217 protein-coding genes, 6 tRNA genes, 1 other RNA gene, 3 pseudogenes and 1 riboswitch are annotated in these 230,686 nt (G+C 66.3%); of the genes and pseudogenes, 93 read left to right on the top strand and 134 right to left on the bottom strand.

The annotated features are described in order from the left end of the window. Positions 1 to 76 precede the first annotated feature (76 nt). The 12 genes from FB461_RS01110 to FB461_RS01055 form a co-directional block, all read right to left on the bottom strand. Complete coding sequence (locus tag FB461_RS01110; protein ID WP_425466866.1) at positions 77 to 1,141, bottom strand: polyprenyl synthetase family protein; 1,065 nt, start codon at positions 1,139 to 1,141, stop codon at positions 77 to 79. Positions 1,142 to 1,208: 67 nt separating this feature from the next. Next, complete coding sequence (locus FB461_RS01105) at positions 1,209 to 1,925, bottom strand: class I SAM-dependent methyltransferase (RefSeq protein WP_142118162.1); 717 nt, start codon at positions 1,923 to 1,925, stop codon at positions 1,209 to 1,211. A 66-nt stretch (positions 1,926 to 1,991) separates the two neighbouring features. Continuing rightward, positions 1,992 to 4,211: a S1C family serine protease gene (locus FB461_RS12210; protein WP_246045945.1), complete on the bottom strand. Its 2,220-nt coding sequence runs from the start codon at positions 4,209 to 4,211 to the stop codon at positions 1,992 to 1,994. 74 nt (positions 4,212 to 4,285) lie between these two features. Then, entirely contained in the window at positions 4,286 to 6,049 is a 1,764-nt protein-coding gene (gene menD, locus FB461_RS01095; RefSeq protein ID WP_170222534.1) for a 2-succinyl-5-enolpyruvyl-6-hydroxy-3-cyclohexene-1-carboxylic-acid synthase, read from the bottom strand. After that, entirely contained in the window at positions 6,046 to 7,005 is a 960-nt protein-coding gene (locus FB461_RS01090) for an o-succinylbenzoate synthase (RefSeq protein ID WP_142118158.1), read from the bottom strand. The genes menD and FB461_RS01090 overlap by 4 nt, the downstream gene beginning before the upstream one ends. 1 nt (position 7,006) lies before the next feature. After that, a complete protein-coding gene (locus tag FB461_RS01085; protein WP_142118156.1) occupies positions 7,007 to 7,747 on the bottom strand; it encodes a hypothetical protein in 741 nt (246 codons plus the stop codon). A gap of 15 nt (positions 7,748 to 7,762) precedes the next feature. Then, a complete protein-coding gene (locus FB461_RS01080) occupies positions 7,763 to 8,548 on the bottom strand; it encodes a PP2C family protein-serine/threonine phosphatase (RefSeq protein WP_142118154.1) in 786 nt (261 codons plus the stop codon). Beyond that, complete coding sequence (locus FB461_RS01075; RefSeq protein WP_142118152.1) at positions 8,545 to 11,034, bottom strand: transglutaminase TgpA family protein; 2,490 nt, start codon at positions 11,032 to 11,034, stop codon at positions 8,545 to 8,547. The genes FB461_RS01080 and FB461_RS01075 overlap by 4 nt, the downstream gene beginning before the upstream one ends. Further along, positions 11,031 to 12,386, bottom strand: coding sequence for a DUF58 domain-containing protein (locus FB461_RS01070; protein WP_142118150.1), 1,356 nt, complete (start codon positions 12,384 to 12,386; stop codon positions 11,031 to 11,033). The genes FB461_RS01075 and FB461_RS01070 overlap by 4 nt, the downstream gene beginning before the upstream one ends. A gap of 13 nt (positions 12,387 to 12,399) precedes the next feature. Beyond that, on the bottom strand, positions 12,400 to 13,356 hold the full coding sequence (locus tag FB461_RS01065; RefSeq protein WP_142118148.1) for an AAA family ATPase: 957 nt from the start codon (positions 13,354 to 13,356) through the stop codon (positions 12,400 to 12,402). A 123-nt stretch (positions 13,357 to 13,479) separates the two neighbouring features. Continuing rightward, a complete protein-coding gene (locus tag FB461_RS01060) occupies positions 13,480 to 19,740 on the bottom strand; it encodes an Ig-like domain-containing protein (RefSeq protein WP_142118146.1) in 6,261 nt (2,086 codons plus the stop codon). 1 nt (position 19,741) lies between these two features. After that, positions 19,742 to 20,860, bottom strand: coding sequence for a serine/threonine-protein kinase (locus tag FB461_RS01055; RefSeq protein ID WP_142118144.1), 1,119 nt, complete (start codon positions 20,858 to 20,860; stop codon positions 19,742 to 19,744). Positions 20,861 to 21,001: 141 nt separating this feature from the next. Between FB461_RS01055 and FB461_RS01050 the strand changes: the two genes are divergently transcribed. Beyond that, positions 21,002 to 21,943, top strand: coding sequence for a 1,4-dihydroxy-2-naphthoyl-CoA synthase (locus tag FB461_RS01050; RefSeq protein WP_281282054.1), 942 nt, complete (start codon positions 21,002 to 21,004; stop codon positions 21,941 to 21,943). 225 nt (positions 21,944 to 22,168) lie between these two features. On the opposite strand, the gene FB461_RS11915 is transcribed toward FB461_RS01050, so the two are convergent. The 3 genes from FB461_RS11915 to FB461_RS01040 form a co-directional block, all read right to left on the bottom strand. After that, positions 22,169 to 22,330 (bottom strand): hypothetical protein, encoded by a 162-nt coding sequence (locus FB461_RS11915; protein WP_170222532.1) that lies wholly within the window; start codon positions 22,328 to 22,330, stop codon positions 22,169 to 22,171. Positions 22,331 to 22,375: 45 nt separating this feature from the next. Continuing rightward, complete coding sequence (locus tag FB461_RS01045; RefSeq protein WP_142118142.1) at positions 22,376 to 22,828, bottom strand: TspO/MBR family protein; 453 nt, start codon at positions 22,826 to 22,828, stop codon at positions 22,376 to 22,378. Positions 22,829 to 23,044: 216 nt separating this feature from the next. Next, positions 23,045 to 23,488: a MarR family winged helix-turn-helix transcriptional regulator gene (locus FB461_RS01040; protein ID WP_142118140.1), complete on the bottom strand. Its 444-nt coding sequence runs from the start codon at positions 23,486 to 23,488 to the stop codon at positions 23,045 to 23,047. 65 nt (positions 23,489 to 23,553) lie between these two features. On the opposite strand from FB461_RS01040, the gene FB461_RS01035 reads away from it, so the two are divergent. From FB461_RS01035 to FB461_RS01025, 3 genes are all read left to right on the top strand, one after another. Then, positions 23,554 to 24,657, top strand: coding sequence for an aminotransferase-like domain-containing protein (locus FB461_RS01035; RefSeq protein ID WP_211349815.1), 1,104 nt, complete (start codon positions 23,554 to 23,556; stop codon positions 24,655 to 24,657). A 929-nt stretch (positions 24,658 to 25,586) separates the two neighbouring features. Further along, a complete protein-coding gene (locus FB461_RS12470; RefSeq protein WP_425466899.1) occupies positions 25,587 to 25,970 on the top strand; it encodes a matrixin family metalloprotease in 384 nt (127 codons plus the stop codon). Positions 25,971 to 26,035: 65 nt separating this feature from the next. Next, a complete protein-coding gene (locus tag FB461_RS01025; protein ID WP_142118136.1) occupies positions 26,036 to 26,605 on the top strand; it encodes a hypothetical protein in 570 nt (189 codons plus the stop codon). A gap of 225 nt (positions 26,606 to 26,830) precedes the next feature. Here the strand turns inward: FB461_RS01025 and FB461_RS01020 are convergent, their stop codons facing one another. Further along, positions 26,831 to 27,196 (bottom strand): hypothetical protein, encoded by a 366-nt coding sequence (locus tag FB461_RS01020; RefSeq protein ID WP_142118134.1) that lies wholly within the window; start codon positions 27,194 to 27,196, stop codon positions 26,831 to 26,833. 95 nt (positions 27,197 to 27,291) lie between these two features. Between FB461_RS01020 and FB461_RS01015 the strand changes: the two are divergent. From FB461_RS01015 to FB461_RS01005, 3 genes and pseudogenes are all read left to right on the top strand, one after another. Next, a pseudogene (locus FB461_RS01015) lies at positions 27,292 to 28,534 on the top strand (IS256 family transposase). A 338-nt stretch (positions 28,535 to 28,872) separates the two neighbouring features. Then, positions 28,873 to 30,192, top strand: a complete 1,320-nt coding sequence (locus FB461_RS01010; protein ID WP_170222530.1) for an integrase core domain-containing protein — start codon at positions 28,873 to 28,875, stop codon at positions 30,190 to 30,192. Between the two features lie 374 nt (positions 30,193 to 30,566). Next, entirely contained in the window at positions 30,567 to 31,511 is a 945-nt protein-coding gene (locus FB461_RS01005) for a tyrosine-type recombinase/integrase (RefSeq protein ID WP_170222529.1), read from the top strand. 184 nt (positions 31,512 to 31,695) lie between these two features. Here the strand turns inward: FB461_RS01005 and FB461_RS01000 are convergent. The 5 genes from FB461_RS01000 to galU all read right to left on the bottom strand — a co-directional run bounded on the left by FB461_RS01000 (position 31,696) and on the right by galU (position 35,700). After that, a tRNA-Ala gene (locus FB461_RS01000) sits at positions 31,696 to 31,768 on the bottom strand. A 37-nt stretch (positions 31,769 to 31,805) separates the two neighbouring features. Further along, the gene (locus FB461_RS00995; protein WP_142118127.1) at positions 31,806 to 32,837 is read right to left on the bottom strand and encodes a hypothetical protein; all 1,032 of its coding nucleotides are present in this window, start codon (positions 32,835 to 32,837) and stop codon (positions 31,806 to 31,808) included. Between the two features lie 57 nt (positions 32,838 to 32,894). Then, on the bottom strand, positions 32,895 to 33,536 hold the full coding sequence (locus FB461_RS00990) for a GNAT family N-acetyltransferase (protein WP_142118125.1): 642 nt from the start codon (positions 33,534 to 33,536) through the stop codon (positions 32,895 to 32,897). Between the two features lie 2 nt (positions 33,537 to 33,538). Further along, positions 33,539 to 34,768, bottom strand: a complete 1,230-nt coding sequence (locus FB461_RS00985; protein WP_142118123.1) for a molybdopterin molybdotransferase MoeA — start codon at positions 34,766 to 34,768, stop codon at positions 33,539 to 33,541. Then, complete coding sequence (galU, locus tag FB461_RS00980) at positions 34,765 to 35,700, bottom strand: UTP--glucose-1-phosphate uridylyltransferase GalU (RefSeq protein WP_142118121.1); 936 nt, start codon at positions 35,698 to 35,700, stop codon at positions 34,765 to 34,767. Before galU ends, FB461_RS00985 begins: the two co-directional genes overlap by 4 nt. Before the next feature lie 55 nt (positions 35,701 to 35,755). Between galU and FB461_RS00975 the strand changes: the two genes are divergently transcribed. The 3 genes from FB461_RS00975 (at position 35,756) to mscL (ending at position 37,565) form a co-directional block, all read left to right on the top strand. Continuing rightward, complete coding sequence (locus FB461_RS00975; protein ID WP_246045944.1) at positions 35,756 to 36,400, top strand: 5-formyltetrahydrofolate cyclo-ligase; 645 nt, start codon at positions 35,756 to 35,758, stop codon at positions 36,398 to 36,400. A gap of 77 nt (positions 36,401 to 36,477) precedes the next feature. After that, positions 36,478 to 37,125 carry an SAF domain-containing protein gene (locus FB461_RS00970; protein WP_142118116.1) on the top strand — a complete coding sequence of 216 codons (648 nt, stop codon included), beginning with the start codon at positions 36,478 to 36,480 and terminating at the stop codon, positions 37,123 to 37,125. Between the two features lie 35 nt (positions 37,126 to 37,160). Then, the gene (gene mscL, locus FB461_RS00965) at positions 37,161 to 37,565 is read left to right on the top strand and encodes a large conductance mechanosensitive channel protein MscL (RefSeq protein ID WP_142118114.1); all 405 of its coding nucleotides are present in this window, start codon (positions 37,161 to 37,163) and stop codon (positions 37,563 to 37,565) included. Between the two features lie 319 nt (positions 37,566 to 37,884). On the opposite strand, the gene FB461_RS00960 is transcribed toward mscL, so the two are convergent. The 3 genes from FB461_RS00960 to FB461_RS00950 all read right to left on the bottom strand — a co-directional run bounded on the left by FB461_RS00960 (position 37,885) and on the right by FB461_RS00950 (position 43,010). Further along, positions 37,885 to 42,135 carry a hypothetical protein gene (locus FB461_RS00960; protein WP_142118112.1) on the bottom strand — a complete coding sequence of 1,417 codons (4,251 nt, stop codon included), beginning with the start codon at positions 42,133 to 42,135 and terminating at the stop codon, positions 37,885 to 37,887. 307 nt (positions 42,136 to 42,442) lie between these two features. Further along, positions 42,443 to 42,889: a hypothetical protein gene (locus FB461_RS00955; RefSeq protein ID WP_142118110.1), complete on the bottom strand. Its 447-nt coding sequence runs from the start codon at positions 42,887 to 42,889 to the stop codon at positions 42,443 to 42,445. Between the two features lie 48 nt (positions 42,890 to 42,937). After that, positions 42,938 to 43,010 (bottom strand) — tRNA-Arg (locus tag FB461_RS00950). Between the two features lie 116 nt (positions 43,011 to 43,126). On the opposite strand from FB461_RS00950, the gene FB461_RS00945 reads away from it, so the two are divergent. Then, on the top strand, positions 43,127 to 43,567 hold the full coding sequence (locus tag FB461_RS00945) for an OsmC family protein (RefSeq protein ID WP_142118108.1): 441 nt from the start codon (positions 43,127 to 43,129) through the stop codon (positions 43,565 to 43,567). Between the two features lie 84 nt (positions 43,568 to 43,651). Here FB461_RS00945 and FB461_RS00940 read toward each other — a convergent pair whose 3' ends face one another. From FB461_RS00940 to FB461_RS00930, 3 genes are all read right to left on the bottom strand, one after another. Continuing rightward, positions 43,652 to 44,635, bottom strand: a complete 984-nt coding sequence (locus FB461_RS00940) for a universal stress protein (protein ID WP_142120613.1) — start codon at positions 44,633 to 44,635, stop codon at positions 43,652 to 43,654. Positions 44,636 to 44,775: 140 nt separating this feature from the next. Next, entirely contained in the window at positions 44,776 to 45,657 is an 882-nt protein-coding gene (locus tag FB461_RS00935) for a C40 family peptidase (RefSeq protein ID WP_246045943.1), read from the bottom strand. Continuing rightward, a riboswitch (cyclic di-AMP (ydaO/yuaA leader) is annotated at positions 45,656 to 45,826 on the bottom strand. Its footprint overlaps the gene before it by 2 nt. Positions 45,827 to 45,939: 113 nt before the next feature. Further along, complete coding sequence (locus FB461_RS00930; RefSeq protein WP_142118106.1) at positions 45,940 to 46,644, bottom strand: iron-dependent transcriptional repressor DtxR; 705 nt, start codon at positions 46,642 to 46,644, stop codon at positions 45,940 to 45,942. A gap of 144 nt (positions 46,645 to 46,788) precedes the next feature. Here FB461_RS00930 and serC point away from each other — a divergent pair, with 144 nt between their 5' ends. Both serC and FB461_RS00920 read left to right on the top strand, forming a co-directional pair. Beyond that, the gene (gene serC, locus FB461_RS00925) at positions 46,789 to 47,910 is read left to right on the top strand and encodes a phosphoserine transaminase (protein WP_246045942.1); all 1,122 of its coding nucleotides are present in this window, start codon (positions 46,789 to 46,791) and stop codon (positions 47,908 to 47,910) included. A 43-nt stretch (positions 47,911 to 47,953) separates the two neighbouring features. Continuing rightward, positions 47,954 to 48,256 carry a hypothetical protein gene (locus tag FB461_RS00920; protein ID WP_142118104.1) on the top strand — a complete coding sequence of 101 codons (303 nt, stop codon included), beginning with the start codon at positions 47,954 to 47,956 and terminating at the stop codon, positions 48,254 to 48,256. Positions 48,257 to 48,512: 256 nt separating this feature from the next. Here the strand turns inward: FB461_RS00920 and FB461_RS00915 are convergent, their stop codons facing one another. The 3 genes from FB461_RS00915 to FB461_RS00905 all read right to left on the bottom strand — a co-directional run bounded on the left by FB461_RS00915 (position 48,513) and on the right by FB461_RS00905 (position 50,985). Then, positions 48,513 to 49,190: a hypothetical protein gene (locus tag FB461_RS00915; protein WP_142118102.1), complete on the bottom strand. Its 678-nt coding sequence runs from the start codon at positions 49,188 to 49,190 to the stop codon at positions 48,513 to 48,515. Between the two features lie 560 nt (positions 49,191 to 49,750). Then, positions 49,751 to 50,551, bottom strand: a complete 801-nt coding sequence (locus tag FB461_RS00910) for a DUF3027 domain-containing protein (protein ID WP_142118100.1) — start codon at positions 50,549 to 50,551, stop codon at positions 49,751 to 49,753. Positions 50,552 to 50,601: 50 nt separating this feature from the next. Continuing rightward, a complete protein-coding gene (locus FB461_RS00905; RefSeq protein ID WP_142118098.1) occupies positions 50,602 to 50,985 on the bottom strand; it encodes a cold-shock protein in 384 nt (127 codons plus the stop codon). Between the two features lie 179 nt (positions 50,986 to 51,164). On the opposite strand from FB461_RS00905, the gene FB461_RS00900 reads away from it, so the two are divergent. The 4 genes from FB461_RS00900 (at position 51,165) to FB461_RS00885 (ending at position 54,983) form a co-directional block, all read left to right on the top strand. Continuing rightward, positions 51,165 to 51,734: an NYN domain-containing protein gene (locus FB461_RS00900; RefSeq protein ID WP_142118096.1), complete on the top strand. Its 570-nt coding sequence runs from the start codon at positions 51,165 to 51,167 to the stop codon at positions 51,732 to 51,734. Between the two features lie 83 nt (positions 51,735 to 51,817). Further along, positions 51,818 to 52,543 (top strand): response regulator transcription factor, encoded by a 726-nt coding sequence (locus FB461_RS00895; RefSeq protein ID WP_142118094.1) that lies wholly within the window; start codon positions 51,818 to 51,820, stop codon positions 52,541 to 52,543. Between the two features lie 10 nt (positions 52,544 to 52,553). Next, positions 52,554 to 54,239, top strand: a complete 1,686-nt coding sequence (locus FB461_RS00890) for a sensor histidine kinase (protein ID WP_246045941.1) — start codon at positions 52,554 to 52,556, stop codon at positions 54,237 to 54,239. A 45-nt stretch (positions 54,240 to 54,284) separates the two neighbouring features. After that, positions 54,285 to 54,983, top strand: a complete 699-nt coding sequence (locus FB461_RS00885; RefSeq protein WP_142118092.1) for an HD domain-containing protein — start codon at positions 54,285 to 54,287, stop codon at positions 54,981 to 54,983. Between the two features lie 136 nt (positions 54,984 to 55,119). Here FB461_RS00885 and groL read toward each other — a convergent pair whose 3' ends face one another. The 6 genes from groL to FB461_RS00855 all read right to left on the bottom strand — a co-directional run bounded on the left by groL (position 55,120) and on the right by FB461_RS00855 (position 61,059). Then, complete coding sequence (gene groL / locus FB461_RS00880) at positions 55,120 to 56,742, bottom strand: chaperonin GroEL (protein ID WP_142118090.1); 1,623 nt, start codon at positions 56,740 to 56,742, stop codon at positions 55,120 to 55,122. A gap of 272 nt (positions 56,743 to 57,014) precedes the next feature. After that, positions 57,015 to 57,698 carry a LytR C-terminal domain-containing protein gene (locus tag FB461_RS00875; RefSeq protein ID WP_142118088.1) on the bottom strand — a complete coding sequence of 228 codons (684 nt, stop codon included), beginning with the start codon at positions 57,696 to 57,698 and terminating at the stop codon, positions 57,015 to 57,017. A 55-nt stretch (positions 57,699 to 57,753) separates the two neighbouring features. Next, complete coding sequence (locus FB461_RS00870) at positions 57,754 to 58,056, bottom strand: DUF3263 domain-containing protein (protein WP_211349814.1); 303 nt, start codon at positions 58,054 to 58,056, stop codon at positions 57,754 to 57,756. A 228-nt stretch (positions 58,057 to 58,284) separates the two neighbouring features. After that, positions 58,285 to 58,360, bottom strand: a tRNA-Thr gene (locus FB461_RS00865). Positions 58,361 to 58,411: 51 nt separating this feature from the next. Further along, on the bottom strand, positions 58,412 to 59,263 hold the full coding sequence (locus FB461_RS00860; RefSeq protein WP_142118084.1) for a DsbA family protein: 852 nt from the start codon (positions 59,261 to 59,263) through the stop codon (positions 58,412 to 58,414). Between the two features lie 92 nt (positions 59,264 to 59,355). Beyond that, positions 59,356 to 61,059, bottom strand: coding sequence for a serine/threonine-protein kinase (locus tag FB461_RS00855; protein ID WP_142118082.1), 1,704 nt, complete (start codon positions 61,057 to 61,059; stop codon positions 59,356 to 59,358). Between the two features lie 186 nt (positions 61,060 to 61,245). Between FB461_RS00855 and FB461_RS00850 the strand changes: the two genes are divergently transcribed. The 4 genes from FB461_RS00850 to FB461_RS00835 all read left to right on the top strand — a co-directional run bounded on the left by FB461_RS00850 (position 61,246) and on the right by FB461_RS00835 (position 67,231). After that, positions 61,246 to 63,513: a bifunctional alpha,alpha-trehalose-phosphate synthase (UDP-forming)/trehalose-phosphatase gene (locus FB461_RS00850; protein WP_142118080.1), complete on the top strand. Its 2,268-nt coding sequence runs from the start codon at positions 61,246 to 61,248 to the stop codon at positions 63,511 to 63,513. A 212-nt stretch (positions 63,514 to 63,725) separates the two neighbouring features. Beyond that, positions 63,726 to 64,844 (top strand): ABC transporter ATP-binding protein, encoded by a 1,119-nt coding sequence (locus FB461_RS00845; protein ID WP_142118077.1) that lies wholly within the window; start codon positions 63,726 to 63,728, stop codon positions 64,842 to 64,844. A 104-nt stretch (positions 64,845 to 64,948) separates the two neighbouring features. Continuing rightward, positions 64,949 to 66,262, top strand: coding sequence for a DUF4032 domain-containing protein (locus FB461_RS00840; RefSeq protein WP_142118075.1), 1,314 nt, complete (start codon positions 64,949 to 64,951; stop codon positions 66,260 to 66,262). Positions 66,263 to 66,421: 159 nt separating this feature from the next. Further along, positions 66,422 to 67,231: a DsbA family protein gene (locus tag FB461_RS00835; protein ID WP_142118073.1), complete on the top strand. Its 810-nt coding sequence runs from the start codon at positions 66,422 to 66,424 to the stop codon at positions 67,229 to 67,231. 76 nt (positions 67,232 to 67,307) lie between these two features. On the opposite strand, the gene rlmB is transcribed toward FB461_RS00835, so the two are convergent. From rlmB to FB461_RS00815, 4 genes are all read right to left on the bottom strand, one after another. Then, entirely contained in the window at positions 67,308 to 68,258 is a 951-nt protein-coding gene (rlmB, locus tag FB461_RS00830) for a 23S rRNA (guanosine(2251)-2'-O)-methyltransferase RlmB (RefSeq protein ID WP_142118071.1), read from the bottom strand. A 15-nt stretch (positions 68,259 to 68,273) separates the two neighbouring features. After that, on the bottom strand, positions 68,274 to 69,686 hold the full coding sequence (gene cysS, locus FB461_RS00825; protein WP_142118069.1) for a cysteine--tRNA ligase: 1,413 nt from the start codon (positions 69,684 to 69,686) through the stop codon (positions 68,274 to 68,276). A gap of 39 nt (positions 69,687 to 69,725) precedes the next feature. Next, positions 69,726 to 70,214 (bottom strand): 2-C-methyl-D-erythritol 2,4-cyclodiphosphate synthase, encoded by a 489-nt coding sequence (gene ispF, locus FB461_RS00820; RefSeq protein ID WP_142118067.1) that lies wholly within the window; start codon positions 70,212 to 70,214, stop codon positions 69,726 to 69,728. Positions 70,215 to 70,316: 102 nt separating this feature from the next. Continuing rightward, complete coding sequence (locus FB461_RS00815) at positions 70,317 to 70,799, bottom strand: CarD family transcriptional regulator (RefSeq protein WP_142118065.1); 483 nt, start codon at positions 70,797 to 70,799, stop codon at positions 70,317 to 70,319. Positions 70,800 to 70,934: 135 nt separating this feature from the next. Here FB461_RS00815 and FB461_RS00810 point away from each other — a divergent pair, with 135 nt between their 5' ends. After that, positions 70,935 to 71,417 carry a hypothetical protein gene (locus FB461_RS00810; RefSeq protein WP_142118063.1) on the top strand — a complete coding sequence of 161 codons (483 nt, stop codon included), beginning with the start codon at positions 70,935 to 70,937 and terminating at the stop codon, positions 71,415 to 71,417. A 127-nt stretch (positions 71,418 to 71,544) separates the two neighbouring features. On the opposite strand, the gene pstB is transcribed toward FB461_RS00810, so the two are convergent. The 6 genes from pstB to FB461_RS00780 all read right to left on the bottom strand — a co-directional run bounded on the left by pstB (position 71,545) and on the right by FB461_RS00780 (position 77,596). Further along, complete coding sequence (gene pstB, locus FB461_RS00805) at positions 71,545 to 72,324, bottom strand: phosphate ABC transporter ATP-binding protein PstB (protein WP_142118061.1); 780 nt, start codon at positions 72,322 to 72,324, stop codon at positions 71,545 to 71,547. Between the two features lie 55 nt (positions 72,325 to 72,379). After that, complete coding sequence (pstA, locus tag FB461_RS00800; RefSeq protein ID WP_142118059.1) at positions 72,380 to 73,288, bottom strand: phosphate ABC transporter permease PstA; 909 nt, start codon at positions 73,286 to 73,288, stop codon at positions 72,380 to 72,382. Position 73,289: 1 nt separating this feature from the next. After that, on the bottom strand, positions 73,290 to 74,222 hold the full coding sequence (gene pstC, locus FB461_RS00795) for a phosphate ABC transporter permease subunit PstC (protein ID WP_246046079.1): 933 nt from the start codon (positions 74,220 to 74,222) through the stop codon (positions 73,290 to 73,292). A gap of 187 nt (positions 74,223 to 74,409) precedes the next feature. Next, a complete protein-coding gene (gene pstS / locus FB461_RS00790) occupies positions 74,410 to 75,558 on the bottom strand; it encodes a phosphate ABC transporter substrate-binding protein PstS (protein WP_142118055.1) in 1,149 nt (382 codons plus the stop codon). Between the two features lie 140 nt (positions 75,559 to 75,698). After that, positions 75,699 to 76,406 (bottom strand): response regulator transcription factor, encoded by a 708-nt coding sequence (locus FB461_RS00785; RefSeq protein ID WP_142118053.1) that lies wholly within the window; start codon positions 76,404 to 76,406, stop codon positions 75,699 to 75,701. Further along, a complete protein-coding gene (locus tag FB461_RS00780; RefSeq protein WP_246045940.1) occupies positions 76,403 to 77,596 on the bottom strand; it encodes a sensor histidine kinase in 1,194 nt (397 codons plus the stop codon). The genes FB461_RS00785 and FB461_RS00780 overlap by 4 nt, the downstream gene beginning before the upstream one ends. A 165-nt stretch (positions 77,597 to 77,761) precedes the next feature. On the opposite strand from FB461_RS00780, the gene phoU reads away from it, so the two are divergent. Then, complete coding sequence (gene phoU, locus FB461_RS00775; RefSeq protein WP_142118051.1) at positions 77,762 to 78,412, top strand: phosphate signaling complex protein PhoU; 651 nt, start codon at positions 77,762 to 77,764, stop codon at positions 78,410 to 78,412. A gap of 200 nt (positions 78,413 to 78,612) precedes the next feature. Here the strand turns inward: phoU and FB461_RS00770 are convergent, their stop codons facing one another. Then, positions 78,613 to 79,353 carry a phosphoglyceromutase gene (locus tag FB461_RS00770; RefSeq protein WP_142118049.1) on the bottom strand — a complete coding sequence of 247 codons (741 nt, stop codon included), beginning with the start codon at positions 79,351 to 79,353 and terminating at the stop codon, positions 78,613 to 78,615. Between the two features lie 74 nt (positions 79,354 to 79,427). Next, complete coding sequence (gene mshA / locus FB461_RS00765) at positions 79,428 to 80,684, bottom strand: D-inositol-3-phosphate glycosyltransferase (RefSeq protein WP_142118047.1); 1,257 nt, start codon at positions 80,682 to 80,684, stop codon at positions 79,428 to 79,430. 77 nt (positions 80,685 to 80,761) lie between these two features. Here mshA and FB461_RS00760 point away from each other — a divergent pair, with 77 nt between their 5' ends. Next, positions 80,762 to 81,061, top strand: coding sequence for a (2Fe-2S)-binding protein (locus FB461_RS00760; protein ID WP_142118045.1), 300 nt, complete (start codon positions 80,762 to 80,764; stop codon positions 81,059 to 81,061). 21 nt (positions 81,062 to 81,082) lie between these two features. Here the strand turns inward: FB461_RS00760 and FB461_RS00755 are convergent, their stop codons facing one another. The 13 genes from FB461_RS00755 to folP form a co-directional block, all read right to left on the bottom strand. Continuing rightward, positions 81,083 to 81,421 carry a histone-like nucleoid-structuring protein Lsr2 gene (locus FB461_RS00755; protein ID WP_142118043.1) on the bottom strand — a complete coding sequence of 113 codons (339 nt, stop codon included), beginning with the start codon at positions 81,419 to 81,421 and terminating at the stop codon, positions 81,083 to 81,085. A 95-nt stretch (positions 81,422 to 81,516) separates the two neighbouring features. After that, entirely contained in the window at positions 81,517 to 81,708 is a 192-nt protein-coding gene (locus FB461_RS00750; RefSeq protein WP_142118041.1) for a hypothetical protein, read from the bottom strand. A gap of 29 nt (positions 81,709 to 81,737) precedes the next feature. Further along, positions 81,738 to 83,237, bottom strand: coding sequence for a lysine--tRNA ligase (gene lysS / locus FB461_RS00745; RefSeq protein ID WP_142120602.1), 1,500 nt, complete (start codon positions 83,235 to 83,237; stop codon positions 81,738 to 81,740). A gap of 167 nt (positions 83,238 to 83,404) precedes the next feature. Beyond that, positions 83,405 to 84,325 (bottom strand): carboxylating nicotinate-nucleotide diphosphorylase, encoded by a 921-nt coding sequence (gene nadC / locus FB461_RS00740; protein WP_142118039.1) that lies wholly within the window; start codon positions 84,323 to 84,325, stop codon positions 83,405 to 83,407. After that, positions 84,322 to 86,070: an L-aspartate oxidase gene (locus FB461_RS00735; protein WP_246045939.1), complete on the bottom strand. Its 1,749-nt coding sequence runs from the start codon at positions 86,068 to 86,070 to the stop codon at positions 84,322 to 84,324. Before FB461_RS00735 ends, nadC begins: the two co-directional genes overlap by 4 nt. Next, complete coding sequence (gene panD / locus FB461_RS00730; RefSeq protein WP_246045938.1) at positions 86,067 to 86,513, bottom strand: aspartate 1-decarboxylase; 447 nt, start codon at positions 86,511 to 86,513, stop codon at positions 86,067 to 86,069. Before panD ends, FB461_RS00735 begins: the two co-directional genes overlap by 4 nt. A gap of 17 nt (positions 86,514 to 86,530) precedes the next feature. Then, positions 86,531 to 87,430 carry a pantoate--beta-alanine ligase gene (gene panC / locus FB461_RS00725; RefSeq protein WP_142118037.1) on the bottom strand — a complete coding sequence of 300 codons (900 nt, stop codon included), beginning with the start codon at positions 87,428 to 87,430 and terminating at the stop codon, positions 86,531 to 86,533. Further along, entirely contained in the window at positions 87,427 to 88,422 is a 996-nt protein-coding gene (locus FB461_RS00720; RefSeq protein ID WP_142118035.1) for a Rossmann-like and DUF2520 domain-containing protein, read from the bottom strand. The genes panC and FB461_RS00720 overlap by 4 nt, the downstream gene beginning before the upstream one ends. Then, entirely contained in the window at positions 88,409 to 90,127 is a 1,719-nt protein-coding gene (locus tag FB461_RS00715; protein ID WP_142118033.1) for a PH domain-containing protein, read from the bottom strand. Before FB461_RS00715 ends, FB461_RS00720 begins: the two co-directional genes overlap by 14 nt. After that, positions 90,124 to 90,618 carry a PH domain-containing protein gene (locus tag FB461_RS00710; RefSeq protein WP_142118031.1) on the bottom strand — a complete coding sequence of 165 codons (495 nt, stop codon included), beginning with the start codon at positions 90,616 to 90,618 and terminating at the stop codon, positions 90,124 to 90,126. The genes FB461_RS00715 and FB461_RS00710 overlap by 4 nt, the downstream gene beginning before the upstream one ends. After that, positions 90,602 to 91,096, bottom strand: a complete 495-nt coding sequence (locus tag FB461_RS00705; protein WP_170222528.1) for a DUF3180 domain-containing protein — start codon at positions 91,094 to 91,096, stop codon at positions 90,602 to 90,604. Before FB461_RS00705 ends, FB461_RS00710 begins: the two co-directional genes overlap by 17 nt. Continuing rightward, entirely contained in the window at positions 91,093 to 92,214 is a 1,122-nt protein-coding gene (folK, locus tag FB461_RS00700; protein ID WP_142118027.1) for a 2-amino-4-hydroxy-6-hydroxymethyldihydropteridine diphosphokinase, read from the bottom strand. The genes FB461_RS00705 and folK overlap by 4 nt, the downstream gene beginning before the upstream one ends. Further along, on the bottom strand, positions 92,211 to 93,071 hold the full coding sequence (gene folP / locus FB461_RS00695) for a dihydropteroate synthase (RefSeq protein ID WP_246045937.1): 861 nt from the start codon (positions 93,069 to 93,071) through the stop codon (positions 92,211 to 92,213). The genes folK and folP overlap by 4 nt, the downstream gene beginning before the upstream one ends. A gap of 157 nt (positions 93,072 to 93,228) precedes the next feature. Here folP and FB461_RS00690 point away from each other — a divergent pair, with 157 nt between their 5' ends. Beyond that, complete coding sequence (locus FB461_RS00690; RefSeq protein WP_142118025.1) at positions 93,229 to 93,447, top strand: hypothetical protein; 219 nt, start codon at positions 93,229 to 93,231, stop codon at positions 93,445 to 93,447. A gap of 190 nt (positions 93,448 to 93,637) precedes the next feature. Here the strand turns inward: FB461_RS00690 and FB461_RS00685 are convergent, their stop codons facing one another. The 8 genes from FB461_RS00685 to dacB form a co-directional block, all read right to left on the bottom strand. Continuing rightward, positions 93,638 to 95,110 carry a hypothetical protein gene (locus FB461_RS00685; RefSeq protein ID WP_142118022.1) on the bottom strand — a complete coding sequence of 491 codons (1,473 nt, stop codon included), beginning with the start codon at positions 95,108 to 95,110 and terminating at the stop codon, positions 93,638 to 93,640. 85 nt (positions 95,111 to 95,195) lie between these two features. After that, the gene (locus tag FB461_RS00680) at positions 95,196 to 95,801 is read right to left on the bottom strand and encodes a sigma-70 family RNA polymerase sigma factor (protein ID WP_246045936.1); all 606 of its coding nucleotides are present in this window, start codon (positions 95,799 to 95,801) and stop codon (positions 95,196 to 95,198) included. Positions 95,802 to 96,125: 324 nt separating this feature from the next. Continuing rightward, the gene (gene folE, locus FB461_RS00675; RefSeq protein WP_142118020.1) at positions 96,126 to 96,692 is read right to left on the bottom strand and encodes a GTP cyclohydrolase I FolE; all 567 of its coding nucleotides are present in this window, start codon (positions 96,690 to 96,692) and stop codon (positions 96,126 to 96,128) included. Positions 96,693 to 96,698: 6 nt separating this feature from the next. Continuing rightward, on the bottom strand, positions 96,699 to 98,828 hold the full coding sequence (gene ftsH, locus FB461_RS00670) for an ATP-dependent zinc metalloprotease FtsH (protein WP_142118018.1): 2,130 nt from the start codon (positions 98,826 to 98,828) through the stop codon (positions 96,699 to 96,701). Between the two features lie 140 nt (positions 98,829 to 98,968). Beyond that, a complete protein-coding gene (hpt, locus tag FB461_RS00665; protein WP_425466898.1) occupies positions 98,969 to 99,499 on the bottom strand; it encodes a hypoxanthine phosphoribosyltransferase in 531 nt (176 codons plus the stop codon). A 31-nt stretch (positions 99,500 to 99,530) separates the two neighbouring features. Further along, a complete protein-coding gene (tilS, locus tag FB461_RS00660) occupies positions 99,531 to 100,598 on the bottom strand; it encodes a tRNA lysidine(34) synthetase TilS (protein ID WP_246045935.1) in 1,068 nt (355 codons plus the stop codon). Further along, the gene (locus tag FB461_RS00655; protein ID WP_142118014.1) at positions 100,574 to 101,707 is read right to left on the bottom strand and encodes a zinc-dependent metalloprotease; all 1,134 of its coding nucleotides are present in this window, start codon (positions 101,705 to 101,707) and stop codon (positions 100,574 to 100,576) included. Before FB461_RS00655 ends, tilS begins: the two co-directional genes overlap by 25 nt. After that, a complete protein-coding gene (gene dacB, locus FB461_RS00650) occupies positions 101,704 to 103,101 on the bottom strand; it encodes a D-alanyl-D-alanine carboxypeptidase/D-alanyl-D-alanine endopeptidase (protein ID WP_142118012.1) in 1,398 nt (465 codons plus the stop codon). The genes FB461_RS00655 and dacB overlap by 4 nt, the downstream gene beginning before the upstream one ends. Positions 103,102 to 103,335: 234 nt before the next feature. Between dacB and FB461_RS00645 the strand changes: the two genes are divergently transcribed. Further along, positions 103,336 to 103,839 (top strand): inorganic diphosphatase, encoded by a 504-nt coding sequence (locus FB461_RS00645; RefSeq protein WP_142120590.1) that lies wholly within the window; start codon positions 103,336 to 103,338, stop codon positions 103,837 to 103,839. A 185-nt stretch (positions 103,840 to 104,024) separates the two neighbouring features. Here the strand turns inward: FB461_RS00645 and FB461_RS00640 are convergent, their stop codons facing one another. After that, complete coding sequence (locus FB461_RS00640) at positions 104,025 to 105,542, bottom strand: C40 family peptidase (protein ID WP_142118010.1); 1,518 nt, start codon at positions 105,540 to 105,542, stop codon at positions 104,025 to 104,027. Between the two features lie 332 nt (positions 105,543 to 105,874). Here FB461_RS00640 and FB461_RS00635 point away from each other — a divergent pair, with 332 nt between their 5' ends. The 3 genes from FB461_RS00635 to FB461_RS00625 all read left to right on the top strand — a co-directional run bounded on the left by FB461_RS00635 (position 105,875) and on the right by FB461_RS00625 (position 109,321). Beyond that, positions 105,875 to 107,197, top strand: a complete 1,323-nt coding sequence (locus FB461_RS00635) for a bifunctional o-acetylhomoserine/o-acetylserine sulfhydrylase (protein ID WP_142118008.1) — start codon at positions 105,875 to 105,877, stop codon at positions 107,195 to 107,197. Positions 107,198 to 107,326: 129 nt separating this feature from the next. Continuing rightward, positions 107,327 to 108,547 (top strand): homoserine O-acetyltransferase MetX, encoded by a 1,221-nt coding sequence (gene metX, locus FB461_RS00630; protein WP_425466865.1) that lies wholly within the window; start codon positions 107,327 to 107,329, stop codon positions 108,545 to 108,547. Positions 108,548 to 108,556: 9 nt separating this feature from the next. Beyond that, complete coding sequence (locus FB461_RS00625; RefSeq protein ID WP_142118004.1) at positions 108,557 to 109,321, top strand: maleylpyruvate isomerase N-terminal domain-containing protein; 765 nt, start codon at positions 108,557 to 108,559, stop codon at positions 109,319 to 109,321. Positions 109,322 to 109,359: 38 nt separating this feature from the next. On the opposite strand, the gene FB461_RS00620 is transcribed toward FB461_RS00625, so the two are convergent. From FB461_RS00620 to FB461_RS00595, 6 genes are all read right to left on the bottom strand, one after another. Further along, on the bottom strand, positions 109,360 to 110,937 hold the full coding sequence (locus FB461_RS00620; RefSeq protein ID WP_142118002.1) for a hypothetical protein: 1,578 nt from the start codon (positions 110,935 to 110,937) through the stop codon (positions 109,360 to 109,362). Positions 110,938 to 111,067: 130 nt separating this feature from the next. Beyond that, positions 111,068 to 111,583, bottom strand: a complete 516-nt coding sequence (locus FB461_RS00615; RefSeq protein WP_142117999.1) for a MarR family winged helix-turn-helix transcriptional regulator — start codon at positions 111,581 to 111,583, stop codon at positions 111,068 to 111,070. 55 nt (positions 111,584 to 111,638) lie between these two features. Beyond that, the gene (locus FB461_RS00610) at positions 111,639 to 114,539 is read right to left on the bottom strand and encodes an FAD-binding and (Fe-S)-binding domain-containing protein (protein WP_246045934.1); all 2,901 of its coding nucleotides are present in this window, start codon (positions 114,537 to 114,539) and stop codon (positions 111,639 to 111,641) included. A gap of 373 nt (positions 114,540 to 114,912) precedes the next feature. Then, a complete protein-coding gene (locus tag FB461_RS00605) occupies positions 114,913 to 115,443 on the bottom strand; it encodes a hypothetical protein (protein ID WP_142117995.1) in 531 nt (176 codons plus the stop codon). Next, a complete protein-coding gene (locus FB461_RS00600; RefSeq protein ID WP_142117993.1) occupies positions 115,440 to 116,594 on the bottom strand; it encodes a TFIIB-type zinc ribbon-containing protein in 1,155 nt (384 codons plus the stop codon). The genes FB461_RS00605 and FB461_RS00600 overlap by 4 nt, the downstream gene beginning before the upstream one ends. Continuing rightward, positions 116,591 to 117,835, bottom strand: coding sequence for an SHOCT domain-containing protein (locus tag FB461_RS00595; RefSeq protein WP_142117991.1), 1,245 nt, complete (start codon positions 117,833 to 117,835; stop codon positions 116,591 to 116,593). The genes FB461_RS00600 and FB461_RS00595 overlap by 4 nt, the downstream gene beginning before the upstream one ends. Before the next feature lie 346 nt (positions 117,836 to 118,181). Here FB461_RS00595 and FB461_RS00590 point away from each other — a divergent pair. Next, positions 118,182 to 118,254 (top strand) — tRNA-Thr (locus tag FB461_RS00590). A 116-nt stretch (positions 118,255 to 118,370) separates the two neighbouring features. Here the strand turns inward: FB461_RS00590 and FB461_RS00585 are convergent. The 8 genes from FB461_RS00585 to topA all read right to left on the bottom strand — a co-directional run bounded on the left by FB461_RS00585 (position 118,371) and on the right by topA (position 127,538). Further along, positions 118,371 to 118,571 carry a CsbD family protein gene (locus FB461_RS00585; protein WP_142117989.1) on the bottom strand — a complete coding sequence of 67 codons (201 nt, stop codon included), beginning with the start codon at positions 118,569 to 118,571 and terminating at the stop codon, positions 118,371 to 118,373. 93 nt (positions 118,572 to 118,664) lie between these two features. Further along, positions 118,665 to 119,576, bottom strand: a complete 912-nt coding sequence (locus FB461_RS00580) for a hypothetical protein (protein WP_142117987.1) — start codon at positions 119,574 to 119,576, stop codon at positions 118,665 to 118,667. Between the two features lie 62 nt (positions 119,577 to 119,638). Beyond that, positions 119,639 to 121,201 (bottom strand): alpha/beta hydrolase, encoded by a 1,563-nt coding sequence (locus tag FB461_RS00575; protein WP_170222526.1) that lies wholly within the window; start codon positions 121,199 to 121,201, stop codon positions 119,639 to 119,641. A gap of 64 nt (positions 121,202 to 121,265) precedes the next feature. Next, positions 121,266 to 122,429, bottom strand: a complete 1,164-nt coding sequence (locus FB461_RS00570) for a DNA polymerase III subunit delta' (RefSeq protein ID WP_142117983.1) — start codon at positions 122,427 to 122,429, stop codon at positions 121,266 to 121,268. Then, positions 122,426 to 123,067, bottom strand: coding sequence for a dTMP kinase (gene tmk / locus FB461_RS00565; RefSeq protein WP_142117981.1), 642 nt, complete (start codon positions 123,065 to 123,067; stop codon positions 122,426 to 122,428). Before tmk ends, FB461_RS00570 begins: the two co-directional genes overlap by 4 nt. Before the next feature lie 60 nt (positions 123,068 to 123,127). Further along, entirely contained in the window at positions 123,128 to 124,192 is a 1,065-nt protein-coding gene (locus tag FB461_RS00560; protein WP_142117979.1) for a Gfo/Idh/MocA family protein, read from the bottom strand. Between the two features lie 108 nt (positions 124,193 to 124,300). Beyond that, on the bottom strand, positions 124,301 to 124,741 hold the full coding sequence (locus FB461_RS12110) for a DUF4190 domain-containing protein (RefSeq protein ID WP_211349813.1): 441 nt from the start codon (positions 124,739 to 124,741) through the stop codon (positions 124,301 to 124,303). Positions 124,742 to 124,826: 85 nt separating this feature from the next. After that, entirely contained in the window at positions 124,827 to 127,538 is a 2,712-nt protein-coding gene (topA, locus tag FB461_RS00550; RefSeq protein ID WP_142117977.1) for a type I DNA topoisomerase, read from the bottom strand. Positions 127,539 to 127,763: 225 nt separating this feature from the next. Here topA and FB461_RS00545 point away from each other — a divergent pair, with 225 nt between their 5' ends. Next, on the top strand, positions 127,764 to 128,525 hold the full coding sequence (locus tag FB461_RS00545; protein ID WP_142117975.1) for a response regulator transcription factor: 762 nt from the start codon (positions 127,764 to 127,766) through the stop codon (positions 128,523 to 128,525). Continuing rightward, complete coding sequence (locus FB461_RS00540; protein WP_142117973.1) at positions 128,518 to 130,062, top strand: sensor histidine kinase; 1,545 nt, start codon at positions 128,518 to 128,520, stop codon at positions 130,060 to 130,062. The genes FB461_RS00545 and FB461_RS00540 overlap by 8 nt, the downstream gene beginning before the upstream one ends. A 59-nt stretch (positions 130,063 to 130,121) precedes the next feature. Here FB461_RS00540 and FB461_RS00535 read toward each other — a convergent pair whose 3' ends face one another. Genes FB461_RS00535 through FB461_RS12105 form a run of 4 tightly spaced genes read right to left on the bottom strand, consistent with a single transcriptional unit; the run spans position 130,122 to position 136,472 of the window. Continuing rightward, on the bottom strand, positions 130,122 to 132,122 hold the full coding sequence (locus FB461_RS00535) for a permuted SH3 domain-containing protein (protein WP_142117971.1): 2,001 nt from the start codon (positions 132,120 to 132,122) through the stop codon (positions 130,122 to 130,124). After that, positions 132,119 to 133,222, bottom strand: coding sequence for a hypothetical protein (locus FB461_RS00530; RefSeq protein ID WP_142117969.1), 1,104 nt, complete (start codon positions 133,220 to 133,222; stop codon positions 132,119 to 132,121). The genes FB461_RS00535 and FB461_RS00530 overlap by 4 nt, the downstream gene beginning before the upstream one ends. A 32-nt stretch (positions 133,223 to 133,254) precedes the next feature. Next, positions 133,255 to 135,210, bottom strand: coding sequence for an ABC transporter permease (locus FB461_RS12400; RefSeq protein WP_142117967.1), 1,956 nt, complete (start codon positions 135,208 to 135,210; stop codon positions 133,255 to 133,257). Beyond that, positions 135,207 to 136,472, bottom strand: a complete 1,266-nt coding sequence (locus FB461_RS12105) for an efflux RND transporter periplasmic adaptor subunit (protein WP_142117965.1) — start codon at positions 136,470 to 136,472, stop codon at positions 135,207 to 135,209. Before FB461_RS12105 ends, FB461_RS12400 begins: the two co-directional genes overlap by 4 nt. Before the next feature lie 245 nt (positions 136,473 to 136,717). On the opposite strand from FB461_RS12105, the gene pgi reads away from it, so the two are divergent. Next, the gene (pgi, locus tag FB461_RS00515) at positions 136,718 to 138,409 is read left to right on the top strand and encodes a glucose-6-phosphate isomerase (RefSeq protein WP_142120586.1); all 1,692 of its coding nucleotides are present in this window, start codon (positions 136,718 to 136,720) and stop codon (positions 138,407 to 138,409) included. Positions 138,410 to 138,582: 173 nt separating this feature from the next. Here pgi and FB461_RS00510 read toward each other — a convergent pair whose 3' ends face one another. Continuing rightward, entirely contained in the window at positions 138,583 to 140,133 is a 1,551-nt protein-coding gene (locus FB461_RS00510; protein WP_142117963.1) for a DUF7059 domain-containing protein, read from the bottom strand. A gap of 248 nt (positions 140,134 to 140,381) precedes the next feature. On the opposite strand from FB461_RS00510, the gene FB461_RS00505 reads away from it, so the two are divergent. The 4 genes from FB461_RS00505 (at position 140,382) to FB461_RS00490 (ending at position 148,803) form a co-directional block, all read left to right on the top strand. Beyond that, positions 140,382 to 141,959, top strand: a complete 1,578-nt coding sequence (locus FB461_RS00505) for a S1 family peptidase (RefSeq protein ID WP_170222524.1) — start codon at positions 140,382 to 140,384, stop codon at positions 141,957 to 141,959. Positions 141,960 to 142,195: 236 nt separating this feature from the next. After that, the gene (locus tag FB461_RS00500; protein WP_142117959.1) at positions 142,196 to 143,182 is read left to right on the top strand and encodes a hypothetical protein; all 987 of its coding nucleotides are present in this window, start codon (positions 142,196 to 142,198) and stop codon (positions 143,180 to 143,182) included. 263 nt (positions 143,183 to 143,445) lie between these two features. Beyond that, entirely contained in the window at positions 143,446 to 146,580 is a 3,135-nt protein-coding gene (locus FB461_RS00495; RefSeq protein ID WP_142117957.1) for a ricin-type beta-trefoil lectin domain protein, read from the top strand. Positions 146,581 to 146,661: 81 nt separating this feature from the next. Continuing rightward, positions 146,662 to 148,803 carry a glycoside hydrolase gene (locus FB461_RS00490; RefSeq protein WP_142117955.1) on the top strand — a complete coding sequence of 714 codons (2,142 nt, stop codon included), beginning with the start codon at positions 146,662 to 146,664 and terminating at the stop codon, positions 148,801 to 148,803. Here the strand turns inward: FB461_RS00490 and FB461_RS00485 are convergent. Continuing rightward, positions 148,778 to 149,350 (bottom strand): helix-turn-helix domain-containing protein, encoded by a 573-nt coding sequence (locus FB461_RS00485; protein WP_142117952.1) that lies wholly within the window; start codon positions 149,348 to 149,350, stop codon positions 148,778 to 148,780. The genes FB461_RS00490 and FB461_RS00485 overlap by 26 nt on opposite strands. Positions 149,351 to 149,421: 71 nt before the next feature. Here FB461_RS00485 and FB461_RS00480 point away from each other — a divergent pair, with 71 nt between their 5' ends. The 12 genes and pseudogenes from FB461_RS00480 to FB461_RS00430 all read left to right on the top strand — a co-directional run bounded on the left by FB461_RS00480 (position 149,422) and on the right by FB461_RS00430 (position 158,292). Next, positions 149,422 to 150,123 (top strand): class I SAM-dependent methyltransferase, encoded by a 702-nt coding sequence (locus tag FB461_RS00480; RefSeq protein WP_142117950.1) that lies wholly within the window; start codon positions 149,422 to 149,424, stop codon positions 150,121 to 150,123. 117 nt (positions 150,124 to 150,240) lie between these two features. Further along, positions 150,241 to 151,179: an SDR family oxidoreductase gene (locus FB461_RS00475; RefSeq protein WP_281282053.1), complete on the top strand. Its 939-nt coding sequence runs from the start codon at positions 150,241 to 150,243 to the stop codon at positions 151,177 to 151,179. Positions 151,180 to 151,185: 6 nt separating this feature from the next. After that, positions 151,186 to 151,686, top strand: coding sequence for a hypothetical protein (locus FB461_RS00470; RefSeq protein ID WP_142117948.1), 501 nt, complete (start codon positions 151,186 to 151,188; stop codon positions 151,684 to 151,686). Then, entirely contained in the window at positions 151,683 to 152,912 is a 1,230-nt protein-coding gene (locus FB461_RS00465) for an Nramp family divalent metal transporter (protein ID WP_142117946.1), read from the top strand. Before FB461_RS00470 ends, FB461_RS00465 begins: the two co-directional genes overlap by 4 nt. Further along, positions 152,909 to 153,328 (top strand): hypothetical protein, encoded by a 420-nt coding sequence (locus FB461_RS00460; protein WP_142117944.1) that lies wholly within the window; start codon positions 152,909 to 152,911, stop codon positions 153,326 to 153,328. The genes FB461_RS00465 and FB461_RS00460 overlap by 4 nt, the downstream gene beginning before the upstream one ends. Then, positions 153,315 to 153,662 (top strand): PRC-barrel domain-containing protein, encoded by a 348-nt coding sequence (locus FB461_RS00455; RefSeq protein ID WP_142117942.1) that lies wholly within the window; start codon positions 153,315 to 153,317, stop codon positions 153,660 to 153,662. Before FB461_RS00460 ends, FB461_RS00455 begins: the two co-directional genes overlap by 14 nt. Further along, positions 153,659 to 154,705: an acyl-CoA dehydrogenase gene (locus tag FB461_RS00450; RefSeq protein WP_142117940.1), complete on the top strand. Its 1,047-nt coding sequence runs from the start codon at positions 153,659 to 153,661 to the stop codon at positions 154,703 to 154,705. The genes FB461_RS00455 and FB461_RS00450 overlap by 4 nt, the downstream gene beginning before the upstream one ends. Then, entirely contained in the window at positions 154,699 to 156,114 is a 1,416-nt protein-coding gene (locus FB461_RS00445; RefSeq protein ID WP_142117938.1) for a PIG-L family deacetylase, read from the top strand. The genes FB461_RS00450 and FB461_RS00445 overlap by 7 nt, the downstream gene beginning before the upstream one ends. Before the next feature lie 14 nt (positions 156,115 to 156,128). Then, positions 156,129 to 156,833, top strand: a complete 705-nt coding sequence (locus FB461_RS00440; protein ID WP_246045933.1) for a glycosyltransferase family 2 protein — start codon at positions 156,129 to 156,131, stop codon at positions 156,831 to 156,833. A gap of 9 nt (positions 156,834 to 156,842) precedes the next feature. Then, positions 156,843 to 157,100 (top strand): annotated as a pseudogene (locus FB461_RS12205) (MFS transporter); the annotation flags it as partial. Between the two features lie 142 nt (positions 157,101 to 157,242). Continuing rightward, positions 157,243 to 157,632, top strand: coding sequence for a hypothetical protein (locus FB461_RS12200; protein WP_246046147.1), 390 nt, complete (start codon positions 157,243 to 157,245; stop codon positions 157,630 to 157,632). Positions 157,633 to 157,695: 63 nt separating this feature from the next. After that, complete coding sequence (locus FB461_RS00430; RefSeq protein WP_142117936.1) at positions 157,696 to 158,292, top strand: DJ-1/PfpI family protein; 597 nt, start codon at positions 157,696 to 157,698, stop codon at positions 158,290 to 158,292. A gap of 28 nt (positions 158,293 to 158,320) precedes the next feature. Here FB461_RS00430 and lplB read toward each other — a convergent pair whose 3' ends face one another. Both lplB and FB461_RS00420 read right to left on the bottom strand, forming a co-directional pair. Further along, a complete protein-coding gene (gene lplB, locus FB461_RS00425; protein ID WP_142117934.1) occupies positions 158,321 to 159,412 on the bottom strand; it encodes a lipoate-protein ligase small subunit in 1,092 nt (363 codons plus the stop codon). A gap of 72 nt (positions 159,413 to 159,484) precedes the next feature. Continuing rightward, complete coding sequence (locus FB461_RS00420; protein WP_142117932.1) at positions 159,485 to 161,143, bottom strand: ABC-F family ATP-binding cassette domain-containing protein; 1,659 nt, start codon at positions 161,141 to 161,143, stop codon at positions 159,485 to 159,487. A 65-nt stretch (positions 161,144 to 161,208) separates the two neighbouring features. On the opposite strand from FB461_RS00420, the gene FB461_RS00415 reads away from it, so the two are divergent. After that, the gene (locus FB461_RS00415; RefSeq protein WP_142117930.1) at positions 161,209 to 162,222 is read left to right on the top strand and encodes an LLM class flavin-dependent oxidoreductase; all 1,014 of its coding nucleotides are present in this window, start codon (positions 161,209 to 161,211) and stop codon (positions 162,220 to 162,222) included. A gap of 138 nt (positions 162,223 to 162,360) precedes the next feature. Next, positions 162,361 to 162,621: a hypothetical protein gene (locus tag FB461_RS00410; RefSeq protein ID WP_142117928.1), complete on the top strand. Its 261-nt coding sequence runs from the start codon at positions 162,361 to 162,363 to the stop codon at positions 162,619 to 162,621. A gap of 45 nt (positions 162,622 to 162,666) precedes the next feature. On the opposite strand, the gene FB461_RS00405 is transcribed toward FB461_RS00410, so the two are convergent. Together FB461_RS00405 and FB461_RS00400 are read right to left on the bottom strand one after the other, a co-directional pair. Further along, positions 162,667 to 163,359, bottom strand: coding sequence for an anaerobic ribonucleoside-triphosphate reductase activating protein (locus tag FB461_RS00405; protein WP_142117926.1), 693 nt, complete (start codon positions 163,357 to 163,359; stop codon positions 162,667 to 162,669). 9 nt (positions 163,360 to 163,368) lie between these two features. Further along, positions 163,369 to 165,246, bottom strand: a complete 1,878-nt coding sequence (locus FB461_RS00400) for a ribonucleoside triphosphate reductase (protein WP_142117924.1) — start codon at positions 165,244 to 165,246, stop codon at positions 163,369 to 163,371. 416 nt (positions 165,247 to 165,662) lie between these two features. Between FB461_RS00400 and FB461_RS00395 the strand changes: the two genes are divergently transcribed. Then, a complete protein-coding gene (locus tag FB461_RS00395; RefSeq protein ID WP_142117922.1) occupies positions 165,663 to 168,158 on the top strand; it encodes a DEAD/DEAH box helicase in 2,496 nt (831 codons plus the stop codon). Positions 168,159 to 168,172: 14 nt separating this feature from the next. Here FB461_RS00395 and FB461_RS00390 read toward each other — a convergent pair whose 3' ends face one another. The 7 genes from FB461_RS00390 to FB461_RS00360 form a co-directional block, all read right to left on the bottom strand. Further along, the gene (locus FB461_RS00390; RefSeq protein ID WP_142117920.1) at positions 168,173 to 168,484 is read right to left on the bottom strand and encodes a hypothetical protein; all 312 of its coding nucleotides are present in this window, start codon (positions 168,482 to 168,484) and stop codon (positions 168,173 to 168,175) included. Beyond that, complete coding sequence (locus FB461_RS00385) at positions 168,481 to 168,834, bottom strand: hypothetical protein (RefSeq protein ID WP_170222520.1); 354 nt, start codon at positions 168,832 to 168,834, stop codon at positions 168,481 to 168,483. Before FB461_RS00385 ends, FB461_RS00390 begins: the two co-directional genes overlap by 4 nt. Positions 168,835 to 168,938: 104 nt before the next feature. Next, positions 168,939 to 169,289, bottom strand: coding sequence for a DUF4244 domain-containing protein (locus FB461_RS12195; RefSeq protein ID WP_246045932.1), 351 nt, complete (start codon positions 169,287 to 169,289; stop codon positions 168,939 to 168,941). A gap of 178 nt (positions 169,290 to 169,467) precedes the next feature. Next, a complete protein-coding gene (locus FB461_RS00375; RefSeq protein ID WP_142117918.1) occupies positions 169,468 to 170,022 on the bottom strand; it encodes a type II secretion system F family protein in 555 nt (184 codons plus the stop codon). Then, positions 170,019 to 170,672 carry a type II secretion system F family protein gene (locus tag FB461_RS00370; protein WP_142117916.1) on the bottom strand — a complete coding sequence of 218 codons (654 nt, stop codon included), beginning with the start codon at positions 170,670 to 170,672 and terminating at the stop codon, positions 170,019 to 170,021. The genes FB461_RS00375 and FB461_RS00370 overlap by 4 nt, the downstream gene beginning before the upstream one ends. Next, complete coding sequence (locus tag FB461_RS00365; protein WP_142117914.1) at positions 170,669 to 171,841, bottom strand: TadA family conjugal transfer-associated ATPase; 1,173 nt, start codon at positions 171,839 to 171,841, stop codon at positions 170,669 to 170,671. Before FB461_RS00365 ends, FB461_RS00370 begins: the two co-directional genes overlap by 4 nt. A 5-nt stretch (positions 171,842 to 171,846) precedes the next feature. Beyond that, positions 171,847 to 172,563, bottom strand: a complete 717-nt coding sequence (locus tag FB461_RS00360) for a CpaE-like family protein (protein ID WP_142117912.1) — start codon at positions 172,561 to 172,563, stop codon at positions 171,847 to 171,849. Between the two features lie 157 nt (positions 172,564 to 172,720). Here FB461_RS00360 and FB461_RS00355 point away from each other — a divergent pair, with 157 nt between their 5' ends. Next, the gene (locus tag FB461_RS00355) at positions 172,721 to 173,524 is read left to right on the top strand and encodes an HAD family hydrolase (protein ID WP_142117910.1); all 804 of its coding nucleotides are present in this window, start codon (positions 172,721 to 172,723) and stop codon (positions 173,522 to 173,524) included. A gap of 298 nt (positions 173,525 to 173,822) precedes the next feature. On the opposite strand, the gene FB461_RS00350 is transcribed toward FB461_RS00355, so the two are convergent. The 7 genes from FB461_RS00350 to FB461_RS00320 form a co-directional block, all read right to left on the bottom strand. Next, on the bottom strand, positions 173,823 to 174,638 hold the full coding sequence (locus tag FB461_RS00350) for a formate/nitrite transporter family protein (protein ID WP_246045931.1): 816 nt from the start codon (positions 174,636 to 174,638) through the stop codon (positions 173,823 to 173,825). A 42-nt stretch (positions 174,639 to 174,680) separates the two neighbouring features. After that, positions 174,681 to 175,130 carry a D-aminoacyl-tRNA deacylase gene (gene dtd, locus FB461_RS00345; protein WP_142117908.1) on the bottom strand — a complete coding sequence of 150 codons (450 nt, stop codon included), beginning with the start codon at positions 175,128 to 175,130 and terminating at the stop codon, positions 174,681 to 174,683. Between the two features lie 32 nt (positions 175,131 to 175,162). Continuing rightward, complete coding sequence (locus FB461_RS00340; protein ID WP_142117906.1) at positions 175,163 to 175,582, bottom strand: type II toxin-antitoxin system VapC family toxin; 420 nt, start codon at positions 175,580 to 175,582, stop codon at positions 175,163 to 175,165. A 2-nt stretch (positions 175,583 to 175,584) separates the two neighbouring features. Then, entirely contained in the window at positions 175,585 to 175,845 is a 261-nt protein-coding gene (locus FB461_RS00335) for a type II toxin-antitoxin system Phd/YefM family antitoxin (protein ID WP_142117904.1), read from the bottom strand. Between the two features lie 218 nt (positions 175,846 to 176,063). Next, on the bottom strand, positions 176,064 to 177,200 hold the full coding sequence (gene ygfZ / locus FB461_RS00330; RefSeq protein ID WP_142117902.1) for a CAF17-like 4Fe-4S cluster assembly/insertion protein YgfZ: 1,137 nt from the start codon (positions 177,198 to 177,200) through the stop codon (positions 176,064 to 176,066). After that, positions 177,197 to 177,715 (bottom strand): heme-binding beta-barrel domain-containing protein, encoded by a 519-nt coding sequence (locus FB461_RS00325; protein WP_142117900.1) that lies wholly within the window; start codon positions 177,713 to 177,715, stop codon positions 177,197 to 177,199. The genes ygfZ and FB461_RS00325 overlap by 4 nt, the downstream gene beginning before the upstream one ends. Positions 177,716 to 177,851: 136 nt before the next feature. Further along, positions 177,852 to 178,610 carry a hypothetical protein gene (locus FB461_RS00320; RefSeq protein ID WP_142117898.1) on the bottom strand — a complete coding sequence of 253 codons (759 nt, stop codon included), beginning with the start codon at positions 178,608 to 178,610 and terminating at the stop codon, positions 177,852 to 177,854. Between the two features lie 114 nt (positions 178,611 to 178,724). Between FB461_RS00320 and FB461_RS00315 the strand changes: the two genes are divergently transcribed. Together FB461_RS00315 and FB461_RS00310 are read left to right on the top strand one after the other, a co-directional pair. Then, positions 178,725 to 179,504 (top strand): response regulator transcription factor, encoded by a 780-nt coding sequence (locus tag FB461_RS00315; RefSeq protein WP_142120573.1) that lies wholly within the window; start codon positions 178,725 to 178,727, stop codon positions 179,502 to 179,504. Between the two features lie 6 nt (positions 179,505 to 179,510). Continuing rightward, on the top strand, positions 179,511 to 180,431 hold the full coding sequence (locus FB461_RS00310; RefSeq protein WP_142117896.1) for an alpha/beta fold hydrolase: 921 nt from the start codon (positions 179,511 to 179,513) through the stop codon (positions 180,429 to 180,431). Positions 180,432 to 180,468: 37 nt separating this feature from the next. Here FB461_RS00310 and nth read toward each other — a convergent pair whose 3' ends face one another. Then, positions 180,469 to 181,152, bottom strand: coding sequence for an endonuclease III (gene nth, locus FB461_RS00305; RefSeq protein ID WP_142117894.1), 684 nt, complete (start codon positions 181,150 to 181,152; stop codon positions 180,469 to 180,471). Between the two features lie 96 nt (positions 181,153 to 181,248). Here nth and FB461_RS00300 point away from each other — a divergent pair, with 96 nt between their 5' ends. Together FB461_RS00300 and FB461_RS00295 are read left to right on the top strand one after the other, a co-directional pair. After that, positions 181,249 to 181,647 (top strand): hypothetical protein, encoded by a 399-nt coding sequence (locus FB461_RS00300; protein WP_142117892.1) that lies wholly within the window; start codon positions 181,249 to 181,251, stop codon positions 181,645 to 181,647. A 55-nt stretch (positions 181,648 to 181,702) separates the two neighbouring features. Continuing rightward, positions 181,703 to 182,383, top strand: coding sequence for a Crp/Fnr family transcriptional regulator (locus FB461_RS00295; protein WP_246045930.1), 681 nt, complete (start codon positions 181,703 to 181,705; stop codon positions 182,381 to 182,383). Between the two features lie 158 nt (positions 182,384 to 182,541). Here FB461_RS00295 and FB461_RS00290 read toward each other — a convergent pair whose 3' ends face one another. Both FB461_RS00290 and sp36 read right to left on the bottom strand, forming a co-directional pair. Beyond that, a complete protein-coding gene (locus FB461_RS00290) occupies positions 182,542 to 183,021 on the bottom strand; it encodes a RidA family protein (RefSeq protein ID WP_142117890.1) in 480 nt (159 codons plus the stop codon). 3 nt (positions 183,022 to 183,024) lie between these two features. Next, positions 183,025 to 183,186: a Sp36 family protein gene (gene sp36, locus FB461_RS00285; protein WP_142117888.1), complete on the bottom strand. Its 162-nt coding sequence runs from the start codon at positions 183,184 to 183,186 to the stop codon at positions 183,025 to 183,027. Positions 183,187 to 183,288: 102 nt separating this feature from the next. On the opposite strand from sp36, the gene FB461_RS00280 reads away from it, so the two are divergent. The 3 genes from FB461_RS00280 (at position 183,289) to FB461_RS00270 (ending at position 186,676) form a co-directional block, all read left to right on the top strand. Beyond that, entirely contained in the window at positions 183,289 to 185,574 is a 2,286-nt protein-coding gene (locus FB461_RS00280) for a transglycosylase domain-containing protein (RefSeq protein ID WP_142117886.1), read from the top strand. Next, entirely contained in the window at positions 185,571 to 186,542 is a 972-nt protein-coding gene (locus FB461_RS00275) for a metallophosphoesterase (RefSeq protein WP_246045929.1), read from the top strand. The genes FB461_RS00280 and FB461_RS00275 overlap by 4 nt, the downstream gene beginning before the upstream one ends. Before the next feature lie 57 nt (positions 186,543 to 186,599). Next, a tRNA-Pro gene (locus FB461_RS00270) sits at positions 186,600 to 186,676 on the top strand. 44 nt (positions 186,677 to 186,720) lie between these two features. Here the strand turns inward: FB461_RS00270 and FB461_RS00265 are convergent. Next, positions 186,721 to 187,116: a tyrosine-type recombinase/integrase gene (locus FB461_RS00265; protein WP_142117884.1), complete on the bottom strand. Its 396-nt coding sequence runs from the start codon at positions 187,114 to 187,116 to the stop codon at positions 186,721 to 186,723. A gap of 53 nt (positions 187,117 to 187,169) precedes the next feature. Here FB461_RS00265 and FB461_RS00260 point away from each other — a divergent pair. Continuing rightward, positions 187,170 to 188,416 (top strand): annotated as a pseudogene (locus tag FB461_RS00260) (IS256 family transposase). A gap of 213 nt (positions 188,417 to 188,629) precedes the next feature. Here the strand turns inward: FB461_RS00260 and FB461_RS00255 are convergent. Further along, positions 188,630 to 189,538, bottom strand: a complete 909-nt coding sequence (locus tag FB461_RS00255) for a hypothetical protein (RefSeq protein WP_142117882.1) — start codon at positions 189,536 to 189,538, stop codon at positions 188,630 to 188,632. A 60-nt stretch (positions 189,539 to 189,598) separates the two neighbouring features. Between FB461_RS00255 and FB461_RS00250 the strand changes: the two genes are divergently transcribed. Next, entirely contained in the window at positions 189,599 to 190,480 is an 882-nt protein-coding gene (locus FB461_RS00250; protein WP_142117880.1) for a class II fructose-bisphosphate aldolase, read from the top strand. Positions 190,481 to 190,664: 184 nt separating this feature from the next. Continuing rightward, on the top strand, positions 190,665 to 191,039 hold the full coding sequence (locus FB461_RS00245) for a hypothetical protein (protein ID WP_142117878.1): 375 nt from the start codon (positions 190,665 to 190,667) through the stop codon (positions 191,037 to 191,039). 501 nt (positions 191,040 to 191,540) lie between these two features. Here FB461_RS00245 and FB461_RS00240 read toward each other — a convergent pair. Then, positions 191,541 to 192,197: a hypothetical protein gene (locus FB461_RS00240; RefSeq protein ID WP_142117876.1), complete on the bottom strand. Its 657-nt coding sequence runs from the start codon at positions 192,195 to 192,197 to the stop codon at positions 191,541 to 191,543. Positions 192,198 to 192,511: 314 nt separating this feature from the next. Here FB461_RS00240 and FB461_RS00235 point away from each other — a divergent pair, with 314 nt between their 5' ends. Next, the gene (locus tag FB461_RS00235) at positions 192,512 to 192,769 is read left to right on the top strand and encodes a hypothetical protein (protein WP_142117875.1); all 258 of its coding nucleotides are present in this window, start codon (positions 192,512 to 192,514) and stop codon (positions 192,767 to 192,769) included. Between the two features lie 622 nt (positions 192,770 to 193,391). On the opposite strand, the gene FB461_RS00230 is transcribed toward FB461_RS00235, so the two are convergent. Then, positions 193,392 to 194,300 (bottom strand): GRP family sugar transporter, encoded by a 909-nt coding sequence (locus FB461_RS00230; protein ID WP_142117873.1) that lies wholly within the window; start codon positions 194,298 to 194,300, stop codon positions 193,392 to 193,394. Between the two features lie 28 nt (positions 194,301 to 194,328). Continuing rightward, the gene (locus FB461_RS00225; RefSeq protein ID WP_142117870.1) at positions 194,329 to 195,393 is read right to left on the bottom strand and encodes a 3-deoxy-7-phosphoheptulonate synthase; all 1,065 of its coding nucleotides are present in this window, start codon (positions 195,391 to 195,393) and stop codon (positions 194,329 to 194,331) included. A gap of 508 nt (positions 195,394 to 195,901) precedes the next feature. Between FB461_RS00225 and FB461_RS11900 the strand changes: the two genes are divergently transcribed. Then, on the top strand, positions 195,902 to 196,357 hold the full coding sequence (locus FB461_RS11900; RefSeq protein WP_170222518.1) for a hypothetical protein: 456 nt from the start codon (positions 195,902 to 195,904) through the stop codon (positions 196,355 to 196,357). Between the two features lie 506 nt (positions 196,358 to 196,863). Then, complete coding sequence (locus tag FB461_RS12190) at positions 196,864 to 197,040, top strand: hypothetical protein (RefSeq protein WP_246045928.1); 177 nt, start codon at positions 196,864 to 196,866, stop codon at positions 197,038 to 197,040. Between the two features lie 242 nt (positions 197,041 to 197,282). Here the strand turns inward: FB461_RS12190 and FB461_RS00215 are convergent, their stop codons facing one another. From FB461_RS00215 to FB461_RS00195, 5 genes are all read right to left on the bottom strand, one after another. Further along, a complete protein-coding gene (locus tag FB461_RS00215; RefSeq protein ID WP_142117866.1) occupies positions 197,283 to 198,047 on the bottom strand; it encodes a siderophore-interacting protein in 765 nt (254 codons plus the stop codon). A gap of 115 nt (positions 198,048 to 198,162) precedes the next feature. Further along, complete coding sequence (locus tag FB461_RS00210; RefSeq protein WP_142117864.1) at positions 198,163 to 199,506, bottom strand: S1C family serine protease; 1,344 nt, start codon at positions 199,504 to 199,506, stop codon at positions 198,163 to 198,165. 137 nt (positions 199,507 to 199,643) lie between these two features. Beyond that, positions 199,644 to 201,068 carry an SDR family oxidoreductase gene (locus FB461_RS00205; RefSeq protein ID WP_142120567.1) on the bottom strand — a complete coding sequence of 475 codons (1,425 nt, stop codon included), beginning with the start codon at positions 201,066 to 201,068 and terminating at the stop codon, positions 199,644 to 199,646. A gap of 249 nt (positions 201,069 to 201,317) precedes the next feature. Then, on the bottom strand, positions 201,318 to 201,962 hold the full coding sequence (locus tag FB461_RS00200; protein WP_211349811.1) for a response regulator transcription factor: 645 nt from the start codon (positions 201,960 to 201,962) through the stop codon (positions 201,318 to 201,320). 8 nt (positions 201,963 to 201,970) lie between these two features. Continuing rightward, positions 201,971 to 203,251 carry a sensor histidine kinase gene (locus FB461_RS00195; protein WP_142117860.1) on the bottom strand — a complete coding sequence of 427 codons (1,281 nt, stop codon included), beginning with the start codon at positions 203,249 to 203,251 and terminating at the stop codon, positions 201,971 to 201,973. Positions 203,252 to 203,428: 177 nt separating this feature from the next. Between FB461_RS00195 and FB461_RS00190 the strand changes: the two genes are divergently transcribed. The 3 genes from FB461_RS00190 to FB461_RS00180 all read left to right on the top strand — a co-directional run bounded on the left by FB461_RS00190 (position 203,429) and on the right by FB461_RS00180 (position 206,040). After that, entirely contained in the window at positions 203,429 to 204,388 is a 960-nt protein-coding gene (locus FB461_RS00190; RefSeq protein ID WP_142117858.1) for a DUF4352 domain-containing protein, read from the top strand. A gap of 313 nt (positions 204,389 to 204,701) precedes the next feature. After that, entirely contained in the window at positions 204,702 to 205,676 is a 975-nt protein-coding gene (locus tag FB461_RS00185) for a ketopantoate reductase family protein (protein WP_142117856.1), read from the top strand. 10 nt (positions 205,677 to 205,686) lie between these two features. Further along, positions 205,687 to 206,040: a TraR/DksA family transcriptional regulator gene (locus FB461_RS00180; protein WP_142117854.1), complete on the top strand. Its 354-nt coding sequence runs from the start codon at positions 205,687 to 205,689 to the stop codon at positions 206,038 to 206,040. Between the two features lie 207 nt (positions 206,041 to 206,247). Here the strand turns inward: FB461_RS00180 and FB461_RS00175 are convergent, their stop codons facing one another. The 3 genes from FB461_RS00175 to recR all read right to left on the bottom strand — a co-directional run bounded on the left by FB461_RS00175 (position 206,248) and on the right by recR (position 209,409). Beyond that, positions 206,248 to 207,318 carry an aspartate-semialdehyde dehydrogenase gene (locus FB461_RS00175; RefSeq protein ID WP_142117852.1) on the bottom strand — a complete coding sequence of 357 codons (1,071 nt, stop codon included), beginning with the start codon at positions 207,316 to 207,318 and terminating at the stop codon, positions 206,248 to 206,250. A 30-nt stretch (positions 207,319 to 207,348) separates the two neighbouring features. Further along, positions 207,349 to 208,674 (bottom strand): aspartate kinase, encoded by a 1,326-nt coding sequence (locus FB461_RS00170; RefSeq protein ID WP_142117850.1) that lies wholly within the window; start codon positions 208,672 to 208,674, stop codon positions 207,349 to 207,351. A 135-nt stretch (positions 208,675 to 208,809) separates the two neighbouring features. Continuing rightward, positions 208,810 to 209,409, bottom strand: a complete 600-nt coding sequence (gene recR / locus FB461_RS00165) for a recombination mediator RecR (RefSeq protein WP_142117848.1) — start codon at positions 209,407 to 209,409, stop codon at positions 208,810 to 208,812. Positions 209,410 to 209,512: 103 nt separating this feature from the next. Here recR and FB461_RS00160 point away from each other — a divergent pair, with 103 nt between their 5' ends. Beyond that, positions 209,513 to 210,382 (top strand): SDR family oxidoreductase, encoded by an 870-nt coding sequence (locus tag FB461_RS00160; RefSeq protein WP_142117846.1) that lies wholly within the window; start codon positions 209,513 to 209,515, stop codon positions 210,380 to 210,382. Between the two features lie 117 nt (positions 210,383 to 210,499). Here FB461_RS00160 and FB461_RS00155 read toward each other — a convergent pair whose 3' ends face one another. Next, entirely contained in the window at positions 210,500 to 213,607 is a 3,108-nt protein-coding gene (locus FB461_RS00155) for a DNA polymerase III subunit gamma and tau (protein WP_142117844.1), read from the bottom strand. Positions 213,608 to 213,681: 74 nt separating this feature from the next. After that, positions 213,682 to 213,778, bottom strand: an RNA gene (gene ffs, locus FB461_RS00150) — signal recognition particle sRNA small type. 74 nt (positions 213,779 to 213,852) lie between these two features. On the opposite strand from ffs, the gene FB461_RS00145 reads away from it, so the two are divergent. Then, positions 213,853 to 214,497, top strand: coding sequence for an SRPBCC family protein (locus FB461_RS00145; protein WP_142117842.1), 645 nt, complete (start codon positions 213,853 to 213,855; stop codon positions 214,495 to 214,497). Between the two features lie 84 nt (positions 214,498 to 214,581). Here the strand turns inward: FB461_RS00145 and FB461_RS00140 are convergent, their stop codons facing one another. The 5 genes from FB461_RS00140 to FB461_RS00120 form a co-directional block, all read right to left on the bottom strand. Beyond that, a complete protein-coding gene (locus tag FB461_RS00140) occupies positions 214,582 to 215,664 on the bottom strand; it encodes a GNAT family N-acetyltransferase (RefSeq protein WP_142117840.1) in 1,083 nt (360 codons plus the stop codon). 93 nt (positions 215,665 to 215,757) lie between these two features. Then, positions 215,758 to 216,297: a hypothetical protein gene (locus FB461_RS00135; RefSeq protein ID WP_142117838.1), complete on the bottom strand. Its 540-nt coding sequence runs from the start codon at positions 216,295 to 216,297 to the stop codon at positions 215,758 to 215,760. Beyond that, positions 216,294 to 216,845 carry a signal peptidase I gene (locus tag FB461_RS00130; protein ID WP_246045927.1) on the bottom strand — a complete coding sequence of 184 codons (552 nt, stop codon included), beginning with the start codon at positions 216,843 to 216,845 and terminating at the stop codon, positions 216,294 to 216,296. Before FB461_RS00130 ends, FB461_RS00135 begins: the two co-directional genes overlap by 4 nt. A gap of 4 nt (positions 216,846 to 216,849) precedes the next feature. Continuing rightward, positions 216,850 to 217,365, bottom strand: a complete 516-nt coding sequence (locus tag FB461_RS00125; RefSeq protein WP_142117836.1) for a SipW-dependent-type signal peptide-containing protein — start codon at positions 217,363 to 217,365, stop codon at positions 216,850 to 216,852. 213 nt (positions 217,366 to 217,578) lie between these two features. Beyond that, positions 217,579 to 218,691 carry a sensor histidine kinase gene (locus FB461_RS00120; RefSeq protein WP_142117834.1) on the bottom strand — a complete coding sequence of 371 codons (1,113 nt, stop codon included), beginning with the start codon at positions 218,689 to 218,691 and terminating at the stop codon, positions 217,579 to 217,581. 209 nt (positions 218,692 to 218,900) lie between these two features. On the opposite strand from FB461_RS00120, the gene FB461_RS00115 reads away from it, so the two are divergent. Both FB461_RS00115 and FB461_RS00110 read left to right on the top strand, forming a co-directional pair. After that, a complete protein-coding gene (locus FB461_RS00115) occupies positions 218,901 to 219,617 on the top strand; it encodes a response regulator transcription factor (protein WP_142117832.1) in 717 nt (238 codons plus the stop codon). Between the two features lie 94 nt (positions 219,618 to 219,711). Next, positions 219,712 to 219,797: transfer RNA gene (locus tag FB461_RS00110), tRNA-Ser, on the top strand. Positions 219,798 to 219,990: 193 nt separating this feature from the next. On the opposite strand, the gene FB461_RS00105 is transcribed toward FB461_RS00110, so the two are convergent. After that, positions 219,991 to 220,410, bottom strand: coding sequence for an ImmA/IrrE family metallo-endopeptidase (locus tag FB461_RS00105; RefSeq protein ID WP_170222511.1), 420 nt, complete (start codon positions 220,408 to 220,410; stop codon positions 219,991 to 219,993). Beyond that, entirely contained in the window at positions 220,394 to 220,816 is a 423-nt protein-coding gene (locus FB461_RS00100; RefSeq protein WP_142117828.1) for a hypothetical protein, read from the bottom strand. The genes FB461_RS00105 and FB461_RS00100 overlap by 17 nt, the downstream gene beginning before the upstream one ends. A gap of 136 nt (positions 220,817 to 220,952) precedes the next feature. On the opposite strand from FB461_RS00100, the gene FB461_RS00095 reads away from it, so the two are divergent. The 10 genes from FB461_RS00095 to FB461_RS00050 all read left to right on the top strand — a co-directional run bounded on the left by FB461_RS00095 (position 220,953) and on the right by FB461_RS00050 (position 225,566). After that, positions 220,953 to 221,183: a hypothetical protein gene (locus FB461_RS00095; RefSeq protein WP_142117825.1), complete on the top strand. Its 231-nt coding sequence runs from the start codon at positions 220,953 to 220,955 to the stop codon at positions 221,181 to 221,183. Then, positions 221,183 to 221,413 (top strand): helix-turn-helix domain-containing protein, encoded by a 231-nt coding sequence (locus FB461_RS00090; RefSeq protein ID WP_170222509.1) that lies wholly within the window; start codon positions 221,183 to 221,185, stop codon positions 221,411 to 221,413. The genes FB461_RS00095 and FB461_RS00090 overlap by 1 nt, the downstream gene beginning before the upstream one ends. 79 nt (positions 221,414 to 221,492) lie before the next feature. Beyond that, positions 221,493 to 221,981, top strand: coding sequence for a hypothetical protein (locus tag FB461_RS00085; RefSeq protein WP_142117821.1), 489 nt, complete (start codon positions 221,493 to 221,495; stop codon positions 221,979 to 221,981). Positions 221,982 to 222,071: 90 nt separating this feature from the next. Continuing rightward, complete coding sequence (locus FB461_RS00080; protein WP_142117819.1) at positions 222,072 to 222,353, top strand: hypothetical protein; 282 nt, start codon at positions 222,072 to 222,074, stop codon at positions 222,351 to 222,353. 76 nt (positions 222,354 to 222,429) lie between these two features. Next, a complete protein-coding gene (locus FB461_RS00075) occupies positions 222,430 to 223,254 on the top strand; it encodes a Rha family transcriptional regulator (protein WP_142117817.1) in 825 nt (274 codons plus the stop codon). Further along, on the top strand, positions 223,251 to 223,691 hold the full coding sequence (locus FB461_RS00070) for a hypothetical protein (protein ID WP_142117815.1): 441 nt from the start codon (positions 223,251 to 223,253) through the stop codon (positions 223,689 to 223,691). The genes FB461_RS00075 and FB461_RS00070 overlap by 4 nt, the downstream gene beginning before the upstream one ends. Continuing rightward, the gene (locus FB461_RS00065) at positions 223,688 to 223,918 is read left to right on the top strand and encodes a helix-turn-helix domain-containing protein (protein WP_142117813.1); all 231 of its coding nucleotides are present in this window, start codon (positions 223,688 to 223,690) and stop codon (positions 223,916 to 223,918) included. The genes FB461_RS00070 and FB461_RS00065 overlap by 4 nt, the downstream gene beginning before the upstream one ends. After that, positions 223,915 to 224,115: a hypothetical protein gene (locus FB461_RS00060; protein ID WP_142117811.1), complete on the top strand. Its 201-nt coding sequence runs from the start codon at positions 223,915 to 223,917 to the stop codon at positions 224,113 to 224,115. The genes FB461_RS00065 and FB461_RS00060 overlap by 4 nt, the downstream gene beginning before the upstream one ends. Continuing rightward, positions 224,103 to 224,336 (top strand): hypothetical protein, encoded by a 234-nt coding sequence (locus FB461_RS00055; protein WP_142117809.1) that lies wholly within the window; start codon positions 224,103 to 224,105, stop codon positions 224,334 to 224,336. The genes FB461_RS00060 and FB461_RS00055 overlap by 13 nt, the downstream gene beginning before the upstream one ends. Positions 224,337 to 224,453: 117 nt before the next feature. Then, entirely contained in the window at positions 224,454 to 225,566 is a 1,113-nt protein-coding gene (locus FB461_RS00050) for a DNA-methyltransferase (protein WP_142117807.1), read from the top strand. Here FB461_RS00050 and FB461_RS00045 read toward each other — a convergent pair. Next, complete coding sequence (locus FB461_RS00045) at positions 225,502 to 226,299, bottom strand: PDDEXK family nuclease (RefSeq protein WP_142117805.1); 798 nt, start codon at positions 226,297 to 226,299, stop codon at positions 225,502 to 225,504. The genes FB461_RS00050 and FB461_RS00045 overlap by 65 nt on opposite strands. A 142-nt stretch (positions 226,300 to 226,441) precedes the next feature. Here FB461_RS00045 and FB461_RS00040 point away from each other — a divergent pair, with 142 nt between their 5' ends. The 10 genes from FB461_RS00040 to FB461_RS00005 all read left to right on the top strand — a co-directional run bounded on the left by FB461_RS00040 (position 226,442) and on the right by FB461_RS00005 (position 230,647). Beyond that, positions 226,442 to 226,666 carry a DNA methyltransferase gene (locus FB461_RS00040; RefSeq protein ID WP_211349810.1) on the top strand — a complete coding sequence of 75 codons (225 nt, stop codon included), beginning with the start codon at positions 226,442 to 226,444 and terminating at the stop codon, positions 226,664 to 226,666. Then, a complete protein-coding gene (locus FB461_RS12395; protein WP_281282052.1) occupies positions 226,663 to 226,788 on the top strand; it encodes a hypothetical protein in 126 nt (41 codons plus the stop codon). Before FB461_RS00040 ends, FB461_RS12395 begins: the two co-directional genes overlap by 4 nt. Further along, a complete protein-coding gene (locus tag FB461_RS00035; RefSeq protein ID WP_142117803.1) occupies positions 226,785 to 227,048 on the top strand; it encodes a hypothetical protein in 264 nt (87 codons plus the stop codon). The genes FB461_RS12395 and FB461_RS00035 overlap by 4 nt, the downstream gene beginning before the upstream one ends. Then, complete coding sequence (locus FB461_RS00030) at positions 227,045 to 227,479, top strand: DUF7448 domain-containing protein (protein WP_142117801.1); 435 nt, start codon at positions 227,045 to 227,047, stop codon at positions 227,477 to 227,479. The genes FB461_RS00035 and FB461_RS00030 overlap by 4 nt, the downstream gene beginning before the upstream one ends. Continuing rightward, a complete protein-coding gene (locus FB461_RS00025) occupies positions 227,479 to 228,141 on the top strand; it encodes a hypothetical protein (RefSeq protein WP_142117799.1) in 663 nt (220 codons plus the stop codon). Before FB461_RS00030 ends, FB461_RS00025 begins: the two co-directional genes overlap by 1 nt. After that, positions 228,134 to 228,370, top strand: coding sequence for a hypothetical protein (locus tag FB461_RS00020; protein WP_142117797.1), 237 nt, complete (start codon positions 228,134 to 228,136; stop codon positions 228,368 to 228,370). The genes FB461_RS00025 and FB461_RS00020 overlap by 8 nt, the downstream gene beginning before the upstream one ends. Beyond that, the gene (locus tag FB461_RS00015; RefSeq protein ID WP_142117795.1) at positions 228,363 to 228,773 is read left to right on the top strand and encodes a J domain-containing protein; all 411 of its coding nucleotides are present in this window, start codon (positions 228,363 to 228,365) and stop codon (positions 228,771 to 228,773) included. Before FB461_RS00020 ends, FB461_RS00015 begins: the two co-directional genes overlap by 8 nt. Continuing rightward, on the top strand, positions 228,770 to 228,946 hold the full coding sequence (locus FB461_RS11895) for a hypothetical protein (RefSeq protein WP_170222507.1): 177 nt from the start codon (positions 228,770 to 228,772) through the stop codon (positions 228,944 to 228,946). The genes FB461_RS00015 and FB461_RS11895 overlap by 4 nt, the downstream gene beginning before the upstream one ends. Before the next feature lie 73 nt (positions 228,947 to 229,019). After that, positions 229,020 to 229,847: a PD-(D/E)XK nuclease-like domain-containing protein gene (locus FB461_RS00010; RefSeq protein WP_142117793.1), complete on the top strand. Its 828-nt coding sequence runs from the start codon at positions 229,020 to 229,022 to the stop codon at positions 229,845 to 229,847. Continuing rightward, positions 229,844 to 230,647, top strand: a complete 804-nt coding sequence (locus FB461_RS00005; protein ID WP_142117791.1) for a hypothetical protein — start codon at positions 229,844 to 229,846, stop codon at positions 230,645 to 230,647. Before FB461_RS00010 ends, FB461_RS00005 begins: the two co-directional genes overlap by 4 nt. Positions 230,648 to 230,686: the final 39 nt, after the last annotated feature.

The following is a 230,686-nucleotide window of genomic DNA, read 5'->3' as shown; positions in this document are numbered from 1 at the left end:
TGCTCCCGTCTCGTGAGAAACGACGTTAGTCGCGAAAGCCCGTCGAGGTCGTCTTATCCACAGGGGATCGGCATCGCTAGCGGGCCCGCTCGACCAATGCACGGGCGTAGCTGGTCAGCGCCGCCCGGGCAGGAACGTCCGGCAGTCCGTCGAGGAGTCGCACGGCGCGCTCGGCGTAGTCGCTGGCCAGTCGCTTCGCCTCTGCTGCAACCGGGTGATCGCGCAGGCGGGCAACGACGTCGGCGAGGATCTCGTCGTCGCCTAGGTCGCCTTCGATAGCGGCGAGCAGCGCGGCATCCTCCGGTATTCCCGAGCCGAGAACGCGCTCACGCAACAGCAGGACCGGCATCGTGACGACGCCCTCGCGCAGATCGGTTCCCGGTGTCTTGCCTGTCGCGGAGTCCGCGGGGGCGAGGTCGATGACATCGTCGCTCAGTTGGAATCCGATGCCGACGAGTTCCCCGAACTCCGCCACGATGTCGATGACCTGCTGCGAGCACCCCGCATACATGGCACCGAGTCGCGCGGATGTCGCTAGCAGCGACGCAGTCTTGTCGGCGAGCACCTGCAGGTAGTGGGCGCCGGGGTCCTCGCCGGGACGCGGGCCGACGGTCTCGTGCAGTTGCCCCAGGCAGAGCCGCTCGAAGGTCTCGGCCTGCAGCCGAACGGCCTCCGGGCCGAGCTTGGCGACGGTCAGCGACGCGCGCGCGAACAGCAGGTCGCCCGTCAGGATGGCCACCGAATTGCCCCAGACCTCGTGAGCCGACGGAGCTCCGCGACGCACCGGCGCGGAGTCCATGACGTCATCGTGATACAGCGAAGCCAGGTGCGTCAGTTCGACGGTGACCGCGACATCCACCACCTGCTCGCGGTCTGCCTCGCCGAACTCGGCGGCCAAGAGCGCGAGCACCGGGCGCAGCCGTTTGCCGCCCGCCTCGACGAGGTGCCTCGAAGTCTGGTCGGCTAGCGAATCGGCGTTCGCGGCCGCAGCGCGCAGACGCTCCTCGACGATTGCCAGGCGGTCAAGCGTCCGCCGCGCGAGATCAGGGTCGATGCCGTCCCACAGCCCGCCCTCGGGGATCCCGGCCGGCGGCGTCGAATCGGCGGCCAGGCCCGCAGGGAATGAACTCGAAGGATTCACACCTAAGAACCTATCCGTTCCGCCCCCGCCGGGGGAACTCGAAATGCCCCGAGCGACGTCAACGCCGTCAGGCATGGCTGAGCCCGTCGGCAACGTCTCGCTGTCCCCGATGGACGGCGACGATGCCCCCCGCTAAGTTCCGATAGGCGACTTTTTGCCAGCCCGCCCGCAACAGCATCCTGCCCAGATCGACCTGATTCGGCCAGGATTCAATGGTGTCGGACAGGTACGTGTAACTATCGGTCTTACCGGTCACTGCTCCCGCGACGAGCGGCAGGACGCGAGAACGATAGAAGCCGTAGCCGGAATTCAGCAGCGGATTCGGCGGCTGTGAGAATTCACACAGTACGATCCTGCCACCAGGCCTGGTCACTCGGTGGAGCTCACCGAGCGCCTTGGCGGGGTCGGCGACGTTGCGCAATCCGAAGGACATCGTCACGACGTCGAAGGACTCGTCCTCGAAGGGCAGGTCCATCGCGTCCGCGCGAACGAAATCAAGCTCGGGATGGCGCCGAATGCCCTCGGCGACCATCCCCTCGGAGAAATCGGCCGCGACGACCGAGGCACCTGCACGGTACAGAGGAACAGAGGAGGTTCCGGTGCCCGCCGCGAGATCGAGGATTCTCAGCCCGGGACGAGGCGCAATCTCGCCGGTCACGACGTGGCGCCAATGGCGCGTCAGGCCGAACGAGAGGACGTCATTGGTGATGTCGTATCGCTGAGCGATTCCGTCGAACATCTCCCCAACCTTGGCCGGGTCCTTCTCGTCGCGTGGTTCCGTCATGCCCCTATCGTCGCAGGGGCGGGCCAGTGATACGAAATCACCGGCCCGACCCTGCGACTGCGCAGACTAGTTGTCGTCGCTGTCGCCCGGCAGTTGCGGGAACTGTGGCAGTTGCTGGCCCGGGGCCTGCTGCTGCCCCTGTTGGTCCTGCTGGTCGTCTTGCCCCTGGCCGCTTTGGCTCGTGGCGTCGTCGACCCTGGTCTCGAGAGTGACCTCGGTCGAGAGCGTCTTGCCGTCTCGGACGATGGTCAACGTGACCTTGGTGCCCGACGCTTCCGCCCGGACGAAGGCCGTGAGCGACTGGGCCCCAGAAACCGCCTGGCCGTCGATGGCCACGATGACATCGCCGGTCTCGATATCTGCCTTCTCGGCCGGCGAACCGGACACCACCTGCTGCACCTGCGCACCCTGCCGGGTGACACCGTCAGCGGTGGCCTGGCCGTCGACGAGCCCAACGCCGAGGAATGCGTGCTCCGCCACTCCGTTCTCGATGAGCTGCCCGCCGATCATGTTGGCCACGTTCGACGGAATCGCGAAGCCGAGGCCGATCGATCCGGAGGTGCTGGACGAGTCGGACATCGTCGCAATCGAGGATGTGATGCCGATGACCTCCCCCTGCGCGTTGAACAGCGGACCACCGCTGTTGCCGGGGTTGATCGCCGCGTCGATCTGAATCGCGTTGGTGACGACCGTCTCGGACTGCGTGGACGCGTTGCCCGAGGTAGTGACCGGTCGATTGAGCGCGGACACGATTCCGGTCGTGGCGGTGTTCGACAGGCCGAGCGGGTTGCCCACCGCCATGACGGCGTCGCCCACCTTGACTGCGTCCGAGTCGGCGAACACCGCCGACTTCAGGTCGTCCGGAGCGCCGTCGAGTTTGACGACAGCGAGATCCGTGGTGGAGTCGGTGCCGACGATTGAGGCCGAGTAGATGCGCCCGTCCTGCAGCGTGACCGACACCTTGGTGGCATCGCCGACGACGTGGTCATTGGTGAGGACGAGGCCTTCGGCATCGACTATCACGCCCGATCCTTCGCCTGCGCCGGAATTGGTCTGGATCTGGATCGACACGACAGAGGGGGCCACCGCCGCGGCGACCTCCTGCCAATTGGGATTCTCCGAGCTCGACGATGTGACGGGCACATCGACGGAGTCCTCGGACGATGTCCCCAGTTGCGTGGCGGTCGGGGATGCGGTCCGCGCGACGGCCGCGGGGGTGCCATCGCCCCGCATGATGAATCCGGTTCCCACGCTGGCGGCGAGCGCGGCGACGAGCGCCACCACCACGAGGGTCAGCCACGGCGTCCGTGCCCGCTCGCGCTTTCGCTTTGCCGGCTGGGGGCCTGGGGGCTGAGGTTGCTGCCAGCCATCGTGCTGCGGATTCCCCGCGTACTGTCCCGGGGCCGCGTTCAGGGCGGGGTTGGCCGGGTCATTCGCGGGGTGTTGACCGTAGGTGTGCGGGGTCGATGCGGTGACGTGCGGTCCCGGTGCGGGAGGCGGCGCGAAGGGCTGCGCGCCGCGAGCGGCGGGGGCATCGATGCGGGAGGCGGAGGCCGCGGCTGGCTGACCGGCGGGGTGTGCGGCGACCGGAGTGCGCTGCGGGTAGCCCGCGGACTGTCCGGCGTGAAGGGGTGCCTGCTGGCCGAGTCCGGGTTGCCCCGCTTCCTGCTGGACCAGTGGCGCCCCGGGTTGCTGGCCCAGCCGCCCCGCGGGCTGCGGAGAGATCCCGGGCTGCGAGGACGGCGCGCTCTGCGACGCAGGACCGGCCGGAGCCGCGAACAGCGCTGCCGGCGTAGCGCCCTGGGGCGAGCCGGAACGTCCTGGCGCCGCAGCGGGCTGGGCCGGCTGAGGCGACGATGGGTGGGGTGCCTGACCCTGCCCCGCTGGGCCCTGCGGTGGCCCGAATTGGCTGTGCTGTTGATCGATGGGCCGCTCGAACCGCTGCGTTGGAGCCTGCTGCGCCAACCGTTCGGTGCGCGCCTCAGAGGGGTGAGACCCGAAGGCGCGAGCATCGGAACCATATTCCTGCTGCGCCGACTTGCCGAGGTTGAGCGCATCACCCGCCGGGGCCGAGGACCGCTCACCGGACTGCGGCGCAATCGAGTCATCGAACCGCGAGGCCGCCACGCCCGGCGCGGGGATCGGAGCCTCGGCATCCGTGCGGGGCGACGCGAATTCAGCAGGTGCTGTCGCTGCCCTATTCGACGCCGACCCGACCGCGCCATGTGGCGCCGCCTGTGCGTGCTCGTTGTCACCGGCCGGCAGATCCGGCGTTTCGTTGCTCATGAAGTCCTCCTCCGTCAGTGAGACAAGCAAACACCATCACTCTTGAAGCATTCAGGACTTTTCCTGGGAGCCGACTAAGAGAATGGTGCGTCCGCCGAGACTTCGATGACGGTGACGCCGGGGAGGGGATTTGCCAGTTCCCTCGCGAGATCCCGGGAGTGGCGAACGCCCATCGCCTGGCACAGCAGTTCGATGTCGGCACTGGCTGGAGTGGTGAGCAGTTGCGCGACCACGTCCCTGGCCGCGGGATGCCGTCGCGCGACTTCGCCGTGTTCGAGGGTGCTGAAGATCGTCCCGCCGTCGTCGTTGACGACGACGATCTGCAGGTTCGGCTGGCGCACGCCTCGTCCAAGCTGCAGTCCGCCCATGTCGTGCAGGAAGGTCAGGTCCCCCATGACCGCCCGCACCGATCCGAAGCGGTCGGTGAGGGCGACGCCGATAGCGGTCGACACGACACCGTCGATGCCGGACACGCCACGATTCGAATACACCGTGACGCCGTCCGCGACTTCGCACTGGTCGGCATGGCGCACCACCCGCGAGGGGCCGAGCACGATCGCATCGCCCGCTTGCGCCGCCGCGAGCACCTGACGAACGGCCGCCGCTCCCGGGTCCGGAACCGTGACGACAGCCGCGACGTCGCCGCCGCGATCCGTCACCGGAGCACTCGTCCAAGCGCGAAGCCAGCTCGATCGGCGCGGACTCATCGGCGCTGGCGCAAGCCATTCGTGCGGCAGCGCGCGGTACTTCGCATCCGCCCGCAGTGCGGGGTCGAACACCCGGCTGATCCCGCCTGGCTGCTGCCCCACGGCGATGACGCGACCGGGCGTCTCGGCGATGAGTCGCGACACCTGCCTGCTCAGCGTGGGCCTCCCGAACACGATGACCTGCTCCACCGCGTCGACGAGACTCCCCGGCGCGGCCCCGCTCGCACCGGCCAGGCCCTCATCGAGCATGCGGCGGTAGTCCGTGACCCGGTGAGGGCCTGGTCCTGCCCCGGCGACGATCTCGGCGATCAGCGGCCAGCCCTGCGCGACGCACAGCTCGGCTACCCGCGGGTCGGCCCCACTTCCAGCGACGACAAGGGTTCGGTCAGTCCCGGTCACATCCAGTGCGGCACGGTCGTCCGCGCCAAGACCCAGGTGGCGGCTCGCGTCCGCGTCCGACGGTTCGGCGGCAGTCGATGCTTCCGCCGCGCGCCAGCGGGCGGTGATCGCGGCCAGGTCGCGTCGCAACAGGGCTGTCAGGTCTGCGATCGGATCGATCCCGCGCCCGGAATCGGGCTCGCCTCCCGTAGCGGGGACGAGCGGCTCCGCGAACTCCACGTTGAGGTGAATCGGTCCCACGCCCGTCGCCACACCTGCCGCCGCGCCGAGACGGTCCCGCAGCGCGTCTGAGGCATCGAACTCGGCGGCCTCGATATCGATGAAGGTCGTCTCGATGTCGGGGCCGAAGATCCCGGATTGGCGAACCGACTGATTGGCTCCCCCGGCGCGCTGCGCGGCGGTGCGATCTGCGGTGAGCGCAACGATCGGCACACCCGCGTACGCGGCCTCCAGCATCGCCGGATGCAGGTTGGCGACCGCGGTTCCCGAAGTGGTCGTCACCGCCACCGGGCTATGGCCGCTGCCGAGGCTGAGGCCGAGCGCCACGAAAGCCGCCGAGCGCTCGTCGCTGCGCGGATGGAGTCGCACAAGCCCAGCCGCCTCGGCTGCCGCCGCGACGTATAGCAGGGGCGCGTTGCGAGATCCGGGGCAGGTCACGATGTCCTGCACTCCGAGGGCGATCAGCGAGGCGACGATCAGCGAGGCCCGTCGCAGGGACGGCGGTTGGCTCACCCCAGCAGGCTCATCACTCGGTCGAAACGCCTCAGCCATCGGTGCGTGATCTCCTCATTCGCGGGTTCGAACGCCAACTCGGGTAGCGGGACCGCGAGCGCGTCAGCAACCGACATTACCCCCTCGGACGGCACCAAAGGGGAGTCCACAACGTCCTGCTCCAGCAGCATCGCCGTACCGAGACCGCACGCGTAGGGCAGTTCGGGCAGTGCGGCGGCGAGGGCGATACCCGCCCGGAGCCCGATAGAACTCTCAAGCGCGGAGGACACCACGATGGGAATCTCGATCCGCTCCGCGATCCGCAACGCCTCGCGCACTCCGCCGAGTGGCTGAACTTTCACGACCGCGATGTCAGCGGCCTCCGCCCGGATCACGCGGAGCGGGTCGTCGGCGCGCCGGATCGACTCGTCGGCCGCGATGGGAACCTGCTGTCGGCGGCGCACGATGCCGAGATCCTCGATGCTCATCACCGGCTGCTCGGCGTACTCCAGTCCGCCCGCCGCCCGATCGAGTCGGGACAAGCGGCGCAGCGCCTCGTCCACATCCCACAGGCCGTTGGCGTCTATGCGAATCCGGCCGCCCGGTCCGAGCGCGTCGCGGACCGCCTCCAGTCGGGCGACCTCCGCACCGACGCCGTCACCGGGCGCAGCGACCTTGACCTTTGCGGTACGGCATCCCCCGCCGCGCTGGACGATGGCGTGTGCCTCCTCGGCACTCACGGCAGGCACGGTCACGTTGACCGGGATCTCGCCGCGCACCGGAGCGGGCCAGTCGCCATCTGCCGCCTCAATTGCGCAACGCAGCCACGCCGCGGATTCCTTGTCGCCGTAGTCCCAGAATGGCGAGAATTCCCCGATCCCCGCGTTCCCGGCGACGAGCATCCCGTCGCGCCTGCTCTGGCCGCGAAAGGAGGTCCGCAAGGGCACATCGAACACCGCCAGCGGGCGAATCGTCATCCTAGAACCACACCAGCCATGCAAGCGCGCTCGCCGCCACGACGGTTCCGGCGACGGCCAGCGCGACGACTCTTGCGCGCACGCGCGGAGGCGGGGCAGCGGCGGAAGCGAGCGGCGGAGGCTCGGGGACCGACGTGCGCTGGCGCGTCGCGGGCGACCCGTAGCGGTGCCGCGGCGGGGTCGTCGCGGCACCGCCGCGCCGCACCTGGTACCGCTCGATCCCGAGCGGGGAGGACGGGTCAACGGGGATCTCGGCGCGACCCACTCGCGGGCGGGTCGCCGGTCGGCCTGTGACGCCGCCCGTCCCCGCGGCGCTGGCTCTGGGCTCGGTCGCTTCGCGAATTTCGGACGAGTCCTCCGGCACCTCCACTCCACTTCGCGGCGACCTGGGGCGGATGTCGTCATCCCCATCCCGACTATCCGCATCGCGCAGCGGATGACTCGCGCTCAGCACGGTGGCGTCATCCGCATCATCCGCCGCAGCGCGTCGTGAACTGAGGACCGTGTCGTCGTCAGGATCGTCCTGCGGCGCGCGGGGGCGGCGACTGCTGACGACGGTGTCGTCCGCATCGCCCTCGGTAGCCAGCGACTCGGGATCGACGGCGGGCACCGAGCGACGAGGGCTCACTACGGTGTCGCCGTCGAGAAGATCGTCCTCACCCGCGGCAGCGGCCGGCCGCGCGGGACTTCGTCGCTGCGTGGCGGCGTCCTCGTCCTCGCGGTCCCACGGTTCGCTCTCCATGCTCACCCGCCCTCGCTATGTCCTCCGCGTCGGCGCGGTGTCCTCGTCGGGGAACTCCACGCCGCTCGCGTCCAGTCCGCCCTCGACGACATCCACAACTATGGCCGAGATGTTATCGCGTCCGCCCGCGGCGAGCGCGGCGTCGCGAAGGATCTCGGCGACCCGATCCGTCTCGGTCACGTCCCGGAACGTCGCGGCTATCTGCTCGTCGGGGAGCTCGTTGGTCAGGCCGTCGCTGCAGATCAGGATCCGCTCACCGTTGGTGACGGGAAGGAGCAGGAGCGTCGGCTGGAAATCCGCCGACCCAAGCGCACGGGTGATGACGTTGCGGCGCGGGCTCGTGCGGGCCTCCTCGGGCGTGAGCATGCCATCGGCGACTAGCTCCTGGACCAGCGAATGGTCGACGGTGAGCTGGCGCAGCGCGCCGTCGGCGAAGCGATACACCCGCGAGTCGCCGATATTGAAGACCAGCCAGTGCGGCCCCTCGGCGAAATCGATGGCGGCGATCCCGGCGAGCGTCGATCCGGCTCCGCGCGGCCCGCCACCGGAGATCCGTAGCACGTTGGCTTGCGCGTCCTCGATCGCGTCTATCACCGCCTCCGGGGTCGTGCCGTCGCCCTCCCGCCCGATTCGCGCGAGGGTTTCGACGGCGGCGGCCGATGCCACCTCGCCTGCCTCATGCCCGCCCATCCCATCCGCCACGGCGAATACCGTGCCGTCGGCCAGGATCGCATCCTCGTTGTGACTGCGCACGCGACCGGGGTCGGTGACGGCAGCAACACGAACGTCGAGTCGTGTCACGACTGAATCCTCTCTGATCCACTCTCTGCCCCCCGGCGACGGTCCTTCATCAACGACCGCCATGAGATTTTCGCGCGCAGCCGTTCACCGGCAGTCGCGTCCCTGTACCTGTTCGCCAGCGTATCGCTTAGCAGTCGCCAGTACTCCTCCCGCTCGGCGGCCTGCGGATCGCGATCGCCGAAGACGGCGGCGTCCGCGAGAATCGCCAGCCTCGACGATTCAGCGTCGCCCAGCCCGCCCGCGAATTCGGTACGAGTGGCGGTGCCCGGCGGAGGTGTTCCCAGATCGACGATCCGGTCGATGTATTCGTCCCACCCGGCGGCGATCTGGTCCTCGGCGCTACCGCGAGTGGCACGTCGTTTGCGCTTGGACGACTTCAGCCAGAGCGCCAGCCAGAACGGCATCGTCAGCAGCAGAAGGAACAGCAGCCCCAGCGACGTCATGGCCGCGATCTTGACGAGGGTGGCGCTACCCGACCCCGCGACGTGCTCACCGGCAGGCGAGTCGTTCGCGTGGCCGCCGGTCTGCGAGCGAACGTCGGGCGGTGGAGTCTGCACTGTCTCGTCCCGGTCGACGGGGTTGTTGTGGTCGCGCCACTGGGGTTGCGACTCCTGCTCAACGAACGTGTTGTCGGTGCGAGCGGTCGCCTCGATCGGCGCCCACTGCCCGTCGGCCGACTGGATCTCAGCCCATGCCCGCATATCGCGCCCGCGAACCAGGCCATTCGCGGCCACATCCGCGCCCAGCACGACGCGGCTCGGATACCCGGCACTCTGTGCGATCAGTGCAGCGGCGACGGCGAACTGCTCGTCGTCGCCCACGACGGCGGCGCACTGCGTGTCCTGCGGACCCGAGCACGGCACGTAGTCGTCGCTCAGCAGGGGGGCGAAGACACGATCGTCGATGCTGCGCAGTGCGTGGCCGGCGTAGCTGGGCCGGAACTCGTAGGTACCGGGGAGGCCGGCGAGCCACGTGGAGGCTCGATTGCCCGTACCGCCGGTGGGATCGTCGAACGAGTGACCGACGTAGCTCGCGGCCATCAGCGCGTCCACCGCTTGCTGGACGCCGCCGACGGTCGACAGGTCGATGCCCTCGCGCTCGAGCCACGCATACATCGAGGGCAGGTCCGAATCCGTCCAGTCGGGTTCGAGGTGCGGCGAGCGAGCGGTGGACGAGGCAGCGGGGGGGTCCACGTAAGTGAGGTCGTAGCGATCACCGCGTTCGAGGCCGAGCGTGCCGCCGCTGCGCTCGGCCATCACGATCAGACCAGTGGTGCTGCGCGACACGTACGTGCTGGCGCTAAGGCTGAGCGCGGACGCTCCGCTGTAGCGCACCTGCACGGCCTGACCCGCAGTGGGTAACCAGACCCCGCCCAATTCGCCGATGGTGATGCGAACGTCCCGCGGCGTTCCGGGAACGTCGCTCAGCCGATACGCGAGCTGACGGAAATCCGTGCCAGGATCCCTGGGGTCTATCGCCGTGAACGTGTCGCCCCGATAGGAGGACAGCGTGGCGATCCGCACCCGGCTGGGCACGTCCTTGCCGGTGACCGTGAACAGTTCCGCGTCGAGGGTGCCGGGACGGAAGTACGCGCGGTAGGCCGCCAGGGGCGAATCCGCAGGCGGCTCGATGACGTGGGGTTGCACCACGCTGCGCGCCACGGCCCGCTCCGGTAGCCAATGCGGCACGAAGGTGACCGCGACGACCCCGCCGAGTGCCAGGGTGAGCGCGCCGGCGAACCAGCGGGCGACGGCGCCGACGGTGAGTCGCCCCCTCGCCTGTCCGCCCTCTTCCACGGCCTGCACCCGGCGATGGCGCACCGCGAAGCGGGATGTGAGCCAGAGTATGGCGACCACCGCCCACACGGCACCGATCAGGGCCTCGCGCGCCGACGGCCAGTCGCGCCCGAGCGGCCCATTGATGTCCTCAAGCACGGCCGGGCCGACCAAGATGGCGAAGAGCAGCGGGACCACGGACGCCGCGAGTTGCCACCCGACCCATGCCGGCCGACGCAACTGCAGCAGGACCAGGCCGAGAGCCACGGTACCGAACACGACGTATCCCGGCACGAGAGCTGTACCGAAGGACCCGACGGGAGGGTCGAGGCTGACGAGTTCCTTCCATGCGGTGACCGGTCCGGTCAGCGCGCCCCACAGCCCGTAGCGGAGGTTGGCTGGGAATGCCCACAGGGCTGAGGGAATGGCGGCCGGAGTCACGCTGACGAGATACACGCCGAGCCACAACAACCACACATTTCGCGCCCGCACCCTCCGGACCGTCGCCCCGGCGGCAAGCGCGGCGGCGAGCGCGACGGCGACGACGACGCTGACAATGAAGTACCAGGATTGGTACACCGGCCAGGCGAGCCAGGTGGCGAGTCCGAACAGTATCGCGACAGCGACGGCGTCGATCGCCAGTATCCTGCCCGCACGCTCGCCCTTGTGCCACGTCCCGCGGCGCACCTCGGAGGTAGAGGGCGCGCTCACGACTTGTCCCCCTTGATCAGCAGCTGGCGCAGGTCGTCGAGCATGGGTACGCGAACAACCGTGAGGTCCCCGAGTACCGATACCTTGGGCGCGTGCCCCAGATCCGCGACGACGGCGACGACCTGCACATCCATGGGGAATCGCAGGGCGGCGGACTGCAATTCGGCTAGGGCGAGAGTGGAACCGCAGACGACGAACGCGACGGACAGTCCGTGAGTGCCATGTCCGGCGAGTTCGGCGGTCTGGATCAACCGCGGGCAGTTCGCCAGGCGGTCCACGCCGCTGAGTCCGTCGAGGAGCGTTCGCGGGGAAAGCGCCGCCAGCGCGCGCACGCTCCTGCGCCCGGTGTTGTCGAATTCCGGAATTGCCTCGGGAACGATCAGATCAACCTCGCGATTGGCCCGCCGGGCGGCGATCGCCAGCGACCCCGCCAGCGACACGGCCAGTTCGAACTCGTCCGGTTCCGCGAAATCCTGCTCGCAGAGCGAGAGCACGACCGCGATGCGCGACCGGCGCGTTTGCTCGAACTGCCTCACCATGAGGGTGCCGGCGCGGGCCGTCGCCTTCCAGTGGATGTGCCGCATCGAATCGCCCGGCGCGTACTCGCGCAGTGCGTGGAAGGAGATGTCGTCGTCCGCGATGGCCGAAGTCGGGTTGCCTTCCAGATCCCGGATGAACCCCGCGTTGGTCGCCGGGACTGCGGTCGTAACGGGGTGGACGAACAGCGTGTACGTCTGCGGCCACACCGTCTCGATGCGCAACAGGGACAGCGGATCGGCACGCACGGCGCGAACCGGGCCGACCGGCACGACCGACCTCCTGTCGGTCGGCAGGGCCAACTTCGCGGTATGAGCCGAACCGGGGCGCAGCAGGGGGATGTCGATGACGGCGAGCGCGTCCCCCATCGGAATCTCTACCCGTCCGGGAAGCGCCACGCGGCGCCCCACGTTGGTGACGACCACTGAGCCGGTCGTGTCGTCACCGACCACGACGCGATCCCGGACCATGGCGAGGTCGACGTGGTACTCGCGGTGGCCCAACACGAACAGGACGGCCACGACGATCGCCACCGCACTGACCGCGGCGATCGCCCCTGCCTCGGCCCAGCCCCAGATGGCCGCAACCGGCAGCGCGACGACGAAACCCGAGAACGCCAGCCAGCCCGTAGGGGTGAGCGCGCGAGCCAGCCACCTTCGGCCGCTGCGCACCCGCCTCGTCACCCTCCGCAAGGTGCGCCGGCTGCCCGTCGCCGCGGTGCGCGAAGTGGTGGTGTCCCCCGGCCTGCGGGTGCGCGAGTAGGTGCGCTCGCGGAACGTGGTGTCCGTGGTGCGCGTGCGGGAGGTGGTGGCCAAGACTGGAATCCTGCTACTGGTGCTTGACCGGCGGCTGCACGTCCAGGATGATCTGCGAGATCACTGCCTCGGGGGTGACGCCATCGAACTCCGCCTCGGGATCGAGGATGAGCCGGTGCGCTAGCACTGACTGCGCCAGACCCTTGACATCATCGGGGGTCACGTAGCCTCGGCCCTGGCTGGCCGCCCAAGCGCGAGAGGTCTTGGCGAGCGCCAGGCCGCCGCGGACGGAGGAGCCGAGCCTAACCTGCACGGCCGTGCGCGTCGCATCGATGATGCGCGCGATGTAGTCCGTCACGAGCGGGTCGATGTAGACGGCACGAGCAACGTCGGCCATGGTCAGCAGCGTATCGGGCGTGACCACGGGGTCGAGGGTGACCTGCCCGGCCGAACCGTCGATGATCTGCACCATGGATGCGTGATCCGGGTAGCCGATCGACGTCTTGAGGATGAAGCGGTCCAACTGCGCCTCGGGCAGGCGATAGGTGCCCGCCTGCTCGACGGGGTTCTGCGTGGCGATCACGAGGAAGGGAAGCCCCACCGAGCGGCTCACGCCGTCGATCGTCACGTTCCGCTCCTCCATCACCTCGAGCAACGCGGATTGCGTCTTGGGTGAGGCGCGGTTGATCTCGTCAGCGAGCACGATGTTGGCGAAGACGGGCCCACGGTGGAACTCGAATTCGCCCGTCTTCTGGTCGTAGACGGTCATGCCGGTGACATCGCCCGGCAAGAGATCGGGTGTGAACTGGATGCGGGTGACCGTGCCTGAAATGGATTGCCCCAGCGCCCGCGCGAGCGACGTCTTGCCGGTCCCCGGCACGTCCTCCAGCAGCAGGTGCCCCTCAGCCACCGCTGCGGTCAGCGCGAGCCTGATCACATGCTGCTTGCCGAGAATCACCGATTCGACGTTGTCCGCCAGGCGGTCGAAAACGCTCTTGAACCATTCGGTCTGATCCTGCGTGATAGCCATCGAGGCGGCCTCCTGGGTCATGGACGTCTGCCCAATCGTAGTGGATTATGGCGGCGGGCGAGTGGAGCGAACCGGTGTGGACGAGCTCCGCCACGCCCCGCGCGGACTTGGCGGTGCGCTATGTCACGGCGGCGGTTCGGGGCAGTCATACGTGCGGGTGATCTCCGTCCCTGACGAGGATAGCTCCGAGAGCGAGTTCTTCCAGGTCAGCTTTGCCGTCACCGTGTAGGTTCCCGGCTCGTAGTCGTTGCCCTGCGGGAAGGACCAGGAGAACGTCGGACCGCTCGACAGGTCGTAATTCGCCGGCGCAGCGGACGATCCGGACGGTGGTTCGATGCGCAGCGTCCACTCCCAGTCGGAACCCTTGATGGACGAGAAGCTCGGGACCGAGAAGTTGACTGTGCCACCGCCGGCATCCGTGAAGCCACCGCCTCCATCCGGAACGGGCGCGGTGCAGCTTGCGCTCGAGGGCACGCTGGGGGCGGACCAGCCACCGGGCTTATAGGCGGCATGGGTCGACGCGGGTCCCACGCGGTAGCGCTGGGTGTTCTGCGAACTGTAGCCGCCCTCGGCGGTGAGATAGACCGAGACCACGTGATCGTTGGGGTTGAGGATCGACTCGTCGTAGATCTCCGCGGTGAACGTGACGTCGCCGATCGTCACGGTCTTGGGGTCGAGGCGCACGGTGAAACCGCTGTCCAGGGTGCCCTCGACCTTGTACTTGATGGCGTTTACGACCTCGGCGTTGTCGGGCGTGACGACGATCGTGAATTCCTCGTTCACGCGCGCCACGTCACCATAAGTGTCCTCGCTGCGTATGCCGGTGGCCCCGCGGCTGCTCAGGGCGGTCGCGTCGACCGCCCTGGCGCAGAACGTGATCGTGACCTTCTTGTTCCTATCGGAGCTCGTCAGAAGCGTGGCGTTCTGCGTCACATTGTTCCCCGCGGCCTTGATCTCCGCCTTGCAGGTGCCGGATCCCTTGAGCCATCCGTAGTAGTAGTTGGTGTAGCCGTCGATCGCGACCGTGGCCGTGAACGAGTCGCCCTGCCCGTCGCGCGTGACCGATTCGACGCGAACCCCGCCGATGCCATATATCCGGGCGGTACGACTGGATGACGGCAGCGAGGGGTCGTCGCCGGGTACATCGCCGTTCGATCGGGCGAATGCGCGCACCTTGATGTCCTGGCCGGCGGACGGCACCGACTGGAGTTCGGCGTTAATGCTGGTGCGACTGGCGGAGACATCCCAACTGGTGACGTCGCCCGCCTGCTCGAGTTCGATCCGCCCGACCTTGCGGGGATCGAGGTTGGTGATCTTCACGTCGACCATGCTCGTCTGGCCGCCGGGCGTCGGCTTCCATTGCACGGTGGGAGCGGGTGGCGGCTCGTAGCCCCAGCGTTCTACCGCCTCGGACTGCGCAGACCAGCCGCTGTCGCCGGCCTTGACCTGCGCGGTGAATGCGTAGCTCTCGAACGCTCGCGGCACCGTAACCGTGAACATGCACTCCCCGCCCTGAACCGGCGCGGTCTTGTCCACCGTCCCGTTTCGGAGCACCCGGCATTCGGTGACGTCGCCCCGGCCCGACGCCCGGGGCGTGACCCTGAGGGTGAACTGCGTCCCGCGCACGCTCGTCACCTCGATCGCCGGGCGGGCGGGAACCGACTCGTAGCGGAACTTGATCACGCCGCGACCGGAGTTGATCGTGCGGGTCGAGGCGGCCCCGCTGTCCCAGACCGTGAAGCCGATTTCGTACTGGAAGCTCGTCGTTGGCGCCTCGGGGGTGCCGGGATCCACGGTGAGGGTGAGCACCTTGCCGGAATCGGCGGCCTGGCACGTCAGTGCGGCGACTTCCTGGCACGCATCGTATTCGATCCGGCCGTTGTCCCAGCCGTAGTACTGGTCGAGGGCAGCCGAGATGTGGTCGGCGAAGATGTTGGCCGTGAGCGACGGCTGTCCGCCACCGCCTTCGAAACCGTCGAATTTGAGCGTGGGGAGCGTTATCGGAAGGAACGTGAGGTTCACCGCGCTGGCAGGCAGCACGCGGACTGTCACCTGCATTGTCACGGCCGGCGTGTAGGCGCCGTCGGGCCCGACAAGCTGGGCGAGCACGTCGAACTGCGTCGGAGAGGTGGTAGCGGGCACCTCGTCCACAACGACTCGGGTGCCGTCCACGCGTACCGGCAACGGCGCCGCCGCCTCGTCCACGAGTTCGACGCGCAGTTTGGCCACATCCCCGAGGCCGGATGCCTGGCGCCAGGCGATGCACGGCTTCAGATCGACGTCGCCGCCTTGCTTGGGCTGCACCTCTATCGTGCGCGACGGGCACGTGAATTCGGGCGGCGAGTTCTCCAGGACGATCTCGAACGACAGCCCGAGCGTCACTTCCGAATCGTCCACCCCGGCCCACGCAACGCGCACGTAGCAATCGTCCCGCGTAGCCGCGGACTCAGTCCCCGCCGCGTACGTCACGACCGTCCCGCTTAGCGTGCACGACGCGGGCGCGGGCTTCGCGTCCTTGCGCTGGCCGCCGACAGTGACACCGGTGACGTTGAGGCTGCGCCCCACGAGCGGGACGATGGCCTGCGCGAGATCCACGCTGCGCGTGCTGCCCTCGTTGAGCGTGTATATGCGGCTCGGCTCACGCAATTCCGGCTTCAGCACCGATGACCGCGGAAGGTGCACGAATCCGTATGAGACCACGACGGGGTTCGACCCGGCAACCCGCAATTCGAACGGGACCACTCGCTCGGTGGCGCCGAGCTTTCCGCGCACCCTGGTGGCGCCATCCGCACTCGCGGAATCGTCGTCCGATAGCAGCGACAGCTTGAGCGATTCCCCCGACCATACGACTTTGCCCGTGTACACGTCGATGTCGAAGGTCTCGGCCCCGTCACTGGGGTCGATGCCCGTGATCGCCGCGGCAGTCACGTATGAATCGCTGATGCGCGGGAACTGCGGGATGGTCTCGTCGGACGAGTGGACGATCACGAACGCGGTCGTCTCCCCGATGAGTTGACCGATCTCGCGGCTGGGGTCGAAGATCCCGTCCTCGTTGGGCAGCCCCGTGACGACCGTGTACTGATAGGCGGAAACGCCCTCGTCCACCGGCGCCGTGAATGATTCGCCGTCCGGCGCGAGCGTGCCGAGTGCCGTGGCGACGCGGCGCGCGGTTTGGCTAGCCTGGTCGATCTCGGTCGTGATTCTCTCGACCTTGGTGATCCGCGCCGATTGCCCATCGGGAATGGAGTCGTTGGTCAGCGGCGTTACGACAATCTCGTTGCCCGCTGGCTCGTATCGGTAGTCGTTGAACGCGACGGGCTGCGGTGATGCATCGATCACCGCCACGATCACGGGGACCGTGGCGGTCGCCGACCCGCTGGTGACCGTGATCGAGAAGGTGATGGCCGACGGCGATGCGTCCGAGCCCTTGGACTCGACGATGACCGAGGTCAGGTCCTCCCCGATGCGGGCGTGCGCGCGCGACTGATCGATGCCCGAGATGGCTGAGATCGTTGCCCCACTCGGGATCGCGTCGCCGGCCTGGCTCAGGTCGATGACGGTCTGGCCGCGCTGGAATAGCCGGCCTGTGAGTTGCGGGATGGGCAGCCCCGAGGTGGTGGGCGGCTCAACCACGAACACGGTTGCGGTTCCGCGCGTGACCTTGTCGGGCCGGCCGCGCGGGTACACGTAGTAGGAGATTTCGCGCTCTCCGGGCGTGGTGGGCGCGAGGATGCGCAACTTCGATCCGGAGGCGAACGCCAGCCCGTTGCCTGCCAAGTCGATCGACTCTGTGTCCTTGATCGGCCGCGGGTCCAGGACGAGGTCGGCGCCCGCCGCGATCACGTCGTTGCGCAGGACATCGAGGTCGCCCGTCTGACCAGCCGCGATCTCGATCGTGTCGGGGACGGCGATCGCCTGGGCATTCAGCGGCTCGGGGACGAGGAACACGGTGCCGAATCCGCGCGTCTGAGTCGTGCCGCCCGTCGCGCTCTGGGCGATGACCGTGAAGGAGAAGCGGCCCGCAAGCGCGCCCTGAGGGCCGAGGGTCGCGCCGCCGGCCGTCTCGTCCGCCGCGACTCTGAGGGACGAACCGGAGAACTCCGCGATGGCAACCCCGCTCTCGGCGAGCGTGGGCGAGGCACCCGCGAGGGGGGTTACGTCCTTGATACCGATGGCCGCGCCGCCGGGATTCTGGACGGTGGAAAGCAAGTCGACGCGCGCGTCGTTGCCGGGGCTGACGTGCACGGTGATCGGATTCGCCGTGACGGTGGCGTCATCGGAATCGACGACGGAGAGCCGTACCGTGCCCTCAGCAGTGGCCTGGCCAGCCGTGACTCCGTAGGTGAAGGTGTACTCCCCCGGCTCGCTCGCCGTCACCTGTATGGTCGCCGGGGCCTGACTCACGGTGAAACTCAGCGCCGGGTCATTGTTGGTGATGGGCAGGAGCCGCGTCGCGCGGGCCACGCCCGTGGTCAGGTCCGCGACCGGAATGGTCACGGCCCGGCCAACCACGCCGGTCACGGCGGCAGGGACGATGGTGGGTTGCGCGTCGGCGCGCACCTCGATGCTGAGCGCTCCGGCGATCGATTCCCCGAGTGCATCAGTCACCACATAGGGCACCTCGATGGGAGCGGCGGAGGCCTCGTCGGGAGCGCTGAACACCAGGCGGCCCTCGGGCAAGGCGACCACGGTGCCGGCAGCGGGAGTCGATGCCGTCATGCTCAGCGCATCGCCATCCGGATCGACCCAGTACTTCAAGACGTCGGCCGTGATCACGGCTCCCGGGCCGGCCGTCAGGCGCGGCGCGCCCTGGCTTCCCATTCGCACCTCGCGCGGCGCGGACTGCTGCGCCGCCGGATCGTGGGTGGAGACGCGGACGACCGCATCGCGCTCATGGCCCGCAGTGCCGTCCGTGATCTTGAACCGCAGCGTCGCGGCGGCGTCATCGGCGCCCGTGGCATCGACCACGACCGCTGTATTGCCCTCCACGAGTCGCGGAGCGCCGAACGACGCGTTCTTCTCCGCCCACTGCACCGTGCCGGGGACGATCGAGATGACGTCCCCGGGGTTGGGGTCGGAGGCCCCGATGAGCACCGGCACCCGCGTGACAGCCCCCGGCCGGACGCCGAACTCGGCATTTTCACCCTTCGGCGGAATCGGCGGCTGCGGGGAAGGCGCGTCAATGAGGGTGTCATCGCGCTGGTCGTTGTCCGCGACGTCGTCTATTTCCCACGTGAGGGTCGAGGGAACGAAATCCCACGCCCGACCATTGAACACCCAGGCGGTTCCGCGGGTGATGTCGCTCAGCACGATGGTCGAACCGACTCGCTGGAACACGATCCGGTTGTCGCTCTGAGCCAGCGCATCCTGATTGAGGGTTTCGAACGAGCCGTCGCACGTCGTGGCGATCAGCGCGCCCGCCGATGTCCACGCACCGAGGACGCATCCGTCCGCCAAGACCTCGGGAACCGCAACGCTGGCAGACGTCGCGGCGGAGGGAAGCTGGACGGATGTCGACTCGCCTTGCGCGTCGTAGCTGTCGTATCCCGTACCGGTGGCCACGACCAGGCGCGCGTCGAGTGTGGGACTTGCGAGCACCGCGTCGGCGCCGACGTCAGCGATCCGCGTGCCGTCGATCCACAGCGCTGCCGGCGAATCGGGGGTCTCCCTGGTCAGCAGGGCCCAGTGTTCGGCGAACGTGGTGAGGTCGGCCTGCCGCGCAGGGGTCTGGGGAAGTTCGATCTCCAGTGGGGTGCGGCTCGCCTCCGCGTCAGGGAGCGTGAGGTCCTCGGTGATGAGCACGCCGTCCTGCGTGAGGGCGGTGACTCGTCCGAGTTGGTCGACGCTCGCGGCGACGATGCGCTCGGTCGTGCCGTCGGCAGTGGTCTCGTTGAGCGCAGTCAGGCTCCTTCCCGCCGCGAGGTCCGCGATCGTCGTGGCGTAGACGCGCTCGTTCTCGTCGCGCAGCACGATGTAGTCACCCGCCGTCTCGACGTCGGAGATCGGTGCGGGCAGTTGGCCGAAGGCGGTGTCCTCGTCCACGGGGGCCGGGCGGGCGGGGTCCACGACAAAGTAGCGTTCGCCGTGCAGCATCACTGTGTTTGTGCCGTCTTGCGCAATCCATTCGGGGAACGAACGGGTGGTCTCCTGCGCCGTGGTCAGTTCCATCAGGTCGACGTTGAGGCTGCCGTACAGGGAGCGTCCTGCCGCAGCGTCGCGGTTGATCCACACCGTGGATTCGTGCACCTGGATCGCCTGCACGTCGGCGGGCCGGCTCACCGCGAACGCCACGCCCACAGCGGCCGCGGCGACGGCGAGCACGGCAACGAGGGCAATCGTCTTACGGCGCGGCGCGCTACGAGTGGTCGCGTTCTCCGTCGTCATGTCAGCCGCCGCGGGTCACGAGGACGGCCGTCAGGGCGACGATGATCGCCAGCAGCCCGCCGCCGACCGCCGCGGCGAGCGCGAGCGGGACGGTGCGGCGGCGCCGACCGCTGGATTCCACATCGTCGGTGGGGCGTAGCGGGCCCGTCTCGCCGCGCGGGCGCCGGCTGGAGGCCACCTCGACGCGGGATCGCACGACCGGCGGCCGGAACGTGGCATCCTGCAGATCCGGGGGTGGGGCGAACGACGTATCGGCCTGCAGCACATCGAGCGGCGTCACAGTGAGACCGAGCCGGCGTTCGACCTCCTGGAGCTGGCGGCCGATCTCCTCGGCCGACTGCTGGCGCCGCTGCGGGTTCGCCTGCATTGACTGCGCGAGGATCCCCTGGAGTTCGGCCGGGATGTCCGCGCGTTTGATCGGCGTGTATTTCGCCTGCCTGACGCGTGCGGAGAGCTCGTCCGAACTATTTCGCCCCGAACCGGGGATCTCGAACGGGCTGTGCCCCGCGAGAAGGGAATACACCGTGGCGCCGATCGACCACACCTCGCTGGGAATCGACCCGGTGATCTGATCGGAGACGACCTCGGGCGCGCTCCACGGCACCGACAACGCCATGACGCTGGTGTTGCCGGAGAGTGACGAGGCGATGCCGAAGTCGGCCAGGACGGGAGCGCCGAAGGAAGTGACCATCACGTTGGAGGGCTTGATGTCCCGGTGCAGGACGCCCAGGCGGTGAGCAGATTCGATGGCCCCCGCGGTCTTGACGCCGATCCGCAGGATTTCGGCGATGGCCATCGTCTCCTTGCGATAGCGCTGCCCGATGGCGACCGGGCAGTACTCCATGGCGATGTACGGGCGGCCATCCGACGAGATGGAGGCCTCGTACACGGTAACGATGGAGGGATGGGAGCCGAGCTGGGCCATGACGTCGGCCTCGGCGTTGAACATGCGGGCCACTGGCTCGTCCACCACGTCACGCAGCAGCACCTTCACCGCGACCTTGCGCTTGGGCATCTGCTGCTCGTAGAGGAATACGTCGGCGAATCCGCCCAGGCCGAGCACGTTGACGTGCGCATAGCCGGGAAGCACAGGTGGTTTGGACGGTGGTCGCCGCGCCATGGACTCCCCTCCTCGGGCTCGCTCGGGATAGCGGGGTCGCCAAATGCGGCTGCCCCAAAATGTCACTCTACCGGGTAGAGAAGTACCTTATCCATTGCCGGTTAACCACCGGTTATTACTGGAGGAACTACAGTCGTAGGCGTGACCTTCGACGATCTGGGGGGCCAGGCCTCCGCACTTGGCCCCGAAACCCCGTTTAACCCGGCGCTGTGGCGCGCGCTGCCGCTCGGCGAGCGGTTCGAGGACATCACCTACCACCGGGGGATCGATGCCGCCGGGCGCGATCTGCCCGTGGTCCGGGTTGCCTTCGACCGGCCCGAGGTGCGCAACGCTTTTCGACCGCAGACTGTGGACGAGCTCTACCGCGCCCTCGACGACGCCCGCATGACCTCGGACGTGGGGACTGTGCTACTGACCGGCAACGGGCCGTCACCGCGCGACGGCGGGCACGCGTTCTGCTCGGGCGGAGATCAGCGCATTCGGGGTCGTGACGGCTACCGCTACAACGAACCGGGCGACCCGGGACGCGCCGGGCGCCTGCACATTCTCGAGGTGCAGCGGCTGATCCGCACCATGCCCAAGGTCGTGATCGCGCTCGTCAACGGCTGGGCCGCCGGTGGTGGGCACTCGCTGCACGTCGTCGCGGACCTCTCCATTGCGAGCCGCGAGCATGCGCGGTTCATGCAGACCGACGCCAATGTCGGATCGTTCGACGGTGGCTACGGGTCGGCCTACCTGGCCCGGCAGGTCGGGCAGAAGCGCGCTCGGGAGATCTTCTTCCTCGCCCGCGAATACTCCGCGCAGCAGGCGTACGAGTGGGGATCGGTCAACGACGTGGTCGATCATGTGGAACTGGAGAACGCCGGCCTGGAGTACGCGCGCATCATCGCCACCAAGTCCCCGCAGGCGATCCGCATGCTGAAATTCGCGTTCAACCTCGCGGACGATGGGCTGGCCGGGCAGCAGGTGTTCGCGGGCGAGGCCACTCGCCTCGCGTACATGACGGACGAAGCCGTCGAGGGGCGCGATGCGTTCCTGGAACGACGCGACCCCGACTGGGGTGCGTTCCCGCACTACTACTAGGCGCGGGCAGCCTCTGCGCCGCGCTCACGGGATTGCTCAGGACTTTACGCAAGTGTTCTGAGACATATCGTGCGTGTTTGCCGGAACTCCGATGAGATCTCACTCTCGGTTCCCGCTTTACATACAAGAAGTGAGGACCTCGGCTCGTGCCGAGGTCCTCACTGGGTCAATTGGGTCATGGGCGATCTGGCGCCCGCAAGCGGGCAATTAGGTCACGAGCACGGGTCAGGAGCCCGAACCTGCCTTGCGCCTGACCCAGCCGATGACGGCGGTCCCCACGAAAAGGACGATGCCGATGATCGCCAGCCACATCAGTCCCTTGAAGGCGAACCCGACGACGGACAGGACGGCCCAGACGATGAGCAGAAATACGATGAGTGATGCCATGCGCCTCACGCTACGCCCGTGGCATCACCCCCGCGACCGGAGTCACTAGCGGACCTCGCCGGGGTCGCTCACCGACGCCGTCAGCGCCGTGGCGTAGGCCAGCCATCCGAGGTAGGGGACGAGCAGCCCAGCCGCCACCTTGTCCGTCCTGCGCAGCGCGGCGATCTCGGCGGCCACTACCGCGTCGAGGGCAATGATCGTGCCGAGTGCCGCCGTGCGCTTGCGGGCGTCGAAGAATAGCGGCGTCCAGGCCGCATTGAGGACCAGTTGTCCGGTGTGGAGCAGTCGTTGCGTGCTCGTGACGGTCCGCCATCCAACTACCGCGTTGGCCGCATACAGCGCGGTCCAGGCAGGCGCGAAGGCCGCGGCGGGCGGGGCCCAGCGCGGCTTGTCCAACCGCGCGTACACCTCGGCGGCGTTCCGCGACCCGTAACCGCCGATGGCCGCGGCAGCGGCGACCGTGCCGACAGCCCAGACCCTGACCCAGTTCTTTGCCATGGTGCACCTCACGCGCTATCAAAACCGACAATCCTGTCCCCGCTACTCCACCGTCTCGCGTGGCCGACCAGCGCGCAAACGCGCGCTGTCGGCGCTCGGCGCTGGCAGCGCATCGGGGGAATCGTCCACGGCCTCGTGCAAGAGTTCGCCCACGCGTCTACTTGCGGCCGCGCGAAGCGGAATCGGGCCACGCCGGACTGGTCGCCGAACTCGTCCCTACCCCTCCTGGTTATCTTCGGCGAGCCGCCTCATAACGGCGCGCCAGCGGGTTTCGGTTTCGGCGTCGAAGTCCGCGAACACCGATTCGAGCATGCGAACCTGCGCTCCGGTGAGTTGCGCTTCGAGGAGGGCTCCGTCCGCGGAGGTCGTGATGCGGCGAATCCGCTTGTCCTGCGCGTCCGGAGCGAGGGTGAGGAGTCCGAGCTTTTCGAGGTCCTTGAGCGGGCGGTGGATGGCCTGCTTCGTCACCTTGAGCAAAGAGAGAAGGTCGCCGATGGCAATCCCCGGTTCGCGTTGCACGAAGTAGAGGATGCGGTGGTGCGCCCGCCCGAGGCCGCGCTCGGCGAGGATCCGATCGGGAAGCGACGTGAATGTTCGGTAGCCGAAGTAGAGCGCTTCGACGTCCTGCCGGAGTTCCCGTTGCCGCTTTGAGTCAACCATCTTGACCTACTTCCGTGCTGGCGCGATACTGGGTCAAGTATATTGACCGTTCCCAAGGAGGCGGCGTGTTCTCGCAGCGCATCGACGGGCTCCGCCCGTCGCCGATCCGATCCATCCTCAACGTCATCGAGCGTCCGGGCATGGTCTCCTTCGCCGGTGGCCTCCCCGCGACGGACGCCCTGCCGTCCTGGTCGGGCGCCGTACCCCCCGCATTGCTCCAATACGGCCGGAGCGAGGGCGAACCCGAGTTGCGTGCTGCCGTATCGGACAGCCTGCGCGCGCTGGGCGTCGATGCTCCCCCTGAGCGGGTAATGATCCTCAGCGGCAGCCAGCAAGGCATCGATCTCACCGCCAAACTCTTCGTCGATCCGGGCACGACCGTGGCCGTGGAGTACCCGACGTATCTCGCCGCGCTGCAAGTGCTTCGCTTCTACGGCGCCGAGTTCGCAGACATCGCTACCTCTGCGCTCGAACGGGTGCCCCTCGGATACGTCGTGCCGACGTTCGCCAACCCCACCGGCGCGTGCATGAGCGAAACAGAACGAGACAGACTCGCCGAGACCTGCCTTAGAACGGGAACCGCGGTCTTCGAGGACGATCCCTACCGCGAGCTTGCATACGAGCCGTGCGATCGAACGCCGATCGTCGCGCGGATGGTCGGCGGAACCTGGATCTATCAAGGCTCGTTCTCCAAGACGTTCGCGCCGGGGTTGCGACTCGGCTATCTCGCGGCCTCGGAGGACCTCTTCGAGCACCTTGTCGCCATCAAGCAGGCCACCGACCTGCACAGCTCGCGACTATCGCAGCGCATCGTCTTCGACGCGATCACCGATCCCGGCTGGCCAGCGCGGCTGGCAGGCCTCGTCAGTTTCTACCGCAGCCGCCGGGACGCATTCGAGGGGTCACTGCGGCGGCACTTCGATGGCCTCGCCACCTGGGACACCCCGCCAGGAGGCCTGTTCTATTGGCTCCGGCTGCAGCGTCCAATCGATACCCGCACCCTCCTGGCCGATGCCATCGAGAACAGGGTCGCGTTCATGCCCGGGGAAGAGTTCTCTCCGGGACAACCCGACATCGGCACCATGCGCCTGAACTTCAGCCACGCGAGTGCCGACGACACCGAGCGCGGACTCCGAACCCTCGCCCGGATCCTGGCACGCGCCTCCTAGTGCGCGCCGCGGGGAGAGTGCTCGCCCCGCGGGTCGGCGCGGTCCGCAAGTCCTGGACGCGCCGGTCAGTCAGCGCGGCTGGCGCGCAACTGCGGTCCGACACCCGCGGGCCTGTCCTCGCTCCGCTGCGGCGGCTCCTCGAATCACTCCACCCAATACAAATAGCCGAGGGCCCCGGCTTTCGCCGGGACCCTCGCCGATTTGTGGAGCTAAGGAGAATCGGACCGGTTGATGCAGCCTAGTGCTCGATCATGTTGGAACGTGCTCTGAACTGCAAGAACGCTGATTTTGCGATGCAGTGGGATGCGGGGAAATGGCCACTGATTTGGCAATTATCGTGGGGTTTTCGTGGGGTCGGACGTCCTTCCGAGCCTTGATTCGCAGCCAATGGTGGCGGTGGCGAAGCAGGCGATGCGCATCTTGATCGACGCGGTCGGCGACGTTGGCCCCTTGATTTCGTCGAGTTCCGCAAAGTTGAACGCACTCTCCAGTAGCGAGCCGATGACGTGCTCGCGTTCTTCGCCGCGGCTACGCCTCACGGTGTCGTATTTCCAACCGCCACCTGGTCTGTTCCCTGCTCGAAGCCGCAGGATTCAGGCACCATCTACATCCTTGATTACGAAGAGTCGCTCTTCGTGCTCTGCGGGCCAGAGGGCACGCATAGCACACCAGGTGGGGCTTGCGGTTCTCCACGCAGTGGAATACAGTGTCTCATATCTACTCGAATCAACAATGGAGTTGACCCTTGAGTTCTTCTTTCCGCGCTCCAGCAGCTTTTTTTCTTGGCAGTCCTTTTGGGCGGGCTCGCGGGCACCTTGGGTGCGACTAATGCCAGCGCCTATGCGTTCGGTAGTTGCAGGTACAGCAAAGACGCGATCTCTCCCATTTCGTACCGGTTCTTCTCTGTTTCTGACACAAACGAGTATGCGGTGAAAACTGCAGCTACTCAGTGGAACAACACGAGCGCTCCAGGGTACTTCGCTGAGCACTCAACCTCTGCTGATCCAGAGGTCAATGTCACTGACGGCTCATACAACAAGGACGCATACGCCTGGGTAGCGTTCTCATGTAAAAGCAACGGGACATATACAGGCGGAGAAGTCGATCTCGTCATCAACAACCAACATTCGAACGGACTCACGACGCTTAAACGACGCGCTGTTACGAGTCATGAACTTGGGCACGCCTACGGGCTTGGCCACGTGTCAACCGGCTGCCGAATAATGCGGTCTGACATCGGATTCCTCACCGATTGCAGTATGTCCTCGCCGCAAACAGATGACGTCTCGGGCGTCACAGCTCGCTATAAGTAAACGAATCGGGGAAGAGAAACATGGCAACAATAGGACGAACGGCGCAGCGATGGAGCGCGATAGCATTGACGTTCGCACTGGCAGTCGTGGCAACCTGGTACGCATTCAACCTCCTGAGTGATTCCGACCCTGGCGAGCAGGTACAGATAAGCGCCCCAGTGCTCTACGAATCGTTGCAGGATGTCGTCGAGGCAACAGATGCGACCCTGGTCGTCAAAGCAATATCGGAGCCTCGCCAAGAGGTTGATTTCGGACTTGATGGCAAACCGGACCACGCCGACGACGAAGGCCTGCCCGTGGAAGTCGTTGACGTGGAAATCCTTGAAGTCCTTTCCGGCGATGTCGAGGTCGGCTCGACTCTCACCTTTATTCAGCCGCGCACCGGGTCACAGGACGAGGACTTCAGTGATAGTGACCGCCTCAATCTCGATGGAGAGAACCTCATCCTGGCGTATGAAATCCCCAACCACCCGCTGGGCAACGGAAAATCGACGTGGTACGCACCAGGGAAAGGCCAAGGAATCTTCGATGTCGATGCCTCCGATGAGGTCAGCGTTCGTGACCAAGGGGTGTTCCCCGAGACCTTCGGACGAGACGGCAGTAAAGAAATACCACTCGACGAGATAGCCGAATAGACGGCCGCTGCACGCCAGCGATACGCCTGACCGCGATCAGCGGCATTCACTGCGGCGACTGGGAAACAGTCACGCTCGTGAGGATCCGAAGGCTTGTGAAGTGCACCTCGATCATATGAATCAGCGTGGTGCTTGGTCCTCCAAGCCGGATCAATAGTGCTACGCGCCCCTCACCTAGGTGTGCAACAGCCCTCTTTTTGTGCCATTTTCGTGCCCTGGGGCGGGTCACTCTGTGCTGACGTCGCCGGTCTCGGCCCACACGTAGCGGGCGAGGTCGATGCCTTCGCGCAGTTCCGCCCACAGGGATTCTTTTGTCCATTCTCCGAGGGGTCGCGACCAATCTTTGGCGCCGCGGTCGGGGATGAGTTCGAGTCCTGTCCCGCACAGGTCGACCGCGTCGACAGGATGCGGGACGGCGTCGGCCAGATCGTGTCGTCCCGGTGGGAGGAGTTCGACGCTCAGTCCGTGTGCGGGCCCTCCCCCGCGCGGGTGTAGTGGCGCGGCCTGTAGCACGAGGGCCCAGTCTTCGGGTAGTTCGGCTGCGGCTACCTCGTCGATGACTGCTCGGGCCGTCTCGGTGACGTCGTGCATGGCCGCCTCAATCCCCCTCGAGGGGGACTGTCAGCAAAACGGTGGATCTGGGACTGGCCTGACCGAAAGGAAGGGCTATGAGCCAGACCATCGAGATGATCGATCCTGTGACGGGAGAGATCATCGATCAGCAACAGATCGCCGAGCAGCTGCTTGCGCAGGCGAAGGAGCAGGGCGTCAGCCTCGTGGGGCCGGGAGGCCTGCTGGGCGGGCTGACGAAGACCGTGCTCGAGACCGCGCTCGAGGCGGAGATGACCGAGCATCTCGGCTATGAGAAGCACGCGTCATCGAACGGCGAGAACGCGCGCAACGGGACCCGGTCCAAGACCGTGCTCACCGAGGTCGGTGCCGTCGAGATCGACGTGCCGAGAGATCGTGACGGGTCGTTCCAGCCGAAGATCGTGCGCAAGCGGCAGCGGCGGTTGGACGGGATCGACGAGATTGTCCTATCGCTGACCGCGCGCGGGCTGACGACTGGTGAGGTCGCGGCGCACTTCGACGACGTCTGCGGGGCGAGTGTCAGCAAGGACACGATCTCGAAGATCACCGACAAGGTGATCGAGGAGATGACCGAATGGCAGAACCGTCCACTGGACCGGGTCTACCCGGTGGTGTTCATCGACGCGATTCGAACGTGAAGGTCCGGGACGGGCAGGTCCGCAACAAGCCGTATCTCACGTCGCCGTCGGCGTCACCACGGCCGGGGAGCGCGACATCCTCGGGATCTGGGCCGGCGACGGCGGCGAGGGCGCGAAGTTCTGGCTCGGCGTGCTCACCGAGATCAAGAACCGCGGTGTCGAGGACGTGTGCATCGTGGTCTGCGACGGGCTGAAGGGCTTGCCGGAGTCGATCACCACGACGTGGGAGCTCGCGGTCGTGCAGACGTGCATTATCCACCTGATCCGCAACACGTTCCGCTTCGCGTCGCGCAAGTACTGGGACCAGATCGCCCGTGACCTGCGCCCTGTCTACACCGCGCCGACCGAAGCCGCCGCGAAGGCGAGGTTCGAGGAGTTCGCCGAGAAGTGGTGCACGATGTATCCCGCGATCCGCAGGCTCTGGGAGAACGCCTGGACGGAGTTCATCCCGTTCCTGGACTACGACGCCCGGATCCGCCGCATCATCTGCAGCACCAACGCGATCGAGTCCCTCAACGCCCGCTACCGCCGCGCGGTCAGGGCGCGTGGGCACTTCCCGAACGACGCCGCCGCGTTGAAGTGCCTCTACCTCGTGACTCGGTCGCTTGACCCCACTGGCAGGGGTCGGGCACGCTGGGTGACGAGGTGGAAGCCCGCACTCAACGCGCATCCGATCACCTTCGAAGGCCGAATCAACTAAGAATGCGCCAGGCCAGATCTGTCAAGTCTCAAGACATCGTGGACGGTTGTGTCTCAGTACATCGTGGATAGTCTGTCTCGGGACATCGTGGTCGGTCTGGTACCGAGTTGTATGTGTGGATGGAATCAAATTGTGTGCCCGCCGATGTGCGGTGGGCGATTGCGAACTGGCCGAGCGATGCTGAGCGAGGAGAGGTTGGGCGTTTCTGCGAGAGGCATGGAATCAGCCGATCGGTGTTCTACAAGATTCGCCGGATGGCTGGTGAGGTTGGGCCTGTGGGTGCAACTGAGCCGGGCTCGAGGCGCCCACATCGCAGTCCCAGACGAACTGATCCGGCTGTGATCGAGCATGCGTTGGCGGTGCGGGCATGGCTTGTCGAACAGGGTCTGGATGCGGGCCCGTTGTCTGTTGTCGCCAGGATGAAACGGCAGGGCCTGACCCCTCCTTCACGTGCAACTCTCGCGCGGGCGTTCGCTGCCGCTGGCCTCTCGAAGCCCGAGCCTCGCAAGCGCCCGCGGGCGGCGAATCGCCGGTTTGTGTATCCGGCACCGAACTGCTGCTGGCAGATCGATGCCTTCGCTTGGTCTCTCGCCGATGGAACCTCGGCCGCGATCCATCAGGTCATCGACGACCACTCGCGGATGGCAGTTGGCACGCTCGTCGCCGACGGAGAGACTGCCAAGGCTGCCGTGAAAGTCGTCTCCGAGGCGATACGCCGCCATGGCGTGCCGCAGCGATTACTCTCGGACAACGGGCTCGCTTTCAACCCCACGCGTCGCGGGTTCACCGGCAAACTTGTGGACTACCTACTGGATCTGGGTGTCAAGCCGATCACGGGTAAGCCGAACCGGCCTACGACTCAGGGTAAGAACGAGCGGTTCCACCAGACCTTACAAAAATGGCTGAACGCCAGACCCCCGGTCAAGACAATCACTGCACTGCAAGCCTTGGTCGACGAATTCGACAAGTACTACAACAACGAGCGCGTCCACCAAGCACTGGGCGGGCAGACACCCGCCGAAGCCTGGGCAGCTACCGCTCCTGCACCGCCACCGGTCGCCGAACCACGCATGCCACCGATCCCGCCGGCAGCGGTATCGGCTCAAGCCGAGTACTTCCAGGACGACACCGAACAGCCCAGCCCGACTCGGCGTACCCGAGTGGCACTGCACGCCAGTAAGGGATCAGTCGACGCGAAAGTCAGAGCAAACGGACAAGTCAAGGTCCTCAGCTGCCTGTTCTACATCGCAACCACCCGGGCCGGGCAAAACGTCCACGCCATCTGGGACACAACGACTGTGGAGTTCTTCGCAGACACCGGCGAATCTCTGGTTGCCTACCCCCGGCCGACAGCAACAGGCTGGTACTTCGGCCCACGCACCCCGAAGGAGACCCCCATCAAAGGTGCCGCCGAGAACCTCGCTGTCGGGGTAGACGGCTCCGTGCGACTCAAGGTATCGAAAGGAGGGTACGTCGGCGCGCTAGCCAACAAGTTCTACGCCGGATACAAGCGCGTAGGCGAAGACGTAGAGGTCACCTGGACCGCCACCACCGTGACAATCAAAGACAAAGACGGAACAACAATCAGCGAGTTCCCCAAGCCAACCCAGAAACAACACTGGCACGGCCCAGGCTCGACACCATCCACGAAGTCCTGAGACACCCAATCGTCCACGATCTCCCGAGACATAACCGTCCACGATGTGCCGAGACATCACAGCGCCAGGCCAGATCCACCGTTAATCTGACACACCCAATCCCGCATCGAAACTGATCGGGTCGCATAGGCATGGCGGCAGGTAGGCCACCACGCCCAGCCAAAGTCGCCGGCGAGGTGTGGGTCACGAGAATTGACCGCGGGTATCGGGCGCGCACCACTGTCCGCGATGCCTCAGGCGCACTCCGCCACGTCGAGCGAACACGCTCGTCGAAGGGCTCCGCAAGGTCTGCCGTCCTCGAGGCTGCCGCAGCAATCACGCCCAAGACCGCAGGTGCGCTCGGTGCCAGCACCGAGATTCAGCCCTGGACCAGGTTGGTTGATGTCGCAGAAGTTTGGCTGGCAGAAAAGGAGGCTTCGGGGCGAGTCCGAGACCAATCAATGCAGCAATACAGGGCCGTAGTCAAGAACCAGATGTTGCCATTGCTGGGGGAGGTCACCCTAGGAGATGCGACTACACCGCTCCTCGACCGCACGCTGAAGGTGCTTGCAGAAACCAAGAACAGTCGTGCTCGAATCCTGAGGCAGGTCCTCGTCGGGACTCTCGGACTTGCCGTGCGCCACGGCGTCCTCAAGACTAATGCGGCGAGCAACACAGCGACCGTCCTCACGCCAAAGAAGCAAATCGAGGACTATTCCGTTGCCGAAGTCAGAGAACTCCTGGCGCATCTGCGAGCTGTGACTGCCGAGGGATCGCTTCTCGAGCAACAAGCCTGCCAGGTCGTACACGTCATGGCCGGGACCGGGCTCCGCGTCGGCGAAGCCCTCGGCCTCAGTTGGGACGGTGTAAACCTCGATGCCGATATTCCCTACGTCGTCGTCAGCCGAACAGTGGTGACAGGGACGTCGACAGGGACACGCCTTCAAGACGTTCCAAAAACTGAGTCATCGCACCGCCACCTGCCCATTCCAGACTTCGTTGTCACGGCTCTACGCGCCGCAAATGCTGCCGGACTTGATGGTGGAGAATTCGGCCTCGTCTTTCCTGCAGTCACAGGCGGAAAGGTACGGCAGCCAAACGGTCTCCGCGCCAAACTCAAGGATCTGACGTTGGGGACACCGTTCGAAAAGCACGCGACACACATCTTCCGCAAGTCAGTCGCCACCCATGTTGCCCGCGAAGTGGGACTTACTCAGGCGTCGAGCCTACTCGGCCACAACGAGACAGGAACCACGGTCAAGCATTATGTTCGCCCCGAACACGAGGCGCCGGACGTGCGCACGGCACTCGAGAAACTGAACGGTGACACCCCGAACTGAAGAGTTTCCATGGGGAGAGGCCCCTGATCTGCAACGTTTTTGCAGGTCAAGGGCCTCTCGAGCACAACGAGGTGGAGCTAAGGAGACTCCGCCGTCCTCGCTCCGCTGCGGCGGCTCCTCGAATCACTCCGCCCAATACAAATAGCCGAGGGCCCCGGCTCACGCCGGGACCCTCGACTATTTGTGGAGCTAAGGAGATTCGAACTCCTGACCTCTTCGATGCGAACGAAGCGCGCTACCAACTGCGCCATAGCCCCCTGCCGCGTTAAACGGCCGCGAACCAGGATACCACCATTATCCGGCGGCGCGGCGACGCTCCAGGACCCCATCGAGGGTGAGTGATCCCAGCGCCGACGCGCCCTGGTCGGTGACGGATGCCTCGCTCGGCACGTAGTCGATCTCGATGTCCCCGGCGTGCTCGGCGTCCCATGCGGCCATGGTCCGGCTGGCGCGTTCGATTTCCGCACTCATGGGCGCGGGCTCCCACTTCGGTGCCGCCGCCTTGGTCGCGTAGGTCGGTCGCGGGACGCGACGAGCGACCTCCGCTTCGGCGCGCGCCGCAGGCACCTCCGCGCGGGATTCGACGGTCTCGGCCGCCACTCGCTCTGCCTCGGTTGCGGACGAGTCCTGCGCCGCCCGGCGCGCGTCGACGCGCTCCAGCACTTCCTCGACGCTGGCGCTCCAGTCGAGGCCGGTCGACGCCGCGACTGTGCGCTGTTCGGCCGTACGCGGCTTGGCGACCGGGACAGGACGTCCCACGCGGTGACCGGCACCGGTTCCGGCGATGCGATTGGCGATGGCCGCGCGGTGCGCCACCCTCGCCCGGCGGGCGATCTCCTCGTCGGCGCGCTGCTGCGACACGACCGCGCGGCGGCCCAGGACGAGCACTCCCGTCAGGAGCAAAGCTGGCGCGATGAGGACGACGGCATGCACCGGCGTAAGGAACACGACGGGCACCAGCACGACCAGCGCCGCCCCCAGTACGGCCGTGATGAGTGCGCGGCGGCGCGCCTGCTGCCGCCGCTGCTCCGCGAGTCGGCGTTGCGCCTGCGTGAACTCTGGCTGGGTCATGAATACCTCGCGTTCGCCCGGTTTCGGGACTGGTAGCAGTTGGCTGGCGCGCGGTGCAGCGCGATCACAGTCACCATGTGGCCCTGCATCGACCTTCGCGCCACCGGCGACGGCGAGTACGCGAAGATTCTCGGAGAATCGATCATCGACCCGCGCCGCGGCAACTCGACCTTTGCCCGCGAGCTTGCCCGGAACGAAGTACGCCAGCCACACCACCACAATGGCGAGGGCGACGATTCCGGCGGGCGAGTCCACATGTTCGACGGTAAGTCTCCGCCATGCCTCTACTGGTTAGCGACCGCGGCGTGTCCGTTAAATGACATCGGTGTAGTTCGCCCCGCGCCAGGCACGCCAGCGCCCAACCATATCCCCAGGGCCAGCCCATTCGGAGGTGTCTATCGCGAAGACGAGATGATCGCGCCAATCACCGTCGATGTGCACGTAGCGCGGGCGCGTGCCCTCCGAGCGCAAGCCGAGCTTCGCGATGGCCCGTCTGCTCGGAAGGTTCTCGGGCCTGATGCACACCTCGACGCGGTGTAGCCCCGCCTCGGCGAATAGGGTGTCGATGAGCATGGCCGTGGCGAGCGGCGCGATCCCGCGCCCCGCAAGGTGCTCACTCACCCAGTAGCCGATCATGCCGGACTTCTGCGCTCCCCAGACGAGGTTCCCGGCCGTGATCTGCCCCGCAAGCTCGCCATCCACCTCGATGGCCAGCGGCAGGGACGTTCCATTGCGCCCCTGCCGGGCAAGTTCGCGAACGTACTGCCCGAACGTCGGAAGCCGGCGACGGGTCGGTTCGGGATCTGACGGTTCCCACGGCGCGAGCCACGCCGAGTTCGCCCGGCGGACCTCGTCCCACGCCGCCCCGTCGCCGCGCCGGAGCGGGCGCAGCAGCACGCTTCCGATGGAAGACGGCGGAGCGAGATCCTCGCGGATGACCAGTGGCCAGTGCATTGTTAGCCGTCCAGGACCAGGCAGTGCAGGGTCATGCCGCGCGCCACGTCCGTCACTTCCTCCGGAACGACTGCGAGCGCGTTCGCGGCCGACAGCGCTGAGATCGATAGCGATTCGAGCTGTTCGGGATCACCCATCGGGGCGACCTCGTACCCCGTGGCCGGTGATCCGATGATGCCCACCGGCACGAACTGACGCGTCTGCGGTGGCACCTGCCACGAGGTGGCGGCACGTGCCGTCAGTGAGGACCGGTAGATCTCGGAATAGCCGGCGATGGTCCGCAGCGCCGGGCGCACGAACACCTCGAACGCCGTCAGGGCGGCGACCGGATGCCCCGGTAGCGCAAAGATCGGAACCCGGTTCTCGGTTCCGATCACGCCCACTCCGTGGACCCGCCCCGGCGACATGGCGACGCGGTCGAAGCGGACCGTGCCGAGCGGCGCGAGCACATCGCGTAGCGTGTCGCGAGGCCCGTCGGACAGCCCGCCGGTCGTGATGACGAGATCGGCGCGCACCAGCTGATCCTCGAGCGCCTCCCTCAGCGCGGCGCGATCATCGCTGAGCGGGCCAACCTGGATCGCCGTGGCACCCGCATCCTGGACCGCGACTCGCAACGCGGGCCCGTTCGCGTCGTAGATCGGGCTGCCGCGACCACCCCGCCGGACCGCCTCGAGCTCATCGCCGACGGTGATGATGACGACGCGCGGGCGCGGGTGGACCGTGACCCGGGCGAAGCCGAGCGATGCAGCGAGTGCGATCTGGCGCGCCCCCATGCGCGTGCCGGCGGCGATCGCCACGGACCCGTCGGCTGCGGTCGTGGCACGCTCGACGATGTTGTCGCCGCTGCGAGGCTGATAGGCGATCCGCACCTTCACATCACCCCGGTCGGAGTACTCGACCGGGACGATGGCGTCCGCTTCAGCCGGCACTGGCACGCCCGTCGACACTCGCAACGCCTGTCCGGCCATGATGTGCGCGGGGGTCGAACTCGCCGACCAGACCTCGTCCACGACCGCGAGCGTGACCGGGGTGGCGGGCGACGCCGTCGCTAGGTCCTCGCGGCGAACGGCGTATCCGTCGCGGGCGGCCCGTGGGAAGGCGGGAACGTCGGCCGTGGCGATCAGCGGCTCGGCGAGGATGCAGCCGACCGCGTCGGTGACGACGACATCGAGTGGCGCAATCGGCTGCGCGACCTTGAGGACCTCAGCGAGATGTTCGCCAACGCCCCTCACTGAAGTCCCGCCGTAAAGCCGTGCAACCACTCACGGAAATCAGCACCCAGGTCGTCGCGGTCGGCGGCGAGCTGGACAACGGCCTTGAGGTAGTCCAGTTTGTCGCCGGTGTCGTAGCGGCGGCCGCGGAAGACCACGCCGTAGACGCCATGCCCGGGCTTGTCGGGCGATTTCGCGAGCTCGGCCAGGGCGTCGGTCAGTTGGATCTCCCCGCCGCGGCCCGGCTCCGTCTCCTCAAGCACGTCGAAGACCGCGGGGCTGAGCACGTAGCGGCCGATCACGGCGAGGTTGCTCGGCGCGTCCTCGGGAGACGGCTTCTCGACGAGTCCGTTGATCTGCACCACGTCAGCGGAAGACAGTGCCTCGCCGCCGACTTCGAGGCCGGCCGAGAAGTCGGGGTCCGTGGGCACGGCCTCGGCGCAGCCGTAGAGCTGGATCTGGTCCTGCGGTACCTCGAGCAGCGCGACGACCGAGCCGCCCGTGCGCTGCGCCACTTCGAGCATGGCGGGCAGGACGGGGTCGCGCTCATCGATGAGATCGTCCCCCAGCAGGACGGCGAAGTGCTCGTCCCCCACGTGCTGGCGCGCGCACAGCACCGCGTGCCCCAGGCCGCGCGGCCTGCCCTGGCGGACGAAGTGGATCGTGGCGAGGTCGACGGGAGACAGGACCGAGGCGAGCTTTTCGTCGTCGCCCTTACGGCGCAACACCTGCTCCAATTCGGGGCTGACGTCGAAGTAGTCCTCGATCGCTCGTTTCGTGCGGCCGGTGACGAGCAGGATGTCGTCTAGACCAGCCCGCGAGGCCTCCTCGACAACGTACTCGATAGCCGGCTTGTCGACGATCGGGAGCATCTCCTTGGGGCTCGTCTTCGTAACGGGCAGGAAGCGGGTGCCAAGCCCTGCGACGGGGATGACAGCTTTGGTGATTGCCATGACTTCGACGTTATCACCAGGATCCATTCGCGGGTTTGTCTGCCAGAATGGAGCCATGGTCGGCGCACACCAGGATCTTCCTCCCACGGACGGAATGGAACCGGAAGACGCTAAGTCGACCCTGCGAACCGCTCTGCGGGAGGCTCGCAGCCACCGCTCGGCGAGACGCCGTGCCGAGGCGCAGGATGCGCTCGGCGTCATCGGTTCGCACCTGATCAAGCAACGAGGCGACGAGGTCGTGGCCCTCTACGCGGCGCGCCCCTCGGAACCCTCTACGGCGGACCTCATGGACCGGCTCAGCCGCGCGGGCGTGGAGGTGCTTCTGCCGCTCCTCGGCGCCGGCCTGGCCCGACAGTGGGCGACGTTCAAGGGCCTGGACGACCTGGTCGAGCGGGCGCCCGGCCGCCCCCCCGAACCATCCGGCCCCGCACTCGACATGACGGAGGTGTCCCGGGCCTCGCTCATCCTCGTTCCGGCGCTCGCCGTGGACTCCGCGGGTTGCCGGCTCGGTCAGGGCGGCGGCTGGTACGACCGCGTCCTCACGCACGTCCGCCCGGACGCGACCATCCTCGCCGTAGTTTTCCAGGACGAGGTCTTCGACGACGTCGAATTCACGCTGCCGCGCGAGCCGCACGACCAGCTGGTGCACGGAGCGATCACACCTCAGGAAGTCATCACCTTCACATCCGTGCGCAAGTAGCCGGCCCGCGCTTAAGACTTCTCCACAGGGCGGCCATCCGCCCATTGCCGGGCGCCGCGTTCCGCAAAGATGGCCGAATGAGGACGAACCATGAGACCCGTCTCCCGTGGGTAGTGAGATATCGCTCGCTGGTGTGGCGCCTGCGGAGGCTACCCGCCATCCTCCTCGCTTTCGTCGCCGCGTTCACCGTGTTGGGTCAGGTGGGTGGGCTAAGAGGGGCCGACCCGCCCGGCGCGGAGGTTCTCGTGGCAAAACACGATCTGCCCGCGGGTGCGCTACTGGATAGTGCTGATCTCACCGCAGTCACGGTGCCGTCATCGATCGCGCTCGACCTATCCCTGATCGATGATCTCTCTTTGGTGGCGGGCCACAGGCTGGCCGTCGGCCTTTCCGAAGGCAGCCCGGTCATCGAGTCCGCGCTGCGGGGGCCGGCCGTCGCCGATCAGCTCCCGGCGGGCTCGGTGGCCGTCACGGTGACGGTGGCCGACCCAGCTTCCACCGCAGCCGTTTCGCCGGGGGATCGCGTCAACGTGCTGGCGTCGAGCGACCAGCCGGGAGCCCAGGTGCTGGCTCACGGGGCGCTCGTCCTGCCCTGGCCGCCCGAGGACCCGCCGACGGGGGCGCTGCTCCTCGCGACGACCAGCGCAGAGGCCCTCGCGCTGGCGGGCGCGAACAGCGCGATGGTGAGTGTCGTAGTAGTGCCCCACGCGAACCCAGGTGATTAGATGGGCGTGTCGGACTTCAACTTGGAGGGAACACCATGAAAGACGTACTGAACGGTTTCAAGGACTTCATCGCTCGCGGCAACGCCGTCGACCTCGCCATCGGTGTCGTTGTCGGTGCAGCTTTCGGGGCCGTGGTGAGCGCCATCGTTGAGGGCCTCATCACCCCACTGATCGCCGCCCTGTTCGGCCAGCCGAACCTCGATGAGGTCGCCAAGTTCACGATCAACGGAGCGCATTTCACTCCCGGAACCGTCCTCACCGCGCTGCTGAACTTCCTGTTCGTCGCAGCAGCGATCTACTTCATCGTGGTGCTGCCCCTGAACAAACTCGCCGAGCGCCGGGCCAAGAAGGCGCCCGAGGTCGAAGAGGCGGAAGCCAAGGCGGAGGACGTCGTCCTGCTCGAGCAGATCCGCGACCTGCTCGCGAACCAGCAGCGGTAACCGCGAACGTCCGCGCTGCCTTCGGCATGGCGGACGTTGGGGCTGGTGTTTTCATATCCGTGGCGGTCTTTGCGTAACGGCAACGACCGTTGCCTGACGGAACTCTTGAGCCCCCGCCTACCGGCCGGGCTGATCGCGCCTCGACGGCTCCCAGTGGGGTGGCACCTCGCGAAGAATCTGCGATTCCAGCGAGGAGTCACCCCCGTCGCCGCCCCGCCGACGATCCTCGTCGTCCACCTCGTCCCGGCTCGGTCCCGGGACTGCGCCCTGCTCCCGGCCAGGGCGTTCGACGCGGCGGCGCTTCCTGGGCGATGCCCCGCTAGTCAACGATCCGACGCACCGCGGCGGACAGGATGGCATCCACGCGGGTACTCCGCTTCGAGATCGCCAGGTGCTCGCGCAATACCTCGATCCACTCGTCCATATCGCGTCGCTGGCCGTCCATCGCGATCCATCGAACCAGATCGTCGAGTTCGTCGTCTGTGTAGGCGGTAACAGGAAGTCCCGGGCGGATCGTCGGCGCGACGATGCCAGTAGGTGCCTGGCGCGCATATTCGGGGAGTTCGGCGACCACCGGGATCGCGGCCGAACTGGTGGCATCCGGCTCCGCCACGATCGGCAGAGTACCCGTCTGCACGGTCTCGACGGTCTCGCGGGTGTGGTTGGCCTCACCCGCGAGGACATCGGCTACCCACTGGGCGCTGCGCTCGTCCAGCAGGGTGGGCAGGGCCCCCGTCACCGGCTCGACACTTTCGCCGCGCCGCTGGGCGATGGACAGAACGGCCTGGCGAATGCGGTTGGCCTGCCGCTCCGGGTCGAGGAAGAGAGATACCGACCAGACCTGCATCACGGTCCAGCCAAGTCGTTCGAGTTGGGTCGCCCGTTGCCGGTCACGGACGCGCACGCTCTTCTCGGCGATGTACGCATCGTCGTCGGTGAGCACGGCGACAAAGAACTCACCCGGGAAGTCCGGGTGCCCCACTGCCAGCGCAATCCGGTCACCGTCGGCTATCCCGTAGCCGACCTCGACGGTCAGCCCGCTGTTCCACAAGCGTGCTGCCAGGTCCACGAGGAGCTGGTTCGGCTCGTCGGCGTGGTCGGCGACGTCGACCTCGGAATCCGAACTCACGTAGTCGTGGGCGAACTGCAGCAGATCGGCAAGCACGATGGCGCCGGGTGCCTTGATACGCTCGCGATCCAGATCCTCGGGCGTGAAGCACGAAACGACCGTGAGCCGGCGCCGCACGACGCCCAGCATGCTCAGCAACAGCGCCTCTCCGCCCCGCTCGCTAATCGCGCCGAAGCGGTAGAGGACTCGTCCATGAGGCGTGCGGCCGAAGCCGACGGCGTAAATCACCGCGTCGCGCATGACCCCGGGAGCGCCGGCCAGGTCGGTGATGACCACCGGCTCGGCGCGCCGAGGATCGAAGTATGAGGCGAGCGTGGGATGCCGGCGCACCTGACTGAGCAGCGCGGTGCGGATCTGCTGCGCGTGCAGGGCGTTCGAAGCGACGATCGACAACGACTCCTCCGGTCGCGCGACGGCCTGATCGATCGCGAGCTCGACGACCCGATCCACCTCCGCCTGAGTGGATTCGACCAGACCCGTCGCCTCGTCGTGCATGCCCCGACCGTCCACCGTGTGCAGCGACACGAGTCGCTCGCTCTGCGGGAGTGGGACGGTGCGTAGCACCGATTCGTAACCATGGTCGATCAGGAACTGCGTCAGGTTCGGGTCCCGCGGAGCCCAATCGCCGCGCAGGGAAACCGACGTCAGCACCTCGCTGAGCGCTCCGATGGCGGTACCGGACGCGCAGCGGGGATCCCCGACGACCACGACCTGGCGGCCGCGCGCGAGCGCGCTGAGCACGGTTTCGAGGGACAGGTGCTGCGCCGCGTCGATGATGACGAGGTCGACGGTGCGGTGCGGCGGTGTCAGTTCCGGCACGAGCGACGGCGTGGCGATCAGCACCGGGCGCAACGCGCGAACCACGTCCCCGAACTGTTCGAGGGCGGTGCGCATCGATGTGAGTCGCTCATCGATCAGTTCGGCGAACAACTCGTCCGCTTCCTCGCCGTGCGCGGTCAGTGTTTGCTGCACGTGCCCCGATACTGCCGACTGAATCGGCTGTACCAACAAACGAAGGTGCTCCGTATCCAACGCCCGGAAGCGGGCCGCGAGCGTTTCAATGCGCGCGCCGTCGATCTGCGACAGATAGGGATCCGCGGCAACGATCTGGTTGAAGGCCGTGGACCACCAGGCGAGTTCGAGCTCGTCCATCACGAGTTCCAGTGGCACCTCGCGCGCGCCCAGATCCTCGACGAGCTCTCGCACGCCCGCCCGATCGAGCATCTGCATGACGGACGAATGCTCCTGCACCTTGTACAGCGTTTCGCCGGGAACGCGCAGCCCATCGAGGCGGTCGGCGAGTTGTGCGAAGTCCGCGCTGACGAGGTCGCCTCCCGCGCTCGTGGACGCCAGCACCTGCTGGAGGGCCGTGATGTCTTCGAGCACCTTGGCGTAGTGCGCCTGCGCTTGGGGCAAACCCTGCGGGATCCGCGGCCACCCCGCGTCGGGGAACGATTCGTACCACCGACGCCTGTTCGCCTCGAGCTCGACGAACGCGACGTGCAGGTCTTCGACGTGCATGCCCGGGCGCACCAGGTCTTTCGCGTGCTTGATCAGCCGGCGTCGCTCGGCGCGCGACTGGTCGATTCCCTTGTCTTCTCGCCACTGCTTGGGTGCCGTGGCGGCAATCAGATCTTCCGCGGAGCGCTCCAGCGCAACGGGCAGGAACATGCCCAGTTGCCCCCGAATCGCGGCGAGCGTCGCAAGCTGTTCGCCCCATTGCCTGAGGTTCGCTGGCGGTGCGATCTGCAGGTCCTCGGTGATTTGGGCGATGTCGCCGCCGAGTTCCACGAGGCCGGTATCGAGCAGCCGGTCGATGCGCTCGAGGGCGCGATCAGCAGCCGCGGCGTCCGCGAGATCCGCACCGAACCAGCCGGAATGCGTGGCATCGGGTCCGAGGCCCCCGCGCTGTCCGAGCTGGACGATCTGACTCGCGAGTTCGCGCCGCTGCGAGGCATCCAGTCGTGACGCCGCCTCGCGGGTGAACCGGACGCGCGTGCGCGGCCCATCGTCCTCGGACGTGAGCTTAACGAGGGCCTGGAGCGCCTCATAGGCGCTCACCCCCCAATCGGCGCGCGGCGCATGTAGCGAATCCATCGTCCTGGCGAGCTCGTTGCGTACGGCTGTGAGTTCGCGCCGCACGGCCGAGATGCGCGCGAGGTCGACGGGTTCGGCATCGTGCGTCATCGCCCCGAGGAGACGCTGCGAAACCTTGGCGCGCCAGCCCTGATCCGGCGGTACATCGAGGACGAGCCCTTCAAGGCCGAGCTCCGCCAGTCGGTTCTTGAGGGCCGCGGCACTGCGCCGGTGACCGGGCACGTAGAGCACGGAGCGGCCGATTGCCGAGGCTTCGGCCGCCACGGCGGCGATGAGGCCCGTGGTATCTGTTCCTACGGGAGCGTCGACGAAGAGGTGACCGCCGGTAGCCAGCGCCTCGAGGACTCGGCGGGCGGAAGGCTCCAGATCGCCGACCCCTCGTTCGAGGTTCGGCTCGACATCGGATCCGTCGAAATCGGGCAGGTCCACGGCAAGGCTGGCAAGGCTCGGCGCGTGACCCGCGAGGGCGGCAATGAGTTCGTGGTGTTCAAGCGCAGTCAGCTCGTCCAAGTCGTCGACGAGCGCCTGCCCGGGATGAACGAACGTTCCGATGAGGTTGCGCTCACTCAGGCGGAAGTCGGCGAACACGGCGCGTCCGAGCGCATCGAGCCGGTCGAGCGCAACGCCGGGGATGAACCCGGTCGAGTCGAACGTCGACTGCGCGAGTGCCTCCGGGTCGAGCAGGGCGCCGCGCGAGCGCAGGGCCCGCGCCAGTACCGGGTTGATCTCGATCGTCGGTTCAAGAGTGAGCTCGAAGTCCGAGGCGTCCTTGCCGCGGCTGCGGATCGAAATTGGGCGTAGGAGCACCGGGGCATGCACGGCGACGGGAACACTGTCTTCTTGATCGGTTGCGGTGACAACGCCGTCAGTCGCACGCATCAGGGCGTTCAGGTCTTCGAAGTCGGCACCCTGTCCGCCCCGCTCGGTCCAGTTGGCGAGACCGATGACGAGGTACATGGGCGCGAGGCCAAAGCGCTCGGACTGCTCGCGCGCGCGTTCAAGGATCAACCTAATCCGTCTGCGGGCTGTTGGTAGCGCCGCGGCGTCCCGGAAGATGTTGGACAGTCGGGTGGCCCGGCCCGTGTACAACTGAGCGATTCCCGACGGGTGCGCACCCGTCAGGTCGAGAACAGCGTCCTCCAGGAGGTCCACGTCGCGCAGCGGCGAGCCACCAGCCATGCGCACCAGGGATTCACGCCAGCGTTCGACGGCGACCCGGACCAGTTCATGCGCGCTACGGGGGCGGACGAGTTCTGGGGCCGCGACTTTTTCCGGGACAACGCGAGGTGTGGCCTCGCTCCGCGCGCTCGACCCATGCGTCACCCCGCCGGATGTGTGCTCCACTCGTGATCCTCCCCAGTCGGCGGGCGCAAGACCATGACGATGCACCCGATTCGACGCTAGCGAAGGGAGGTGGCATCTGATGTGACGGCGCGCCGAGCGATGGGCCAAAAAGGCACAAGGCGGCCTGGCGGTTGCGTGGCGGGGAGGGAGGCGTGAGCATAGTGATGGCGCGCACCACGCAGGGGGGCAAGCGGTGCGCGCCATCTAGTTTTTGATCATGCCCGGTATGACAACGTTGGTCAATACCCCGGTCGAGCCTGTTTGAGACCCCTGAGTAGCATTGGGTTATTTCACCTAAAACGGGCAGTCAGTCCAGGTTCTGAAAGGGGAAATCTTCCGAGTTCCAGACCACAAAACCCGCACTCGGAACGTCCAGTACGGCGATCTCGTAGCCGCCCGCCTCCTCGGCCGTCGGTCGAAGGCGGATGGTCCCGGACGGCCAGGCAACGGTGATACCGGTGGCTTCCTCGGCATCCGCGCTGATCACTTCCTCGTCCAGGCATGCCAGCAAAGCACCTGCATAGGTCGGATCTGACTCCGTCAGCGTGACGTCCCCGAGAAGCACTCGGGGAAAGCACCCACAATGAAAAGTCACGGTTTCGATCGTGCCCTCATCGCCGTCGAACCAGAACTGCACGTAGAACTTGGTGAACTGAATGGAGTTGAGGCGTCGCCCCACCAACCGTTGCAACAACTCGTTGCTGACGGCCCGCCCGTCGAACCGTTCGCGCTTGGGTAGCCAGGGAAACCTCATAGTTCACTCCCTCGCGCTGCGAGTTCTCGTGGCCCCAGTTGTATGCGGTGCGCTCGGGCGGACTCGAACCGCCGACACCCGCTTTAGGAGAGCGGTGCTCTATCCACTGAGCTACGAGCGCTTGTGTACCCTCCACGCGAAGAGTGCATCAATAACCTTAGCGGGTTTACCACCATCATGCGGACACCGTGCGCCGCGGCGACGAAACGGTGGGGCGAGCGTGCCAGAATCTTGTGCATGACTTCTCAGCCTGCCTCGACCCCTTCCGTCTCCGTCACTCGCGACGGCCATCGCCGATTCACGGGCCGGTCCCAGCGCGGCGGCGTGGTCGCCATCGGCGACAAGAGTTACCCCGACACCTTCACTCCCGGGGAACTCCTCAAGGTGGCGTTGGCGGCGTGCGCCGGGTTCTCCGCCGAGCAGGCCATTACGCGTCGCCTGGGCGAAGACGCCGCCGTCGCGATCGAGGTCGGCGGCGATGCGCACGCGACCGAAGACCGCTACGACGTACTCACGGAGCGCATCGAACTCGACCTGAGTTCGCTGGACGAGTCCGCCCGCGCCCGACTTATCACCGTCATCGGGAGGGCAATCGACCAAGCCTGCACGGTCGGGCGAACTCTCGAGGCCGGAGCGGCCATCGAGCGCACGGTCGAGCAGCTCGACGCTGACGCCTGACGATTCCGCGAACGGCCAACGGCGGTCACGGGGAACTCGTCCACGAACCAGCGGTGGGCGAGCGCGACCCCGCGCGGGGAACGCTCACTCGTGCGCGGTGCCACTGTCCCCGGCCGCGGCCGACGCCGTGGCCAAGTCGGTGCGCTTGTTGATGACGAGCACCGGGCAGGACGAGTGGTGCAACACGGCCTGCGACGTCGAGCCGAGCAGTAGCCCGGCGAATCCCCCACGCCCACGCGAGCCGAGGACGAGGAGGTCCGAGGTCTTCGAGAAGCGCGTCAGGAGTTCGGCCCCGGTACCGTCGAGCACGACGATCTCGGGTGTGATGCCCGGAATCTCGGCGACGGCCTGATCCACAAGGCGCTCAATGCCCGCGCGAACGTCGTCGACGATCTGCTGCCGGTCGATCGCCGCGGGCAGCCACGCCAGCAGGCCGGAGCCGGAGGCGATCGGCACGCCGCCAACCACAACGACCTCGGCCTCCCAGGCGCGCGCCTCCCGGAGCGCGACCCTCAGGGCCACCTGGGAAGTCACCGACCCATCGACGCCGACGACGATGCGCTTGATGGGCTTCAGCGCGATGTCGGGAACCGCATCCTCGGCGGCCTTCTCATCCCCGGATGCATCCTCGCTGAAGCCGCAGCAACGCGGCACGAGAACCGTTGGGCACTTCGCGTGGGCGGGCAGGGCGGACGAGACAGTGCCGAGCAGGCGCTCTGGAATGCCCGACCCACCCCTCGTACCGACTACGACGAGTGACGCCGATGCGCTGATGTCGATGAGCGCGGCCGCGGCATCGCCGGGCACGACCTTGGCTGACGCGTTGACGCCCGCATCCGCGGCGCGCTGGCGGGCAAGTTCAGCCACCTGCCTCGCGCCATCCGCGATGGCCGCATCGTCGAGCGCCGCATAGCCTCCGTCGAGGGATGCGACCGTGAACGACGGCAAAGAGTACGAGCACAGAGCGATGAGTTCGGAGTCTGTGCGCTGGGCCTGACGGATAGCCCACGCCAGGGCGACCTTGCTTGCCGTCGATCCGTCAACCCCGACGACGATTCGCTTGACCATCACCACATACCTCCAACGCGAAGTTGCTGGTGAGGATTGCCTACGGCCGTGATTCGACTACGTCAGTCGTTCGACTTTCAGCAGTCCCCTTGCCATTACTGTACTCGCAAAGGGTTGGTAAATCACTCGGATGGAACAGACTAAAGAACGCGGATGAAAACCGGGTTCGATTGGTACATGGAGCGCACGGCCACGGACTTGCCCGGGCGGGGTGCGTCGATGATCTTTCCGTTTCCAATGTAGATCGCCACGTGACCGGGGCTCCACACGATGTCGCCGGGAACCGCGTCCTTCGCCGAGACGACCTTGCCTGCGTAACGCTGAGCGCCGGACGTGCGTGGCAGGTCGATCCCGAACTTGGCAAAGACGTACGACGTGAAGCCAGAGCAGTCGAAACCCTTGGGGGTCGAGCCGCCGTACCGGTAGGGCACTCCGATGTAGCGCTTGGCCACCTCGATCACGGCCGCGCCGCGGGACTCGAGGTCATCGCCGTCGATGGCGTCATCAGCGGACTTGCTTTTCTTGTCCGAATCCTTGGCCGAGTCGCCGGACGAGTCCGAGGAGTCGCCGACCTTCGCGGTCTTGTCCTCATCGCCGCTCACGAGGCTGTTGCGGCTTGCCGACCGCGAGGATTTCGCGGACCGGGCAGGGGTGCTGTCTTCGGTTGGCTCGGCAGCCGTGGTGGCGCTCGTGGCTGTCTCTTTGACCTTGGGCTTAGTGGCGCGCTTGACCTTCAAGGAAGTCGAGTCATCGGACCATACGACGGCCTCGGACACCACGACCGACGAAACTACGGCGTTGTCGCCCTCTTCTGCGGTGATCGAGTTCGCCTCGTTATCCAGATCCTGGGCAGATGCGGTCGGGATCATGACCGATCCGACGACGAGGCTGGAGGATGCGACGAGGAGTGCCGAGCCGCGCCCAAGGGCGGTGGCCTTCTTACCCGCCGAACGAGCGGCGACAGTGATGGATGTTCCGGTCCTGTGCGTTGCGCGATGACGACCGCGAGCTGCTTCAGTCACTAATGGTCTCCTGCGCCGCCGAGGTGAGCTGTCGGGTTCGGGCGGAGATTGCCCGGCCGGTGTTTGCACACGCGGCTTCACCCCAAGAAGGGCACTCACGCGCCCATCGAATGGTGGTTCCCCCGTCCCAGCCGAGGTTAAATTTCTCGCGCCGCGGCGGCTGGGCTTGGCGTGCCGCGGAACTCGATCCCGGTGGTGATCTCCGGGACCTGGCTATCGTATCCGACCGCCACCCAAAAGTCACGGACAGGTCACGAAGTGGACACCCTAATGTTCACTCGGCTAACTGGCCGCCACGAAGATGTGCCTCGCCAATTCACCCGCAAGGTCGATCACCGTCTCGCTGCCAGGCGCACCGATAGTGAATCTGTCGCCGTCCCGCGTCACCTCGACCTGCGCTCCCGGCGTGAGTCCGACCTCCTGGAACTGCGATAGCAGCTCAACATCCGGCTGCAGCGGCTCGCCGATGCGCCGAACCCCGACGATGACCGGCTCGCCATCTGGAACCCGCAGGAGGTGATCGACCAGGGGAGTCACTCCGTCCCGAAAGGTCACCGCGGTGCGCGTTTCGCCGATCTCCTCCAGACCAGGAATCGGGTTGCCATAGGGATCGAAGTGCGGGTGTTCGAGCAACTCCACCAGGCGACGCTCCACGAGTTCGCTCATGACGTGCTCCCAGCGACACGCTTCCTCGTGAACATGCGGCCAGTCGAGGCCGATCACGTCCGTGAGCAGGCGTTCGGCCAGGCGATGCTTGCGCATAACCCGAGTCGCTATCGTGCGCCCGTGATCTGTGAGTTCGAGATGCCTGTCGCCGGTGACGATCACTAGGCCGTCGCGCTCCATGCGGGCGACGGTTTGTGAGACCGTCGGGCCCGAGTGACCGAGGCGCTCTGCGATACGTGCGCGGATCGGGACGATGCCCTCCTCGGTCAGTTCGTAGATCGTCTTGAGGTACATCTCGGTGGTGTCGATGAGGTCCGTCACCTTCGCGCCTCCGCATCAGTCGAAATCAACGCCTCCCAGCCTATCGCGCGAATGCTCCCGGACCTGGCCCTAGCGGGCGTGGTTACCTGACATACGTGGCCGATCGGTCATAAGCGTTTGGTCGGTGGCACTATCCTTGATGGGGTGAGCGCCGACGTCATCATCCCCGCATCCCTTCTACCGCGCGACGGCCGTTTCGGCTCCGGGCCGTCGAAGGTCCGCCAGGCCCAGGTCGATGCCGTTGCGGCGGGAGGGCGATCCCTCCTTGGCACGTCACACCGAAAGCCACCCGTCAAGGCATTGGTGGGTAGCGTCCGAGAAGGCCTCGCAGAATTCTTCCGAATCCCGGATGGCTACGAGGTGATTCTCGGGAACGGCGGCTCGACGGCCTTCTGGGATGCCGCCACGTTCTCCCTAGTTCGCGAGCGCGCAGCACACGGCGTCTTCGGCGAATTCGGTGCCAAGTTCGCCGCGTCGACCGCCGGCGCGCCGTTCCTGGCCTCGTCCCTCGTCACTGAGGTCCCCGCGGGGCAGGTCTGCCTGCCGGATGTTGCGCCGACTGCGGACGTGTTCGCGTGGCCGCACAACGAAACATCGACCGGCGCGGCCGCCCCGGTGAGGAGGATCGGCGATCCGGGTTCGCTCGTCGTCATCGACGGGACCTCAGCGGCAGGCGGGCTCGATGTGGATATCTCGCAGACCGATGTCTACTACTTCGCGCCGCAGAAGAACTTCGGGGCGGATGGCGGACTATGGCTCGCCGTCCTGTCCCCGGCAGCGATAGAGCGCATCGAGTTGCTGGCCGCCTCGGGCAGATGGATTCCACCATTCCTCTCCCTGAAACTCGCGCTCGACAACTCGCGCGCGAACCAGACCCTGAACACGCCCGCCGTTGCCAGCCTGATCCTGCTCGCCAACCAGATCGAATGGCTCAACGCGCACGGCGGGCTGGCATGGGCGACGAACCGGACGTCGCAATCCGCATCGCACCTGTACGGATGGGCGCAGGCAAATCCCGCCGCGACGCCCTTCGTGGAAAACCCGTCATGGCGGTCCAATGTCGTGGGAACCATCGACATCGATGAATCGATCGATGCCGTGCAGATCACGAAGATCCTGCGCTCCAACGGCGTAGTCGACATTGACCCCTACCGCAAACTGGGGCGGAACCAACTCCGCGTTGCGATGTTCCCCTCCGTGGACCCGAGTGACGTCGCACTACTGACGCAGGCCATCGACTTCGTCATCGAGCGCGTCGCAGGCTAACTCGTTGGGCCTTCCGCGAGGCATGTACCGCTATGGTGACACTGTGAACGAGCACACCAGCGACCACCTGGCGGACCCGCACGGCAGCAGTCAGCGACACCAGGGCGCGAAGTCGGAGCCGATTCCGGCCGAGCAGGTGGACCTGCACCGCGTCTTCTTCTGGGGCACGGTAGCGTGGGCGATCGTTTTCCTCTTCGCCTGGGGGATGACGCTGATCGACGCGCGGTGGCTAGGGTCTGAGTTGAAATTGCCCTGGATCAGCGGCGTGGGTGTGATCGTCGGAATCATCTCGCTCGCCTGGCTGCGCAAGTCGCGGCAGGCGGGCTCTGCTCGCGCCCGCAAATAGGTGCGCAAGTAGGTGCCAGGGGCGTCAACAGACGCGCGTGACTGCCAAGCGTGAAGAAATCGGGCGAGGGCGGACGACCTCATCCACGCATGTCCGGCGACACGCGCCCACACCCCCCGAACCGGGCACTGCCTGAGTGCGCTGGGAAACGACAAGGGCGGGGTGCGAAGAAAATTCTTCGCACCCCGCCCTTGGCTAGGCGTTCGAGCGGCGTCGCGCAGGGTTACCCCTGCGTGGCGATGAGCCGCGAGCGAACTTAGGCCGCCTCGAAGTAGGCGTCGACCACGCCGAGGTAGGCGATGGCGGAGGGAAGCCATTCGGCTTCGTTGCCCGCCGCGTCCTTGCGCTTGATCGTGTTGGATGTCAGCGCGTGCAGCGAGGGATCCGACGTGTCGGCGCCCTCGCTCGCGGCCCGAGCGAGCACCTCACGCGTAGCGAAACCTTCGATGACGCTGCTAGCGGCGATCACAAAGTGCTCGTAGCTCACCTGGGGGTCGCGGAGTTTGAGCCGGAAGGTGCCCTCGAACAGCGTCCGGTAGCGATCGGCTAGCTTAGCGATGACATCGTCGCGCTCGGTCTGTACTTGCGTATCGGCGATGCGGAGCCCGTCCGGAAGGTCCGTGAGGACGGGGGACGAGATCATCATCTGGGCATAGGTTTGCCACTCAGAAGGTGCGGAGATCGCGGTGAAGTTCTTGGCGACTCCGGTACGGATCACTTCTTCGAGTAGTGCTCTGCGAGTAGTGGCGTCGTCAAGGTTTCCAGATAAGCCACTGACCGCATCGTCCACGCCCGCGAAGACCTCGTCCTTTAGGATCTGCTCCGCGAACAGGCTGCCGCGCGCACCACCCTGCGGTCCCGCAAGGGTTTCGTAGAGGTCGACGAGATAGTCCGCCTTGGTCTGCCAGATTCTGAAGACAGAGGACCTGGGCACCGATGCGTTCCGAATTAGGTCATCGAAATGCGAATCGTTCAGGTCCAGCGTTAGACCGGCATTCCAAATGCTACGGCGTCCGGCGTCGATCATTGCTGACCGGACCTCCGCAGCAGACATTCTGCGACGACGTGTCACGGAAGTTCCGCGCGAGTTACCTGGCATCTCACCCCTCCCTTGGGTGTAAGTAGTGACGATCGATTTTCGACCGTCACGGGCGATGACTCACTATCCTAACGATCGATCCTGGGAATTTCCTCCGCAAAAGCGCCATCAGGCACCGCGAGTTCTATGTGTCGGGTCACAAAATGATCGTGACTTAACAAAAGCGAGCCCCCTGGCATCGACTCTCTAGCGGTCAACGCGTTGTCCCATCAGCCTAACAACAAAGACGAGCAGGCACTACCGGGATGACGGAGCCGGGCCTGCGGTAGCGCTCCCATACGGCGCTGGGAAAGTCGCTGCTAGCAGGCGGATTTGGGGCAACGAAGCGTATCGTGGGCGAGGAATTCAAACTACCACTCGCCTGTCACCTGCGGCTTTGCCGAGGCTAACGAGCGTCAGGAGTTCGTGCCCGAAGCCGCTTCCTGAGTCTCGGCGACCGAAGATTCGTCCACTGAATCCCCCTCCCCTGCGAGATCACGCCTGACTTCCACGTCGATGCTCACCTCGTCCAGGACCGGGCTCGGGCTCGGCCATTGGGAAGCGGGTACGGGTGCATCCGTTTCGGAATGCGCTCCACACCCGTGGTCCAGGGACACGACGCGCCCATCCTCAGGCGACCAGGCATTGGCGCAGACTCCGAAAATCTGTCCCAGGCTCCCCTGGAGCGGCACGAGAAAACCACAGTCACCGCAAGGTGCGGAGGAATGAATCGCTATGGGCGTCGCTGGCCCTCGATCCGACTCGTACCACCGGTTGGCTGCCTCAAGCCTGCCCTCCGGCGAGAGCACCCTAGCCCGAGCCAGTGCGAGTTCTTCGATAGCGACGAAGTCCTCGTCCTCGTCGCCCGTCGGCGTATAGCCAGGCACCAGGCGCGGGTCGTCGGCCAGGAAGGGAAGGACGTGACCGGGGCCGATGTCGGAAGGCCGCAAGCGCTCGGCCCACGGCAACCACTCGGGTGCGAGCAATGCGCGCTCGCCGGGAAGGAGTGTCACCTCGCAGATCGTCGCAGTGCGGGCGCGTGGCGCACGTGCCAGAACGACGTTCCACTGCCAGCCGGCGTATCCCTTGAGACCGCTCGCGAACCTGTGCACGACGAGCCGCTCATCGATGGTCACCGCGTCCACGTGCTCGGCGACGTCCTCGGGGTGATCGGCAGTCTCGATGGCGGCCGCACGCGCCACATCTACGGCGCCCATCAGCACCGCATCACGCGCTGGCTTCCGCCGCGAAGGCGCCACGGTCGTCGTCACCCTTCGAACTCGTCCGCAACGCGGCGCAGAACTGCCGCCGTTCGCTCGGACGACTCCCTGTCCGGGTAGCGTCCATGCCGCAGTTTGGCCCCCGCCTCATCGAGTAGCTTGATCAGGTCTTCGACAATCGTCGCCATCTCGTCAGCCGACTTGCGTGACGTACGCACGTACGCCGCCTTCGGATCGAGCAGGCGAACCGTCAGTGCCTGCCGCCCGCGGCGTCCATCGGCCATCGAGAACTCGACCCGGGCGCCCTTGCGGAGGTTGGTCACGCCGTCGGGCAACGCGTCGGCGTGTAGGTACACGCGCGTCCCGTCGTCCGTCGTAATGAATCCGAAGCCGCGCTCGACGTCGAAGAACTTGACCTTGCCGGTAGGCACTTGAAACCTCGCTGATAGGTATCGGGGTCCCGGCGAGGATCTTTCGCGCCGGGCTCGGCGGCGGCAATCACCGCGCACACTGCATCACTACAGCCTACCCGCCTGTACGTCGCGCACGCGACTCGATTCCGCTGGATACGTCCTATCCCCCCGGCCCGCGTGCCGGTACTCTTCATACTGTGACTGAATCTGGGGATCGCCGGACATATCTCATCGTCGACGGCGAGAACATCGACGCAACGCTCGGCATGAGCGTCCTCGGGCGACGCCCGAACCCGGACGAGCGCCCACGCTGGGACCGCGTCGCCGAATTCGCAGCGGAGCTCTGGGATCAGCCGGCCACCAACCTATTCTTCCTGAACGCAAGCTCCGGCCAGATGCCGTTGAACTTCGTCCAGGCGCTCCTCGCCATGAACTACCGCCCGGTACCCCTCGCAGGCGAGGCGACCGAGAAGGTCGTCGACATCGGTATCCAGCGCACGCTAGACGCCCTGAAGGACCGCCCCGCCGACGTGCTCCTCGCGAGCCACGACGGCGACTTCCTGCCGCAGGTCGACGCGCTACTCGATCATGGACACCGCGTGGGCGTCATCGCCTTCCGCGAGTTCGTCTCGAATCACCTCTCGGCGCTCGCCGAGCGCGGCGTAACCGTCTACGACCTCGAGCACACCGTCGGCGCCTTCATGACGCAGTTGCCCCGCGTGCGCATCATTCCGCTGGACGAGTTCGACCCGCTGCAGTTCATCTAGCGGCCGGGTGGGGCCCGCGAGGGGCCCCACCTCTCCCAACAGGCTCCCAGAAAACTCGCAGGTTTTTTTCGCATTATTGACGCATGGGTAGTCCAGAAGCACGGCTCGTGGTAGTCGACGACGAACCGAACATCCGCGAATTGCTGATCACATCTCTGCGGTTCGCCGGGTTCGAGGTCCATGGAGCGGCAGACGGGACGAGCGCACTCGACCTTGTCACCGACCTGCAGCCCGATCTCATCGTGCTCGATGTCATGCTGCCCGACATGGACGGTTTCAGCGTGACCCGTCGCCTGCGCGAGAAGGGCATCCGCACCCCCGTGCTGTTCCTCACTGCGCGCGACGACACGCAGGACAAGATCAACGGCCTGACCGTGGGCGGGGACGACTATGTCACGAAGCCGTTCAGCCTCGAAGAGGTGGTCGCGCGGATTCGCGCGGTACTGCGCCGCACCTCCCCAGAGGCGCCCGCCGACGATGCCATCCTGCGCTTCGCGGATCTGGAGATGGACGAGGATTCCCACGAGGTCACGCGAGCCGGGCAGCTCATCGAGTTGTCGCCCACCGAGTTCAAGCTCCTGCGTTACCTCATGCTCAACGCCGGACGCGTGCTCTCGAAGGCTCAGATCCTGGACCACGTGTGGGATTACGACTGGGGCGGTGACGCCAACATCGTGGAGTCGTACATCTCCTACCTGCGCCGCAAGATCGATCACGTCAAGCGCGAGGACGGCTTAGAGGTCGAGCCGCTCATCCACACGAAGCGCGGCATCGGGTATCTGATGCGCCAGCCAGTGTCACGCCATTAATCCGCCTCGCATGACCGCACCGGACCCGGAAGCCGGGCTCCCCCCGATTCCCCCACCACCGGCAACCGATTCTCCCGCCGGCGCCCACGTCGACCCGACGGGCGACGCGGCCGGCCCGTCATCGGGCGAGCAGGACGAGCCGCCCGAACGGGCAAATCCGCGAGCCCGGAGCAAGCGCCACCCCATGCACACGTTCGTGTCGCAGGTGCGGCGCCACTGGGCGCGCATCCCGTTGAGAATGCGCCTACTCACCGTGATCAGCGTCCTGCTGATAGTGGGCCTGAGCACGGTCGGAGCGATCACGACGGTGATGTTCGAGCGCCATCTGAAGGATCAGCTCGACAGCAGGCTGCGAGACAACGCCGCAGGGATCATCTCTCGTGACGGATTGTCGTTCGGCAGCAGGATGCTACCGACGGACTATTGCTTCGCCATCGTCGATAGTTCAGTTCTGCGTAACGCGAGCTACTACTGCAATACGACGACCATCGCCAAGAATGGCATCCCCTTCCTCGCGAACGCCCCCACCTCGCACACCTCACTCACCGAAGCGTTCACCGTCAAGGGCATCGCGCCGCCCAACAGCGACATCGTCCCCACGGAAAGCGAGCCGACCTGGCGCGTCATCGGCATTCCCCTAGCGAACGAGACGACCGCGGGCGTACCCGACATGGTCTACATAGCGCTGCCGCTCACCTACACGAAGCAGACCGCCAATCAGGTTCGCGTGGCGTTCATGCTCGCCACGCTGGCCGTCGCGCTGTCGGGGGCGATGGTCGGGTATGTCGCCGTACGCGAGTCACTCAAGCCTCTTCGCCGCATCGAGGCGACGGCCTCCCGCATCGCCCAGGGCGACCTCTCCGCGCGCGTTCCTGACATGCCGCCCACGACCGAGGTCGGCTCGCTCGCACGATCGCTCAACACGATGCTCGCGCAGATCGAAGTGGCATTCGCGGCTCGGGCGTCATCCGAGGCCCGGATGCGCCAGTTCGTCTCCGATGCGAGCCACGAACTGCGCACTCCCCTGGCGACCATTCGCGGATACGGCGAGTTGTACCGGATGGGCGCGCTCAACGACAAGGCCGAACTGGACGATACGATGCGCCGCATCGACGATTCATCCCGCCGCATGGCGTCGCTGGTGGAGGACCTCTTGGCGCTCGCCCGCCTGGACGAAGGGCGCGAGCTTCGGCGTGATCCGGTCGATCTCGTGGCGCTGGCCCGCGACGGGGCGATGGACCTCGGCGCGCTCGACGCCGAGCGGCGAGTGGCCCTTGTCCACCTCGACGGCGCTGCGATGGACATCATCGACGCCGACGGGAAACCGGGCAAGTGCGTCGTTATCGGAGACGAGGACCGCCTACGTCAGGTCGTCATGAACCTCGTCGGCAATGTCGCACGGCATACGCCGACCTCGACCCCCGTCGAGATCGCCGTCGGAGCGCGCGAGGGCTTCGGCGTGTTCTCCGTCATCGATCACGGCCCCGGCGTCGCAGAGGACCAGGTGGCGCGGCTCTTCGAGCGCTTCTATCGTGCGGATTCCTCCCGCGACCGGCGATCGGGTGGCTCAGGGCTCGGGCTCGCCATCGTCGCTGCCATCGCCCACTCACTCGGTGGCGACGCACGCGTCGAGCAAACGCAGGGCGGCGGGCTTACCGTGAGCGTGCTGATCCCGCTCGCTGCAGCGGTCGAGTGACGGTCGCCGTTTGCAATACGTCTGCTAGTCGGCAAGGCTGGGGGCATGACCGTCAGCGCAGCGTCCGCTCCTCAGTGGATGTACTCGTCCTGGTCGCGCAGTTGCCGCGCGCTAGGGGCGACGGCTGGCGACGACGAGATCTACGCCGTCGCGCGGACCCTGCTCACCAGGTGGGACGAGCCGCAGCGTAAGTACCACACGATCAGTCACCTGCTGGAGGTACTGCGGCGGGTGGACGAACTCGCCTGGGAGGCGCACAACGCGGATGAAGTGCGCCTGGCCGCCTGGTATCACGGCGCGATATTCTCGTGCGATTCGGCGTCCGCCTACGCCAACAGGGCTGGCGAGGACAAGGCCGCAAGCGCCGAGCTGGCGCGTACCGACCTGACCTCCCTGGGGTTGGCCACGACGAGCGTAGAACGCGTCGCGAACTTGGTGAACTCGATGCGTCGTCACGCCGGCCAGGCAGGCGACAGCGACCTCAACGTGCTGATCGACGCGGATCTGGCGATCCTGGCGGAGAGTCCGCAGGTGTATCAGGCGTACCGGGACGCGATTCGCGCCGAGTACGCGCACATTCCGGAGGACGATTACCTGACCGCTCGCGTCAGCATCCTCGAAAAACTGCAGCACCGCTCGCGGATTTTCTTCTCGGCCGGTGCCCAGGCGTGGGAATCGCAGGCGCGAGAGAACCTCAACGCCGAATTGGCCCGCCTGCAGCGCAAACTCCGCGCGAGCGGCTAGTTCTTCGAGGATCGCCCTGATCCTCCCGGCAGTTGCCCAGCAGGCTCGACGCATAAAACAGGAGGCCCGGCACCGCGTGACGCGGTGCCGGGCCTCCTGCCTGTCCTAAGACGGCACGGCTAGAGCCGGGGCGGGATCAGAACCCGCCGCCGAAGTCGTCGCCACCCGGCGCGGCCGCAGCGGCCGGAGCGGGCTTGTCGGCGACGACCGCCTCGGTCGTGAGGAACAGCGCCGCGATCGACGCAGCGTTCTCCAGGGCCGAGCGGGTCACCTTGACCGGGTCGGTCACACCAGCCGCGAGCAGGTCGACGTACTCGCCGGTTGCCGCGTTCAGGCCGAAGTTCGGACCGAGGTTGCGGACGCGCTCGACGACGACGCCGCCCTCGAGTCCCGAGTTGAACGCGATCTGCTTGAGGGGAGCCTCGATCGCGACCTGCACGATGCGGGCACCAGTTGCCTCGTCACCCTCGAGTTCCAGCTTCTCGAATGCAACCTTGCCGGCCTGGATAAGCGCCACGCCACCGCCAGCGACGATGCCCTCTTCCGCAGCAGCCTTGGCGTTGCGGATGGCGTCCTCGATGCGGTGCTTGCGCTCCTTAAGCTCGACCTCGGTCGCGGCGCCGGCGCGGATGACGGCCACGCCGCCTGCGAGCTTGGCGAGGCGCTCCTGAAGCTTCTCGCGGTCGTACTCGGAGTCGGACGACTCGATCTCGGCGCGAATCTGCTTCACGCGGCCCGCGATCTGCTCGGCGTCGCCGCCACCCTCGATGATCGTGGTCTCGTCCTTGGTCACGACGACCTTGCGAGCGGTACCCAGCACGTCGAGGCCCACGGTCTCCAGCTTGAGGCCGATGGTCTCCGAGACCACGGTTCCGCCGGTGAGGATCGCGATGTCCTGCAGGATCGCCTTGCGGCGGTCACCGAAGCCGGGAGCCTTGACGGCAACCGACTTGAAGATGCCGCGGATCTTGTTCAGCACCAGGGTGGCCAGGGCCTCGCCCTCGACGTCCTCGGCAATGATCAGCAACGGCTTGCCCTGCTTGATAACCTGGTCGAGAAGCGGCAGCAGGTCCTTGACGTTCGTGATCTTGCCCTCGACGAGCAGGACGTAGAGGTCCTCGAGGACCGCTTCCTGGCGCTCGGGGTCGGTCTCGAAGTAGCGGGCCAGGAAGCCCTTGTCGAAGCGCATGCCCTCGGTGAGCTCGAGTTCGAGGCCGAACGAGTTGGACTCCTCGACGGTGATGACGCCTTCCTTCTTCACCGTCTCCATCGCCTGGGCGATGAGGCGACCGATCTCCTCGTCGCCGGCCGAGATGGCGGCCGTAGCGGCGATCTCCTCCTGCGACTCGATGTCCTTGGCGAGCGTGTGGAGCTCGGCGGTCACGGCGGCGACAGCCTTCTCGATACCCTTGCGCAGGGCGATCGGGTTGGCGCCGGAGGCCACGTTGCGCAGGCCCTCCTTGACGAGCGCCTGGGCGAGAACGGTTGCGGTGGTGGTTCCGTCACCCGCGACGTCGTCGGTCTTCTTGGCGACCTCCTTGACGAGTTCGGCGCCGATGCGCTCGAACGGGTCCTCGAGCTCGATCTCCTTGGCGATGGAAACGCCATCGTTGGTGATGGTCGGCGCGCCCCACTTCTTGTCGAGCACGACGTTGCGGCCCTTCGGGCCGAGGGTGACCTTCACGGTGTCAGCGAGCTGGTTGAGTCCACGCTCGATGCCGCGACGGGCTTCCTCATCAAAGGCAATGAGTTTTGCCATGGGGAATATTCCTCCACTTGTACCTGGTCGGTATCGACCCCGGGATGCCCGCGACGGACGATCCGGCCTATCGCGTTCACGTCACGCGAAGCCCGGACCTCACCCACAAAGGTCGGCAATTCTTGTCACTCTTAGGTAGAGAGTGCTAATCAATTATTGGCACTCTCGACCGCAGAGTGCAAGGCGGTACGCCGGTGGGTTATTGCGCTGTCAGCGAGCAGTGACTCGAACTCGGGCAGTATCGCGTCGCAGACGCGTGGCTGCCAGGAGCGTCAGTTGCGGTAGTCGCCGGCCAGAATGACCGAAAGCGGGCCCGTGAGGTCGCTCACAAGTTTCGTGGAACCGATCCCGAGCGTCTCGGCGATCGATTCCGCGGCAGCTTTGTCATCCTCGGTCTTGTAGTAGACGACAGAGGACGAGATGGCCGCGCCCTTGTAGTTGGTCGCGTTCAGATCGGTCCAGCCCTCGGCCTTGAGTTTGCTCGTAGCCCCGGCGGCCAGGCCCTGCGTGCGGGTAGCGTTCAAAACGCGGACGGTGGTCGCCTTGTCGACGGCGGGAGGCTCGTCCTTCTTCGGCTCATCCTGGGCGGTTTCATCCGTGCCCTCGTCCGCGGCGGCGTCAGGAGCGGTCTCGCCGGAATCAGGCTCGTCCGATATCTCCTCGTCCGAGGTCTCGTCCTCGGGTGCGGAGCTCTGCGGGGTGGCAGACTGCGACGGCGTCGTCGTTGTCGTCTCGATTCCGACCTTCGTCGCGACGTCCTCGTCGTTCATGCCGAGCAGCGCTGGAATGTAGAGCGCTGCCGCGACACCCAGTGCCGCAGCGGCCACGAGCACACCAACGGCGATGAGCACCCCGCGGAGCCGGGAGCGGGGAGCACGATGCGCACCCTGCGGAACGTCGCCCTCCGCGGGATCGATGTCGAACTCGTCCTCGGGGTACGGATAAGCCTTGGTCACCTGGACAGGCTACCGGTTCATCGTGAGCAACTGGAACATTTGCCCGTGGCGACGGCTAGTCGCGGCGACGTCGGCCGTCGGTTCGCTCTCGCTGGCGCGCATCGCGAAGCCGGCGCAGGCGCTTGACCAGCAGCGGTTGCGCGGCCAGCGCGGCGGGCTGATCGATAAGGCGATTGAGGACCTGGTAGTACTGCGTGGGCGACAAATCGAACTCGGTCGCGATGGCCTGTTCCTTCGCCCCGGCGAAGCGCCACCAGCCGCGCTCGAACTCGAGGATGGCGAGTTCCAGTTCACTCAGGGCGCCCGGGTCACTCTCGATTTCGCGGGCAGCGGTGTCGACTGGTTCGGCGAGCGTCATAGTCACCATGATACGGCGGAACTACAACCATGTCATTTGCCCGCCGGGGGCTCCGCTGCCTGCGCGGATCTCCCATACGGGGCAGGAACGGGGTCTCCACCTACGCGGGGAAGAGCTTGGGGCTCGGGCGATGGGAGCCAGCGCCGGGCGCTCTAGCGCCTGGCGCTGAAAGTCGAGTCCCGTTGGGTCGGCGGCCCAGGCTGCCGGACCCACCGGGCCTCATCCACGTGGAGCCGCCTGTCGGGTTCGAACCGACGACCTTTCGCTTACAAGGCGAATGCTCTACCAACTGAGCTAAGGCGGCGCGTGCCCAGACTACCGGTTCGGGCAGTCCGAGTCACATTCCTTCTCGTCCCTACTGGTCCGCGTTCGCGTCGTCGGCCGGCGTGCTACCGCCACCCGCGATCGCGGTCTCGAGGGCGGCCCGGAACTCGTCGGCGCTCGTCGCGTTGCCCGTGAACTTCTCGCCATCGATCACGATAGTGGGCGTGGTGAACCGGCTCTGCGCATCGAGGAGTTCCGTCCGGGCTGCCGCCTCCTGATACTGCAGGATGGCCCAGTCCGCGAACTGGTTGCCGACGGCAGCCTTCGCCACGTCCTCGGGAACCCCCGCGCCCTTCGCCAGGTCGACGATCTCGTCGTCGCTGAGCCCGTCGCCGGTCTCCGGTGGCTGGTTCGTGTAGAGCGCCGTGCTGAACGCGAGCGCCTTGTCGGGAGCGTTGTCGGCGACATACGCGAACGCCGACGCCGCCCGCGACGAGTATGCGGTCTTATCGCCGCCGGAGAGCATGGAGATCGGGTGGACCACGAGGGTGATCTCGCCCGCCTCGCGGAACTCGTCCAGGTTGGCCGTGTTCTCCGCCTCGAACTTGGCGCACCAGGGGCACAGGAAGTCCAAGTAGGTCTCCACGACGATCGCGCCGTCGTTCGAGGTACCGGCCACGCCGTCGGCCCCGAAGGAGATGCCACCGTTGATCCCGACCGCCGTGGTCGGGGCCGACGCGTCGGGATTGACGTTGACCTTCTTGTTGCCCGAGATCACGACGAACGCTATGAGGCCAGCGACGATGACCAAGCCGACGATGATCGACAGCAGCGTGATGCGCCGACCTCGCGCTTCCCTCTTCAGCTGCTCGGCGCGCAGGGCGGCGGCCTTCTCGCGGGCCTGCTCACGTCGATCGGACTTGGAAGGTGGGATTCCGGCCATGGCTCACACTCTCTGGATCGGGGACACGGTAGACGACTATCGCGCGGCACGACCGCCCGGCGTATCAGGCCGTCCGTGAATTCTGGAGAATCCTAACCCGCGAGGCTGGGAGGTGCGGGAAGCGGCGACCACACTATGGACTGGTCGCTCACGAAGACCTGCCACAGGACGAACGAGGCGACCGCCGCGATGACCCACACCGTGGCGACGCCCCAGCCGCGCGGCACAGCCCTATTGACGACCACGCGGGCGCCGAGCCGAGTCAGTCCAGTCAGCGGCCCGAACCACATGAGGCTGACGAACAGCACCACGGACCCGAACAGGACCCACTGATAGACGTGCGGCGCGTTTCCGGGGGCATCGCCGATCACCACCTTGTCGTTGTCGAGCAGCCACCACGCGACGCCGCCAGTGGTCAGCAGGACGGTGCCCGCGACGAGCAGGGCCGGGACGGCGCCGAATACGCTCCGGACGAGCAGCCACGGCGTCATGATGCCCTGTCGCACAGAATCGTTGTGGGCGATGCCGCCGCGCGACTCCCGTCGGGATTGCATCGAATCCCAGAAGACGCCGACGAATCGGCAGACGAACCAGATCGCCGCGAAGATGACCAGCGTCACCCCGGGCCACGAGGCTCCCGCGAACACGAGCGGGATGCCGAGGGCGAGAATCGTCCACGTGCGCCTGGCCACGATCGGGCGCACGTACACCGGATCGGGCGGGCCCTCCACGGCGTCGCGCACGAACTGCCGATCCGGATCGTCGTCGAAATCGGGGTCCACGGCTGCGGTGGATCCACCATCGCCGAGGTCCTCCGTCGCGTAGGAACCGTCGCCCGGGGCGGCGGCGATCTGCGCCATGTCCTGCGGCAGTGCGCCTGCGGGATAGGGCGTGGTTGCACCGGGAACAGCACCTCCCGACCCGCCGAGCACCGCGGTGGCATCATCATCTGGCGCCGCCGAGGGGACCTCGTCGGGCCGGGCGTCCCCCTCCAAGTAGGCCATGCGGAGTTGCTCGACCACGACCGCCGGCGGCGTGCGGTTCTCCGGGACTGGATCTAGGGCACCGCGCAGCGCTCGTTCGGTCCGCGGCCCGAGTCCGGCGAGATCGGGTTTGCCCGAACGAGCACGGGCGAGCACGGCGTCAATGGGGCGGACACCGAAGGGCGCCCTGCCGGTCGCCGCGTACGCGAGCATCCCCGCCCACCCCCACCAGTCCGTGGTCATCGACGGCTCGGCGCCGTCAACCAGTTCCGGCGCGAGGTACGCGGGCGTTCCCATGACGAGTCCCGTCTTGGTCACGCGTGCGTCGCCGACAATCTGGGCAATGCCGAAGTCGATGAGCACTGGCCCGCGTGCGGACATCAGCACGTTGGATGCCTTCAGATCCCGGTGGATGACCCCCGCCACATGGACGGCGTTCAGTGCATCTCGCAGCCCCTCGGCCAGAGTGCTCAGCGCGTGGGCGTCGAACGGTCCGTTGTCGGCGACGACCGACTCCAGCGTCGGGCCGTCGATGAGCTCGGTGACGATGAACATCTCGTCGCCGTCCGCCTCAGCGTCGATGACGCGGGCGACGCCCTTGTTGCGGATCTTGCTGAGTACGGCGATCTCCCGCTGCAGGCGCTGGCGCGACTGCGGATCGGCCGCCACCGAGGGATGCAGCGTCTTCATCGCAACTTCGAGGCCATCGGCGTCCCGCGCACGGTAGACGGTACCCATCGCACCTGAGCCGAGCGGCGAAATTATCCGGTAGCCACCGATCATGGTGCCAGGCGCCAAACCCACTCTCTCCATGCGAATACGTTATCGGGTCTTTGCCATTTCGGGGAGGTGATCGGCGATGAAGATGAGTCAGGCGAGGCGCTGCCCGCGCGGAGCCCTCACTTCTTCCGTAGCATTCCCGTGAGTGTGCGCGGTTCATACAAACGTAATAACTATTCGTTATCGTTGTTGGTGAGATGATCAAGGAGTGGTGAAAGCATGGCAAAACCACAGCACGACCTCGTCGTAGTCGCCAATAGGCTTCCCGTCGATCTGAGGCTGGACGAGTCCGGAAATGCCACCTGGAAGCGTGCCCCCGGCGGGCTGGTTACGGCGCTCGCGCCGCTTATGCAATCCAACGAGGGCGCCTGGGTCGGCTGGCCGGGCATGGCCGACCTAGCGATCGACCCGTTCGACTCGGATGGCATCTGGATGGTCCCGGTGAGCCTTTCGGAGACCGAGATCGCGGAGTACTACGAGGGGTTCTCAAACGACACGCTGTGGCCGCTTTACCACGACGTGATCGCGCGACCCTCATTTCATCGCGAGTGGTGGGACACCTATCGCGAGGTCAACGAGCACTTCGCCTCGATGGCCGACTATGCGGCCGCGGAGGGCGCGACCGTCTGGGTCCACGACTATCAACTTCAGCTCGTGCCCGCGCTGCTGCGCGCCGCCCGCCCGGATCTGCGCATCGGCTACTTCCACCACATTCCGTTCCCGCCGCTGGAGATCTTCTCGCAGTTGCCCTGGCGGCGTCAGATCGTCGAAGGGCTGCTCGGCGCCGACCTAGTAGGCTTCCAGCGTTCCGGGGACGCCGCGAACTTCCTGCGTAGCGTGCGCAAGCTGACCGACCACACGACCTCGGGACAACTCGTCGAGATCGACGATGCCGAGGACCGACTGGTGCGGCAGGTCAAGGCGTCTGCGTTCCCCATCTCGATCGACTCCGGCCAGTTCGACAAGCTCGCCCAGACGGCATCCGTCCGCGCGCGGGCCGCCGAGATCCGCGAGGAACTGGGCAATCCAGACTGCATTCTGCTGGGGGTGGATCGGCTCGATTACACCAAGGGCATCCTGCACCGCATCAAGGCGTTCAGCGAGCTCCTGCGCGACGGCGACGTGGACCCCGCCAAGGTGACGATGGTCCAGGTCGCCAGCCCCAGCCGCGAGAACGTCGACGCCTACCAGCAGTTACGAGACGAGGTCGAGGTTCAGGTCGGGCGCATCAACGGCGAGTTCGGCGGAATCGGGCGAACGGTCATCAACTACCTGCATCACTCGTATCCCATGGAGGAGATGGCGGCCTTCTACCTCGCATCGGACGTCATGCTCGTCACGTCCCTGCGAGACGGCATGAATCTCGTGGCCAAGGAGTACGTAGCGGCGCGATCCGATGACCGCGGCGTGCTCGTACTTTCCGAGTTCACCGGAGCGGCCGAAGAACTCACCGCGGCGCTGCTGATCAACCCGCACGACATCGATGGCACCAAGGCGCAGGTGCTTGCGGCCATCAACATGCCCGTCACGGAGCAGCGGCGGCGCATGCGTCGCCTGCGCCGGCGAGTCCTGGCCGATGACGTCGCGAAATGGTCCAACCGCTACCTCGCGACCCTCACCGACGTCGCCACGAGCCAGCCAGAGCGCGTGGACACGCCACCGTCCGGCACGCTCGGCGCGTCGCTGCGCGAGGCGCTGCAGACGTTCTCCCACGATGCCTCGCCCGTGCTCGTGGCCTCGGACTTCGATGGCGTCCTCGCCCCGCTCGTCGACGACCCCGCGACATCGCGCACCGTTCCGCGAGCGCTTCGCGCGCTGCGGCGCATTGCGGCGCTTCCGCGGGAGAACGTTGCCCTCGCGCTCGTCTCCGGCCGCAGCCTCGAAACGCTCGCGCAACTGTCCAACGTGCCTCCCGGCACGCACCTGCTCGGCTCCCACGGCGCCGAGCGCGGAATCATGACCGCGGACGGTCTGCGGCGAGAGGAACTCGCCCTGTCCGAAGGCGAGCAGTCGCAATTGCGTCATGTCACCGAAGGGCTCGAAGCGATAGCCGCGCGCCACTACGGGGTCTGGGTCGAGAAGAAGCCGTCCGCGGCAGCCCTGCACACCCGCCTCACGACCCACGACGGAGCGGAGCAGGCCACCGAGGCTGCCCTCGAACTGGCCAGTCGGCTCGGCCTGCAGCCCCTGCTGGGCAAGAACGTCGTCGAGATAGCCGTCGTGCAGACCACCAAGGGGCGGGCCCTCGATGCGCTGCGTAGTGAACTCGGCGCATCGCACGTCGTCTACATGGGGGATGACGCAACAGACGAGCACGCCTTCGCAGTGCTGGGTCAACGCGACGTCGCTATCAAGGTCGGTCCCGGCGATTCGATAGCGCCCTATCGGATTGCCGATAGTTCCGCGGCAGCGCTCGTCCTCGAAAGGCTCGGCGCCCTGCTCAGCGCGCATATCGAGCCGGGACGCAGACGGCGCAAGCGGGCGTAGCGCGCCGCCGCCCGCTCCGCCGGTGAACAACGGGTGAAGTACGCCACAATTCCTGGCGATCCCCGGCGGAATGTGACGTACCGCATAGGCGGTTCGGCAACGGGAATGTACCCTTGAGGTGTTGACCCACGACGGGTCACAGACTACTGAAGAGTCGTCATCCATTCACAACGGATCGTCCGGCACGTACCTGCCGGTGAAGGGAAATCATCATGGCATCTGTCACTTTCGACCACGCCACCCGGACCTACCCGGGAACCGACCGCCCCGCGGTCAACGACCTGAACCTCCACATCGAAGACGGAGAGTTCCTCGTACTCGTCGGCCCATCGGGCTGCGGTAAGTCCACCTCGCTGCGAATGCTCGCCGGACTCGAGGACGTCAACTCCGGCCGCATCCTCATCGGCGACCGCGACGTCACAAACGTCCAGCCGAAGGACCGCGACATCGCGATGGTGTTCCAGAACTACGCGCTGTACCCGCACATGACGGTCGCCGAGAACATGGGCTTCGCCCTGAAGATCGCAGGCGTCGACAAGGCCGAGATCAAGAAGCGCGTTGAGGAAGCCGCCAAGATCCTCGATCTGACGGACTACCTTGAGCGCAAGCCGAAGGCCCTCTCGGGAGGTCAGCGCCAGCGCGTCGCCATGGGCCGCGCCATCGTCCGACAGCCGCAGGTCTTCCTCATGGACGAGCCCTTGTCGAACCTCGACGCCAAACTGCGCGTTCAGACGCGTACGCAGATCGCCTCGCTCCAGCGTCGCCTGGGCGTCACGACCGTGTACGTCACGCACGACCAGACCGAGGCCCTGACCATGGGGGATCGCATCGCGGTCCTCAAGGACGGCTACCTGCAGCAGGTCGGCACCCCGCGCGAAATGTACGACACCCCGGCGAACGTCTTCGTCGCAGGCTTCATCGGCTCGCCCGCGATGAACATCGGCACATTCAACGTGACTGACGACGTCGCCCTGATCGGCGGATCGCGCGTCCCGCTGCCGAGCTACGTGCTCGGCCAGGCCGCGGCCGCCGGAAACAAGATCACGATCGGGTTCCGCCCCGAGGCGCTCGACATCGTTCCCGCCGAGGACTCCGGTGCGATTCCCGTCTACGTCAACCTCGTCGAGGAACTCGGATCGGACGCGTTCGTGTACGGCACGCTCGCGACCGAAGCTGGCGCAGACCAGGTCGTCCCGCAGGGTCAGGAAGTCATCGTGCGCGTCAACCCGCGCGCGGTTCCCGAGAAGGGATCGGTCATCAACGTGAAGATCCGCCCCGGTCAGGAGCACATCTTCAACGCCGAGACCGGCGAGCGCATCGCGTCTGCCTGATCAGCGACAAGTAGTGGCGGACTCGCTCACATGAGTCCCAGATACGCCGTGGCCGCGATACCGTGGTCACGGCGTATCCATGCAGGGAAGGGGCCTCGCCGGTCATGACGCAGGAACTGCACATCACCTCCGCGCGCGTGGATCCGGACCTTCTGGATCTGCCGTGGGGCACCGCGCTCGCGCAGTGGCCCGCGAACGTCCTCGCGGCACTGCCGCGCGGCCTCTCGCGGCACGTGGTCCGCTTCGTGCGACTTTCCGGACGAGTGATCGCCATCAAGGAGATCTCCGAACTCGTCGCTCACAACGAATACGAACTACTGCGCCGCCTGGAACGCCTGGATGTGCCCTCCGTCACCCCGACGGCGGTGATCACTGGACGCGTGGCTGCCGACGGCGAGCCGCTGGAGGCCGTACTCATCACTGAGCACCTGCAGTACTCGCTCCCCTACCGCTCGCTGTTCAGCCACATCATGGGCGCTGATACCGCGACACGCCTCATCGACGCACTCGCGGTCCTGCTCGTGCGCCTGCACCTTGTGGGCTTCTACTGGGGCGACGTGTCGCTGTCCAACACGCTCTTCCGCCGGGATGCGGAGACCTTCGCGGCGTACCTCGTCGATGCCGAGACCGGCGCGCTCTATCCCGCCCTGACCGACGGCCAGCGCAACTACGACGTGGACCTGGCCCGAACGAACATCATCGGCGAACTGATGGACCTCGAGTCGGGCGGGGTGCTAGACGAGGACACCGATGTGATCGGCATAGGCGACTCGCTGGTCGCCCGCTACGACGAGTTGTGGCAGGCGCTCACTGAGGAGGAGTCGTTCACGCGCGACGAGCGGTGGCGGGTCAACGAACGCATTGAGCGCGTCCACGGGCTGGGCTTCGACGTGGACGAGTTGGCGATGTCCACCGAGGAGGGCGGTCAGCGCGTGCGCATCCGCCCGAAGGTTGTCGAGGCGGGGTTCCACTCGCGCCGCCTCGCCCAGCTCACCGGCCTGGAGGTGCAGGAACACCAGGCACGCAGGCTGCTCGCCGATCTTGAGCACTACTGCGCGTTCGAGGAGAACCCGAGCGTCTCCGAAACGCACCTAGCCCATGAGTGGCTCACGGAGGTTTTCGAGCCCGCTATTCGCGCGGTTCCGCCGTCGCAGCGGGGCAAGTTGCAACCGGCGCAGCTGTTTCACGAGGTGCTGGATCATCGCTGGTTCCTCTCCCAGCAGCAGAGCCGCGACGTACCCATCATCGAGGCGGCCCGATCCTATGGTCATTCGGTTCTGCCATCGCGCCCGCCGGAGCAGTCCATCCTGGGCCTGACCCCGGAGGAGGCGGCCGCCGCGGACGACGCGGCGCAGTTGCTCGACGACGACGATACCGACCTCGAGGGCGATCTCGCCGACCTGGGCCCGAACCCGTAGACAACAGTGGAATCGAACCGCGGATCGACCCGCGAATCCACGCAAAAGGTCCCATAGTCGCCACTGGCGCCGCCGATAGGCTCAAAGGACACCGACGCGTCACTCGCCCACGGATGACACTCGGTTCCACAATCGCCTTCGACGCGGAGAGCATCAGTCATGGCCGGAAATCCATCCAGCAAGTCCGACCGGCGCGAGAGCGCACGCGCCAAGGCCGCGGCCCTGCGTGACGAGCAGTTGCGGCGCGAAGCGCGCGGGCGGCGGATAACGCTGCTCTCGATCGTCATCGGCCTGCTGCTCGTCGTGGCACTGGTCGGCTACATCGTGGTGTCGGGGAACAAGAAGACGACCGTCGACCCCAACGCCGCGGCGCCCCCGACCGCGACCGGCGTTAACGGCGGCATTCCATTTGGCTCGGACGGCACCGCCGGGTCGGTCAACGACGGGGCCATCAATGTCGAGGTCTACGCTGACTTCCTGTGCCCGTGGTGCGCCCGCTTCGAGGCGGCCAATACCGGCATTTTGGACGAGTACCGTGTCGCTGGCGACATCACGCTCGTCATGCATCCGCTGTCGATGCTGTCGGGCGGGTCCAAGACCGCGTATTCGTCGCGGTCCGCGTCCGCGTTCGCATACGTGACCGTCCACGCACCCGACAAGGCGCTCGCGTTCAACACGATCCTCTACGCCGAGCAGCCAGCGGAGAGTGGAAGTGGGCTGAGCGACGATGAGATCGTTGACCTGGCCAAGCAGGCGGGCGTGCCGGACGATGTCGCCGCGGCATCGGTGAGCAATGAGTACGCCGACTGGGCGATCACGCTAGCCTCCCAGGCCGCTGCCAACGCCGCCGTCACTGGCGGCACCGGTCAACTCTCGACGCCAACCATCCTGATCGACGGGGTGAAGTACGCTGGCGGCCCAGAGGATACCGAGGCGTTCCGGGCGGCCATCGACGCCGCGCTGCAGTAGGCGATTCCGCGAGGCTACCGCAGGGCCGGATTCGACAAGGGCTCGCCCAGTGCCCGAGGACTGCAACGCCGGCGGATCAGGCCTGTCGACGCTGCTTGGCGACCTCATACAGGGCGACGCCACCGGCCACGGCGGCGTTGAGGGACTCGACGGCGGATGCGATCGGTATCGACACGATCGCGTCGCAGGTCTCCCGGACCAGGCGTGAGAGCCCGGCGCCCTCGGCACCGATCACGACGACCAGCGGGTCGTTCGCGAAGGGCAGGTCCGCGATATCTACGTTGCCGCCGGCATCGAGGCCGATCACGAAGAGCCCTGCCTTCTTGTAGTCCGTGAGCGCACGGACCAGGTTAGTCGCCTTCGCAACCGGTACGCGGGCGGCCGCCCCCGCCGACACCTTCCAGGCCGCAGCCGTGACTCCAGCCGCCCGGCGCGCGGGAACAAGCACGCCATGAGCTCCGAACGCTCCGGCCGAGCGCAGGGCCGCACCGAGGTTACGCGGATCCGTCACAGAGTCGAGCGCGACGATGAGCGGCAGTTCATCCCGCTCCGCCGCGAAGTCCAGGAGATCCTCGGGATCGGCGTACTCATAGGGCGCAACCTCCATGGCGACGCCCTGATGGACTCCGCCGTCGGCCAGATCATCGAGGTGGCGCCTGGACGACTCCATGATGGGACGGCCCTGCTCGGCAGCCAGTTGGAGGATCTCGCGCAGGCGATCGTCGCTGTCGACGCCACCGGAGATGAACAGGCCCTTCGCCTTGATCTCAGCTCGCAGCGCTTCTAGCACCGCGTTCCGGCCGACGATGACCTCGTTCTCCCCCTTCGACCCGCGGCGCACGCTGCTCGGGCGCGAGGCCGACTCGCGCTCCTGTTTCGCCTGGTAGGCCTTGTGATACGGGCGGTCCTCCGCCTTCGGCGTCGGCCCCCTGCCCTCTAGTGCACGCCGACTCTGGCCGCCCGAACCCACCTTGGGATTCTTGGCGAGCTTCCGGACTGCTCCCTTGCGCTGCGAATTACCGGCCACTTAAACGTTCCTTTGTCATGATTCCAGCGACCAACGGGCGCCGTCGGGGCCGTCTTCGACGGCGATACCGGCCGCGCCCAACTCGTCCCTGATACGATCCGACGTCGCGAAATCGCGGTCGGCGCGGGCACGTGCCCGAATGTCGAGCTGCGCCTGGACAAGGCTGTCCAGGGCGGATCGGGAGGCCTCGTCCGTAGCGGCCGACCACTGGTCTGACAGCGGATCGAGGCCGAGGACGTCGAGGATGCCGCGGACTGCCACGAGCGCGGCGCGCACAGCGTCGTCGTCACTCTGCGTAAGGGCGTTGTTCCCGTCGCGGACCTGCTCGTGAACCGCCGCGAGCGCCACCGGAACGTTGAAATCGTCGTCGAGTCCCGCGATCGCCGCTTCGGGGAGTGCGGCGGCGCGGACCTCGTCCACGGACACCGCCCCTACTCGCTCGGTCGCGCGCGCGGCGAACCCGGCGAACTTCTCCCACGTCGCGGCCGCTTCGCTCAACGACTCGGCCGACCATTCGATCATCGACGAGTAGTGAACGCCGCCGAGCGCGAGGCGCAGAACCGCGGCGGAGTGGTCGTGCAGTACTTCCGTGACGAGTAGGCCGTTCCCGAGCGACTTACTCATCTTGGCGCCCTGCTGGGTGACCCATGCCGAGTGCATCCAGTAACGCGCGAACCCGTCGCCGGCGGCACGGGACTGGGCCTGCTCGTTCTCGTGATGCGGGAAGCGCAGATCCAGGCCGCCTCCGTGTATATCGAACTCGGGGCCGAGGTAGCGCGTGGCCATGGCGGAGCACTCCAGGTGCCAGCCGGGTCGGCCCGCGCCAAACGGCGTGCGCCACTGCGCGTCGGCCGGCTCGCCAGGCTTGGGTGCCTTCCAGAGCGCGAAATCCCGCGGATCGTGCTTTCGCTCATCGTCGCTGTCGGTGGCCGGACCGATGTCCTGGGGTCGCTGGTTGGTGAGGCTCCCGTACTCTGCCCACGAACGGGTATCGAAGTACACGTTGCCCGGACCCGCGACGTAGGCGTGACCACGTTCGATCAGGCGCTCCATCAACTCGATCATCTCGGGCACGTGTCCCGTCGCGCGTGGTTCGTACGTGGGCCGCTCGATGCCGAGTGCGTCATACGCCGCGGTAAACGCCTGCTCGTGGAGGCTCGCCCAGGCCCACCACGGCTCGCCGGCATCGGCAGCCTTCGTGAGGATCTTGTCGTCGATGTCGGTGACGTTGCGGATCATCGTGACCCGGAATCCGCTGCGCCTCAGCCAGCGGGCAACGATGTCGAACACGACCGCGGATCGCATGTGTCCGATGTGGGGTGGCGATTGCACCGTTGCTCCGCACACGTAGATGCCGACCTGCCCGGGCACGAGCGGGCTGAAATCACGCACCGAGCGCGTCGCAGTGTCGAAGATCCTAAGGCTCACGTTGTCAGATTACCGTTTCCTGTCGGGGCGGGAAGGAGTTCACTCGCCGCTGTGGACAATGAGGGCGACGGCGATGGCCGCGGCCCCCTCCCCGCGGCCGGTGAGCCCCAGGCCGTCCGTGGTCGTGGCGGCCACGGACACGGACGCACCTACCGCCTCGGACAGGATTCGCTCGGATTCCGCGCGGCGAGGCCCGAATTTGGGGCGGTTCGCTACCAGTTGGACGGATACGTTGCCGATCTCGAAACCGGCTGCGCGCACGCGAGCGGCGGTCTCCGTCAGGAGCGTGCAGCCGCTCGCTGCGGCCCAGCGCGGATCCGACGTGCCGAAGATCGCACCCAGGTCTCCCAGCCCGGCCGCGCTCAGCAGAGCGTCGCACGCGGCATGTGCAACGACGTCGGCATCGGAATGGCCGTCGAGGCCACCGGAATCGGCCCAGTGGAGGCCACCTAAGTGAAGCGGCACACCGTCGGCAGTATCCGTGAACGCATGCACATCCACGCCCTGGCCGATTCGCGGTATCGTCACGGCGCAAGCCCTCCCGTCGTGGATCGACTCACCACCGACTGGTCAGTGGAATAGGCCGGTGATCACGCCGGACGACGTGAACCCGCTCGGATCATTGAAGCGTCAGGAGGCCAGAAGCTTGTCGAGCAGGAGCTCCGCGGCGTCCTCTTCGGTCCGCTCAGCGAGCGCGAGTTCGGAGACCAGGATGTGGCGGGCCCTGGAGAGCAGCGCCTTCTCGCCGGTGGAAAGTCCGCGACCGGCACTGCGACGCGAAAGATCGCGGACGACCTCGGCCACCTTGACCACGTCGCCGGTGGCCAGCTTCTCCTGGTTCGCCTTGAATCGGCGCGACCAGTTGGTCGGCTCCTCGCAGTCGCGGGACTGGAGAACGGCGAATACCTCGTCCAGGCCCTCGCGACCAACGACCTCGCGGACACCCACGATGTCGACGTTGGCTGCGGGAACCTCGATGGTGAGGTCTCCTTGGGTGACGTGCAATTTCAGGAAGATCTTCTCCTCGCCACCAATCTTGCGCGTCTTGATCTCTTCGATTCGAGCTGCGCCGTGGTGCGGGTAAACAACGGTTTCACCAACTGTGAACGTCATGTGCAGATCTCCCTTTTAGCGGACCTCTATTCTACCATGCCGGCCCATTGCCACTAAGATGGACCCTTGGGCCACCTCACGGTCCAAAAGTCCCTTGCACACGCAGTGCTTTCCTCGCGCTTTGGAGTCAGATTCGTGCGCCCTTTGCTCAAGACCCGCCCCGCTCGTATGGTGGCCGTCGTCGCCGCGGCTGCGGCCGTAGCGCTCACCACCGGATGCGCCCCGGTCACCACCGACACCGACTACGCGCCCTCTGACGGCGTGCGCGTTGAGGTCGGCGCGCTGACCGGGATCAACCTGCTCGTCGTCGCTGACGAATCCGGCGATTCGGGCAAGCTGTACGGGGCGTTCTCCAACGGATCCTTCACCGACGTGGAGTTCTCGCTCGAAGCGCCGGCAGGCAAAGAGGTCGCGGACGAGGTCATCGGCAGCCGCGAACTGCTCAACTTCAATGCCGCAAACGAACTCGTCCTCAAGTCCCTGGGTGGCGCCGTACCGGGCGAACTCCTGCCCGTCGTCGTCAAGGCGGGTGACGAGTCCGCCGAGCTCTCACTCCCGATCATCTCGGGTGCGGCTGTCGACAGCGTCGACACCTACGGCAAGTCGCCGCAGGAGTAAGACTCAGCGGTAGCCCGGCCGCCACGGCTGGGTCCCGGCACCGCTTACCAGTGCGCGTCCCTCGTTTAACGTGCGACGAACAGTCGCAACCGAAGGAGCGGCTCGCGCGCGTGGGCAGCTGGCCGGCTCAGCCGAATCGACCGGAGATGTAGTCCTCGGTCGCGGGCACGGACGGCGTCGAGAAGATGGTCGCCGTGTCATCGATCTCGATGAGCTTGCCAGGCTTTCCCGTTCCGGCGATGTTGAAGAACGCGGTTCGGTCGCTCACGCGGGCCGCCTGCTGCATGTTGTGCGTCACGATGACGATCGTGAACTGCTCCTTCAACTCGTTTATCAGGTCCTCGATCGCCAGGGTCGAGATGGGGTCGAGGGCCGAGCACGGCTCGTCCATCAGCAGGACCTGGGGCTGAACGGCGATCGCGCGGGCGATGCACAACCGCTGCTGTTGGCCACCCGAGAGGGACGAGCCGGGGCGGCCCAGCCGGTCCTTCACCTCGTTCCAGAGATTGGCGCCGCGCAGCGAATGCTCGACGATCTCTTCGGCGTCCCCCTTCGAGATGCGCTTGTTGTTCAGTTTGACTCCGGCCAGCACGTTGTCGGCGATCGACATCGTGGGGAATGGGTTGGGTCGCTGGAACACCATCCCGATGTGACGGCGAACGGCTACGGGGTCCACGCCCGTGCCGTACAAGTCCGTGCCGTCGATGAGCGCCTTGCCGGTCACGCGCGCCCCCGGGATGACCTCGTGCATCCGGTTGAGGGTGCGCAGGAAAGTCGACTTCCCACAACCCGACGGCCCGATGAGCGCGGTCACCTGGCGGGGTTCGATGGCCATGGTGACGCCCTCGACAGCCAGGAAGTCGCCGTAATAGACGTTGAGGTCTTTGACGTCAATGCGCTTCGACATGTGATTGATTCCTTTCCGAGGGGCGCGAGCCCCTGAACCTCAGAAGTTCCGGGCCCTAACGAGCGATCTTGGGGGAGAACTTCTTGGCTATCGCCCGTGCGATGAGGTTGAGTGCCATAACGATGATGATGAGCGTGAGCGCGGCGGCCCACGCTCGATCGATGCCGACGCCGCCCTTGGAGTATTCGCTGTAGGCGAAGACGGGCAACGTGGCCATGCGCCCTTCGAAGACGTTCATGTTGACGCGCGTCATCATGCCGACCGTGATCAGGAGCGGCGCCGTCTCGCCGATCACGCGCGCGATGGCGAGCATGATGCCGGTGACGATGCCCGCTATCGACGTGCGCAGGACCACCTTGACGATGGTCAGCCACTTGGGAACACCGAGCGCGTAACTCGCCTCGCGGAGCTCGTTCGGGACGATCCGCAGCATCTCCTCCACGCTGCGTACCACCACCGGCGTCATCAGCAGCGCGAGCGCGACCGCGCCCATGATGCCGGCGCGGAAAGCCGGCCCCATGATCAGTGTGAAGATCGCGAAGGCGAACAGGCCCGCCACAATCGACGGGATACCGGTCATGACGTCCACCAGGAACGTGATCGCCCGGGCCAGCGGGCCGCGCCCGTACTCGACCAGGTAGATCGCCGTGAGGAGGCCGAGCGGCACGGAGATGACGGCGGCCCAAAAAGTGATGAGTAGGGTGCCGATAATCGCGTGGTAGGCGCCGCCGGAGGTCATATCGCCGAATACGCCCACCATGTCGGTGCTGAGGAAGTTCCAACCGAACAGTTTCAGTCCGCGCTGGATAACGATCCACAGGAGCGAGAACAGCGGCACGAGGGCGATGCCGAACGCGAGATAGATCAGCGTGCGGGCGAACCCGTCCTTCAGCCTGCGGCCGGTCGAGATCGGCGGGAAAGCCAGTGCGCTCGGTACGGGATTCTGATTGATCACGCTTGTCATGTCAGTTGGCCCCCGAGAAGTCCTTGCGGCGCGCGATGATCGCGCGGGCCGCCATGTTGACGAGGAAGGTGAAGACGAACAACGCGAGGCCGGTGGCGATCAGCACGGACACCGAGAGCCCCGAAGCCTCGGGGAACTGTGCCGCGATGTTCGCGGCGATGGTCTGGTGCTGCCCGGGCTTGAGCAGGAAGAACGAGTACAGCAGCCCGGGCGAGATCACCATCAGCACGGCCATCGTCTCCCCGAGCGCGCGTCCCAGGCCGAGCATCGAGGCGGAGATGATTCCCGAGCGTCCGAACGGCAGCACGGCCATGCGTACGAGCTCCCACTTGGTGGCGCCGAGCGCCAGCGCGGCCTCCTCGTGCAGGCGGGGCGTCTGCAGGAAGATCTCCCGGGACACCGCAGTAATGATCGGCAGGATCATCACGGCCAGCACGATCGAGGCGGACAGGATGTTCTTCGCCGGGGCCTGATAGTCGGCGAACAGCGGGATGAAGCCCAGCGCGGACGTCAGCCAGGAGAAGATGGGGTTCAGCACCGGCAACAGCCAGAGCGCCCCCCACAGGCCGTACACCACCGATGGGATCGCCGCGAGCAGATCGATCACGTAGGCGACGGTCTGCGCCACGCGTCGAGGGGCGTAGTGCGATATGAAGAGCGCGATCCCGATGGATAGCGGGACGGCGAACAGCAGCGCGAGGACGGATGAAAGCAGCGTTCCGAAGACGAGTGGCCCGATGTACTCGAGCAGGCTAGTGCCCTTGAACCACGAGATCTTCTCGAGTTCCTCGGTGGGTGCAGTAATGGCGGGCCACGCCTCGATGATGAGGAACACGGCCACAGCAGCGAGCACGACCAGGATCAGGATGCCTGCGGTGTGGGACGCCCCGGAGAATATCGCGCCGCCCCACTGCCTGCGTCCGTTGGTGAGCAGGTCGTCGGTGTTGCCGCGCTGACCGCGCCGCCCGGTGGCCTCGTCGGGCTGTACTTCGGTGAGCAAACTGCTCTCCTCGTGTCTGTGTGTCCGATTCAAGGGAGTCTGCTGAGTCTGGTTGGACCCGAGGGTGTGGCGGGCGGAAGTCTGTATCCGCCCGCCACACCCCTATGCGGTCTGCCCGGAATCAGCTGGCGAGCGAGATTCCGTCGATCGCAGTCTGGACCTCGGTGTGAAGCGCGGCCGAGATCGGAGCCGAACCGGCGACACTCGGGTCAGCGGCGCGGGCCTGGCCCTCGTCGCTGGCGATGTAGGTCAGGAAGGCCTTCACGTTGTCCACGTCGGCCTGCTTGTCGTAGGTCGAGCAGGCGATCTCGTACGAGACCAGGACGAGCGGGTAGGCGCCGGCCTCGGTCGTGGTGCGGTCGAGCTCGACGACGAGCCGGTTGGCCGTCGCGTTCTCGGCGCGCGGTGATGCGTCGACGACCTTCGCGGCGGCTTCCGCCGAATACGGCACGTAGGCGTCGCCGACCTTGATCGCGACGGTACCCAGGTCGCCGGCGCGGGACGCGTCGGCGTAACCGATGGCGCCCTCAGCACCCGAGACGGTGTCGACCATGCCCTGCGTCTTGGCGCCGGACTGACCGCCCGAGATGGGCCACGTGCCACTCGCCTCGTACGACCAGGCGCCGTCAGAGGCGGCAGCGAGGTAGTCGGTGAAGTTCTCCGTGGTGCCCGACTCGTCCGAGCGGTGTACGGGGATGATCGTCGTCGCGGGAAGGTCCACGCCCGGGTTCTGGTCCGCGATGGCGGCGTCGTTCCAGCTGGTGATCTTTCCGTCGAAGATCTCGGCGATGGTCTTCGCGTCGAGGTTGATATTCGCCGCTGACAGGCCGGGAAGGTTGTAGATCACGGCGATGGGGCTGATGTAGACGGGCAGTTCAAGAGCCTCGCCGCCGAAGCAGCGCTGCTGCGCAGCGGTCAACTCGTCCCCAGACAGTGCCGCGTCCGAGCCAGCGAACTGAACGGCGGAGGCGAGGAACTGCTCGCGGCCGGCGCCGGAGCCCTGCGGGTCGTAGGTGACGACAACATCGGGGGCCGACTCGGAGAATCCGGCGACCCAGCCGTCCATAGCCTTCTCCTGGGATGACGCGCCGGTCCCGGCAAGGTTGCCGGACAGCGCGGAGTTGTCGGCGGGTGCCGATCCACCGGGCTCCGATGAACCACCCGGCGCGGGCGAAGATGAGTCAGAACCCCCGGAGCAAGCGCCGAGGGTAAGCGCCAGTACGCTCACCGCAGCAATTCCGGTCAGGCGAGAGCGACGGTTGAACTTCACGATATGTCCATCCTTTTGGTTGGGCGTCTTTTCCGCCGGCGGATCGCCGGCGACACCCCCAACATAGGTACCGCGAGTGGACGAAGTTCAGTCACCAGGTGAACACGAGGTGAACGCTCTCCAACGATTGCGAACGTGGCCTACGACTCGCTCGCATCGGCGAATCGGTACCCCAGGCCGCGCACAGTAAGGAGTAGCACCGGGCTGGCGGGGTCGGTCTCGATCTTGGCCCGAATGCGCTTCACGTGGACGTCCAGGGTCTTGGTGTCGCCCACGTAGTCGGCTCCCCACACTCGATCGATCAACTGACCGCGCGTCAGCACCCGGCCCGCATTCCGCAGCAGATACTCGAGAAGTTCGAACTCCTTGAGTGGGAATGAGACCTCCACGCCGCGCACCAGCACGGCGTGACGGTCAACATTGAGCGAGACGGGACCGATCGTGATGATCGATTCGGAATCCTCGTCCTCCTGCGCGCCGGCTCCCGCCTGCGAACGCCGCAGCACGGCCCGCATTCTCGCGAGCAGTTCCCGGAACGAGTATGGCTTGGTGACATAGTCGTCGGCGCCGATCTCCAGGCCGACGATCTTGTCGATCTCCGCGTCCTTTGCCGTGAGCATGATGACGGGGGTGTCACTCGTCTTGCGGATCGCCCGGCAGACCTCGATGCCGGACAGTCCCGGCAGCATGAGATCGAGTAGCACGAGGTCGATCTGCGAGGACTCGAACGCATTGAGCCCCTCCAGTCCGTCAGCGACCGCCACCACGTCGTACCCCTCGCGGGTCAACTGGTAGGCGAGCGTCTCGCGGTACGACTCTTCGTCTTCAACTACGAGGATCCTGGTCACGCGGATCGATTCCCCTCTTCGTTTTCAATGTCGTTGTGGTGGCTGTCGGATTCTTCCTGCGACTCGGGTATCCACAGGGTAAAGGTCGATCCCTGGCCTGGCGCGGACCACACGGTGATCTGCCCGCCGTGATCCTGGGCGATGTGCTTGACGATACTCAGTCCCAAGCCCGTTCCCCCCGTATCGCGCGCGCGGGCAGGATCGGACCGGTAGAACCGTTCGAAGATGCGCTCCTGGTCCTGCTCGCTCAGTCCGATGCCGTGGTCGAGGACTTCGATCCCGACCATACCGTCCTTCCTGCTGAGCGCGATTTGAATGGACGAGTTCTTCGGTGAATACGCGCTGGCGTTGGTGAGGAGATTGCGGATTGCCGCAACCAGTAGCGCCTCGTCCCCGTAGACGCGCCACGTCGAGGCCTCCGGCAAAGTTATGTCCTGTTCGCGGCCCTGAGCGATGACGCGTACGTCCTCCGCCGCCTGCGCGATCACATCGTCCACCTCGACGAGCCGAACGTCCATGAGGGCGCTGGCGCTCTGCAACCGGGACAGCTCTATCAAGTCGTGCACCAGGGCCGCGAGGCGAACGGCCTCCTGCTTCGTCTTGCCCGCGAATCGCCGCACGGCTTCCGGGTCGTTCGCCGCGGATTCGAGCGTTTCGGCCAGCAGACTGATGGCACCGACCGGCGTCTTCAACTCGTGCGACACGTTTACCGAGAAGTCCTGCCGGATCTGCTCGATGCGCCGGGCCTGGGTGTGGTCCTCGGCGAAGATGACGACCACCTCGTTGGTCAGGTACGCGACGCGCACCCCCACTATCACCAGATCGCGCTGGCTGCCGCGCTGCAGTTCGAGTTCCTCGTCGACGATCTCGCCCGTGGCGCGGACCTGCTCGACGACCTCTCTCACCTGATCGTGGACGAGGTACTCCCCGCGCACCATTCCCAGCGCGTACGCCGCGGGCGAAGCCCGCAGGACGACGTCGCCAGGGCCCAGGACAATCACCGCTGAACGCACGACGGCCAGCACGCGAATAATGTCGTCTGCCAGCTCCGGTTCAGTCCTCTCGGGCACCTCCGTCTGGGACTTCTCGGAGTAGCGGAAGGCGATCATGGCGATCATGCCGACGAAGACGCCGAGGAGCCCGGCGACGAGGATCAGCCATGGCGACTGCATGGACATAGAGGTGCTCACGCAATCAGCGTAAGTGGTGCGGCCCGCCATTCCAGGCCGAATCAAGCGCCCCGTCGACAGGTATTCACCTGGTGGCCCAGCCGCGTTCACCTGCCGGTCGATTGATGATTCCGGAGATCGGCCACAATGATGGAGATAACCCAGCTAAGGAGAAATCCCAGAATCATGCGCGACATCTTTGAAGCCGAACTCGCCCAACTGGGCGACAACCTTGTCCAACTCTCGGTCAAGGTGCACGAGGCGATCGTGAACGCCGGCGAGGCTCTGCTCACTGCGGACGTCGCACGCGCACAGCAGGTCATCACCGCGGACGACGCCATCGACGAGCTCGCTCGCGAAGCCGACGATCGCGCAGTGCTGCTGCTGGCCCAGCAGGCGCCCGTGGCGACCGATCTGCGGATCGTTGTCTCCGCCCTGCGGATGAGTGCGACGCTCGAACGCATGGGCGACCTCGCCCAGCACATCGCGCAGGTGGCCCGCCGAGCCTACCCGTCGAAGGCCGTCCCCGAGGATCTCACCCCGGTGTTCTCCGCACTGCAGGACGCGTCGGTTCGGCTCGCGAAGCGGCTCACCCGGCTGCTCGAGACCCGCGACATCGCCGAGGCGAACGCCATCGAGCGCGACGACGACATCATCGACGACCTGCATCAGGACACCTTCGCCGCGCTGCTCGGCTCCCACTGGGAGGGCACGGCCCAGGAGACGATCGACATCACGCTGGTCGGGCGCTACTACGAACGCTTCGGCGACCACGGCGTGTCGATCGCCCGCCGCGTCATCTACCTGGTGACGGGAACGGACACGCAGCACGTGTAGCCGGTGAACCGACGCGCCCGCACCGGTTCACCCCCTGATATTTCAGTTCGCGGTATGGAATACACCGCGGTGAACTGAAATATGGCACTCCCAACCGGACGATCGCTTCGACGCGCAGGTCCGGCGGGCAATAGCAAGCAAGAGCGAAGGGCGGGCCCCCACCGCAGTGGGTGCCCGCCCTTCGTCAGCGTCGGGGTCGGCTACTTCTTGCCCTGGTTGGCGACGGCCTGGATCGATGCCGCAGCGGCCTCCGGGTCCAGGTAGCGTCCGCCCTTCGTGACGGGCTTGAAGTCCTCGTCGAGCTCGTACACGAGCGGGATTCCCGTCGGAATGTTGACGCCCGCGATGTCCTCGTCCGAGATCTCGTCGAGGTACTTAACGATCGCCCGCAGCGAGTTGCCGTGCGCGGCCACGAGGACCGTCTTGCCGGACTTCAGGTCGCCGAAGACCTCGTCCTTAACGTACGGCAGCGCGCGCTCGAGGACGTCCTTGAGGCACTCGGTCAGGACCACGGGGGCCCCCGCGTAGCGCGGGTCAGCGTCCTGGGAGAACTCCGAGCCCACCTCGATGGCGGGCGGCGGGGTGTCGTAGGAGCGGCGCCAGAGCTTGAACTGCTCCTCGCCGTACTGTTCGAGCGTCGCGGCCTTGTCCTTGCCCTGCAGCGCGCCGTAGTGGCGCTCGTTGAGGCGCCAGTCTCGCTTGACGGGGATCCACAGGCGATCCGCGGCGTCCAGGGCGTAGTTCGCGGTGTTCATAGCGCGGCGCAGCAGCGACGTGTGCACGACATCGGGCAGGATGCCCGACTCCTTCAGCAGTTCGCCGCCGCGCTTGGCCTCGCCGACGCCCTTCTCGGACAGCGCGACGTCGACCCAACCGGTGAACAGGTTCTTAGCGTTCCATTCGCTCTCGCCGTGGCGGAGCAGCACAAGCGTGTATGTCATGACTCCATTATGAGCCACGCAGCGTAAGAGGCGATGGGCCGACAGGCCCACGGCAGGCGATTGTCACCCGCATATCAGCTCGCGTTCGCCTGCGCCCTCGCGATGGATTTCGAATACACGTTGAGGGTGCGCCGTGCCGTGATATCCCACGAGTAGGTCTGGGCGTGATCAACGGCCGCTGCGGACATCGCGCACAAACCAGCCGGGTCGCGCACCATCAGTTCGATCTCGGCCGCCCACGCTGCCGGGTCGTGAGAGTCCAGTAGCCTACCCGTGGTGCCGTCGCGCACCACGCTCGCCAACCCTCCCACACGCGCGGCGAGGACGGGCGTCCCGCAGGCCTGCGCCTCGATCGCGACGAGGCCGAACGTCTCGTAGTAAGACGGCACCGCCACGAGGTCGGCGAGCCGGAACAGGTCGGCGAGCATCCCCTGCGGCACGGGGTCGAGCCATACGATGTCACCGTCCAGGCCACGGCGGGCAGCCGCCTCCCTCAGCATGGCGCGATCGTTCCCGCCGCTCGAATGCCCGACGACCACGAGTTGTGGCCGGCCGACCTCCCCCGGCGCGGATCGCAGATGCTCCCAGGCGCGGACGAGCACTTCCGTGCCCTTCAGCCGTTGTATGCGACCGGCGTAGAGCACCACGGGGCGGCGTGGGTCGACGCCCAGTGCGCGCCAGTGATCGAGGTGCCGCACGGGGCCGGCCTGGAACTCGTCCACATTGACGCCGGGTGCTACGACCGAGATCTTCTGCGGGTCGGCACCGTAGAGGTCCGCGAGCTGGCCGGCCTCGCTGGGCGTGGACGCCACGAGGCGGTCTGCCTCGAGCGCGATCTGCTGCTCGCCGCGCACACGGGCGCTCGGCTCGGGGCGATCGCCGGGGGCGAGCGCCGCGTTCTTCCCCTTGGCCAGGGTGTGCATGGTGTGGACGAGCGGCACGCCCCAGCGCTCTGCGGTCAGCAGGCCAGGCAGGGCGCTCAGCCAGTAGTGCGAATGCACGACGTCGTACCAGTGGGGCCGGTGGGCCGCCTCGTGACGCAGCATCGACGCCGCGAAGGAGCACATCAGGGCGGGAAGGTCAGCCTTGGGCACCTTGCCGTACGGTCCGGCGCTCACGTGCCGCACGACGACGCCGGGCGCGAGTTCCACGGCGTCCGGATCCTGGGATGAGGTGCGTCTGGTGAAGATGTCAACGCTCGCTCCCAGTCGCGCCATCGCCCGGGCCAGTTCGGTCACATAGACGTTCATGCCGCCAGCGTCACCGCCGCCCGGCTGCAGGAGCGGGGAGGTATGAACGCTCACCATGGCAATGCGTGATTCACGAATCATTTCAAGTCACCTTGCCTCGCACCGAAAAGGGACCTTGGACCCGGACATATCGGACATCCGGGGAGCACGATTGAATCATGAACGGCGAACGGGACACACACACCATCAGTTTCGCATCACTTGGCGAACTTTCGGACATCCTCGCAGATTCCGATGAGGTGCGAGGAATTACCGCCGAAGAAGCCGCAGAACTGGACGACGATGCGATTGTCTGCTGGTGCAACAACGTCACGGCGGGCGAGATTCGTGCCGTGATCTCTGATGGCACGGCGAATTCTCTCGAATCGGTACAGCGATGCACCCGGGCAACAGGCGGGTGCGGAAAATGCCTGGGAACGGTGCGCGCGGTGGTTTCCTGTGCCCTCCATGCGGAATAGTCCGCCACCGCGCAACCGATGTCAGTGAGCCTGACGGAAAACTTCCTGCAGTTCGGCCGAGATGCGACCGCGCGTGGAAACCTCGTAGCCGTTCTCGATCAGCCACGACCGCATTTCTCCGGTCTTGTGGACGCCCCCAACCTGTCCCGATGTGGTGCGCTTGGAGACCTGTCCGCGATTGACGCGCCCGACGCGACGCGCGTAACGAATCCATTCAGCGATGGAATCGCGAAGCTTCGCCGCGTTTTCCTCGCTGAGGTCGATTTCGTAGCCAGTGCCGTCTAAAGCGAAAGTAACGGTGCTCGTCGCAGGGCCGCCGTCGATGTCGTCCTCGAGAATCACTTGCACCTTCTGAGCCATGTTTGCGTGCCTTTCTCGCTAATTAACGGAGGATCGCTAATACCCTAACATTTAACGATGGCGCAGTCTTGGAAATTCCTGGATTCCGGCTAATTTCACCGTTCTTCGCGCTTAATCCCCGGGTCGTCAACCGCTGAAGTCGCCTGCACGTCCTCGTTGTCTAGCTCACGCAGATACTCGCGTTCGCGCCTATCGGCACGGATTACCGAACGGATCACAAAGAAGAAAATCAAGCCGACGCCAATTGATGGCGCCACCGTGCTCAGCACGCCGACCCATGCATCCATTTCGACCTCGTATCTGGGCGTTCTACGACCTACTGTGCGGGCTTTACCAGGGGGAACAAGACCGTTTCGCGAATTCCGAGACCTGTCAGGGCCATCAGGAGGCGGTCGATTCCCATACCCATTCCCCCACTTGGCGGCATGCCGTATTCCATGGCGGTCAGGAAGTCCTCGTCCAGCGCCATCGCCTCGTCATCGCCGGCCGCGGCGGCCTTGGCCTGGGCTTCGAAGCGCTGGCGCTGGATGACGGGATCGACGAGCTCTGAGTAGGCGGTCGCCAACTCGAAGCCGCGCACGTACAGATCCCACTTCTCGACGATGCCAGGCTGATCCGGGTGGTCGCGGGTGAGCGGGGAGGTCTCGACGGGAAAGTCGCGGACGAACGTCGGCTCGTACAAGTCATCGCCGACGTAGTGCTCCCACAGTTCCTCGACCAGCTTCCCGTGACTGACCTTGGCCGGGTTGACCGAGATCTCGACCCTGTCGGCGAGGCTCAGCAGGTGCTCGACCGTCGTCCGCGGCGTGATCTCCTCACCCAACGCCTCCGACAGCGACCCGTACATCGTGATCGAACGCCATTCGCCGCCGAGTTCGTAGGCCGAGCCGTCGGCGAGAGTGACATCGGTCGTGCCGAACACGTCCAGCGCCGCCTGCTGGATCAGGTCCTTGGTGAGCGCCGCCATCGTGTTGTAGTCGCCGTACGCCTCGTAGGCCTCGAGCATGGAGAACTCCGGCGAGTGCGTCGAGTCCGCTCCCTCGTTGCGGAAGTTCCGGTTGATCTCGAAAACGCGTTCCAGCCCGCCGACGACGGCTCGCTTGAGGAACAGTTCCGGCGCGATGCGCAGGAACAACTCCATGTCGAAGGCGTTCATGTGCGTGGCGAACGGCCGCGCCGCCGCGCCGCCATGGATCGCCTGCAGCATCGGCGTTTCGATCTCGATGAACGAGCGGCGGTCGAAGTTGGCGCGCAGCGACTTCACCACCGCGGGACGCAGCCGCGCCATGTCGCGCGCCGTATCGCGCGCAATCAGGTCGACGTAGCGGCGCCGAACGCGCGACTCCTCGTTGAGCTCCCGGTGCAGGACGGGAAGCGGTCGCAACGACTTGGCCGCCAGCTGCCAGGAGTCGGCGAAGACGGAGAGCTCGCCGCGGCGCGAGCTGATCACTCGTCCCGACACGAACAGCTGATCGCCCAGGTCCACCACGGCCTTGAACTCCGTCAGGGACTCCTCACCAACGGCCGCCAGGGACAGCATCGCCTGGAGGCGAGCGCCCGCGCCGTCCTGCAGCGTGACGAAGCAGAGCTTGCCAGTGTTGCGCAGGAACACCACGCGGCCCGCCACGCCGACCACGTCCTGCGTCTCGTCACCAGCCTCAAGGTGGGAGTACTTCTCGCGGATCTCCTCGATCGTGTGGGTGCGATCCAGCCGGACCGGGTAGGCCTGGCCCCCGCCGTCGATCACTCGGTCGCGCTTGGCGCGGCGGACGCGCAACTGCTCGGGAAGGTCGTCTGCCTCGGCATCGCCAGGCATCTGGTTCTCGGTGGGGTTCACACTCACCCGTCGATTCTATCTGTCGCGACTGGCTTCCGGGACAACGCCTCCCCTTCCCGGCAGTGGCTCCTGTGTCCACTAGTGGCGCTGCGCGGCCCGCTGTCAATCGCCCGCGTTCGCCACTCTGGGGCGCGGAAAACTCGTCCTCAGCGGTTCGGGAAGTCCAGCGCGAGATCGAGGATCGGCGCGGAGTGCGTCAGCGCGCCGACGGAGAGGTAGTCCACACCCGTCCGCGCGACCTCGGCGGCTCGATCCAGGGTCAGGTTGCCCGTGGCTTCGAGTTCCACCCGGCCCGTCTCGGGCTCGAGGGCGCGGATCCGACTCACGAGATCGGCCATCACGGCTGTCGGCATGTTGTCGAGCAGCAGGAAACGGGCACCGGCACTGACGGCCTCCAGTGCCTGCTCGGCGGTGTCCGCCTCGACCTGAATCGAGATATCCGGGAATCGTCCCGCCACCGCCTCGATGGCGGGACGCACCCCGCCCGCGGCGGCGATGTGGTTGTCCTTGATCATCGCGACGTCGTAGAGGCCCATCCGCTTATTGGTTCCGCCACCCGCGCGCACCGAATACTTGTCGAGTTCTCGCAACCCCGGGGTCGTCTTGCGAGTGTCCAGAACCTGCGCGCCGGTGCCGTCCAGGGCGTCCGCCCAGCGCCGGGTCGCGGTGGCTACGCCCGAGGCGCGGCACGCGAGGTTGAGGATCGTCCGTTCGGCGATCAGGATCGCCTGGACCGGGGCATGCAGAACGGCGAGCACCGTTCCCGGCTCGACGGCCGTGCCGTCGTGTACGAGTAGCTCAACCGTGGCGGATGCGAGCCCGAAGCGTCGCGAGACATCGGCCAGGGCTATCTCGGCCACCCCGAGTCCCGCGACGACTCCCGGCTCGCGCGCGACTAGATTAGCCTGCGCGCGCTGATCGGGGGGAAAGATCGCCTGCGTCGTGACGTCTCGGCCAGCAGCGGGAACACCGTCGAGAGATCCGGTCGCATACGGGCGGACGCCCAGGTCCTCGTCGAGGGCGCGCGCGACCGCCGCGGCGAGCCATGCCTGATCGCAGTCCGTCATCGATTCCCCATTTCGGTGGTGGCTGAGAGCACGGCGGCCAGCGTTGAGCGGATGGGCGCCACGCGGGTACGCAACACGCCGTTGTCGCCAAGCGAGATCACGGTCCGCGCCACCTGCGATTCCGAGGGCGCAGGGAAGTCGGAGCGGAAGTGACCGCCCCGCGACTCCGTGCGCAGCAGCGCTGCGAGAGTCGTGGCAACCGCTGCCGCGTGAATGTTCGAGGTCTCCCATTCCGCGTACTGCGGGAGCGCCTGGAGGTCCTCGCGTTCATGCGCGTCAACGGGAACATTGCCGAGGGCCATCAGCGCGCTTCGGAGGCTCGCCTCGTCGCGTACCACGCCGGTGCCCGCCGTCATCACGCGCTGAATGCGTGAGCGGGCGGCGCCAGCGACCAGGCCGGCGGGAGCGCGCGGGCCGTCCGGTTGCGAGTACGGCAAGTCCCCTGCTTCGATCCGCCGGACGATGTCGGCCGCCGCGCGACGGCCGAAGACGAGCCCTTCGAGCAGCGAGTTCGATGCGAGCCTGTTGGCTCCGTGCACCCCTGAGCAGGCGCACTCCCCCACTGCGTACAGCCCGTCCACGCTGGAGCGCCCATTGGTGTCAGTCAGCACGCCCCCGGAGTGGAAGTGCTGGGCCGGGGCGACGGGGATGAGGTCGTGCCCGAACTCGAATCCAGCATCGAGCAAACGCCGGGTGATCGTGGGAAAGCGGGCGGCCAGGAACTCCGGCCCGAGGTGGCGCGCATCGAGCAGGACGTGATCCGATCCCGTCTTGGCGAGTTGGCGGACGATGGCGTGAGCGACCACGTCTCGCGGCGCCAGTTCCGCGAGCGGGTGGATGTCCTTCATGAACCGGGTGCCCTCGACGTCGAGTAGGTGCGCACCCTCACCGCGCACCGCCTCGGAGATGAGGGTGAGTTGCCCGCGAGCGCCCGCGCCCAGCCAGAGCACCGTCGGATGGAACTGCACGAACTCCAAGTCGGCGAGGTGTGCCCCCGCGCGCAGGGCGGCGCTCAGTCCGTCGGCGCTGGCCTGCGGGGGGTTGGTGGACGAGGTGAACAACTCGCCGATTCCGCCGGTCGCCAGCACGACGGCGCGCGAGTGCACGGCACCGACGCCGTCGCGCGTTCCGGCCCCCACGACGTGCAGTGTCACGCCGCAGACCTTGCCCGCCTCGTCGGTCAGCAGATCGATCATCTGGGCGTGCTCGATTACCTCGATCCCCGGGTGCTGGAGGACCTCGTCGATCTGGGCGGCGAGCGCGCGAGAGATCTCCGCCCCGGTGGCATCCCCGCCTGCGTGCGCGATGCGCGAGGCGTGATGCCCGCCCTCCAGGCCCAGCAGGATCTCCCCCTGGTCGCTCTGGTCGAATCTGGCTCCACGGTCGATCAGTTGACGCACGGCCGCCGGTCCTTCGCTGACGAGGATCTCCACGGCGCCCTCGTCGCACAGGCCACCGCCCGCGACGAGCGTGTCCGCGAGGTGCGCCTCGGCCGTGTCGGCAGGATCGAGCGCCGCAGCGACCCCGCCCTGCGCCCACACCGTCGATCCGGACGTGAGGACCGTCTTGGTCAGCAGCACCACCTTGCCCACTTTGCCGCACAGGTCCAGCGCCGCAGTCATGCCGGCGACCCCGGAGCCGATCACCACGACGTCGGCGGTCGTGCTCCAGCCCGGACGCGGTCCTGCGAGGAGGCGCGGAACGTTCGGCGCGGCGCCTAATCCGCCCAGTGCAGGCGCGCTCACGATCGAGCGGGCAACGGGCGGTCGATCGGCACGGCCGATGTCTTCAGTCCCGACCCCGAGGGCGCCTGGCCGGGGTCGGAGTCCAGTTCGACGATGCGGTTGAACTCGTCCACGAACACGACAGAGGGGGCGAACGTGCGCGCCTCTGCATCGGCGAGCATGCCGTACGCGATGAGGATTACCAGGTCGCCCGGTTGGACGAGTCGCGCCGCCGCGCCGTTGATCGCGACGATTCCGCTGCCTGCCTCACCGGGGATGGCGTAGGTCGTCAAGCGGTTGCCGTTGTCGATGTCCACGACGTCGACCTGCTGACCAGCGAGGATGTTCGCAGCGGAGAGCAGGTTCTGGTCGACCGTGATGGAGCCGACATAGTCGAGGTCGGCCTGAGTCACCGTGGCGCGGTGAATCTTGCCGATCATCATGGGGCGTTGCAAGGAGGTCACGCCGTTCCTTCCGGAAACTACGGCCGCTCGCTTCGTGTCTGCCGGATCAGCACCTCGGCATTGTCCAGCAATCGGGTCTGCCCGACCCTGGCTGCGATGAGAACGAGTAGCGGCCCTTCGTAATCATCGTCAACCCCCTCCATTGTCTCAGGTTCGACGCCTTCTACATAGTTGACGTCGGTCACGTTCGGCGCAACCGGCCCACCCTCGAGGACGTCCCGAGCGGCAGCTATCACATCGCTCGCCGGTCGGCCGGCTGCGGCGGCCTCGGCCGCTGCGCGCAGTGCGCGGGAGAGACCCAGTCCAGCGGCGCGCTCGACCCCGCTCAGGTAGCGATTGCGGGAGGACAGCGCCAGCCCATCGGCCTCGCGAACGATCGGGGCACCGACCACCGCCACGGGCAGATTGAGATCGCGGATCATCGCCCGGATGAGCGCGAGCTGTTGCGCGTCCTTGCGGCCGAAGACCGCTACGTCGGGTCGCGTGAGATTGAGGAGTTTGAGGACGACGGTCAGCATGCCATCGAAATGACCCGGGCGCATTTCACCCTCTAGCACCGAACCCAGCCTGCCGGCCCGCACGCTCACCTCGGGGACGCCGGACGGGTACATCTCGCGAGCACTGGGCGCGAAGACGCCCGCCACGCCGAGCCCCGCCAGCGCGGCCACGTCGGCGTCCAGCGTCCGCGGATACAGGTCATAGTCCTCCCCCTCGCCGAACTGCAGCGGGTTGACGAAGATCGTGACGATCACGCTATCGGCGTGTGCGGCCGCCGCACGGACGAGCGAGAGGTGCCCCGCATGGAGCGCCCCCATGGTCATCACGACCGCGACCGTGCCGGCAAGCCCTTCTCGCAGCGATGCCAGCTCATCGTGCGTTCGCAGCACACGCGGATGCCCGCTCCCACCTGACGTCATTGCGCGCCCCCTTCCTCGTCGTCCTCGTCGTGTCGAGCCCTGGTCTCGTCCAAGGCGCCCGGGACGGGATCGAGCGCCGTCATGATCCTGGTCAGGGCCCCTGCGTCGAGTCTGCCGGCGCCGTAGGCGCGCGCAGCGGTGGATCGGGCGAGCGCTCGGTAGGTCGGCACGAGGTCGCCGCCGGCCCCCTCCGCGGTGATTCGCGCCAGGGCGTCGAGGTGGCGTGCCACGGTACCCGCATCTCCGCGGGAGACCGGCCCGGTCAGCGCCCCGATCGGGTCGGCTCCCTCCGAGGCGTAACGTAGCGCCCCCTCGGCGCTCGCATGGACGATGCCCGCGAGCAGGTGCCCCGGCTCGGAAACGCCCGCCTCCTGCAGCATCTCGCTAGCCTGTGCAAGCAGCGTCACGAGATGGTTGGACGCGTGGCTGAGTGCCGCGTGATAGGCGACGCGCGCGCCCTCGCCCACGACCACGGGCTCGCCGCCCATCTCCACCACGAGAGCCTGGGCGATGGGCAGGAACGGGCTCGACGCCGTCACGGCGAACGGCGCGCCCTCCAGCCGGGATACGTCGAGTGATGTACCGGTGAACGTCATGGCCGGATGAATCGCCAGGGGAATCGCCCCCTGAGCAGCGGCCGGGCCGAGTATCTCGAGGCCATGGGCACCCGAGACGTGCACGACGAGTTGCCCGATCTGCCATCCGAGCGAGTTCGCGATACCCGCGACCAAGTCCGCCAGTGCGTCATCGGGCACCGCCAGGAGGACGAGCTCGCTACGCTCTACGATCTGCGGGATGGGAAGGATCGGCACGCCCTGCAGCATCATCTCGGCTCGGTCGATGGACTCGTCCGAAACCGCACTCACCCCCACGATCGCGTGACCGGCCGCCCGCAGGGTGCTGCCCAGAACGGCACCGACACGGCCCGCGCCGATGACGCCCACGCCCATACGCCCGGGACGCAACCCGGCCGTCTCATCAGTGACCGGCATCGTTGGCCTCCGTCCCGTTTCTACCCGGCCGGCCATGGCCGGCGGCGACCGCGCAATGATCGCGGATGGTGGTGGCATCCGCCTGCGCGAGGTGGTCGATACTCGGCGAGACGGGACCCGTCACGAGATCGAGGACGAGCGACGCCACCCCCGCTCGCCGATCGAACGGCCCCGCCACGACCGTCACCGACTGGCAGTGATCGAGCCAGGCGACGGTAGCGCGGCGCGCGATTCGCCCGGAACGAAGAAACGCGACGCCGTCATCCACGACGATACCGGTCCGCGCGAAAGCAAGCGGCTCCCAGAGCCGCGCCGAGGGCGGCGTCGCGGTGAATGGACTGCTGCCGTCGCGGCGCGTGCCCGTCATGGCGTGCGCCAGCAACTCCTGGGAACGGTCGCGCTCCCAATACGGGCTAAGTGCCGCAAGGAAGGCGCGGATCTGAGCGGGCGTGCCGTAGGGCAGGAGCGCGCGCTGCGACTTCTGCCGGTCGTATCCGGCGATCGTGGCCTCAACGGTCCACCAGCCGAACGCGCGCGCGATGAGCCCCTGCGTCACGGCGATCGCATGGATCCGGTCGGTGGGAACCGACTGCGACGTGTGATCCGTCAGGCCGCGGCTGATACGCAAGTTGGATCCGCTGAGCGTCGCGCGATACCCGCCATCGCCGGTGATGACGCCGAACGTCTGCGCCACGAATCCCCACGCGACGGGGACGATGAAGCCCAACGCGCCCCATCGCTGCGTGATGAGCGCGCCGGTGACCAGGCCGGCGGCGATCAGGTAGGTGATGATCGCCCCCGGACCCAGGAGCGCCATCGTGACGATCCGCGCGACGGGAATCCGCACGACATCCGCGTAGGCCCCCGCCTCGGGATCGCCAGGCAACAGGGACTGGAGCGGGCCGGCAACGCGCGCTTTGCCGGAGGCGGGCACGATGTGGCCGGGCTCGGGCGGGATCGGCGCGGCCAACCCGGGTCCCTCCGCTACCGACTCATGCGCGATGGCGTGCCCATCCCGCGGAGACGGTTGAGCGTAGGGCGGTGCGGGTGAGGTCGCGCTGCCGGGTAGGGGCGAGGGCCCGCCGCTGGCGAGGGGCGAGGTGGCACCCCCGGGGAGAGGCGAGGGCGGTAGCGGCGAGGGCGACACCGGCGTGCCCCGGCCGGACACGAGCACGGCGCGCAGGTCAGTGGCGTCCCGCACCTTGAAGTAGCCGAGTTCAACCTTCGAATCGTCCCCGCCCGCCGTCTCGATCTGGAGTTCGGCCAGGCCCAGGACGCGCGCACCCAGGGGGCGACGGATGTCTATGGCCTCAATGCGCTCAAGACGGGTGGTGACGTGCTTGCGGAACAGGATTCCGGATCTCACCTGGAGCGCACCGTCCCCTATCGAGAAACGGGTCATGCGCCACGAGAGATACATTCCTCCGCCCACGACGATCACCACGACACCGAGCACGGCCCACGCGGTGAGGTTCCGCGCCAGATCGGCTATCGAGACGTCGGATGAGGATCCTTCGATGGCGGAGTCCGCGAACTCGCGCAGAGCGAATACCACGAGCGCCAGGACGACCAGCCACATCTTCACCAGCGGGGTGGCGGGATGCACCCGCCGCCAAGGCGCAGCGGGAACCTGCGACCTCGGACGGTCAGCCGCGCTGAGCTCGCCGATAGCCGGGTCGTGTCCAGAGGGGAGCGGCATCGTCATAGTCGGAGCATCCGCGCCTCACCGAGCGCCGTGAGGCGGTCCCGTAGATGCTCCGCCTCCCTCCGGTTGATGCCCGGAATCGTGGCATCCGAACCGGACGAGGCCGTCTGCAGTCCGATGGCCGCCAGACCAAATCGGCGCAGTAACGGACCTGAGGTGACGCTCACCGTCTGCATGCGGCCGTAGGGCACGACGACCATCCGGCGATGCCAGATGCCGCTACGGATTGCCACATCGTCGGCCCGGCACGCGTACCCGAAGGCCCGAACCCGCCGCGGAATCAGGATCGCCTGACTCAGCCAGATCAGCGCCAGCCCAGCCGCGACGAACATCAGCCAGGTCAGGGAGAAGGCGTACGCCGCGACGCCGACGGCAATGGCGGGGATCCCGAGCCATACGGCGAGGCCGAGTTCCCGGATCGTCGTGAGTCTCGGCGAGAGCGGTTGCCATTGCACCCCGGGCAGATCGAACGGGTCAGGCCGACTGTCCACTGGGGTCCACGCTCCTTCCGGCGCTTTCCTGCTCGCCGTCTCCGGGCGGGGGAATCCGGCCGGATCGTTCGGCGAAGTATCCCGCCGCCGCGAGGGCCACGCCACCGAGCGCGGCAATACCGGCGCTTAGGGCCCGCGCGTGCTGCGACTCGTACCCGGCCATGGGCAACGCGAGGAGCGCCTGCGCGCCGTACCAGCCCGCGAGCATCGCGCCCGTGTGGCTCGCCGCCTTGCCGAGCATGACGAAGCGGGCGGCCTGCAACCCCGAAAGGTCCGGCCGCTTGCCCTGCATGTAGGCGCGCACGCGAACGCCCGCCACGAGGACCACGGCGGCCAGGAACAGCTCCACGACGATGACGAGCGGGGGAACCGGTGCCAGGTGGAGTCCGCGCGACTGGGCGAGCGCGAGAGCGGCCCAGCCGACGAGCCCGACGCCGAGCGCCCAGGCCACGAGACCGACCGGGCGCGTCGGGGTCACGATCTTCCCTGCTGAAGAGTGCCGAGCACGTGCTCTGGGCTCGGGAGTGTGTCGGTGGCGAACCAGTCGAGCGATAGCGTGCGAATCCCATCCCGGTCTGGCGCGTTCCGCGCCAGGACATCCACCGGTCCGCCACCCAGGCCATGCAGATAGGCATCCGGTTCGATGTGCACCCAGGGAAGGAGGACGAAGGAACGTTCGTGCGCCCGCGGATGCGGCAGTTCCAGGGTGTCGTCGTACATGACGATGTCGCCGTAGGTGATCAGGTCGATGTCGAGCGTCCGCGGACCCCAGCGAACCTCGCGCACGCGCCCGTAGTCCGCCTCGATCCCCTGCGTGATCGCGAGTAGCTCGTGCGGTGCGTGCGTCGTGATGATCGACACCACGGTGTTGAAGTAGTCGGGCTGGTCGGCCGGCCCGCCGACCGGCGCGGTGCGCGCAAGCGGTCCTACCGCGGTCACCGCGATGCCCTCGGTCGTGGCCAGTTCGCGGACCGCCTGCCGCAGCACATCAACCGGATCCCCCAGGTTGGCCCCGAGCGCCAGCAACGCACGGACAGGTTCCCGCCGTGGAGCCGAGGGCAGGTCGCCGGCTTGCGGCGAGTGGGGTGCCGGCGGCACGGGCGGCAGCGCCGCCCCCACTGGAAGAACGGGCGGGACGAGCGGCGGCTCCGGAGCCGGCGGCGGCGGGATCGCGACGGAGGACTCGTCCACGAGAACGGATTCCCTGCGCACCGGAACCGAGACCGGCGGATGCGCGCGGTCGCGCCGGATCGTCACGGAGACGTCCGCGAACGGGACGTCGATTGGCGCCGAGGGCTTGTGCACAGTGACCGTCACGGCGCTGACCAGCGGGTTCTCGAGGACGAGCGCCGCCAGATGCTCCCCAAGCGTTTCGATCAGATCGAAACGCTGCGCACCTACCTGTTGCACGATGGCCGTGGCGAGCGCGCCGTAGTCCACTGTCCGGGCCAAGTCGTCGCCCTGGGCGGCGCTTTGCGTGTCGAGGGCAGCCTCGACATCGATAAGGAATTCCTGCCCGCGAAGTTTCTCCTCTTCGAGCACCCCGTGGTAGCCGAACGCGCGCAGGCCCTGGAGCCGAATAGTGTCCGCGGTCATGGTGTCATTCCTGCTTTCTGCAGGGCCGTGACGACACTGATTGCGTCGATCGACCCCGCCACGTCATGTACTCGCACGGCCCACACGGGTCGCTGCGCCACGATGGCAGTGACCACCGCGGTCGCCGTGTCACGTTGCGCCGGTGCGCGCTCCGTGCTCAGCGCCGCCGCGAGGAAGCGCTTGCGCGATGCGCCGATAAGTATAGGAAAGCCCAGTGACTCGAGTTCGTCGAGCCGGGCGAGCAGCGGCCAGTTGCTGTCGGTGGCCTTCGCGAATCCCAGCCCGGGATCCAGGACGAGTTGTCCCGGGTTGCCACCTGCAGCGATGAATTCTTCGGCGCGCCTGGCGAGTTCCGCACGGACCTGCACGACGACGTCGTCGTAGCGGTCATGGTCGTCCATGTCGGTCGAGTGCGCCCGCCAGTGTGACAGGACGTAGGGCACGCCCAGCGACGCGACCGTCGCGAACATGTCCGCATCCGCGAGCCCGCCCGAAACGTCGTTGACGATGACGGCACCCGCCGCCACGCAGGCGCCGGCAACCGACGCCCGCATGGTGTCGATACTGACCGCCACTCCCCGATCGGCGAGTGCGCGAACTACCGGAAGGACGCGCCCTAGTTCCTCGTCCTCGCTGACGCGCTGCGCGCCCGGTCTGGTTGATTCACCGCCAACGTCGATGATGTCGGCACCCGAGAGAGCCATCGCGAGTCCGTGATCAACTGCGGCTTGCGCTCCGAACCAATCTCCGCCATCGGAGAACGAATCGGGCGTGACGTTGAGGATTCCCATCACGCGAGAGGGACCGCGGCTCAGTAGCTCGGACGCCGCTGTGCGCCAGTCAGGAAGATGCACCACGGCTTCAACTCTAGGTCAGGTTGCGGCGCCGACGCTTCGTCGCGCATCTCTGCCGGGGGCGGGCGACGAAGCGGGATGAAAGTCTCACGGTCGCGCCGCCTCGCAGCGATAGTGTCGAATTGTCGTCACATTCGACTATCTAGCAAAGGAGACGACCATGGGGCACGTGGAGGGAATGACACCCAACGAGCAGTCGTGGGCTGTCGCTGACGAGGCCCGCGGATACATCGCGAACGTCGAAATGAACCCACTCGATGTCGACGCGCTCGAGGCGCGCGTGCAGCGCGCGAATCACCTGGTGGAGCCCGCCGTCGTACTCGAACTCATCAACCTGCTGCGCGAAGCTCGGGGCAGCGAGGCCGCGGCCGCGAGTTAACGCGGGACGCACTCGATTCTTCCAGTCGAGTGTCGCGGCCTCGCATCGTGTGCGCACTCTTCGTGCGCACACCGCGGTTCAGCGCGCAGTGAGTCCGCGCATTCAACGCGCATGATGGCCAATAGACGATGGGTGGGTGGCGGCTTTGCAGCCGTCACCCACCCATCGTCGTTCCGTAGCGGAAACCCTGCTATTGGCTGATCTCGTTGTCGATCTCACTGTCCGCGATGGCCAGCACCTGCCAGGTCGCGCCGTCCGCATCGGATAGCGCGTAGGTGGGCAGGAGCAGGCGAGCGCCCGTCGCGTCCGAGTACGAGCCGACTCCGAGGGTCGCCTTCGTGATCGTCACATCGGCGATCGGGAAGACGAACTTGGCGCCCGGTGCGGGCGGAGCCACCGGCTTGTAAGCCTCCGCATAGTAGGTGGCGTCATTCCAGCGCGCTTCGATCCACTTGGGGTAGGTCACCGGCCAGAGCGAATTCTGGTACGAGCGATCCGACAAGCGAGCGAGCGCCTGGGCGGGAGAGATGACGTCGTAGTCGCCGAGCGAGACGACTTGGGACAGGTCTCCGCTCAGGTCGGTCAGGTCCTTCCCGAAGAAACTGAACCACCACGCGGCCTCGGTGTAGGTACCACCGACCGGCAGTTTGACCGATGCCCAGCGATATCCGCCGCTCTGCGAATCCTTCTCGAGTTCGATCTTCGCCCCCGTGGGATCGAGGCCGAGCGCCTCAAGGGTGTCGTTGATCGTCTTCTTCACATGCTTGTCGGATGCCGGCTTCCTATCCTTGGGCTGTGCCGCCTCCTTGTCGAGAACGCTGGTGCCCTCCGAGGCCGCTGCGTCATCGGACGCTAAGGCCTCGCCGTACCCGGACGAGTTGTAGTAGTAAACGCTGCCGTCGTTGGACAGGGTCAACGACCGTTCGCCGTTCTTGCCGGTCGCGATGCTCCAGCCCCATTCGTCCTGCTTTGGCGTGCCCTTCACGCCGAGAGCGGCGGCGATGCCTTCGATGCGGTCCTTGCTCGCGACTCCGGTCGAGTCGTAGCCCCAGGCTTCCGCCTTCGTCGAAGCCGTCGACAGCCCCCCGTCGATGAAGTTGAAGCGGGCGTTGTCCCAAGCGTTCGTCTTCCGATCGTGGGTCGACGACGCGCCGGAGCCCTCCGCGGCGCTCGCTACCGCAGCGTCCGATTGCAGGCCGGGAGCCGCGCCCTGCCCCTTCGAGGCCATCGCCGATTCCGTCGCTGCCTCTCGACCGCTGTTCGCCGTGCCATCCCCGAGGAAGGGGACGGCATCCTCGCCGGATTCGTCCGCGAGGCTGACCGTCTGATCGGATCCATCGCCCAGCGCGCCGATCGCGTAACCGCCGCCGCCGGACACCGCGACAACGGCGGCAACCGCGGCAACCGCCACCCAGCGCCGCTTCGCTCGGCGGATCGGCTCAATGCGAGCGATTCCTGGCGTTAGGTCGGCTTCTGGCGATGCGCCAGGTTCGAACGAGGTCTCATTGGCGATCTTGGCGTCCACTTTGGCTCGGAGCCTGGCGAGGTCCGGGCCCGTCATCCCAGCCGGGTCGGCATCTGCGATCGCGTCCCACGAGACGCCTGCGCCGTCGTCTTCTGTCGGCTCTCCCGTGGGCGAACCGAAACCGTCTTTGCGGTCCATGACTTTCCTCCAATTTCCGTGCCCGATGACCCCCTGCGCGATCGGGCTTCGAAGTCTTTATGTGCTGCGGTGCGCGATTCTTGCGCTACTCGTAGGTCGCCCACGCTGCGGCGAGGCGTGCCCGCGCGCGCGATAGGGCGGCGTCGGCGCCACCCACCGAGATGCCGAGACTATCTGCCAGTTGGGTTCGGTCAACGCCATCCCATGCAACGAGGCGAATGACCTCCTGATCACGCGCCGACAACTGCGCGAACGCCATCAGTGCCCGCTCGCGCTCCGAGATCTCCGCTTCCGGATCGTTCGCCGAGCCGTTGCCGAGCAGCGGTGACAGGCTCTTGAGGTACTCAAGTTCCGCCGATGGCAGGTCGCGGACCCGGCGACGGTAATTGGCCAGCACGAACCCGGCCGTCCGGTACAACCACGGCAGTTCGCCCCCCAGCGCGATGGAGTCGCGGCGCCGCCAGGCTGTCGCAAGCACCTCAGCGGTGAGGTCCTCCGCGTCGTCGATGGGGGCACGCCGGATGAAATAGCGGTGCACGACTGTCGCGTAGTTTGCGAACAACTCGTCGAACCACTGGGTATCGCGGTGAGAACCGGCAAGCGGTGTCACAACGGCATCTCCCCCCGGCGGGTGCGCCGTCATATCGGATGGCCCATCCAATGATGGTGCATCCGTGGAAGCAGCATCCATGCTCACTCCTCAAAGTCCGACCCAAGGTCGCTCACAGTTTGACTTTAGGTTTATGTCGCCACTGCGGCAGTCCTTGCACGAGTTTTTCGAGAATCTTTACTGGCCGCCCGGCTGCCCGATCCCCTGGCAAGTACCAGCGGAGTACACCAACGCCGATGGAACGACCACGAGTGAGCAGCCTCGCGCGAAGAGGAGATGGCGCGATGGGGCGTGAAAAGTGCACGGCGCGGCGGGGCGTGAGCGGGGAGGCGGCTGTGGGAGGAGCGATCCCCCTGCGAGCGCTGCCGCGCAGCGGGGCCACGACGGGTGCGGACGAGGCCGTGGCTAGCGGCCGAGGATTAGGGCCATGACTTCTGCCCGCGTGGCCGGGTCCCGCATCTGACCGCGCACCGCCGAGGTGACGGTCTTGGCGCCTGGTTTACGCACCCCGCGCATCGACATGCACATGTGCTCGCACTCGACCACCACGGCGACGCCCCGCGGCTGCAGCGAGGCGACCAGCGCCTCGGCGATCTGCGTGGTAAGCCGTTCCTGCACCTGCGGGCGCTTCGCGTACACGTCGACTAGCCGTGCCAGCTTACTCAGGCCAGTGACGTGACCCTGTGCCGAGGGGATGTAGGCAACGTGCGCGACGCCGTGGAACGGCACCAGGTGATGCTCGCACGTCGAGTACACCGCTATGTCTTTCACCAGGATCATCTCGTCATGATCGATGTCGAAGACTGTTTCCAGCACCTCGGCGGGATCGTCGGCGAGTCCGGAGAACACCTCGGCGTACGAACGAGCGACGCGTTCGGGGGTTTCCCGCAGGCCGTCACGGTCGGGATCCTCGCCCACCGCGAGCAGGATCTCTCGCACGGCGGCGGCGATGCGCTCTTGATCGACAGCCATGCTGCGTCAGACCTGTCCGGCGGGCGGCTCGCTAGGCCCGGTCGGCGGTGCTGGCGGCTCGATCGGCCCGCTCGGCGGGGCAGGTGGCTCGGTCGGCCCGCTCGGCGGGGCAGGTGGCTCGATAGGCGGCTCGGTGGGCTGAGCCACCGCATCCGGCGCGGAGCCCCCGCCTGGCTGGTTGGCGGACGAATTCTGCTGGAACTGACGGTGACGCTCGTAGGCTTCTCGTACCCGCTCGGGGATCGCCACCGGCCCGCGCTGGGGGGTGCGACCTTCGCCGGACTGCCAGACATCTCGGGGCGGGTTCTTCACGACCGGCCCGAAGATCCGCGCGATCTCCTTTTCGTCCAGCGTTTCCTTCTCGAGCAGCTCGGTGACCAGGTCGTCGAGTACGTCGCGATAGCGCGTGAGGATGTCGCGCGCCTCGTCGTGGGCGGTCTCGATGAGCTGACGGACCTCGGCGTCGATCTGCCCGGCCACGGCATCGGAGTACTCGATGCTACGGCCCATGTCGCGGCCCATGAACGGCTCGGAGGACCCGTCTCCCAGTTTGACCGCACCGATCTTCTCGCTCAGCCCCCACTCGGTGACCATGCGGTGTGCCGTGTCGGTCGCCTTTTCGATGTCATTGGCGGCGCCGGTGCTTGGGTCGTGGAACACGAGTTCCTCGGCGACGCGCCCGCCCATCGCATAGGCGAGCTGGTCGAGCAGTTCGTTGCGGGTGGTCGAGTACTTATCCTCCGTCGGCAGCACCATCGTGTAGCCGAGCGCCCTGCCGCGCGGCAGGATTGTCACCTTGGTGACCGGGTCGGAATAGTGCGACGCGGCGGCAACGAGCGCATGCCCGCCCTCGTGATACGCGGTGTTGAGGAGCTCGTCCGGATTCATGACCCGGCTCCTGCGCTGGGGACCGGCGAACACGCGGTCGATGGCCTCGTCCAGCGCCCGGTCATCGATCAGGTTCGCACCCGAGCGAGCGGTGAGCAATGCGGCTTCGTTGAGCACGTTCGCGAGGTCGGCGCCCGAGAAGCCGGGCGTGCGCCGCGCCACCGATTCGAGGTCCAGTCCCGGCACCATGGGCTTCCCCTTCGAGTGCACCTGGAGGATCCGCAGGCGCCCCTTGAGGTCAGGCGCGTCCACGCCGATCTGGCGGTCGAATCGTCCCGGGCGCAGCAGCGCGGGGTCGAGGATGTCGGGTCGGTTGGTCGCGGCGATGAGGATGACATTGGTGTTGGTGTCGAACCCGTCCATCTCGACGAGCAACTGGTTCAGCGTCTGCTCACGCTCGTCGTGCCCACCGCCCATGCCTGCGCCGCGGTGACGGCCGACGGCGTCGATCTCGTCCACGAAGATGATGGCCGGTGCCGACTCCTTGGCCTGCTGGAACAGGTCGCGCACGCGCGAGGCGCCAACGCCGACGAACATCTCGACGAAGTCGGAGCCGGAGATCGAGAAGAACGGAACGCCCGCCTCGCCCGCGACCGCTCGGGCGAGGAGCGTCTTGCCGGTTCCGGGCGGGCCGTACAGCAGCACGCCCTTGGGGATCTTGGCGCCGACGGCCTGGAACTTCGCCGGCTCGGCCAGGAACTCCTTGATCTCGCGGAGTTCATCGACGGCCTCGTCCGCGCCAGCGACATCGGCGAATGTCACCTTCGGCATGTCCTTGTCGACGAGCTTGGCGCGCGACTTCCCGAACTTCATCACGCCCGCGCCCCCGCCCTGCATGCGCGTGAGCAGGAAGTAGAAGATCACGCCGATGATCAGGAACGGCAGGAACAGCGTCAGGAGGGACGCCCACACGCTACCCTTGGCGATCTGCGAGTTGTACCCCTTGGCCGGGTCCGCCTTGACGACCGCGCTCACGACCTGCTCGCCCTGGGGTGCGACGTAGTAGAACTCGACCTTCTTGCCCAGGTCGCGGTCGTCCTTCTTGAACGACTGCGTGAGGTCGAGCTGGACGCGCTGGTCGCCGTCGATGATCAGCGCGCTCTCGACGGTCTCGCCGGTGAGGAGCTCGAGGCCGTCGGACGTGCTGATACGCGAAACGGGGTCGCGGTTGAAGGCGAGGAGCGCCAGCAGCAGCAGGCTCACGCCGAAGATGATCCAGAAGGCAGGACCGGTGAAAACTTTCTTCATAGTTGCGCGCTGGGGCGGACCCCGGCTCCCTTCAACTTAAGATGCGAGATGTTCCGACACGAACATACCCGGTCCCGATTCGATTTCACTGTGCGCACCTTCCTTGTTCGCCATCAGCGTCGAAGGACGGCGCGGACGGATCATCGGCCGCTGTACACCTCGGCCTTGAGCGTTCCGACGTATGGCAGGTTGCGGTACTTCTCGTCGTAGTCGAGCCCATAGCCCACCACGAACTCGTTGGGAATGTCGAAGCCCACGTAGCGAACGTCGACGTCCACCTTTGCCGCGTCCGGCTTCCGCAGCATGGTGGCGATCTCGACGGACTCAGGGCCGCGGCTGCGCAGGTTAGCCACGAGCCAGGACAGCGTAAGCCCGGAGTCGATGATGTCCTCTATGACCAGCACGTGGCGTCCGTGCAGGTCGGAGTCGAGGTCCTTGAGGATCCGCACGACGCCCGAGGACTTCGTGCCCGAGCCGTACGAGGACACCGCCATCCAGTCCATGGTGACGGGAATGGTCATGCGCCGGGTCAGATCCGCGACGACCATGATCGCACCCTTGAGGACCCCCACCACGAGCACGTCCTTGTCGGCGTAGTCCCGGTCGATCTCGCGCGCGATCTCGTCCAGCCGGCCGTTCAACTCATCGGTTGGGATGAGCACGTGTTCGATGTCGTTTTCAAGTGAGCCGTTGGCCACGTGGTTACTCCTTGGTGTGCAGCGATGCCGGGTTGGTGGAAGTGCCAAGTTCTAGCGTGCCACAGTGACGGGCCGCGCCGACATTCCCGGGTAGCGCGATCGGCCCTTGCCCGTGCCACTGCGTCAAGAGCCGATCGATCTCTTCACAGTGGCCGTATGCCAGTGATCCGGCGGGGCTGCCGGCCTCGATCGCGGCCAGGCGTAGCGCCCGCAGTCGCACGGCCGCATGCGCCGCGATCAGGGTTTTCACACTCAGGCGGATTCCGCGAGGCGCGCACGCGCAGTCGGGCGCGGCTTCGCGGGCATTGTGGACGAGTTCTCCGGCGCACGTCTCGATGAAGTCCGCGTCGCGGGCGGCCAGCATGCCCGTGCGAGCGAGGGAACGCGTAAGTCCTGGCCCCAGCACCTCGATGAGTGACGGGAGTGCGCGCGCCCTGAGCCGGGATCGTACGGGGTCGCCGTCGGCACCGGCGTTCGTGGGGTCGTGCCACGGCTCGATCCCAAGGTGGGCACAGACGGCTTCGGTCTGCGCGCGAGTGATGGACAGTAGGGGTCGGCGCCACGCGTCGTTCACGGCGGCCATACCGGCGATGGAACGGATCCCGGAACCGCGTGCGAGTCCGAGCAGGACGGTTTCGGCCTGATCGTCCAGCGTGTGACCCAGCAGGATGGCGCTTGCGCCTAGCTTCCGCCGCGCCTCGTCGAGTGCGGCGTAGCGGGCGTCGCGTGCCCTCGCCTCGGGGCCGCCGTGACCCTCGGATGGCACATGCACGGTCGCGACGATGGCCTCGTCCAGGCCCAGGCCCTCGCAGGCGCGCGCGGCACGAATGGCGACGTCAGCCGATCCCGCCTGCATGCCGTGATCCACGGTGACGGCGATGCCCCGGCGTTTCAAGTGATCGGTGGCCTGCGCCGTAGCGGCTGCAAGCGCGAGCGAGTCCGCACCGCCCGAGCAGGCGACGATGACGGGCACATGGGGCTCGAGTTGGGAGAGGTGCCGTTCGACCGCCCGGCGGAGCGGATCGAGCGGAGTGATCCGGGCCACCGTCAGCCCAGCACGCGGGCGATCCACGCGGCGGGATCCGCGATCTCCTCGGCACGCGGCAGGTTCTGAGGCGCCGCCCACGCGGCTGAGAGCGCCTCGACGCCCGCTTGGTGCTGGACGCCGCGCACGAACTCGGCGCCGTTACGGTACTGCGCCAGTTTGGCCTCCATGCCGAATACCCGGGCGAAGACCTTGGCCATGCCCTTGGCCGAGTCGCGCTTATTGTCGAAGTCCTCGCGCAGTTGGTCGATCGAACCGATCACCTCGGGGCCGACGGCGTCCATGGTGACGTCCGCGTGCCCTTCCAGCAGCGCCATGATCGCGGTGAGTTCCGCGAGCCGGGCCTGCTGACGCGGACCGAGGAAGCCGTCCATGAGTCCGGCCTGACCCTTGCCGCGTGCCGCCTGCACGCCCGAGCGCACGATGCGTCCCGCGCGCACCACGCCGGCGGCGAACCCGGCGATCGCGTCGGCGGCGGCGGTAGCGGCCTTACCTTGAGCGAGATCGCCGAGGGTGGCCGGCTCGTCGGGAGCCTCGTCCTCCTCGGGGTCCGTCTTCGAACCCAGGTCGCTGATGAGCGATACGAGGTGATCGGCGAGCCACGGCGCGGCACGGAACTGCGCGGCGTGCGTGAGTTCGTGCAGGCATACCCACTGGCGGAAGTCGCTCGCAGGGGCGCCAATCACGGATTCGACGTCGAGGATGTTAGGCGCGATCAGGAGCAGGCGCCCGCTACTGGGACCATACGGGTCGAATTGGCCGAGCACCTTGGTCGACAGCAGCGCGAGGATGCCAGCCGCCTCGACGGTGCCGAGTACCTGCGCGCTCGCCCGTTGCGCGGGCAGGTCGCCGAGCAGCGGGGCCGAGAGTCGCGCCATGGATTCGGAATTGGCGACGGCCCAGCCAGCGCGATCAACCACATACACGGGTGCGATCGGTGCTTCGTCGCCGATGAGGTTCGCCAGGCCGGAGAACTCGACCGCCGGCGCCCAGGCGCGCTCGGCGGCGATCCGCAACTCGTCCACGAGCGCCTGTAACTCGACGCGCGACCCGATCGGGCCGGGCGGCGCGATCCGCCCGGCGACGCGGGCGGCGCTCGACCAGTCGATCAGGGATTCGGGATTGGCGTGCGTCATGCGGTCAGTCCTGTCACGAAGTCGTCGATGACCTTGCGGGTCGACCACGTATTGGGCGACCTGTCGGCGATCACGACGAAGTTGAGTGGGCGCTGGCTGGAAGTCTGGATGGTGCCGGCGAGCGCCACCACCTTGGGCAGGGATCCCGTCTTGGCCCGCACGTTGCCGCGGGCGTCATCCGAGGTCATGCGTTCGGCCAATGTGCCGGTCCAGCCGGAGATGGGCATGCCCGTGGCGGCGTCGTGGAACGTGCCCTCGCCCGGAGTGGCGAGCCGATCTATGACCTCGATGATGGTCTCGGGCATTACTTTGGAACCCTCCGCGAGGCCCGAGCAGTCCTTCAAGGACGCGCCCGATACGTCGATGCCCATTCCACTCAGCGTCGCCAGGACGGCTTTGGCGGCGCCGTCGAACGACGCGGGCAGGCCGCGATGAATGGCGACGAGTCGGCCCACGACCTCGGTAATGGTGTTGTCCGAATACCTCATGAAGTGCTCGATCAGGTCGCGCACGGGAGCGGATTCGACCGTCGCGACCGTCTTGCCGCCACTGACGGCCTTGCCGCTGCGCGGCGCGCCGTCCACGGTGATGCCCCGTTCCGCCAACCGCGCGGCGAAGACCTTCGCAGCCTCACCCGCCGGGTCGTCATATCGCGGAGCGTACTCACCGTCGCTCATGCGGCCCACGTTGATCGCGAATGGAACGACGGGCGCGGCGTACCCCTGCGCGGGGCTCTGCTCCCATACGCCGTGGGTGTTCGCGTCGAACAGCGAGGTGTCATAGACGAGGCGGACGGTCGTTTCTCCCCGCAGTTCCAGGGCTGAGGCCGCTTGGGCCGCGAGGTCGGCGAGGCCCGCTCTCCCGTTGACGACCGTCGGGTCGCCGGCCTCGGCGGAGAGCATCATGTCGCCACCGCCAACCAGCACGATCTCGGATGCGCTGGATTGGACGACAGTGGTCTTCAGGGTGGCGTCCAGGTCGAGTTCCTCGGAGCCGGCGAGCGCGACCAGCGCCTTTTGCACCGAAGCCGGGGTCATTGGCTTGTTGGGCTTGTGCGCTGCGATGATCTGGCCGGTCACCGCGTCGGACACGATGACGGAGATCGACTTGCCGACGTTCTTCTTGTCAGTCACCAGATCCTTCACAGCGGCGGCGATATCGACGTCGGTCTGCGGCAGTACGGCCGTAGCCCCGCCGGGCGCTGCGGCCGTGTCGCCGGGTTCCACGGCCCCGGGCGGGGTCGGGAATTCCGCGGCGGGGCCGGGCGGTGGGGACATCGTGAGATAGCCGGGGAGCAGGTCCTTCGCATCGGCCCACAGGTAGCCAACGGCGACGATGAGGACGAGCAGGAACACCACCGCCCCGGCGGACTTGCGACGCCTCTTCGAGCTCATCTGGCAGCGTTACCTCTCTGACGCGCGCTAACGGGGGTGGGCGGGCCGCATTCCTGCGTGATCGACTCGCACGAATCAGCCTAACTGCCGCGGCTAGGGTTTCCCGGACGGCGCGGCACGGGAGAGTTCTAATTCGAGATGTTCCAGGCAGATCAGGCATGATGGACCATAGACAATCAACTCGTCCAGCGAAATCCAATGGACGCCCGCGGGGAAGGTGTAACCACTGTGGCACTGGAGTTCGACGTAACAATCGAAATCCCTAAGGGACATCGGAACAAGTACGAGGTAGACCACAAGACCGGCCGGATTCGGCTCGACCGGATGCTCTTCACCGCTACGCGCTACCCGGACGACTACGGATTCATTGAGGGCACGCTGGGCGAGGATGGTGACCCGCTGGACGCGCTGGTGCTCCTCGAGGAGCCCACCTTCCCCGGCTGCCTGATCCGCTGCCGCGCACTCGGCATGTTCCGCATGCGAGACGAAGCGGGCGGCGATGACAAGGTGCTCTGCGTTCCCACCGCCGATCAGCGCGCGGCCTGGCGGCAGGACATCGATGACGTGTCCGACTTCCACCGCCTCGAGGTCCAACACTTCTTCGAGGTCTACAAGGATCTGGAGCCCGGCAAGTCAGTCGAGGGCGCCCACTGGGTGGACCGCGCCGCCGCCGAGATCGAGATCCAGAACTCGTTCCAGCGCGCTATCGATGCGGGCTATCACATCGGCGAGCACTGAGGCGGAAGTTGTCCCGCACCTGGGCGTACAGTGTTGACGCGCTCAGGCACCTGGTTGCGTTGCTCTCGGGGTTCGTTGTCGTTTCCGTGGGGCTTTCGGGCGTCCAGGTATTTGCGATTCGCTCGGTGGATGAACTCGTTGGCCCCGCTGTCCCGCCCCAACCGCGCCCGATTCGCCAATGGCGACTAAGCCCGTCCGGCGTACGGCATCAGGCGCGAGTCGTAACGCACTGACGTGATGCGCACGGTGAGTCCGGGGCGAGGTGCCTCGATCATCTGGCCGTCTCCGATGAACATCGCGACATGCGTGATCGACATCGGATCGTCCTGATCGTCACCCCAGAACAGCAGATCGCCGGGTCGCATGGAAGAAAGCTGAATCTTCTTCACATGCAGATACTGCGAACGCGACGTGCGGGTGATGCTCACGCCGGCCTCGCTCCACGCAGTCATGGTCAAGCCCGAGCAGTCGTACGAATCCGGTCCTGTTGCACCCCAGCCGTACGGCTTACCTAGTCGCAGTTTGGCCGCCGCCACGGCAGATCGACCCTGCGCGGCCGTCGCGACGGCAGTGCCCTGCCCCAGCAGTCCGCCGGAGCTCCCACCATCGGAGCCGGATCCCCCGGAACTTCCGCCGCTACTGCCGCCCGAGCCGGATCCCCCGGAACTCCCGCCGCTACCCGAGCCGCCTGCGGAACCGCCGCTCGAACCGCCGCCCGAATTGCCGGAACCGGTGCCAGCGTTGGACGAGCCCGAATTGCCGGAACCAGTCGAACTCGACCCGCCGCCGTCGTCCTTCGGCTTGGGCTTGCGGTTCTTCTTGGTCGAGGACTTGGAATCGTCGTCCGCGTTGTCGGATCCGCTGTCCGTCTGCGCGTTGTCACGGGCCTCCCGTTCGGCGGCGGCCTGTCGCGCCGCCTCCTCGCGGGCCTTTTGCCGCTTCTCCTCGAGTCTGGTCTGCCGCGCCTGCTCCGCCGCTACGGTCGAGGATCGGAGCTCGGCAAGTCGGGTGACTGCCGCCTCCCGTTCGGCCTTGGCATCTTTCTGAAGTTTTTGCGCCTTCTCCTGCTGGCGCTTCGCCTTGCTCAGCGCCGATTTCGACTCCTCGCGAACCTCAGCGAGCTCGTTCTGAGCCTTCTGCGCTGCCTGCGCCAGGGTGTCAGCCACGACTGTGTTGGCCTGTAGGTGCTGAACGGCGCGCTGCGCTCGGTCCTGGACGAGGTCCTGCGCAGCGGCCTCGGCTACCGCCTCGTCGAACTCGTCGGCCGCGAAGAAGGCCTGTATCGACGAGGTCGTACCGCCGAGACGGGAGCGTTCGCGCACGATCTGGACGAGTACCTTGCGGGACTCCTCCTTGTTCGCCAGGGCGGACTCGTAGCGCTCCTGCGCCTGAGCCGTGGCGCTCTCCGCGTTCTTAAGGTCCTCGGTGGCCTGCGCGTAGTCCTCCGCAGCGGCTTCCACCACGGCCCATGCGTCGTCTACCTGCGACTGCAGTTTCGCGATGCGGTCATCGAGTGACTTGACCTCCACGGCGGCTGAATTCGACTGGGCGCGCAGTTGGTCGAGTTGATCGTCCTCTGGCGTGGCGACTGCCGCGGGGAGGGCGGACGAGGAGCCAAGCGCGAGCGCGAGCACGAAGACTCCGAGGCGACGGCGGTGGCGCGCGAAGAAGCGCGGCGGGCGACGCGGTGTGCGGTCAGGCATCTCGGCTCCATTTTCGACAGCGCGGTGGACATCCCGGATGCGCAGCCGTTCCAGCCACTGCCTCAAACGGGCAATGACGTGCAGGCGCGCCCGTCAGGACGTGCGCATTCGACTTCTGAGCCTATCCCTCTTTCGTCACTTTGGAAATATTTGGCCACTTCAATCACACCAGTCACACGGGCACCATGGCTTCCGTGTTTTTGGACGGGCGTCCCAAATCGGCGTCCGGATCGTGAGACGGTGGGGTGCGTAGGTGCCGACTTCACGGATACAGTCATCGAACTAACTACGCGCCGGTCCACACGGCGGACAAACCTCGATGGAGCATCCACATGAGTGAAGCAGATTGGTCATTTGAGACCCGCCAGATCCACGCCGGACAGGTGCCAGATCCAGCGACCGGCGCCAGGGCGCTGCCGATCTACCAGACGACCTCGTTCGTCTTTCCCACGGCTGACGTCGCCGCGGACCGATTCGCGCTGAAGGATCTCGGCCCCATCTACACCCGCATCGGCAACCCGACCCAGGAGATCGTGGAGAACCGCCTCGCGAACCTCGAGGGTGGCGTGGGTGCCCTGCTGGTCAGCTCCGGCCAGGCGGCGCAGCAGTACGCGTTCCTCAACGTGGCAGAGGCGGGCGACCACATCGTCGCAAGTTCGAGCCTCTACGGGGGAACGTACAACCAGCTCAACTACACCCTGCCCAAGTTCGGCATCGAGGTAACGTTCGTTGAGAACCCGCACGACCCGCAGCAGTGGCGCGACGCGATCCGCCCGAACACGAAACTGCTGTTCGGCGAGACCATTCCTAACCCGCGCTCAGACGTGCTGGACATCGAGACGGTCGCCGGCATCGCGCACGAGGCGGGCGTCCCGCTCATCGTCGACAACACCGTCGGCACGCCCTACCTGCTCAACCCGATCAAGCACGGCGCCGACATCGTCATCCACTCCACCACCAAGTGGATCGGCGGCCACGGTACTGCCATCGGCGGCGTCATCATCGACTCCGGCAACTTCGACTTCGGCAAGGACCCGGAGAAGTTCCCCGGCTTCAATACCCCGGACGAGAGCTACAACGGACTGGTCTTCGCCCGCGACCTTGGCGTGAACGGCATCCTCGGCGCGAACCTCGCGTACATCCTGAAGGCCCGCGTCCAACTGCTGCGGGACCTCGGCGCCGCCATCTCGCCGTTCAACGCATTCCTGCTCGCACAGGGGCTTGAGACGCTGTCGTTGCGCGTTGAGCGTCACGTCGAGAACGCCCGCACGGTCGCCGAATGGCTCGAGGCGCGCGCCGATGTCGTCAAGGTGAACTACGCCTCGCTGCCATCGAGCCCCTGGCACGCGAACGCGCAGAAGTACGCGCCGCGCGGCTCCGGGGCGGTCGTCTCGTTCGAACTCGCCGGTGGAGCGCCCGCCGGTCAGGCGTTCGTCTCCGCGCTCAAGCTGCACTCGAACGTGGCAAACATCGGCGACGTCCGCTCGCTTGTCATCCACCCGGCCTCGACCACCCACAGCCAGCTCAACGAGCAGGAGCAGGCGCTGTCCGGAGTGACGCCGGGACTGGTGCGCCTGTCGGTGGGAATCGAGAACATCAAGGACATCCTCGCGGACCTCGAACTCGGTTTCGCTGCGGCCGCGGCCGTGAACTAGTTCTAGTCTGAGCGGCGGCGGCGATCCCACGTGGTGGTCGCCGCCGCCGTTGCGCACCCGCCCCGCGTAGAGTTGTTGCGAGAGTCGTTCGATCGCCCCGGCGCGATTGCCGCATAGATTGGTTTGAGCTTGACGCCATCCTCGAGGCCGGATCCGGCAAAGCCCAGCGGGCGGCGCGTTCGCGCCACGCACGCGCGCGTGCTTCCGGCGACGGGGGCCTGGCTGGAGGGCGACCCGATCGGTCACCGTAGCTTCGCCGAACTTGGCCCCCTTGCCCTCGAATCCGGCCTGTCATTGCCGAGCGTCAGTGTTGCCTACGAGACATGGGGCCAGTTGAATCGCGACGGTAGCAACGCCGTGCTCCTGCTGCACGCGCTGACCGGGGACTCTCACGCCACGGGTGACGCCGGGGAGGGCCACGTCACGGCCGGATGGTGGGACCAGATGGTCGGTCCCGGCCGGCCGATAGACACGGACAAGTACTACGTGGTCGCACCCAATGTCCTCGGCGGCTGCCAGGGAACGACCGGGCCGGCTAGCCTAGACCTGGCCGGGCGCCGCTGGGGTAGCCGCTTCCCCCGGATCACCGTCCGCGACCAGGTGGCGGCGGAGATCGCGCTGTCTCACGCCCTCGGAATCTCCCGCTGGCATTTCGTGGTCGGCGGGTCTATGGGCGGACTGCGAGCGCTGGAGTGGGCACTGCTCGGCCCGGCAGAGGGCATCAGCGTGGACGCGATCGGCGCGATTGCCTGCTCCGCCCAGTTCACCGGCGACCAGATCGCCTGGAGCCACCCGCAACTCGCGGCGATCCGCGCCGATGTGAACTTCCACGGCGGCGACTACTACGATCAGCCGCCCGGCAAGGGCCCGCACGTGGGCCTCGGGATCGCTCGGCAGATCGCACACATCACGTACCGCAGCGCGCTGGAACTCGACGAGCGCTTCGCGCGGTTGCCGCAGGGCGCCGAAGAGCCGCTGCACGGCGGACGGTTCGCCGTGCAGTCCTATCTGGACCACCACGCGCACAAGCTCGCCGCCCGCTTCGATGCCAACAGCTACATCAGCCTCACCGAGTCGATGCTGTCTCACGATCTCGGTCGCGAGCGCGGCGGCGTGCGCTCGGCGTTGCGTTCTATCGCGGCGCGGGCACTCATCGTCGGCGTCGATTCCGACCGGCTATTCCCAGTGATCCATTCGGAGCGCATGGCCGCGGAAATCCCGAACGCGGACCCGGTCCACATCATCCACTCCGACTTCGGACATGACGGCTTCCTCATCGACTTCGATCAGCTTGAGCCAGCCGTGCGACACTTCCTCGCGTCGCTCGACGCCGCGGCGAACATCACGTAGCCTCGCACAATGACTGCCGTTACCAGCTACGCCGATGTCGCTGCAGCCCTCGCCTCCCAATGGCGGCGCCTCGATAACTGGCTGAGCGAATCGGACGAGGACCTGCTCGGGATCGCTGATCAGGCCAGTTCACTGCCCGGCTGGACCAATCGGGATCTGGTGATTCATCTCGCGCGCGCGTGGAGCGCGCTCAGCGTGAGCGAGCCCAGCCCGATCGGCACGATCCCGCTTACCCTCGCCGAATACCTGGGTAGCTATCCATCACGCGCGGATGAGATCGACGAACTCACGCGCGAACTTTCCGCGCTTCGCCACGATGATCCTCTTCGCGCGGTCAAGGACGAGGCCTCCGTCGCCCTATCCAAGCTGAAGGAGTTCGAGGAGGTCGCGCGAGGATACGGCCTCGCCGATCCCGGCGATCTGGTCATCCAGGCCCGCCGCGGCCCCATCCTGCTGCGTGACATGGTCATCTCGCGACTCGTCGAACTGGTGGTCCACGCGATCGACCTGTCCAAGTCTTTCGCCGGCATACTGGATTCGCGCGGCGAAGCCAACCCGATCCTGCCGTCGGCAGCGCAGATCGTGGCGGAAGAGTTGCTCCACATCGTCCTAACCCGGGGCGGCTGGTCACTGGTAGTGAGCGATCCGCTTCGCTGGATTGCGCTCGCCTCCGGCCGTTCGCCCTACGACGTGGACGAACTGGCTCGGGCGCTGGAGCCCACGTTCACCTCGGATGCAGTCCCCGATCTCGGCCGGATGCTCCCCTTGCTCTGAAACGCGCACGCTCCGGGGGGTCCATTGCCTCCGCGCTGTCAGCGGCCGAAGACTTCCCGCCAAGCCTCGGCGAGCGTTGGCCCGTATTCGCCGATGCGCCACAGGTTCCAGCCGTCGGCGACGCTCAGACTCCCGGAGATAGCACGCGCCGCGCGCGTGGGGTCGGCGTACTCGATGCCGGTTGGCAGGGTGATCATCCCCTCGGGATGGAGGACAGCCTCGTATCTTTCACCCGTTCCCTGTCGCACCCAGACTATTGGCACTGCCGATTCCAACTCATCGCAGAGCACAGTCAGGTCGCGCTCGGCGTTGCGGTTCACGACGGACGCGGTGAGTTCCTCGGTGCTTTTCCCGGTCACCGCGGCTTCGAGTGCAACAGTGCGGACCGCGAGCGCGCGGGCGGGCGGGCGGGAAGTGCCCTCAACGGGTTTCGGCAGGACGGTTCTAGGAAGCCGTCGCTTGGCGTCGATGATCGGAATCTCGGTCGTGATCGCGAGCGGTTCGGTTCGTCCGAACGGCTGCCCGCGCCGAGCTGGCGCGGACACCGTCGCGTGATGCCCGTGCGGGTCCTGGGCGCTAGTGTCCGTCCCAGACGCCCCTGCTCGTTCGTGGATCGAGGTTTCGATGTCGGCTGGTACGGGCCGATCCTGGAGCTCGTCGAAGTCGGGGATGGGCACCGATCCGGTCTGGGGCGCCGGATCGCTCGCCGTCGCGCGCTCGTGATCCGGAGAATCTCCGGCGACTGCGGTGACGTCTGCCTCCGGGGCGTCGACCGCCCTCTCATGTGCCGGCGCGGCGAGTGGTTGATCTGCCGACGCGGCTGCGGGCTCAGGCTGCGGTTGGATCGGTTGCGGCGCGGATGGTGGTGCGTCGCTTCTTGCGGCCGGCTGCAGCGCGGCCGGAGGTTGTGACACTGCGGGTTGCGCGACCGGCGCCTGAGGCTCAGCGGGCTGCGCCACCGGCGCCTGGGGCGTGGACGGCTGCGGAGCCGTTCCGCGTACCTTGGCGATGACCCGGCCGACGACCTGAGCCGTCAGCGGGAAGATCTCGATTCCGCCGCCTCCGCCGCTCAAGAAGCGGAGCGCTTCGCTGGCATCGTCGGTCGCGCCGCCGCAGACGACGACGAGCCGGGGCTGCGTGGCCAATTGCCCCACGGTCGCCTGCAGGTCCGGGCGCGCGCGAAAGAACGACGCCAGTGCGCTATCGAAGGCGGCGCCCCCACCCGGGTACGACTTCGCCATGGCGGATCGGGAACGAAATCCCAGCCGTCCGGCAGCCTGAATCGCGCTCATGAGGGCGGGCAGATCCAGGTGGTGCACGACGGTGACGACCACCTGGCGCCCACGTCCGTCGAGGGCGACAAGCACGCTTCGGTTCGAATCGGCTGCCATACCCGATGGCGTGACCATTGCGAGAGGCAGGAGGGGTTCGTCCAGCAGAATTGATGCATGTTGCTGGATGAGCGCGGTGACGCGCTCTTCGAATTCGCGAGCTGCGCCCTGGGATGCGGCGCTAGCGCCTGGCGCTTCGTCGCCACCAGCCGCACGGTCGTGGCCCGGAGTTCCCGGTTGCGAGGGCACGGCCTGCCAGGCTTTCTCGGGACCGACACTGACCATAAGTGCACTCTAGGGCGAGCGGGCGATTTGCGAAACTCGAATCGCGCCGATTCAGGCAATTCACATCCACTGCTCGCCTTGGCCAGGTAGAAGGCCGTTGCTCCCGCTGAACTGGCTGGTTCGCACTTGCCTACGGAGACGGCGGATGCGGGGCCTTCTCGTCGCAGACGCGGCGAAGACCCTTGCGGTCGTCAGGATCGAGCGCCGCCAGCATGGCATCCGTGATCGCACCGAGCGAGCGGAGTTGATCGGCGGTGAGCCGATCGATCACGATGTCGCGCACGCTCGCGACGTGGGTTGGAGCCGATTCCACGACGCGTTCCCAGCCCGCATCCGTCAAGGTGGCGAGCGTGACGCGCCGGTCGAATTCGCTCGTGGATCGGACGACCAGCCCACGGTCTTCGAGGCGCCGGATCACATGCGAGAGCCTCGGAAGCGTGGCGCTCGTGCGGGCGGCAAGGACGGTCAACGGCATGGTGCGGTCGGTGGCCTCGGACAACTGGGCGAGCACGATGTACTCGAAGTGGGTGAGATTGTGCTCACGCTGCAGCGGCTGATCGAGCGCTGCGGGAAGCAACTCCGCGATCACCTCGAGTTTGACCCAGGTGTGCAATTCTTCCGGCGACAACCAGCGAACCTCGTCCATAACCACCCATTGTAATTGGTTGTAGAAACAACTTAATAGGCGGCGGGCTAGACCGCTATAACCGGTCCGCGATCAGTTCCGCCAGCGTCTTGCCCTCGACCCCCGCCAAGCCGGATGCCTGCGTGCGGCACGAGAAGCCGTCGGCGAGATAGACATCCCCCTCGCCCGCCGCCCGCAGGGCTGGCAACAGCTCGTTCTGAGCCACCTGGACCGAAACCTCGTAGTGCCCCTTCTCCATCCCGAAGTTGCCCGCCAGGCCGCAGCAGCCCGCCAACATCGTGAGTTCGGCCCCGGCATCGCGCAGTAGTTTCTCGTCCGGGCCGAATCCCATGACTGAGTGGTGGTGGCAGTGCGGCTGCACCACGGCCGTGACGTCCGACAGGTCGGGCATCTGCCACTGCTCCCCCGGCCCAAGCGGCGCCTCGGAGGTCAGCAACTCCGCCAGCGTCATCGTCTGCGCTGCGACCGCCACCGCGCGCGGGTCGTCCGGATGCAGCTCGAGCAGGTCGGATCGCAGCACGGCCGTGCAGGACGGCTCGACGCCGATGATGGGGATGCCCGCCACGGCGAACGGGCCGAGCACCTGTAGCAGTTGCGCCTGCTTCTTGCGCGCACCATTCAACTGACCCGTGGAGATCCACGTCAGGCCGCAGCATGCCTCACCGCCCGGGACGATTACGTCGTACCCGGCCGCGTCCAGGACCCGCAGCGCAGCCTGGGCGACGTGCGGCGTCATAGAGTCGGAGAACGAGTCCGCCCACAGCACGACTCGGGTTCGCTGTCCGGCCGCGGAGGAGCGCGGGGAGCCGCCCGCGTCGCGGGCGACGGGGATCTCGTCCTGACTGCGCACCCAGCGACGGAACGGCTGCGTCGCGAACTTCGCCATCTTGCGGCGGCTGTCCATGCCGCCCGCGCTCAGGACGAGCTTTCCAATCGGCCTGATCCCCAAGGCCGCATTGGCGACCGCGGCGACCGGCCCCATGCTCGATACCAGCCGTGCCCAGCGAGGCAGCCAGCCAAGGATGTAGTGGTTGATGGGGCGGATCTTGCGCTCGTACTTGCGGTGCAGCGCCTCCGCCTTGTATGCCGCCATGTCGACGCCCGCCGGGCAGTCGGACGAGCAGGCCTTGCAGCTGAGGCAGAGGTCGAGTGCCTCCGTAACCTCGGGCGCTGACCAGCCACCCGTGATCACCGAGCCGTTGATCATCTCCTGCAGCACGCGAGCGCGACCGCGCGTGACGTCCTTCTCGTCCTTCGTCGCCTGATACGACGGGCACATGAAACCGCCGGCCGCGCTGTTGTCGGCCCGGCACTTGCCCACGCCGGTGCAGCGGTGAACGGCCTTGGTGAAGTCGCCCTGATCGTGGCGGAACGCGAAGCCCGTGGTGGGCTTGACCGGCTTGGCATGCGGCCTGCGCAGGTGGGCGTCGAGGGGATCCGGGCGCACGATCACGCCCGGGTTCATGACGTCCCTGGGATCGAACAGCGCCTTGAACTGCTCGAAGAGGCGGATCGCCTCGTCCGAATACATCTTGGGCAGCAGCTCCGAACGGGCACGGCCGTCACCGTGCTCGCCGGAGAGCGAGCCGCCGTACTGCGCAACCAGGACTGCCGCATCGGTCAGGAAGCGGCGGAAGATGTCCGCGTTGTCCTCAAGCGGCAGGTTGATGCGCACGTGAATGCAGCCGTCGCCGAAGTGGCCGTAGGGCACGCCATCGAGGCCGTATCGTTCCAGCAGCGAATCGAAATCACGCAGGTACTTGCCCAGGTTCTCGGGCCTGACCGCGGCATCCTCCCAACCGGGCCATCCCTGATCGCCCGAGGGCGTCCTGCCTGCGAGGCCAGCCCCGTCCGCGCGGATGCGCCACATGCGGCTCGCCTCGGGGCCAGCAGGAAGAATCATGGCATCGTCAGCATTGGCCGCCGCAGCGATCGCGCGAGCGGCGTCCATGGCCTCGTCCGCGGTGGCACCACCCACCTCGACCATGAGCCAGCCGTTACCGGCTGGAAGATCGGGTACCGAATCGGGACCCTTGGCGCGCTTGATGATGTCGATCAGGCGGGCGTCCATACCCTCGATGGCGAGCGGCTTGCGCGCGAGCAGGAGCGGGACGTCATCGGCGGCGAGCGGCATCGTCTCGTAGCCGAGGACCACGAGCGTCGGCGCGCTGGGGATGGGGACGAGCCGCACGCGCGCCTGCAGGATCGTGGCGACCGTGCCCTCGGTGCCAGTCAGTGCCCTGGCCAGGTCGGAGCCGTTCTCGGGGAGCAGGTGCTCGAGCGAGTAGCCGGAGACCTGCCGGCCGAACTGCCCGAACTCGGTGCGGATCAGGGCCAGGTTGGCGGAGATGAACTCCTCAAGGCCGGGGACCTCCTCGTAGCCCTGCTTGTCCCTACCTGCGGTGTAGCGGCGCCCCAGCCCGTCGATGACGTCGAGCGACACCACGTTGTCGGATGTGCGGCCGTACGCCACGGCGTGCGGGCCGCATGCGTTATTGCCGATCATGCCACCGAGTGTGGCGCGGTTCTGGGTCGAAGGATCAGGACCGAACCGCAGTCCGTGCGGCGCGGCCGCAGCCTGCAAGTCGGACATGACCACGCCCGGCTCGATGAGCGCTGTCCGCGACTCCGGATCGATCTCGAGGATCCGGTTCAGGTGGCGTGAGAAGTCGATGACCATCCCTGGCCCGATCGAGTTGCCGGCGATCGAGGTGCCGCCGCCGCGCGTGGTGATCGCCATCCCAGCCTCACGGGCGATCCGCAATGCGGCCAGCACGTCGTCCTGCGTCCGCGGGATGACGACGATCTGCGGTGGCACCCGATAGTTCGACGCATCGGTCGCGTACTCGGCACGGCGCAGGTTAGAGGTAGAGACCTCGCCGGTCACCGCAGACTGCAAGGCGGCAACGATGCCGTCAATGTCCGCGTTCTTGGGTGCTTCGATTGCCACTGTCACCCCGCCATTGTCCCATCCACGACGGGCAGACCAGGGACAAAAGGCCAGGCGCCTGCCGATCGCGCCGCGAATTTCCAGGACGCCGCCCCGCAGCGCGCGACTCAATACACCCCAGAGCCCGGCTACCGCAGCGCCTGCGGGCATTCGATTCGTTTGCGAGGAATCCAACGGCAGCATGCGAACACAGCGGCAGCATGCGAACACAACGGCAGCATGCGCCGCAGCAGGCGGGGCGTCCGGTGACTCCGGGGCGCCCGTTACCTGCGGCACAGGCGCGGCAAGTGCGGTGAAGCCGGCGCTCGACCCGCAATATCGGGTGGGGTGGCGCCACCATTCGTGGTGCCACCCCACCCGACAGGCCGAGCGCGGCGAACTACTGCCCAGGCTGGTACGGGGGCGGATCCGTGGGCTGGAACGGTGCCTGCGGGCCGGGGTTGTGACCCGGCTGGTACGGCGCCTGCTGGCCAGTCGGTCCTTGCACCGGCCCAGGAGGCTGGCTTGACGGCGGTTGGCCTGGTTGTCCCGGCACGTGGTGACCGGGGGCCCCGACAGGGCCGCCGGAGGCCTCGTCCAAAACAGACGTGATGGCATCGTTCGGTGTCGGCCAAAGTTCCTCTACGGGAACGCGAGCAGTGGCGTCCGAATCGTTCCGCCCGGAGATCGAGGACGAGCTCAGCCCGCGACGGGTGTTGACCTTCACATCCGTGCCCTGGACATTCTTCGCATCGGCCGAGGTCTGCTCCTCGAACTTGAAGCGCGCGTTGGCGTTGCGGTAGTACTTCCACACGAAGAAGAAGAAGCAGAATCCCGCGATGAAGGCGAAAGCGACAACGAACCCCGCGCCGTCCCCCTCAGAGGAGGAATCGGCGAGATAGGTCACTTGGGCCAGTTGCTGAATAATCACAGGAAGAACACCCATCCTCCGGCGAGAATGCCGATCGTGGTCAGTGCCGAGCAGAGCGTGAGCCGCAGTTTGTTGATGGGCACCGAGCCCATCGTCTGACCGGTGCGGCCGTTGACCGCGATGTAGTGCAGGAACTCGCCGCTACCCCGCTTCTCGTAATACGAGTACAGCCAGATCGGCGCGTACATGGACAGGTAGCGCACGCCCTGCACGCCCACCTGTCCGCCCGTCCACTTCACGCCGCGGCCGTACTGGCCCAGCGTGCGGCGCATCAACGTGGTGCCGAGGCCGAACAGCATCCGGCTCACGGTGCCCGAGACGTCATCGACGTTCAGGTCGCGCTTCTCCGAGGTGAAACCGCCAAGGTAGTTCGCGTTGTAGCGGACCGCCTTCTTGGTGTCGAAGGGCAGTACCGCGTTGACGATGTTGGTCGTCTCCGCACTTGTGTGCGCTCCGGCTCGCCGCGCTGAGGACTCGACGGTGAGATCGTCCACGATGAGGTCGAACTGGCGCTCGACCTGATAGACGTCGGCGTCGTAACGCGTCTCCTGGCGGTCCTTGCCCACGGAGACCGTGTAGCGGCGGATCTCGATCTCGCCCTCACCGCGCATCTTGACCGCGGCCCGGACGTCAGCGACGAGGTATGGCATGAACACGCCAACCACGTTCGCGGGCTCGAATTCGCGGCGGAATCCCTTGTGCGCGAAGAACACTCTCTTCTTGGCGAACGCCTGGATCTTATCGACGGCCTGCTCGTGCGTGAGCGCGAACGGCAGCACCGCGTCTGGGACAGATCCGTTTGCGACGCGCTCGTTCAGGGACAGCACGCTACGGCACCAGTGGCAGCGGGCCTGCAGGTTGGTGGCCGAGTTGATGACGACCTCGGCACCGCAGCCCTGGCACTTGAGTGTCACGACATCGGACGAGGCCTCGTCTATCCGATCCGCACCTCGGGTCACCTGCACGCCCTGCAGCGAGGCTATATCCGTGTCATAACCGAGCGACTGCTCGGCGTTCGCCTCGGTCCACTGCGCGCGGCAGTAGCGGCAGATCAGGACGCCCTTGGTGCTCGAATACGCGATGTCGGTCGAGCCGCAGGTGGGGCACTTGTCGTGACCGCCCACCTGCTGGGTCGATGACGACGACGTCACAGGCCGAGGACCTTTGCCTTAGCCGCGTCGAAGTCCGCCTGAGTGATCAGCCCGGCATCGAGCATCGACTTCAACTGGGTGAGTTTAGCGACTGGATCCTCGGCCGCCGACGCGGCGGGGGCAGGGGCAGGCGGTGCCTGCTCCGCGGGCGGTGCGTACTGCTGCTGCGGTGCCGGCGCCGGGTTCGCGAACGGCCCGGCGGTCGGCTGTGGCTGCTGCTGCATGGCGCCGGCCATGCCTCCCGCCGCACCAGCCCCCATGCCGAACATGGCGAGGCCTGCGCCGCCGCCGGTTTCGCCAGCGGCCTGCACACCACGCGCCACCGACTGTTGGAGGAACGTGTTCCCGCGCTGGCCCGACAGAGCATCCGCCTTCTTCACGTCCGAGAGCAGCGCGCGGGTGTCCTCGTCGTACTCGATCGCCTGAATGGCGACCGACACGATCTCGAGGCCGCGCTCGGTGCGCCACTTGTAGCCGTCCTCGACCGCCTGGCCGAGCGACTGGGCAAAGCCCAGTGCGTCCGACTGGATGCGGGAGATGCGGTTCCCCTTCGAGGGGTCGTTGGTGTAGAGCGAAAAGGCGGGCGAAAGCGCGCTGACGATCTCGTTGAACAGCTGCGCCGCGGCATCGTTGTCGATGTCCGTGAAGTCGAACACCGGGCCGCCGGCGGTGATGTAGGTGGCGGGAACGAAGCGTGAGATGAACAGGATCGGGTCGGTGATCTTGAGCGTGTATGTTCCGCGGACCAGGGCGCCGACCTGCGCGTTCAGGTAGGCGTCATCCCAGTAGATCTCCGACTGCGTGCCGAACCGGTTGTTCGGGATCTCCTTGAGGTTGACGTAGAGGGCGATCTGCTGCGCCCCCGGCTGCCCGCCGAACTTGAAGCGTTCCCACGACGTCTTGATCAGTGGCGAGATGAAGCCATCGCCAGCGAAGATCGACTGCGAGTTCTGTTCGTCCGTCGTGAAGGTGTAGCCACCCGGCTCGGAGATGAAGCCACTGATCCGGCCTTCGGTAAAGGTGAGGAGGCCATAGCCCTCGGGGACCACGATCCGCGAACCGTTCGTGATGATGTTGCTCGAACCCTTGGTGTTCGAGCCGCGGCCGTTGTTTTGGCCTTGCGCAACGGCGGGGAAGATCGCTGCGGTGGGCGCGAGGCCAGCAGGCGGGGTAAGAAAGTCGAGCCACTGGTCGGCCAGCGTGCCGCCAATCGCGCCAGCAAAAGCCTTGATGAATCCCATCGGTATCTCCCTCGATTGTCTGCCAGGGGCGCCGCGGCCTCGGCGGCAGCGGAACGTCGAGTCCTAGGTTACTTGCGACGCGTGCCGCGGGCCATAGTTTGCAGGCATATCCGAGGGTTTATTGGGGAATCGGCCATTTGCCCGTCCGCGCGGGCTCGTGGATTGAGGACGAGCGCTCGGCCGCTCTGGGCCGGCTCAAGGACGCGGGCGGCCGTCGCACTGTGTGGCATTGAGGACGAGGGCTCCGCCGCTTCACCCCCCTGCCGCCACCCGCGTTGACGACTTTGTGGATTGGCCCATCGTTGAGTACAGTAGAGCGCGGTCTAGCGCAGTGCGCCTGGACCAAGCCGCCTTAGCTCAGTCGGTAGAGCGATTCACTCGTAATGAATAGGTCACCAGTTCGATTCTGGTAGGCGGCTCCGGCAAGAACGTGCCCGTGCGCGTCGAACATGACTACAGGGGTGCAGGACGCCCTAGCGCCGGCACCCCTGTGCAACTGGCGGCGTTTCTCGCGCCGCATGCGGAGCGGACTGCGTCAATCCTTGCCCGTGACCTTGTTAAAAGCCTCGGCAGCCTTGTCCTTGACATCTTCGACCGCGTCCTTGGCCTTCGCCTTGAGTTGATCGTTCCTGCCCTCGGCCTCGAGTTGCTCGTTCCCGCTGGCCTCGCCCGCAGCTTCCTTGGTCTTTCCCTTGAACTCTTCAGCCGAATTGCTCAACTTGTCGCCAAGTCCCATCTCAACCACCTCCGGTGTGTTTCGATTCCTACGAACCTCTCCACCGTCGGAGAACTATCGACCGGCCGCACCTTATGGGCGGTCAAGCGGCAGCTAAGCCAAGCCGGTGTACTTCCCCTGGGTACGTGCCTTGAGATCAGCCGGGCGCACCATGAAGTCCTCGAAGTCGAGCACCGTGCCGTCGTACTGTTCGCGCAGTACCGTCGCAGCGCGCGCGACGAGTTGCGATGCGCGACGTCGAGCAATGAGATGCAGCGCGGAAGGCGACGGATTGTCGAGTTCCTCCGGCGCGGGCGGAATCCATGACACCTCGTAGACATGCGGGCCGAATTCGCGCCAGTCAACCGTGGACAAGGCGGGCGGCAGTTCGCGCGACGCGCGGTACCGCCGGATCACGATCGTGCCGTCGTATTCGAGTTGCATGTACAGCGCTTCGCTGCCGTCACGGTCCTGGAAGGGCTGGATCTGCGGTAGAACCGGACGCAGGGCCGTAGCGACGACCTCGTTCGGCTGCGGATCCGGCGAGTAGAGGCGCAGATCAACGAGCGATTCCGGGTCGGGACGCAAGACGTTCCCCGAAGACTGGATCACGGCGCCCCAGCAATGCCTGGCAACCGCCATCGCCCATTCCCGCAGTGCGGCGACGGTGGCCTCGTCCGCATCGGGCAGGACGTAGATGTCGTGCTCGACCGGCAAGAGCCCGGCCCCCTGAGCGTCGCGCGCACCGATGCGGAAGGGGCCGTTGATGATCAACCCCTCAGTCAGGGCGAATTGCGGATCGACCGTCTCCACGGCAATGGCTGCACCTCGGAAGCGGGCGCCGCCCGAGCCGCGAGTGGGCGCACTGGCCGCTGCCGCTTGCTCGGGAGTGACGACCCAGTGCGGCTTCTCGAACCGTGCTGCTGCCAGCGCCACGATATTGCGGTGTGCTGGAATCGCGAGGCTGTCGTGCTGGACAGCCAGGGGCGTGAGCGTCGCAAGTAATTCGGAAGGAAATGGTGCCATAAGTGGACGCTACCCGCACCGTGATGCCGAAATGTTTCGTAACGGTGACCCGCGATGTTACATCAGCATGTTGCGCCTGTGGCGGGTATCACATTTTCGATCAGATATGCGTCCACCGTAGTCGCCACACACGCATTGGAACGCCCGTAGGCACCGTGTTCCTGACCATCGAAGGTGAGGAGCACTGCGTTGTCGAGCAATGAGGTCAGGCTCTGCGACCATTCGTACGGGGTCGTCGGGTCGCCCGTGGTGCCGATAACGAGGATGGTGGCAGATCCCGTAGCGGACAGATCGTACGACTGTGCCGTGGCACTCGTCGGCCAGCCGTCACACAGGACCAGCGAATCGATGCGCATCCGGCCCATCGACGGGGCGGTATCGATCATCTGGTCCATCAGCCTGGAAAGCGCGGGCTGCGTGGTCGTGATCCGCGGCCCCATACAGGAGATCGCCTGATACGCCTGTCCTCGGCGGCTCGTGTACGCGCCGTCCTCGGCCCGGGCGTTGAAAGTGTCGGCGCTCGTCAGTAACTGAGTGCCGTCATTGTCGGCCAGTGCCGCGGTCAGTGCGCTGGTGAGTATGGGCCAACGCGACTCAGCGTACAGCGAATACTCGATACCGGCCGCGGCGAGCGTCGACGTCAATGTGCGGTTGGAATCCGATGTCGTCATCGGGGTATCGCGCAGCCCTTCGACGAGCGTCGCGATCTGCGCCTTGGCCTCGTCCGCATTGCCCACCAGCGGACACTCCGGCCGGTCAAGGCAGTAGTTGACGTACGTAGTAAGCGCCCGCTCGAATCCGCGTGCCTGGTCCACGGCCGTCTGCTCGGCGCTCAAGGTGGGGTCGATGCCGCCGTCGAGCACCATCGCGCCGACGTTGGCGGGAAAGAGCCCGGCGTATGTGCTTCCGATCAGGCTGCCGTACGAGTAGCCCAGGTAGTTGATCTGCTCATCGCCCAGCACGGCGCGGAGCATGTCCATGTCCCGCGCGACCGAGACGACATCGAGATACCTCAGCCAGTCGCCAGCGGCCCGCTCGCAGGCGGCTCCAAGGGCGGCTACCTGCGCTATCCGCGCGTTCACGCCCTCCAGTCCGGGGGCGTATGCCAGCGAGAGGAAATCGTCCCACTGCGTGTCGTCGTAGCATTCCAGCGGGCGGGACAGACCCGTCCCGCGCGGATCAAAGCCAACGAGGTCGAAGGCGTCGAGCACGCTCTCGCTGATGATCCCTCGCGCGTAGCCCAGAAATTTCGTACCGGACTGCCCCGGGCCACCCGGATTGATCAGGAGCGAACCGCGCGCCTGACCGCGCGCCGGGAGCCTGCGCAATGCGATGGGAACCACATCACTCTTGGGGTCCGACCAGTCCATCGGCACGTCGACCGTCGCGCACTCCACGTCCCCGTCGCACGGCAGCCAGGTTACGGCCTGCCGGTAGTACTTGCGGAACCCGCTTGGGATCTTGGCGGCCTCGGATTGCTTCGACTCGGGACGATCCATCGCCGCGCTTGCGGAATCGCCGCCCGCCGAGATCGTGATCTGCTCCTTGTCGAAGGACGTCGTGGAGCACCCCGCCGCGAGCAGTACGGCGAGCAGCGGGCTCGCGAAGCGCCATCGATTCACCACGCTCCCAGCGTAGCGGCCGGCGTCGAGACCAGTGACGGCTAGGGCCATGACACCACGTCGTCGCCTAGCGACGCGGTTCGGCAATCGATACGAGAAGCGCCTCGATCGCCAAGAGCGGCGTGACGTTTCCGGCGATGCGCGTCCTCGCGAGTGCGACCGAGTCGAGCGCTGCCAGCGCGGCCGTGGTCCCGAGCTGCGCGGCAGCCGCCTCGATGTCGTCCTGAATCGAACTGTTGAGGGTCTCCACCTGCGCGTCGATGGCGGTCACGAGCACGTCGCGGAACAACCCCGCGATGTCGATCAGCAACTGATCCACGGTGTCGATTTCGCGCCGCCGGCGGCGGCGCTTCTGATCCTCTTCGAGGTGTCGCACCTGACTGCGGATCGCTGGCGGCAGCGTGCGCAGGTCCTGCGCGCCGAGCGCAGTAAGCAGTTCGCCGCGCTCCCGCGCCTCGGATTCCTCGCTGAGGGCCGCGGCCTCATCCTTGGCATTCTGGACGAGTTCTCCCGCGAGCCGTACCGCGCCAGCGACACCGCGCATGGTCAGCACAGCCCGCAGTGCACTGATGCGCTGGTGCGCCACTGCCGGGTCATTCGCCAACCGGCGGGCGCGCCCGACATGCGACCATGCGGCTCGTGCCGCATCGAGGGCGACCTGCGGGGATACCCCATCACGGCGCACGATGAGATCGGCCACCGCCTGCGTGTCGGGCACCTGGAGCGATACCGCCCTGCAGCGGGAACGGATCGTCACCAGGACGTCCATGGGGCTGGGCGCGCAGAGGATCCAGACCGTGCGCGGGGACGGCTCCTCGATCGCTTTGAGCAGTACGTTGGTAGTCCGCTCGATCATGCGATCGGCGTCCTCCACGATGATCACCCGCCAACGGCCGCCCACGGGTGAGCGGCCCGCGGTGGTGACGAGCTCACGCACCTCATCGATCGCGATAACCACCTTGTCGGTCCGCAGCACCTCGACGTCGGGATTCGTGCCGGCCAGCACCGACGTGCAGACTTGACATTCGCCGCACCCACCCCGAGGGCACTGCAGTGCCGCGGCGAACGCAAGCGCCGCATTGGAGCGCCCCGACCCCGGTGGCCCCGTGATGAGCCAGGCGTGGGTCATCGCCGACGGATCGGTGACAGCTCGCTTGAGAGTGGCCATGGCTCGATCCTGGCCGACCAGTTCGCCCCATACGCCAGTGCCGGTGGCAGATTGCACGCTCATTCCGCTCCTCCGAGCAACGCCTCGACGGACTCCACGATGGCTTGCCCGACTTCCGCAACGCTCCGAGTCGCGTCGATAATCACCCAGCGGCCTGGGTCCGACGCGGCCCGGAAAAGGAATGCCTCGCGCGTCCGGCGATGGAATTCCTTGCCTGCGCGCTCCAGGCGGTCCCGGCCCTCCCCCAGCCTCGCAGTGGATTCCTCGAGCGGAACGTCCAAGAGGAACGTGCGATCGGGCAACAGCCCGCCCGTGGCCCATAGCGACAAGCCCTCGATCTCCGTGGCGTCCAGCGTACGACCGCCCGCCTGATATGCGACGGACGAATCGAGGTAGCGGTCGGTGATGACCACCTTCCCGGCCGCCAGGGCGGGCTCGATGAGCTGGCTCACGTGCTGAGCTCTGTCCGCAGCATAGATAAGGGCCTCCGTCTTGGGTGCCATCTCGCCCCCGTGCAACAGCAGTTCGCGCAGTTGGACGCCGAGCCCCGTGCCGCCAGGCTCTCGCGTAGTCACGACCTCCCGGCCCGCCTCTCGGCGGAACCATTCGGCGAGCCGCGCCGCCTGCGTGGACTTGCCGACGCCGTCACCACCCTCGAACGAGATGAACAGGCCGCGATGGGCCGAGCTGGGAGGGTTCACCTGACCAGCCTACCGAGGGGTAACGACACTTGCGTAGCGGCATCCGGCTCCTGTGGATCCCTACTCCCCTGGGTAGACAACCCCGACCTGCTGGCGGGCCTCGTCCAGCGTTGCCATCACGGCAAGCGTGTCACGCCAAGAGTTGCGTCCGCTCTGAAGCTGCCCCGCGGATAGGCAACGGGCAACCTCGGCAGCCTCGTAGGCCAGACCCGCGTGCCCGGGTGGGAATCCGGTGGATATCTCCTTGGTCAGGCCATCGGGCAGGTGCAGGCGAATCGACGCGGGGCAGTAGAAGTCGCCGGGTACTTCGATCCATGCCTTGGTGCCGGCCACCACGGCTGTGGTGGCCGTCTTCGCCCACAGTGTGGTGTTGAGCGACGCCTGCCGCTTACCCGGGTAGTCGAGGACGAGCGACACGTTGCCATCGACTCCCGTTTCGGTCAACTTGCCGACGGCGGACACGCGTGCCAGGGCCCCCAGAATGTCGATCGCGTACGCAATGGGGTAGACGCCAAGATCGAGTAGCGCGCCACCGGCGAGGGCCGGATTGAGGAGGCGCCCCGCGGCATCGTGATCGAGTTTCTGTCCATGGTCGGCGAGGACTGCGACGACCTCGCCGATCTGCCCGGACGCAATGATCTCGTGGACAAGCGACGTGGCAGGGAGAAAGCGCGTCCACATGGCCTCCATCACGAAGAGACCCTTGCTTGCGGCCAACTGGAAGATGTCGAGCGCCTCACCGGTGTTGCGGGTGAATGCCTTCTCCACGAGCACGGGCTTGCCCGCCTCGAGCGCCAGCAGCGCGTGCTCGCGATGATGCGAGTGCGGGCTGGCCACGTAGACGACGTCGATGTCGTCGCTGGCCACCAGTTCCTCGTAGGAACCATAGATCCGAGGCATATGGAAATCCTGCGCGAAACTCGCCGCCTTCTCCAGACTGCGGGAGCCAACTGCGGTCACATTCGAGACGGTGTGGTGCTGGATGGCGCGCGCGAACATGCGCGCGATCCCGCCGGCGCCGAGGACGCCCCAGCGGATCGCTGGTGCCGTCGCCGGATCCGGCGGCAGTGCCGACTTGTTCGCGGCTGGGACGGTGGGCAGTGCATCTATCGCCGAGGCATACATAGGCTCATCATCCCGTACCTACAGCCCTGTTACCAGCCCCAACGGCGTACGGCCCCGCGCAGTGTGCGCGGGGCCGTACGTGGGGATGTCAGGTGAAGCCGGCGGGACCTAGAAACTGCTAAAGGTCGTGGTGTCGAATGAACTGCTGCCGGCGGCCAGAATCACGACGAAGAGGATCCACAGGATGAAAGCCGCCATGGAGATGTAGCCGATGATGACGCCCGCCAGTGCGAGGCCCTTGCCCTCCTGGCCGGTCGACTTGATCTGGTTCAGAGCGATGTGGCCGAGGATCACGCCCACGAGCGATACGCCGACGATGCTGCAGATCAGCGAGGCGATCGCCATGCCGTTCGTTCCGGCTGGCTGCGTCGCGTAGCCGGTCGCCGGGTAGGACTGGGCCTGATAATTCTGTCCCTGGTAGCCAGCCTGACTCTGGTAGCCGGGCTGCTGCGTAGTATTCGGATAGCCACTGTTCGGCTGCGTCCCATACGAGGGGGATTGATTACCTTGGCCGCCGTCGTAGCGGTAGGGGTTGTTGGGGTCAGTCACGATCCCGCTCCTCTAAGTCTCAAAGATCACGATGTGGGTACGGACAAGTTTTCCACATCACGTCAATTGCGGCTATGACTAACCGCTACTTCTTCTTAGCCGTCGATTTCGCGGCGGGCTTGCGGGCGGTGCGACCACCCTTCTTCGCCGGCCCTTGGGCGCGCTTCTGCGCAAGAAGATCGACGGCCTGTTCGAACGTGACGCCCTCGACGCTCAGGTCCTTCGGCAACGTTCGGTTCGTCGTGCCGTCAGTAATGTAGGCACCGAACCGGCCGTCCTTGATCACGATGGGCTTGCCGGAATTCGGATCCTCGCCGAGTTCGCGCAACGGCGCCGTAGCCGACGCCGATCCGCCCCGCCCGCGCTTCGGCTGGGCGTAGATGGCCAGCGCCTCCTCGAGCGTGACCGTGAAGATCTGCTCCTCGTTCGGCAACGTTCGCGAATCCGTGCCCTTCTTCAGGTAGGGACCGTAGCGGCCGTTCTGCGCGGTGATCTCGGCACCTGATTCCGGATCGACGCCGACTACACGCGGCAGCGACAGCAGCGCGAGGGCCTCCTCGAGCGACACCGTCTCGATCGCCTGTGACTTCAGCAGCGACGCCGTGCGCGGCTTCGGCAGGGCCGCGAGCGCCTTCTTGCGCGCGGCCGCGCTGAGCGACTCGTCCAACTCCGGCTCGGGAAGAACCTCGGTCACGTACGGACCGAACCTGCCCGGCTTTGCGACGATCTCGTGACCACTCGCCGGATCGACGCCCAGTTCACGGCCCCCATCGCTGCTTACCGCGAGGAGTTCCCGCGCCTTCTCGACGCTGAGTTCGTCCGGAGCGAGGTCTTCGGGCAGGCTGGCGCGGGGCGGATTCTCGCCTTCCTTGACCGGGGCCGAGGTGTCCTCGACGTACGGGCCATAGCGGCCCACCCGGACCTGCAACCCGTCGCCGAGTTCTACGGAGTTGATGTCGCGTGCGTCGATGTCGCCCAGGTTGGCGACCAGCTCGTGCAGGCCGCCGGCATCCTGGGGGTTCTCGCCGAAGTAGAACTTAGTCAGCCAGGCGACGCGCTCCTCGTCCCCCGCAGCGATCGCGTCGAGGTCTGCCTCCATCTGCGCCGTGAAGTCGTAGTCGACCAACTGGCCGAAATGCTCTTCGAGCAGGCGCGTGACGGCGAAGGCCAGCCAGCTAGGGATGAGCGCCTGGCCGCGGGACGTCACGTAGCCACGATCCTGGATGACGGAGATCGTCGACGCGTAGGTCGACGGGCGGCCGATTCCGCGCTCTTCGAGAGCCTTCACCAGAGAAGCCTCGGTGAAACGCGGCGGCGGGGTCGTCGAGTGGCCATCGGCCTGCAGGTTTCGCACCGCCAGCTCATCGCCCTCCGCGACATTCGGCAGGCGGCTCTCCGCGTTCGGGTTGCCCTTGTCGTAGCGGTCGACATCGGCCGATTCCTCGTACGCGGCAAGGAAGCCCGGGAACGTGATGACCGTGCCGGAGACCCCAAAGACGGCGTCGGCCGAATCGGCGGCGATGCGGATGCGCAGGGTCGCGGTGCTGCCGCGGGCGTCCTCCATCTGGGAGGCGACGGTCCGCTTCCAGATCAGTTCGTAGAGCCGGAATTCCTCGCCGCTCAACTGTCCCTTCACTTCAGATGGCGTGCGGAAGGAGTCGCCAGCCGGGCGGATTGCCTCGTGTGCCTCCTGCGCACCCTTCGCCTGCTTGGCGTATACGCGCGGCTTGCCGGGCACGTAGTCCGCCCCGAAGAGGCTAGCGATCTGCTTGCGCGCCGCCTGCACCGCCTGCGTGGACAGCGCCGACGAATCGGTACGCATGTACGTGATGTAACCGTTCTCGTACAGCGTCTGCGCCACCCGCATTGTCTGGCGAGAAGTGAGGCGCAGCTTGCGGCCTGCCTCCTGCTGGAGCGTGGAGGTGGTGAACGGTGCCGCTGGCTTGCGCCGGTACGGCTTGGTCTCGAGGCTGGCCACGCGCGCGGGCTTGCCCTCGATCGCTGCGACGACTGCCTGCGCGCCCGCGGCGTCGAGGTGCACCACCTCGGAGTTCTTGAGCCTGCCCGCATCGTCGAAGTCCCGCCCCAGGGCAACCTTCTTGCCGTTGAGCTGGACGAGGCGAGCCTGCGACCACAGATCGGTCTCCTCGCCCGCGACGGGGGCGAATTCGCCGAGCACGTCCCAGTACTCAGCAGACACGAAGGCCATGCGCTCGCGCTCGCGCTCGACGACGAGCCGGGTAGCCACGGACTGCACGCGGCCCGCGCTCAGGCCCTGGCGCACCTTGCGCCACAGCACGGGCGAAACCTCGTAGCCGTAGAGGCGGTCGAGGATGCGCCGCGTCTCCTGCGCGTCCACGAGTCGCGTATCGATCTCGCGCGTCTGTTCGAGCGCCCGACTGATCGCTTCGCGAGTGATCTCGTGGAAGACCATGCGCTTGACCGGAACCTTGGGCTTGAGGGCCTGCAGCAGGTGCCACGCGATCGCCTCTCCCTCGCGGTCCTCATCGGTTGCGAGGTAGAGCTCGTCGGCTTCCTTCAGCGCGGCCTTCAGTTCGCGGACCTTCTTCTTCTTGTCCGCGTACACCTCGTAGTAGGGCTCGAATCCGTTGTCGACATCGACGGCGAAGCGGCCGAAGGGGCCCTTCTTCATCTCGGTCGGGAGCTCCGAAGGCTGCGGGAGGTCGCGAATGTGGCCGACGGAGGCTTCCACTTCGAAGTCGTCGCCGAGGTATCCGGCGATGGTCCGCGCCTTGGCCGGTGACTCGACGATCACCAGTTTGCGTCCGGTGGACATGTAGCACTCCTGTCAGTGACGAACTCCGAGCAGCGTACGCCGATTGCCGGTTGCCAGCCGGTGCCGGCAGGTGCCGACGCACACGCCTTCGCTGCGAAACTCTAAACTACCCCCGCCGCGGAAAGATCCGTCCACAGCGTTACCGTGGGCCAGCTATGGCGCATTCACAGATACCGCACAGGTTACGCAAAGCGCATTCCCGCTCCCTGGTACAAGAATCAGAGTATGGCAGCAACAACCACACCCCACACTAACGGCGACGAACACCTGGTGCGTTCAGACGGCTCTCAGATCCGCGCCCTCGTCGTCGACGACGAACCCAATCTCGCCGAGCTCCTCGGGGCGGCCCTGAGATACGAGGGCTGGGAGGTTGACGTCGCGCTGACCGGGAACCAGGCACTCAAGTCCGCCCGCGAGCGTGATCCCGATGTCGTTATCCTCGACGTCATGCTCCCCGATATGGACGGCATCACGGTCCTGCGCAGGCTGCGCGAGGCGAACACGTCCGTGCCGGTGCTCTTCCTCACCGCGAAGGACGCCGTCGAGGACCGGGTGGCCGGGCTGACGGCGGGCGGCGATGACTACGTCACCAAGCCGTTCAGCCTCGAGGAGGTCATCGCGCGCATACGCGGGCTCCTGCGGCGCACGGGCATCAAGACCACGCAACCTGAGTCGCTCCTCACAGTCGGCGACCTCACGCTGAACGAGGACAGTCACGAGGTGAGCCGCGCAGGCGAGGAGATTCACCTCACGGCAACCGAGTTCGAGTTACTGCGATACCTCATGCGCAATGCCAAGCGCGTCGTGTCGAAGGCCCAGATCCTCGACCGCGTCTGGAACTACGATTTCGGCGGCAACGCCAACATCGTGGAGTTGTACATCTCCTACCTGCGGCGCAAGGTGGACGCGGGACGCGCCCCAATGATCCACACCCTGCGCGGCGTGGGCTACATCCTGAAACCTGCCGTAACTGGCGACGATGCCTAGAACGCTCGTGGGGCGGCGCTCGACGCTGCGCACCCAGATCGTCGTACTGGTCGTGGTGCTGCTCGCGCTACTGAGCACGGTCATCACCGCGGTGTCCTACTTCTCCATCAGGTCCACCCTGATCTCCGAACTCGATAGCCAACTCCAGGTGGCCTCGTCCCGTACCGTCGGAATGCGCGGGCCGCTGCCCGGCGGCCGGCGGCCCCCCGAGCCGAGCGGCAGCACTCCCTTCCCCGTGAACCAGGACGACGCGAACCAGGACGACGAGTCGCCGGACGCGGCGGACGAGGACGAGCCCGGACCCGGTGCGCAGATCCCGAATGCCGTCAGCGGCGGGACGATAGTGGTTCGCGTGCAGGACGGGGAGGTCTTCGATGCCGGGTACTTCGATCCCGCGACCGGCGACTACCTGGCGCTGACCACCGACCAGAAGACCGCGCTAATCACGGGCGCGCAGGACCGGAAGATCACCGCCGTCTCCGTTCCCGGCCTCGGGTCCGTTCGTGCGATCTCCCGCACCAATTCGACCGGCGAGCAGTTCATCACGGCCATGCCCACCGCTCAGGTCGATTCCTCACTGGCCCGCTATCTCGCCCTTTCGGCCGGCGTCAGCCTGGCGACGCTAGCGGGGGCGGGTGTCATTGGCACGATCCTCGTCAGGCGGTCGCTGCGGCCGCTCGCCCGGGTGGCCGCGGCGGCGAGCGAGGTCGCGGAGATGGAGTTGTCCCGCGGCGAGGTGGCGGTCATCCCGTCGGTTCCTGTGGACGAGCATTCCGTCGCCGAAGCCGATCAGGTCGGCCGCGCGCTCAACACGATGCTGCGGCACGTCGAATCGTCCCTCAATGCACGCCACGAGTCCGAGACTCAGGTGCGCCAGTTCGTGGCGGACGCGAGTCACGAACTGCGCACTCCGCTGGCCTCCATTCGCGGGTACGCCGAACTGGTTGAACGATCCGACTATGAGTTGGCGGAATCCACCAGGCGGTACATCGACCGAATCCACTCCGAATCGGTACGCATGGGTGGGCTCGTCGAAGACATGCTTCTGCTCGCGCGCATGGACGCGGGGCGCCCGCTCGAACGTGAGCCCGTCGATCTGACCGCCCTGGCGATCGACTGCATCGCCGATGCTCACGCCGCCGGCCCCGACCACACGTGGCTGCTCGGCGATGTCGCCGACGGGGCGGTCGAGGTAGCCGGTGACGAGGCACGACTCCAGCAGGTACTGGTCAACCTGCTCGCGAACGCGCGCATTCACACGCCGCCGGGCACTACGGTCATCACGTCGGTAGGGATCGAGGGTGACGAAGCCCTCATCGAGGTGAGGGACGACGGTCCCGGGATCGACCCCGCGGTGCTGCCGCGCATATTCCAGCGCTTCGTGCGCGCCGACGGGGCCCGCAACCGGGTGGGCGGATCCACCGGACTGGGCCTCGCGATCGTCGAGGCGACAGTGAAGTCGCACGGGGGCCGTATCGAGGTGACGTCCGAACCGGGCGACACCCGGTTCACCATCCACCTGCCGCTGGGCCGCTAGCTCGGCGCTCCTTCTCCTTCGGTCCAGGCTGTCCTTGAACTCGCGCAGTAGGACCCGTCCTAACCCCGCCCGCCCGCCGGGCGTCCGCTCCCGCCACCCGGGAAGCCGCCGCCGGGAGGACCGAACGTCGAGGTCTCGCCGCTACTCGATCCCCCGAGGCCACTCAGACCGCTGGACGATTCGTCGTCGGAATCGGCGGATATCGCCGCCTGCAGATCGGCCAGCACGACGACCTCACCGGCCTCAAGGCCGCTCGTGATCTCGGTGAGTTCCGTCCCTACCGCACCCACCTCGACCTCCCGCGTCGTCGCCTGCTTGGCGTCGTAGACGAATACGCTCGCCTGGGAGCCCGTGCGGTGCACCGCGGAGGTGGGGACCGTCAGCACGTTCTCCTGATTCGCGATCGCCACCGACACCGCTATCGAAACCCCCTCGCCAAGTCCGCTCGTAACGGAGTCGACAGCCAGAGAGACGGCGTAGCTCGGTGTTGCGTTCGAGGACGAGTTGGTCACGCCGATAGACGAGACGGTGCCGGAGATCGGCTCAGTCTCACCAGAGAGGATGCCGGTGAACGCCTGGCCAACAGCGAGCAGCTTTGCGCCCGCGAGGTCTGCCGTTGCCGAAATGACGTACCCGTCTGTCCCGAGGATCGTGATCCCCGAGGCGCTATCGCCTGCGGAGACCTCCGCGCCCTCACTCATGGTGACGGCCGCAACGGTGCCCGCGATCGGCGAGGTGAGCGTTCCCGCCCTGCGAGCCTGCTTGGCGATCGCGAGTTGGGCTTTCGCCAGGGTGATCTCCGCGCGATCGGCGAGTATCCGTGCCGCTGAGATCGTCGTGGTGCTCGCGGCACCCGATCCTCCGCCGGTGACCGCCCCGCCGCCGGCGGCGCTACCCGAGCCGGCCTGCCCGCCGCCCGCCGCAGCGTCACCGGATCCGGTCGATGAGCCGCCGCTCGATTCGCCAGGGTTACCCGCACCAGACTGACCATCCCCGCCGGCCTGCCCGCCGCTGCCGGACGCCGCCTTGTCGCCACTGCCGTCCTTGTCCGTGGACGATCCGCTGCCCGTTCCGCTCGTGGCGCCAGAACCTGAGTCGTCGCCGGACGATCCGCCCGTGGCCGTGCTGCCGCCTCCCTGGCCTGCGGCCGTTGCCGCCTTCGCCAGCGCCTCGGCGGCGGTGTCGAGCGCCGCGACCTTTTCATCGAGCGTCTTCGCGAGCGCCGTGAGTTCGGATTGCAGCTCCTGCACCCGGTCGAGGCTGCCCTGCGCGGTCAGGATCGCGGCCTGACAGTTGGCGAGGAAAGTCGCCGCCTGATCATCCGCCGGATCGGTCACGGCGAGGAACGCGGCGCACGCGCCCTCGCTGCCGGTCGCGTCCGCCACGTCGTCGTCACTGGCCGAGGACTCGCCCGTGACCTCGTCGTACTTGCCGATGAGCGCCTCCTGCGCCGTCGTCACAGCCGCGCGCGCCGTGTCGTAGGCGGCCTTGGCGGCCGTCAGGGTACTCGATACCGTCGTGTCGGCCACGGTCTTCGCAGCGACCGAAGAGGGCTGCGGCGACGCGGTAGGCGCGTCGCGAACCACGTAGACGGCGGCCGTTACAGTACCCGTCGGGGTCGTCTTGGTGGACGAGGCCGCCTGGGCATTGGTCGTTGAACTCGATGAGGTGCTCTCCGAGGCGGAGGATTGCGCTTCGAGGTCGCTTGCCAGTTTCTCCCGGGCGCTGGCGACCGCCTCGCGGGCATCCGCCACAGTGTCGGCGAGTTCGTCGTCGTCCAGCGTCGCGAGCACCTGTCCGGCCGTGACCGTGTCACCGATCGCCACGTCGATGGTGGCGACGGTGCCAGCGGCCGAGAACGCGACATCGCTGCGCGTCGCCGATGCGATTGTGCCCGTGAGCGAGAGCGCCTGCGCGACCGATCCCTGCTGGGCCGTGAAGGTCCGGTATTGGCCCGCGGAGGACGTACCGCTCGCGAAGGCGAAGCCCCCCGCAGCGATGACCGCCGCGATGGCACCTCCAGTCACCAGACCGATGAGTCTTCCCTTTGACTTGTTCACGCCTGTCCTCCCTGACCCGTGGCGCCGTCCTGCGTCGCGGCGCCCGGACGCCCGCCACCCGCGCCGCCGCGTCCAGCGGGGCGCGACACGCAGCCCGATTCGTCGGGCTGCGAGATCGTGATGGTCGTGGCGGCGAGCGTTCCGGAGTCGTCCTGATCACCGGTCGCCGAAATGCACTGTCCAGCGATCACGGCGTCGGCGGACGAGTCCTGCGTCGTGGTGACGCTCGTGTCGCTCGCGACGGTGAAGGTCGCTGTGGCCGGAGTAGTGGATGTCGCACCCGAGCCGGTCGCGGCGTCACCGTCGGTGGCGGCAGCGCGATCCGCGGCCGGACCGCCGCTGGGGAGCGAGCTCTCTACGGTCACGGTCTCTCCCTCGATCGAGGTCACCACTCCGACGGCCATGCCACCGAAGCTCGGACGTTGCGCCGAACCGGCGTCACCGCTCGCGCCATCAGGAGGTGTGCCATTCGAAGCCGCGGGCGGCGTGCCGCCGGCCGCATCCGGCCCTGCGTCGGCGCTTCCGCCCGCGGGAGGTTCGCCCGCCGTCCCGTCGGCGCTTCCGCCCGCGGTTCCGCTCCCGGGGCCCCCTCCTGCGCCGGGTGCGCCGCCACCGAATCCACCGCCGAAACCACCCGTGCATTCGCCATCCACCGGCTCACTCACCTGGACAGTACTTGCAGCAAAGGTAGCGGAGGACTCGTCCCCCTCTGTGGAAGACGTGGCATCGTCCCCGCCAAAGCCGGCCGACGCCACGACGCACGATCCGACGGTGATGTCGTCGACCGTGCCGGCCACGCGGGCCTTGAAGGCCGTGGTGTCCGTCCACGTGACCGCCGTCTGAGAATCGCCGTCCTGGACCTGCGCGATCGAGCCGGTCACTGCGGCGATCTCGCCGGTCACGCCGGGCGTGACATTGCCGCCGGTCGGAGCGTCGCCAGCAGACTGCGTGGCGCCCGAAGAAGGTGATGCCGTCGGTGCGGCGGAATCGCCGGAGTCGCCGCACGCGGCGAGCGAGAGGGCGAGCGTGATCCCCAGGGCTGGGAACGCGGCAAACCTGGCGAATGCGCGGATGGGACGTCGGGAGAACGTTGTGGTCATGAAGATTCCTTAGGAGTGAAGTGGCAGGCCGGCTATTCGGCCCGCAGTGCGTCGATGGGTGCGAGGCGCGCCGCCCGGATGGCCGGATACACGCCGAAGATCAGGCCGATCGCGATTGCGATGCCGATTGAGCCTCCGACCGCGAGCGGTGAGACGATGACGGACGAGCCCAGGAGAGCGGGCAGAACCCGAGCGGCGACGATGCCGATCACCGCGCCCATCAGGCCGCCGGTCAGACCGAGGATCGATGCCTCGACCAGGAACTGTCGCCGGATGGCGCGCGGCGGAGCGCCGAGGGCCTTGCGCAGGCCGATCTCCCGGGTTCGTTCCGTCACCGAAACGAGCATGATGTTCATCACCCCGATGCCGCCGACCAGGAGCGAGAGTCCGGCGATGCCGGCCAGCAGGACGGTGAGCGTCTGATAGACGGCCGTGGCCGTATCGACGAGCGAATCCTGCGAGGTGATGGTGAAGTCGGCGTTGTCTGCGTCGGTAATGGCGTGCAGGTTGAGGAGCAACTGCTCCGCCTCCTGCTTCGCCGCCGAGATCGTGCTGGTGTCGGAGGCCTTGAGGTAGATCGTGCTGACGCTCCTGCGGTCCGTTCCTCCGACGATCGTGTCGGCCATGGCGGGCATCGAGACGATCGCGAGATCATCCAGGTTGGACGTCGAGTTCGAGCCCTGCTCGGCGAGCACCCCCACGACGGTGAAGTCGGCGTCATTGATCGTGACGGATTGGCCGATCACGAACGTCGTGCCGAAGAGCTCCTCCGCCGCGGCCGAGCCGAGCACGACCTCGTCGGTGGCCTGCTGATCGACGAAGGCGCCGAGCGCAACGGAGCGCGACCGCACCGTGAGCCAGTCGGATGTCACACCCGTAACCGTCGTGGTCCAGTTCGTGTCCCCCGCGGTGACCGACAGGGAGGACGATTTCTCCGCCGCGACGTTGGCGACATCGGGGACGGCTACCGCCGAGCTCAGCGCGGCCACGTCCTGCGTCGTGAGCGTTGCACCGCTGCCGAATCCGCCGCGCATGCCCGAGCTGTCCGTGGACGAGCCCGGCGTCACGATGAGCAGGTTCGAGCCGAGTGAGGATATCTGCTCGCTGACGTCCTTCTGCGTTCCCAGTCCGAGGCCGACGGTGAGGATGACCGCCGCGATGCCGATGAGGATTCCCAGCACGGTCAGCAGCGAGCGCATGCCGTGCGAACGGATGGCGTGCCAGGCGGTGGCGGTGGTCTCTTGCCAGTTCACTGTCGCGCCCCTTCCGCCTGCTGGACCAGTCCGTCGCGCATGCGCACCTGGCGCTGCGCGCGCGGCGACCTCCTGCTCGTGCGTGATCAGCACGATCGTTCGGCCCTGCTCGTGCAGTTCGTCAAGGAGGGCGAGCACGTCTCCGGTCGAGGCGGTGTCGAGGTTTCCGGTCGGCTCGTCGGCGAGTAGCAGTGCGGGTTCGCCGACGAGCGCCCGCGCAACGGCCACGCGCTGCTGCTGACCACCCGATAGTTCACCCGGCCGGTTGGCCGCCTTGTCGCCGAGGCCTACCCTGTCGAGCGCGGCGCGCGCCCGCTCGTGCCGCTCGGCCCGAGGGGTACCGCGGTAGGCGAGCGGCAGTTCCACGTTGCGCAGGGCGCTCAGCGAAGGCAGGAGGTGGAACTGCTGGAACACGAAGCCGATCTCCTCGTTGCGCAGGGTGGCGAGGGAGGACTCGTCCAGATCCGAAACCACCTGCCCGGCGATGCGATAACTGCCCGAGGTGAGGACATCGAGGCAACCGAGAACGTTCATGAGGGTCGATTTGCCTGAGCCAGACGGCCCCGTGATGGCGACGTAGTCGCCCCTGTTCACGGTGAGGTCGACGCCGCGCATGGCCTCGAACTCGATCGCGCCGGTCCGGTACGTCTTGCGTCCGTCGATCAGTTCGATGACCGGGGATGCGCCGTCGCCGCCACTGCCGGTCTGCGTGCGCGCGATGGCTACGGCGCTCATTGCCCGCCCCCCGGGAAGCCGCCTGGCGCACCGCCAGAGGGAGGACCGCCTTGGCCCCCGACACCGAAGTCGCCGAACTCGGGCATCTGGGAATTCCGCTCGGAATCCCCCGAGCCGCTGCCGCCCATGGCCTGGAACGGCTGATACTGAACCGTGTCGCCCTCGCTGATCCCCGAAGTGATCTCGGTTTGATCGCCGGAGGTCTGACCGACCTCGACGGTCGTTGTGGTGACCGTCCCATCGGTGCCGACGAGTTCCACGGTGGCGGCGCCATCCGTGGTCGTCACCGCGGCCGATGGAACCGTCAGGACGTTGGTGCGGCGCTCGTAGATGATCGAGACGTCGACGCTGACTCCGTCGAACAGGGCGGACGTATCGCCCGTCACGTCGATCGTGACCGGGTACACGATGGTGCCCGAGCTGGTATCGGGTAGCTTGCCCACCGCCGACACGATTCCGTACACGGTGTCGGTGAGATCGTCGGAGGTCATCTCGACCTGCAGGCCCGCGCTCACGTTGTCGATGTCGCTGGCCGCCACCGTGGTCGACACCTGCCAGGTGGCCGTCCCCACAATCGTGACGGCGGCGGAACTCGTGGTGGCCGCGGTCGTCGTGGTGGCGCCCATACCCGAGTTCCCTGCCGCGCTTGCTCCTGCGGTTTCGCCGCCGGCGCTGGATGCGGACGAGGTACCCGACGTGACATCACCGACCTCAATGCCAACCGAGGTGACGAGTCCCGCGATGCTCGCCCGTAGCGTCTGATCGCTCATCGCTTCCTTGGCGTCACGGTAGGACTGCTTGGCGACCTTGAGCGCCGCTTTGGCAGCGCTGAGCCGCACGTCGCTCAAGTCGCTGCCGTCGGCATCCGATGTCGCCTCGTCATAGTCTGCCTTCGCGCTCAGGTAGGAAACTTTCGCCTCGAGGAGCGCCTTGGTGAGGCTGAGATCGTCGATCTTGGCGAGCTTCTGGCCTTCGGTGACCGTATCGCCCTCCGCCACGTACACCGCCTCGACCGTGCCTGAGGCATCGAAGGCCTCGTCGGCCGTGGCGGTGGGCGTGAGGGTTCCGGAGGCCGAGACCGTGCGTTCGATCGTGGCGAGCGAGGCGGTGGCAGTGGTCGCGGCGGGTTCGGCGGACTCGGGCTGGTTGCCCCGGGTTATCGCGAACGCGGTTCCGCCTCCGGCGATCAGGACGAATGCGGTCACGATGATCAGGACTCGCCACGAGGGCCTGCGAAGGCGCTTGCGGGTGCGTTGTGCCATGGTTTTCCTTTTGTCACGAGCAGCGAAATTTATGCTTCCTCCGGAACGGTAAGCGCGCCCGGTGGGTGGGGACTTTCTCCGGGCTGTGCGGACGCTGTGTGGGCCCGTCCGCCCTGCTGGTGGGGCTCTGGGACGATCGACGGGTGACCGTCGGGGCAATTCGCCGTAGGGTATTGACAGTGGCCAGCAAGATCCGCAGTTACGTTCGCGGCCGCCGAAAACCGACCGCTTCAAGAGAGGTTGCCGTGAGCGCCCAGCCTGCACCGATTGACATCACCACCACCGCCGCCTGGAGTGAACTCCAGCAACACGCCGCCGCATTGAAACCGGATCTTCGCGGCTGGTTCGCCGATGACCCCGAACGCGCATACCGGCTCACCTACGAGGCAGCGGACCTCGTCGTCGATCTGTCGAAGAACCTCGTCACCGACGAAACGCTTGCGCTGCTGGTGAAGGCTGCCGAGGCCGTAGATCTGCAGGGACGGTTCGAGGCCATGTTGCGCGGCGACCACATTAATGTCACTGAGAACCGTGCCGTGCTGCATACCGCGCTGCGGCGTCCGGCGGACGAAACGTCGCCGCTGATCGTTGACGGCCAGCACGTCGACGACGATGTCCAGGAGGTCCTCGCCAAGATCGCCGACTTCGCCGACTCCGTGCGTTCGGGCGAATGGCAGGGCGTGACGGGCAAGCCGGTACGGACGGTCGTCAACATCGGCATCGGCGGCTCCGACCTCGGCCCCGTCATGGTCTACGAGGCGCTCAAGCCGTACGTCCAGGAGGGCCTGGAACTGCGCTTCGTCTCGAACATCGACCCCTCGGACGTCTACGAGAAGACAGCCGGGTTGGACCCGGAGACGACGCTGTTCATCGTCGCCTCCAAGACCTTCACCACGCTTGAGACGCTCACGAACGCGCGCCTCGCGCGCACGTGGCTGTGGGAGCAACTATCAGAGCGTGGCATCATCGACGACAGCGACGCCGCCCGCACCGGGGCCGTCGCCCGTCACTTCGTGGCCGTCTCGACCGCGCTCGATAAGGTCGCCGACTTCGGCATCGACCCCGAGAACGCGTTCGGGTTCTGGGACTGGGTGGGCGGCCGCTACTCGGTCGATTCGGCGATCGGCACGTCCATCGCGATCGCGATCGGCCCCGATGGATTCGACGAGTTCCTGGCGGGATTCCACGCCATCGACGAGCACACCCGCACCACGCCGTTTGCCCAGAACGTGCCCGTGCTCATGGGCCTGCTCAACGTCTGGTACACGAACTTCCTGGACGCGCACACGCACGCCGTGCTCCCCTACGCCCAGTACCTGCACCGTTTCCCGGCGTATCTGCAGCAGCTCACGATGGAGTCCAACGGCAAGTCCGTGCGCTGGGATGGAACGCCGGTCGCGACGCAGACCGGTGAGGTCTTCTGGGGCGAGCCAGGAACTAACGGCCAGCACGCGTTCTACCAGCTGATTCACCAGGGCACGCGACTCATCCCCGCCGACTTCATCGCCGTCGCCAACCCGGCTCGCCCGCTCCAGGATGGCGGCGTCGACGTGCACGGCCTGTTCCTCGCGAATTACTTCGCCCAGACGAAGGCACTCGCATTCGGGAAGACCGCTGACGAGGTGCGCGCCGAGGGGACCCCCGAGGAGATCGTGCCCGCCCGCGTCTTCCCGGGCAACCGCCCTTCGACGTCCATCCTTGCACCGGAGCTCTCGCCCGCCGTCGTGGGTCAGCTCATCGCGCTGTACGAGCACATCACCTTTGTGCAGGGAATCATCTGGGGCATCGACTCGTTCGACCAGTGGGGCGTCGAACTCGGCAAGAAACTCGCGCTGGAGATCGCCCCCGCGGTAACCGGCGACGGACTTGCCCTGGCCGATCAGGACCCCTCGACCCGTTCCCTCATCACCAAGTACCTGGAGCTACGCAAGGGGTAGTCGCCCCGCCACGCGCCAGCCACCCCACGCGAAAGCACCGGTTAGGGTTGCCGGGCACCGGATATATCGGGTGCCGGGCAACCCTAACCGGTGTCGGCAGGGGCTGATGCGGCAGGAGCAGACAGGGCGGGAGCAGATGTGAGGACTGATGTCGGCGGGAGCAGACCCCGGCCTCACGGCGCGGCAGTCACCAGCAGGCCATCGGCGACGAGCGCATTGAGTTCCGGTAACACCTGTGCCAGCAGGGCGCCCGCGTCCTGCTGGGTGATGGCGGCGACCGCAGAGACGAGTTGCCCCAGCGCAAGTTCTCCGTCGCACGCGCCGACGACGCCGGCAACCTCCGATGACATCTGCACGTGATGGCCGAACCCGCCGCCTTGGCGGATCATAATCACCGAGGGGTCCGGGGAACCGGGACGGTAGTAGCGCTCCTCGGTGACGTCGGATGCCACGACGAACGCGGTGGCCAGCACCTCAGCGTCGCTGGTCGCGGCGAACCAGTCCCTGGCAACCAGCCGCGCCGCGATCGCGGGACCCAGCGGCTGGGTGACGGGGCCGGGCAACTCGATGAGCTCGCGCCACGGCGCCGGAGCACCGGTGATGGGCCGGCTCAGCGCCACGAACCCCATGCCGATTGCGCGCACCTCCCGGCGGGCGAAGTCGTCCAGATAGTCCGCGTATCCCGCTTGCCACCGGCCAGGGTCGCGGTCCGCAGTGAGGCCGCCGTCGCGCAGCCAGGTCTCGGCGTACTGCGCCGGATCCAGGACCTCGCGCTGAACGACCAGTGCATTCAGGGGGCTGCCGGCGAGCCACCCCTCGATTCGCTCGCGCCACGGCTGGCCCTCGTGATGCTCCCAGTTGGCGAGCATCTGGGCTGTGCCACCGGGGGCGAGGACGCGATCCAGGGCTTGGACGAGTTCTTCGACGAGTCCGTCACCGCTTCGTCCGGCGTCGCGATACTCGTAGTCGGGAATCGCGTCACCCGATCGCGGGGTGATCACGAATGGCGGGTTCGAGATGACGAGGTCGAAGGACTCGTCCATCACCGGCTCGAGCAGGGAGCCGAGCCGCAGCGATACGTTCCCCACCTCGCACAATGCCAGGTTGAAGGCGGCAAAGTTCAAGGCGCGCGCGGAAATGTCGGTCGCCACGACATGATCGCTGTGCCGCGAGGCGTGCAGCGCCTGGATCCCGCACCCCGTGCCCACGTCGAGGGTGCGCCGGACGCGCGTGCGGACGGTGATGCCGGCGAGGGTCAGGGACGCCCCGCCAGCGCCGAGCACATGATCGGGCCGCAAGGGCTGTCCCGTCGCAAGCTCCGAGAGATCCGACGCGATCCACCAGTCGACGTCCCCCAGTGCATCCCTGGCGGCATACGGGCGCAAATCCACGAGCGGGAGGCTCTCACCGTCGATCGAGGCCACCAACCCCAGCTCACTTGCGCCAGCGGACCCGAGGGCGGGTAGCGCGGCATCGAGATCACGCGTGGGCACCGGCACCCCCAGCATGAAGCAAGTCAGGAGCGTTGCCAGCGGGCTGGGTTCGGCGCGCGCCGCGCGTAGCGCAGGCAGCGACTGCTCACGGTGAAGCGCTGCGTCCGCCGTGGGGCCGATGAGCCTGCCGATGGCTTCGACTCGGTAGTCGGCAGCGATCAGATCGGCACGTAGTGCCGCGATGAGGGGACGCGAGACGGTCAGTGGAAGCTGCGAAGCGGCGCTCGTCATGGCTCCAGCGTATGGGCATCGGGAGGCGGTCCGGCGGACATCCGGGCAAGCTACGACAACGATGTCGGTTCAACGCGCGCACGCCGGTCAATCGCGTTAGTGTGATGCGTGCGTGGCCCGGTGGTTCAGCGTTGAGCCCTGGGTCTGCCGCACACCCGCGTCCGCGGCACTCGATGTGCCATAGACGTCCATGTCCCCAACGATCGGTCAGTCAGTGTGGACTGTCCGAGTCCGGAAAGGTTCATCCCGTGAAGTGTAAGAAGCCCAGCGCGCTGTTCAGTGCGCTCGCCCTCGTCGGTGCCCTCGGTGCCGCAAGCGTTCTCGGTGCCGCCAGCGCCAACAGTGCCTCACCAGTGGCCGCCGCTACAGTCCAGGCATCAAGCGGTTCCGCCAAGACATCCGTAGCTGCCACCTCAAAGTCGCAGGACGGCGATGTCCTGGCGGCGATAGTGCGAGATCTCAAGATCACGAAGACACAGGCGAAGAAACGCATCAAGCTCGAAGAGAAGGCGCGCCAACTCGAACCGCGCCTGCAGAAGAAACTCGGCAAGAAATTCGCCGGCCTCTGGATCTCGAAGAACGGCAAGAAGATCGTCGTTGGCGTGACCACGAAGAAGGCCGCCAAGGTGGTCAAGAAAGCGGGCGCGACGCCCAAGATCGTCAAGTCGAACCTGACCACGCTGAAGAAGCGCGCCACGAAGATCTCGAAAAACGCACCCTCGGACATCAAGAATGTCAATTCCTGGTGGGTCGATCCCGCGACCAACAAGGTGGTCATCGAGGCCAGGTCGAAGAAGGCCGCAAAGGCTGCCGCCACGGCCGCAGGCCTTACCGCAGGCACGTATGAGATCACGGTCAGCGACGACGTCATCGTGCCCGTCCGTGACTACTGGGGCGGCGATGCACTGTCGGGATGCACGCTCGCGTTCCCGGTCTACGGCGGTTTCCTGACGGCCGGGCACTGCGCGGTTGAGGGCAAGGGGCACATCCTGAAGACGGAGATGACCGGCGGCCAGATCGGAACGGTCGAAGCCTCTCAGTTCGGCGACGGCATTGACGCCGCGTGGGCCAAGAACTACGGCGATTGGAATGGACGCGGCCGCGTCACGCACTGGAACGGTGGCGGCGGCGTCGACATCAAGGGCTCGAACGAGGCGGCCGTCGGGGCGCATATGTGCAAGTCGGGACGCACGACGAAGTGGACCTGCGGTTACCTGCTGCGCAAGGACGTGAGCGTCAACTACGGCAACGGCCACATCGTGACGTTGAATGAGACCTCGGCTTGCGCGCTCGGTGGCGATTCTGGGGGCGCGTACGTGTGGAACGATCAGGCCCAGGGCATCACGTCCGGATCCAACATGGACACGAACAACTGCCGCTCGTTCTATCAGCCCGTGAACACGGTGCTGAACAAGTGGAAACTGTCGCTCGTGACCTCGACCGACGTGACGACCTCCTACGTTCAGGGCTACCAGAACAACTGCATCGACGTGCCGAACTCGGACTTCACCGACGGCAAGCAGTTGCAGGTCTGGAACTGCAACGGAACCAACGCGCAGAAGGTGTCCTTCCACCCCGACGGGACCCTGCGCATCAATGGCAAGTGCCTCGATGCCCGCTGGGCCTGGACGCACAACGGGACCGAGGTCCAGCTCATGAACTGCAACGGCCACATCGCCCAGAAGTTCACGCTTAATGGTGCGGGCGATCTCGTCAACGTACACGCCAACAAGTGCGTTGACGTGAAGGACTGGGGCGGCCAGGGAGGCAAACTACAACTGTGGGAGTGCAGCGGAGGAGCCAACCAGAAATGGTGGCGTAGGTAACCACCTCCCCTGACGGTGGGACTAGCCGCCGAGCATCGACCACCCGAGCCGGGGTGCTGATCGGACACCTGTGCCGATCAGCACCCCGGCTCGCTGCTATGGCGTGGGTTGAGGGGCGGGGCGCGGATTCTGGCAGCATCCAGGACCGCTGGGGTGGCATCGCGGCACGGCAACGAGGACGATGGCTCACCTCGAAGGCGCCGCGCGAATATCCGATTGATGAGTAGCATGGTCGAATGCGATCAATCGTGAGGGGCGTTGCCTGGGCGTTGATTCTTGGCGGTATCGTCGGTCAATTGTGGGGACCGGACGACCTGACGTTCGTCCCCCATCTGGTGATCGGCATCGCGCTGGTGTTCGCAGCGGCGAACCGCCGGCGTCGCGAGGAAACGGACTACACCGCCGTCATGCTGCAGAACGCGGGCTACGGGGATCCGGACGCGAAACTTCCCACCGGGGTGCAGGCGGCATCGACGAGGCGCAACCATCCCGGTCTCGCTTTCCTGGCGTGGCTCATCGTGCTCGCGCTGATTCTGTGGCCCATCAGGACGTCCCTCGTCGATCGGGTCAAGGATGCCACGGGGGCCGAGACGTTTTCGCAGATCTTCGACGATGAACCGTCCGACGGCGCCACCCACAATGTCGACTACTACTTCGACGATCCCGACGAGGTCGAACCAATCGAAGACGGCGCCTCCGCGACCGTCACGATTCCCGGCGCCCTCGAGGTGGACCCGGTTCTGGGTCTGCTATCGGCCGGCCTGCCCGATGTTGTGATCGCTTCCCTGGTAGGCCTATCCGATGCGTCCGCAGTCTCCCAGGTTCAGCTGGCCGCGCTGTCCGCGAGCATCTTCCCGTCCGGGGAGGACGATTCTGGCGACAGCGTAGACTATGCGTACGCCTACTTGTCCGGCGGCGGCACCACTGCCGGGGACCGGATCGAGTTGGGCCTGACTCGCGGTCGTCTGTCCACCGCAACGCATGCCTTTGACCCCGAAGTGATCGATGGCGACGTCGTCAGTGCCGTCGTGGCGGAAGCACGGAAGGACTACTTCGGCGAGAACGGCAGCGATCCCGCCTACCTCAGTGTTTCGGCCTTGCCGGCGGAGGATTTTGCCGACGATACCGGACCCATCGTTTACCTGGTTTCGGCCAGCGATTCGAGCGACGAGTCGGAACCCGTCAGCGCACTTTTCGACGCCGACGGCACCCGCATCGACTGATTCCGCTTGATCGGAAAAGTCGCGCTTCGGATGGTCCGGCATCGATGAGGCAATAACTTCACCCTTTGGCCGCGCGGAGCCACCTTTGAACCCCTGACGTTGCAATACGGCCATTTACTCTCACCGCGGTCATATTGGAGCCCCACGTCCACCACTGCGGTGGCGGGACTTCGCGCCCATTGGTATCGTGGGCCTGCACTCCCTGCGCGGACAACGTTGTCAGCGGCGGAGGTGCGTATCGGAAGATCGAGGAGGATCTCTGAATGAGGACTAGGTCACGCCGCTCGCGCTCGCTTGCAAATCTGGGCATTTCCGTGGGATTGACCCTCGTGCTGCCGCTGGGCTTCGTCGCGCCCGCCACGACCCCGGCAGCGGCCGCCGACGGCTCTGTGTCTGTGTGGCTGACCGAGGCCGACAACTCCTCGGGAGCACGCCTGGCCAAGCAGGCAGACTTGACGTGGGGAAGCAACTCCGGCGGCGTCGAAATCTCCATCAATGCGTCGCAGACCTACCAGTCGATCGTCGGCTTCGGTGCCTCGTTCACGGACTCCTCAAGTTACGTTGTCAACAAACTCTCGGAATCGAAGAAGACCGAGTGGTTCAACGACATGTTTACGAAGTCCTCGTCCTCCTCGGCCGGCATCGGGCTCACCTGGCTGCGACAGCCGCTTGGCGCGTCGGACTACATCGCTCCCGCAATCCGGAGCACGGTTCCCGCGACGGGCAACGTGTTCTACACCTATCAGGACAACCAAGCAGGCAACGTGGATATCAGTGCCGATAACCCGTCTATTGCGAACGTCGTACGAGCCAAGCAAATCAATCCCAGCATTGTGGTGGTCGGCACTCCGTGGAGCGCCCCCGGCTGGATGCGGGAGAACAACTCCATCCTCGGGAACGTCGGCGGCTCACTCAAGAGCGACAAGGAGGCGACTTACGCCTCCTATCTCGCCGAAGTCGCACAGCAGTACAAGGACCGCGGCGCCAACCTGGACTACATCACCATCCAGAACGAGCCCCAGTTTGCGCCGTCCTACCCGGGCATGATTATGGACGCCGCTCAGCAGGCGCGAGTGGCGAATAGCCTCGCGCCACAACTCGCGAGCAAGGGGTTGAACACGAAGATCCTGGGCTGGGACCACAATTGGGACGTACCTAGCTACCCCACGACGGTCCTCCAGCAGGCCGGGAGCAGCGTCGCCGGGACCGCGTGGCACTGCTATGCGGTCAACAAGCCCGGTGTGGGCGGCTATGACTCCGGAAGGCCGATCATCGACGCGTCCAAGCAGTCCGAGGTGCGAAACAACTTCACGAACAAAGACACTTTCCTCACAGAATGCTCCAGCACGGAATCAGCAAATCGCGACAACACATTCAAGGATTCGATCTGGTACCACATGTCCGTGGTTGCGATCCCCTCGCTCCGCAACTGGTCGCGTTCGCTGTCCTACTGGAACCTGGCGCTGGACAGCAACAATGGCCCCTATCCCAGCGGCTACAACATCTGCGACACCTGCACAGCACTGACCACCATCGATTCCAACTCGGCGTACAAGCGCGGGGCCCCCTACTATTTCCTGGGTCACTTCTCTAAGTTCGTCCAGCAGGGCGCGGTTCGTGTCGGATCGTCCGAGGAATCGAGCGCCGTGCAAAACGTCGCCTTCAAGAATCCGGATGGCACCTATGCCGTGGTCGTTCACAACGGCGGCGGCCCCCAGGACGTGCGGATCTCGTTCGACGGCAAGTCGATCAAGCGCCAGCTGGCCGCGAATACGATCGCCACGTTCACCTGGGGTACCCCCTCGCCGGTCGAACCCGCCGATCCCGAGGTCAGCGAATCCGACGGACCAATCGGCGCGATCGTGGGCCTCGGGTCCGCGAAGTGCCTGGATCTGCGCTCCGGCTCGGAGACTAAAGACAATGGCACAGCGATCCAGCAGTACGACTGCAACGGCACGCCGAAGGGGCAGCGCTGGCAGTATCGGGCCGGCACCGACAAGACGCTACGGATCCGCGGCAAATGCCTGACCACCGCCGCCGATAGTGTGGGTGCCAAGGCTGCGCTCTACGACTGCACCGCCTCGCGCACAAAGGCGTGGACCGTCTCCGGTGAGCGCATCACTTCACCCGCGGGGCTATGCCTGACCGTCCCAGGAAACTCCACTGCGAACGCCGTCGAGGTAGAACTCGCGACCTGTTCGGACGCGGCGGGGCAACGATGGCTCGTCCCTTCGACAACTGTGACCGGCAACGCCACCATCTATGCCACGCAGGCACCCACTCGATGCGTCGGAACCACCAACGGCACCGCTCTCGGCGCGCCGGTCCGCTCGATCCCCTGTGCCGGCGCGTCGGCGATTCTGCGGGCGGGTGACGGATCGCTGCGGCTCGGCGGCAAATGCGTCGCGTACCGCGCCGCGGATTCCTCGCAGTCCGCGGCGAACGGCAGCAAGTTGTTCCTCGCGTACTGCACCGGCCAGAACGAGCAGAAGTGGGATGTGAATCAGGACGGCACCATAGCTCTCCGCTCCGCCGCGCAATGCCTGGATCTGACGGATGGCGACACCACTTCCACAGTGCAATTGCAGACCTGGGAGTGCAGTCCGGGCAACGACAATCAGCGCTGGGGCACCACCGTCGTCAGCGGCGGCGGCACCGATCCCGGTACGGGCGGCGGCGATCAGGAACCCGGTACGGGCGACGGTGATCCCGGCGGAACCAACCCGGGCACCGGCGGAACCAACGGCACCAACTCATCGATCCAGGCAGAGAAGACCACCGAGACGGCTACGGGTACCACCACCTGGGCCACGAGCACCATCAAGATCGTCGCGTCCGGACTGGCCACCCGCGTCGGCAAGGCGGGACGCGTTCGCGTGCTTATCACGCAAGCGAACTCGGCTGCGGGTGGGCGCGTGACGCTGGACTTCGCTGGGCGAAAGGCATCTGCGTCCCTGCACCAGGGCGCCGCGGAATTCCGGCTACCGCGCGCGAATCGCGGCGGTCAGCAGCCGCTGAAGCTCACGTATCTTCCCGCCACGGGCACAACCATCACGACCATTGGCACGGTAAACGTGCGCAAGGCGACGGCGAAGATCTCGTCCGTAAAAATCAGCAAGGGCAGGTTCCACAAGGGCATACGTACCCGCGGAGCCGCAAGGATCTCCGTGCGCGTAACCGCTCCGAGCGGTGTCGCCGTCACGGGAAAGGTGACGCTGAAGGTCGGAAAGCGCAAACTGGCAACGGGGAAAGTCCGTCAGGTCGCTGGCAGATACATCGCGACCGTGAAGATCAAGGCGAAGTCCAAGAGGACTGCGGGCAGGATCACCGCCACCTACTCCGGCGACGCCAATGTGAATTCCACCACCAGGAAGACGGGATTGAAGGTCATCCGCTGACGAGCACCGGCCGGCAACGCGAGGCCGATCTGCGCGACTCGCTTACCATAGAAGGACCGCGCTGACTCAAAGGAGAGCCTCGTGAGCATTCGCTCGTCCGCGCTTTGCGCCTCCCTCGTACTCGCCGCAACCGTGACGGTCGGCGCTCCCTCGGCGTCCGCCAGCGGCGACGATGCGACGGTAAAAGTGTGGTTGACGGAGGGCTCGTCCTCCTCCGCGAACAGGCTGACTCGGCAGGCCGACCTGCACTGGGGCGCGCCAACCGACGGCGCGGTGGTGGTCAACTACGACCCCGCTCAGCGGCTCCAGGCGATCACGGGCTTCGGGGCATCATTCACCGACTCCGCCACCTCGAACGTGATGCGGCTGAATCCCGCGCAGCGCAGTCAACTCATGACGGAGCTGTTCAGCCCGACCGACGGCATCGGGCTGTCCATCCTGCGCCAGCCGATAGGGGCCTCGGACTTCGTGGATCCGCGCGGCCTGAGCGGCGAGAACGCGTTCTACACGTATCTCAACGGCACCACCATCGATGTGAGCCGAGACCAGGACAGCATCGACCTCGTCAAGCAGGCGACCGCGCTGCGCGGCGCCATGACCGTGATCGGATCGCCCTGGAGTCCTCCCGCGCAGTTCCGGCAGAGCGGGAGTCTGCTCGGCTCGATCCCCGCAAATGCGCTGATGCTGAATCACGAGCAGGACTACGCAGACTATCTGCGCGGGGTAGTGCAGGCATACGGCGCCAAGGGCGTTGCCATCGACTACCTAACCGTGCAGAACGAACCGCTCCATAATCCGGCCTACCCCGGCCTCCTCATGGGCGCGGACCAGCAGATCCGCGTTGTCGAGAAACTCTCGTCCTCGCTAACCGCGGCAGGGCTCGGCACCAGGATCCTGGGCTACGACCACAACTGGGACATCCCCTCCCAGGGCTGGAACGACGCTTCCTGGAGCGACTCGAACTCGGCCAACCCGGCGTACCCCGCTCAGGTGATGGCGGCGACGCAGCACCTGGCGAACGTCGCCGGGACGGCGCTGCACTGCTATGAGGGATTCCCGGGCAAGGCGGGGAACTCGTCCCTGCTCCACGACCGGTTCCCGACCAAGGAAATCCTGTGGACCGAATGCACGGGAACCGAGGGCGGCGACACGTTCCGCGACACGCTCGAGTACCACGGCTCCCGGACGCTGTTCACCGCCCTGCGCAATTGGTCACAGTCGATCGTCTTCTGGAACATCGCGCTCAACGAGTCGGGCGGCCCTCTGCCGAGCGGGGGCGGCGTGAGCGTGTTTCAGAACTGTTCGGGTCTCGTCACAGTCAAGAACGATGCGACGCAGGGCTATACCAAGAACGTCGGGTACTACCTGCTGGGGCACTTCTCGAAGTTCGTGCAGCCCGGTGCGCGCGTGCTCGCCAGCGACGATGTCACCAAGCCCATGGGCAACGGGAACAACGACACCGAGGTGAGCAATGCCGTGTTCGAGAACCCGGACGGCACCTTCGCGGCCGTGCTCTACAACGACACCCAGGAGTTGGGCAACCCGGGGGCATCTAGCAGGCTCGTGAGCCTGACCGGGCCGAAGGGAACCGTGTCGTTCACGATGCCGGGCAACTCGATGGTCACCCTGACCTGGGGCACGCCCCGTGCGAACCCGGACCCGGATCCGGTACTGACCGCCGTGGCGGCGCCCGCTATCTCCGGAACCGCCGGGGTGGGCGGGACTCTTCGCGCCACGCCTGGGCGCTATTCCATCGCGCCCACCGCGCTGTCGTACCAGTGGCTCCGCGGTACATCGGCGATCCGCGGGGCGACAAGAGCGACCTATTCGCCTGTTGCCGCAGACCGCGGCAAGCGGCTCGCCGTGCGGGTGACCGCGAGACGCGGCACGACGACGGTGGTGCACGCCAGTAGCGCCACCGCCGCGATCGCGTATGGCAAGATCACCGTCAAGAAGAAACCCCGCGCCCTGGTCGGCAAGAAGGCCGCAACGAGGGTGAAGGTCGGCCAGAAACTCAAGGCCGACAAGGGTAGCTATGCGGTCGCCCGGGTGAAGGTGACGTACCAGTGGCTGCGCGGGAAAAAGGCGATCAAGGGCGCGAAGAAGGCCACGTTCAAGGTGACCGCCAAGGATCGCGGCGCGCGCATCACGCTGCGCGTGACGGTCGCGAAGCCCGGCTACAAGACGGTGCGCGTCGTCAGTCGGGCGATTCGGGTTCGTTAGCCGAGACCCTCGTGTGGAGACGGGCGCCCGCCTCGTCGAAGATGCTCAGCACCTCCGCCGGCCCGCCACCCGTGGCCGACATGGCGTGCGGGATCTGGGTATCGAACTCGGCGGCCTCGCCCACCTCGAGGATCGTCTCTTGTCCGCCTAGATCGAGCCGAAGGCGGCCAGAGAGGACGTAGAGCCATTCCCTGCCCGTGTGCGTCTTGGGGGTTGGCCGAGCGGCACGGTGCGGGTAGGTGATCTTGGCCGTCTGGGTCGGGGATTCCTCGGGCGACAGGCGGGCAATCACCATGCCGTCGCGGCGGATGATGGGCCGGCGCACGCGCGGATCGGGTGCTGTGGTGCGGACGAGGGCATCAAGGCTCACCCCCAAATGTTTGACGATGGGCAGCAGCACCTCCAGGCCGGCCTGGCGTTTGCCGGATTCGAGCCGCGACAGTGTGCTGGCGGAGATACCCGTTCGCGTCGCAAGAGCCTCCAGCGTCAAGTCGCGTGCAATACGCGCCGCCCGGAGCCTCGGTCCAAGGAGAGCTAATTCGTCCATCGCCACCACTTTAGTTTGCCATATCAGCAAACTTGTATGCTCCCAAAGCAATTTATGGCGAGACTCGGAGCATGACAACACATCAGCCCAAGCGTCCCGCGACCCGAGGCCATGGCGGCAGTAGCCACAGATCTGCCGACGAGTCGCAGACGAGCAGCGACCCCACCCAGTTCTGGCAGGATCGCTACGGCCAATCCGATCGAATCTGGTCGGGCAAGCCCAACGCGATCGTCGAGGAGATCGCGTCTCGTCTCCCCGCGGGTCGGGCACTCGACCTCGGCTGCGGAGAGGGCGGGGACGCCGTCTGGCTGGCGACGCGAGGATGGCAGGTCGCCGGTGTCGACATCTCCGAGATAGCGATAGGGCGCGCCCGTGCGGCAGCCCTGGAAGCAGGCGTCGCCGCCCGCACCCAGTTCATTGCCGCGGACCTCACCACATTCGAGTTCGGCCGCCCGTTCGACCTCGTCATGTCCAGCTTCTTCCACTCCCCCGTCGCCCTGGAACGAACTGAGATCCTGCGCCGCAGCGCCGAGACGGTGGCACCGGGCGGGCATTTCCTGCTCCTCACGCACGCGGCCTTCCCGCCGTGGGCTACCTCCCCCGACCGTGAGACGCATCGCCTCCTGAGCCCGGCCGAAGACCTCGCCGCGCTCGACCTCGCGCCCGATAGTTGGCACGTCGACGTCGCCGAGACCAGGCCGCGCATGGCGACAGGCCCCGACGGCTCCGAGGCGGAAATCGACGACGGAGTGCTACTGCTCACGCGGCGATGAGGAAACACGCCGAATCGACCCGGACTGCCATGCCTGGCGCGCACCGGATGCGGGCCTCAAGATTGCGACGTAGCGTGTGATTCTCCGGTTGCGCATCGAGTATCGAGGGGGCTAACGATGAACACTTCGCCAGACCAGGGGGCCGCCATGGCGCGGGCAGCGCAGGTGGACCAGCTCGTCTTCCAGGACCCCGTGTCGCGCTATCCCGCGATCGAGCCACCCCGGCAGCACCAGCCGGAACCCGGCTTGGACCGCGACCTGCAGCCGCGGGCCGATCTCGGAGAGCATTCGTATCGTGGCACCGGAAGGCTGATCGGCCGCAAGGCGCTGATCACCGGCGCGGATTCGGGCATCGGCGCGGCGACGGCCATCGCCTTCGCCCGCGAGGGCGCCGACGTGGCCCTGTCGTATCTGCCCAGCGAGGAGCCGGATGCTCGCCGGATCATCGAGTTCATTGAGGCCGAGGGGCGCACCGCTGTGGCCCTGCCCGGCGACCTGAGTGAGGACGACTACAGCGCCGGACTGGTCACGCGTGCCGTGGAAGGGCTGGGCGGGCTGGACATCCTGGTCAACAACGCGGGCAAGCAGATCGCCATCGAATCCCTGGCCGATCTCACGGACGAGCAGATCGCGACGACGTTCAAGGTCAATATCGAGGTCATGTTCCGACTGAGCCGAGAGGCCATCCGCTACCTGCCCGCGGGCTCCTCGATCATCAACACAACATCTATTCAGGCGTACAAGCCATCCGCGACCCTCCTGGACTACGCCTCCACGAAGGCCGCGATCAACACGTTCACCAAAGGGCTTGCCCAGCAGCTCGCCCCGCGTGGCATCCGCGTGAATGCCGTTGCCCCGGGTCCGATCTGGACCCCTCTCCAACCCTCGGACGGCCAGCCGATCGAGCATCTGCCGGAGTTTGGCCACAACACCCCGCTGGGGCGCGCCGGCCAGCCCACCGAGGTAGCGGCCGCATACGTGTTCCTCGCCTCGCCGGAATCGAGTTACGTGCTGGGTGAGACGCTCAACGTCAACGGCGGCACGCCCTCGCCTTGACCGTTCGTGGCTCCGCAGGCGCCGGTGGACGGCGCCGTCCCCACGACGAAGAAGCGAGAACTGCAGATGACCCGGCCACGGTTCCCCGCCCTAGCGGCCATCGTCATGGCGATGCTGATGGGTGCTTGTGCTCCCGTCGGCCAGAATGCCCCCGACGTGATCGAGGAATCGGTCTCGCAGGCCCATGGCGCGACCGCTACCGCGACGCTCACCATCGACCTGCTTGAGGCGCGCCGTCTTACCGACGCGGCCGCTGAAACAGCGATCGGCGACGCGCTGGTATCGGCGCACGATGCCGAGCGATCACTCGCGGCACTCGCCGTCACCTCCGAGCAGGACGATGCCCGCCGTCAGGCGGCTCTTTCCGCGGTTCAGCAAGCGACCCGCGCGATCGTGGCGGCATCGCCTGCCGTGAGCGAGGTGCGAGGGGAGGCGCCCGCTACCGTAGTCGGCCGGCTTCGGATCGCCGACGACGCGCTGTCGACGGTGGGCGGTGGCGACCGATGAAGAAACTCCTTGGGGTGGCACTCGGGGTGCTGACCGCGATTGGCGGATTCCTCGACATCGGGGACCTCGTCACCAACGCAGTGGTCGGATCCAGGTTCGGCCTCTCCCTGGCGTGGGTGGTGGTCGTCGGAGTCATCGGCATCTGCGTGTTCGCCCAGATGTCCGGGCGGGTCGCTGCGGTCAGCGGCCGGGCCACCTTCGAGATCATCCGCGAGCGCCTGGGCCCGCGGGTGGGCGGTGCCAATCTGGTCGCCTCATTCCTGATCAACCTGCTCACGCTGACCGCGGAGATCGGCGGCATCGCGCTCGCTCTCCAACTCGCCAGCGACATCCAGCCCAAGTTGTGGATACCCGTTGCAGCGTTCGCCGTGTGGCTGGTGCTGTGGCGGGTGAAGTTCCAGGTGATGGAGAACGTCACCGGGCTGCTGGGTCTGTGCCTCGTGGTGTTCGCGGTCGCACTGTTCCTCCTCGGGCCCGACTGGTCGGAGCTCGCCTCGCAGGCGCTGACCCCCGCGATCCCCGGCGGGGAGGGTTCGGCAGTCTACTGGTACTACGCGGTGGCGCTCTTCGGCGCGGCGATGACGCCCTACGAGGTCTTCTTCTTCTCCTCCGGCGCCGTCGAAGAGGGCTGGTCGGTCAAGGACCTCGGACAGTCTCGCATCAACGTGCTGATCGGTTTCCCCCTGGGCGGACTGCTCTCCATCGCCATCGCGGCGTGCGCTGCGGTCGTCCTGCTACCAGCGGGGATCGACGTCTCGTCGCTGTCGCAGGTCGTGCTGCCCGTCGCGGAGGCGGGCGGAAAACTGGCATTGGTCATCGTGATCCTGGGTATCTTCGCCGCAACCTTCGGCGCGGCCCTCGAGACCTCCCTGTCGAGCGGGTACACCGTGGCCCAGTTCTTCGGCTGGTCGTGGGGAAAGTTCCGGAAGCCGGCGCAGGCGGCGCGGTTCCATCTCACGATGATCATCGCTCTTCTGATCGCGATCGGGGTGTTGCTGACTGGCGTCGACCCCGTCGCCGTGACCGAGTACTCGGTCGTTTTCTCTGCCGTCGCGCTACCGCTGACATACATCCCGATACTCCTCGTGGCGAACGATCCCGGCTACATGGGCAAGCACGTCAATGGCCGAGTCACGAACGCCGTCGCCATGGTCTATCTGGTGATCATCATGGTGGCATCCCTGGCGGCGATACCGCTGATGATCATCACAGGAGCGGGAGCATGACCAAGAACCAGGAACTGCCGCATCCGCCCGCGCCTGGGGGGCGGATCATCGACGCCCGCCTGCACCTGCTCAGTAGGCAGGTGCACGATGTCGATGATGCGCCAGTGACCACCGTGGATGACCTGGAACTCGTCGGTCCGGTGGCGGAGGATGCGGGGCCGGGTGCCGTGGCCGACGGGACACGACCCGCTTACGTACACGCGCTGCTCAGCGGTGCGGCGCTCGCGACCCGCGTACTGGGCGGACGAGCGCCGGACTCCCGGTGGCACCGGATTCCGTGGAGCCTGGTCACGGAGGTAGGAACCCTAGTCCGACTCGGGACTCGCGGCGAGGATCTGGATGTCACCTGGACCGAACGATGGATACGCGATCGCCTGATCGCCCGAATCCCGGGAGGAAAGCATGATCCTCAGTGACTTACTCGACCGGCCCGTCCGAGATGGCAACGGACGAACGCTGGGGCACTGCGTCGACGCGCGGTTCGTGCTGGAGCCGGGCGATGATGAGGTCGCCCTGGGTCGCCTCCGCCTCGTGGGGCTCATCGTCAGTCCTCGCACGCGCACGTCGTTCATGGGCTTCGAACGCACGTCCCTGACTGCGCCTTGGCCGCTGGCGCAGTTGCTGCGCCGCCGGCACAAGGGCACGTTCCTGGCTCTGTGGTCGCACGTCGCAGCGGTCGAACCCGAAGTGGTCACCCTCGCCGAGGACTACATCGCCTACGACCCCAGCCTGAGCGGAGACGACCAATGACCACGACGACGCCCGCGCGCGTACGCCTCGTCACGCGCACTGCCAGCGGACCCGTACCCGCCCTCCTCGCCAACGATGTGAACGAGGCGCTGACCGCGGTACGCGCCTGGCCCGACACCCCGCGGCCGGGCGAGGGCGCAACGGCTGAGCTCTGGGAGACCCTGGCCACCGTAGCGGCCACGGATCTGGCGGTGGCACGCGCGGTCGAGCCGCATCTCGACGCGCTGGCGATCCTGCATCAGGCGGGGGTGACGGAGTTCGCCCGTGTCCCTCCCGCGCAACTGACATGGGGAGTGTTCGCTGCCGAGGGACCGGCCGGCCGAGTACTCGCGACGCCGGGCAACCACTCAGACGAAACCTGGCGGCTGACCGGCGCCAAGCCCTGGTGCTCGCTGGCCGACCGCCTGGACGCCGCATTGATCACGGCATTCGTGCCGTCGGGAGAGCGCCGGCTGTTCGCCATCGACCTGCGCGCGGGCGGCATTACGCTGTCGACGGACCGCTGGGTCTCTCGCGGATTGAGCGAGATCCCCAGTGTGGGCATCGCCTTGGCGAACGTTGCAGGCCGCCCGGTGGGAGACACGGGCTGGTACCTGACCCGGCCAGGATTCGAATGGGGCGGAATGGGCGTCGCTGCCTGCTGGTATGGCGGAGCCGTTGGTCTGGCGCGAACCGTGTTTGCCGCGGTTTCCGAGCGCGACGACCAGGACCTCCTCATGGCCGGACTCGGACGCATCGATGAGCAGCTGACCGCCGCCCGTACCGCGCTTGCGCACGCGGCCGGACTCGTCGATGGCGAGCAGGGCCGCCGGCGCGAGGTCATGCGCGTGGCCGCCAAACGGGTGCGCGCCGTCGTAGCCCGCGCGTGCGAGGACGTCCTCGCGACCAGCGCGCATGTGCTAGGCCCGGCGCCCTTGACCATGGACGAGGACCACGCGAAGCGGGTCGCCGACCTGCAGGTCTACGTGCGCCAGCATCACGGCGAGCGCGATCTGGCGGCGCTGGGCCGAGCACTCGTGACGGACGGACCGGCCCCATGGTGACGTTCGACGGGCGCGCGGCAGGCCGCGAACCTGCCCAGTGGGACCGCAGGATCGCCGATTTCGCGCCCCTGCGGCTGATCCCCGGTGGACGCACGCTCGTCGTCGCGGCCCACCCGGACGACGAGAGCCTAGGCGCGGCGGGTCTGATCTCCCGACTGACCGGTCAGGGATACCTCGTCGAGGTCGTCATCGTGACGGACGGCGGCGGCTCGCATCCGGGATCGCCCGCGTTGACGCGGCGGGCACTCACGGCGCAGAGGATGGACGAGAGCCGACGCGCCGCCCTCCTCCTGGCTGCGGAACTGGAACCCGTCTTTCTCGGGCATCCCGATGGCGAGGTTCGCGAACACCGTGATGCCGTGTTGCGGGACCTTCGCGTGGCCGCGGGCGGATCGCCGCTCGAGGGCGTCCCACCGGCGAGCAGGATCGTCACCACCTGGCGGGGGGACGGGCACCGAGACCATCGCATCGTGGGGGAACTGTGCGCCCTGCTGGCCGACGAGTTAGGCGCCGAATTGCTCGAGTATCCGATCTGGCTCTGGCACTGGGGCAACGCCGACGACGCGGACATCCCATGGGACCGATTCCGATCGCTGACCCTCAGCGATCGGGAAGCCGTGGTCAAGCACCGCGCCATCGCGGCGCATCTGAGCCAGATCGCACCCATCGGGGATGATCCCGCCGACTCGGCTATGCTGCACCCGCGATTCCTGCAGAACTTCGACCGAGACGTCGAGGTCTACGTCGTGGCGCCGCAACCCGCGCAGGGCAGGCAGGAACGGGAGGGAAGCGATTCGTCACCCCCGGAGCAGGGCCTAGGCGCTCCCTACTTCGATGACCTTTACGCACGCAAGGCGGATCCGTGGGGGTATGCGGACCGCTGGTACGAGCAACGCAAACGCGACGTCCTGATGGCCACCCTCCCTCATCAGCGCCTCGGCCGCGTGCTGGAGATCGGTTGCTCCATCGGCGTGCTCACCAGGTGCCTGGCCCGGCGTGCCGATTCAGTGGTCGCGATGGACGTGTCGCACGTCGCGATCGACCTCGCCCGTCAGAACCTGACCGACCTGACCAATGTGGATCTGCGCGTCGGCGATCTTCGCACGACGCTACCGCGCGGATCGTTCGACACGATCGTGATCTCGGAGGTCGGATATTATCTGGCGGTGGCGGAGTTGCAACGATTCGCAGGCACAATCTCGGCTCTACTTGCTCCCGGTGGCTCGCTGGTGCTGTGCCACTGGCGGCATCCCGTAGCCGACTATCCGCTTTCGGGCGATGAGGTGCACGCCATCGTGAGCGACATCTTGCCGATACGACCCATGGTCCGGCACCGCGAAGAGGACTTCCTGCTCGACCTGTTCAGCACCGACGAGCGCTCCGTGGCGATGCGGACGGGCCTCCTGTGAGAGCCATCCGGCATGTGCTCATTGCCGTCCCAGCGCACGACGAGGCGGAACTTCTGCCACGCTGCATCGCGTCGATCGGCGCGGCGCGACAGCCAGCGCAACGCGCCGGGATGAGTGTCGACGTGGTCATCGTCCTAGATGACTGCACGGACGATTCGGCCGCTCAAGTGAAGTCTTCCCGCGTGGAAGGATTGCGCGTCGAACACATCCGCGCCAACTCGGTCGGCGCCGCACGGGCCCACGGGATACGCCGAGGGCTGGCGGCTTCGATGGCGCCGCCAGAAGCGACGTGGATCGCCTGCACGGACGCCGACTCGGAGGTTCCGCCCAACTGGATCATCAGCCAGGTGGCCCTCGCGAATCGCGGAGCCGACCTGGTGATCGGAACCGTGCGGCCGGATCCTACCGACTTGTCAGCGGAGCAGATCGTCGCCTGGCAGGCCACGAGGAACCTCGATCACCCCAATGGCCACGTTCATGGGGCGAACCTGGGCATGCGCGCCCAGTCATACCTCGCCGCTGGCGGATTCGGGCGGGACCGCGTGCACGAGGACGTCAATCTGGTTGCCCGCATCCGGGCCCTACCCGCGATCACGGTGGTCGCCTCCGCCGAGGCGGACGTGCTCACCTCGGGGCGACGAGACGCGCGCGCTCCGGACGGTTACGCGCGATATCTGCATCGCGACCTGCTCCGCGAGACCCGCGAACCGGTCCTCTAGGGGAACTCGATCCTGAATGTTGCCCTGCCGACCATCGGGCGGGATGTCACCGCCTCGACGACCACGTTGCAATGGGTGGTCGGGGCGTATGCGGTGACCTTCGGCGGGCTAATGCTCGTCTTCGGCCCGCTGGCCGATCGCGTCGGACGGCGCTCGATCATGCTCGTCGGGCTCGTGCTGCTCGCGTTGGCCAGCGCCGCCACGATCCTCGTCACCACTGCGTGGCAACTCATCGCGATCCGCGCCGTCATGGGCGTAGCGGCTGCGATGACGACCCCAGGATCGCTAGCCCTCGCCTTCAGGCTGTTCAGCGACGACCGATTGCGCGCTCATCACGCCCCCGATCTCCCGATTCGGCTTCTCCAGGACGGCATGGCTGAGCGCCAGCGCGGTGGTGTGCGGGCTCGCCGTGTATGCCGCGCTCGGACGACTCGGCTACATCTGGGTCGCAGTGGCCCTCGTCCTCGTCGCGGCGGGCATGCGCGTGGTCGGCGTGGTGGCCGGCACGAACGTGATGCGCGGCCTGCCGGAGAATCGCACCACCATCGGAGCGGCGCTCGTCGACACCTCCAGCGAGGTCGCCATTGGGATAGGGATCGCCGTGAGCGGCACCATCCTCGCGGCCGTCTTCGCCGGTTCGATGGCGGCGGCCGACTTCAGTGCGCAGCAGGCCGCCGGGTTCCGGCACGGAATCACCCTTGCCGCGCTCACCCTGACGCTCTTGTCCGGCGCGCTCGTTGGCTATGGCGTCGTCCGTAGCCCGCGTTCCGGCATCCATGCGACCAGCGCGCAGAGTTGATATCGCCCGATCCGGTTCAGGAGGGTCGCCGGGTCGGACGGAACGCCTCGCTATGGTTGGCTCATGCATATCGGCATCCTGATCTTTGACGAGGTGGAGGTCCTCGATGCCTGCGGACCGTTCGAGGTCTTCTCGGTGGCGGCTCGCCTGCAAGGCAAGGACCGCGACCCCGAAGCAATCAAGGTGACGCTCGTCTCCGCCTACCCGGAGCGCGCGGTCGTCGTGGCTCGCGGCGGGCTCAAACTGACGGCCGATACGACCATCGCCGATGCGCCGCCGTTCAGCCTCCTGCTGGTCCCGGGTGGGGTCACCGCCGAGGTTGAACGAGACCCGCGCGTGATCGAATGGATCGCCGAGCGCTCGTCCACACCGATCGTGGCCTCCGTCTGCACGGGCGCGTTCCTGCTGGCCGAAGCGGGAATCCTCACCAACCAGACCGTGACAACGCACTGGGAGGACCAGGCCGAACTCGCCGCTCGCTACCCCGGCCTGACCGTGGTCGGGGGACTGCGGTGGGTGCAGCAGGGGCGAATCTTCACCTCTGCGGGCATCTCGGCCGGCATCGATCTGGCGCTTCACCTCACGGGTTTGGCGGATCCCGGTTTGCCGACCAGGGTCGCCCGGCAGATGGACTACGCCTGGCAGGCAGAGGGCGAGTAGATCGCGGGGCCGCTGCGCGCGAGATCCACTACGGCACTCGGGCGGTCCACTCCGGGCTGCGGAACTTCGATCTCATCAGTTCGTCGGTGCGCGACAACTCGGCCGCGGTCAGCTCGCCGTCGACAGTCGGGTAGCGAGCGCGGAAGGTGTCGAGGAACTTGGCGATGACCTCGTCCCGGGGGAGGTGCGTCTGCGAGCGGACGGGATCGACGCGCTTGTTGGCGCTTTTGGTCCCCTTGTCGCTCAGTTTCTCGCGACCGATCCGCAGTACCTGCAGCATCTTGTCCGCATCGATGTCGTAGGCCATCGTGACGTGGTGAAGCACCGCGCCCGGCCCGCCATCGCGCGGCGCGAACCTCTTCTGCGCGGCGCCCGCGATCTTCCCCGCCGGGGACGCGATGTCGTTGAGCCCCGCGTAGCGCGCTTGCACCCCGACGCTGCCGAGTGCCTCGAGCACCCAATCGTCCAGGAAGGCATACGACTGCTCAAAGCTCATGCCATCCACCAGTGAGGCGGGCACCACGAGCGAGAACGTGATGCAGTTGTTCGCCTCCATGAACATCGCCCCGCCCCCGGAGATCCGCCGCACGACCTCGACGTCCAGTTCGCGTGCCGCCTCCGCATCGACCTCGTTGCGCAGCGACTGGAACGAGCCGATCACGACGGCTGCGGAGTCCCAATACCAGAAGCGCAGGCTCGGCCCGCGCCGCCCGGCTGCCGTCTCCTCGCCGAGGACCTCGTCCAGCGCGGCGTGCCAGGGCGGCGGCATCGTGCCCGTGTCGAGAAAGTCGAAAGTGTGGTCCTGCCAACCCGAGGCATGCCCGAGCGCGCGGCGCACCGCCATCGCAACCGCGTGGGCGTCGAAGCCGACCATCGTCACCGGCACGCCGAACGCCGCATCCTGCTCGGCTCTGGCAATGGCCTCCGTGATCGCTGCGGCGAGCGCGCCCGACGGAGCGTCTGCGCTCTGCCCTACGAGAGCCCGGTCGATGACGGCGAGCGCCTCGTCCGGATCGAGAAAGAAATCGCCGCTGACGTGCACGTCCACGAGCCGGTCGCCAGTCACATCGAGGTCGACGGCCACGAGCTTCCCGCCGGGAACCTTGTACTCACCACGCATGATTTCGAGCCTACGCCCACGCCTCGGCGATTCAGACGGGGATCGGCGTGACGTGCGTTACGCCCGCAGGCACTAGCCGGAGCCGAGCTCGAGGCGCGGCCAGTGCGCGAAGTCCGCGCGTAGCCGCCGGTCGTGGCTCGCCACGATCACTGCCGCTGGCGTCTCGCGAAGTGCCGCGCTGAGCTCGTCGACCAGGTCGATGGAGAGGTGGTTGGTCGGCTCGTCCAGGATCAGGATGTGCGGCGCGGCGATGAGCGCCCGGATCAACTCGAAGCGGCGCCGCTGCCCGGTCGAGAGTTCCGCCAGCGGGACCGACATCTGCTCCGGCGCCAACAGTCCGGTCGAGTAGGCGGGCACGATCTCGGCGGGATCCAGCCCGCCCTCGGCGAGTAGCCGGTAGACCTCTCGGGTGGCCTCGTCCTCGCCCGTCGTCGCGGAGGATTCGGGCTCCCGTAGCGGGCCGTCTTGGACGAGCACTCCCACACGAACTCCCTCCGCCCGCTCCAGGCGGACCTGGTCACGCACGATCTGCCCGGCCAGCAGGCGCAGGAGAGTCGATTTCCCCGAGCCGTTGGGCCCGGTCACGAGCAGCCGCTCACCGGCGGCTATCTCAAGCGGGGTGCCGACAAGTTCCGACAGGATCGATGAGCCGCCGCGTGTTCCGAGCGGACGGTCGACCACCGCACGCAGCAACGGCCGCGCTCGATCCTGCCCTGGCGGGTGCGCGGGCAAGGCGGGCAGCGCGAACTCCGGCGGCGGCTGGGGAACGGGGATCGAATCCGCCTCAATGCGTTCCAGTTGACGGTCGGCGGCCCTGACGTGGGTGCGTGCGCGGGTTCCGCGGCGGTGCTTCTGGCTGCCCTTGGGCGGGCGCCATTCGTCCGAGAGGCCCTCGTACGATCGGTCGCGCACCCGCTCCAGGTGGGCCTCGCGTCTGCGCTGCGCCTGGTATTGACGGCGCCATCGGACGAGTTCGGTGTCGCGGGCCTGGCGGAATCGCTCGTAGCCGATGGCCCCGTAGCACTGCGGGGTGCCTGTGCGGGACGGGCTGAGGTCGAGGTATTGCGTCGCGACGTCATCCAGCAGCTTGCGGTCGTGAGTGACCATCGCGACAGCGCCGGGCCAGTCATGTAGGACGCCGGTTACGAAGTCGATCGCGGCGTCATCGAGGTGATTGGTGGGCTCGTCGAGCAGCAGCACGTCGTCGCGGCGAGCCAGCGCGCAGGCGAGCCTGACCCGGTAGCGTTCGCCCACGGAGAGCCCGTCAAGCCGCCGGTCGTGCTCCGCGGGAGCGTCGAGACGGGTCAGATACTGCTGCGTGCGGCGTTCCGAATCCCAGGGCGCAAGCCATTCGAGCCGCCGCGTGACGGCGGCTAGTTCCGTCAGATCGCCGGTGAGATGGTCGAAGTCCGCCATCGCTTCCTGAAGTTCGGCGGCCGCGGCGCGCACATCGGCTAGGGATTCAAGGACGAGGTCCCGGGTGGTCCTATCGCCCGGGTCGAGGTCCTGTGGGACATAGGTCAACGTGCCGCGCGCGGCGACTGTGCCCGCACTCGGTTCAAGCTCGCCCGCCAGCAGTCGCAGGAGCGTGGTCTTTCCCGCCCCGTTCTCGCCGACGATCCCGATCCGGCCGCCCTCGACGAGGTGGAACGAGACGCCCGTCAGGATCTGGGCGGACGGATACGCGAAACCGAGGTCGCGGGCCGAGATCAGTTCGCGCCGGGCAGTCATGGTTTCAGCCTAGGCGGTGGCGCGGGGCGGGGAATACTTCGCCCCGGCGAAGTGCTCTGGGTTAAGTGAAGAAAATCGGATTCCTGTCTTTCGGTCACTTGCACCCGCGCTCCCTGACCCGCACCGGAGCCGAGGCGCTCCGCCAGAGCGTTGAACTCGCGGTGGCCGCCGAGGAGGTCGGGATCGATGGCGCCTACTTCCGGGTGCATCATTTCGCTCGTCAGCTCGCCTCGCCGTTCCCCCTGCTGACGGCAATCGGGGCGCGGACCAGCCGCATCGAGATCGGCACGGGCGTGATCGACATGCGCTATGAGAACCCGCTCTACATGGCCGAGACGGCGGCCGCGGCCGATTTGCTCAGTGGTGAACGGCTGCAACTCGGTATCTCACGAGGCTCCCCCGAGACGGTGGTGGACGGGTACCGCGTGTTCGGGAACGTCCCGCCCGCCGGCACCACGGACGAGGACATGGCAATGCGGCACACCGATGCTTTCCTCGCGGCCATCTCCGGCGCGAAGCTGGCGCAGTCGGATCCCGCTCGAACGGGGGTCACGGGCGCAGTAGCCATCGAGCCTCGCTCGCAGACCCTGCGCGATCGCATCTGGTGGGGGTCCGGTTCTCGGGGTTCAGCCATCCGCACGGCGGAACTGGGCATGAACCTGATGAGTTCGACGCTCCTGACCGAGGACACCGGGGTCCCGTTCGACGAGCTCCAGGCAGAGCAGATCCACATGTACCGCGAGGCCTTCGCCGCCGCCGACTGGGGTCGCACGCCGCGCGTATCTGTGTCGCGCTCCATCATCCCGCTGGTATCCGACGTGGACCGGCACTACTTCGGCCGCCGGAGTGAACAGGATTCGGAGCAGGTCGGTTATATCGACGTGGGTCAGATCGCCCGATTCGGCAAGTCATACATCGGCGAGCCCGACGTGATCGCGGAGGAACTCGCGCGCGATGCCGCAGTCCAGGAGGCCGATACGGTGCTCGTGACCGTGCCGAACCAGTTGGGAGTCGACTACAACGCCGCCCTGCTGGAGAACATCGTCAAGCACGTTGCCCCCGCTGCGGGCTGGCGCTGAGGTGATTGCCGCGACGTAGCCGATGGCTTTCGGCGCGCGCGCCCGTCGCGCGCGCGGACGTCAGCGGGTGCGGTCACCCGCAGGATCCGGGAGGCGAACCGCGCGGGAGAAGGCAGCACGGACTACTGGCACCAGCGGTTGATCGACTCCGAGCTGGGAGCGACCGCGGGACCGGTGGCCGTCCGCGCCACACACGACGTCAGCCTCAAGACTCCGCCGCAGAGCACGATCCCACCGCTTCCGCTTCACGGTCCCGTCCCGCCAGTTTCCGCAGGCCCCTCGGTGCCCACGCAACGCGCCGTTCCGCCTCAGCCGCCCTACCAGCAGCCCGCGTCCAATTGGCAGGACAATGCGCGCGCGCCCGAGGAGCCGTTCGACTTTCCCGACCTGAAGTTCTAGGTACGATTCCCGGCACTTGCCCGGACGCTGTGGCGCGAGCGTCAATCAGTCGCGAAGAACCACCTGGCCGAGGCCCAGTTGCGGCTCCTGGAAACTCATCGCGGCCGCGAGCGCGCAGCGGTACTCGTCCGTCGTACCGTCCGGCCGAACCGTCTGCAGCACGTGGTCGGTTACCCCGTACTCATCGCGCAGCAGCGCGGTGAGCCGCTCCACATCGGCCGTAGACAGAACAGTCGGGTCAACCGTGGTGCGGACCTGGACGTCGACCCCCGCGGCCAGTACCAGTTCCAGCGATTCGTAGGCCGGACGAGCACTCCCTTGCCGCCTGGTGATCTGGTCGAACTTGTCGGGTGTCGCTTTGATGTCGAGGCCCACCCAATCGGTGTAGGGCAGGGCGGCAGCGAGGCGCTTGGGGAACGCCCCGCCCGTGTGCAGCCCCACCCCGTAGCCGAGCGCGCGCACATGCCGCATCGCGGCTGGTAGGCACGCCTGGCGGGTCGGTTCGCCGCCGGAGAAGACGACGCCGTCCAGTAGCCCGCGACGCTTGCCCAGCAATAGCCGCACCTCGCTCCACGCGACCTTTCCGGGTTGCCGCGGGTCGAGGATCGTGAAGTTGTGGCAGTACGTGCAGCGCCAGGGACAGCCCTGCAGGAACAGCGTCGCCACGAGCTTGTCCGGCCAGTCGCACGTGGACAGCTTTGACCATCCGGCGATCGCTATCTCGTCCGCGATTGGCATGCCACCTCCCTATGCCCGAGTGGCGAGCGCCGACGCGTGCTCGTTCGCCGCCGCCTCCTGGAACGGGGTCCGCTCGTAGAACTCGCCCTTCTTCCCGACATTGAAGGAGGCGACAGGCCGGTGGTAGCCCATGACACGGGTCCACACCTCGCACACCTGCGGTTCGCGATCGGGGTGCTGCAGCGCGCATTTGGGGCACGTCTGCTGCTCGCCTTCCAGGTAGCCGTGGCTGGGGCAGACGGAGAAGGTCGGGGTGATCGTGATGTAGGGGAGCCGGAAGTTGGCCAGGGAGCGGCGAACGAGGTTGCGGCAGGCCTCGGCGGACGAGATCTTCTCCGACATGTACAAGTGCAGCACCGTGCCGCCGGTGTACTTGCCCTGCAACTCCTCCTGGCGTTCGAGCGCCTCGAAGGGGTCGTCCGTGTAGGCGACGGGCAACTGGGAGGAGTTGGTGTAGTACGGATTCTGATCTGTCCCCGCCTGCAGGATGCCGGGGAAGCGCGCGCGGTCCTCCTTGGCGAACCGGTACGTGGTGCCCTCCGCCGGGGTGGCCTCCAGGTTGTAGAGGTTGCCCGTCTCCTCCTGGAACTCGACCATGCGGGAGCGCACGTGATCGAGCAGCCGCACGGCCATTGCGTGCCCTTCCGGCGCCGTGAGGTCGTAGGCGTCGGAGGTGAAGTTGCGGATCATCTCGTTGATGCCGTTGACGCCGATGGTGGAGAAGTGGGAGTTGAGGTTGCCGAGGTAGCGGCGGGTGTACGGGAAGAGCCCGTTGTCGATGTAGTGCTGGACGGTGGTGCGCTTGAGTTCGAGCGAGGTCTTGGCCAGGTCGAGCAGCCGATCGAGCGCCGCGTACAGGCCGGGCTCGTCGCCCGCGTGCTGGTAGCCGAGGCGGGCGCAGTTGACCGTGACGACACCGATGGAGCCGGTCTGCTCCGCCGATCCGAACAGGCCGTTGCCGCGCTTGAGGAGTTCGCGCAGATCGAGTTGGAGGCGGCAGCACATGGACCGCACGTCCCCGGGGTTCATATCCGAGTTGATGAAGTTCTGGAAGTACGGCAGCCCGTACTTGGCGGTCATGGCGAACAAGCGGGCGGCGTTGGCGGACTCCCAGGGGAAGTCCTCGGTGATGTTGTAGGTCGGGATGGGGAACGTGAAGACTCGTCCGGAGGCGTCTCCCTCGGTCATCACCTCGATGTAGGCGCGGTTGATGAGGTCCATCTCGTGCTGCAGCTCGCCGTAGGTGAAGTCCATGACCTTGTCGTCGATCAGCGGGTATTCGTCGCGCAGGTCGGCCGGGCAGGTCCAGTCGAAGGTGAGGTTGGTGAACGGCGTCTGGGTGCCCCAGCGCGAGGGAACGTTGAGGTTGTAGATGAGTTCCTGGATGTTCTGACGAATCTCCTCGTAGCTCATGTCGTCCTTGCGCACGTACGGCGCCATGTACGTGTCGAAGGACGAGAACGCCTGCGCGCCGGCCCACTCGTTCTGCATCGTGCCGAGGAAGTTGACCACCTGACCCACCGCTGACGACATGTGCTTGGGCGGGTTCGACTCGACGCGGCCGGGAACGCCGTTGAATCCTTGCTGGAGCAGGTTCTTGAGGGACCACCCGGCGCAGTAGCCGCCGAAAACGTCGAGGTCGTGGATGTGATAGGCGCCGTCGCGGTGCGCCTGCCCGACCTCAGGGGGATAGACCTCGGACAACCAGTAGTTGGCCGTGACCTTGCCCGCAGTGTTGAGGATGAGGCCGCCGAGTGAGTACCCCTGGTTGGCATTCGCGTTCACTCGCCAGTCCGTCTGATCGAGGTATTCGCGCATGGTTTCGCGGACATCTACGAGGTTCTGGTTCCCAGCCTTGGCTGGCGCGGAAGGACGAACTGATCCCATGACGTACTCCTGTCTTGTCAGGTGCGACGGAACGACGGCCCATTGCGGCTCAACCACAACATCTAGTGGCGAATTACATCGTTGTTACTAGATATTGGACCCTCATGGGTCCGGTGGGTTCCTACCTTCGACCCTTGACAAACGGTGCGCACGGCATTCGGAGCCGAAATCCGCGCCGACTGACGTAGCGAACCCGGCGTGTCTGCGCGGCTCGCGGTCGCGTCGGACCGCAGGAAACGTCTGGCACCGCATGGGTCCGGCGCGCGGGCGCGGCGGATCGCAGCGGGCCAAGTCCGTAGCGAGCCGAGTCCGTAGCGAGCGGCACGCGGCGCGGGCACCAAGCCCGCCGGTCGCCGAGACGCCCGAATCGGTCTGCGCGCGTTAACGACGGCGCGACCGTGCCACGATAGTGGGCGATGACCCAGGCAGATGAACTCTTGAGCGCGCTCCGCGTCCGCACCGGCGAGGCGGGCCAGGTGCGCCACGTGGAGTTCGTTCCGGGCCGGGCGGGCGAGTTCGCGGACTGGCCCACGTGGGCGGACGAGGACATCGTCGCTGGCCTAGACCGTCGCGGCGTGGGGCGACCGTGGCGCCATCAGGTCTCCGGCGCCGAGGCGATCAAGGCGGGTCGCGTCACGGCGCTCGCAACGGGGACCGGGTCGGGTAAGTCACTGGCGTACTGGCTACCCGTCCTCAGCACCATCCGCGCCTCGAAGCGGGATCGGTCGCTGAATCGCATCAGCGAACTGGGTGGTGCGAGCGCGATCTACCTCTCGCCCACCAAGGCGCTCGCGGCAGACCAGCTCACATCGCTGCGCGAACTGCTGCGCGCGTCTGAGGTCGATGACGTCACGGCCGATGCCTGCGACGGCGATACACCGTTCGAGGCACGCGACTGGATACGGGCGCACAGCGACATCGTGCTGACGAATCCCGATTTCCTGCACTTCACGCTGCTGTCGAACCACGAACGCTGGACCAGGCTGCTGCGCTCGCTGCGATACGTGATCGTGGACGAGGCCCACGCCTACCGCGGCCTTTTCGGCGCGCATCTCGCCCTCGTCCTGCGCCGCCTACAGCGCGTGGCCGCGCACTATGCCCAGCCCACCGATCCGCCGCTGACGTTTGTGATCGCGAGCGCCACGAGCGCGGATCCTGCGCTGACCGCTTCCGCCCTGACCGGCGTCGTACGCGATCGGATCGTGGTCGTGGATGCCGATTCCGCCCCCACCGGGGATCGAGTCTTCGCACTGTGGCAGCCGCCCATCGTCGTAGACCCGGAGGCGATCGCGGCCGGCGAGGCGCTAGCCGATTCCGACGCAGACTTGGACGGCGATGCACCCGGCGGTTCCCTGCCGCAGGGCGGTGACAACGTGCGCAGGTCCGCGATAGCGGAGGCCGGGATGCTCACGGGAGAACTCGTCCGACTCGGGGCGCGCCTGCTGACCTTCACCCGCTCCCGCCGGGGCGCCGAGACCGTGGCGGCGGTCGCCCGCGACACTGCGCAACTGGCGGGCCAGAGCGGGCGCCGGATCTCGGCCTACCGGGGCGGCTACCTCCCCGAAGAGCGGCGGGCTCTCGAAGCCGCGATCTCCTCGGGGGAGATCCGCGCCCTGGCAACGACGAACGCGCTGGAACTGGGTATCGACATCTCCGGGCTGGACGCGACGATCATCGCCGGTTGGCCCGGATCTCGCGCGTCGATCTGGCAGCAGGCGGGACGAGCGGGCCGGGCGGGGAGGGCCGGGCTCGTCATCCTCGTGGCCCGCCAGGACCCGCTCGACAACTATCTGCTGGACCGCCCCGAGTCGCTGTTCGGAGAACCGGTCGAGGCGAGCGTGCTCGACCCGTCGAACCAATACGTCCTCGGGCCTCACCTGTGCGCGGCGGCGTCGGAACTGCCACTCACTGCCGAGGATCTGACGAGATTCGGGACCTCGGCACAGCGCGTCGTGGACGAACTCACTGCGGGCGGATTCCTGCGCAAACGCGGATCGCGCTGGTTCTGGCAGCCGGCCGAACCCGCGACCGCGCTCACCGACCTGCGCGGCGCTGGCGACGGGACCGTCACGATCATCGAGGAGGACAGCGGGACCGTCATCGGGACGATTGACGCAGCAGGGGCGGACAGCGCGGTCCATGCGGGCGCTATCTACGTCCACCAGGGCCAGACCTTCCAGGTGCTCTGGTACGAGCCGAGCGATCATGTGGCGGCGGTACGCCGCGCAGGTGTGGACTATCACACCTGGGCCAGATCGGTGACGCGCATGGAGATTCTGCAGACCACCCGGACGTCCGCATCGGCGAGCGGTGACCTCACCTGGAACTTAGGCGACGTGCTGGTCACCTCGCAGGTGATCGAGTTCGAACGCAAGCGGAATCTCGACAACATTCCGCTGGGCCGGTGGCCGCTGGAACTGCCGGAGCGATCGCTGGAGACCGCGGCGGTGTGGTGGACCATGTCCGCCACGATGATCGACTCGCTGGGGCTGGCGCGCGCCGATATCCCCGGCGCACTGCACGCGGCCGAGCACGCGGCTATCGGCGTGCTGCCGCTCCTGGCGACGTGCGACCGTACCGACATCGGCGGCCTGTCGACGGCGTGGCACGAGCAGACCGACACCGCCACGATCTTCCTCCACGACGGGGCTGCGGGCGGTGCAGGGTTCGCCGAGCGCGCCTTCCACCTCGCCCGGACGTGGCTCGAGGCGACGGCCGAGGTGATCGAGCGCTGCACCTGCAAGGCAGGCTGTCCCGCCTGCGTGCAATCGCCCAAGTGCGGTAACGGTAACTCGCCCCTGCACAAGATCGGTGCCCTCAAGCTCTTGCGGGCCGTCTGCGAGGCTCTACCCGCGAGCGACGCCGAGGCAAGCGCTGGCACCGCAACGACCTCGAATGGCAGTGAGGCCTGATCGGCGAAATGCCGTCAGTCGTACTGGGCCGGCCCTGCTCGCGCCTCCACCGCTTGGCTCATCCCATCGCCGCGAACCTCTATGATCGCGTGCCCACGGGATTCCATGGCGCATTCATCGAGAGACTGCCGCGCCCGAGTTGCCACCCCAGCGGCCGCATCACACGGCGCGAGGTGATCGCCGAGGGCTGCCGTCGCCGCCGCCAGCGCCGCGAGTTCGGCCGTGCCCTGAGCGCGTACCACCTCGGCGTTACCGCCGCCCACGACGGCGAGGAGTCCGCTCAGCGCCACGGCCGCCGCCACGAGGACAGCCGCAATGACGGTCATGGGGAATCCTCGCCTGGGGAGGCGTTGGCAACTGCGGAATCGATAGGAAAACCGACGAGATACTCCTCCGTCGGCATCGACTGTTCGGCGACAACCTGCCAGGTTCCCCACGTGGCGACGATCGGAATGGAAACCTCTGCGGTTGCCCAGCCCGCTTCGACTCGAGTCGACACGCTCGCGCCACGGCCACCCGCTCGCTGGACCGCATTTGTCACCTCAGCCGGGCTCGTCCCAATCGCGACAAGCCGTGCCGCCGTGGCGGCGGCACGTTCGGCCGCCACGCGTGCCGTCCCCACCTTCGCCACGCATAGCAGGAGCATCAGGGCGAGGACGACCGCCGGGAGTGCCACGGCGAGTTCCACCGTGGCACTCCCCTCGTCCGTTCCGTCGCGAGCGAAGCCCAGGCAGGCGGGGCGACGTCCGCTCGATTGTGTTGCCGCTGGTTGCACGGTCGTCAGACGTTGAGGGCGGACTGGACAATGCCCTCCAGCAACGTCCGCACGGTTCCCGACTTGAGCACGACGATCAGCAGGCCGGCGAACCCTGCGGCGGCGATCGTTGCGATCGCATACTCGGCGGTGGCCAGCCCTCGATCCGCGTGCTCGCGCATCTCGTGCCAGGCGTGACGGAATCGACCATCGCCGCCGCGAGGATGCTTCGCCGTGGCCCAGGCCATTGCTGTTCCCGCTGCACGCCGATGCGTGGTGATCGTGTGGCAGCGCCCGAGTCCGGTCGGGAAATCCCCGTGTGCGGCAATCGGTTCGTTCTCCCCGTCGGGGTCCGCGGTGTGAAGTTGCGTACTCATTGTCTTCTCCCATTCCTGATTCGTGATCGTTCCCGGCGATGATCCGCAGGGATCCTCGCCTGCTGGGCGTAGTGCGATGTTGCTCCGAGCTCGGAGCCCTTTCTCGGTGAGAACGCCCCTGTGGAGAAGTTCTGCTTCGCGATCGCCGGTACTGCGAGCGGTCGGCGGAGAACTCGTCCTAGAGCGGAGCGGCAAGTCCCAGGCCGAGCGGCAACAGGCCGATGAGGGCGAATGCGGGAAGAAAACACAGGCCGAGCGGCAACACGAGACGGACTCCAAGTTGCGCCGCGGCGGTGGCGGCCTCGGCTGACGAGGTATCCCGAGCCTGGCCAGCCAAGCGGAGCAGGGAGGAACGCGCGCTCGCTCCCTGATGCCAGGCAGGGCCCAGCGCGACGAGGATGTGCTTGATGACGCCCGAGGCGGTGGCGGTGGCGTCGTCCCACGATGCGCCCGCACCGACCTGCGCGACGAATCTAGTGAGTTGCGCTCCGTGCGGGGCATCGAGATTCCTGCCCGCCGCGTCCAGCGCGCGCAGGAGCGGCGTACCCGAGTGCACCGCCGACAGGACGACGGTGATCACCAGTTCGTCCTCGAGGATGCCGCAGGGCGCGTGCCCAAGCAGGTAGCCGGGACGGTCGAAGTCGGCCCCACCCGGATGGGTTGCCGATTCGCCGATCAGGTCGGGGAGCGCCGATGCGCGTTTCGCCGCGATCCACTCCATCACCGCCCTCATGGGGGTCCGGTTCCCCGGACCGGCCCGCCGGGAGTAGTTGCCCTCGCCACGAGCCGTGCCACCCAGGCACGGCCGATCAGCATAGCTAACAGTCCCGCCATGAGGGAGAGCGTCCCGATACCGCCATCCAGCAGTACGCGCCACGGGCTGGCCCCGAAGAGGGCGCCCAGCGCGCACGTGCCAAGCGGCAGCCACATCAGTACCCTGGCGCTCATGCGCGGGCCGGCCAGGGCGCCACGGCGGGCGGCCACACCCTGCTGGTAGACGAGGATAGAGGCACTGGTCTCGTCGAGAACCTCAGCGAGTGGCGAGCCGAGTTCGTTCGCGATGGCGCACACGGTCGCAATCGCGACCGCCTGGCGGACTCTGCCGTCCGCATCGCGATCCGGTGCCGAGATGGCCGCGCGCGCCCATACTCGCCGCATGGTAGGGCCGGGACCGTCGGAGACCGCCCGCACGATGTCCATGGGAATGGGAACGCCGTCGGCAGTGAGCCGCACGCGGCGCCGCCGCCAGGATTCTGCGGGCGAGTTGCCCGCTCGCAAGGCGGCCGCGACACCCGCGAGTAGGACCGTCAGATCGCTCGTCGCCTGGGTGCCGGCGCCCTGCGCCCGCTCTGCCACCATCGCGATCCGCGCCCCGGCGATCATCGCGTCCCACCTCGGAGGAGTTCGACCAGGCGCTCGTATGCTGGGCCCCTTCGAGGCTCCCCCTCGCCGTTCCAGCTCAGGGCCGGATCGACCCGCAACCGGGCACGCCCGGCTTGCTCCGAGGATTCGAGTAGCCCGATTTCGCGTATGTGCCGTGTACCGCTCGATGTGCGTTGCACGTGGCACACCACGCGCAGCGCCGCCATCGCCTGATCGATGAGCACCGGCTCGGGAACCCCCGCGATGAGGCCGAGGGAGACCAGCCTCGCGGGAACGTCGCTCGCGGCGTTCGCATGAATCGTGCCGATCCCGCCCTCGTGACCGGTGTTGAATGCCGTGAGCATCTCGCCGAGTTCAGCGCCTCTGACCTCCCCCACGGCTATCCGATCCGGCCGCATGCGCAGGGCCTCGCGCACGAGCCTGGACAGGCCGACCTCGCCGGCACCCTCCGCGTTCGCACGCCGGGCCTGCAGCGTCACGACATGGGCGTGGTCGATGCACAGCTCGCGGGTCTCCTCGATCACGATCAGGCGTTCAGCCGGATCTAGAAGAGCGAGCAGAGCACCCATGAGCGTCGATTTCCCCGTCCCCGTGGCACCGGATACGAGGATGCCGACTTTCGCCGTGACGAGCGCGACGAGTAGCTCTTCCCACTCACGGGGAATCATTGCGCGTTCGACGAGGTCCGCCAGGGACCAAGGATGACGCCTCACGACGCGCAGGGAGATCACGGCGGGGCCGTCGGCAATCGGAGCGAGCACCGCATGCAGTCGGGTACCGTCGGCCAACTGGCCGTCGGCGGTGGGCGAGGCATCATCGAGTCGCTGGCCGGCGCTGGCTGCAAGGCGAACGGCGAGCGATCGGACCTCCGCGGGGGAACCGAGATCGAGGTCCGCGCGTTCGAGTCCGTCGCCGCGGTCCAGCCAGATCTCCTCCGCGCCGTTGACCAGCACGTCGGTGACGCCGGGCAGTGTGAGCACGCGCTGCAGCGGCCCTGCGCCTGTGAGTTCGCCCCAAACCTGGTCGATGAGGCGCGATTGCTCGCCCTGCGTCACCGTGATCGTGTGCGATGCGACGCGCGCTCGCACCGACGCGTAGTTGAGTGGCTCGTTGGCACTCGCCAGCTCGCGTCGCACCACGTCGGCCAACTGCGATGCCCGCCCCTGCATGCGGATCACCACTGCCCCAGGGCGGTGGCGAGGAGCGCGGCGACTCGATCCGGCGCCGCGGCGCGCAAACTCGTCTTCGGCGGGGACTTCCAGCGGGGTTTGGACGTCGCGGGGCCGACCCCCGCCTCGGCTGCGGCGACGAGCGCCGGACAGTGCCGGACAAAGGCTCGAATCGAAGTTCCCAGGCCTGTCGCGACCTGACTCGGACTCACGCTCATGCGTGGATGTGCGCGCAGGACCACATGCCGCGTAGCGCTCCAGGCGGCGATCAACTGACGTCCGCGTGCGACCGACTGCACGTCGTGGCCGCTCAGGATCACGAGCGCCGCATTCGACTCCGGCCGGATTGGCCCGCCGCGTCCACCGATGTCCGCGAGCGATGCGTCGAGCACCACCGGCCCTGCGGCCACAAGGGCATCGATGGCGCATCGAACCTCTCCCGGATCGCGCCCGGGAGTTAGGTGGGCGGTGCTCAGCACGGGCACCCCGCGCCATCGCGGAAGATTCGCCCTGATTCGCTCGCCGTCGAGAGCCTCGTCCCCGCCGCCCAGGTCCTGCCAGCGAACGCCAGCTTCGCTCTCGATCCCGGCCAGGATCTCCAGCCCTCCGCCGGGATGCACATCGACCGCCACAGCGCCCAGCGCGCCGGCGAGATGAAGCGCGAGCGTCGAAGCGCCCAGGCCACCGCGGGCGCCCACCACTGCCGTCAGGGAATGCGTCATAACGCAAGCGTGCGACGCGAAGAACCTCCGGGGGATCTGAAAACGGGGATGTGGAAAAGTTAAGCCCTCGCGTGCGCAGAGCGAATTACTCGTCCGGAAGGGCGATATTCAGGTAGCGGCCGCGACTCTAGTCCGCGAGGTTGGCTAGGCTCGGGTTGTGAACACGCGCAGGACCGCCGCATTCTTCGACCTGGACAAGACGATCATCGCCACGTCCAGCGCCGCGGCGTTCTCGCGCCCGTTCCTCGCCCAGGGCCTGATGAACCGCCGGTCTGTGCTGCGCAGCGCCTACGCCCACTTCCTCTACATGATCGCCGGCGCCGACGAGGACCAGACGGAGCGCATGCGCGCGTACCTCTCCGACCTGGTCGCCGGGTGGGACGTGGCGCAGGTGTCCGCGATCGTCGGCGAGACGCTGAACCAGTTCATCGATCCCTACGTTTACTCCGAGGCGGTGGAACTCATCGCTGAGCACCACGCTGCAGGGCGCGATGTCGTGATCGTCTCGGCCTCCGGCGCTGAACTCGTGGAGCCGATCGCCGCGGCCATCGGCGCCGATCACGCGATCGCCACCCGGATGGAGATCGCGGACGGCAGATACACCGGCAAGATCGATTTCTACTGCTACGGCGACAACAAGGCGCTCGCGATCCGCCAGCTGGCGCAGAACCAGGGATACGATCTGGAACGCTCGTACGCCTACTCCGATTCGAGCACTGACCTGCCCATGCTGGAGGAGGTCGGCTTCGCGTACGCGGTCAATCCGGATCGCACGCTTCGCAGGGTGGCCGAATCGCGCGGCTGGGGCGTGCTGAACTTTGTTCGGCCCGTCTCACTGTGGCACCAGTTGCCCGTCTCTCGCGGTACGGCCACGGCGCTGACGGCGTCAGCGGCGAGCGCGATCCTGGCGCTGGTGGCGTGGCGCATCGTCCGCCGAATTCGCCGACGCGGCGGTCGGTGACGCGTGATGGACGAGGCCTCCGCCGCGCCCGTGTGTCCGGATAACTTGGCGCGAAGTGTGGCGCGCATCACAGCGAGGTGCTACGCTCGTAAGTACAACAGCACACGGGGATGACAGATACCCACACGCGAGGTAACCCACTCTCATCGGGTACGTCGAATACGCAGCAGCGATACCGGCGAACAAGCGGCGCGCTTGATAATCTGCCATCCCAGCTGAGGCCGAATGGCACCCCGAGCGGGTGCCATTCGTGCGTTAAGGAGCCGGCCGGGCGGCGTCGAGCGTTACCCCCGCGCACTCAGCGCTGAGCGCCGACCTTTGCCGCTACGGGGGCATCCGTTGCGGAGGGTCGCTTCGCGTAACTCACGTAGGCAAGCCCCACGATGACACCGCCGACCAGGTTGCCCAGCCCGACGACGAGCATGTTGCGCGCGTAGTTGATCGCGGTCGCACTGTCGACTCCCTCAAGGACGCCGAGCGAGTAGGTCGTCATGTTGGCGACGACGTGCTCGAACCCGGAGGTGATGAAGGCGAACAGGCACCAGAAGATGATCGTGAACTTCGCCATCTCGCTCTTCAGCCTGGTGGCGGACCAGATGGCCAGGCACACGAGCACGTTGCAGAGCACGCCGCGCGCGAACAGTTCCATCGAAGATTCGTGAGCCTTCGCGTCGAGCATGGCAATGAGCATCTTGCCGGCGGGGGTCTCGCCTTCGGTGAGACCGGAAAGGCGCACCAGCACCGCGAACACCCAGGCCCCGGCGAGGTTGGCGAAGAACGTGAACGCCAGCGTCGTCGTCCACTGGCGGCCGTCGATGGCACGACGCGCCCAGCCTTGCGTCAGGGTCATCATGGACGAGGTCACCAATTCGCCCCCGGCCGCCACGACCAGGGTGAGCGCGATGCCGAATACGAGCCCATTCACGAGCTTCACGATCGGAGATCCCGCCTCGAGCAGCGGCCCGGAGGCGGAGATCATGAGGATCACCGCCACTCCGATGTAGGCACCCGCAAGCATTGCCTGCACGAGGAACCGCCACGGCTGGGAAATGCCGAGCGCCTTCTTGATGGCGTTGTGGTCTTGCTCGGTCAGGGTTTCGGGAATGCTCAACACCAGTCAAGCGTCGCACTCGTTTTCCGACTCAAATGGGACTTTTTACCGCTCGCCTGCCGTATTCGGTGGCGATTCGAGCAGGATCGTCACCGGCCCGTCGTTCACGAGGCTCACCTGCATGTCGGCTCCGAATACGCCCTGGCTCACGTCGAGTCCGCGCTCGCGTAGCCGCGCGGCGACCTCGTCCACAAGCGGCTCGGCAACGGGGCCGGGCGCGGCCTTGTTCCAGGTCGGGCGGCGGCCCTTGCGCACGTCTGCATAGAGCGTGAACTGTGAGACGACGATCACCCAGGCGCCGGCATCGCTCGCACTCAGTTCCTCGCGCAGGATCCGCAGTTCGGCCACCTTGCGCGCAATGTAGTCGGCGTCATCGGTGGTATCGCCCGGCGTCACGCCGACGAGCACCACCAGGCCCTGCCCCTGACCCGCAGCAACGACCTCGCCGCCGACGCTCACGCTCGCGCCTTGCGCCCGCTGAATGACCGCGCGCATGAGTACCCGCCTTCCCGTTTCGCGATGATCTGCTAGTGGACGTTGCGCAGCCCGAGTTCGGCCACCGCACGCGACAGCCGCTCGTCCCACAGCGCCCCGATACCGCCGCCGCTCAGCAGCTTCTCGGCGGCGGCCAGGTGCCAGGCGTCGTCCGACCGCAGATCGTGTTCCAGGACGAGGCCTGCGGCGCGATCGGACAAGTCCGGCCCCGCTTCCAGCACATAACTGGCGTCCAAGACGCCGCGCCAGGTGGCGAGGGACGAGTCAAGGCCGGCCTCGCCGATCAATCCGGCGCGGCGTGCCTGCGCGAGAGCCGCAGGCACCTGCACGCGGGCCACGTGCGCCGTCGCGATCAGGTCGGCCCCGTGCCAGAGCCGGCGGGCGAGACGAGTGCGCGGCGACTCTACGATGAGGGACAGGATCGCGGCGGAGTCGAAATAGACCAGCGCCATGACTAGCGCCGCCGACGTCCGAAGATGCCGCCGCGGCTATCCGCAGCCTCGGGTGACACGGGCTCGGGTAGCGTACCGCGCGGCGACTCGGGGGCCGTGAGGTGCCCGTCGCGGACCAGTTCGGTGACCAGGTCGGTGGCGTCGATGCCACTGAGCCTGGCCACGGGGATTCCGCGATCGGTGATGATGATGGGTTCACCGTCCTTCGCGCGCTCGATCCACGACTTCAGCTCGGCTCGAAATGCGCTGACTGGTACGTCCATTCCGCCAGCGTACAACCGCAACGATGGAAACGGTACGTTATGGGACCGGTCGGTCGCCGGCTCCACCCGTCATCGCGGCCCATCGCCGACGCAGGTACCCGTTCACCGTCCGCCGACCCCAGCCCCGGTTCACCCCCACATATTTCAGTTCGGGGTGTGAAATACATGCGGGTCAACGGCAATATGATGGGGCGAACCGAGGCACGACCGGCGAAGGACTACGCCGAGCCGATCATCCCGGTCCGGGGCAGTCCTTTGGTGAGGGGACCGCGAGCGGCGGGGCGGGAAACGGCCACCCCGTCGACGGGGACGATCTCCGTCTGAGCCGCGGCGATTCGCACCTCGGGCGCCGATTCATCCACCACGTCGAGTTCCGCATCGAGGGGAGTCGCGCGCTTCACCAGGGCCAGGGCGATAGGGCCCTCCGCGTGATGCCGGGCAGCGCTCGTCACGACACCGACCTCTCGATCGCCGTTGAACACCTTCGCGCCCGGCTCGGGCAGCACATCGACCGAGCCGTCCAGGTGCAGATGCACCAGGCGGCGGGGCGGCCGTCCGAGATTGTGAACCCGCGCGACGGTCTCCTGGCCGCGATAGCAGCCTTTGTGCAGGTGCACGGCCGTGCGTAGCCAATCAACCTCGTGCGCAATGGTCCGCGCGTCCACCTCGCGTGCGAACCTGGGTCGCCAGGCGGCGACGCGCAGCGAGTCGGCCGCCCACGTACCGGCGAGCATCCACCCGGCCTGCTCGCGCGCGGCGATCTCGCCGACGAGCGAAGCCCGCGGAACCAGGACGAGTCGCCATGGACGTTCCGCACCGGGATGCTCCCCCTCGTCGGGACCATATCGCGTGCCGCCGTCACCGATCGCGGGCCACGGATCCCGCCACGCCAGCGATTCGCCAGCGCGAGATTCGGCGTCAATGGCCTCGCCGATCACCGCCCAGTCAGCGGTCACGTCTGCCACCTCGACGCGAAGCGCGAACCGCATCTTGTCCAGCCATTCGCGAACGGACTCGCGTTGCGCGGGCTCGGTGATCAGCCAGGTGGTCTCGCCGTCGTCCACCACCGCGAGCGCAGCCTCCATCCGCCCCTGCGGGCTGAGAAGCAGCGTCTCTGTTGAACGACGGGGCTCGAGGCCCAGGAGCGATTGGCTCGTGAGCGAGTTCAGCCATGTGAGGCGGTCCGGACCGGACACGGTGATCACGGCCAGGTGGCTCTGATCAACAACGCCCTGCCCGCGTTCCAGCGCGCGCTGCTCAGCAATGGGATCGCCGTAGTGCCAGGCGACGCCCTCGTCGGGGCCGGTTGCGGCCACGGCGCCGGGACGACTCAGCAGCGGACTGATGTCGCTCATTCCTGCACCCGATCCAGTGCCACGGAGAGATACGGCTGCAGAGGCTGATCGAATGCGGCAAGCTCCCACACCCACATGAGCTGGTCCTCGACCAAGCCGAACATGCGCTGAGAGGCGGTGACCGCGGCGGCGCTGGCGGTGCGCGCGATGACGTCCGAGGCGACGGTCACGCGGCCGGCTCCCCCCGCACCCACGTAGACGCTCACGCGTCCGGCGGGGTCAGCGATCATCGCCTCGATCGGATGGAGCTGTTCGGCCAGGCCATCAGGACGCTCCGGCGAGATACGCCAGTAGCCGGATTCCTCCGACCACGGCGAAGATTCGTCATCGAGGTCGGCGACGGAGCACTCGTACTTGAAATACGGGCCGGAACCCACGGCCCAGCGCACGCTGACCTCCACCGGCCGCGCCTCGATACCGGGATACTTCAGCTCGCCCACAGCGCGCCAGGAACCCAGCAGAAACGCGACGGGGTACATCTCCGGGGGCGTACCCTCCGGAATCAGAAACGGCATGCGCGCGCCGCCCTAGGACTTAAACAGCCGGTAAACCACGAATCCGGCGAACCATACGACGGTCACAGCGACGACCACCAGCAGGCTCAGGAAGAAGATCTCAAGCGCCTCGATACCCATGTGGTCCACCCTACCGTCAAACGTTGAGAGTCAGGCGCGCAATCGCGTAAATGAAGGGGCCCGCGATCGCGATCGGCACGACCACTGTCGCCATGGCCGCCCGGGCCGAACGCAGCGAGGGAATGCGCACGAAGATCATCTGCGTCGCCGCGACCATCAATCCCGTCACCGTTCCCACGGCCACCGCCGTGAGCATTCGGACATCCACCGCCGTCTGCGCCACCACCACGGCCGCGGCCACGCCGCCCAGCGTCGTCGTCGAAAAGGACGTCCAGCCATATACGGGCAGCGCCGCCACGACGGCGGCGGCCGCGATCGCGACGGCCGCGAGAAGGACCACGCGATGGCCGACCGTGGACATGTCCGCCGCGAGCCAGCCGGAGGCACCAACAACGATCACGATGCCCGAGATCGTTCCCAGCAACGACTCCGTCAGCCGGGACCTGTCGTCCGGGCGAGTGAGTTCGTTGATGAACGCGAGCACCACCGCGAACGCGAAAACCAGCGGAACGGAACGGATCCACGGCTCCCGGGATGCCGCGTACACGACGGCGAGCGCGCCGATTCCGGCGATGGAAATCACCAGACCGGAACCGATGGTCGCCGGCAGTTGCAGCAGCCACGGCCATCCGATGCCCACCACGATCACCGTCGCGGCCAGGACGAGCGCCGTTCCGGTCACTCCCCTGCCCGAGCCGACAGTGAGCAGCGCCGCCCAGGCAGCGGTCAGGACCGCGCGCGTCGACAGGTCGAGAATCCTCGGGAAAAACTTCACGCTCCCAAGTCTGACAGACGCGGCAAACGGAGGGTTTACCTCGTCCGCTTGCCGATTCAGGTACGGTAATGCGGTGAGATGAACGCATCTCAACACACTTCGGGGAGGTTCACCATGGCCGACCTGCTGCTGCTCACTGCAACCGCAGGTAGTTCGGCGACAGTCTTGCCGGCGCTGGGGTTGCTCAACCACCACGTGCGCGTGCTCCCGCTGGAGCCCACCGCACTGATCGAGGCTCCCGACTCCGACGTCGTCCTGCTCGACGCGCGTCGCGACCTCGTCACGGCACGCACCACCTGCCGCATCCTGCGCGCCACGGGGTTGACGGTTCCGCTGATCCTGATCATGACCGAAGGCGGTCTGACCGTCGTCAACGCCGATTGGGGCGCGGACGACCTGATGCTCGACACGGCCCCGCCCTCCGAGGTCGAGGCCCGCATCCGGCTTGCTCGCGAGCACGACACGAACAGCACGGCGGATGACCAGCCGGAGGAGATCTCCACCGGTGACCTCGTCATCGATGCCTCCGGCTACACCGTGCGCCTGCGCGGCCGCCCCCTGGACCTGACCTACAAGGAGTTCGAGCTCCTGAAGTACCTCGTCCAGCACCCCGGACGCGTGTTCACCCGGGCTCAATTGCTCCAGGAGGTGTGGGGCTACGACTACTACGGGGGCACCCGCACCGTCGATGTCCACGTCCGGCGACTGCGCGCCAAACTGGGGGCCGAGCACGACCAGCTCATCTCGACCGTCCGCAACGTCGGATACCGCTTCGATCCTCCGAAGGACCGCCGATCGGTCGCCGTCGCCGATTCGCCGAGCGCGGGTGAGGGCGAGGATGTCGCTGAGCCCGGAGAACTGGACGAGGACGCCCCTTCCGACGAGGAGGACTGACCGTCCGTGGTCGCTGACTTCTCCGAGGTCCTGATCGCCGGCCCGTGGGAGCATCGCTACGTCGCCGCGGGCGGGTCGCGCTTTCATGTGGCGGTCACGGGGGACGAGGACTCCCGCGCTCCCCTGGTTCTGCTGCTCCACTCGTTCCCGGAGGTCTGGTGGGCCTGGCGCCATCAGTTGCCGGCCCTCGCCGAGGCGGGCTACCGAGCCGCGGCGATCGACCTGCGCGGCTACGGCGCATCCGACAAGCCGCCCATGGGTTACGACATGCCCAACCTGTGCCGCGACGTCGCGGGCATCGTTCGCGCACTCGGAGCGCAGGAGGCGACGATCGTCGGTCACGGTCTCGGCGGCGTCATCGCCTGGTCCATGCCTACTGTCGTTCCCAGCATCACGAAGGCCGTGGCGGCGATCAGTGCCCCGCATCCCGCTCGCATTCACGCCGCCATGCGTAGCCTCGTGACCGGTCCCGTGCTGCGAGCTCTGCCCGGCGCGCTGATGCCGGGCAGGCTGGAGCGCAAGCTCAAACGATCCGACTTCGCCGCAAAAGTACTGCGCGAGGGCGCCGTCATGCCGTGGGCGCCGGACGAGCTGGAGGTCTACCGCACCGCCATGCGATTGCCGTCCGTGCCGCACAGTTCGCTCGAGGCGATCCGCTGGATGTTCCTCAACCGGTCCGGCGCAACCTTCCGCCGCTATCAGGCGACCATTCGGTCCGCGATCAGGGTCCCGGCGCTGCAACTGAGTGGGCGGTTCGATCCGTTCCTCGACGCCAAATGGGCCACGGTCGACGCGGCCGCGCTGTGCAGCACGTTCCGCGCCGAACAGATACTCGGCGCCGGGCATTTTCCCCATGAGGAACGTCCCGACGAGGTCAACAGAATCCTGCTCGACTGGCTCGCCGAGGCGAGCCCTCTGCCGGGCTGAGCAAGCGAGCCGAAGGGCTGCGCGTGCGCGCTGCCGGCTAGTCGCGCGCGCCAGCGGGGTCCGGCTTGGCCTGCGCCGACGGGCAGAGTCGAACCACGGGGCAGCGCGCGCACTCCGGGTTGCGCGCATGGCAGACGCGCCGGCCTAGGAAGATGAGCCGATGCGACAGTTGCGGCAGATCCACTCGGTCGAACTGCCCCACCAGGTCGCGCTCGACCGCGAGCGGATCATCGGCAGTCGTCAGCCCGAGCCTCCTCGAGGTCCGCAGGACGTGCGTATCGACGGCCAGTTCCGGAATGCCGAAGGCCTCGGACAGGACAACATGCGACGTCTTCCGCCCGACCCCCTTGAGAGCCACGAGCGCATCGCGGTCCGGGGGCACTCGTCCATCCCACCGCTCGGCCAGCTGAGCCGCGAGCGTCGTGATGTGCTCGGCCCGCCGAGCGCCGAACCCGAGCGGGCGCACCACTTGCGCGACGTCGTGCGGGTCGGCGTGCGCCAACGCGGCATTGTCCGGCCAGTGGGCGAACAGTTCCTTCGTGATCTGGTTGACCCGCACGTCAGTGGTCTGGGCGGACAGGACGGTCGCAATGAGTAGCTGCCACGCATTGGAATAGTCCAGTTCGCAGCGCGCATCGGGGAACGCGGCACCCAGCGCATCGAAGATTTCTCGTGCCCTCGCGCGCTCGCGGGCCGCGGTGGCCTGGCCTGATTCAGTCACTGCTCCATCTTGGCAGCCATGGGCGCTGATTCTTGCGGAATCTGCTCAAGGAATCGGCGAAACGTGCCGTATTCACTAGCGAAAGGACGTGCCACTATGCCCCACGCAACGCAGCCGCAAGCCGGCGTCGGCGGAACCGTTTCCCGCCATCTGCGCCATCGGCGAGCCGTCTTGCGTGCGGAACTGGCGGCCACCGGCCACTGGCGTCGCCTAATCCGGGCCAAGATCGATCTCACGGTCGCCCGCGGTGCCGGCCCCGGCCCACTGACCGCGGAGAGCGGTGGTGCCCGTCACCTGAACGCACTGAACACCGACCTGCGCACCCTCATGACGATCCCGGCCAGCGGTTTCGCGCTGACGGACCTGCCCGCGCTGCGCGATCTCGACAAGCGACTCGCGAGCCACGAATCGGCGGTGCGCCGCGAGTTGATGGACGTCACCGACCGACTCGTCGAACACCTCGCCGACGACGGGTTAGCCAAGCAACCAATGTGATGCGACCCACTTGCAGGTAGCCTGAGCACTATCCCGATGTGAACGAGAGGTAGCCGTGGAGAACGAGGACGTTGTACTTGCCGCGCCCCTATTTGCCGGAATCGAGCCGAATGAGGCGCGAGCGTTGCTCCGCTCTATGACCCCCGTCCGCCTCCCCAAGGGTGAGGTGCTATTCCGCGAGGGCGCGCTGGGCGACCAGTTATTCGTCATCACCGGCGGCAAGATCAAGCTCGGCCGCACGTCGCAGGACGGGCGCGAGAACCTCCTCGCGGTGCTCGGCCCCGGCGAGATGCTCGGCGAATTGTCACTGTTCGATCCCGGACCCCGCACAGCGACGGCCACCGCCGTGTCCGACGCAACGCTGCTGGAGCTTCCGCATCAGCGACTCACCTCGTGGATCACCACGCACCCGGCCGTCGCCGTCCCCCTGTTGGGCGCGCTGGCAGCGCGCTTGCGCAGGACGGACGAGGCCCTCGCCGACCTGGTCTTCTCAGACGTTCCCGGACGAGTCGCCAAGGCCCTGCTCGACCTCGCCGACCGGTTCGGGCAACCCGTCAGCGATGGGATACGCGTGACGCACGAGTTGACGCAGGAAGAACTGGCGCAGCTGGTCGGGGCGTCCCGCGAGACGGTGAACAAGGCGCTCGCCGACTTCACGACGCGCAAGTGGATCCGGCGCGATGGGCGCACGCTCATCCTGCTCGAGGTGGATCGCCTGGAGCGCCGATCGCGGTAATCGCAGCGATTGCGGTAGATCGCCTGCGGCTCGAGCCCGGCTTCGCGATTCACTTTGGGGGCGTCGTGTGCGCCCATTTTGTGCTCATCCCGCGGTCGGGAGCACCGCACCTGCACGAAGCGGGCGCCAACGATGCGTGAGGCGACGGCCGCGCAACGCTACTTGTCGCCGATGCGGACCACGAGTTCGATCTCGACCGGGGCGTCCAATGGCAGTACCGCCACCCCAACGGCGCTACGGGCGTGAGCTCCTGCCTCCCCGAAGATCTGCCCCAGGATTGCACTCGCCCCATTGACGACGCCGGGCTGGCCGGTGAATTCGGGGTGGGAGGCGACGTATCCGACGACCTTGACGACCTGCACCACGCGATCGAGCGAACCGACCTGGGCTGCGACGGCCGCGACGGCGTTGAGGGCGGCGATGCGTGCCAGATCGCGAGCGACGTCGGGATCGACGAGGCCGTCGCCCACACCCACCTTGCCCGTGGCCGGCAGCTTGCCATCGATCAGCGGAAGCTGGCCGGCCGTCCAGACCAGTTCGCCGGCGCGCAGCGCGGGAACGTAGTTCGCCAGCGGCGCTACGACGGGCGGGAGATCGATTCCGAGTTGCGCCAAGCGCGCAGATACCGAACCCGACACCTGCTACTCCGCCTTGGGCCGCTTGAGATATGCCACCAGGCCGTTCCCGTCGGGACCGGTCACGACCGTGACCAGCTCCCAGCCTTCCGAGCCCCAGTTGTCGAGGATCTGCTTGGTCGCGTGCGAGATGAGCGGGACGGTGACGTACTCCCATGTGGTTGCCATTCCCACAGCCTACTTGTGTTCACGAGAGAGTTACACGATCCCCACACCTTTTACGATCCGTGTTCGGGCTGAATTCCAGGGAAATCCCGTACCCTTGTGGGCATGCCTTCTGCTCCCTCCGCCGCCCGTTCTGGACGCCGTGGACCGCACAAGCTCAACGCAGCGGCTCTGTTCGCATCGCTTGGCCTGTTCGTTGTCCTATCGCTCGTTGGCGGGGTCCTCGCTGGCGCTCTCGTGGCGCCGTTCGCCGTGGGTGCGTCCAAGGTCACGAGCGGTGGCGTCGAACTGTTCGACACTCTGCCCACCGACATTGAGGCGGGCAAGCTCTCCGAAGCCAGTTACCTTTTCGCCAGCGACGGCAAGACGCTGCTCGCGACGTACTACTGGGAGAACCGCATCATCAAGCCGCTCGGGCAGATCAACAAGAACCTGCAGAACGCGGTGATCGCAACTGAGGACAAGCGGTTCTACGAGCACGGCGCCATCGACATGATGGGCATGTCGCGCGCGCTGGTGAACAACGCGATGGAACGCGACACCCAGGGCGCCTCGACTCTCACGCAGCAGTATGTGAAGAACTTGCTCATCGAAAAGGCGAACTCGTCCGACGACTCCGAAGGTGTGACTGAGGCCACCGAGGGCACGTACGAGCGTAAGCTGCGCGAGGCGCGGCTGGCCATCGCGCTCGAGAAGACGATGACGAAGGACGAGATCCTCGAGGGCTACCTGAACATCGCCCAGTTCGGCAAATCGGTCTATGGTGCGGAGGCCGCCGCGCAGCACTATTTCAGCGTGCCCGCTGCGGACCTGTCAGTTGTGCAGGCGGCGACGATCGCGGGGATCACCCAGCGCCCGAATGCCTATGATCCGACGGTCCACCCCGAGGCCGCGGAGCGCCGCCGCAATATCGTCCTGAACCTGATGTATCAGCAGTCGGTCATCACCCGTGAAGAATATGAAGAGGCCCGCAACACCCCGCTCGCTGACACCCTCGACGTGCAGGAAATCAAGCAGGGTTGCACCGCCGCGAAGTCGGCTGCGTTCTTCTGCGACTACGTCACCAAGGTGATCACGCAGGATCCAGTGTTCGGCAAGACCACACAAGAACGCACGCAACTGCTCTACCGTGGCGGCCTGCGCATCGTCACGACGATCGACCTCAAGTTGCAAAAGAAGGCGACGAAGATCCTGAAGGATTCGATTCCGGCGAACGAGGCGAACGGCATCGCTACCGCCATGACCTCGGTTCAGCCGGGAACCGGGGAGATCGTCGTTATGGCGCAGAACCGGTCATATGATGCGAGCGAGAATCCGAAGAAGTACACGACAGCGATCAACTACAACACCGATCAGGAGCACGGCGGATCGCGCGGCTTCCAGCCGGGGTCGACGTTCAAGCCGTACACGCTCGTGGCCTGGCTGCGGGCGGGCAAGCGCCTGAACGATGTCGTGGACGGTACGGGGAGAACGTACCAGCAGAGTTCCTTCCGCGCTTCCTGCACCAGCTTCGGCGGCACGTACGCACCGGGCAACTCCGAGGGTGTCCGCCGCGGACGCATGTCGGTCCTGACCGCCACGGCACAGTCGGTGAACACCGGATACATCGCCATGGCCAATCAGCTCGATCAATGCGACATCGCGGACGCAGCCTACGACACGGGATTCCGCCCTTCACTGACGAACGGTGAGGACCTGTCCAACTCGTACTTCACCGATGACGGCGTCGAAGTGACGCCGTCGATGACCCTGGGTATCCAGAACACGTCGCCACTCGCGCAGGCCGCGGCATTCGCCACCTTCGCGAACCAGGGCAAGTACTGCGAGCCGATTGCCATCTTGTCGGTGACGACCACCGAGGGTAAGAAGCTCGACGTGCCGAAGGCGAACTGCCGCCGCACCATCACGGCGGACATCGCCAACACCGTGACCTACGCGCTGCAGCGCGTGCCGAAGGCTGGAGGCAGCGCCCCCGGCGCCGCGCTCTCCGGTGGAAGGCCGTCCGCGGGCAAGACGGGTACGGCCGGGAATAGCACGCACACCTGGTTCGTCGGCTTTACCCCGCAGCTTTCGACCGCGGTGTGGGTCGGTAACCCCAGCAAGGACGTGGTCATGCGCGGTATCAGCGTCGCGGGCCGTCCCCGTCAGACGATCTTCGGAAGCACGATCGCGGCGCCGGAGTGGAAGTCCTTCATGGACGTCGCGCTGGCCAAGAAGCCGGTCAAGCAGTTCCCCGCGCCCGCCTGGTCGATGGTCGGCCCGGCACCGGTCCTGACGACGAACAAGGACGAGAAGGACAAGGAGAAGGACGGCGACAAGAAGTCCTCTGATTCCGGCAAGGACAAGGGCAAGTCGAGCGGCAAAGGCAGCTCGAAGGGGAAGAAGGATTGACCCCGGCGGGCGATGACGCAACGTCCACACTAGTTCGCCGCGGCGTTCTGACCGCAGGAGCCGCACTCGCCGCAGCTGCCGGCATCACTTGCTACGCAGCTGCCGAGGCCCGCAACTATCAAGTCACCGAATCGGTGGTGCCGATCCTGCCGCCCGGATCGCGGGATGTGCGGCTGCTGCAGGTGTCGGACCTGCATTTGGTTCCATCCCAGGCGGCGAAGATCTCATGGCTGCGCGACCTGGCCAGCCTGTCGCCGGACTTCGTGGTCGATACTGGCGACAACTTCGGACACGCGGATGCCCTGTGGCCGCTGTTATTCGCACTCGAGCCTCTCCTGGCTTTCCCCGGGGCGTTCGTGCTGGGCTCGAACGACTACTACGCCCCGAGCTTCCGCAATCCGCTTCGCTACCTGTTAGGCCACTCAGGTACGTCGGTCCGCCGTGACCGCGAGGGCAATCTGCCGTGGCGGGCGTTCGCGGACGAGTTGACCGCCGCAGGCTGGCTCGATCTCGACAACGATCGCGGCCGCGTCGCGATCGGCGGCTCGTCGCTTGCCCTGGTGGGCTTGGACGATCCGCACATTTCGCTCGATGCCCTACCCGCCAGTTCCAAGGACGATTCCTCCATCGCACCTGCGGACGCGAAAATTGGGGTGGTCCACGCGCCGTATACTCGGGCTCTCAGTGCGCTGAAGGAAGACGGCGCGGATCTGATACTGGCCGGCCACACACACGGCGGACAGGTGTGCGTGCCCGGCTACGGGGCGCTGACCACGAACTGTGACATCGACACCGCGCGCGCCTCCGGGTTGCACGGCTGGCCTGGCGCCCGCCCAGGTGAACCCGGCGGCGAGGACTCCACCTGGCTGCACGTATCCCAGGGGGTTGGCAGCAACCCATTCGTGCGCCTGCGGCTCGCCTGTCGACCCGCCGCCAACGTGCTCATTCTTACTGCGCGCGAGCAGTAGTCGGCCGGTTTCAGTTTCGGCCGCTTCATCGGTTACAGTGGATAGGCTTTACAGCCACGGGGTGTGGCGCAGCTTGGTAGCGCGCTTCGTTCGGGACGAAGAGGTCGCAGGTTCAAATCCTGTCACCCCGACCAAATTTAGGGCTCTGATCAGTGGAAACGCTGACCGGAGCCCTTCGTCATGAAGCCGCCAAACCCGGCTCAGTACACATTTGGTACACATGACTTTGAACAGGTGCCTCTTTCAGCGCCGTCTCACGCGCCATCTCAAGAGCCTCCGCGACCTCATCAAGGCGGTCTGGCCACAGGTGCCCGTAGGTGTTCAGCGTCTCTGTGGCGTCTTTGTGTCCGAGCATCTGCTGGACGACCTTGACGTCGGCTCCCGCGGCTATCGCTGAACTAGCGGCCGTGTGCCGCAGCTTGTGGGGCGTGAGGCCTTCACCTTCCAGGCCAGCGTCCTTGATCGCGTACCGCCAGACGCGTTGCCGCCAGTTGTGGTCCCGTGGAAGTAGTGCCCCTTTAAGTGGTGTAGCCCTCGGTGACCGGCTCGTCGTTCCTGACGTAGACGCGGTCACCGTGTGATCCTTCGAGAAAGCTCTCTACTTCTCACTCGAATGGAGTCATCACGATGACCGCTCCTCATATTGTCGACCCTGCGAGCGTGCTCGCTGAAGCCCTGACCGACGCGTCGCCGGATCTGATGCGCAGCTTGCTGCAGACAACGATCAACGCGCTGCTGTCCGCCGACGCAGACGCCGTCGTCGGTGCGGAGTGGGGCAAGCCCTCACCCGACCGGACCGCGCAGCGCAACGGCTACCGGCACCGCGACCTGGACACCCGCGTCGGCAGGATCGACGTCGCGATTCCAAAGCTGCGCCAGGGGACGTACTTCCCGGACTGGTTGCTCGAGCGCCGCAAACGGGCTGAGTCCGCGCTGATCACCGTGATCGCGGACTGCTACCTCGCCGGGGTCTCGACCCGCCGGATGGACAAGCTCGTGAAGACCCTCGGAATCCACTCCCTCTCCAAGTCCCAGGTCTCGCGTATGGCGGCCGACCTCGATGAGCATGTCGACCAGTTCCGCCACCGGCCGCTCGGCGACGCCGGGCCGTTCACGTTCATCGCCGCCGACGCACTGACCATGAAGGTCCGCGAAGGCGGCCGGGTGATCAACGCGGTCGTGTTGATCGCGACCGGCGTCAACGCCGACGGGCGCCGCGAAGTCCTCGGGCTTCGGGTCGCGACCTCGGAGACCGGGGCAGCATGGAACTCGTTCTTTGCTGACCTCGTCGCCCGCGGCCTGGACGGGTCCGCCTCGTCACCAGTGACGCGCACGCCGGGCTGGTCGAAGCCATCGCGGCGAACCTGCCCGGCGCTGTCTGGCAACGCTGCCGCACCCATTACGCCGCGAACCTGATGTCTGTGACACCGAAGACCATGTGGCCGGCCGTCAAAGCGATGCTGCACTCCGTCTACGACCAGCCCGACGCGGCTTCCGTGAACGCCCAGTTCGATCGGCTCCTGGACTACGTCGAGGACAAGCTCCCGGACGCGTTCGAGCACCTCGACACCGCACGGGCAGACATCCTCGCGTTCACCAGGTTCCCCGAAGGGCTCTGGCAGCAGATCTGGTCGAACAATCCGAACGAGCGGCTCAACCGGGAGATCCACCGCCGCACCGACTCCGTCGGGATCTTCCCAAACCGGGACGCGATCATCCGCCTCGTCGGCGCCGTGCTCGCCGAGCAGACCGACGAATGGGCAGAAGGGCGCCGCTACCTCGGCCTCGACATTCTCGCCAAGAGCAGACTCACCCTCGTCGCCGACAACAGCCCCGAGGAGGTGACCGACCCCATCCTCGAACTCAGCGCCTAACCCTCAAACCGAAGGACCGAGCGCTACACCACCACCGGGGACTTGACCCCCTCAAATAGGGCCCCACAAACAGGTGTGGTGCCGCCCCTGATCCTTGCCAGAGACGGCACCACACCGCAGTACGCTAGAGCCCTTACGGTGGCAGGCAAGCCACCTTCACCTACGCTCAAACAGAAATTAGGTCAGTAGCTACCGCCCCGCGGATAGTGCTTATTAGAGTTGCGAACGGAACAATGCGAGGGTGTCCTGCGCAAGAGCTTGCAACCACGGAGCATCCAATGCTAAATACCCAATCAAAGACTCCGCAGCATTCGCGAAACCCAATAGCAACGCGATGGCCCACGTCAGGTAGTCCGAGTTCTCAAGGGCGAAGCCTGCTGAATTCAGACCTGGCACATTGGGATCATGGGCTATGCCCACAAGATTAGGCACAGTAACGTGTGGTTGGCCGTGAACACTGGCGGATAGAAATCGGTAGAGCATAATACCGACATCGCTTGATTTGTCGGGTCCGCGATGAAGAAGAGCGTCCACTAACTTCATCTCTCCAAGTTGTGCTTCACCTATGCGAGCAGGCTGGATCCAATCGCCTCTGTTTTTCGATGGCGTCCAGTTTTCGGCTGGCAGAAGCAGCGCAGCACTTCTTCGAATGCACTCTTCGAACTCTTGCTGATTCTGAAGCTCCTTCGTGCGGACCGGTTCTGAAGCCGTCAATAGCAGGTTCCGCATCTCTGCGCTACCGACAAGACGCCTATTAGCCCACCGTCGAACACGCTCTGCCGGCTCGATGCCTTGGGTGTAGATCCAATCGATCTGGGCCATCGCCGCGAGACTAGCGCGGGCTTGCGTCGCCACACCTAAGATCGACCTTTCGGTCTTGCCGAGGATTGCGAATGATCGGATATGGTCCGCTGCCATGGCGCACATACCGGAAACGCCAGAATTGATCTCAACACCAGCATCCGACCATTCGCCTGCCCATTGAGCAGACTCCTGCAAAGAGAGCGCGGGACTACCCGCAGCGGCCTGGGTGCGCCCGAGACGTTCCAATGCTGATGCTATTTTCGCCATTTCACGGCTCGTAGCGGCGAAGCCCGGGTGAAGATCTTTCGGTTGTTCCATGCAAGCATTTTCTCTCGTCGTGCACTGAAGCTGTGAGGTTGTTCAGGTACGTTAGACAACATGGTGGGCACTACATACTGGCCGAACCTGCAATCGGGCGGTTTGCCATCAGAGACGACCGGCGAAGCATGGCACTACACAAGCGCGCATAGCCTCACACGGATAGACGAATCTGACGTCATGCACGCATCGCACATAGTGTCGCTCAACGACCCCTCTGAGTTGGAGTACGGTCTCTCCCTGGTGCGCGAAGCGCTGGCCGGTGACAATTTGGATGGAGAACTCCGGCGAGTCTTCGACTCACACCAGGAAGAAATCGCCAGGAAGACTGCCTTCTACGTGCTCTCCGCTTCGCGAAATCGTGACTTGCTGCCGCAGTTTCGCTCATACGGTACTCACGCGATTTCCCTTTCCGATGATTGCTGGATGATAGACGCAGACTTTCCCAGCCAATTCGACGAACGAACGCTATCTCCGAAGTGGCGCGAGGTGATCTACAACCGAGAGTCCGCCCAGGCGGTCCTCCGACGCGCGGCTGAGGAATGCTCCGCAACAATTTGGACCGCGGAGGCGCATGCGCCACATGAGGTGTTACGCCAAGCCCGTGTGGCCGCAGTTGAATACTTGGTGTTCTGGGCGCTTCACCTGAAGCACCCTGCATACGCAAGTGAGCAAGAAATCCGAATCGTCTTTGATCTCTCTACCGACACCCCGCCGCTTATCAAAGCAACCGAGTCAGGCTCAATGGTCCCGTACCTGAAGGTCCGACCACAATCGGGGCCGCTGTTCTATGCAGTGCATCTGGGTCCGACCGCAAACTCTGCGAGTCATTCCATTTCAGCATCAGCTGCAGTTGAAAGGCGCCGTCGCCAGACTTCACCGCTCGATGTTCTCCCTTCGCGTTTCTCGGTCACTAATTCAGAGATTCCTTTTCGGCAATAGCCGCCCTCCCAAATGCTCGAGTTAATAGCTCTTCACGATCCATGGTGAAGCTGAAGTCTGAATCCTCCCGCTTCGAGCAGGATCCTCGTGATGTAGTGCCTGAGGTTGCGGAACCCGAGCGCAGTCCCGATGGACAGCGCAGCCGCCCTTCACTCATGTCCGACCGGTATTGCATGATGACCTCATGATTAACGAAGCTGAACCCGTGAAGGGTAAAACCTGGTATGAACGCGACTATCCGGTGCTGGTGGCCGCTGTCGCGATCTGTCAAGACAACGCATACAACCGTGCGATGACCCATGAGATTGCTCGACGCACTGGGATCGACGTTGTCGATGTAGTGAAATCGATCAACAATCTCCAAGAGCGCTATCTGTACGCAAAGGACACCAGTACCGTCGGCGCACGTGACTACATTGTCACCGGGGCAACTGCAGCGGGCCTGCAAGCAACAGATGTGTGGCCGTCAGCACAATCACTTGAGGAACGTCTTATCGCGATACTCGAAAAGCAACTCGAAGAGCTGTCCGCCGACAGCCCCAAAGCGAAGAAAGTTTAGTGGAGTCCTTGCCTCAGTCAAGGATCTCGCGAACGGGACAAGCGGCAACGTGTTCGGGAGCATGCTCTTTCAGGTGCTTGCGGGAGGCGCATAGGGCGTGGGCATGACGATGGGGCACTAGCCCGCGTGTTCTGACGGCCTGTTATTACAAGGCTGACGCGGGGTACGCCCCATCTGATTTCCAGACTACCTGAGTGGCTCTGCCGGTGTCCGGCCAATCGGTGGATGAACCGCAAATGAAAGAACGGGCCACATGCCTCCACGGAGCGGAGGGGTGACCCGTCTATCCCAGACTACCGTAATCCCTGAACGCCTTTGTCGATACCTCAAGTGGCCGTGCAGACTCGTCAACGCTCGTTACTAGAGTTCGAGATATGAAGATGGACGGCGCACCTTTTCCGCTGAGTGTTGCAGTCGACCAAATGATAGATGCACTTGATCAGGCACAAGCATTCTCACGCTGTAGCGACCGCCGGCGTCAGACAGCCGGAGGCTGCTCCACTAGTTGGAAGGTTGCGATCGCAACGTTTCCTTATACCTGACGACCTCGACCTCAAACAGCGACTTCTCCCCTTCAAGGACTGACAGAAGTTGTTTTCGGTGAGTTCGACGCGGCCAGCCGATCAGGTGTGAGTTCACTACCGTGAGAGATACGCGGATGTGAGCGATACGCGCTGCGCGCTGCAGAATTCTCAGTGCCACTTCAAACTGTTCGTGGTCCTCAGAGATCGTATCTAGGTTCCGGCCAGCGATTACTCCACGTTGCGCATCAAAGATGCCTATGGCCCGTTCAACGTACTCGTCGGTTTGCAGATACCGCAAAGCGACGACGTCTCGCCATTTCTGCGTCGACACCTTGATCCTGTCGAGGAGTTCTGGTTCGGCCTCATAAAAAACATTCGGGGCTCGACCTTCTGCAACTGCACGATTTCCCTCAGCAATAAACTCTTGGACAGCCTGGGCATCTAGGCGGTAGGCGATGTACTGAGCTTCTGCCGCTCGGAGAATTTCGGCTAGATAACTGTATCTACGGTTGAACTCGTCGGAGTTGAAACGCGCAAGGTCGCCTCCACGGACCGCGTAGATCGATATAAGCGCCCCCAAAGCAACACCAACTATGCCGAGTATCGCGGGGCTGAGCGACCCAAACGTCTCCATGCGAGAAGGTTACATGCATCCGGCAGACCCCAGGACGCTCGGTGCGCACACGCCTGCATGATCCGTGTACGACGATGGGGCAGCCTCCCGCGTGTTCTGACGGCCTGTTATTTCAAGGCTGACGCGGGGTACGCCCCCTCTGGTTTCCAGCGTACCCGCTGTGCGCCCTGGCCTCGCCGCTCCAGCCAGGTCCGGAGAATTCCATCCGAGATGCAGAGAACCCTCAGCGTTCTGCCATCTTCTGCACCCTTGAATGCGGGCCCGTAGCATCGGTTGTTCACCGCTCGACAGCCTCTACGAATGGATACGTAACGATGGATTTCCCCGAAGCTTTCTCCCGCCACTACGTCACCTACCTCACCGCCGATAGGACCACGTCGTGGCGCGACGACGAGGCCTATGCCGCACCGTTTGTCGGGCTCGGGATCGTAGACAACGAGAAACGCCGGTGGCGGGTGAAGGACGTCTGGGAGATCAAGGACACCTACTCGGGCCTCGAATGCGGCGTCTTCGCATTCGTCGAACCGGTCACAGGCACCGACGACATCCTCGCCCGACTCCCCGATGCGTAGTGCTCCCTTCTCACAGCGCACGCATTCCTAACGAGCGGTACACATTTGGTACACATGTTCACAGGACGAGGGATGACTCACACCTAGCCTGAACAGCGCCCGCCACGTTCGTAATACCAGGTCAACGGCGCTATCTGCATCTCAGAGGATTGACCGCTAGACGGCCGAAATCGGCTCAATCGTGAGAAGAGGTCGCAGGTTCAAATCCTGTCACCCCGACAAAATCAGTGAGGGCTCGGCGCCAGCCGGGTCCTCACTGATTTTATTGAACAGGGCCAGGATTTGGGAGGAGCGAGCGTCAGCGAGTGACGGCTCCTGTCACCCCGACAAAATCAGTGAGGGCTCGGCGCCAGCCGGGTCCTCACTGATTTTATTGAACAGGGCCAGGATTTGGGAGGAGCGAGCGTCAGCGAGTGACGGCTCCTGTCACCCCGACAAGGTGATGTCGCAGGACATCGGAATAGCTCGAGCCCACAACGGTGTCGACTGCAGGCGAGCATGCACCGCACGCGGCGCGGACTTGGGCAACGCAGGTCCGAGAGGATGGTGCCGACACAGGCGGTCCAGCGCGTTCGCGGTTTGGGCGAATTTCGTCCCGGCGAGCCTCTGCGGGAAACTTCCGCTAGTTCTTGGTCACACCGATGAGAATGCCACCCACAGCCACGAATGCCAGACCTCCCAGGACGAAGAACAGTTCCTTCCTGCTCTTACGCTCCCGAAGGAAGACGAGTCCCCCCACGGTCGAGATGATGACGTTCATCTGGGCGAGGGTCCAGCCCACCGCGGCACCGTTGCGCTGAATCGACAACAGAGCCGCGAGGTTTCCAGCGGCGAAGAGGATGCCGGTGACCATGTTCAGCCACGTCTTCTTGCCGAAGATGCCCACGCTGGAGTCGCGCCGTTGGTTCTTGTCGGACATCACCAGCGAAATGATGAGCGTCGTAACCACCATGACGACGGACTGGGGGAACAGCAGATCGAAGGGATCCACGGAAAAGATCAGGCTGGACGTCGCGTAGAGCACGTACCCGAGCGATGAGAGCAGCAGGATGGAGAAGCCCTGCCTGAGCACGGCAGCACCACCTCCGGCCACGGCACCGTCGCTCTTCTCGCTATAGGTGGTGAGCCACACGCCGAATATGAGCAAAAGTAGCGCCGGTACGCCCAGACCGAACTGCCAGCCGTGGCGCCACTCGTGGAAGAAGACGACGCCAACGAGCGTGGCGCCAAGCAACTGCATGCCCGTGGAGATCGGCATCGCGCGGGAGACGCCCATGAGTTCGAACGCTCGGATCTGCAGGATCTGGCCCACCGCCCACGGTGCGCCGTTCAGGCAGGCGGCGATGATCAGCGTGGCCGTCCACGATCCCGTCGCTGGCGGGCGAATGAAGAACACAGCGATGGCGACGACCAGGGCCGTCAGCACCATCCCCATCTGCTTGTTGGGGGTACGCCCGCCAAGCTTCTGCATGACGACGCCCTGCATCCCCCACCCGAAAGCGGGGATGAGGCCGATCAGGATATCCGACATGTAGTTTCCGCTCCCTGCCCGCGGTGCTTCAGGAGTTGGCGCGGCGGGCGCGCACTGCTACGGCGAGTTCACCGAGCAGTCGCTCGGTCTCGTCCCAGCCGATGCACTTGTCGGTAACGGACTTGCCGTACACCAGGCCGGATGGCGCTGGTGCCTGATTGCCTGGTTCGATGAAGCTCTCCAGCATGATCCCGAAGATGCCGTCATTGCCGGCGGCGATCGATGCCGCGAGTTCGCGCGCCACCTCGGCCTGTCGCACCTCTGATTTGCCGGAGTTACCGTGCGAGGCATCAACGACCAGACGCGGCGGCAGGCCACCCTTCACGCCGATCTCATTGGCGCCCGCCACTGAGGCGTCGTCATAGTTGGGGCCATGTGCTCCCCCGCGCAAGATGATGTGGCAGTCCGGGTTGCCTGAAGTCTCGACGGCCGCCGCGCGGCCCTGCGGATCGATGCCGAAGAACACATGCGGGCTCGCCGCGGTGATGCAGCCGTCCACGGCCGCCTGCACGGATCCCTCCGTCGCATTCTTGAAGCCGACGGGCATTGACAGTCCTGAGGCGAGTTGTCGGTGCACCTGACTCTCCGGATTGCGCGCCCCGATCGCACCCCACGAAACGGCATCGGCGATGTACTGCGGGCTGGTCGGCTCAAGGAACTCATTCGCCGCTGGCACCCCCGCTGCGAGCACGCCGAGCAGGATCTCCCTGGCCAGACGCAATCCGGTGGTGATGTCGTGGCTACCATCCAGGTGGGGGTCGTTGATCAGGCCCTTCCACCCCACCGTGGTGCGCGGCTTTTCAAAATACACGCGCATGACCACGACTAGGTCGTCTTCGAGTGACGGCACGAGCGCGGCGAGACGGCGAGCGTAGTCGAGCGCCGCGGCGGGGTCGTGGATCGAGCACGGGCCGACGACCACGACGAGCCGATCGTCACGTCCGTGAAGGACGTCGCGGATCTCGTCCCGTGCCTTGCCCACCACGTCGGAAGCGGAACCCGTAAGCGGCAGTTCGGCGAGCACTCGCTCAGGACTGGGCAGCGGCTCGAGCGCGCGCACGTGAAGGTCGGAGGTGATGGTGGGGGCGTTCATGGGCTTTCCGTTTCATCCGATTCTGACGAGGTTTCGCCAGGTCAGATCCGGCGACCGCGCGTGAGTCCGGCAGGAGCCCGTCTGACATGACGAAGGGCCCGGCTCGCTTGACGCGGCCAAGGCCCTGATTGGCTCCGGGTGGATGTTGGTCAGGCGTTCGCCCGCATGGCCCCACCAGGAGCCTGCATAAAGCGATACCAACGAGATCCGGTCACATCCGACATCGTAGCACTCGACGGTCATGGGGCTGCGGTTCCGCTCCTCGCATGCCGCGGCTCTCTCGTTGGTTGAGTGCCGCAACCGGCCGTGCTTCGAGATCTCCGCATGGAGATCGCGACGGCCGCGACACCCGCACCGCACCGAGGGAAGACCGGAGCGTGTCCACTGCATCAGTGAGTCACTACAGCCGCGAGGACACCGAATCCCGCACTCCCTTAACGCTCGATTCGCTGGTCGCGAGTTGGAGGGACTGGGAACCGCGCTGCCGACCGGTGCAGGTTTCCTCGCCTTGTCGACCCCAAACCCCGCGCACGTCTCATCGTTCAGCGCGAACGGAATCACCACGAAGTTCTTCGCCCCCGAGACGACCAGCACCTCGCTGCCAGAACTGAACTACGTCAACCAGCACTTCGACGACTTCACGTGGGTCAGAGACCGCCAGGTTCCGTCGGTCTTTGACGCGCAGGCGAACGAGTTGAACGTGGAGGTCGACCGCGCTGCCGTGAAAACGAGCGGTAGCGGCACCTTCTACCGTTGCGAGGGAAAGAAGACCGATCTGACGACGGTGCCGGGCATCGCGAACGTCCTGAGCATCAAGGCCGACCTCTATGTGGACCCGGCGTGGCGCGACCTGCCCGCAACCAATGGCCGCAAGTACAACTTCGGTCTCTGGTTCACCGTGCCCTACCAAGGACGTGATCTTCCAGGCGTGGAACACCGGTCAGGCCGGAGTCGGCACCCCTGACATCGTCAAGGCGAAGTGGTCGAACCTGCGTTTCGGGACGGCGACTCCGCTGGCAAGCGTTACTGGCGATAGCGATTTTGGCGTGCAGGCGGCGAACACGATTGGCGCGGCACGGACGTTCACGGTTACGAACACGGGCACTGCCCTGTTGGAGGTCTCTCGCGTTCGCTTGGTGGACACCGACGATGTCTCCGCCGACGACTTCCTGATCACGACCGACAACGCCTCAGGAGAGTCCTTGCAGCCTGGGCAGAGCGCGAAGGTGAAGATTCGGTTCGCTCCCTCACGTCAGAATGCAACGTCGAATGCATCGCTCGTGGTCAAGAGCAATATTGCTGGTGGTCAAACCGTTGTCGCGTTGACGGGTAACTCGACTGACCTGCCCAAGGGCGACCAAGGAGACAAGGGCGACCAAGGAGAGACCGGCGCCACCGGCCCCCATTCAGGGCAAGTCCATCGCGGGGAAGTAGCTCAAGGTCAAGTCGGCCAAGTGGAAGCCTGGCAACGTGAAGTTGACCTATGCCTGGTTCGCCAACGGCGTCAAGATCAAGAAGGCCAAGAAGAAGACTTACAAGGTCAAGGCCAAGGATGCGGGCAAGCAGATCACGGTGAGAGTCATCGGTAGCTGCCCGGGATACAACAAGGCCTTCGCGTTCAGCCTCGCGACCACCATCGCGAGCTGACACACGACCGCGATCCAACATGTTGGTTGGTGCCCGCCAATCTCAGATGATCGGGCACCAACCAGCATCCGCGTGACGGCCTCGCGCCACGCCCACCGCCGATGTTGAGTCGCACCAGCCTTGGCGGGAAAATCGTCCGTAGTCGATCTCAGGACTGGCAACCCCGCCTGGAACCGAACCGCTAGCGGTCCGCCGACGGGAAGGCGATCACATAGCGTGAAGATGCACGCGAGCGATACTTCCTACAGCGATCCCGACTTCCAGTAACCCTTGACGACGGTGCCGTCGCTGTCGAGCCCCCAGCGTTCTAGAAGGAGGTTGCGTCCAGCCACGACCACCCGCTGTTCCGCGGCGACAAAGCCAAATACGGAGCCCGCGGGCCGGTCAGCCGTATCGAAAGCATCCAGCGCGGCGATCAGGGCATCCCCTGGCCTGCCCGAACCGCGATGCACGAACTCAACCGGAACCGGGGCATCGATCTCGATCTCATGCGCCGAGTCTTCGACCTCAACGATGATGCGCGCGGTAGCCTCCGCGGGGATGGCCGCCGCGTAGCGCCGTATCTGCGCGACGGCGGACTCGTCCCCCGCCAGGAACCACGAATCGGGCGAGCCCTCGAAATGCAGAGAGCGGCGCGGGCCAGCGACGATCAGTGGAGCGCCGATCGGCGCAGTACCGGCCCACACGCCAGCCACGCCCTGAGTACCGTGCGAAACAAACTCGAAGTCGAGCCAGTCCTCGCCCCAGGCTAGCGGCGTGAATTCGCGGCTCGGGAAATCGCGGATGGCGTCGTCCTCGATGTCCAGGCTGTCGACGAAGAACAGTCTGACGTGATCGTCCACGCCGCCGTGCGCTCCGAACCCGCGAAGTGATTCGCCCGTCACGCGCACCCGCACGTAGCTCGGGTTGATCCACTCGCGCCGGGTGAGCGTGACCCGGCGGAAGGCGAGTTCGGCTGGCCGACGCTCCAGGCTGAAGGACTGTTCGGGCTGGCTCTCGTTCGTCACAACGCACCTCAAATTCAATAGATAAGGTAAGACTTGCTTAGAAGGCTAATGCACGAAGGGCGACGTAGCGCCTCCCGAGAGGAAGCGTTTCCGTCGCCCTTGCGCTATTGCCGGTTCAGGCCACGGGCCCCCGCGTCAGCGCGGCGGTCGCGTTGTGCGAGGCGCCGCTGGAATCGGACCAGGCGATTTCCACAATGTCCCCCGGATCGTGGGCACCGATGGCGGCACTGAGTTCATCCTGGGATGCGACAGCCACGCCATCCACGGCAGTGATGAGATCGCCGGACACGATCCCCGCTGCAGCGGCGGCGGTCTCCGGGTAGACCTCAGCAACCTCGACGCCGTTGCTGGTGGTCGAGAGGCTCGTGCCGCCCGCACCGTCGAGGCCCAGCCCCAGGGTGCCATTGGAGTAGGCCGTGGTCTCGTCCGTAGCGAGTCCGATCCCGAGGAATGCGGGGTATCCGATAGCAATCGTGCCGGATTCGCTACCCGCTTGGATCTCATCGACGATGGCCAGCGCATCGTCGATGTCTATCGCGTAACCGGCGATGTCCCGGGTTCCGCTGGACGCGGCGGTCGTCAACCCAATGACGTCGCCATCGGCATCCAGCACGGCGCCACCGGAATCGCCGGAGACGACATCCGCGTCGATCTCGATGAGTCCGCTCAGTTCCTGCCCTTCGACCGTTCCTTCGTCCTGCGTGGTGATCGTCTGATCGAGCGCGGTCACTGTACCTGGCGCGGCGGCAAGCCCTTGACCGAGCGCATTTCCGATGGCGGTCACAGCGTCTCCCGCGGTGAGATTCGGCGCGGAATCGGTCTCGGCGACGGTTAGCCCGCTCGCGTTGGTCAGTTCAAGGAGCGCCACATCGGAGTTCGCGTCGGATCCGACGAGTTCCGCCGTGTGGGTGGCACCATCGGCCGTGGTGACGCTGATCGAGGTGGCACCGGCAACGACGTGGTGGTTGGTGAGGACGAGTCCGTCCTCGGTCAGCACGATTCCCGTGCCCGCGGCCTCGCCATCGCTGTAGCCGAGATCGGTCTCGATCACCACGATGCCAGCAGTCTGCTCGTCAGTGGGGGTGTCCACGTCGAGGCCCGCGAGCGAACTGGTGTCGGCGGCGTTCATATCGCCGTAGGGAATCCGCTGCGCCCCGTCCTGCGGTAGCGCTGGCAGACCGCCCTGCGCCGCGCCGGGTGCGTAGGCGCTTCCGGGGCTTGGGTAGGCACCGGTCGCAACCGGAGCGGTGGTGGTGATCGAGGACGAGGCCTGCGTTGACGATCCTGCGGCGTTGCCGGCCCACGCCCAACCGAGCCCACCGGCGAGCAGACTGAAGGCGAGGGCGCCCGCCGCGAAAGTCATGCGGTTGTCGCGGAACAGGCTCGGCTGGTCCGCGACGCCTTGCGTGGTGCGATCTTGGCCGCCAAGGTCGTGGCTGCCATTCGTGATGTCGTCCATGTTCTGTCCTTCCCGAGACTGGCTGATGTAGCCATTCCAGCCTCGGGAACTAGGACGAACCGATGACGGCGCTATGGCGAATCTATGGATTCACTGGACGCAGCCTGGATGCGTCGACGTGCGCGCCACCGGGCTCATCACCACTGGGAAGGCGCGAAATCCTTCAGGAAACAGCCGTGCAGATCCTCGCCAGCCTCGCCGCGCACGATCGGATCGTAGACCCGTGCCGCACCATCCACCAGATCGAGCGGCGCGTGGAAGCCCTCCTCCGCCAGCCGCACCTTGGTCGGGTGAGGGCGCTCGTCGGTAATCCAGCCCGTATCGACGGCGGTCATCAGGATGCGGTCCTTTTCCAGCATCTCGGCGGCGCTCGTGCGGGTCAGCATATTGAGCGCGGCTTTGGACATGTTGGTGTGCGGGTGTCCGGGGCCCTTGTACCCGCGCGAGAAGACGCCCTCCATGGCCGAGACGTTCACGATATAGGTACGTCGCGCCGGCGAGGCCGCCATGGCCGCACGCAACCGGCTGATCAGAATGAACGGCGCGGTCTGATTACACAGTTGCACCTCGAGCAGTTCCATGGCGTCGACTTGCTCGACGGTCGCGATCCAGCTGTTGTGCTCATCGGTATCGGGGACGAGTCCTCCGGCGTCTATCGATGTCCCCGCCACCAGTCGCTCAAGTGACGCCGCATGCGCGGTAAGTGCAAGCTGGGCGACGTCCTCGTCCCCGACAGTGAGCGCAAGGGGCGGGCTCGACAGGTCAGATACCGCTCCAGCAAGGGCCCGCGGATGGGCGTCGCTGGTGTGCCCGAGCGTGTGGATCTCCGGCAACGGACCGGACGGCAGCGGCAGCAGTTCGGCATCCGCCACGTGGCTGTAGGCACCCGGGGATCTGCGGACCGTCTGCGCGGCGTTGTTGATCAGGATGTCGAGCGGCCCAGCCGCGGCGACCTGGTCCGCGAGCGCGACCACCTGCGATGGATCGCGCAGGTCAATACCGACGATGGTAAGGCGGTCCAGCCATTCGGCGGAATCCTCCATCGACGCGTATCGCCGGGCGGCGTCCTTGGGGAAACGCGTGGTGATCGTGGTGTGGGCACCATCGCGCAACAGGCGCAGAGCGATGTACATGCCGATCTTCGCCCGACCGCCGGTCAGCAGTGCACGCTTTCCGGTCAGGTCGGTACGCGCATCCCGCTTCGCATGATTGAACGCGGCACATTCGGGACACAGCTGGTGATAGAACGCATCGACCTCGGTGTATGGCCGCTTGCAGATGTAGCAGGGCCGGGCCTTGAGCAGCCGTCCGGCAATCGCGCCCTTGGCGTTCGACACGAGCGGGATGCCGCGCGTCTCATCGTCGATGCGACCAGGGCTCCCCGTGGCAGTCGACTCGATGACCGCGCGATCGGCGCTGTTGATGGCGTCCCGGCGTTCCCCTCGGCGTTGCTTCTTCGCCGCCTTGAACAGATTCGACGCGGCTCGGCGACCGGCGGCGAGTTGCGGATGATCCGAAGGGAGTCGTCCAATCTCTTCGAGCACCCGCAGAAAGGTCGCCATGTCCGCCGGCTCCACGCCGGGGTGCTCGCGCTCCGGGGCCGAGGCCAGAAGTTCAGCGGCCGCCTTCGCCGCGCTCCTTGCCGCAGCGGCCTGCTGTGCGACCTGCTGCGCGGTGAAGTCCTCAGGGGTCGACGCCGAGGCTTCTGGCTCGGGGGTGTGGCTCATGGAGATCCTTACGTACTGGCGGGGGCGCCCCCATAGTGTAGTCGTCACCCAGCTCTCGCGGGGCGCGTCAGGTGGCGCGGCGGCCTACCCGCCGACCGTCCAGCCCGCCGCCACCACGAGCGCCGCCAGTTGGACGCGATTGGCGGCGGCGGTCTTAGTCAGAATCGTCGCGATGTGCGATTTCACGGTCGTCTCCGACACGTAGTGCTCGTCCGCCACCTCGGCGTTCGTCTTGCCCTGCGTCACGGCTATTGCGATCTGGCGCTCGCGCTCCGTAAGGTCGGCGAGCCTCGCAGCCGACTCCCGCTGATGCTTGGCCGCGTCAGAGTTGCGGACGCGCTCGATGACCACGCGTGCAGCGCGCGGCGAGAGCGCCCCGTTGCCCGCAGCCACCTGCCGAATCGCGTCGATGATCTCCTCGGGACCGGAAGTCTTGGCCAAGAGACCCGACGCCCCCGCGGCCATCGCGTCGAGAATCGCGGCCTCGGTATCGAATGAGGTCAGCGCGATGATTCCCGGCGGGTTGTCCAACTCCAGGACGGCGCGCGTCGCCTCGATCCCATCGACCCGTTCCATGCGCAGGTCCATCAGCACTACATCGGGGCGATGCTCCCGAACCAGTCCCACGGCCTCGTCCCCGTCGCGTCCCACACCGGGGACCTCGATTTCATAGGACTTGAGTATCCGTCCCAGGAGTTGCAGCGTCAGCGCATCGTCGTCGATTATCACTACGCGGATCATGATGATGCCCCGTTCCCGTCCTCTGCGGGGCACCACGGAAGGCGCGCCCGGACTACCCACATGTCGTGCTCCACACCAGCGCGCAATTCTCCCCCGAGGGCGCGGGCGCGTTCCTGCATTCCGATGATTCCCGACCCGGCGCCCACGGACGCATTGACCTGCTCTTCCAACCATGAGGCCACGATGACGGTGATGCCGTCGTAGGGACTTCCCGTGACGGTGACCGTGACGGGCGACGAGGAGGAATGGCGAACCGCGTTCGTCATCGATTCCTGCACGATGCGGTAGATCGCGCTCGAAGCGATCGACGCCAAACTGTCCCCGCTACGGATATCGATGTGGTCCTGCACCCGCACGCCGGCGGCTCTCGCCTCGTCCACAATGCGCGCCAGCGCCTCGGCGGACCTGGGCGGACCCACGTAGCCGTCCACGGTGCTGTCCCGCAGGCTGCCGATCAGCGAGCGCAACTCACCCAGACCCCGATTCGCAAGGCGACGCACCGCGCGGGCGCTCGTCTTGGCGGCCTCGTCCTGAGTAACCACCTCGAGTGCCGACGCGTGCAGGGAAATGACTGACAGTTCGTGGGCGATCGTGTCGTGCATTTCGCGCGCAATCAGATCTCGTTCCTCCTGACGTTCCAGTTGACTCCGGAGGCGGACTGCCACCTGCTCGGTCTCGGCGGCGCGCGTCTGGCTACGCACCGAGTCCGCCCGATAGCGGCGAACCAACCCTAATGCTGCGCCTATGCCCCACATCATGATCGCGACGACCACGTAGCCGAGCAGGGGAAGACGGGACTCGACGCCCGTGTCGTAGTCCTTCATCGAAAACAGGACGTGTGGGGGATGGCGCAGGAAGTCGCGGCCCAACGCGACGACCGTGACCAGGGCACCCCACGCCGCCGCCAGCACCGCACGCCGCCGGGTCGTGGAGGGAATAACCCATCCCATCGCAAGGAGAGTCCCCAGCGGGTCGAGGGGCAGCACCAAGGCCGCCACGCCCACCCACCACATGATGGTCCAGGAGTATCGGGCCCGCCACACCATGACGGTTCCCGCGCCGGTACTCGCCAGGACGCCCAGAAACGCCCACGCTGCCCGCGCGGTCAGGCCGTGGGAATCCCCCGAGCTCTCGGCCGCGAAAGCGGAAAACGCCGTCCCCAGGAAGATCACGCTCGAGACGGCGCAGACCGTCGCGAATCTGTCCCACGAACGCCGCGCATTGGCATGCGGACGCGCCTGCGCGGCAGCGATGTATTGCGGGAATTGAGCGGTCACCCCTGAACGCTACCCAATGGGTGGGACAGCGTCGACCATCGAACAGCCCGGAATCTGGACCTGGAGTTCGTCCTACCGGTCGCACATCACGACCAATCGGACGATTACCCGGGCCACTGGCTTCACCTAGCGTGTTCGGAGCAGGATCACATCTACTTGACTGAAGGATTCGAAGCCATGACCGATCAGCAACCATTCCCCCAGCCCGGACCGCAGCCGCCTCACGACTCAGTACCCGTCGGCCCCGTTCCGACGGGCCCGTTGCCCACTGGACCGGTTCCCACCGGCACCGGTCCCGGCTCCGAAAAGCGCAAGAGCACCGTCGGCCTGATCGGACTCATCGCGGCGATCGCGGGCGCGCTCGTCGCATGGATTCCACTGATCGGGGTCATCGGCTGGCCGCTCTTCCTGACCGGTCTCATCCTCGGCATCGTGGGCGTCACCCGGGCGGGCGAGAAGAAGGGGACGAGCATCGCCGCGATCATCGTCTCCGTGCTCGGGCCCATCTTGGCGATCATCATTTCCGTCGCCCTGATCGCCGACTCGACCAGCGATGCCCTCAAGAACGTCACCTTGCCCTCAACCACTCCTACCGTATCCACGCCTAGCACCGCGGACGATGACTCCGACGATGCCGCCCCTCCCGCCGATGACGACAGCACCCCGGAGGATTCCGAGGACGAGCCGTCCACCGACGACGAGGTAGGCACCACCCGTGAGAACCCCGCCCCCATCGGTTCGACGATCTCAACCGACAAGTGGGAGGTGACCATCGATAGTGTCGAGATCGACGCCGCCAAGACGGTTAAGAAGAAGTACAAGGGAAGCGAAGCCGACCCCGATGAGGGGAACGTCTGGGTTCTGGTCACAATGACTGCGAAGTACATCGGCGACGATAAGGGCGGCGATATGCCTTGGGCGACCGTTGACTATGTCACGGCCGACGGCAACACGATTGACACCGACACCACGGGCTACTTTCTCGACGGCAGCTTCGACAGCACGAGCAAGCTCTACACGGGCGCCTCCACGACGGGCACGATCCTGTTCCAGGTTCCGAAGGACACCGCCGATCAGGGCGTCCTTTCCGTCTCGCCCGACCTCTTCGGCGACTCCACGTTCGTGGCGGTTAAGTAGGCGACTACTCAACCACGCCCGTAGCGGGCCCGGTCACCGGCGAAAGTCGGCGGCTGGGCCCATTTCATTTGGGTTGAAACGCAAATAATGTCAGGATCGCATGCAAGTTCCATGCCAGATCGCCTCTGACATATTCGTTGCTATTACAGGGAAAATCTGGCATTGGTGGTAAATTGCAAGACGAAGCATGCGCAAATAATCGCCTGCCGCACTGCAAGTTGTGCGTCCTTCGCCGGCGCGAGATATCAACCTCACGGTTTCACTACTGTTTACACTGATTCCATCCCCGTACTCACGGGCATAGGCTGGTGGGATGGACATCACCATCATCGGGGCGGGCGGCCTCGGCGCTTACTACGCGGCCGTCTTGCAGCGGGCTGGCGCCGAGGTGCAGCTGGCCGTCACGCCGCGTCACCTCGCTCCGATCAGGGAGCACGGAATCCGCGTCCTCACCGATAGGGACGAGTTCTCCGTCGCTCCCGCGGCCGTCACCGACCAGGCAGGCGACCTACTTCCCACGCCCATCGTGATCAACACGGTCAAGACCTATCAGCTCGACGCGACGATCGACGAGGTGCGAAGCGCGCTTGCGCCCGGCGGGATCGTCGTAACGCTCCAGAACGGCGTCACCGCGCCCGGACGCCTTCAGGGGCTACTCGGCGACGGGGTGGTCGTGCCAGGGCTGACCGGTATCGTGTCGGCGATCACGGATCCTGGACGAGTCCGCCAGCGCGGTCCGCGGCCATTCGTCACACTCGGCTCAATGCCGCTCGCGGCGCCGCGCTCTCGGGAAAGCGACGAAAGGGCGACGGAGAACTCGTCCGCTACCCACCCACTGGTCACCGAGCTGGCGGAATGGCTCGAGCGAGCCGGCTGCCGCGCTCAGGCGACTCCCGACATCACCCGGGCACTGTGGAAGAAGTTCATGCTGATTTCCACCATGTCCGGCGTGGGCACGCTCTGCCGCGCCGAGCTGGGCGAATGGCGCGACTTCGAGCCGACGCGGCAGTTGCTCAGGCAGTCTCTGCATGAGGTCAGGGCCGTCGCGAACGCGCATGGAATCCTACTGACTGACGCGGACGAGGCAGAGGTTGCGGATCAACTGGACGGTGCAGCGCCGTCTGCGACCGCGTCGATGCAGCGCGACCTGATGGCGGGTCATCGGTCGGAATTGTCCGATCAGTCCGGTGCGGTGGTGCGCCTTGCCGCCGAGGTCGAGGTCGAAGTGCCCCTGCACACCACGATCACGCGGGTGCTATCGCTGTACGCCAGCCGCGGGCACGTCTAGCGGGAGCAGCATGGACGACTCCGATGCACGACGACGCCTCGAACGGCTGCGGGAGCAGACCGTCGCTGGGATTGCGGGACGCGAGGCCGAACTGGCCGGCCTCATGGCCGCGTCGCGCGACTCCAACGCCGACGATGAGCACGACCCGGAGGGCGCGACCATCGGCTTCGAACGTGCCCAGGCTTCGAGCGTTGCCGAGGGCATGAGGATGCGGCTCGCCGAGATCGACGCCGCGTTGGGTCGACTCGATGCGGGCACCTATGGGCGCTGCGAGAGGTGCGGGCGCGCGATCGCCCCGGCACGGCTCGCGGCACGGCCGTTCGCCACCCTCTGCCTCGATTGCCAGGCGGAAGCCGGGCGCTGAGGCTCGTTTGGCCCGGTCGCATCGTCACGCTTGTCGGAACCGCGTTCGACGCATGAAAGTGCAGTTCGCGACATGAAATACATGCCGGTCAACTGCAATTTCATGCCGCGAACCGCGCAGCGGCGGACGCAGTGCAACGCGGCGCGAGTGCGACGGTGGTCGTGCGGCAAGGCGATGAGGTCGAGAAGGGCAGCTGGGCGCGCCGAGTCAGGCCGCGAGGCGCGCGGCGACGAGCTCCGCGATCTGGACCGCGTTGAGCGCGGCCCCCTTGCGCAGGTTGTCGGACGAGATCACCATGACGAGTCCGCGACCACCGGGAACCGACTGATCCTGACGCACCCGGCCCACCAGTGACGGATCGATCCCCGTCGCCTGCAACGGCGTGGGGATGTCGACCAGGTGCACGCCGGGGGCGCCTGCAAGCAGGCGGGTCGCCTCGTCCGGAGTGATCGGCTCGGCGAACTCGGCGTGCACCACGAGGGTGTGACCGCTGAACACCGGCACGCGAACGCAGGTGCCGGCGACCGCGAGGTCGGGGATCTCCAGGATCTTGCGTGACTCGTTGCGGAGCTTCTGCTCCTCGTCCGTCTCTCCGGAGCCGTCATCGACGAGGTTGCCCGCCAGGGGAACCACGTCGAACGCGATGGTGCGGGCGTACACCTGCGGGTCCGGGAAGTCGACGGCACCGCCGTCGATGGCGAGCGCGGTGACGTCCTGCTCCACGGCCCTGCGGACCTGGGAGTCCAGTTCGCGCACCCCGGCCACACCCGAGCCGGAGACCGCCTGGTAGGTGGAGACGCGCAGGCGCTCCAGACCGCGAGCGGCGGCCAGGGGCTTGAGCACCGGCATCGCGGCCATCGTGGTGCAGTTCGGGTTGGCGACGATGCCCTTGCGAGCCTCATCGAGCGCATGCGGGTTGACCTCGGAGACGATCAGCGGCACGTCCGGGTCCAGGCGCCATGCGGACGAGTTATCGATCACGGTCGCGCCGGCCTCGGCGAACCGGGGCGCGTGCGCCTTGGAACCCGCACCACCGGCCGAGAACAGGGCGATGTCGATGCCGCGCAGATCCTCTACCGAGGTGGCTGCCACATCCTCGACTGTCACGTCCGCGCCGCGCCAGGGCAGCGTCGTCCCCGCCGAGCGAGCTGAAGCGAAGAAGCGAACGGACGCGACGGGGACGGAGGACTCGTCCAGAAGCCGGCGCATGACGCTACCGACCTGGCCGGTCGCGCCGACGACGGCAACGGTCAGGCCCGCGGGATTGGCTGCACTCATCGATCTACCTCAAGGATTCTCGTGTTTGTGTCAGCGGCCGGTGCCGCCGTAGACGACGGCCTCCGCGGCCGAGTCCAGGTTGAAGGCCGTGTGAACCGCGCGCACGGCGGAATCGAGCTCTTCCGCGCGGGTGACCACGGAGATGCGGATCTCCGAGGTGGTGATCATCTCGATGTTGATGCCCGCGTCACGCAGCGCCGCGAAAAGACGCGCGGACACGCCCGGGCTCGACTTCATGCCCGCGCCGACGAGCGAGAGCTTGCCGATCTGGTCGTCGAACAGCAGCTCGTCGAAGCCGATGTCCGAGCGCGCCTTGGTGAGCGCCTCGATCACTGGTGGCGCGTCCGCTGCGGGCAGGGTGAACGAGATGTCGGTCAGGCCCGTCTGCGCGGCGGAGACGTTCTGGACGATCATGTCGATGTTCGCGCCCGAACTCGCCACGATCTCGAAGAGCGTCGCGGCCGTGCCGGGTACGTCGGGGAGCCCGACCACGGTGATCTTCGCCTCGGTGCGGTCGTGTGCGACACCGGAGATAATCGGAGCTTCCATTTCGTCCTCAGCAGTTCCGTGTTGGTTCGATTTTTCGGCGTCCTCGGGTAGCAGACCGGGAATGTCGCCGTGCGTGTCATCGGTGACGAGCGTGCCCACGAGGCCCGAGTAGGACGAGCGGACGTGGATCGGGACGCCGTAGCGGCGGCCGTACTCGACGCAGCGCAGCGCGAGCACCTTGGCGCCGTTCGCGGCCATCTCGAGCATCTCGTTGTAGGTGATGCGCGTGACCCGGCGGGCCGTCGGCACGATGCGCGGGTCGGCGGTAAAGATGCCGTCAACATCCGTGTAGATCTCGCAGACGTCGGCGCCCAGTGCGGCCGCGAGCGCGACGGCGGTCGTGTCGGAGCCGCCACGCCCCAGCGTCGTGACGTCGTTTGTCTCCTGGTTCACGCCCTGGAAGCCAGCGACGATCGCCACGCTGCCCTTCTCTAGCGAGCGCTGAATGCGCGACGGGGTGACGTCGATGATCTTGGCCTTGCCGTACTCGGCATCCGTGATCACGCCCGCCTGCTGTCCGGTGAACGACTTGGCCCTGACTCCTAGCGCATCGATTGCCATCGCAAGCAGCGACATCGAGATGCGCTCGCCGGCGGTGAGGAGGATGTCCATCTCGCGGGTGGGCGGTGCCTGGGTGAGTTCGTTCGCAAGGTCGATCAGTTCGTCGGTGGTGTCCCCCATCGCGGATACGACCACCACGACGTCGTTTCCGGCGAGGCGAGTCTGAGCGATCCGCCGCGCGACGCGCCTGATACTGGTCGCATCGCTCACCGACGAGCCGCCGTACTTCTGGACAATGAGGGCCACAACAGTCTCCGGAACGGAATAAACAGGGATCCGCGGCGCACCGTCAAAGATTGCCGCCGACCGATTCTATCGTTGACGGTGCCCGCTTCGCGAAAAGGCCGTCGAACAGGTTGCGCAACGCGCGATGGGATTCGGCTAGGATCCGACGAGCGTTCGTCCCTCGAATGCCCGCCCGAGTGTGACCTCGTCGGCGAATTCCAGGTCCCCGCCCACGGGCAAGCCCGATGCCAGGCGGGTCACTCGGATCTCCATCGAGCCGAGCAGGCGTGCCAGATAGGCAGCCGTCGCCTCGCCCTCGACGTTGGGGTCCATCGCCAGGATGACCTCCTTGACGGTGTCGTCCTGGAGCCGAGTCATGAGTTCACGGATACGCAGTTCGTTCGGGCCGATGCCATCGATCGGGTTGATCACCCCGCCGAGCACGTGATAGCGGCCGCGGAACTCCCTGGTGCGTTCCACCGCGACCACGTCCTTCGACTCCTCGACCACGCAGATCACGGAATCGATGCGCCGGGGATCGACGCAGATTTGGCACTTCTCGCTCTGCGCCACGTTTCCGCAGACCTCGCAGAAGCGGACGCGCGCCTTCGCCTCGGTCAGCGCCGTGGCGAGGCGCTGGACGTCGGCGGGGTCGGAATCCAGGATGTGGAAGGCGATTCGCTGCGCGCTCTTTGGACCGACGCCGGGCAATCTGCCCAACTCGTCGATCAGATCCTGAACCGCACCCTCGTACATTCCTTCATTCTAGTTCGCGATGGCGGCAATTCGTGGATGCACTACCCAGGTGTGACCCGTAGATTTGGGGATATCAATCCAGTTTCCACGGAAGGCGCAGTTCATGTCGATTGCAGTGACGGGAACGTCAGGTCATCTGGGCAGTCTCATCGTCGAGGCGCTGGCGGCCAAAGTAAGCCCGGATACCATCGTTGCCTTGGCTCGCAACGTTCCGCGCGCTGAGACCAGGCTGCCGGCAGGTACGGCCATTCGGCCGGCCGACTACGACATTCCCGACTCGCTGAACTCGGCCCTGAACGATGTGGCGACGCTCGTGCTCGTATCGGGCAGTGAAGTCGGCAACCGCGTGCGCCAGCACCGCTCGGTCATCGATGCCGCGGTTCGCGCCGGGGTGACGCGGGTGGTCTACACATCGCTGCTGAACGCCGACACGGCTACGGCCAACCCGCTCGCCGGAGAGCACCTGGCGACCGAGGATTACCTGCGCGCATCGGGCCTGCAGTTCACGATTCTGCGCAACGGCTGGTACACGGAGAACTTCCTCGGCTCCGCGCAGCAGGCCGTCGCCACCGGGGAGTTCTCGGGCTCGGCCGGCTCGGGCCGCGTCGCCTCGGCCTCCCGGGCTGACTACGCGCTAGCGGCCGCTACCGTCGCGGCCGAGCCTGGCCACGAGGGGAGCATCTACAGCCTCGGCGGTGACGTTTCCTGGAACTACGACGGGCTCGCGGTGATGATCTCCGAGATCAGCGGGCGCCACGTGACCTACCGGGATCTGTCCCCGAAGGAGCATTCCGACGCGCTCGTCGCGCTGGGCGGCTTGGACGAGGCCACGGCCGCCTTCATCGTGGCCGTCGACGGCGCGATCAAGGCGGGTGAGTTGGACACCGATTCGAACGATCTCGCTGTGCTGATCGGACGCGCCACCACGCCGCCCGCGCAGACCCTCGCCGACCTGCTCTCCGCCGACGAGTAGCCCGCGAGGCACCCGGTGGCATCGTCTGCGGGGATTTCATTCGTGTGCGGCCGCTCGATGGGCAGCATGCGCACGAAAACCTAGCGAACGATGATCGCGGCATGAAGATCGGGGCGTCTAGCCGCGTTCCGACTCGATGATCTCGTCGATCACCACGCCGCCGAGTACCTGCGCAATGAGCGGGGCGCCGACGAGCCCAGAGTCCTCCAGCGCAACGGAGTCGCGGTCGTTCCAGGCGGCCTCCGCCGCCGCGCTGAAGTTCTGGGTGGCCACCTCGTCCGCGTCCTCGTCCAGCCGCCCGGACCATCCTTGACGGTCGCCCCGGACGCGAGCCGAGTGCGCCGAGCCGATGTCGCGGACCTTGGCGTCCGCATGCGATGGCCGGGACGGAATGGGGGGCAGGTTCTGAATCACTGAGGACGGTTCCGCCACCGCGCCTGCGGCGCGCAGGGGGCGCACGTTGGCGAGCGCCTCGTCATCGAGGGCTCCCGGCGGCGGCGCCGATTCCTGAGGCATTGCGGACGCCGGTGGTGCGTCCTCGGGCGCTATCGCGGTCCGGGCCCGGACGGTCTGGTCGGCTGCAGGCGCCGCAGTGGGCACCTGGGGCAACGTGGACGGCGTTGCGGCCGCGGGTGCCTGCTCCGTCGCGGATACGCGAGCGGCCTGTGACACGACCGCGGCTGGGGCCCGTACCGTGCCCGCGATGCTCGGCGCCGTCCGCCCGGCGCTAGTCGTCTCGCGTGAGCCAGCGCGCCCTGGCGCGACATCGTGGTCCGGTTCCGGCGGGACCTCATCGACCCAGCTCGGCGGTTCCTGCAGCGGCGGTTCATCCCCAAGCGATTGACGTGCCGTGGAGCGCGGCGAAGACGGGCCAGCGCCGCTTCGCGTGCTGGCCTCCGGCTGACCTGCCCCTTCGGTCGCGTGGGATGCCCGTCCACCGCGAGGCGGGCGCTCCGCGGCGGATTCCCGCTGGCGATGCTGGCTGGTTGGACCCGATGCGACCCCGCTGGTCGTAACGTCGGAGCTCCTGCCACCATGCGGCGCCGCCGGAGGGCCGCCGCTCGGACCTGATGGCCCGCCACCGCGCAGGTCACCGCGAACGCGAACACGGAATCCCAGGGCATTGTCGATGGCCTGCGATAGGAGTTCTGCATGCTCGCCGGATCGGAATCGATCGAGCAGTCCCTGCGATGCGAACAGCACCGTGAGTTCGTCGTCGCGTAGCGCGCCGACCGTGGCGTTCTGCTTGACGAGTGACCAGGTCACCCGCCGCAGGGATCCGAGGGCGTCCATGACCTCGTCCCAGCGGCGAGAAAGTACCTCGGTTTCCACGGCCACGACGTTCGATTCCTTCGCCGCCTCGGCGGTCGGCGCAGTGCCCGCCGCCGAGGAAACCGCCGCGGTCGACGACTGAGCCGGAGTTGAGGACGGCACAGTGGGTTGCGAGCCCGCCTCGGCTGACGGATCGCCGGATGCGACACGCTCATTCCCGGCTGCCGGGGCCGCCTGTTCCAGGGCTGGATGGGCGGCGGTCTCCGCGCTAGTCGCGCCACCATCGCCGCGCTCCGCGCCGCCCGCGGCGGCATCGCGAGACGTGGCGCCGGCCACGCCGCCATCAGCGCGCTCCGCGCTGGCGGTGTCACGAGCAACAGGTGCGGCGGCGGTCCCCGCGCTGGCGGTGTCACGAGCAACAGGTGCGGCGGCCTCGGCGCCCCCGCCGTGCTCGGATTGCGCGTTCGAGGCGCCGCCATCAGCGGACGACCGGGTTGTGTCCGGCGGTACCGCCACAGCCTGAGTGGCGGCGGCGAGCACCTCGTCGAGTGCGTTCGGCCTGGCCGGGGTGTTGTCAGCGCCGCGCGCGTTAGCTAAGCCCCGCCCGTTCGCCGAACCCCGCTGATCTGCGGGCGGGCGCCGGCTCTCCTGCCCCCGCTCCGCAGGCTCCGGACGGCCATCGCCCGCGGGACGCCCCGGACGCGACGCCGGCGACGCCGCACCGGAGGCCTCGTCCGAAGGCACGCTGCCAGCGGAATCTCCGTGCGGCCTGCCGCCGATCGAAAGTTCTCCGTGCTCTAGCCGCTCGACTCGCGCGACGACGGAACGCAGGCCCTCCTCGCCGTTCGGCAACAGCAGGCGCGCACACAGCAGTTCGAGGTGGAGGCGAGGCGAGGTGGCCCCGACCATCTCAGTGAGAGCGCCGTTCGTGACGTCCGCGGCGCGCGAGAGCTGGCCGACGCCCATCGATTCGGACTGGCGCATCATGCGTTCGACCTGATCGACCGGGTAGGAAGAAAACACTGCAGCCCCCTGCGGACCGGAGACCGCGAGCACCAGCAGGTCGCGGAAGCGTTCGAGCAGGTCCTCGACGAATCTGCGCGGCTCATGCCCCGTCGCGATGACGTGCTCGACCACCCGGAACAGTCGCGCGCCATCGGCGCCGGCAACGGCCTCGACGACGTCATCGAGCAGCGTAACCGGCGTGAAGCCGAGCAGCCCGACTGCTAAGTCATAGTCGATCCCACCATCGCGCGAGCCGGCAATCAGCTGGTCGAGGACCGAGAGCGAGTCGCGCACCGATCCGCCGCCGGCGCGCACGACGAGCGGAAGCACTCCCGGCGCGATGGTGACGCCCTCGGAGGCACACACCGACTCCAGGTACGGCTGCAGTACCTCGGGCGGGACGAGCCGGAACGGGTAGTGGTGCGTTCGCGATCGGATCGTCCCGATCACCTTGTCCGGCTCCGTCGTCGCGAATACGAACTTCAGGTACGGCGGCGGCTCCTCCACGATCTTCAGCAGCGCGTTGAACCCGGCGGGCGTCACCATGTGCGCCTCGTCCAGGATGAAGATCTTGAAGCGGTCGCGCGACGGGCTGAAGGTCGCTCGTTCGCGCAGGTCGCGCGCGTCGTCCACACCGCCGTGGCTGGCCGCGTCGATCTCGACCACGTCCAGGCTGCCCGACCCCCCGCGACCAAGTTCGATGCACGATTCGCACGAGCCGCACGGTCGGGCGGAGGGGTGGGACTCGGTGTTCTCGGCGCAGTTGAGTATGCGGGCCAGGATGCGCGCCGAGGTGGTTTTGCCGCAGCCGCGAGGTCCGGAGAAGAGATAGGCATGATTCACGCGCCCGAGTTCCAGTCCTCGCATGAGCGGGACGGTGACGTGCTCTTGCCCGATTACCTCGTCGAAGGTCTCAGGCCGATAGCGGCGATACAGGGCTTGACTCACCTAAGGAATCCTAGACGTTGCCGCTGACAATCGCGTAGTGTCCGCCGCGACTGTGGACGGGGCTACCCCGAAAGTAAAAGGACCCCTCGCGCACCCGCCAGAGCCCACCTACCCTTGCTACCTTCCGGTCCTGGGGGAGTTCAGCAGGATGACGCCGCACGAGGGGCCGACACCCAGGATAGCCCAGCGGAGAAGTTCTTATCCATTTGGTTGCCAAGCATCGCCGCGGGTGGTTGGGTGAAGGCATGGGTAAGGCAACGCGTGCGTTCAGAAACCTGACACTTCTGACAATTGGGGCGGCGGCCACCGCCGCTGTGCTCGGGGCGGTCCGGTCGTGGTCCCTGCGCTGGGGTACGGACCCGCTCGAGGAGGGCGGTTACCTGCCCGGCGACGAGCTTATGGCCTACGCGGACCACCAGTCCACGAGAGCGGTGACGATCCGCACCAGCCCGGCACGCATCTGGCCGTGGCTCGTACAACTCGGCCAGGACAGAGGCGGCTTCTATTCCTACGACTGGCTGGAAAACCTGATCGGTCTCGACATCCATTCGCTGGACGAGATCTCCGATGAGTTGCAGCACCTAGAGGTAGGGGACCACGTTTCGCTGGCGGACGGCGTCACCCTCGCCGTCGCGGACCTGGAGTCCGACAGCCACCTGGTGCTGCACGGGGTCGCCGACTCGGGACGCCCCGCCCTGCCCTTCGACTTCACGTGGTCGTTCATCCTGCGCCGCAGCGCTCCGGCGCGGACGCGCCTGATCGTCCGCGAGCGCTACCGCTACCTCGGCCCGCTGGCGCCGGTCATCGTGGAGCCCGCCTCGCTCGTCAGCTTCGTGATGAGCCGCAAGATGCTGATCGGCATCAAGGAGCGTGCTGAGGCCCTCGACTAGGAAGCCTCCCCGTGCGCCGAAGCGACGACGCCGCCATGTCCCACCGCGGCGCGGCGCCACCTCCCGTGTCGCAGCTGGTTGAACTCAGGCGAGGTCCTTCTGCCACGCGCCCTCGTACACGTCGGGAACGAATCCCATCCGCTCATTGATGTCGAGCATCGGCCGGTTCTCCTCCGCATTGAACGTGGTGACGCGCGGGGAGTCGGGAAACCGCTCGCGCCACGCCAGCAGGTTGGCGCACTTCACGAGCATGCCGAGACGGTGTCCGCGGTGTTCGCGCAGCACTAGGGTGTCCTCCTGTGAGGTGGTGCCTCGCTTGTCGGAACCGAGCATCAGCTCGCTGAACGCCACCAGTTGGCCCGAGGGGACGTGGCGCACGGCTCCCACCTGGAAGTCGAACCCGCCCGCAACGAATGTCCTATCGTGCCGCTCGACGCGAGCCGCGTCCCACACCTCGGCGTCGAACTCCATGCCGGCCGATGGGATGTCGGTGCTCATGCGCGACTTCACGAGGGCGTAGCCGTCCACGAATTCGGTCGGAGTCGGCAGTTCCCAGCTCACGAACTCGTAGTCCGGCCCGGCCGCGGCGCAGGCCTCGTCCAGCAAGGCACGCAAGCGCGCCTGCGAGCCCGGGAGCGTCAGGACGCTCTTGCGCTCGATCTGCTCGAGCGCATAGCCATGGCCCAGGAGAAAGCGGGCGGCGCGATCGAGCGGGATGGAGCCGAATCCGGTAGGGGCGGCCAGCCGCTCGGGAGCGCTACCGGGGTGCGCAGTCCAGCCCTGGACTCTGGTGCGACCGGCGGCGGCGGCCTCGCGCTCGGCAAGGGAGAGTGCGGCGGCGCCCAGTCCCTTGCCTTGAGCGCGCGCGAGGAGCTCGACGCTGATGAGCGCCACGCGAGAGCCCGGCTCGTTGGGAAGGTCCAGGCCGAGCCGGCCCACTGGCTCATCGTCGATGAGCAGCAGCCACAGGCGCCGGACGGCATCGGTCTGGTTGTGATACTGGACCAGCAGTTCGTGGGGCGTCAGCCTCATGTCGTCGCTGCGGTAGCGCTCGCGGTACATCTCGTTGCGGGTGGCCGTCAGCGAGACGAAGTCTGCGGCGTCCGGTAGGTCGACGGAGGCCGGGAATGCGATTTCGCGGATTTCGAGTTCGGGTGTGGTGGTCATCGGATTTCATTCGCGTTGTGGACGAGTTCTTCCGTGCCATCGTTGCACCACGCCGCTCGGTCGTCACCTGATTTTCGCTGCACACCAAGGGTGCTAGGAGCAGTACTGGGGGGTTACGGGGAAGTCCTTGAATTCGAGGTAGACGTTCACGGTGGCGCCCATATTGGCGTTCTTACGCCCCGTGACCTGCGGGAGGGCCGAGCACGGCGAGGTGATAGTGCCCTGGCTGAAGGTCGATATCCGGGCATTCGCCCAGTTCCACCATCCGGGAGGCGTGAGGTAGTTGCCGAGGGCGATCTCGAAGTACATGTACTGGGTATTCGTTCCGCTAGAGCCGAGCAGGTTGAAGTTCGCCTGCCCGTTGCCGCTGCCCGCGGCCCCCCAGAAGTTCTGTGACTTGAATTGGATGGTGCAGGTGCTCCCCGGAACGACGGCATCCGTCGCCTGCTCGCGCACCTCGCACTTGCTGGTACTGGGCACCGTCCAGGTGCCGGCCGTTGCCGTAGCGGAGAAGACCGCCGGATTGGTCCAGGCCGAGACGGTCGGCTTGGTCGCTCGGGCGGCAAATCCGGCGGCCACGATGGCAAGGAGTACCGCGAGCAGCAGCGCAGCGGTGCGCAGTCGTATGGTCATGTCCCGACCTCACTGGCGTCGGGCTCCGCGCCATCCGACGGCTCCTCGCGGCTGTTCTCACTGCGCGGCAGGAGCGTCATGGCCATCACGGCCGCGAGCGCGATGAGTAGCGGAATGACCACCGAGCGCTTGCTGAGCGCGATGACAACCCGGCCAGCCCCCGGGATGCGAACTCGCGGAACCCATACGGATTCTCCGGTAAGGTAGGCGCCGCCATCCTGCGCTTCGTTCGCGTCGCCCTTCATCCACACCTCGATTTCCCCGGCTGGCGAGGTGGCGACATCGACGACGCGGTGCGTGACGATTCGGTCCAGCACCGGCGTGTAGATCGAGGCGATGTCTCCCACGGCGATTTCCTCAGCTGGTATAGGGCGGGCAATGAGCAGGTCTCCGGTCTTGTAGGTCGGCTCCATGGAACCGGAGATGACAACGAGCGGCTTGATGAGATGGGCGGCCGTCGCCGACCACACCAGCCCCGAGCCGACTCCGACGATCACGAGCAACCAGATCAGGGTGTTGCTGACACGACGCAGAATTGTCGGCAGCACGGGCCTACGAGGTCGAGCCGGTGAACGTCAGGACGATGCCCCCCGTTGCCGACTGGTAGGTCGTCGGCCACGTGCTAGGCGTCGTCACCGTGAGATTGAAGGTGGTTGTGCCGCTGGCTGCGATGGTCGTCGTGGTGAAACTGGACGTCGCGGTGGCGGGTGCCGAACCCGTGAAGAGCGAACCGCTCGTGGTCAGCGCCGTCTGGGTGACGATGAGCGGGGTGGATCCGTTGTTGCGAAGGTGCAGGGTGACCACGCGGGTCTGCCCCGGAATCAGGTTGGTGAACGAGGCGGGGACGGCGACCGCGCCCGTCTGGTCGTCGGCATCGATCCAGGTGGTCCCATTGGCGGAGCCCTGGAGTTGAACGCTCGCGGCAGTGGCGGTGCCGGTGAACCATGCCTGATCGGTCCAGGCTGCGGAGGTGGCGGCCGCACCGATGCCGAAAACCGCGATGCTCGCGAGGACGAACTTCGCGATAGTGCGTTTGCGCCGCCGCCTCTCCGGGGTGGTGGAGGTCATTGCGGGATTCCTATCTGAGCGATGGGATGGGCGGCCGCGGGCATTGGTTGGGGATTCACCGCGGCCTGGGGGTTGCGTATCGCAACCAGGTTCGATCGACTCATCGTTCAATGGAGGGTGGGTGCAGGTAAAGAGACCTATGGGTCATTACACCCACGACGATCACAATTCCAGAGCATTTAGGGCCAACCGAAACGCTTTGTGACTGCGAAGTCACATTTTCGTGAGCGGCAGAGACATCTCGACACGGGTCGTTTCACCGTTGGTTCCCGCGAAGAGAAGCGAGCCGCCCGCAACCTCGATCCGCTGGCGCAGCGCCGCGATCCCCGACCCGTCACTCGACACGGCGTTCCATGGAAGGCCATCGTTTTCGACAGCGACCCGGATCTCCGACGGCGCCGCCTGGTCGTCCAGCACCGTGACCAGATAAACCGCGACGCTATTGGCATGCCCGTGTTTCAGCGCGTTGGTCACGGCCTCCTCGATGAAACGGACCGTGAGGAGGCGCTGACTGGGGGTGAACCCCGGATTAGTCACGTCATCGATGCGCTTGGTGGGCTCGTCCACAACCATGGAAGTGCGGATCGGGGCGGGAATGCGCCCAAGGAGGATGCGGATGGCCCCGCGTAACCCGATCTCGAGGCCGTCCGGAGAGAGCAAGCGGCTGGTGACGCGCACCGTGTCGTCGCGGATCGCCACGAGTCCGCGCGCCAACTCCTCCAGCTGATCTCGCGCGATGTCCAGTGCATCGCCGTCGAGCACACCCGAATCGAGTACGGATCGGACGCTCGCCTCGAGGATCACAAACCGCTGCTGCACCGTTCCGTGTAGCGCCTCGGAAACAGAGCGGTGCACGCGGATCTCCTCATTGTGAAGCGCCTCGATCGCCTGAAAGCCAGCGAGGCGGTGCCGTTCCGATTCGATCGCAAGGTGGCGTTCCTTGCGCTGCAGGCGGATGAACGCAACTGTGAAAAGGCAGGCGACCCCGAACATGGCCGCGCCGCCCGCGATCTCGAAGGAGATGATCAGTTGATCGGGAACGGCGTAGACCTCGAAGACGGACTGCAGGTAAACACGGATGCAAGCGGCGATCAGGACGATGGCGGATCCGTAGACGACGCGCTGACGACGCGAGGCCATGCGCCACAGTTGCAGGCGTTCCGCGCAGACGGCGGCGATCCATAGCGGCAACAGCGACGCCAGAACGCGAAGCCAGAACGCACCCTGGATATTGGAGGGCACGTCGATCTGAGTCGCCAGATAATAGGCCTGTATCAGGCCCATCATGGTGAACGTCGATCCGAGTCCGCCGAACCAGGTGATCATCGACACACTGTCGCGAGGATCGTGAGATTCACGTGGTTCCAATGCGATGTGCAGGCTCTTCAACACGTGATCTCGGTCTAGCACGCTCCAAGATTGCCATCTTGGAACCCGATGATCTAGTGGCAATTTACGATTGGCAACCCTAATTTTGCGGCATCCGACTTACCGAAACGTTACGTCAATCGGATTCTGGGTACATACTCGGACGTATGGCGGATCACAGTAGCCCCTCGCAAGTCGGACCGGAGGCCAGCGTTCGCCCTCAACTTCCGCCCGTGCGCGTGGCGATCGTGGAGGACAACACCCTGTTCCGGCAGATGCTTGCGACATCCCTCTCGTCCGAACCGCGGATGCATCTCGTAACTCAGTGCGCAAGCGTGGCGGAGGCCCGCAGCGCCATCAAGCCCGGCATGGTCGATGTGGTCATCATGGACATATCGCTGATCGACGGCAATGGCGTGGCGCTGGGCATATCGCTGCAGCGCAACGATGCGCACCTGAAGGTGCTCCTCCTGTCAGCGCATAACGCCATGGACCTCCTGCTCGACCTCCCGGATGCGGTGAAATCCCGGTGGTCGTACCTGTCCAAGAACTCCAGCGTCTCCGTCAAAACCCTGACCGCGACCATCGAGCGCACCGCCGCCGGACGGCAGGTGCTCGACCCCAATCTGCTGGCCAAGGCGCAACCGAGGGCTGGCACGTCCGTATCCAAACTGAGCGCACGCCGCTACGAGGTGCTGCGACTGCTCGCCCAAGGACTGTCGAATTCCGGAATCGCCCAGGCACTCGGCATCGCGGACAAATCGGTCCAGAATCACATCAACGCGATCTACGCGTGCCTTGATATCGATGCCGACCCCTCAGCGAACCCCAGAGTGCTGGCGACGCTGCGCATGCTGGAGGAATCCGGCTCGCTGATCGACTGACTCAGCCGTCTCGTGCTTCACAGCCGGATCCGATTCGGCGAATCGTTGGTTGTCCGGTATCCTCGATGCGCTGGCGTGTGTAAGCGCGCAGCACGGAGGATTCGCCTAGTGGCCTATGGCGCACGCTTGGAAAGCGTGTTGGGTTAACAGCCCTCGGGGGTTCGAATCCCCCATCCTCCGCAGTATGTTTGTGCAGGTCGGAGAGGGTTTTTCGAACCGCTCGAAACGGCTCGTCAACGTACGCTATCAACATCGAACAACTTGATAGCGTACGTTGACGGCCTGAAACGGCCTCCGAACGCAACACGCCCCCACCCGAGCGGATGCCGGGTGGGGGATTTATTGTGATGGCTAGTGCGCCTTCGCGCACTTCTTAGACCTCAGCCCAATCGCAGCGCGTCCACGCCCTACCTAGAGCCGCTTCACGCTGGAAGGCGAGAACGATCTTCCGGGTCACGCCGAGTTCGCAGGCAATCGCGCCGGCGTGCGGTCCGTGCTCCGCCTCGGCCATCGCGTACGCCTCGGGCGAGATCAACATGCGAGCCGCTTCAGCATCAGCACGTTCTTCCCGCACCTTGTGGGCCCTTGGTTCGCGCAATGGGCGGTCGCGGTGGCGTGCGTGACTTAGTTCGTGAGCCATTGTTGAGCGCACTTGATACGTCGCGAGGCAGATGTCGAGGGTGATGCAACGTGAGTCGTCGTCGTAGTAGCCGCTGATCTCTCCTAGATCGGCAGACCTGACGCGCACGCCATTGTGCGCGGCCAGGTCTAGCAGGTCATCTACCGTCAGCACTTCCGTCTTGCTCCTCGCGCGGGTCCTCGTCGTTGGCGACCAGTTTGAGGTGAGGGTCTGACATTGGAGTCTCGGGGTTGCCGATTGGCTCATCGAACGCGACGTGCTCGCGACCGTCCAACATTCTCCGGTACACCTCGTCGGAGAGCTCGCGGTCGGTCGCCGCCTCGAGTGCTGCGCGCACGCCGTGGCGACGAATGTCACCGCGAGTGACTAGACCCACCAGGATGAGCGTGTCGAGAACGTCTTGCCCGTATGCGCGAGCCAATGGGGCCACTACCTCTGGCTTCAGCTTCCTCGCCTTGAGTTGGCGATTGAGTGTGCGCTGGCTGATGCCAGACCTTGTCGCAACAGCGTTCTCGCTGTCATCGCCAACGGTTGTCTTGTACCACTTCATGATGTCCATAGCGGCAATCTTGCCACACGCTAGTCATTATGTCTAGCCATCCCGACACGCCGACTTGACACGATCAACCAAAGTGTCTAACGTATTAGCCATACCGGCTAGATCGCTAGCCGCAAAGTCTAAGGAGGTGCCAAGTATGGCAAAGCCGGAAGCCAAGCTCACAGACAGGTTCATCGCCCGCGCTGCCGCGACTGGCATGACCGACGCGGCAATCGCCGCCGCCATCGGGGTTACGCCGCAGTTCTACAGCGCGGTCAAGGCGGGCAAGGAGCAGCCCACGACGCGATTCATGATCGGCGCAGTTCGCGCCGGACTCGCTGAGACGTTCGGCGAGGTGGCCGAGCCGGTCCTAAAGGCGGTCGCGTAGTGCTCGCCTCATCCGAAACCATCTCCCCTGCCGATGCTGGCAGGCGGCTAGGGCGGACGGCTCGCACGATGACCGACATGGCTCGATCAGGCGAGATCCCGCACGTTCGCATCGGCCGGTCGATTCGCTTCACCGAGCAGATCATCGCCGACTACATCGCCGCCCACACTGTCGGAAGTCGGATGGTGCGCACGCCGCTGTCGCGCAAGGCTCACCGTCGAAACGGTTGAGCACCCACCCCACCAAACAGCGAAGGCCGCACCCCGACAAGAGCAACGGCCTTCACCAATACAGCAAGGAGATTCTACCGTGAAACTCGCAACCATCACAGCAATTCCGGCCGGCAAACGCTCAGACGGAACGCCGATCACTCGGCGTAGCACTTACCTTGTGGACGTGGATCGGCAGGTGGAGCCGTGGAGTAGCCCCGGATCTGTGCGGATCTTCCACAAGGTCTGGAACCGCGCGCTTCAGCGCCACGACTCATACCCCGCGATTATTCTGCGCGACTCCATTGAGGGCGCGGCGCTCGAAGTCCCAGACGTGACCACCACCGACCGCGAAGCAGCCGACAAAGCAAGTCCCATCGTGGACGACGTTCTTGCGCTGATCACCGAGACGCGAGCCACGATCGACAGTCTGCGCGCGAGCAGGGGCAGTGCGTCCGCCGGGATGGCCCACATCAGCGCCGTGATCGACGGCTACATCACCGCGCTCGCGATCCTCGGGGTCGGCGCGGACAAGCGCGACGAGTTGCGCGCGTTGCAGACCGACGCGCTCCGTGTCACCAACTCCTAACCCACCCCCACCCCAAACCGGGGTCATCTCGCTGTACCCAAGTCCGTCATGTGGCGGCATCTCGCAAGAGACCGGAGAAGATACATCGCCATGCCCACAATCACTGAAGCGCACGAGTCGATGTGCTTCGTTGCCCTGGCTCGATGCGTCCGAGAGACCGCCGCCGAACTCGGCGCTCACATCAGCAACCGCAAATCCCAGGCGCTCGCCAAGGGATTCCTGCTCACTGTCCCCGGCGAGAGTGACACCACTCAGCGCGAGGCCATCCGCAACGTGCTCGCCGAGAACCTGCGCAAGTTCGGGTCGATCATCCCGCCGATCACCGTGGGCGACATGACGCGGGCTCGGGAGTATCTGGCAGCAGGCGCATAACCACCCACCCACCCAAACAAAAAGAAGGCCACCCGTTACGAGCAGGTGGCCTTCGTCATTCCCGGAAGGAACCAAAATGACAGTAGTAAGTCTACCGCGCATCGAGCGCGACAGTACCGGCAATCTGCGCGTCTCGTCGGAGCAGATCGCAGAAGGCACTGAGAACCAGCACAAGAACGTGCTGCAACTCATCCGCACCTACCGGGGAGATCTTGAAGATTTTGGGACGCTGGAATCTGAAACGCGACCGTTTGTTGGCGCAGATGGAAGAACTCAGCATCGAGAGATTTTCCACCTCACCGAACCGCAGGCAACGCTCATCCTGACCTACATGCGAAACATGGAGCGCATTCGCGTTTTCAAGAAGGCGCTCGTGAAGGCTTTCTTCGACATGGCACAGAGACTTGCCGCGCCGCAATCGATCGATCTGACTTCACTCGAAGGCATTTCGGCAGTGCTCGACGCTGGTAAGGCCGCGCTCAACCGTGCAATCGCCGCCGAGGCTCGCGCAGAGAAAGCCGAGAAGGTTGTTCACGCTATCGAGACCAGCAAGGGTCTAACGATCCGCGAGTTCCACAAACACTACTTTTCCGAAGTCGGCGAGCGCGATTTCTTTGCGCGGCTCTACGCGCTTGGCCTCCTGATCGACCAGCGAGGCGCGCGCAAGAACAAGCGCACTGGCGAGACCAAGAGCGGGCATCAGCACAATCACCCCGCCTATAAGGGCAAGCCATTCTTCCAGCTTGTCGGGCGCCTCGACTCTGAGGGTGAGCGCCGCGAACAGACGCGGGTGCGCCCTGGCGAGCCTGAGGTGGCACTCGCCGACCTACTGGCAAGGCGAGGGCTGCCGCTCAATGCCAACGCCCTCAAGCCCGCAGTAATCAAGGAGATTTCAGCATGACCACGACCCGCATCTACCGCGCACACCTGATTTCGTACCCGGCCGAGGCATGCGTGCTTCATCCGGCAGAACGCTTTCCCGAATGGCTCCATACTGTCTCGGCACATTGGCCAGACGGGGAGCCGGTCGATGAAAGCCAAACACTGGCGACACTCTGGGGTGACTGGAAGCCCAAGGGTTGGCAGCCCCCTAAAGATCGCCCCGATTGGACATTCTGGTGGCCGAGCACCGATCGCATCTATCGGTCGCGCTCATCCGCGCAGGCGCGCGTTGACCTGCTTGAAAGTTTCGGCGCGAAGGCTGTGCTGGTCGAATCGGACCTCAACTGGCGCACAACCAAAGACGCCAACACTGAGCGCCGCAATCGTCGCGCGGCAGATCGCATCGCCAAGCACGAGGCGGCAATCGCCAATATCAAGAAGGAGATCGCTGGATGAGTGCCCTACTCACTCCGACCGACCTCGCCGACCGTTGGCAGCGCGATCCCCGCTGGATTCGCTACGCCGCGAAGTCGGGCTCGATCCCTGGCACAAAGATCGGCGGGCGCTGGCGGTTCCGGCTTGATGACATCGAGGCCTACGAGACTCGCCACTCCAACATGGACCCGCTCTCGATGACCGAACTGTCCGCCAAACGTCAGGCCGCAAAGGAGTCCCGACGATGAACCACGCCGGCCCTCTCCACCCAGACGATGACGGCGCCGCGTGGCCTCTCCCTCGAACCGCACGCAAGGTCGAGGTCGTCTTGAACTACGCCTGGAAGCACGGCAAAGCTCGCCGCGCCAACCTCGGCGGCTTCTCGAAGAACATGGCCGCGGGAATCCGCATCATCGAAGAAAGGTTCGGCTCATGCCCCTCCTAACCCTAAGCATCGTCATCCTCGTGGCATCGATCGCCACTCTCGCACTGACCATGCGCGCGATCCGCCTCGACCGTGGGCGTTGGCGGCAGCGGTGCATGTCTCAGCATCCATCGGTGACCGGCAAGGCGCGTGAGGCTCGTGCGTCGGCCGAGATCCGCCAGATGCCCGGATTTGATCGCGCCGTCGTGTCGATCAAGCCGAACGGAGGTGACGCAGCATGACCCACCGTTTCCCGCCGCGCATCTGCGAGAACTGCGGCAATGGGTTCAACCCGCGCGCTGACGATCAGCGGTTTTGCAGGCCGCAGTGTCGGCATGAGTTTAGGCATGGAGGTCGCAATGACTGAGCCCTACTACCAGGACGATTCCGTGACGCTGTATCACGGGGACTGCCTCGATGTGCTGCGTGAGCTCCCGGACGCGTCGGTTGATTCGGTGGTGACCGATCCGCCGTATGCGCTGGAGTTTATGGGCAAGTCGTGGGATGGGTGGTCATCGCCGCGTGCCTTCCAGGAGTGGTGCACCGCGTGGGTGACTGAGTGCCTGCGGGTGCTGAAGCCGGGCGGGCACATGCTCGCGTTCGGCGGGTCGCGCACGTGGCATCGTCTCGCATCTGCGGTCGAGGATGCTGGGTTCGAGATCCGCGACTCGATCGCGTGGCTGTACGGGTCTGGGTTCCCGAAGAGCCTGGATGTGTCCAAGGCAATCACTGGCACGCAGATGGGCTATGGCGGCAACTCTGGCGCGGTCCGGCGCGCGACGATGGGTGATGCCTATGCCGAGTCTGGTCGTCAGGGCAACCGCGACGGCGCTGGACGCCGGGATACGGGCCTGAACGCTCACGATCTGGTGCTCACGCCGGACGCTGCCACCTGGCAAGGCTGGGGCACGGCGCTCAAGCCCGCGTTCGAGCCGATCGTTGTTGGTCGCAAGCCACTGGCCGGGACGGTCGCGGCGAACGTGCTCGCGCACGGGACCGGGGCGCTGAACATCGACGGATGTCGCGTCGCTACCGATGAGGATCGTTCGCGCCCACCTAGGACGCCTAACGCGATCTACGGGGCTGGTCGTGGTGCCAGTATCACTGCTAGCGAGTCTAACCCGGCCGGCCGCTGGCCCTCAAACGTCGTGCTCGATGAGTCTCAAGCCGAGGTGCTGGATGAGCAGTCGGGCGTCCTGACGTCTGGCCTGATGCCGTCAGGGACGCCAAAAAGAGGGAAGCTTGCGGGCATCCTCGGGGAGTTCAAACCGCAAGATTCGACGTCCGCGACATACGGCGACTCAGGCGGCGCGTCGCGATTCTTCCCGACGTTCCGATACGAGGCCAAGGCGCCCACGAGCGAGAGGCCGCGCATCCCGCGCAATGTGCTACGCCTGCGCACCGACCTCACCCCCGCGCAAGTGGATCACGTGCGGGCGCGTCTGACAGAGGCCGGTGTGCAAGTTGACTGACACGCGCCGCGCACCCCTCGGGATCGGCCCGCAGGTCCGACTCCCACAGCCGCACGACCTCCCAGCCGCACGCCCTCACGTAGCGGTCCTGGGATCGGTCCAGCGCCACCCGGCGGCGGATGCGAGCCTCGCCGCTCGTGCCCTTCCGGTCGTGCCAATAGTCGCCGTCAAACTGGACGACAAGGCGGGCTGCCGGGATCGCCGCGTCGGGGGTGAACTTGCCCCCGAATGTCGGCTGCCGCAGGTACTCCACGCCGAGGCCGTCGAGCAGCGCGTAGCCCAGCCGTTCCGCGTTCGTCGTGCGGCCGAGCTGCTGCCAGGTGTTCATCTCGAGCAGCATGGCGCGGCGCTCAGGGTCTGCATCACGGCACGGGAGCGAGCAGTAGGTGATCCGGTAGGCGCCGGACGCCGAGCGGGACGGGGACCAGCGGAACACACCGCCGCACGTCTTGCACGTGTGCTCCGTCTTGCCGTCGCCCTGCGTCGCGTTGTGGCAGTCGAGCGAGCAGTAGCGCCCTTCGCCCTTCGCCACACGGGACGCGGGCACGTAGAAGGCCGACCCGCACCGCTCGCAAGTTCGGTCCTCACCCGTGCGGCGCTCAGGGCGAGGCGACGAGCGGTAGCAGGACAGCGAGCAGTAGCGCGCCCCCGGCGGGCACCGCTTGGTCACCTCCACGCCGCACCCGTCACAGATGAACGACCGCACCCTGTAGCCCGCTTGACCCTTCGCCATAACCCCCATTCTACCGCAACCATCAACCCGATTGGAGTAATGACGCATGCGTGACTTCGACCCGGCGGAGATCCCCGCCGATCTGCACGACTACTTCGAGGAGGTGATCGGGGGTGGGTCCGCAGTGGCTCACCCCACGTGAATGGTCAAGCCCCTCGACCTCATGCTGTGGCTCGTCCGGCTCGTCACGCCACCGGGCGGCACCGTCCTCGAGCCGTTCGCAGGCTCAGGGACGACGGCCGAGGCGTGCATCCTCGAGCACTTCAAGTGCATCGCCGTCGAGCGCGAGGCCGACTACCTGCCGCTCATCATTCAGCGCATCACCAAACCGCTGGAAGTTGGGCTCGACCTAGGCATCCCCCAATGACCTACATCGGCGGCGCAGACATCGCCTACCTCTACGCATCAATCGGAATCATCACCGTCACACCCGTGGCGGTTTTTTTGTGCGCGCTCGTGCAAGTGCGCAAGGAGAGAAGGAAGAAATGACCACCACCACACACGCGGCCGGAGCATTGACGCACATCCTCATCACGGCCGCCGAGCACGAGGTGCTTGTCGCTGGATTCACGTTCGACCGCAAGATCTTGACCATCGACGTGAACGGCGACCGCTACGATGCTGAGCGCTTGGCTGATGCACTGGAGTGCCTAAGGGCGCCGGATGAGACGAGCATCCTCGATCTCAAGACACTGCGCTGGATCGGCACTGTCGCTTGCGTGGACGTGCGAATCGAGGTTGTGGAATGAGCGCCGGGGTGGAGCGCATCGAGGCTAGCGACGGCTACTACTACGAAGATGGCCCGTCGCTGAGCCAGTCTGACCAGAGCGAGATTGGCAACCTGCTGATCGGGAAGTCGGTCACGAAGGTTGCCGACGATCACCTGCTGCTGAGCGACGGCACGCTGGTCAAACTGGTCGGTAACGACGGAGGTTGCGCGTGCTCGGCCGGGTGCTACGACCTGACCGAACTCAACGGCACCGAGAACGTCATCACGAACGTCGAGTTCGAGGACAAGCCGGGAAGCGACTACGCGGACGACTGGCACGACGGCTACTACAAGATCTTCGTGCTCGCCGGCGACCAGCGCATCAACCTGGCGACGTTCGAAGGCTCGGACGGAAACGGCTACTACGGCACGGGCTACTGGATTCTCGTGCGCAAGCCGGAGGTGTCCTGATGACCGCCCTCACGGAGAAGATCGCACGGGAGCACGTACTGTTCTTGGACGAACACGGTGTCCCACGCTGGTGCTCGTGCGACCCGATCACGCCTGAGACGAAATCGAGTTACGTGCGCTCGGTAACCGCACTGTCTGCCCACCTTATCGAGGTCGCCGTGGCTGCTGTACGGGCGGAGGCCACTCGGGACGTGAACCGCGTTGAGGTCATCGACTCGACAGGACGCGCCTATATTGCAGACCCTCGCATCGGCGACGGTGTGAGCGACGTGCAAATTCACCTGCAAGACGAAGAGCGCACGCTCAAGGTTTTCCTCACCGGCTCAGGTCGCCCCACCACCGTCACCCCAAGCCGGGAGGACGTGGACAAGGTTCTGCGTGAGCACCAATGGTCTGCGGCTCTTGGTGGGTGCTTCGGCGGTGAGTGCGAGTGGGACGGCGGCCACGCGGAGGACGAGCAGGAGAAGCATGCCGCACACGTAACCGACGCCCTCATGCACCTGATCTCCCCCCTCCTGCCCGGTCGCTCTGAGGCTGAGGTGCGGACTGACGAGCGAGAGCGGATCGTGCGCGATCTGCGGGCGAAGTTCGGGGTCACGAACCGCGCGGCGGACCATCTCGCCCGCGCCGATCAGATCGAGAAGGAGGCCGACCGTGGCTGAGGGGTTCAAGGACTACGTGAAGGTCGAGCGGAAGACTCTCTTGCGGGTAACGCGGGAGAACATCCTCGACCTGGCCGAGGAGTTCGACCTGATGGTGGAGTTCAGAGACGGGAAAGCCAAGGCGGGCGACGGGCGCGGCATCGTCAACTTCGCGGAGGGCGACCTCATCGAGAAGGACGGCCGCAAGGTCTCGTGGCCGTCCGAGTGGCAGGAGGCCGACCATGCCTAACAACTACACGCCGATGGAGTGTCCGACATGCGGGGGCGAGGGAGCGACGTACGAGCAGGTGCGTGTTGGTCAGTTCGCCACGCCGTTCGTGTGCTCAGCATGTGACGGCAGCGGTGAGGCACAGGACCACAGGCCGACGACCGAGCAAGACCTCGGAGACGAGATTGCGCGAGTACGGCACGGGCAGCCCGTCACTGCCAGCGACCTCGCAAACCGCCTCATTCCCTGGCTCGCCGCTCGCGATGCTGAGGTTCGCAAAGACGAGCGGGAGAAGGTGGCGGCGGAGATTGAGGCAGTGGCCGATAGCGAGCCACAAATAATCGGTTTTCACTGCACGTTCCCCGGACCCCGAGAGTCCGGCCTTCGTGCTGCCGCCCGTATCGCCCGAGGAGCCACCTCATGACCGGCCAAGCGACACGCGAGTCAAGCGTCGTAGCTTTGGACCGTCGCGAGGCAGGCAACGACCTCACCGCCGCCGTCATCGACTGGGCAATCGCCAGACGTGACGGCAACCCTGGCCCCGCGTTTGCCGTGCTGGAAGAGGCCGCCGATCGGTGGATCGAGGCCAACGGGTGACCGCCGTCATCATCGTCATCATCATCCACGCCGTCCTGATCTGGGCGGCGTTTTCTATACCTAAGGAGGAGTTGTGAGCATTACCGAGCCGGGCATCTATGACCTGCCTGAACTTGAATATCACGCCGACCCGATTCCGGGCGGCTCGTTCTCGTCCACGATGGCCAAGCAGATCCTCAAAAGCCCTGCACATCTGCGGCACTACCTAGACTCACCGCGTGTGGAGAAGAAAGAGTTCGACTTCGGGCACATCGTTCACGGCGGTGTGCTCGGCGTAGGGCTCGACGTCGAGGTTCTGGACTTCGACGACTACCGCACCAAGGCAGCCCGTGAGGCTCGAGATCGGGCGTATGCAGCGGGCCGCGTGCCGATCATCGAGCGTGACTACGAACCGGCTCGCGATGCCATCGAAGCCGTGAAGGCGCACCCCATAGCGTGGCCGTTGTTCGCGGGCGACGGACTGCCGGAGCGGTCGGCCTTCGCGGTTGACCCAAGCGCCGGGCTGTGGCTGCGAGGCCGGTTCGACTGGATCACACCGAGCGGGATCTTGGTGGATCTCAAGACGACAACCGACGGGGCGCCGTTCGCGTTCGACTCGGACGCGCGCAAGTTGCGCTACTACCTGCAAGCCGCGTTCTACATGCACGTCTACCAGCTCGCGACCGGCGATGAGCCGCGCGGATTCATGTTCGTCACCGTCGAGAAGTCGGCACCGCACCTCGTGGACGCCTACCAGGTTGGCCGTGCGGGGCTGGAACTCGGCGCCATGCAGACGCGCCGTGCGATCGACACCTACAAGCGGTGCCTGGATTCAGGCGAGTGGCCTGGCCGCCCCGCTGTCATCAACGAACTCAACCCGCCCTTATGGGCGATCACAGAAGAAGAGGACCTATCGCTATGAGCACTGACATCACCCTCCCGACCGAGCGCGGGACAATTCAGCGCGCGTCGCAAGCAACCGCCGTCGAGCAGGCTCGCGCTGTCGCCGAGGTGCAAGCCGCCGTCACTGTCGCACAGCAGATCCCCCGCGACATTGGCCGCGCCGAGGCCGAGATGCGCGACTCGTGCGGTCGCCTGGCTGTGGCGAACAAAGCGTTCTACTCGATGCCGCGCGCCGGGGGCAGGGTTGAGGGCTTCACGGTTCACCTGATGCGAGAACTCGCGCGGATATGGGGCAACGTCGATTACGGCGTGCGCGAGATGCGCCGCGACGACCTCGATGGCTACAGCGAGATCCAAGCGTTCGCATGGGATCAGCAGACAAACGTCCGCTCCACGCGCTCGTTCATCGTGCCGCACGCCCGGATGGTCAAGAAGGAGCGCGCCGCACTGACGGACCTGGGCGACATTTACCTCAACAACCAGAACGTCGGCGCGAGGGCCGTGCGCGAGTGCATCGCTACGATCCTGCCGACCTGGTTCACCGAGACGGCGCAGGATGTTGCGCGCCACACGCTGCGCGACGGCGAAGGCGTGCCACTCAAGGATCGCATCGCGAAGATGGTGGGCGCATTCGCTGGCCTGAATGTCACACAGGCAATGATCGAGGCTCGCCTTGAGCGCAAGCGCAGCGCGTGGACCGCTGGCGACGTGGCCGACCTGACCGTCGTCTACGGGTCGATCGATCGTCGCGAGATCACGGTTGAGGATGCGTTCCCGGTCACCCCAATCACCCCCGGCGAGATCGGGGGCGAGGGGTGAGAACCCGATACGCCGCAAACCTCGCCGCCGATCCCGCAT

It is taken from the genome of Rarobacter faecitabidus (assembly GCF_006716265.1).
Taxonomy (GTDB): domain Bacteria; phylum Actinomycetota; class Actinomycetes; order Actinomycetales; family Cellulomonadaceae; genus Rarobacter; species Rarobacter faecitabidus.
The sequence above is the reverse complement of the archived record's forward strand: the minus strand, read 5'-3'. Positions and strand labels throughout refer to the sequence as shown.

Coding starts and splice junctions, on each gene's coding strand:
- ftsH (WP_142118018.1), bottom strand. CDS start 98,828: ATGAAGAAAGTTTTCACCGGTCCTGCCTTCTGGATCATCTTCGGCGTG.
- FB461_RS00145 (WP_142117842.1), top strand. CDS start 213,853: ATGGGTAAGGCAACGCGTGCGTTCAGAAACCTGACACTTCTGACAATT.
- FB461_RS00045 (WP_142117805.1), bottom strand. CDS start 226,299: ATGGCGAAGGGTCAAGCGGGCTACAGGGTGCGGTCGTTCATCTGTGAC.
- lysS (WP_142120602.1), bottom strand. CDS start 83,237: ATGCCTGGCGATGCCGAGGCAGACGACCTTCCCGAGCAGTTGCGCGTC.
- FB461_RS00560 (WP_142117979.1), bottom strand. CDS start 124,192: ATGTATGCCTCGGCGATAGATGCACTGCCCACCGTCCCAGCCGCGAAC.
- panC (WP_142118037.1), bottom strand. CDS start 87,430: ATGACGTCAGGTGGGAGCGGGCATCCGCGTGTGCTGCGAACGCACGAT.
- FB461_RS00760 (WP_142118045.1), top strand. CDS start 80,762: ATGAACGGCGAACGGGACACACACACCATCAGTTTCGCATCACTTGGC.
- pstA (WP_142118059.1), bottom strand. CDS start 73,288: ATGACAAGCGTGATCAATCAGAATCCCGTACCGAGCGCACTGGCTTTC.
- FB461_RS00655 (WP_142118014.1), bottom strand. CDS start 101,707: ATGACGCACGCCAATCCCGAATCCCTGATCGACTGGTCGAGCGCCGCC.
- FB461_RS12195 (WP_246045932.1), bottom strand. CDS start 169,289: ATGAGTACGCAACTTCACACCGCGGACCCCGACGGGGAGAACGAACCG.
- FB461_RS00080 (WP_142117819.1), top strand. CDS start 222,072: ATGCCCACAATCACTGAAGCGCACGAGTCGATGTGCTTCGTTGCCCTG.
- topA (WP_142117977.1), bottom strand. CDS start 127,538: ATGTCCACCGGACGCAAACTGGTGATCGTCGAGTCACCGGCCAAGGCG.
- FB461_RS00595 (WP_142117991.1), bottom strand. CDS start 117,835: ATGGGATTCATCAAGGCTTTTGCTGGCGCGATTGGCGGCACGCTGGCC.
- folE (WP_142118020.1), bottom strand. CDS start 96,692: ATGGCTGTCGATCAAGAGCGCATCGCCGCCGCCGTGCGAGAGATCCTG.
- FB461_RS00500 (WP_142117959.1), top strand. CDS start 142,196: ATGCGATCAATCGTGAGGGGCGTTGCCTGGGCGTTGATTCTTGGCGGT.
- FB461_RS00845 (WP_142118077.1), top strand. CDS start 63,726: ATGGCATCTGTCACTTTCGACCACGCCACCCGGACCTACCCGGGAACC.
- FB461_RS00885 (WP_142118092.1), top strand. CDS start 54,285: ATGACCGTCAGCGCAGCGTCCGCTCCTCAGTGGATGTACTCGTCCTGG.
- FB461_RS00455 (WP_142117942.1), top strand. CDS start 153,315: ATGATCCTCAGTGACTTACTCGACCGGCCCGTCCGAGATGGCAACGGA.
- lplB (WP_142117934.1), bottom strand. CDS start 159,412: ATGCGTGGTGAGTACAAGGTTCCCGGCGGGAAGCTCGTGGCCGTCGAC.
- FB461_RS00970 (WP_142118116.1), top strand. CDS start 36,478: ATGAGGACGAACCATGAGACCCGTCTCCCGTGGGTAGTGAGATATCGC.
- FB461_RS00685 (WP_142118022.1), bottom strand. CDS start 95,110: ATGGACCGCAAAGACGGTTTCGGTTCGCCCACGGGAGAGCCGACAGAA.
- FB461_RS00235 (WP_142117875.1), top strand. CDS start 192,512: ATGGATTTCCCCGAAGCTTTCTCCCGCCACTACGTCACCTACCTCACC.
- FB461_RS00540 (WP_142117973.1), top strand. CDS start 128,518: ATGCCTAGAACGCTCGTGGGGCGGCGCTCGACGCTGCGCACCCAGATC.
- FB461_RS00255 (WP_142117882.1), bottom strand. CDS start 189,538: ATGGAACAACCGAAAGATCTTCACCCGGGCTTCGCCGCTACGAGCCGT.
- FB461_RS00545 (WP_142117975.1), top strand. CDS start 127,764: ATGGCAGCAACAACCACACCCCACACTAACGGCGACGAACACCTGGTG.
- FB461_RS00640 (WP_142118010.1), bottom strand. CDS start 105,542: ATGCCTGACCGCACACCGCGTCGCCCGCCGCGCTTCTTCGCGCGCCAC.
- FB461_RS11895 (WP_170222507.1), top strand. CDS start 228,770: ATGACCGGCCAAGCGACACGCGAGTCAAGCGTCGTAGCTTTGGACCGT.
- FB461_RS01055 (WP_142118144.1), bottom strand. CDS start 20,860: ATGGCGCGGCGACCACCGTCCAAACCACCTGTGCTTCCCGGCTATGCG.
- FB461_RS00335 (WP_142117904.1), bottom strand. CDS start 175,845: ATGGACGTACCAGTCAGCGCATTTCGAGCCGAGCTGAAGTCGTGGATC.
- FB461_RS00040 (WP_211349810.1), top strand. CDS start 226,442: ATGGTCAAGCCCCTCGACCTCATGCTGTGGCTCGTCCGGCTCGTCACG.
- FB461_RS00300 (WP_142117892.1), top strand. CDS start 181,249: ATGCCCCACGCAACGCAGCCGCAAGCCGGCGTCGGCGGAACCGTTTCC.
- FB461_RS12400 (WP_142117967.1), bottom strand. CDS start 135,210: ATGAGCGCCGTAGCCATCGCGCGCACGCAGACCGGCAGTGGCGGCGAC.
- FB461_RS00140 (WP_142117840.1), bottom strand. CDS start 215,664: ATGACCACCACACCCGAACTCGAAATCCGCGAAATCGCATTCCCGGCC.
- FB461_RS00030 (WP_142117801.1), top strand. CDS start 227,045: ATGAGCGCCGGGGTGGAGCGCATCGAGGCTAGCGACGGCTACTACTAC.
- dtd (WP_142117908.1), bottom strand. CDS start 175,130: ATGCGCGCGGTCATTCAGCGGGCGCAAGGCGCGAGCGTGAGCGTCGGC.
- FB461_RS00180 (WP_142117854.1), top strand. CDS start 205,687: ATGGACGACTCCGATGCACGACGACGCCTCGAACGGCTGCGGGAGCAG.
- FB461_RS00075 (WP_142117817.1), top strand. CDS start 222,430: ATGACAGTAGTAAGTCTACCGCGCATCGAGCGCGACAGTACCGGCAAT.
- FB461_RS00095 (WP_142117825.1), top strand. CDS start 220,953: ATGGCAAAGCCGGAAGCCAAGCTCACAGACAGGTTCATCGCCCGCGCT.
- FB461_RS00135 (WP_142117838.1), bottom strand. CDS start 216,297: ATGACCATACGACTGCGCACCGCTGCGCTGCTGCTCGCGGTACTCCTT.
- FB461_RS00955 (WP_142118110.1), bottom strand. CDS start 42,889: ATGAGGTTTCCCTGGCTACCCAAGCGCGAACGGTTCGACGGGCGGGCC.
- FB461_RS00365 (WP_142117914.1), bottom strand. CDS start 171,841: ATGCAGGGGCGGGCATCGCAGTTGGCCGACGTGGTGCGACGCGAGCTG.
- FB461_RS00465 (WP_142117946.1), top strand. CDS start 151,683: ATGAAGAAACTCCTTGGGGTGGCACTCGGGGTGCTGACCGCGATTGGC.
- mscL (WP_142118114.1), top strand. CDS start 37,161: ATGAAAGACGTACTGAACGGTTTCAAGGACTTCATCGCTCGCGGCAAC.
- FB461_RS01085 (WP_142118156.1), bottom strand. CDS start 7,747: ATGGAGAGCGAACCGTGGGACCGCGAGGACGAGGACGCCGCCACGCAG.
- FB461_RS00175 (WP_142117852.1), bottom strand. CDS start 207,318: ATGAGTGCAGCCAATCCCGCGGGCCTGACCGTTGCCGTCGTCGGCGCG.
- FB461_RS00475 (WP_281282053.1), top strand. CDS start 150,241: ATGAACACTTCGCCAGACCAGGGGGCCGCCATGGCGCGGGCAGCGCAG.
- FB461_RS01105 (WP_142118162.1), bottom strand. CDS start 1,925: ATGACGGAACCACGCGACGAGAAGGACCCGGCCAAGGTTGGGGAGATG.
- FB461_RS00860 (WP_142118084.1), bottom strand. CDS start 59,263: ATGGCCGGAATCCCACCTTCCAAGTCCGATCGACGTGAGCAGGCCCGC.
- FB461_RS00445 (WP_142117938.1), top strand. CDS start 154,699: ATGGTGACGTTCGACGGGCGCGCGGCAGGCCGCGAACCTGCCCAGTGG.
- FB461_RS00390 (WP_142117920.1), bottom strand. CDS start 168,484: ATGACCGTCATTGCGGCTGTCCTCGTGGCGGCGGCCGTGGCGCTGAGC.
- FB461_RS00975 (WP_246045944.1), top strand. CDS start 35,756: ATGGTCGGCGCACACCAGGATCTTCCTCCCACGGACGGAATGGAACCG.
- FB461_RS00055 (WP_142117809.1), top strand. CDS start 224,103: ATGCCCCTCCTAACCCTAAGCATCGTCATCCTCGTGGCATCGATCGCC.
- FB461_RS12105 (WP_142117965.1), bottom strand. CDS start 136,472: ATGGCACAACGCACCCGCAAGCGCCTTCGCAGGCCCTCGTGGCGAGTC.
- FB461_RS00280 (WP_142117886.1), top strand. CDS start 183,289: ATGCCTTCTGCTCCCTCCGCCGCCCGTTCTGGACGCCGTGGACCGCAC.
- FB461_RS00005 (WP_142117791.1), top strand. CDS start 229,844: ATGAGCACTGACATCACCCTCCCGACCGAGCGCGGGACAATTCAGCGC.
- FB461_RS00245 (WP_142117878.1), top strand. CDS start 190,665: ATGATTAACGAAGCTGAACCCGTGAAGGGTAAAACCTGGTATGAACGC.
- galU (WP_142118121.1), bottom strand. CDS start 35,700: ATGGCAATCACCAAAGCTGTCATCCCCGTCGCAGGGCTTGGCACCCGC.
- FB461_RS01045 (WP_142118142.1), bottom strand. CDS start 22,828: ATGGCAAAGAACTGGGTCAGGGTCTGGGCTGTCGGCACGGTCGCCGCT.
- FB461_RS00070 (WP_142117815.1), top strand. CDS start 223,251: ATGACCACGACCCGCATCTACCGCGCACACCTGATTTCGTACCCGGCC.
- FB461_RS00510 (WP_142117963.1), bottom strand. CDS start 140,133: ATGACGAGCGCCGCTTCGCAGCTTCCACTGACCGTCTCGCGTCCCCTC.
- FB461_RS00770 (WP_142118049.1), bottom strand. CDS start 79,353: ATGACATACACGCTTGTGCTGCTCCGCCACGGCGAGAGCGAATGGAAC.
- mshA (WP_142118047.1), bottom strand. CDS start 80,684: ATGATTCGTGAATCACGCATTGCCATGGTGAGCGTTCATACCTCCCCG.
- FB461_RS00635 (WP_142118008.1), top strand. CDS start 105,875: ATGAGTGAAGCAGATTGGTCATTTGAGACCCGCCAGATCCACGCCGGA.
- FB461_RS00615 (WP_142117999.1), bottom strand. CDS start 111,583: ATGGACGAGGTTCGCTGGTTGTCGCCGGAAGAATTGCACACCTGGGTC.
- FB461_RS00460 (WP_142117944.1), top strand. CDS start 152,909: ATGACCAAGAACCAGGAACTGCCGCATCCGCCCGCGCCTGGGGGGCGG.
- FB461_RS00570 (WP_142117983.1), bottom strand. CDS start 122,429: ATGAGCGTGCAATCTGCCACCGGCACTGGCGTATGGGGCGAACTGGTC.
- FB461_RS00750 (WP_142118041.1), bottom strand. CDS start 81,708: ATGGATGCATGGGTCGGCGTGCTGAGCACGGTGGCGCCATCAATTGGC.
- FB461_RS00890 (WP_246045941.1), top strand. CDS start 52,554: ATGACCGCACCGGACCCGGAAGCCGGGCTCCCCCCGATTCCCCCACCA.
- FB461_RS00120 (WP_142117834.1), bottom strand. CDS start 218,691: ATGATCACCTGGTTCGGCGGACTCGGATCGACGTTCACCATGATGGGC.
- FB461_RS00530 (WP_142117969.1), bottom strand. CDS start 133,222: ATGACCACAACGTTCTCCCGACGTCCCATCCGCGCATTCGCCAGGTTT.
- FB461_RS00850 (WP_142118080.1), top strand. CDS start 61,246: ATGGCAAAACCACAGCACGACCTCGTCGTAGTCGCCAATAGGCTTCCC.
- FB461_RS00405 (WP_142117926.1), bottom strand. CDS start 163,359: ATGCCAATCGCGGACGAGATAGCGATCGCCGGATGGTCAAAGCTGTCC.
- FB461_RS00855 (WP_142118082.1), bottom strand. CDS start 61,059: ATGGAGAGAGTGGGTTTGGCGCCTGGCACCATGATCGGTGGCTACCGG.
- FB461_RS12395 (WP_281282052.1), top strand. CDS start 226,663: ATGACCTACATCGGCGGCGCAGACATCGCCTACCTCTACGCATCAATC.
- dacB (WP_142118012.1), bottom strand. CDS start 103,101: ATGAGCTCGAAGAGGCGTCGCAAGTCCGCCGGGGCGGTGGTGTTCCTG.
- FB461_RS00050 (WP_142117807.1), top strand. CDS start 224,454: ATGACTGAGCCCTACTACCAGGACGATTCCGTGACGCTGTATCACGGG.
- FB461_RS00060 (WP_142117811.1), top strand. CDS start 223,915: ATGAACCACGCCGGCCCTCTCCACCCAGACGATGACGGCGCCGCGTGG.
- FB461_RS00625 (WP_142118004.1), top strand. CDS start 108,557: ATGACTGCCGTTACCAGCTACGCCGATGTCGCTGCAGCCCTCGCCTCC.
- FB461_RS00400 (WP_142117924.1), bottom strand. CDS start 165,246: ATGGGATCAGTTCGTCCTTCCGCGCCAGCCAAGGCTGGGAACCAGAAC.
- pstB (WP_142118061.1), bottom strand. CDS start 72,324: ATGTCGAAGCGCATTGACGTCAAAGACCTCAACGTCTATTACGGCGAC.
- FB461_RS00585 (WP_142117989.1), bottom strand. CDS start 118,571: ATGGGACTTGGCGACAAGTTGAGCAATTCGGCTGAAGAGTTCAAGGGA.
- FB461_RS00325 (WP_142117900.1), bottom strand. CDS start 177,715: ATGCCGTTTCTGATTCCGGAGGGTACGCCCCCGGAGATGTACCCCGTC.
- FB461_RS00250 (WP_142117880.1), top strand. CDS start 189,599: ATGGTGGGCACTACATACTGGCCGAACCTGCAATCGGGCGGTTTGCCA.
- folK (WP_142118027.1), bottom strand. CDS start 92,214: ATGACCGCGGACACTATTCGGCTCCAGGGCCTGCGCGCGTTCGGCTAC.
- FB461_RS00485 (WP_142117952.1), bottom strand. CDS start 149,350: ATGGACGAATTAGCTCTCCTTGGACCGAGGCTCCGGGCGGCGCGTATT.
- FB461_RS01060 (WP_142118146.1), bottom strand. CDS start 19,740: ATGACGACGGAGAACGCGACCACTCGTAGCGCGCCGCGCCGTAAGACG.
- ygfZ (WP_142117902.1), bottom strand. CDS start 177,200: ATGAGCGACATCAGTCCGCTGCTGAGTCGTCCCGGCGCCGTGGCCGCA.
- FB461_RS00210 (WP_142117864.1), bottom strand. CDS start 199,506: ATGGACGACATCACGAATGGCAGCCACGACCTTGGCGGCCAAGATCGC.
- FB461_RS11915 (WP_170222532.1), bottom strand. CDS start 22,330: ATGGCATCACTCATCGTATTTCTGCTCATCGTCTGGGCCGTCCTGTCC.
- sp36 (WP_142117888.1), bottom strand. CDS start 183,186: ATGGCAACCACATGGGAGTACGTCACCGTCCCGCTCATCTCGCACGCG.
- FB461_RS00340 (WP_142117906.1), bottom strand. CDS start 175,582: ATGGCGCTGGTCTATTTCGACTCCGCCGCGATCCTGTCCCTCATCGTA.
- FB461_RS00375 (WP_142117918.1), bottom strand. CDS start 170,022: ATGAGGGCGGTGATGGAGTGGATCGCGGCGAAACGCGCATCGGCGCTC.
- FB461_RS00835 (WP_142118073.1), top strand. CDS start 66,422: ATGGCCGGAAATCCATCCAGCAAGTCCGACCGGCGCGAGAGCGCACGC.
- FB461_RS00690 (WP_142118025.1), top strand. CDS start 93,229: ATGGGGCACGTGGAGGGAATGACACCCAACGAGCAGTCGTGGGCTGTC.
- FB461_RS00240 (WP_142117876.1), bottom strand. CDS start 192,197: ATGGAGACGTTTGGGTCGCTCAGCCCCGCGATACTCGGCATAGTTGGT.
- FB461_RS01040 (WP_142118140.1), bottom strand. CDS start 23,488: ATGGTTGACTCAAAGCGGCAACGGGAACTCCGGCAGGACGTCGAAGCG.
- FB461_RS12210 (WP_246045945.1), bottom strand. CDS start 4,211: ATGAGCAACGAAACGCCGGATCTGCCGGCCGGTGACAACGAGCACGCA.
- FB461_RS00450 (WP_142117940.1), top strand. CDS start 153,659: ATGACCACGACGACGCCCGCGCGCGTACGCCTCGTCACGCGCACTGCC.
- FB461_RS00815 (WP_142118065.1), bottom strand. CDS start 70,799: ATGACGTTCACAGTTGGTGAAACCGTTGTTTACCCGCACCACGGCGCA.
- FB461_RS01090 (WP_142118158.1), bottom strand. CDS start 7,005: ATGACGATTCGCCCGCTGGCGGTGTTCGATGTGCCCTTGCGGACCTCC.
- phoU (WP_142118051.1), top strand. CDS start 77,762: ATGCGCGACATCTTTGAAGCCGAACTCGCCCAACTGGGCGACAACCTT.
- FB461_RS00035 (WP_142117803.1), top strand. CDS start 226,785: ATGACCACCACCACACACGCGGCCGGAGCATTGACGCACATCCTCATC.
- FB461_RS00430 (WP_142117936.1), top strand. CDS start 157,696: ATGCATATCGGCATCCTGATCTTTGACGAGGTGGAGGTCCTCGATGCC.
- recR (WP_142117848.1), bottom strand. CDS start 209,409: ATGTACGAGGGTGCGGTTCAGGATCTGATCGACGAGTTGGGCAGATTG.
- FB461_RS00115 (WP_142117832.1), top strand. CDS start 218,901: ATGGCGGATCACAGTAGCCCCTCGCAAGTCGGACCGGAGGCCAGCGTT.
- FB461_RS00840 (WP_142118075.1), top strand. CDS start 64,949: ATGACGCAGGAACTGCACATCACCTCCGCGCGCGTGGATCCGGACCTT.
- FB461_RS00420 (WP_142117932.1), bottom strand. CDS start 161,143: ATGACTGCCCGGCGCGAACTGATCTCGGCCCGCGACCTCGGTTTCGCG.
- FB461_RS00205 (WP_142120567.1), bottom strand. CDS start 201,068: ATGGCGACCTTTCTGCGGGTGCTCGAAGAGATTGGACGACTCCCTTCG.
- nadC (WP_142118039.1), bottom strand. CDS start 84,325: ATGACGGACTGCGATCAGGCATGGCTCGCCGCGGCGGTCGCGCGCGCC.
- FB461_RS00715 (WP_142118033.1), bottom strand. CDS start 90,127: ATGACGATGCCGCTCCCCTCTGGACACGACCCGGCTATCGGCGAGCTC.
- FB461_RS00125 (WP_142117836.1), bottom strand. CDS start 217,365: ATGACCTCCACCACCCCGGAGAGGCGGCGGCGCAAACGCACTATCGCG.
- FB461_RS00990 (WP_142118125.1), bottom strand. CDS start 33,536: ATGCACTGGCCACTGGTCATCCGCGAGGATCTCGCTCCGCCGTCTTCC.
- FB461_RS00185 (WP_142117856.1), top strand. CDS start 204,702: ATGGACATCACCATCATCGGGGCGGGCGGCCTCGGCGCTTACTACGCG.
- FB461_RS00370 (WP_142117916.1), bottom strand. CDS start 170,672: ATGATCGCCGGGGCGCGGATCGCGATGGTGGCAGAGCGGGCGCAGGGC.
- FB461_RS01065 (WP_142118148.1), bottom strand. CDS start 13,356: ATGGCTATCACGCAGGATCAGACCGAATGGTTCAAGAGCGTTTTCGAC.
- FB461_RS00065 (WP_142117813.1), top strand. CDS start 223,688: ATGAGTGCCCTACTCACTCCGACCGACCTCGCCGACCGTTGGCAGCGC.
- FB461_RS00480 (WP_142117950.1), top strand. CDS start 149,422: ATGACAACACATCAGCCCAAGCGTCCCGCGACCCGAGGCCATGGCGGC.
- FB461_RS00680 (WP_246045936.1), bottom strand. CDS start 95,801: ATGGATGCTGCTTCCACGGATGCACCATCATTGGATGGGCCATCCGAT.
- groL (WP_142118090.1), bottom strand. CDS start 56,742: ATGGCAAAACTCATTGCCTTTGATGAGGAAGCCCGTCGCGGCATCGAG.
- FB461_RS00225 (WP_142117870.1), bottom strand. CDS start 195,393: ATGAACGCCCCCACCATCACCTCCGACCTTCACGTGCGCGCGCTCGAG.
- FB461_RS00025 (WP_142117799.1), top strand. CDS start 227,479: ATGACCGCCCTCACGGAGAAGATCGCACGGGAGCACGTACTGTTCTTG.
- FB461_RS00580 (WP_142117987.1), bottom strand. CDS start 119,576: ATGGCACCATTTCCTTCCGAATTACTTGCGACGCTCACGCCCCTGGCT.
- FB461_RS00755 (WP_142118043.1), bottom strand. CDS start 81,421: ATGGCTCAGAAGGTGCAAGTGATTCTCGAGGACGACATCGACGGCGGC.
- FB461_RS00315 (WP_142120573.1), top strand. CDS start 178,725: ATGGCCGACCTGCTGCTGCTCACTGCAACCGCAGGTAGTTCGGCGACA.
- FB461_RS00395 (WP_142117922.1), top strand. CDS start 165,663: ATGACCCAGGCAGATGAACTCTTGAGCGCGCTCCGCGTCCGCACCGGC.
- FB461_RS00720 (WP_142118035.1), bottom strand. CDS start 88,422: ATGCCGGTCACTGATGAGACGGCCGGGTTGCGTCCCGGGCGTATGGGC.
- FB461_RS00160 (WP_142117846.1), top strand. CDS start 209,513: ATGTCGATTGCAGTGACGGGAACGTCAGGTCATCTGGGCAGTCTCATC.
- FB461_RS00870 (WP_211349814.1), bottom strand. CDS start 58,056: ATGACGCTCGCCGAACCAGTCGACACCGCTGCCCGCGAAATCGAGAGT.
- FB461_RS00190 (WP_142117858.1), top strand. CDS start 203,429: ATGACCGATCAGCAACCATTCCCCCAGCCCGGACCGCAGCCGCCTCAC.
- FB461_RS00360 (WP_142117912.1), bottom strand. CDS start 172,563: ATGACGCATTCCCTGACGGCAGTGGTGGGCGCCCGCGGTGGCCTGGGC.
- FB461_RS00015 (WP_142117795.1), top strand. CDS start 228,363: ATGCCTAACAACTACACGCCGATGGAGTGTCCGACATGCGGGGGCGAG.
- FB461_RS00910 (WP_142118100.1), bottom strand. CDS start 50,551: ATGGGCGCCGTAGATGTGGCGCGTGCGGCCGCCATCGAGACTGCCGAT.
- FB461_RS00230 (WP_142117873.1), bottom strand. CDS start 194,300: ATGTCGGATATCCTGATCGGCCTCATCCCCGCTTTCGGGTGGGGGATG.
- FB461_RS01020 (WP_142118134.1), bottom strand. CDS start 27,196: ATGCACGACGTCACCGAGACGGCCCGAGCAGTCATCGACGAGGTAGCC.
- FB461_RS00495 (WP_142117957.1), top strand. CDS start 143,446: ATGAGGACTAGGTCACGCCGCTCGCGCTCGCTTGCAAATCTGGGCATT.
- FB461_RS00895 (WP_142118094.1), top strand. CDS start 51,818: ATGGGTAGTCCAGAAGCACGGCTCGTGGTAGTCGACGACGAACCGAAC.
- FB461_RS00945 (WP_142118108.1), top strand. CDS start 43,127: ATGACTTCTCAGCCTGCCTCGACCCCTTCCGTCTCCGTCACTCGCGAC.
- FB461_RS00940 (WP_142120613.1), bottom strand. CDS start 44,635: ATGGTCAAGCGAATCGTCGTCGGGGTTGACGGATCGACGGCAAGCAAG.
- FB461_RS00620 (WP_142118002.1), bottom strand. CDS start 110,937: ATGGTCAGTGTCGGTCCCGAGAAAGCCTGGCAGGCCGTGCCCTCGCAA.
- FB461_RS00100 (WP_142117828.1), bottom strand. CDS start 220,816: ATGGACATCATGAAGTGGTACAAGACAACCGTTGGCGATGACAGCGAG.